General features: G+C 69.1%; 194 protein-coding genes, 2 tRNA genes, 1 pseudogene and 1 riboswitch (1 of these 198 only partly in view). Of the genes and pseudogenes, 143 read left to right on the plus strand and 54 right to left on the minus strand.

Annotated features, from left to right (window positions below):
- The 8 genes from FOJ82_RS07240 to pyk form a co-directional block, all read left to right on the plus strand.
- Positions 1 to 525 carry the 3' portion of a cell division protein FtsQ/DivIB gene (locus FOJ82_RS07240; RefSeq protein ID WP_143937786.1) on the plus strand. The gene continues 201 nt to the left of window position 1, outside the view, so 525 of the gene's 726 nt are visible here — the last part of the coding sequence; its start codon lies beyond the left edge, outside the window; its stop codon occupies positions 523 to 525.
- A gap of 153 nt (positions 526 to 678) precedes the next feature.
- Positions 679 to 1,833 carry a cell division protein FtsZ gene (ftsZ, locus tag FOJ82_RS07245; protein ID WP_143937787.1) on the plus strand — a complete coding sequence of 385 codons (1,155 nt, stop codon included), beginning with the start codon at positions 679 to 681 and terminating at the stop codon, positions 1,831 to 1,833.
- A 145-nt stretch (positions 1,834 to 1,978) separates the two neighbouring features.
- The gene (locus FOJ82_RS07250; RefSeq protein WP_143937998.1) at positions 1,979 to 2,446 is read left to right on the plus strand and encodes a cell division protein SepF; all 468 of its coding nucleotides are present in this window, start codon (positions 1,979 to 1,981) and stop codon (positions 2,444 to 2,446) included.
- A 124-nt stretch (positions 2,447 to 2,570) separates the two neighbouring features.
- Positions 2,571 to 3,509: a DivIVA domain-containing protein gene (locus FOJ82_RS07255; protein WP_143937788.1), complete on the plus strand. Its 939-nt coding sequence runs from the start codon at positions 2,571 to 2,573 to the stop codon at positions 3,507 to 3,509.
- A gap of 116 nt (positions 3,510 to 3,625) precedes the next feature.
- Positions 3,626 to 4,045, plus strand: coding sequence for a TraR/DksA family transcriptional regulator (locus FOJ82_RS07260; protein ID WP_143937789.1), 420 nt, complete (start codon positions 3,626 to 3,628; stop codon positions 4,043 to 4,045).
- Positions 4,018 to 4,560 (plus strand): signal peptidase II, encoded by a 543-nt coding sequence (lspA, locus tag FOJ82_RS07265; protein ID WP_185975668.1) that lies wholly within the window; start codon positions 4,018 to 4,020, stop codon positions 4,558 to 4,560. Before FOJ82_RS07260 ends, lspA begins: the two co-directional genes overlap by 28 nt.
- Positions 4,557 to 5,480 carry an RluA family pseudouridine synthase gene (locus tag FOJ82_RS07270; RefSeq protein ID WP_143937791.1) on the plus strand — a complete coding sequence of 308 codons (924 nt, stop codon included), beginning with the start codon at positions 4,557 to 4,559 and terminating at the stop codon, positions 5,478 to 5,480. Before lspA ends, FOJ82_RS07270 begins: the two co-directional genes overlap by 4 nt.
- A gap of 54 nt (positions 5,481 to 5,534) precedes the next feature.
- Entirely contained in the window at positions 5,535 to 6,968 is a 1,434-nt protein-coding gene (gene pyk / locus FOJ82_RS07275) for a pyruvate kinase (protein ID WP_143937792.1), read from the plus strand.
- 70 nt (positions 6,969 to 7,038) lie between these two features.
- Here the strand turns inward: pyk and FOJ82_RS07280 are convergent.
- Positions 7,039 to 7,121: transfer RNA gene (locus FOJ82_RS07280), tRNA-Leu, on the minus strand.
- A 125-nt stretch (positions 7,122 to 7,246) separates the two neighbouring features.
- Between FOJ82_RS07280 and FOJ82_RS07285 the strand changes: the two genes are divergently transcribed.
- From FOJ82_RS07285 to FOJ82_RS07295, 3 genes are all read left to right on the plus strand, one after another.
- Entirely contained in the window at positions 7,247 to 7,834 is a 588-nt protein-coding gene (locus FOJ82_RS07285; RefSeq protein WP_221933057.1) for an ANTAR domain-containing response regulator, read from the plus strand.
- 137 nt (positions 7,835 to 7,971) lie between these two features.
- Positions 7,972 to 9,156 (plus strand): C39 family peptidase, encoded by a 1,185-nt coding sequence (locus FOJ82_RS07290; protein ID WP_143937794.1) that lies wholly within the window; start codon positions 7,972 to 7,974, stop codon positions 9,154 to 9,156.
- Positions 9,157 to 9,158: 2 nt separating this feature from the next.
- Entirely contained in the window at positions 9,159 to 9,581 is a 423-nt protein-coding gene (locus FOJ82_RS07295) for a hypothetical protein (protein ID WP_143937795.1), read from the plus strand.
- A gap of 8 nt (positions 9,582 to 9,589) precedes the next feature.
- On the opposite strand, the gene FOJ82_RS07300 is transcribed toward FOJ82_RS07295, so the two are convergent.
- Positions 9,590 to 9,991 (minus strand): PaaI family thioesterase, encoded by a 402-nt coding sequence (locus FOJ82_RS07300; RefSeq protein ID WP_143937796.1) that lies wholly within the window; start codon positions 9,989 to 9,991, stop codon positions 9,590 to 9,592.
- A 23-nt stretch (positions 9,992 to 10,014) separates the two neighbouring features.
- Between FOJ82_RS07300 and polA the strand changes: the two genes are divergently transcribed.
- Positions 10,015 to 12,690, plus strand: a complete 2,676-nt coding sequence (polA, locus tag FOJ82_RS07305; RefSeq protein ID WP_143937797.1) for a DNA polymerase I — start codon at positions 10,015 to 10,017, stop codon at positions 12,688 to 12,690.
- A gap of 12 nt (positions 12,691 to 12,702) precedes the next feature.
- On the opposite strand, the gene FOJ82_RS07310 is transcribed toward polA, so the two are convergent.
- Positions 12,703 to 13,437, minus strand: coding sequence for a class F sortase (locus FOJ82_RS07310; protein WP_143937798.1), 735 nt, complete (start codon positions 13,435 to 13,437; stop codon positions 12,703 to 12,705).
- Positions 13,438 to 13,633: 196 nt separating this feature from the next.
- On the opposite strand from FOJ82_RS07310, the gene rpsA reads away from it, so the two are divergent.
- Positions 13,634 to 15,082 (plus strand): 30S ribosomal protein S1, encoded by a 1,449-nt coding sequence (gene rpsA, locus FOJ82_RS07315; protein ID WP_143937799.1) that lies wholly within the window; start codon positions 13,634 to 13,636, stop codon positions 15,080 to 15,082.
- Positions 15,083 to 15,181: 99 nt separating this feature from the next.
- Positions 15,182 to 15,823 (plus strand): dephospho-CoA kinase, encoded by a 642-nt coding sequence (gene coaE / locus FOJ82_RS07320; RefSeq protein ID WP_143937800.1) that lies wholly within the window; start codon positions 15,182 to 15,184, stop codon positions 15,821 to 15,823.
- A gap of 48 nt (positions 15,824 to 15,871) precedes the next feature.
- Here coaE and FOJ82_RS07325 read toward each other — a convergent pair whose 3' ends face one another.
- The 7 genes from FOJ82_RS07325 to FOJ82_RS07355 all read right to left on the minus strand — a co-directional run bounded on the left by FOJ82_RS07325 (position 15,872) and on the right by FOJ82_RS07355 (position 25,605).
- Positions 15,872 to 16,027, minus strand: a complete 156-nt coding sequence (locus FOJ82_RS07325; protein ID WP_143937801.1) for a lmo0937 family membrane protein — start codon at positions 16,025 to 16,027, stop codon at positions 15,872 to 15,874.
- A gap of 78 nt (positions 16,028 to 16,105) precedes the next feature.
- Entirely contained in the window at positions 16,106 to 19,282 is a 3,177-nt protein-coding gene (locus tag FOJ82_RS07330) for a family 20 glycosylhydrolase (protein WP_185975669.1), read from the minus strand.
- 82 nt (positions 19,283 to 19,364) lie between these two features.
- Complete coding sequence (locus FOJ82_RS07335; RefSeq protein WP_143937803.1) at positions 19,365 to 20,261, minus strand: carbohydrate ABC transporter permease; 897 nt, start codon at positions 20,259 to 20,261, stop codon at positions 19,365 to 19,367.
- Positions 20,261 to 21,214, minus strand: coding sequence for a carbohydrate ABC transporter permease (locus FOJ82_RS07340; protein ID WP_143937804.1), 954 nt, complete (start codon positions 21,212 to 21,214; stop codon positions 20,261 to 20,263). The genes FOJ82_RS07335 and FOJ82_RS07340 overlap by 1 nt, the downstream gene beginning before the upstream one ends.
- Positions 21,215 to 21,290: 76 nt before the next feature.
- On the minus strand, positions 21,291 to 22,637 hold the full coding sequence (locus tag FOJ82_RS07345; RefSeq protein ID WP_185975670.1) for an ABC transporter substrate-binding protein: 1,347 nt from the start codon (positions 22,635 to 22,637) through the stop codon (positions 21,291 to 21,293).
- Positions 22,638 to 22,657: 20 nt separating this feature from the next.
- Positions 22,658 to 23,728, minus strand: coding sequence for a glycoside hydrolase family 172 protein (locus FOJ82_RS07350; protein ID WP_143937806.1), 1,071 nt, complete (start codon positions 23,726 to 23,728; stop codon positions 22,658 to 22,660).
- Entirely contained in the window at positions 23,719 to 25,605 is a 1,887-nt protein-coding gene (locus FOJ82_RS07355) for a DUF5107 domain-containing protein (protein WP_185975671.1), read from the minus strand. The genes FOJ82_RS07350 and FOJ82_RS07355 overlap by 10 nt, the downstream gene beginning before the upstream one ends.
- Before the next feature lie 255 nt (positions 25,606 to 25,860).
- Between FOJ82_RS07355 and FOJ82_RS07360 the strand changes: the two genes are divergently transcribed.
- Positions 25,861 to 27,021, plus strand: a complete 1,161-nt coding sequence (locus tag FOJ82_RS07360; protein ID WP_143937808.1) for an ROK family transcriptional regulator — start codon at positions 25,861 to 25,863, stop codon at positions 27,019 to 27,021.
- 39 nt (positions 27,022 to 27,060) lie between these two features.
- Here the strand turns inward: FOJ82_RS07360 and uvrB are convergent, their stop codons facing one another.
- The 3 genes from uvrB to FOJ82_RS07375 all read right to left on the minus strand — a co-directional run bounded on the left by uvrB (position 27,061) and on the right by FOJ82_RS07375 (position 30,803).
- Positions 27,061 to 29,130 (minus strand): excinuclease ABC subunit UvrB, encoded by a 2,070-nt coding sequence (gene uvrB / locus FOJ82_RS07365; protein WP_143937809.1) that lies wholly within the window; start codon positions 29,128 to 29,130, stop codon positions 27,061 to 27,063.
- A gap of 86 nt (positions 29,131 to 29,216) precedes the next feature.
- On the minus strand, positions 29,217 to 30,011 hold the full coding sequence (locus FOJ82_RS07370; protein WP_143937810.1) for an LppU/SCO3897 family protein: 795 nt from the start codon (positions 30,009 to 30,011) through the stop codon (positions 29,217 to 29,219).
- A 69-nt stretch (positions 30,012 to 30,080) separates the two neighbouring features.
- Positions 30,081 to 30,803 (minus strand): maleylpyruvate isomerase family mycothiol-dependent enzyme, encoded by a 723-nt coding sequence (locus FOJ82_RS07375; RefSeq protein ID WP_143937811.1) that lies wholly within the window; start codon positions 30,801 to 30,803, stop codon positions 30,081 to 30,083.
- 123 nt (positions 30,804 to 30,926) lie between these two features.
- Between FOJ82_RS07375 and uvrA the strand changes: the two genes are divergently transcribed.
- On the plus strand, positions 30,927 to 33,767 hold the full coding sequence (gene uvrA, locus FOJ82_RS07380) for an excinuclease ABC subunit UvrA (protein WP_425472488.1): 2,841 nt from the start codon (positions 30,927 to 30,929) through the stop codon (positions 33,765 to 33,767).
- A gap of 7 nt (positions 33,768 to 33,774) precedes the next feature.
- Here the strand turns inward: uvrA and FOJ82_RS07385 are convergent, their stop codons facing one another.
- Positions 33,775 to 34,161, minus strand: a complete 387-nt coding sequence (locus FOJ82_RS07385; protein WP_246099790.1) for a QcrA and Rieske domain-containing protein — start codon at positions 34,159 to 34,161, stop codon at positions 33,775 to 33,777.
- 58 nt (positions 34,162 to 34,219) lie between these two features.
- Between FOJ82_RS07385 and uvrC the strand changes: the two genes are divergently transcribed.
- Entirely contained in the window at positions 34,220 to 36,172 is a 1,953-nt protein-coding gene (gene uvrC / locus FOJ82_RS07390; RefSeq protein WP_143937814.1) for an excinuclease ABC subunit UvrC, read from the plus strand.
- Between the two features lie 26 nt (positions 36,173 to 36,198).
- On the opposite strand, the gene FOJ82_RS07395 is transcribed toward uvrC, so the two are convergent.
- Both FOJ82_RS07395 and aceA read right to left on the minus strand, forming a co-directional pair.
- Positions 36,199 to 38,466, minus strand: coding sequence for a malate synthase G (locus FOJ82_RS07395; RefSeq protein WP_221933058.1), 2,268 nt, complete (start codon positions 38,464 to 38,466; stop codon positions 36,199 to 36,201).
- A 36-nt stretch (positions 38,467 to 38,502) separates the two neighbouring features.
- Positions 38,503 to 39,780: an isocitrate lyase gene (gene aceA / locus FOJ82_RS07400; protein ID WP_143937815.1), complete on the minus strand. Its 1,278-nt coding sequence runs from the start codon at positions 39,778 to 39,780 to the stop codon at positions 38,503 to 38,505.
- Positions 39,781 to 39,914: 134 nt separating this feature from the next.
- On the opposite strand from aceA, the gene FOJ82_RS07405 reads away from it, so the two are divergent.
- From FOJ82_RS07405 to FOJ82_RS07460, 12 genes are all read left to right on the plus strand, one after another.
- Entirely contained in the window at positions 39,915 to 41,381 is a 1,467-nt protein-coding gene (locus tag FOJ82_RS07405) for an XRE family transcriptional regulator (protein ID WP_246099791.1), read from the plus strand.
- 48 nt (positions 41,382 to 41,429) lie between these two features.
- Positions 41,430 to 42,032, plus strand: a complete 603-nt coding sequence (locus FOJ82_RS07410) for a biotin transporter BioY (protein ID WP_143937816.1) — start codon at positions 41,430 to 41,432, stop codon at positions 42,030 to 42,032.
- Positions 42,029 to 42,733, plus strand: coding sequence for an energy-coupling factor ABC transporter ATP-binding protein (locus FOJ82_RS07415; RefSeq protein ID WP_143937817.1), 705 nt, complete (start codon positions 42,029 to 42,031; stop codon positions 42,731 to 42,733). The genes FOJ82_RS07410 and FOJ82_RS07415 overlap by 4 nt, the downstream gene beginning before the upstream one ends.
- Entirely contained in the window at positions 42,730 to 43,353 is a 624-nt protein-coding gene (locus FOJ82_RS07420) for an energy-coupling factor transporter transmembrane component T family protein (RefSeq protein WP_143937818.1), read from the plus strand. The genes FOJ82_RS07415 and FOJ82_RS07420 overlap by 4 nt, the downstream gene beginning before the upstream one ends.
- 20 nt (positions 43,354 to 43,373) lie before the next feature.
- Positions 43,374 to 44,249, plus strand: coding sequence for an RNase adapter RapZ (rapZ, locus tag FOJ82_RS07425; RefSeq protein ID WP_143937819.1), 876 nt, complete (start codon positions 43,374 to 43,376; stop codon positions 44,247 to 44,249).
- Entirely contained in the window at positions 44,246 to 45,235 is a 990-nt protein-coding gene (locus FOJ82_RS07430) for a gluconeogenesis factor YvcK family protein (RefSeq protein ID WP_143937820.1), read from the plus strand. Before rapZ ends, FOJ82_RS07430 begins: the two co-directional genes overlap by 4 nt.
- Positions 45,236 to 45,247: 12 nt before the next feature.
- On the plus strand, positions 45,248 to 46,231 hold the full coding sequence (gene whiA, locus FOJ82_RS07435) for a DNA-binding protein WhiA (protein ID WP_143937821.1): 984 nt from the start codon (positions 45,248 to 45,250) through the stop codon (positions 46,229 to 46,231).
- 153 nt (positions 46,232 to 46,384) lie between these two features.
- Positions 46,385 to 47,380 carry a type I glyceraldehyde-3-phosphate dehydrogenase gene (gene gap, locus FOJ82_RS07440; protein WP_143937822.1) on the plus strand — a complete coding sequence of 332 codons (996 nt, stop codon included), beginning with the start codon at positions 46,385 to 46,387 and terminating at the stop codon, positions 47,378 to 47,380.
- A gap of 31 nt (positions 47,381 to 47,411) precedes the next feature.
- Positions 47,412 to 48,623, plus strand: a complete 1,212-nt coding sequence (locus FOJ82_RS07445; RefSeq protein WP_143938001.1) for a phosphoglycerate kinase — start codon at positions 47,412 to 47,414, stop codon at positions 48,621 to 48,623.
- On the plus strand, positions 48,623 to 49,408 hold the full coding sequence (gene tpiA / locus FOJ82_RS07450; protein ID WP_143937823.1) for a triose-phosphate isomerase: 786 nt from the start codon (positions 48,623 to 48,625) through the stop codon (positions 49,406 to 49,408). The genes FOJ82_RS07445 and tpiA overlap by 1 nt, the downstream gene beginning before the upstream one ends.
- Positions 49,409 to 49,628: 220 nt before the next feature.
- On the plus strand, positions 49,629 to 49,889 hold the full coding sequence (gene secG, locus FOJ82_RS07455; protein WP_246099792.1) for a preprotein translocase subunit SecG: 261 nt from the start codon (positions 49,629 to 49,631) through the stop codon (positions 49,887 to 49,889).
- Between the two features lie 54 nt (positions 49,890 to 49,943).
- Entirely contained in the window at positions 49,944 to 50,300 is a 357-nt protein-coding gene (locus tag FOJ82_RS07460; protein WP_143937824.1) for an RNA polymerase-binding protein RbpA, read from the plus strand.
- Between the two features lie 75 nt (positions 50,301 to 50,375).
- Here FOJ82_RS07460 and pgl read toward each other — a convergent pair whose 3' ends face one another.
- Genes pgl through zwf form a run of 3 tightly spaced genes read right to left on the minus strand, consistent with a single transcriptional unit; the run spans position 50,376 to position 53,560 of the window.
- Entirely contained in the window at positions 50,376 to 51,110 is a 735-nt protein-coding gene (gene pgl, locus FOJ82_RS07465) for a 6-phosphogluconolactonase (RefSeq protein ID WP_143937825.1), read from the minus strand.
- Positions 51,107 to 52,015 carry a glucose-6-phosphate dehydrogenase assembly protein OpcA gene (locus FOJ82_RS07470; protein ID WP_143937826.1) on the minus strand — a complete coding sequence of 303 codons (909 nt, stop codon included), beginning with the start codon at positions 52,013 to 52,015 and terminating at the stop codon, positions 51,107 to 51,109. The genes pgl and FOJ82_RS07470 overlap by 4 nt, the downstream gene beginning before the upstream one ends.
- A gap of 12 nt (positions 52,016 to 52,027) precedes the next feature.
- The gene (zwf, locus tag FOJ82_RS07475; protein ID WP_143937827.1) at positions 52,028 to 53,560 is read right to left on the minus strand and encodes a glucose-6-phosphate dehydrogenase; all 1,533 of its coding nucleotides are present in this window, start codon (positions 53,558 to 53,560) and stop codon (positions 52,028 to 52,030) included.
- 140 nt (positions 53,561 to 53,700) lie between these two features.
- Here zwf and FOJ82_RS07480 point away from each other — a divergent pair, with 140 nt between their 5' ends.
- Complete coding sequence (locus FOJ82_RS07480) at positions 53,701 to 54,624, plus strand: heme o synthase (RefSeq protein WP_342780567.1); 924 nt, start codon at positions 53,701 to 53,703, stop codon at positions 54,622 to 54,624.
- Here FOJ82_RS07480 and FOJ82_RS07485 read toward each other — a convergent pair.
- The 3 genes from FOJ82_RS07485 to FOJ82_RS07495 are packed head-to-tail and all read right to left on the minus strand — an operon-like array spanning position 54,573 to position 56,955.
- Positions 54,573 to 55,517 (minus strand): COX15/CtaA family protein, encoded by a 945-nt coding sequence (locus tag FOJ82_RS07485; protein WP_246099793.1) that lies wholly within the window; start codon positions 55,515 to 55,517, stop codon positions 54,573 to 54,575. The genes FOJ82_RS07480 and FOJ82_RS07485 overlap by 52 nt on opposite strands.
- Entirely contained in the window at positions 55,505 to 56,248 is a 744-nt protein-coding gene (locus FOJ82_RS07490) for an ABC transporter permease (protein ID WP_143937828.1), read from the minus strand. Before FOJ82_RS07490 ends, FOJ82_RS07485 begins: the two co-directional genes overlap by 13 nt.
- A complete protein-coding gene (locus FOJ82_RS07495) occupies positions 56,245 to 56,955 on the minus strand; it encodes an ABC transporter ATP-binding protein (RefSeq protein WP_143937829.1) in 711 nt (236 codons plus the stop codon). The genes FOJ82_RS07490 and FOJ82_RS07495 overlap by 4 nt, the downstream gene beginning before the upstream one ends.
- A 163-nt stretch (positions 56,956 to 57,118) precedes the next feature.
- Here FOJ82_RS07495 and FOJ82_RS07500 point away from each other — a divergent pair, with 163 nt between their 5' ends.
- The 10 genes from FOJ82_RS07500 (at position 57,119) to FOJ82_RS07545 (ending at position 65,272) form a co-directional block, all read left to right on the plus strand.
- Positions 57,119 to 57,808, plus strand: a complete 690-nt coding sequence (locus tag FOJ82_RS07500; protein WP_246099794.1) for a helix-turn-helix transcriptional regulator — start codon at positions 57,119 to 57,121, stop codon at positions 57,806 to 57,808.
- Between the two features lie 5 nt (positions 57,809 to 57,813).
- Positions 57,814 to 59,259 (plus strand): Fe-S cluster assembly protein SufB, encoded by a 1,446-nt coding sequence (gene sufB, locus FOJ82_RS07505; protein WP_143937830.1) that lies wholly within the window; start codon positions 57,814 to 57,816, stop codon positions 59,257 to 59,259.
- A 54-nt stretch (positions 59,260 to 59,313) separates the two neighbouring features.
- On the plus strand, positions 59,314 to 60,483 hold the full coding sequence (sufD, locus tag FOJ82_RS07510) for a Fe-S cluster assembly protein SufD (protein WP_221933059.1): 1,170 nt from the start codon (positions 59,314 to 59,316) through the stop codon (positions 60,481 to 60,483).
- A complete protein-coding gene (locus tag FOJ82_RS07515; protein WP_143937832.1) occupies positions 60,480 to 60,815 on the plus strand; it encodes a Rieske (2Fe-2S) protein in 336 nt (111 codons plus the stop codon). The genes sufD and FOJ82_RS07515 overlap by 4 nt, the downstream gene beginning before the upstream one ends.
- Positions 60,816 to 60,842: 27 nt before the next feature.
- Entirely contained in the window at positions 60,843 to 61,613 is a 771-nt protein-coding gene (gene sufC, locus FOJ82_RS07520; RefSeq protein WP_143937833.1) for a Fe-S cluster assembly ATPase SufC, read from the plus strand.
- A 50-nt stretch (positions 61,614 to 61,663) separates the two neighbouring features.
- Positions 61,664 to 62,905 carry a cysteine desulfurase gene (locus FOJ82_RS07525; RefSeq protein ID WP_221933074.1) on the plus strand — a complete coding sequence of 414 codons (1,242 nt, stop codon included), beginning with the start codon at positions 61,664 to 61,666 and terminating at the stop codon, positions 62,903 to 62,905.
- A 4-nt stretch (positions 62,906 to 62,909) separates the two neighbouring features.
- A complete protein-coding gene (gene sufU, locus FOJ82_RS07530; RefSeq protein ID WP_143937835.1) occupies positions 62,910 to 63,356 on the plus strand; it encodes a Fe-S cluster assembly sulfur transfer protein SufU in 447 nt (148 codons plus the stop codon).
- Positions 63,356 to 63,736: a metal-sulfur cluster assembly factor gene (locus tag FOJ82_RS07535; RefSeq protein WP_143937836.1), complete on the plus strand. Its 381-nt coding sequence runs from the start codon at positions 63,356 to 63,358 to the stop codon at positions 63,734 to 63,736. Before sufU ends, FOJ82_RS07535 begins: the two co-directional genes overlap by 1 nt.
- 185 nt (positions 63,737 to 63,921) lie before the next feature.
- Positions 63,922 to 64,752 (plus strand): alpha/beta fold hydrolase, encoded by an 831-nt coding sequence (locus tag FOJ82_RS07540; RefSeq protein ID WP_143937837.1) that lies wholly within the window; start codon positions 63,922 to 63,924, stop codon positions 64,750 to 64,752.
- A gap of 28 nt (positions 64,753 to 64,780) precedes the next feature.
- Positions 64,781 to 65,272 carry a DUF456 domain-containing protein gene (locus FOJ82_RS07545; protein WP_143937838.1) on the plus strand — a complete coding sequence of 164 codons (492 nt, stop codon included), beginning with the start codon at positions 64,781 to 64,783 and terminating at the stop codon, positions 65,270 to 65,272.
- Here the strand turns inward: FOJ82_RS07545 and FOJ82_RS07550 are convergent.
- Positions 65,222 to 65,926 carry a DUF6498-containing protein gene (locus FOJ82_RS07550; RefSeq protein ID WP_143937839.1) on the minus strand — a complete coding sequence of 235 codons (705 nt, stop codon included), beginning with the start codon at positions 65,924 to 65,926 and terminating at the stop codon, positions 65,222 to 65,224. The genes FOJ82_RS07545 and FOJ82_RS07550 overlap by 51 nt on opposite strands.
- A 55-nt stretch (positions 65,927 to 65,981) precedes the next feature.
- On the opposite strand from FOJ82_RS07550, the gene FOJ82_RS07555 reads away from it, so the two are divergent.
- Both FOJ82_RS07555 and FOJ82_RS07560 read left to right on the plus strand, forming a co-directional pair.
- Positions 65,982 to 67,580: an ABC-F family ATP-binding cassette domain-containing protein gene (locus FOJ82_RS07555; protein ID WP_143937840.1), complete on the plus strand. Its 1,599-nt coding sequence runs from the start codon at positions 65,982 to 65,984 to the stop codon at positions 67,578 to 67,580.
- 86 nt (positions 67,581 to 67,666) lie between these two features.
- Complete coding sequence (locus FOJ82_RS07560; RefSeq protein ID WP_143937841.1) at positions 67,667 to 69,094, plus strand: phosphoglucomutase/phosphomannomutase family protein; 1,428 nt, start codon at positions 67,667 to 67,669, stop codon at positions 69,092 to 69,094.
- A 67-nt stretch (positions 69,095 to 69,161) separates the two neighbouring features.
- On the opposite strand, the gene FOJ82_RS16170 is transcribed toward FOJ82_RS07560, so the two are convergent.
- The 4 genes from FOJ82_RS16170 to FOJ82_RS07580 all read right to left on the minus strand — a co-directional run bounded on the left by FOJ82_RS16170 (position 69,162) and on the right by FOJ82_RS07580 (position 72,151).
- A complete protein-coding gene (locus FOJ82_RS16170) occupies positions 69,162 to 70,139 on the minus strand; it encodes a hypothetical protein (RefSeq protein ID WP_185975673.1) in 978 nt (325 codons plus the stop codon).
- Between the two features lie 86 nt (positions 70,140 to 70,225).
- A complete protein-coding gene (locus FOJ82_RS07570) occupies positions 70,226 to 71,038 on the minus strand; it encodes a methyltransferase domain-containing protein (protein WP_342780568.1) in 813 nt (270 codons plus the stop codon).
- Positions 71,025 to 71,825: an SURF1 family cytochrome oxidase biogenesis protein gene (locus FOJ82_RS07575; protein WP_246099807.1), complete on the minus strand. Its 801-nt coding sequence runs from the start codon at positions 71,823 to 71,825 to the stop codon at positions 71,025 to 71,027. The genes FOJ82_RS07570 and FOJ82_RS07575 overlap by 14 nt, the downstream gene beginning before the upstream one ends.
- A gap of 5 nt (positions 71,826 to 71,830) precedes the next feature.
- Entirely contained in the window at positions 71,831 to 72,151 is a 321-nt protein-coding gene (locus FOJ82_RS07580) for a DUF3099 domain-containing protein (RefSeq protein WP_143937843.1), read from the minus strand.
- 39 nt (positions 72,152 to 72,190) lie between these two features.
- Here FOJ82_RS07580 and fabG point away from each other — a divergent pair, with 39 nt between their 5' ends.
- Genes fabG through FOJ82_RS07605 form a run of 5 tightly spaced genes read left to right on the plus strand, consistent with a single transcriptional unit; the run spans position 72,191 to position 76,190 of the window.
- On the plus strand, positions 72,191 to 72,901 hold the full coding sequence (fabG, locus tag FOJ82_RS07585; RefSeq protein ID WP_143937844.1) for a beta-ketoacyl-ACP reductase: 711 nt from the start codon (positions 72,191 to 72,193) through the stop codon (positions 72,899 to 72,901).
- Positions 72,902 to 72,917: 16 nt separating this feature from the next.
- Complete coding sequence (gene fabI, locus FOJ82_RS07590; RefSeq protein WP_143937845.1) at positions 72,918 to 73,691, plus strand: enoyl-ACP reductase FabI; 774 nt, start codon at positions 72,918 to 72,920, stop codon at positions 73,689 to 73,691.
- 36 nt (positions 73,692 to 73,727) lie between these two features.
- The gene (locus tag FOJ82_RS07595) at positions 73,728 to 74,522 is read left to right on the plus strand and encodes an ABC transporter ATP-binding protein (protein ID WP_143937846.1); all 795 of its coding nucleotides are present in this window, start codon (positions 73,728 to 73,730) and stop codon (positions 74,520 to 74,522) included.
- A complete protein-coding gene (locus tag FOJ82_RS07600) occupies positions 74,515 to 75,000 on the plus strand; it encodes an NfeD family protein (RefSeq protein ID WP_143937847.1) in 486 nt (161 codons plus the stop codon). Before FOJ82_RS07595 ends, FOJ82_RS07600 begins: the two co-directional genes overlap by 8 nt.
- Before the next feature lie 14 nt (positions 75,001 to 75,014).
- Complete coding sequence (locus FOJ82_RS07605; protein ID WP_143937848.1) at positions 75,015 to 76,190, plus strand: SPFH domain-containing protein; 1,176 nt, start codon at positions 75,015 to 75,017, stop codon at positions 76,188 to 76,190.
- Here FOJ82_RS07605 and FOJ82_RS07610 read toward each other — a convergent pair.
- Positions 76,144 to 77,121 carry a bile acid:sodium symporter family protein gene (locus FOJ82_RS07610; RefSeq protein WP_143937849.1) on the minus strand — a complete coding sequence of 326 codons (978 nt, stop codon included), beginning with the start codon at positions 77,119 to 77,121 and terminating at the stop codon, positions 76,144 to 76,146. The two genes, FOJ82_RS07605 and FOJ82_RS07610, sit on opposite strands and share 47 nt — an antisense overlap.
- Before the next feature lie 116 nt (positions 77,122 to 77,237).
- Here FOJ82_RS07610 and FOJ82_RS07615 point away from each other — a divergent pair, with 116 nt between their 5' ends.
- Entirely contained in the window at positions 77,238 to 78,023 is a 786-nt protein-coding gene (locus FOJ82_RS07615; RefSeq protein ID WP_143937850.1) for a TrmH family RNA methyltransferase, read from the plus strand.
- A gap of 75 nt (positions 78,024 to 78,098) precedes the next feature.
- Here the strand turns inward: FOJ82_RS07615 and FOJ82_RS07620 are convergent, their stop codons facing one another.
- Both FOJ82_RS07620 and def read right to left on the minus strand, forming a co-directional pair.
- Positions 78,099 to 80,834 carry an ExeM/NucH family extracellular endonuclease gene (locus FOJ82_RS07620; RefSeq protein ID WP_143937851.1) on the minus strand — a complete coding sequence of 912 codons (2,736 nt, stop codon included), beginning with the start codon at positions 80,832 to 80,834 and terminating at the stop codon, positions 78,099 to 78,101.
- 116 nt (positions 80,835 to 80,950) lie between these two features.
- Positions 80,951 to 81,582: pseudogene (def, locus tag FOJ82_RS07625) on the minus strand (peptide deformylase).
- Positions 81,583 to 81,617: 35 nt separating this feature from the next.
- Here def and FOJ82_RS07630 point away from each other — a divergent pair.
- Entirely contained in the window at positions 81,618 to 82,523 is a 906-nt protein-coding gene (locus FOJ82_RS07630) for a tyrosine recombinase XerC (protein WP_143937853.1), read from the plus strand.
- Between the two features lie 93 nt (positions 82,524 to 82,616).
- Positions 82,617 to 86,483 (plus strand): right-handed parallel beta-helix repeat-containing protein, encoded by a 3,867-nt coding sequence (locus FOJ82_RS07635; RefSeq protein WP_143937854.1) that lies wholly within the window; start codon positions 82,617 to 82,619, stop codon positions 86,481 to 86,483.
- On the opposite strand, the gene FOJ82_RS07640 is transcribed toward FOJ82_RS07635, so the two are convergent.
- The gene (locus FOJ82_RS07640) at positions 86,476 to 87,390 is read right to left on the minus strand and encodes a peptidoglycan DD-metalloendopeptidase family protein (RefSeq protein WP_143937855.1); all 915 of its coding nucleotides are present in this window, start codon (positions 87,388 to 87,390) and stop codon (positions 86,476 to 86,478) included. The two genes, FOJ82_RS07635 and FOJ82_RS07640, sit on opposite strands and share 8 nt — an antisense overlap.
- 284 nt (positions 87,391 to 87,674) lie before the next feature.
- On the opposite strand from FOJ82_RS07640, the gene rpsB reads away from it, so the two are divergent.
- The 6 genes from rpsB to rlmN all read left to right on the plus strand — a co-directional run bounded on the left by rpsB (position 87,675) and on the right by rlmN (position 92,953).
- Complete coding sequence (gene rpsB / locus FOJ82_RS07645; protein WP_143937856.1) at positions 87,675 to 88,700, plus strand: 30S ribosomal protein S2; 1,026 nt, start codon at positions 87,675 to 87,677, stop codon at positions 88,698 to 88,700.
- 29 nt (positions 88,701 to 88,729) lie between these two features.
- Positions 88,730 to 89,542, plus strand: a complete 813-nt coding sequence (tsf, locus tag FOJ82_RS07650) for a translation elongation factor Ts (protein ID WP_143937857.1) — start codon at positions 88,730 to 88,732, stop codon at positions 89,540 to 89,542.
- 120 nt (positions 89,543 to 89,662) lie between these two features.
- Positions 89,663 to 90,376, plus strand: coding sequence for a UMP kinase (gene pyrH, locus FOJ82_RS07655; RefSeq protein ID WP_143937858.1), 714 nt, complete (start codon positions 89,663 to 89,665; stop codon positions 90,374 to 90,376).
- A 30-nt stretch (positions 90,377 to 90,406) separates the two neighbouring features.
- The gene (gene frr, locus FOJ82_RS07660) at positions 90,407 to 90,961 is read left to right on the plus strand and encodes a ribosome recycling factor (protein ID WP_246099808.1); all 555 of its coding nucleotides are present in this window, start codon (positions 90,407 to 90,409) and stop codon (positions 90,959 to 90,961) included.
- Complete coding sequence (locus FOJ82_RS07665; protein ID WP_143937860.1) at positions 90,961 to 91,824, plus strand: phosphatidate cytidylyltransferase; 864 nt, start codon at positions 90,961 to 90,963, stop codon at positions 91,822 to 91,824. The genes frr and FOJ82_RS07665 overlap by 1 nt, the downstream gene beginning before the upstream one ends.
- Position 91,825: 1 nt before the next feature.
- Positions 91,826 to 92,953: a dual-specificity RNA methyltransferase RlmN gene (gene rlmN / locus FOJ82_RS07670; RefSeq protein ID WP_143937861.1), complete on the plus strand. Its 1,128-nt coding sequence runs from the start codon at positions 91,826 to 91,828 to the stop codon at positions 92,951 to 92,953.
- Between the two features lies 1 nt (position 92,954).
- Here the strand turns inward: rlmN and FOJ82_RS07675 are convergent, their stop codons facing one another.
- Positions 92,955 to 93,257, minus strand: a complete 303-nt coding sequence (locus FOJ82_RS07675) for a hypothetical protein (RefSeq protein WP_143937862.1) — start codon at positions 93,255 to 93,257, stop codon at positions 92,955 to 92,957.
- Positions 93,258 to 93,375: 118 nt separating this feature from the next.
- On the opposite strand from FOJ82_RS07675, the gene gdhA reads away from it, so the two are divergent.
- From gdhA to FOJ82_RS07705, 6 genes are all read left to right on the plus strand, one after another.
- On the plus strand, positions 93,376 to 94,713 hold the full coding sequence (gdhA, locus tag FOJ82_RS07680) for an NADP-specific glutamate dehydrogenase (protein ID WP_143937863.1): 1,338 nt from the start codon (positions 93,376 to 93,378) through the stop codon (positions 94,711 to 94,713).
- Positions 94,714 to 94,797: 84 nt separating this feature from the next.
- Positions 94,798 to 96,000, plus strand: coding sequence for a 1-deoxy-D-xylulose-5-phosphate reductoisomerase (dxr, locus tag FOJ82_RS07685; RefSeq protein WP_143937864.1), 1,203 nt, complete (start codon positions 94,798 to 94,800; stop codon positions 95,998 to 96,000).
- Positions 95,997 to 97,283, plus strand: coding sequence for a M50 family metallopeptidase (locus FOJ82_RS07690; protein ID WP_143937865.1), 1,287 nt, complete (start codon positions 95,997 to 95,999; stop codon positions 97,281 to 97,283). The genes dxr and FOJ82_RS07690 overlap by 4 nt, the downstream gene beginning before the upstream one ends.
- 37 nt (positions 97,284 to 97,320) lie before the next feature.
- On the plus strand, positions 97,321 to 98,463 hold the full coding sequence (ispG, locus tag FOJ82_RS07695) for a flavodoxin-dependent (E)-4-hydroxy-3-methylbut-2-enyl-diphosphate synthase (protein ID WP_143937866.1): 1,143 nt from the start codon (positions 97,321 to 97,323) through the stop codon (positions 98,461 to 98,463).
- Position 98,464: 1 nt separating this feature from the next.
- Complete coding sequence (locus tag FOJ82_RS07700) at positions 98,465 to 99,298, plus strand: GNAT family N-acetyltransferase (RefSeq protein ID WP_143937867.1); 834 nt, start codon at positions 98,465 to 98,467, stop codon at positions 99,296 to 99,298.
- A gap of 39 nt (positions 99,299 to 99,337) precedes the next feature.
- Positions 99,338 to 101,119: a proline--tRNA ligase gene (locus FOJ82_RS07705; RefSeq protein WP_143937868.1), complete on the plus strand. Its 1,782-nt coding sequence runs from the start codon at positions 99,338 to 99,340 to the stop codon at positions 101,117 to 101,119.
- Between the two features lie 25 nt (positions 101,120 to 101,144).
- On the opposite strand, the gene FOJ82_RS07710 is transcribed toward FOJ82_RS07705, so the two are convergent.
- Complete coding sequence (locus FOJ82_RS07710; protein WP_185975674.1) at positions 101,145 to 102,074, minus strand: DUF4439 domain-containing protein; 930 nt, start codon at positions 102,072 to 102,074, stop codon at positions 101,145 to 101,147.
- Positions 102,075 to 102,216: 142 nt separating this feature from the next.
- Here FOJ82_RS07710 and rimP point away from each other — a divergent pair, with 142 nt between their 5' ends.
- The 11 genes from rimP (at position 102,217) to FOJ82_RS07765 (ending at position 112,664) form a co-directional block, all read left to right on the plus strand.
- Positions 102,217 to 102,732: a ribosome maturation factor RimP gene (rimP, locus tag FOJ82_RS07715; protein WP_143937870.1), complete on the plus strand. Its 516-nt coding sequence runs from the start codon at positions 102,217 to 102,219 to the stop codon at positions 102,730 to 102,732.
- 3 nt (positions 102,733 to 102,735) lie between these two features.
- Complete coding sequence (gene nusA / locus FOJ82_RS07720; protein ID WP_143937871.1) at positions 102,736 to 103,710, plus strand: transcription termination factor NusA; 975 nt, start codon at positions 102,736 to 102,738, stop codon at positions 103,708 to 103,710.
- Positions 103,711 to 103,856: 146 nt separating this feature from the next.
- Complete coding sequence (locus tag FOJ82_RS07725) at positions 103,857 to 104,609, plus strand: amino acid ABC transporter ATP-binding protein (protein ID WP_143937872.1); 753 nt, start codon at positions 103,857 to 103,859, stop codon at positions 104,607 to 104,609.
- A 28-nt stretch (positions 104,610 to 104,637) separates the two neighbouring features.
- Entirely contained in the window at positions 104,638 to 105,480 is an 843-nt protein-coding gene (locus tag FOJ82_RS07730; RefSeq protein ID WP_143937873.1) for a glutamate ABC transporter substrate-binding protein, read from the plus strand.
- Between the two features lie 50 nt (positions 105,481 to 105,530).
- Entirely contained in the window at positions 105,531 to 106,178 is a 648-nt protein-coding gene (locus FOJ82_RS07735; RefSeq protein ID WP_143937874.1) for an amino acid ABC transporter permease, read from the plus strand.
- Positions 106,175 to 107,077, plus strand: a complete 903-nt coding sequence (locus FOJ82_RS07740; RefSeq protein WP_143937875.1) for an amino acid ABC transporter permease — start codon at positions 106,175 to 106,177, stop codon at positions 107,075 to 107,077. The genes FOJ82_RS07735 and FOJ82_RS07740 overlap by 4 nt, the downstream gene beginning before the upstream one ends.
- 10 nt (positions 107,078 to 107,087) lie before the next feature.
- A complete protein-coding gene (locus FOJ82_RS07745; protein WP_143937876.1) occupies positions 107,088 to 107,366 on the plus strand; it encodes a YlxR family protein in 279 nt (92 codons plus the stop codon).
- 176 nt (positions 107,367 to 107,542) lie between these two features.
- Positions 107,543 to 110,428, plus strand: coding sequence for a translation initiation factor IF-2 (gene infB / locus FOJ82_RS07750; RefSeq protein WP_143937877.1), 2,886 nt, complete (start codon positions 107,543 to 107,545; stop codon positions 110,426 to 110,428).
- Positions 110,429 to 110,458: 30 nt separating this feature from the next.
- The gene (rbfA, locus tag FOJ82_RS07755) at positions 110,459 to 110,896 is read left to right on the plus strand and encodes a 30S ribosome-binding factor RbfA (protein ID WP_143937878.1); all 438 of its coding nucleotides are present in this window, start codon (positions 110,459 to 110,461) and stop codon (positions 110,894 to 110,896) included.
- Positions 110,893 to 111,756, plus strand: a complete 864-nt coding sequence (gene truB / locus FOJ82_RS07760; RefSeq protein WP_143937879.1) for a tRNA pseudouridine(55) synthase TruB — start codon at positions 110,893 to 110,895, stop codon at positions 111,754 to 111,756. The genes rbfA and truB overlap by 4 nt, the downstream gene beginning before the upstream one ends.
- Before the next feature lie 5 nt (positions 111,757 to 111,761).
- Complete coding sequence (locus FOJ82_RS07765; RefSeq protein WP_143937880.1) at positions 111,762 to 112,664, plus strand: bifunctional riboflavin kinase/FAD synthetase; 903 nt, start codon at positions 111,762 to 111,764, stop codon at positions 112,662 to 112,664.
- Positions 112,665 to 112,671: 7 nt separating this feature from the next.
- Here the strand turns inward: FOJ82_RS07765 and FOJ82_RS07770 are convergent, their stop codons facing one another.
- The gene (locus FOJ82_RS07770; RefSeq protein ID WP_185975675.1) at positions 112,672 to 113,148 is read right to left on the minus strand and encodes a GNAT family N-acetyltransferase; all 477 of its coding nucleotides are present in this window, start codon (positions 113,146 to 113,148) and stop codon (positions 112,672 to 112,674) included.
- Between the two features lie 208 nt (positions 113,149 to 113,356).
- On the opposite strand from FOJ82_RS07770, the gene rpsO reads away from it, so the two are divergent.
- From rpsO to FOJ82_RS07785, 3 genes are all read left to right on the plus strand, one after another.
- Positions 113,357 to 113,620 carry a 30S ribosomal protein S15 gene (gene rpsO, locus FOJ82_RS07775; protein ID WP_143937882.1) on the plus strand — a complete coding sequence of 88 codons (264 nt, stop codon included), beginning with the start codon at positions 113,357 to 113,359 and terminating at the stop codon, positions 113,618 to 113,620.
- Positions 113,621 to 113,895: 275 nt separating this feature from the next.
- Entirely contained in the window at positions 113,896 to 116,106 is a 2,211-nt protein-coding gene (locus tag FOJ82_RS07780; protein WP_143937883.1) for a polyribonucleotide nucleotidyltransferase, read from the plus strand.
- 88 nt (positions 116,107 to 116,194) lie between these two features.
- Positions 116,195 to 116,614 carry a hypothetical protein gene (locus FOJ82_RS07785; RefSeq protein ID WP_143937884.1) on the plus strand — a complete coding sequence of 140 codons (420 nt, stop codon included), beginning with the start codon at positions 116,195 to 116,197 and terminating at the stop codon, positions 116,612 to 116,614.
- Here FOJ82_RS07785 and FOJ82_RS07790 read toward each other — a convergent pair.
- Genes FOJ82_RS07790 through FOJ82_RS07805 form a run of 4 tightly spaced genes read right to left on the minus strand, consistent with a single transcriptional unit; the run spans position 116,605 to position 120,732 of the window.
- On the minus strand, positions 116,605 to 117,765 hold the full coding sequence (locus tag FOJ82_RS07790) for a mannitol dehydrogenase family protein (RefSeq protein ID WP_143937885.1): 1,161 nt from the start codon (positions 117,763 to 117,765) through the stop codon (positions 116,605 to 116,607). The two genes, FOJ82_RS07785 and FOJ82_RS07790, sit on opposite strands and share 10 nt — an antisense overlap.
- A complete protein-coding gene (locus FOJ82_RS07795) occupies positions 117,762 to 118,760 on the minus strand; it encodes a class I mannose-6-phosphate isomerase (protein WP_143937886.1) in 999 nt (332 codons plus the stop codon). Before FOJ82_RS07795 ends, FOJ82_RS07790 begins: the two co-directional genes overlap by 4 nt.
- An 8-nt stretch (positions 118,761 to 118,768) precedes the next feature.
- The gene (locus FOJ82_RS07800; RefSeq protein WP_143937887.1) at positions 118,769 to 119,755 is read right to left on the minus strand and encodes a LacI family DNA-binding transcriptional regulator; all 987 of its coding nucleotides are present in this window, start codon (positions 119,753 to 119,755) and stop codon (positions 118,769 to 118,771) included.
- Entirely contained in the window at positions 119,752 to 120,732 is a 981-nt protein-coding gene (locus FOJ82_RS07805; RefSeq protein WP_143937888.1) for a carbohydrate kinase family protein, read from the minus strand. Before FOJ82_RS07805 ends, FOJ82_RS07800 begins: the two co-directional genes overlap by 4 nt.
- Positions 120,733 to 120,906: 174 nt before the next feature.
- On the opposite strand from FOJ82_RS07805, the gene FOJ82_RS07810 reads away from it, so the two are divergent.
- The 5 genes from FOJ82_RS07810 to dapB are packed head-to-tail and all read left to right on the plus strand — an operon-like array spanning position 120,907 to position 126,671.
- A complete protein-coding gene (locus FOJ82_RS07810; protein WP_143937889.1) occupies positions 120,907 to 121,869 on the plus strand; it encodes a substrate-binding domain-containing protein in 963 nt (320 codons plus the stop codon).
- Positions 121,870 to 121,902: 33 nt separating this feature from the next.
- A complete protein-coding gene (locus FOJ82_RS07815; protein ID WP_143937890.1) occupies positions 121,903 to 123,450 on the plus strand; it encodes a sugar ABC transporter ATP-binding protein in 1,548 nt (515 codons plus the stop codon).
- Positions 123,447 to 124,445: an ABC transporter permease gene (locus FOJ82_RS07820; protein ID WP_143937891.1), complete on the plus strand. Its 999-nt coding sequence runs from the start codon at positions 123,447 to 123,449 to the stop codon at positions 124,443 to 124,445. Before FOJ82_RS07815 ends, FOJ82_RS07820 begins: the two co-directional genes overlap by 4 nt.
- A 36-nt stretch (positions 124,446 to 124,481) precedes the next feature.
- The gene (locus FOJ82_RS07825) at positions 124,482 to 125,900 is read left to right on the plus strand and encodes a xylulokinase (protein ID WP_143937892.1); all 1,419 of its coding nucleotides are present in this window, start codon (positions 124,482 to 124,484) and stop codon (positions 125,898 to 125,900) included.
- 30 nt (positions 125,901 to 125,930) lie between these two features.
- Positions 125,931 to 126,671, plus strand: coding sequence for a 4-hydroxy-tetrahydrodipicolinate reductase (dapB, locus tag FOJ82_RS07830; protein ID WP_143937893.1), 741 nt, complete (start codon positions 125,931 to 125,933; stop codon positions 126,669 to 126,671).
- A 7-nt stretch (positions 126,672 to 126,678) separates the two neighbouring features.
- Here dapB and FOJ82_RS07835 read toward each other — a convergent pair whose 3' ends face one another.
- The gene (locus FOJ82_RS07835) at positions 126,679 to 127,215 is read right to left on the minus strand and encodes a GNAT family N-acetyltransferase (RefSeq protein ID WP_143937894.1); all 537 of its coding nucleotides are present in this window, start codon (positions 127,213 to 127,215) and stop codon (positions 126,679 to 126,681) included.
- 37 nt (positions 127,216 to 127,252) lie between these two features.
- Here FOJ82_RS07835 and FOJ82_RS07840 point away from each other — a divergent pair, with 37 nt between their 5' ends.
- The 18 genes from FOJ82_RS07840 (at position 127,253) to FOJ82_RS07925 (ending at position 147,301) form a co-directional block, all read left to right on the plus strand.
- The gene (locus tag FOJ82_RS07840) at positions 127,253 to 128,929 is read left to right on the plus strand and encodes a ribonuclease J (RefSeq protein ID WP_143937895.1); all 1,677 of its coding nucleotides are present in this window, start codon (positions 127,253 to 127,255) and stop codon (positions 128,927 to 128,929) included.
- A gap of 134 nt (positions 128,930 to 129,063) precedes the next feature.
- Positions 129,064 to 129,924, plus strand: coding sequence for an alpha/beta fold hydrolase (locus FOJ82_RS07845; protein WP_143937896.1), 861 nt, complete (start codon positions 129,064 to 129,066; stop codon positions 129,922 to 129,924).
- A 111-nt stretch (positions 129,925 to 130,035) separates the two neighbouring features.
- Positions 130,036 to 130,221: a 50S ribosomal protein L28 gene (gene rpmB / locus FOJ82_RS07850; RefSeq protein WP_143938007.1), complete on the plus strand. Its 186-nt coding sequence runs from the start codon at positions 130,036 to 130,038 to the stop codon at positions 130,219 to 130,221.
- Positions 130,222 to 130,393: 172 nt separating this feature from the next.
- Complete coding sequence (locus FOJ82_RS07855; RefSeq protein WP_143937897.1) at positions 130,394 to 132,598, plus strand: ATP-dependent DNA helicase RecG; 2,205 nt, start codon at positions 130,394 to 130,396, stop codon at positions 132,596 to 132,598.
- Entirely contained in the window at positions 132,598 to 133,182 is a 585-nt protein-coding gene (rsmD, locus tag FOJ82_RS07860) for a 16S rRNA (guanine(966)-N(2))-methyltransferase RsmD (protein WP_143937898.1), read from the plus strand. The genes FOJ82_RS07855 and rsmD overlap by 1 nt, the downstream gene beginning before the upstream one ends.
- Complete coding sequence (gene coaD, locus FOJ82_RS07865) at positions 133,179 to 133,661, plus strand: pantetheine-phosphate adenylyltransferase (RefSeq protein ID WP_425472490.1); 483 nt, start codon at positions 133,179 to 133,181, stop codon at positions 133,659 to 133,661. The genes rsmD and coaD overlap by 4 nt, the downstream gene beginning before the upstream one ends.
- Positions 133,662 to 133,765: 104 nt before the next feature.
- Positions 133,766 to 134,314 (plus strand): YceD family protein, encoded by a 549-nt coding sequence (locus FOJ82_RS07870; RefSeq protein ID WP_143937899.1) that lies wholly within the window; start codon positions 133,766 to 133,768, stop codon positions 134,312 to 134,314.
- Between the two features lie 30 nt (positions 134,315 to 134,344).
- Positions 134,345 to 134,536 carry a 50S ribosomal protein L32 gene (rpmF, locus tag FOJ82_RS07875; protein ID WP_143937900.1) on the plus strand — a complete coding sequence of 64 codons (192 nt, stop codon included), beginning with the start codon at positions 134,345 to 134,347 and terminating at the stop codon, positions 134,534 to 134,536.
- A 23-nt stretch (positions 134,537 to 134,559) separates the two neighbouring features.
- A complete protein-coding gene (rnc, locus tag FOJ82_RS07880) occupies positions 134,560 to 135,246 on the plus strand; it encodes a ribonuclease III (RefSeq protein ID WP_143937901.1) in 687 nt (228 codons plus the stop codon).
- Positions 135,239 to 136,081: a bifunctional DNA-formamidopyrimidine glycosylase/DNA-(apurinic or apyrimidinic site) lyase gene (gene mutM, locus FOJ82_RS07885; RefSeq protein WP_143937902.1), complete on the plus strand. Its 843-nt coding sequence runs from the start codon at positions 135,239 to 135,241 to the stop codon at positions 136,079 to 136,081. Before rnc ends, mutM begins: the two co-directional genes overlap by 8 nt.
- Entirely contained in the window at positions 136,081 to 136,683 is a 603-nt protein-coding gene (locus FOJ82_RS07890; protein ID WP_143937903.1) for a GtrA family protein, read from the plus strand. The genes mutM and FOJ82_RS07890 overlap by 1 nt, the downstream gene beginning before the upstream one ends.
- 1 nt (position 136,684) lies before the next feature.
- Positions 136,685 to 140,209 (plus strand): chromosome segregation protein SMC, encoded by a 3,525-nt coding sequence (gene smc, locus FOJ82_RS07895; RefSeq protein ID WP_143937904.1) that lies wholly within the window; start codon positions 136,685 to 136,687, stop codon positions 140,207 to 140,209.
- 35 nt (positions 140,210 to 140,244) lie between these two features.
- Positions 140,245 to 140,448: a hypothetical protein gene (locus FOJ82_RS07900; protein ID WP_143937905.1), complete on the plus strand. Its 204-nt coding sequence runs from the start codon at positions 140,245 to 140,247 to the stop codon at positions 140,446 to 140,448.
- 32 nt (positions 140,449 to 140,480) lie between these two features.
- A complete protein-coding gene (ftsY, locus tag FOJ82_RS07905; RefSeq protein ID WP_143937906.1) occupies positions 140,481 to 141,626 on the plus strand; it encodes a signal recognition particle-docking protein FtsY in 1,146 nt (381 codons plus the stop codon).
- A gap of 60 nt (positions 141,627 to 141,686) precedes the next feature.
- On the plus strand, positions 141,687 to 143,240 hold the full coding sequence (ffh, locus tag FOJ82_RS07910) for a signal recognition particle protein (protein ID WP_143937907.1): 1,554 nt from the start codon (positions 141,687 to 141,689) through the stop codon (positions 143,238 to 143,240).
- A 90-nt stretch (positions 143,241 to 143,330) separates the two neighbouring features.
- Complete coding sequence (locus tag FOJ82_RS07915) at positions 143,331 to 144,407, plus strand: amidohydrolase family protein (RefSeq protein ID WP_143937908.1); 1,077 nt, start codon at positions 143,331 to 143,333, stop codon at positions 144,405 to 144,407.
- Positions 144,408 to 144,436: 29 nt separating this feature from the next.
- On the plus strand, positions 144,437 to 145,963 hold the full coding sequence (locus FOJ82_RS07920; RefSeq protein WP_143937909.1) for a molybdopterin-dependent oxidoreductase: 1,527 nt from the start codon (positions 144,437 to 144,439) through the stop codon (positions 145,961 to 145,963).
- 132 nt (positions 145,964 to 146,095) lie between these two features.
- A complete protein-coding gene (locus FOJ82_RS07925) occupies positions 146,096 to 147,301 on the plus strand; it encodes a S49 family peptidase (RefSeq protein WP_143937910.1) in 1,206 nt (401 codons plus the stop codon).
- Between the two features lie 9 nt (positions 147,302 to 147,310).
- On the opposite strand, the gene FOJ82_RS07930 is transcribed toward FOJ82_RS07925, so the two are convergent.
- Positions 147,311 to 147,658: a metallopeptidase family protein gene (locus FOJ82_RS07930; protein ID WP_143937911.1), complete on the minus strand. Its 348-nt coding sequence runs from the start codon at positions 147,656 to 147,658 to the stop codon at positions 147,311 to 147,313.
- 202 nt (positions 147,659 to 147,860) lie between these two features.
- Between FOJ82_RS07930 and rpsP the strand changes: the two genes are divergently transcribed.
- The 14 genes from rpsP (at position 147,861) to FOJ82_RS08000 (ending at position 158,979) form a co-directional block, all read left to right on the plus strand.
- Positions 147,861 to 148,346 (plus strand): 30S ribosomal protein S16, encoded by a 486-nt coding sequence (gene rpsP, locus FOJ82_RS07935; RefSeq protein ID WP_143937912.1) that lies wholly within the window; start codon positions 147,861 to 147,863, stop codon positions 148,344 to 148,346.
- A gap of 1 nt (position 148,347) precedes the next feature.
- On the plus strand, positions 148,348 to 148,596 hold the full coding sequence (locus tag FOJ82_RS07940) for an RNA-binding protein (RefSeq protein WP_143937913.1): 249 nt from the start codon (positions 148,348 to 148,350) through the stop codon (positions 148,594 to 148,596).
- Between the two features lie 84 nt (positions 148,597 to 148,680).
- Positions 148,681 to 149,199, plus strand: a complete 519-nt coding sequence (gene rimM / locus FOJ82_RS07945) for a ribosome maturation factor RimM (RefSeq protein ID WP_143937914.1) — start codon at positions 148,681 to 148,683, stop codon at positions 149,197 to 149,199.
- Positions 149,196 to 149,888 (plus strand): tRNA (guanosine(37)-N1)-methyltransferase TrmD, encoded by a 693-nt coding sequence (gene trmD / locus FOJ82_RS07950; RefSeq protein ID WP_143937915.1) that lies wholly within the window; start codon positions 149,196 to 149,198, stop codon positions 149,886 to 149,888. The genes rimM and trmD overlap by 4 nt, the downstream gene beginning before the upstream one ends.
- A gap of 114 nt (positions 149,889 to 150,002) precedes the next feature.
- Positions 150,003 to 150,704: a succinate dehydrogenase cytochrome b subunit gene (locus FOJ82_RS07955; protein WP_246099795.1), complete on the plus strand. Its 702-nt coding sequence runs from the start codon at positions 150,003 to 150,005 to the stop codon at positions 150,702 to 150,704.
- Positions 150,704 to 152,707: a fumarate reductase/succinate dehydrogenase flavoprotein subunit gene (locus FOJ82_RS07960; RefSeq protein ID WP_143937916.1), complete on the plus strand. Its 2,004-nt coding sequence runs from the start codon at positions 150,704 to 150,706 to the stop codon at positions 152,705 to 152,707. The genes FOJ82_RS07955 and FOJ82_RS07960 overlap by 1 nt, the downstream gene beginning before the upstream one ends.
- Positions 152,704 to 153,459, plus strand: a complete 756-nt coding sequence (locus tag FOJ82_RS07965; RefSeq protein ID WP_143937917.1) for a succinate dehydrogenase/fumarate reductase iron-sulfur subunit — start codon at positions 152,704 to 152,706, stop codon at positions 153,457 to 153,459. Before FOJ82_RS07960 ends, FOJ82_RS07965 begins: the two co-directional genes overlap by 4 nt.
- A 185-nt stretch (positions 153,460 to 153,644) precedes the next feature.
- Positions 153,645 to 153,992 (plus strand): 50S ribosomal protein L19, encoded by a 348-nt coding sequence (rplS, locus tag FOJ82_RS07970; protein ID WP_143937918.1) that lies wholly within the window; start codon positions 153,645 to 153,647, stop codon positions 153,990 to 153,992.
- A gap of 146 nt (positions 153,993 to 154,138) precedes the next feature.
- Entirely contained in the window at positions 154,139 to 154,954 is an 816-nt protein-coding gene (lepB, locus tag FOJ82_RS07975) for a signal peptidase I (protein ID WP_246099796.1), read from the plus strand.
- Positions 154,955 to 155,587, plus strand: coding sequence for a ribonuclease HII (locus FOJ82_RS07980; RefSeq protein ID WP_143937919.1), 633 nt, complete (start codon positions 154,955 to 154,957; stop codon positions 155,585 to 155,587).
- A complete protein-coding gene (locus FOJ82_RS07985) occupies positions 155,584 to 155,895 on the plus strand; it encodes a DUF2469 domain-containing protein (protein WP_143937920.1) in 312 nt (103 codons plus the stop codon). Before FOJ82_RS07980 ends, FOJ82_RS07985 begins: the two co-directional genes overlap by 4 nt.
- 74 nt (positions 155,896 to 155,969) lie before the next feature.
- Complete coding sequence (locus FOJ82_RS07990) at positions 155,970 to 156,347, plus strand: YraN family protein (RefSeq protein ID WP_143937921.1); 378 nt, start codon at positions 155,970 to 155,972, stop codon at positions 156,345 to 156,347.
- Positions 156,344 to 157,867, plus strand: coding sequence for a YifB family Mg chelatase-like AAA ATPase (locus tag FOJ82_RS07995; RefSeq protein WP_143937922.1), 1,524 nt, complete (start codon positions 156,344 to 156,346; stop codon positions 157,865 to 157,867). The genes FOJ82_RS07990 and FOJ82_RS07995 overlap by 4 nt, the downstream gene beginning before the upstream one ends.
- Positions 157,864 to 158,979: a DNA-processing protein DprA gene (locus tag FOJ82_RS08000; protein ID WP_185975676.1), complete on the plus strand. Its 1,116-nt coding sequence runs from the start codon at positions 157,864 to 157,866 to the stop codon at positions 158,977 to 158,979. Before FOJ82_RS07995 ends, FOJ82_RS08000 begins: the two co-directional genes overlap by 4 nt.
- Here FOJ82_RS08000 and FOJ82_RS08005 read toward each other — a convergent pair.
- The 7 genes from FOJ82_RS08005 to FOJ82_RS08035 all read right to left on the minus strand — a co-directional run bounded on the left by FOJ82_RS08005 (position 158,966) and on the right by FOJ82_RS08035 (position 167,474).
- The gene (locus tag FOJ82_RS08005) at positions 158,966 to 160,189 is read right to left on the minus strand and encodes a prenyltransferase/squalene oxidase repeat-containing protein (protein ID WP_143937924.1); all 1,224 of its coding nucleotides are present in this window, start codon (positions 160,187 to 160,189) and stop codon (positions 158,966 to 158,968) included. The genes FOJ82_RS08000 and FOJ82_RS08005 overlap by 14 nt on opposite strands.
- A gap of 33 nt (positions 160,190 to 160,222) precedes the next feature.
- A complete protein-coding gene (locus FOJ82_RS16175) occupies positions 160,223 to 162,139 on the minus strand; it encodes a prenyltransferase/squalene oxidase repeat-containing protein (protein WP_185975677.1) in 1,917 nt (638 codons plus the stop codon).
- A gap of 192 nt (positions 162,140 to 162,331) precedes the next feature.
- The gene (locus FOJ82_RS08015) at positions 162,332 to 163,201 is read right to left on the minus strand and encodes an ECF transporter S component (protein WP_143937925.1); all 870 of its coding nucleotides are present in this window, start codon (positions 163,199 to 163,201) and stop codon (positions 162,332 to 162,334) included.
- The gene (locus FOJ82_RS08020; protein ID WP_143937926.1) at positions 163,188 to 164,756 is read right to left on the minus strand and encodes an ABC transporter ATP-binding protein; all 1,569 of its coding nucleotides are present in this window, start codon (positions 164,754 to 164,756) and stop codon (positions 163,188 to 163,190) included. The genes FOJ82_RS08015 and FOJ82_RS08020 overlap by 14 nt, the downstream gene beginning before the upstream one ends.
- Positions 164,753 to 165,907 carry an energy-coupling factor transporter transmembrane component T gene (locus FOJ82_RS08025; RefSeq protein WP_143937927.1) on the minus strand — a complete coding sequence of 385 codons (1,155 nt, stop codon included), beginning with the start codon at positions 165,905 to 165,907 and terminating at the stop codon, positions 164,753 to 164,755. Before FOJ82_RS08025 ends, FOJ82_RS08020 begins: the two co-directional genes overlap by 4 nt.
- A complete protein-coding gene (locus FOJ82_RS08030) occupies positions 165,907 to 166,932 on the minus strand; it encodes a hypothetical protein (protein ID WP_143937928.1) in 1,026 nt (341 codons plus the stop codon). The genes FOJ82_RS08025 and FOJ82_RS08030 overlap by 1 nt, the downstream gene beginning before the upstream one ends.
- An 8-nt stretch (positions 166,933 to 166,940) precedes the next feature.
- Complete coding sequence (locus FOJ82_RS08035; protein ID WP_143937929.1) at positions 166,941 to 167,474, minus strand: hypothetical protein; 534 nt, start codon at positions 167,472 to 167,474, stop codon at positions 166,941 to 166,943.
- A 77-nt stretch (positions 167,475 to 167,551) separates the two neighbouring features.
- Positions 167,552 to 167,637, minus strand: a riboswitch (adenosylcobalamin (AdoCbl) riboswitch).
- 70 nt (positions 167,638 to 167,707) lie between these two features.
- On the opposite strand from FOJ82_RS08035, the gene FOJ82_RS08040 reads away from it, so the two are divergent.
- The gene (locus FOJ82_RS08040; protein WP_143937930.1) at positions 167,708 to 168,358 is read left to right on the plus strand and encodes an HAD family hydrolase; all 651 of its coding nucleotides are present in this window, start codon (positions 167,708 to 167,710) and stop codon (positions 168,356 to 168,358) included.
- Here the strand turns inward: FOJ82_RS08040 and FOJ82_RS16180 are convergent.
- Positions 168,298 to 170,070 carry a hypothetical protein gene (locus FOJ82_RS16180; RefSeq protein ID WP_185975678.1) on the minus strand — a complete coding sequence of 591 codons (1,773 nt, stop codon included), beginning with the start codon at positions 170,068 to 170,070 and terminating at the stop codon, positions 168,298 to 168,300. The two genes, FOJ82_RS08040 and FOJ82_RS16180, sit on opposite strands and share 61 nt — an antisense overlap.
- Entirely contained in the window at positions 170,067 to 171,782 is a 1,716-nt protein-coding gene (locus tag FOJ82_RS08050) for an outer membrane protein assembly factor BamB family protein (RefSeq protein ID WP_143937931.1), read from the minus strand. The genes FOJ82_RS16180 and FOJ82_RS08050 overlap by 4 nt, the downstream gene beginning before the upstream one ends.
- 23 nt (positions 171,783 to 171,805) lie before the next feature.
- On the opposite strand from FOJ82_RS08050, the gene FOJ82_RS08055 reads away from it, so the two are divergent.
- A complete protein-coding gene (locus FOJ82_RS08055) occupies positions 171,806 to 172,135 on the plus strand; it encodes a hypothetical protein (protein ID WP_143937932.1) in 330 nt (109 codons plus the stop codon).
- A 127-nt stretch (positions 172,136 to 172,262) separates the two neighbouring features.
- Here the strand turns inward: FOJ82_RS08055 and FOJ82_RS08060 are convergent.
- From FOJ82_RS08060 to FOJ82_RS08070, 3 genes are all read right to left on the minus strand, one after another.
- Positions 172,263 to 172,348 (minus strand) — tRNA-Leu (locus FOJ82_RS08060).
- Positions 172,349 to 172,449: 101 nt separating this feature from the next.
- Positions 172,450 to 173,412, minus strand: coding sequence for an aldo/keto reductase (locus FOJ82_RS08065; RefSeq protein ID WP_143937933.1), 963 nt, complete (start codon positions 173,410 to 173,412; stop codon positions 172,450 to 172,452).
- Positions 173,413 to 173,421: 9 nt separating this feature from the next.
- Positions 173,422 to 174,246 (minus strand): undecaprenyl-diphosphate phosphatase, encoded by an 825-nt coding sequence (locus FOJ82_RS08070; RefSeq protein ID WP_143937934.1) that lies wholly within the window; start codon positions 174,244 to 174,246, stop codon positions 173,422 to 173,424.
- A gap of 84 nt (positions 174,247 to 174,330) precedes the next feature.
- Between FOJ82_RS08070 and FOJ82_RS08075 the strand changes: the two genes are divergently transcribed.
- The 8 genes from FOJ82_RS08075 to FOJ82_RS08110 all read left to right on the plus strand — a co-directional run bounded on the left by FOJ82_RS08075 (position 174,331) and on the right by FOJ82_RS08110 (position 182,149).
- Positions 174,331 to 174,984 (plus strand): MSMEG_4193 family putative phosphomutase, encoded by a 654-nt coding sequence (locus FOJ82_RS08075; protein ID WP_143937935.1) that lies wholly within the window; start codon positions 174,331 to 174,333, stop codon positions 174,982 to 174,984.
- Between the two features lie 9 nt (positions 174,985 to 174,993).
- Positions 174,994 to 175,524, plus strand: coding sequence for a DUF3090 domain-containing protein (locus FOJ82_RS08080; RefSeq protein WP_143937936.1), 531 nt, complete (start codon positions 174,994 to 174,996; stop codon positions 175,522 to 175,524).
- Positions 175,524 to 176,267, plus strand: coding sequence for an SCO1664 family protein (locus tag FOJ82_RS08085; protein ID WP_143937937.1), 744 nt, complete (start codon positions 175,524 to 175,526; stop codon positions 176,265 to 176,267). Before FOJ82_RS08080 ends, FOJ82_RS08085 begins: the two co-directional genes overlap by 1 nt.
- 32 nt (positions 176,268 to 176,299) lie before the next feature.
- Positions 176,300 to 177,550, plus strand: a complete 1,251-nt coding sequence (gene mshC, locus FOJ82_RS08090; RefSeq protein ID WP_143937938.1) for a cysteine--1-D-myo-inosityl 2-amino-2-deoxy-alpha-D-glucopyranoside ligase — start codon at positions 176,300 to 176,302, stop codon at positions 177,548 to 177,550.
- 28 nt (positions 177,551 to 177,578) lie between these two features.
- Positions 177,579 to 177,842: a phosphoribosyl-ATP diphosphatase gene (locus FOJ82_RS08095; RefSeq protein WP_143937939.1), complete on the plus strand. Its 264-nt coding sequence runs from the start codon at positions 177,579 to 177,581 to the stop codon at positions 177,840 to 177,842.
- A 22-nt stretch (positions 177,843 to 177,864) separates the two neighbouring features.
- On the plus strand, positions 177,865 to 178,725 hold the full coding sequence (gene hisG, locus FOJ82_RS08100) for an ATP phosphoribosyltransferase (RefSeq protein ID WP_143937940.1): 861 nt from the start codon (positions 177,865 to 177,867) through the stop codon (positions 178,723 to 178,725).
- On the plus strand, positions 178,722 to 179,237 hold the full coding sequence (locus tag FOJ82_RS08105) for a PH domain-containing protein (protein WP_143937941.1): 516 nt from the start codon (positions 178,722 to 178,724) through the stop codon (positions 179,235 to 179,237). Before hisG ends, FOJ82_RS08105 begins: the two co-directional genes overlap by 4 nt.
- 278 nt (positions 179,238 to 179,515) lie before the next feature.
- The gene (locus FOJ82_RS08110) at positions 179,516 to 182,149 is read left to right on the plus strand and encodes an FIMAH domain-containing protein (RefSeq protein ID WP_221933060.1); all 2,634 of its coding nucleotides are present in this window, start codon (positions 179,516 to 179,518) and stop codon (positions 182,147 to 182,149) included.
- Between the two features lie 101 nt (positions 182,150 to 182,250).
- Here FOJ82_RS08110 and FOJ82_RS08115 read toward each other — a convergent pair whose 3' ends face one another.
- Entirely contained in the window at positions 182,251 to 182,739 is a 489-nt protein-coding gene (locus FOJ82_RS08115) for a hypothetical protein (protein ID WP_143937942.1), read from the minus strand.
- A gap of 95 nt (positions 182,740 to 182,834) precedes the next feature.
- On the opposite strand from FOJ82_RS08115, the gene FOJ82_RS08120 reads away from it, so the two are divergent.
- The 20 genes from FOJ82_RS08120 (at position 182,835) to FOJ82_RS08215 (ending at position 202,718) form a co-directional block, all read left to right on the plus strand.
- Positions 182,835 to 184,226: an FAD-dependent oxidoreductase gene (locus tag FOJ82_RS08120; RefSeq protein WP_143937943.1), complete on the plus strand. Its 1,392-nt coding sequence runs from the start codon at positions 182,835 to 182,837 to the stop codon at positions 184,224 to 184,226.
- 9 nt (positions 184,227 to 184,235) lie between these two features.
- Positions 184,236 to 185,426, plus strand: coding sequence for a winged helix-turn-helix domain-containing protein (locus FOJ82_RS08125; RefSeq protein ID WP_143937944.1), 1,191 nt, complete (start codon positions 184,236 to 184,238; stop codon positions 185,424 to 185,426).
- A gap of 10 nt (positions 185,427 to 185,436) precedes the next feature.
- Positions 185,437 to 185,955 (plus strand): SseB family protein, encoded by a 519-nt coding sequence (locus FOJ82_RS08130; protein ID WP_143937945.1) that lies wholly within the window; start codon positions 185,437 to 185,439, stop codon positions 185,953 to 185,955.
- Positions 185,956 to 186,042: 87 nt separating this feature from the next.
- Positions 186,043 to 186,849, plus strand: a complete 807-nt coding sequence (gene infC / locus FOJ82_RS08135; protein WP_143937946.1) for a translation initiation factor IF-3 — start codon at positions 186,043 to 186,045, stop codon at positions 186,847 to 186,849.
- Positions 186,850 to 186,886: 37 nt separating this feature from the next.
- The gene (rpmI, locus tag FOJ82_RS08140) at positions 186,887 to 187,093 is read left to right on the plus strand and encodes a 50S ribosomal protein L35 (RefSeq protein ID WP_143937947.1); all 207 of its coding nucleotides are present in this window, start codon (positions 186,887 to 186,889) and stop codon (positions 187,091 to 187,093) included.
- Positions 187,094 to 187,149: 56 nt separating this feature from the next.
- Positions 187,150 to 187,521, plus strand: coding sequence for a 50S ribosomal protein L20 (gene rplT / locus FOJ82_RS08145; protein WP_143937948.1), 372 nt, complete (start codon positions 187,150 to 187,152; stop codon positions 187,519 to 187,521).
- 1 nt (position 187,522) lies between these two features.
- On the plus strand, positions 187,523 to 188,347 hold the full coding sequence (locus tag FOJ82_RS08150; RefSeq protein ID WP_143937949.1) for a TrmH family RNA methyltransferase: 825 nt from the start codon (positions 187,523 to 187,525) through the stop codon (positions 188,345 to 188,347).
- A gap of 9 nt (positions 188,348 to 188,356) precedes the next feature.
- A complete protein-coding gene (gene pheS / locus FOJ82_RS08155; protein ID WP_143937950.1) occupies positions 188,357 to 189,466 on the plus strand; it encodes a phenylalanine--tRNA ligase subunit alpha in 1,110 nt (369 codons plus the stop codon).
- Positions 189,463 to 191,964: a phenylalanine--tRNA ligase subunit beta gene (gene pheT, locus FOJ82_RS08160; RefSeq protein WP_143937951.1), complete on the plus strand. Its 2,502-nt coding sequence runs from the start codon at positions 189,463 to 189,465 to the stop codon at positions 191,962 to 191,964. The genes pheS and pheT overlap by 4 nt, the downstream gene beginning before the upstream one ends.
- Positions 191,965 to 192,013: 49 nt before the next feature.
- Entirely contained in the window at positions 192,014 to 193,138 is a 1,125-nt protein-coding gene (locus FOJ82_RS08165) for a cytochrome P450 (RefSeq protein WP_246099798.1), read from the plus strand.
- 9 nt (positions 193,139 to 193,147) lie between these two features.
- On the plus strand, positions 193,148 to 194,248 hold the full coding sequence (locus FOJ82_RS08170; protein WP_143937952.1) for a hypothetical protein: 1,101 nt from the start codon (positions 193,148 to 193,150) through the stop codon (positions 194,246 to 194,248).
- The gene (locus FOJ82_RS08175; protein ID WP_143937953.1) at positions 194,232 to 194,786 is read left to right on the plus strand and encodes a TetR family transcriptional regulator; all 555 of its coding nucleotides are present in this window, start codon (positions 194,232 to 194,234) and stop codon (positions 194,784 to 194,786) included. Before FOJ82_RS08170 ends, FOJ82_RS08175 begins: the two co-directional genes overlap by 17 nt.
- Before the next feature lie 40 nt (positions 194,787 to 194,826).
- Positions 194,827 to 195,858, plus strand: coding sequence for an N-acetyl-gamma-glutamyl-phosphate reductase (gene argC, locus FOJ82_RS08180; protein WP_143937954.1), 1,032 nt, complete (start codon positions 194,827 to 194,829; stop codon positions 195,856 to 195,858).
- On the plus strand, positions 195,855 to 197,006 hold the full coding sequence (gene argJ, locus FOJ82_RS08185; protein ID WP_143937955.1) for a bifunctional glutamate N-acetyltransferase/amino-acid acetyltransferase ArgJ: 1,152 nt from the start codon (positions 195,855 to 195,857) through the stop codon (positions 197,004 to 197,006). The genes argC and argJ overlap by 4 nt, the downstream gene beginning before the upstream one ends.
- Complete coding sequence (gene argB, locus FOJ82_RS08190; RefSeq protein ID WP_143937956.1) at positions 197,003 to 197,899, plus strand: acetylglutamate kinase; 897 nt, start codon at positions 197,003 to 197,005, stop codon at positions 197,897 to 197,899. Before argJ ends, argB begins: the two co-directional genes overlap by 4 nt.
- On the plus strand, positions 197,896 to 199,074 hold the full coding sequence (locus tag FOJ82_RS08195) for an acetylornithine transaminase (RefSeq protein ID WP_143937957.1): 1,179 nt from the start codon (positions 197,896 to 197,898) through the stop codon (positions 199,072 to 199,074). The genes argB and FOJ82_RS08195 overlap by 4 nt, the downstream gene beginning before the upstream one ends.
- Entirely contained in the window at positions 199,067 to 199,564 is a 498-nt protein-coding gene (locus tag FOJ82_RS08200) for an arginine repressor (protein ID WP_143937958.1), read from the plus strand. The genes FOJ82_RS08195 and FOJ82_RS08200 overlap by 8 nt, the downstream gene beginning before the upstream one ends.
- Positions 199,561 to 200,991, plus strand: a complete 1,431-nt coding sequence (gene argH / locus FOJ82_RS08205) for an argininosuccinate lyase (protein ID WP_221933061.1) — start codon at positions 199,561 to 199,563, stop codon at positions 200,989 to 200,991. The genes FOJ82_RS08200 and argH overlap by 4 nt, the downstream gene beginning before the upstream one ends.
- A gap of 5 nt (positions 200,992 to 200,996) precedes the next feature.
- Positions 200,997 to 202,250 (plus strand): tyrosine--tRNA ligase, encoded by a 1,254-nt coding sequence (tyrS, locus tag FOJ82_RS08210; protein WP_143937959.1) that lies wholly within the window; start codon positions 200,997 to 200,999, stop codon positions 202,248 to 202,250.
- A 48-nt stretch (positions 202,251 to 202,298) separates the two neighbouring features.
- Positions 202,299 to 202,718 carry a CBS domain-containing protein gene (locus FOJ82_RS08215; protein WP_143937960.1) on the plus strand — a complete coding sequence of 140 codons (420 nt, stop codon included), beginning with the start codon at positions 202,299 to 202,301 and terminating at the stop codon, positions 202,716 to 202,718.
- Positions 202,719 to 202,736: 18 nt separating this feature from the next.
- Here FOJ82_RS08215 and FOJ82_RS08220 read toward each other — a convergent pair whose 3' ends face one another.
- Complete coding sequence (locus FOJ82_RS08220) at positions 202,737 to 203,744, minus strand: CapA family protein (RefSeq protein ID WP_185975679.1); 1,008 nt, start codon at positions 203,742 to 203,744, stop codon at positions 202,737 to 202,739.
- Positions 203,745 to 204,856: the final 1,112 nt, after the last annotated feature.

Consider the following 204,856-nt stretch of genomic DNA (forward strand, 5'->3'; position numbering starts at 1 on the left):
GAAGAGGTGGTCCAGGTGGCGGGGGTGCAGACCGGGCTGCCGCTGCTCACCACTGACATCGACGCCGTCGGCAGCCGGGTGGCCGGGCTCGTGCCCGTCGAGGGGGTGACGGTGGAGCGCAGCTTCCCCGGCACCATCGCGATCGAGGTGACCGAGCGCACCCTGGTGTACCAGCGGCTCGACGGGGCGCAGTACCAGTGGGTGGACCGGCACGGGGTGGTGTTCAACACCGCCTCCACCCCGGAGGCCGGGGCGCTCGTGGCGGAGACCGCCACCGCCGAGCCACGGCTGCTCGCGGACGTGGCGACCGTCGCCACCTTCCTGCCCGAGGAGCTGCTGCCGCGCGTCCAACTGGTGACCGCGGCGGCCGTGGACCAGATCGAGATCGGCCTCACCGACGGTGACGTGGTGGTGTGGGGCAGCGCGGAGCAGTCCGAGCTCAAGGCGGAGGTGCTCACGGCCCTGCTGTCGGTGGAGGCCGAGGTCTACGACGTGTCCGCGCCCGGGTACCCGACCACCAAGTAGGATCGGACGGAGGTCGCGCCACGACCAAACCCTGAAGTAGCACTTGAGGTGGTTTGGGGCGGTTCGGCCCGGATGTTGGACGACCAAGTGTCACGACCCATAGCCTCATACGCAGAGCAGCACGGGTTGCGACGACGAACAGTAGGGCAGGTAATGGCAAGCGCATCACAGAACTACCTCGCGGTCATCAAGGTTGTCGGCGTTGGCGGCGGTGGCGTCAACGCGGTCAACCGCATGATCGAGGCGGGGCTCCGAGGAGTGGAGTTCATCGCGGTCAACACCGACGCCCAGGCGCTCCTGATGAGCGACGCGGACGTGAAGCTGGACATCGGACGCGACCTCACCCGCGGTCTCGGCGCAGGTGCCGACCCCTCCAAGGGCAGGCAGGCGGCCGAGGACCACTCCGACGAGATCGAGGAGGCGCTCAAGGGCGCCGACATGGTCTTCGTGACCGCCGGCGAGGGTGGTGGCACCGGCACCGGTGGCGCACCCGTGGTCGCCAAGATCGCCCGCTCGCTCGGCGCGCTGACGATCGGCGTGGTCACGCGGCCGTTCTCCTTCGAGGGGCGTCGCCGCTCCACCCAGGCCGAGACCGGCATCGAGTCCCTCCGCGAGGAGGTCGACACCCTGATCGTCATCCCGAACGACAAGCTGCTCCAGATGACCGACCACCAGGTGGCCATCCTGGACGCGTTCAAGCAGGCGGACCAGGTGCTGATGCAGGGTGTCTCCGGCATCACGGACCTGATCACCACCCCCGGCCTCATCAACCTCGACTTCGCGGACGTCAAGTCAATCATGAGCCAGGCCGGCTCGGCCCTCATGGGCATCGGGTCGGCCCGAGGCGAGGACCGCGCCCGCGCGGCCGCCGAGATGGCGATCTCCTCGCCGCTGCTCGAGGCCAGCATCGATGGCGCCCACGGCGTCCTGCTCTCCATCGCCGGCGGCAGCGACCTCGGCCTCTTCGAGGTGTCCGCGGCGGCCCAGCTCATCGAGGAGGCCGCGCACGACGAGGCCAACATCATCTTCGGCACCGTCATCGATGACGCCCTGGGAGACGAGGTGCGTGTCACGGTGATCGCGGCCGGTTTCGACGGCGGCAGCCCGCAGAAGCGCCAGAACTCCCGCCCGGACGTCGCCCGTCAGGCACGCCCTGCGCAGCAGCCCGGCCACCAGCCGCAGCCTCCGCAGGCACGTCCCCTGCCCTCGTCCCAGCCGGTTCAGCAGGCACAGCAGCCGCAGCAGCGTCCCGCTGCGCCGCGGCCTCCCGAGGACGACGAACTGGACGTGCCCGACTTCATGAAGTGAGGCCCCTGCGGCCCGAAGCGCGAATGCCCCGACATGCCCCGGCGTGTCGGGGCATTTGAACGCCTGTGCGGGGTTCCCAGACGGTAGTCTCGGCGGCAAGTGTTTATAGGAGGCGACAGTGGGCGTGCGCAAACTTGCCGAGTGGATGGGTATCGTCGAGGACGACCGCTACCGGGACCAGAACGACGAGGCCTCGGAAGAGCTCTCGCAGGATGTGTACGTCGACGAGGAGCCGGTCGAGGAGGTGAGTCGGGTGTCCCGACTTCCAGAGCGTCCAGAACGCCACGAGCGTCGTCGCCCCGTGGCCGTCGCACCGGAGCCCGAGGTGGCTGACATCAGCCGCATCGTCAGCGTGCGTCCGCGTTCCTACAACGAGGCCCGCGCCATCGGTGAGAACTTCCGTGACGGCATTCCCGTCATCATGAACCTCTCGGACATGGAGTCGGGTGAGGACAAGCGCCTCGTCGACTTCGCGGCCGGCCTCATCTTCGGGCTGCGCGGCAACATCGAGCGGGTCTCGAGCCAGGTGTTCCTGCTCTGTCCCGCGAACCTCGTGGTGGGTCCCGAGGACAAGGAGCGCCTCGTCTCCGGCGGCTTCTTCAACCAGAGCTGAACGGCCAACCCGAAACCCACACTTGAGGCATCGTTGGTCGCGACGCACGGTTAGAGTAGCCTGATCGTCGACGCCGGGCGGTTCGCCGCCCGGTACCGCACTACCCAGACAGTTGGAGAAAAGAATGAGTCTCACCCTGGAAGAGGTCCGTCGAGTCAGGTTCCGCATGGCTCGCCGCGGCGTCACCGGATACGACGTCGCCGATGTCGACAACTTCATCGACAAGGTGGAGGAGTCCTTCGGGCAGTTCGAGAACGAGCGTGACCTCCTCCGTCGTGAGGCGCAGTCCGCGGGTGGCCAGGGCGACGGCGCCCCGGCGGTGGACCCTCAGGAGCTGGCTGCCAAGGACAACGAGATCGCCAACCTCCGCGCGGAGGTGGAGCGCCTCAATGCCGCCACCATGCAGCAGCCGGCGGTGGCGCAGCAGGTGGGCGACGACGGCCAGGTTGCGGAGCTCAACAGCCAGAACGAACAGCTGCGGGCCGAGCTGGCCCGCGTGCGGGGCGAGCTCGACGAGATCCGCACCCAGCGTGTCAGCGAGATCTCGGGACAGTCCGAGCACATCACCGTCGGCACCCGCGAGGAGGCCAGCCCGGCCGTCATCCGCTTGGTGCAGCTGGCCACGGAGCAGGCCGAGCAGCTCGTCTCCGAGGCGGAGCAGGAGACGCAGCGCAAGCTGGCCGACGCCAAGCAGCAGGCGCACGAGATCACCACGGACGCCCGCACCAAGGCCGAGCGCATCGAGTCCGAGGCCCGCGTCAACGCCGAGCAGGTGCGGCGCGAGGCCGAGGAGAACGCAGCCCGCGTCAACACCGAGGCCGACGCCCGCCGTGTCGAGCTCTTCGCCGACCTGGAGCGTGAGCAGGGCGAGCTGACCGGCAAGGTGTCCGCCCTGCGGGAGTTCGAGGGGAGCTACCGCGAGAACCTGCGCAACCTCCTGACGCGCAACCTGACCGCCCTCGACCAGGAGAACCCCGAGCCTGCCGAGGTGCCCGAACTGGCACAGCGACAGGACTCGGAGACCCCGCGCCTGGATGCTCTGGCGCACGGTTCCGAACAGTAACTGACAAGGACCGCGGAGGGGCCGACACCGATCAGGTGTCGGCCCGTTCACGTCCAGGTTGAAAAAGTGGTCCGGGGGTGTAGCATCACCGGACAGTCCGACCTAGGAAAGCAGACATGTCCACGAAGAATGCAGGCCCGGCCGCAGAGCTCCCCGTCCGTTCCGGAGAGGATCCCTGGACCCCGGAGGAGATCGACGAACAGCGCCAGATGCTCGTCGACGAGGTCGACCGACTCGACCGCAAGGTGGCGGCCACGGAGGAGGAGCTTGAGGACCTGCTGCGCGGCGGCACCGACGGTGCCGGGCGCGACCCCGCGGACGTCGGGTCCAGCAACTTCGAGCGCGACCAGGAGTTGTCGCTGGCCCAGAACGCCCGCGAGATGGCGGACCAGGCCCGACTGGCCCTGAAGCTCTTCGACGAGGGCCAGTACGGCCGCTGCGAGGTGTGCGGCGACCCGATCGGCAAGGGCCGGCTGCAGGTGTTCCCGCGCGCGACGCTGTGTGTCACGTGCAAGCAGCGCGAGGAGCGACGCTGAGCCGCAGCGGTCCCTCGCGGCTGGGCATCCGCCTGACCGCGCTCGGGATCGGCCTGCTCGGGCTCGGGCTGGACCAACTCTCGAAGCACGCCGCACTGGCCAACCTCGAATGGGGAGAGCCCGTCAACGTGCTGGGCCCGGTGCTCAGGTTCACGCTGATCAGCAACCCGGGAGCTGCCTTCGGGCTGGGCAGCGGCTCGACGCTGGCGCTGTCGATCTTCGCCATCCTCGCATTCGTGGCGTCGCTGGTGATCGCGCTGCCGCGCATCACCAGGATGTCTCACGCCGTCGCGCTGGGACTGCTCCTGGCCGGGATCACGGGGAACCTGCACGACAGGCTGCTCAGGGACCCGTCGCCCCTCTACGGCCACGTGATCGACTTCCTGCAGCTGCCCTACTTCGCGATCTTCAACATCGCCGACATGTGCATCACGGCGGCCGCCGCGCTCATCATCATCCTGAGCTTCCGGCACATCTCCGACGCTGCGCAGGAGCCGGAGGAGGCCGCCGCGTGAGCGTGTTCCTGGTGCCCGACGGCCTGGCGGGGGAGCGGATCGACTCCGTCGCAGCCCGGGTCTCCGGGTACAGCCGCAGCCGGATCGAGGCGCTGATCGGCGAGGGCGGGGTCAGCCTGGATGGCGCCACCGTCACCAAGCCGTCGGCCCGCGTGGCAGCCGGCCAGCTCCTCGAGCTCGCCGAGGCCGACCTCAAACCGGACCGCCCGGTCGTCCGCCCCCGGGTGGCCGAGGGGATGGCGGTGGTCCACGAGGACGCGGACGTCATCGTCATCGACAAGCCGGCCGGCGTGGCGGCGCACCCCAGCCTCGGGTGGGAGGGTCCTTCGGTCACCGAGCACCTCGCCGCCGCCGGGGTCCGCATCTCCACCTCCGGGGCGGCCGAGCGGCAGGGCGTGGTGCAGCGCCTCGACGTAGGCACCAGCGGCCTGATGGTGGTCGCCAAGTCGGAGATCGCCTACACCATCCTCAAGCAGGCCTTCCGGGACAAGACCGTCGAGAAGACCTACCACGCGCTCGTGCAGGGTCACCCCGACCCCTTCACGGGGACGATCGAGGCCCCCATCGGCAGGCACCCCAGCCACGAGTGGAAGATGGCCGTCATGGAGGGTGGGCGCGCCAGCACCACCCACTACGACACCCTTGAGGCGCACCGGGTCGCGACGTTGCTCGAGATCGGTCTCGAGACGGGCCGCACCCACCAGATCCGCGTGCACATGTCGGCCATCGGCCACCCCTGCTGCGGAGACCCCCTCTACGGCTCCGACCCGGTACTGGCACAGCGCCTGGGGCTGCAGCGGCAGTGGCTGCACGCGGTGGAACTGTCCTTCGACCATCCGCGCAGCCGCGAACGCGTCACCTTCCGCTCGGAGTACCCGCAGGACCTGGCTGCGGCGCTGGACGTCGTTCGGGCCGGATGATCCCACAGGGGGACCCGGGCTTCAGTTGTGGCAGCATTCCGGTAGTGTGATCCCGTGCGCAGAGCAAAGATCGTATGTACCCTAGGCCCCTCTTCCGAAACCACTGAGCGTCTGGTCGACCTGGTCAACGCCGGTATGAACGTGGCTCGTCTCAACATGAGCCATGGCGACTACAACGAACACGGCACCCGGCTGAAGGCCGTCCGCGAAGCGGCGGAGATCACCGGCCGGACCGTCGGCGTCCTCGCGGACCTCCAGGGCCCCAAGATTCGTCTCGGCCGGTTCGCCGACGACCAGAAGCACTTCCTTGACCGTGGCTCCCGCTTCACGATCACCATCGACGACATCGAGGGTGACGCCGAGCGCTGCTCGACCACGTACAAGGGACTGCCCGGGGACGTCCGCGTCGGCGACGACATCCTCATCGACGACGGCAAGGTCGGCCTGAAGGCCATCGAGGTGACCGACACCGACGTGGTGTGCGAGGTCACCGTCCCGGGCCCCGTCTCGAACAACAAGGGCATCAACCTGCCCGGCGTCGCAGTCTCCGTCCCCGCCCTGAGCGAGAAGGACGAGGCGGACCTCCGCTGGGCCCTCGCCCAGGACATCGACATGATCGCCCTGTCCTTCGTCCGCAGCGGAGACGACATCAAGCGCGTCCACGAGATCATGGACGAGGAGGGCCGTCGCCTCCCGGTGATCGCGAAGCTCGAGAAGCCACAGGCGATCACGAACCTGCAGGCCATCATCGACGCGTTCGACGCCTTCATGGTCGCCCGCGGTGACCTCGGCGTGGAGCTGCCGCTGGAGGACGTGCCGCTGGCACAGAAGCGGATCATCCGCGCCGCCCGCAAGTGGGCCAAGCCGGTCATCGTCGCCACCCAGATGCTCGAGTCGATGATCTCCTCCCCGCGCCCCACGCGCGCCGAGGCCTCCGACGTCGCCAACGCAATCCTCGACGGTGCGGACGCGGTCATGCTCTCGGGCGAGACCTCCGTCGGCGACTACCCGATCGAGACCGTTGCGACCATGGCGAAGATCGTCGAGTACGCCGAGCGCGAGGGCCACGAGGAGATCCACGAGATCGACTGGGATCCCCACACCACTGGTGGCGTCCTCGCGAAGGCCGCCGTCGAGGTCGCCGAGCGCGTCGACGCCCGCTACATGGTGGCCTTCACCAAGTCGGGCGACACGGCTCGCCGCCTCTCCCGCCTCCGCCCGTCCATCCCGCTGCTGGTGTTCTCCCCGGAGACCACCACACGCCAGCAGATGACCCTCTCGTGGGGCGTCAACACGCTGGTCACGGAGAACTTCGACAACCAGGAGGACATGGTGGCCCGCGTGGACCGCTACCTCCGCGAGGCGGGCCTGATCGAGGTCGGGGAGCGCATCGTCATCCTCTCCGGTTCCCCGATGGGTGTTCCCGGCAAGACGAACAACCTGCGTGTCCACAAGATCAAGGAAACCGGCACCGGCTCGGAGGCCTGACACGCGCCAACAGACAGTGAAACAGCTGGGGCCGCCCTCGGGCGGCCCCAGCTGTTTCCATCGTGTTGCGTACCCAGGAGGGGATTCGAACCCCCAAGGCCTTGCGGCCAGACGGGTTTGAGCCGTCCGCGTATACCATTCCGCCACCCGGGCAGGTGCGCTGAACATTGTGCCACAACTGCGCGGAGTGCCCCCGCGCCGCCCGACGCGCTAGTATTGTGAAGTTGCACTCAGGTGCACGTCCCCCACATTTTGACGAACGAAGGATGAGGCGATTCATGCCGGACGATAAGAGCCCCAGGAAGGTTCTCGTTGCTGAGGACGAGGCGCTCATCCGCCTGGACCTCGTGGAACTGCTCACAGATGAGGGTTTCGAGGTCATCGGCCAGGCGGCCGACGGCGAGGAAGCCGTCAAGCTGGCCCGCGAGCTGGAGCCCGACCTGGTCATCATGGACGTCAAGATGCCCAAGATGGACGGCATCACCGCCGCCGAGGTCATCGCCGAGGAACGAATCGCCCCGATCGTCATGCTCACGGCCTTCAGCCAGCGTGACCTGGTGGAGCGCGCCCGCGACGCCGGTGCCATGGCCTACGTGGTCAAGCCCTTCGACGCGTCCGACGTGGTGCCCGCCATCGAGATCGCCATCGGCCGCTTCGCGGAGATCAAGGCCATCGAGGACGAGCTGGCCTCACTGGAGGACCGGTTCGAGTCCCGCAAGATCATCGACCAGGCCAAGGGCATCCTGCAGGAGAGCCTGGACCTGACCGAACCCGAGGCGTTCCGCTGGATCCAGAAGACCGCCATGGACCTTCGCAAGTCGATGCGCGAGGTCGCACAGGGCGTCATCAGCCACCGCAAGAAGTGACGTGCGGGGCCGCTGGCCCCCTTCGGCACCACGCACCCGGGACCTCGGTCCCGGGTGTATCTGTTTCCGGGGTCGGCGCTCTTGAGAGGTGAGCGGCGGGTGGGGGACCCGCCCCAGAACCCGAGGAGGTGGCCCTCATGGCCGCACTCGATCCGAAGACCGCCCGCATGGTCGCGGGCGTTGAGCTGAACGCACTCGCGCTGACCGGCGTGTTCCCGAAGGAGCAGTTGGCCGGCGCGGAGGTCGTGGAGGAGGCCACCGCGATCCACGACATCGACGGTGAGGTACTGTTCCACCGGTTCGCAGTGGTCCGCGGGCGGGAGGACGTCGGCGCCGTCGACGTCGCCGCCGACGAGGTCCTCGGCGACCTGCTGCTGGCCTACGGGGACGGCCAGACCTGGAACCCGAAGGCGCTGCTGGGTGAGGCCCGCCAGCGGGGCATCGAGGGAGGGATGGGGTGCGACGACTTCGACGAGCTCAGGTTCGTCGCCTACAGCTACCCGAAGCTCGCCGTACAGTTCCTGCGCACGGGCGAGGAGGTGGCGATGCTGGAGCTGTTCACCTGGGTGCCAGTGCCGCCGGCCGGGGAGTCCGAGCACGAGCCGCTGCGCCCGGGTGCCTTCGAACGCTGGAGCCTCCGGCGCGAGCTCGGCGACGAGGACCGCAAGCTCCGGTCCGAGAGGTTCAACGAGCGCCTCGGCGCGATCAGGGACCTGCGGGAGCACATGCACGAGTTCGGGCTGATCCCGTGGCGGATAGAGCCCGAGCGCTGGTGGGAGGTCATCGTCATCAGGCTCGTCGAGACGCGCGAGATCCGGTACTCCCTGCGCTCGAGTCACCACACATCCTGCTACGAACTGCGGGGACAGGAGACCAACGTCTGGTGCGTCGCCGCCAGCACGCAGATGCTGCTCGACTTCTACCGCTACGAGTACACCCAGACCCGGCTCGCGGAGGAGTTGGGCCTCGGGACCCACGCGAACCCGAACGGGCTGCCGTACAGCCGCGTCGGCGACGTCGTCACCGCGATCGAGGCGCTCACGAGTGACGCCCTGGACGCGACGATGGTCACGAACCCGACGTTCGCGACCTTCCGCAACGAGATCCGCGCCAACCGGCCGCTGGTCAGTTTCGTGCCGGGACATTCCCGCACGGTCGCCGGCTACACCCAGAACCTCATCCCGGTCCTGTCGCGCAACAACTTCCAGGGGCTGCTCGTCTACGACCCCTGGCCTCCCAACGCCGGAGTGATCACTCGCTGGGAGAACTTCGCCACGCAGGTGTACCAGTACGCCTACACGGCCCGGGTGGGGAAGGTGTGACCATGGCCTCCGCCGCCGAAGCCCGAGCACGGGCCGGGGAGTTCACCGACACCCCGGCCCTGCTCGGCGCGGCCCTGCAGATCAGGGACGCGTCGGGAGTGCCCTCCGGCTGGTTCGTTCCCGTCGTGGACGGTGCCCGCATCAAGGGTTTCGTCGAGCTGCGTCCGGACCTGCAGCACCGCAGGACGGCTGGCTTCGGGACGCCCACCTGCGCCGCTGCCTGGCTCGACCCGGACGTGGTGGTCCACCGCGCGAGGCGGGAGGCCAGTGCCGGGGAGGTGCTGGGCGAGCCCTACCTGTCCTTCGACGGCACCCCCGACCGCCTCGCCTGGGCCGTGCCCGTGGGCGGTCCGAGGGGGCCGCGGGTGGTGTGGGTGGCCGGCGAGGCCGCCTGGTCCGGTCCGGCCGCCACCGGTCTGGGGTGAGCGCTCAGTCACACGAGTTGGCAGGTGATCCGGCCGAGTGCCGTGCGCCGGCCCTGCTCGTCGGTGATCTCCACCTCGTACACGGCGATCCTCGAGCCCAGGTGGACCGGGGTGGCGACGCCGGTCACGACACCGCTTTGAGCCGAGCGGATGTGGGTGATGTTGAGGTCCACCCCGACGGCGGCCCTGCCTGAGGTCCGCGCGTGCGCGACGGCGCCCATCGAGGCGAGACCCTCCACGAGCACGGCGGAGGCGCCGCCGTGCAGGAGCCCCATGGGCTGGCGGTTGCCCTCCACGGGCATCGTCCCCACCACACGGTCCGCGGAGAGGTGAGTGATCCGGATGCCCATGGCGTCGTGCAACTCGGACGAGAGTTCCTCGGCCCACTCCGGGACTGCAGCAGTTGTCATGCGCCAACTGTAGAGTCGTCGCCGTGACTGACAAGCCCCGCCTGCTCCTGATCGACGGCCACTCCGTGGCCTACCGCGCCTTCTTCGCCCTACCGGTGGACAACTTCGCCACCCAGACGGGGCAGCACACCAACGCGGTGTTCGGGTTCACTTCCATGCTGATCAACGTTCTGCGCGACGAGCAGCCCACCCACCTGGCGGTGGCCTTCGACGTCTCCCGGCACTCCTTCCGCACCGAGAGCTACCCCGAGTACAAGGCCAACCGGGCCGCCTCCCCGGACGAGTTCAAGGGGCAGGTGGCGCTCATCAAGGACGTGCTGTCGGCCCTGAACATCCAGTTCCTGGAGAAGGAGGGCTACGAGGCCGACGACGTGATCGCCACGCTGTCCACGCGCGCCGCCGCGGAGGGCTTCGACGTGTTCATCTGCACCGGTGACCGGGACGCGATGCAACTCGTGAACGACAACGTCACGGTCCTCTACCCCCGCAAGGGCGTCTCGGACCTGGCCCGCATGACCCCGGAGACCGTCGAGGAGAAGTACCTCGTGCCGCCCGCGAGCTACCCGGAACTCGCGGCGCTGGTGGGGGAGACCAGCGACAACCTGCCCGGCGTGCCCGGCGTGGGCCCGAAGACGGCCGCCAAGTGGATCCGCGAGTACGACGGGCTGGACAACATCATCGCCCGCGCCGAGCAGATCAAGGGCAAGGCCGGGGAGTCCTTCCGCGCCCACATCGAGGACGTCCGCCGCAACCGCCGCCTCAACGCCCTGGTGCGGGACCTCGAACTGCCGCTCGCCCCGGCGGACGCCGAACGCGTCGACTGGGACCGTGAGCGCGTCCACGAACTCTTCGACGCCCTCGAGTTCCGGGTGCTGCGGGAGCGACTGCTCGAGCTCGCGCCCAACGAGCCGGTTTCCGAGGAGGGCTTCGACGTCGAGGGCGACGTCCTGGGGGCGGGCGAGGTCGCTGACTGGCTGGCCGAGCACGCGCAGGACCGTACCGGCGTGCACTTCGTCGGCCACTGGGGCGCAGGCACCGGAGACCTGCTGGGGCTGGCCCTGGCAGGTGCCGACGGCGCCGGCGCCTACGTCGACGTAGCGGGTCTCACACCCGAAGACGACGCGGCACTGGCGCGGTGGCTCGCGGACGAGACGCCCCGGAAGGTGGTCCACGAGGCCAAGGGCCCGACGTTGGCGGTGTGGGCCCGTGGCTGGGACCTGCGCGGTGTCGGCTTCGACACGCTGCTGGCCGCCTACCTGCTGCGCCCGGACCAGCGCACGTTCGACCTCGCCGACCTGGTCCTGCGCTACCTCAAGCGCGAGCTGGCCGCGGAGAAGTCCGGGTCCGACGACGCGCAACTCAGCTTCGAGTTCGAGGACGACGCCGAGGAGGCGGCCGCTGACGCCATGCTGCGCGCCCGGGTGGCGCTCGACCTCGCGGATGCCCTCCGCGTGCAACTCGCCGAGCGGGACTCGGAGGACCTCCTGGCCAAGGTCGAGCTCCCGTTGCAGCGCACCCTGGCCGTCGCGGAACGCACCGGTGTGGCAGTCGACGTGGATCGGCTCGACGCGCTTCGCGCCGAGTTCGACAACGCGGTTGCGCAGGCGCAGGCCGCAGCCTTCGACGTGCTGGGACACGAGGTCAACCTGGGCTCGCCGAAGCAGCTGCAGACCGTGCTGTTCGACGAGCTCGGGATGCCCAAGACGCGCAAGACCAAGTCCGGCTACACCACCGACGCCGACGCGCTGGAGGGACTGTTCGCCAAGACCGAGCACCCGTTCCTCGGGCACCTGCTGGAGCACCGGGACCGGATCCGGCTGCGGCAGACGGTGGACGGCCTGCTGGCGGCGGTGCAGCCGGACGGCCGGATCCACACCAACTACGTCCAGACCATCGCAGCCACCGGGCGGTTGTCCTCGACGGACCCCAACCTGCAGAACATCCCCATCCGCACCGCGCTTGGCCGCCAGATCCGCAGCGCCTTCGTTCCCGGCGCGGGGTACGAGTCCCTGATGACGGCCGACTACTCCCAGATCGAGATGCGGATCATGGCGCACCTCAGCGAGGACGAGGGCCTCGGCGAGGCCTTCCGCTCCGGGCGCGACTTCCACAACGAGATGGCGGCCAAGGTGTTCAACGTCGCCGGCGACGAGGTGGACGGGGAGATGCGGGCCAAGATCAAGGCGATGAACTACGGCCTGGCCTACGGGCTGAGCGCGTTCGGCCTGTCCAAGCAGTTGAAGATCTCCGTGGGTGAGGCGAAGGAACTGATGGAGGACTACTTCGCCCGCGTCGGTGGCGTGCACGACTACCTCGCCGACGTGGTCTCGGAGGCCCGCACGCGCGGCTACACCTCGACGATGCTGGGGCGCCGCCGCTACCTGCCGGACCTCACCTCCAGCAACCGGCAGCGCCGGGAGATGGCGGAGCGGGCGGCGCTGAACTCACCCATCCAGGGCACGGCCGCCGACATCATCAAGGTGGCCATGATCAACGTCGGACGCGCCCTCGACGAGGCACGCCTGAACAGCCGCATGCTGCTGCAGGTGCACGACGAACTGGTGCTCGAGGTGGCACCGGGGGAGCAGGACACGGTCGCGGACCTGGTCAGCGCCAACATGGCGGGCGCCATGGAACTGACCGTGCCGTTGGCAGTCTCCGTCGGCGTCGGGGAGTCGTGGTTCGCCGCGGCCCACTGACCGGGCGGCCAGTCAGAGACTGACGGGCTCGGCGTAGAACAGGATCCTGGAGTCCCAGATCTCGGTCTCGCGGTCGAAGTCCCAGCAGATCACCATGGTGAGCAGGGGGTCACCCTCGAAGTCCACCATCACGTCGGAGTCCACGTCGTACTCGTCCACCCAGATCTTGGACGCCTCGACGAACTCGTAGCAAGCGGTGCGGCCGTCGGCACCCTCGATCTTGATGAGGTCACCGGGGACGAGGTTCGCGCCCGCGTCGTCGTACATCTCGTTGCCGAGCGCGCCGCCGTTGCGGTAGGTGTGGATGGACATGACCACCTTGCCGCTGTCCGAGCCCGGACGCGGTCCCTGGTTCCACCAGGAGGCGGTACGTGGCTGGTCCATGGGCGGTGCGGCGATGTTGCCGTCGGCGTCAAGGCCGAGGCTCAGCACGCGCTCGTCCGCCTCGGGATTGTCCATCCGGAACGTGTCCGGGACGAAGCCCTCGGCGTCGATCGGGTCGCAGTCGGCGTACTTGGCGTCCGCGGTCGTGGACGGCACGGAGCTCGGGGAGACGGACTGTGAGGGGGTGGCGGACGGCGGCACCGTCACCGAGGTCGGGGACGGGGTTGGTCCCACGCTGGGCTCCGAGGGGCGGATCACCAGCCACGTGGCGACCGCGGCGACCAGAGCCACTGCGACGACGATCGTGAGCACCCGCCAACGGGTGGGCATGCCGGATCTCCCTGCCACACTGGAATCAGTCACACGCCCCAGCCTAGCGGGGTGGTGGAACATCGTTTGACCGTGGTTGTCCGCGCAGCTAGGCTTATGGGGCGCTGTGACCTGCCCACCCTCGGACGGAGTGGGGTTGGCGTGTTGTAAGTTCCTGCTGAGGATTCCACCGGTTGGCGCCTACGACAAGGCACAACGCGCCTTACGAAAATTTCGGAGCCCAACCTACATGACCTCCTCCATTGAGGCCTCGACTGTTGCAGTCGACGACTTTGGCACCCCAGAAGCCTTCATGGCTGCGGTGGACGCCACCATCAAGTACTTCAACGACGGCGACATCGTGTCCGGCACCGTCGTCAAGGTCGACAGGGACGAAGTCCTGCTCGACATCGGTTACAAGACCGAAGGCGTCATCCCTTCCAAGGAACTCTCCATCAAGCACGACGTCGACCCCTTCGACGTGGTCAATGTCGGTGATGAGATCGAGGCCCTTGTCCAGCAGAAGGAGGACAAGGAGGGTCGTCTGATCCTGTCCAAGAAGCGGGCTCAGTACGAGCGCGCCTGGGGCACGATCGAGAAGATCAAGGAAGAGGACGGCGTGGTCTCCGGCCAGGTCATCGAGGTGGTCAAGGGCGGCCTCATCGTCGACATCGGCCTGCGCGGCTTCCTGCCCGCCTCGCTGGTGGAGATGCGTCGCGTCCGCGACCTCCAGCCTTACGTCGGCATGGAGCTCGAGGCCAAGATCATCGAGCTCGACAAGAACCGCAACAACGTGGTCCTGTCACGCCGCGCCTGGCTCGAGCAGACCCAGTCCGAGGTCCGCCAGACGTTCCTCACCCAGCTCCAGAAGGGCCAGATCCGCAAGGGTGTCGTGTCCTCGATCGTCAACTTCGGTGCATTCGTGGACCTGGGTGGCGTCGACGGTCTCGTACACGTCTCGGAGCTGTCCTGGAAGCACATCGACCACCCGAACGAGGTCGTCGAGGTCGGGATGCCCGTCACCGTCGAGGTGCTCGAGGTGGACATGGACCGCGAGCGCGTCTCCCTGTCCCTCAAGGCCACCCAGGAAGATCCGTGGCAGACCTTCGCACGTCTGCACCAGATCGGCCAGATCGTGCCCGGCAAGGTCACCAAGCTGGTTCCGTTCGGTGCGTTCGTGCGCGTCGGCGACGGCATCGAGGGCCTGGTCCACGTGTCCGAGCTGGCCGAGCGCCACGTCGAGATCCCGGAGCAGGTTGTTTCCGTGGGCGACGAGGTCATGGTCAAGGTCATCGACATCGATCTCGAGCGCCGTCGCGTCTCGCTGTCGCTCAAGCAGGCCAACGAGGGTGTCGACGTCGCAGCTGACGACTTCGACCCGTCGCTGTACGGCATGACCGCCAGCTACGACGACCAGGGCAACTACATCTACCCCGAGGGCTTCGATCCGGAGACCAACGAGTGGAAGGAAGGCTACGACGAGCAGCGCCAGGCGTGGGAGCGTCAGTACGCCGAGGCCCAGGCTCGTTGGGAGGCCCACAAGAAGCAGGTCGAGGACGCCGAGAGCGCAGAGCGCGACGCGGTCGTCACTGCCGGCACCGGCTTCTCCTCCGCCACCTCCGAGGACGAGGGCGAGGGTTCGCTCGCTTCCGACGAGGCACTGCAGGCCCTTCGCGAGAAGCTGACCGGCGGGAACTGATCCCACCGGCAGCCGAGCCGCACGACCGCCGCCCTCTCACCCACGAGGTGAGGGGGCGGCGGTCTGTTGTCTGCACACCTGGCCGCTACCCTTGCCGTCATGGTCCGAATCGCACTCACGGGCGGAATCGCCTCAGGCAAGACCCTCGTCTCGGCGGAACTGGCCGAGCTGGGGGCGGTCGTCATCGACTCCGACCTCCTGGCCCGCGAGGTGGTGGCACCGGGTACCGGTGGGCTGGCGAGGGTGGTCGAGCGGTTCGGCCCGGGTGCGCTGCGCGCGGACGGATCGCTGGACCGGGGGAGGCTGGGGGAGTTGGTCTTCGCCGACGACGCGGCTCGGGAAGACCTGAACGCGATCGTCCACCCGCTGGTCCGACGGCGTGCGGCCGAGCTGGAGGCGGCGGCGGCGGCCGGGTCGGTGGTCGTGCACGTCATCCCACTGCTGGTGGAGACCGACCAGCACCGGGACTTCGACGGTGTGGTGGTGGTGGACGCCCCCGCTGAGACCCAGGTCTCCAGGTTGATGCACCGCAATGACCTGACCACGCAGGAGGCCCGGGCGCGGCTGCGGGCGCAGGCTCCCAGGACCGACCGGCTGGAGGCCGCGGACTGGGTGGTGGACAACTCCGGCGACGTCGCCTCCACGATCAAACAGGTCCACGCCCTTTGGGACGGGCCCATCCGGGAGCTGCGCAGCCGGGAGGCGACACGCACCGGCGGTCCGGACCAACCGGGCAATTAGAAAGGCCCGCCTCGCGGCGGGCCTTTCGACTTGAATTGACGATGAACCTCAGAGGGCCCTTCGACCGGTGACGAGGTTGATGACCAGCACAATCGCGGCCACCACCAGTAGTAGATGGATCAGGTTGCCGCCGAACTGCGTGAGCAGGCCGATCAGCCACAGAACAACGATCACAACTAGGACGATCCACAGGATGCGTGCCATGAGAGGTTCCTTTCTGTCGCTTCCAAGAGGTTCAGCCTAGCGGGGATCGGTTGGCCGTGGGGCAGATGAGTGCGAAAGTCAGCCTCGTTCCGCGGCGGTCAACTCGCCCACCTGGAGGGTGCCTTCGTCGCCGCGCAACCCGACGGCGTAGCGGTACTGCGCCCGGACTGCCGGGTCACGCAGGTCGTCGTCGCCCATGGCAACCGCAGTGTGCACGCGGTGCCAGACGCCGTTGCGCTCCACGTATCCAGTCATCCAGTTCCCGGACAGGACGACGGCTATCCTGTCGCCCTTCTCGACGACGACAGGAACGTTGCCGTTGCCGCCGTTGGGTGTGAGCCGACCGTCGCTGACCGTGTCGAAGCCGATCCGGTTGTCCCCGTGTCCCACCCACATGACGGAGTAGTTCCTCGCGTCGCGGACGAATCCGACCATCAGGGTGTCCTGACGGCGCGAACCCTCCAACCACTTGTCGACGGAGGTGATCAGGACGGTGTCGCCGGGCGCCACGGGGACGTCCGAGACCACTGTGGAGTAGAAGGCCTCATCCGCGCTGACCTCGAGAACGCCGTCGCCGATGACCGGCTGCGGCGCCACTTCCCAGTCGCTGGTGTCCAGAGTGGTGTAGCGAGCGGAGCTGTCGGCGGCGAAGTCGTCGCTGAGGAGGACGTTGTCGAACCGCTGCGGTGAGAGTTCGTCGTCCAGGTAGGACATGTCTCCGATTGCGAAGTCGCGACCCCACTCCCACAGGTTGCCCCACTTCGTGCCTGTCTGGAGGTCGCCGTAGGTGGTGGCCACGAAGTAGACGGGGCGGTCGAGGGAGTCGAACGTCACCGCGGCGGGGCCGGTGGTCGATTCGGCGAGCACGTTCCAGGCGTACTGCGCCGGTCCGGTGGGCGTTGCCACCACCTGCATGCCGTTGTCGAACTTGGCGAAGATGAATGGCTCGTTCAAGTGATTCAGACCCAGTGACGGATCGTCCTCAGCCATGTGGTGGCCCACCTCTCCGCTCTCCCATGCGCCGTCGGCGGACCATGCGTGCACAAGGGTGTCGGCCCCGGTGAGGGTGACGACGTGCACGACACCGTCCTCCCCGACCGCGCTCGTCTGCTGTCCGTCGGCATCGGGCAGGACCTCGGTCCACGTGAGCGTGGAACCAGCCGCGGAGCCTGAGACCAGCGCCCCCGCCGCGTCGATGCCGATCAGGATGGCACCGTCGCCGGTGGCGACGAGGTCGGGTTCTGAGGCGAGCTTGCGGGGATCGGAGAGGACGCTCCAGCCGGCGTCCGATGCCACTGCGTAGGCGACGCCGTGCTTGGTGCGGCTGACGGCGTGCAGCACGCCGTCGACCTGTGCCGCGGCTGGCTCGCCGACGGCGTTCTGGGTGATTCGCCCAACCTTGCCCGTGGCCAGGTCGACCGCCTCAAGGCGGCCGTTGTTGTTCACCACGGCGGTCCCGGGTACTAGGGCGGGGTCTGCGTCCACCCTGACAGGGATGGTTGCGCCGTCGAACGTCTCGGAGTTCACCACGCGCTGCGTCGCGACGAACAGCCGGTCCGACGCGGTCCGTGCCGCCACCTGCAGCCGGCCGTCCGCAAGGGTTGTGACGGCGGGGTCCCCGGAGATGCCCTCGGACAGCAGCTGCTGGCTGAAGTGGGTGACGGTGGGCCGCGACTGCTTGCCGGTCCACAGGTTGCCCTCGGCGTCGCGGGCGAAGTAGACGACGGTTCCGTCTGCGTTCGTGGCCGCGGCCGGGTCGGGGAGGATGCTGTTGTGGGACTCGGCGTTCAGGCCCGGGGCCTCACCGATCACGGACAGCACCTCGGAGCGGAATCCGGTCCAGGTCTCGGCGAGCTTGGGTGATCCCCATGTGCTCTGCGCCAGAGCGGCCATGCTCGGGACGATGTTGTCCAGCACCTCCGCGTCGGACTCCATCGACGTGTAGATCCAGGCCAGCCAGACCGGGAGTCGGGCGCCCCTCACCGCGTCGGAGGGGACGGGGGTCTCCCAGTGGATGACGTCCACGTCGAAGTTCTCGTAGACATGGCGCGGGTCCAGGTTCCTTCGGGACTGGTCGTAGTAGAGGTGGTCGATGTGCGCGTTGATGAGCGGGTTGCCCCGCTCGGCGATGTCTGCGCCACTCAGCAGTCCGGGCAGGTCTGGGTGCTGGATCCAGTACTCGACGGTGACGTCCTCGTCGAGCTGGACGACGGCGGAGGTCCGGATCATGTCGTTCCACACGCGCATGGTCTTGCCATGGGACTTGACCAGCTCGTTGGCCCGGTTCTGGAAGTCGGCGAACAGGTCGGCGAAGGTGGCCTCGGGTCCGAACCGCTCCTTCGCGTAGGCATCGAGCTGCGGGTGGTTCTCGCCGGTGCCCGGCCAGCCCGGGAACTCGTCCGAGCCGAGGTGCCACTCGTCCCCGCTGAACAGGTCGACGTGGTCGGTGATCAGGCTGAGTGCCCAGTCCACGGCCTCCGGATTGGTCAGGTCAAGGGCTGTGGGGTTGAGCGAACCGTCCGCGTTCCTGAGCTGGTACTCAGGGCGCGAGGGCAGGAGTACGTGCATGTGCGAGGGCATGTTGATCTGCGGGACGACCTTGACGAAGTACTTCTGGCCGAGCGCGTCGATCGCCCTCATCTCGTCCTTGTCGAGGCCGACTCCGTCGAGGTACAGGTTGGTGTCGTTGAGTTTGAAGTAGCTCATGTGCTTGAAGAGGTTCTCCCACCACCCCATGGAGAAGTGTCGGGGTGTGTTGTCCACCAGGATCGAGCGGACCTCCTTGGTCGGCCAGTCCACGACGGTGCCCATGGGGATCCGGTCGTCCTGGTGGAGCAACTGCAGCACGGTCCGCGTGCCGTTGAAAACGCCGTGCGCGGTGGTTCCGGTGATCGTCAGGGCCTTGTCGATGTCCAGGCTGTATGACTCCGGGCCCTTGCCCTGGTCGCCCAGCCGCAGGGCGATGCTGCCCGGCTTGGGCTTGCCCTGCACCACCTTCGGCGTCCTGCCTGTCTGGTCGCCGATGTCCTCGGCGAGGGTTGCCGCGACCTTTGCCAGTTCCGGATCACCCCCCTCGAAGACGATCTCCCGGCCATGCCACTTGAAGTCCGGGCCGCCGGCGGGTTGCCATTCCTGGACGGCGGGGGCGGTGATGAGGGTGCCTTCCGGGGGCACCGCGGAAACTGGTGCGAGCGTCATCGTGAAGGCCAACGTCACTGCGGACAGCAGCGCCAGCGTGGTCCTGATGGGCCTCATGGTTCCTCCTGGGTGTGTGGGCATCCTTGCCCTTGTTGGAAGTGGGGGACGGGTGGGCACCGCCGTCGGCGGATGACCCGGGCTACTTTCCGGCTCCGAGCGTCATGCCCTCGACCAGCCGGCGGCCGAGGAACGCATACAGCAGGATCGTCGGGATCACCACGATGACGATCCCGGCGAACAGGCCGCCCCAGTCAGAGGTGTACTGCATGGTCCCGTAGAGACCCAGCAGCGCCTGGGGCAGCGTGTACTTCTCGTTGTCGGTCACGAACACGAGGGCCAGCAACGTCTCGTTCCACAGCCCCATGCCCGTGAGCAGCGCGGCGGTGACGAGTCCTGGCCGTGCAAGCGGGGCCATGATGGTGGTGAAGGTGGTCCAGGCGCTGGCACCGTCCAGCGCGGCTGCCTCCTCCAGTTCCGTGGGCAGGGAGCGGAAGAACCCCGTCAGCAGGAAGACGGCGAAAGGCAACGACGTGGCGACGTAGAGCAGGCCGAGGCTGAGTCGCTCGTCCCACCACCCGACCGTGTCGTACATGAACGAACTGATGGAGTTCATGGCCACCCACAGGGGCACGATCACGACCTGGACGGGGATGCCGAGGCCGATCGCGAAGAACGACGTGAGGGGACCGGCGGACGGCACCCGCGTGCGGGCCAGTACGTAGGCGGCCATCGCGGCGACCACCACGGTGATCGCGGTACACACGGCCACCAGGAGGATCGAGTTGATGAAGCCACGTCCGAGGTTGGAGACGGTCCACGCGTTGACGTAGTTCCCGAAGTCCAGGCTGTTGGGCAGCTCCAGCGGTTGGCTGAAGATCCGGGACCCGCCGCGGAAGGAGTTGAGCCCGACCCACAGGAGCATCCCGACGTTGAACACGCACCACAGGAGGATGCCGAGCTTCAGCAGTGCCCAGAGGAAGGCGCCGAGCGGCGACTTCGACCGGGTCGGCAGTGGGGTTGGGAGCGCGGCTGTCATCAGAACTCCAGCGATTCCCGCCGCATCAAGCGACGGACGGCAACGACGAACACGCTGATGAGCAGGACCATGACCACGGCCATCGCGCTGCCGAGACCCAGCGCGTACTGCGGGTTGCGCCCGCCCGTGGTGGCCAGGAACTGGGCGATGGTGAGGGTGCGGGCCTGTGGAGGTGGTGCGTCGCCATTGCCGGTGAAGCCGATGATGAACTCGAACACCTTGATGGCGTTGATGCACCACAGCACGGCGGAGATGGTGACGACGTCCCAGGTCAGGGGCAGGGTCACGTTGAAGAACGTGCTGATGCGGCCAGCGCCGTCCAGCTCGGCGGCCTCGTAGTAGTAGCGCGGGACACGACCGATGGCAGACATCATGAGCGTCAGGTAGTAGCCGACACTGACCCAGACCAGCCCGATCAGGATGACGCGGAAGATCAGGTCGGGGGTCAGCCATGCCTTCACCAGCTCGCCGAGACCGACGCTGCGCAGGCCGGCGTTGAACAGTCCGTTGGGCGACAGGAGCAGGCTGAGTGCGATGCCGACGGCGATCGGTGAGAGCAGGAACGGGAAGAACAGGATGGACAGTGCGGTGCGGCTCCACCGCACCTCCCTGAGCACGGACGCAAGCACGAACGTCAGCAGGAAGACGCCTGCGCCGCTGATGACCAGGATGGCCAGGGTGTTGAGGAAGGCCGTGCGGAACAGTTCGTCGCGCGTCAGGCGGGCGTAGTTCGCCAGCCCCACCCACACCGGCGCCTCCCCTCGACCCGACCACTCGGTGAAGCTGACGTAGACGCCGTAGAGGGCGGGAGCGACGAGCAGCCCCACGTAGATCAGTAGTGCGGGCGCGAGCAGCGGCCAGTACAGCTTCCGTCTGGCCACCTCCGCAGGGGAGACCTGCGGACGGCTCCGCCGCACGTCCTTCCGGGCCGAGGTGATCGGCTGGGCTTTCACTGGTCACTGCCTCCGGTGGATGAGATGGTCGCTGTGGCCTCGACGACCCGGTCGGAGCGTCGTCGAGGCCACACGGTCAGCCGTTCTTGTGGTATTCGACGGTCTTGTCGGCCAGTTCCTGGCGGAACGCGTCGCCCGTGAGGTTGCCGTCGAACAGCTTGCCGATGGCGGGCTGCCAGATGTCTGTGACCCACTTCGGCTCGGCCGTGCCGACACCGTCGGTGAAAAGCACGGTGGTCTTGGCGTTCCCGTACTCCTCGGCGAAGCCAGCGAGTTCGGCGGGGGGCTCGACGTCGGTGCGGGGCGTCAGGTTCTTGGCCTCGCTCGCGATTCTGGCGATGCGGTCCTTGTGCATGAAGTACGCGACGAACTGCTTGGCGGCAGCGGCCTGCCTCGCCTTCTCCGGAATCGCGAAGCCGATGGGCTGCGCCTCCACGAGGCCCTCTCCGAGGTTCTCGCCCACGGACGGGAAGGGGAAGGAACCGAACGCGATGCTCGAGGGATCACCCCCGGACTTCTCCAGCGAGCCCGAGGCCTCGCTCGGCAGCCAGGAACCCATGAGGATGAGATCGGTCTTCGAGGTCTGATCGGCCCAGCTGGCCTGTTGGGTCGGGAACTTGCTGCCGCGGAACCCCTCCGGGAAGTACCCACCCTGCACGAGCTTCTCCACGTTGTCGGTCGCCACCACCCAGGCCGGGTCACTGAACCTGGCACCGGTGGGGTCCTGGGCGGCGCCAGTCAGCGCGCCGGGGCCGCCCGCGCGGAGCACGCCCCACTCCACCCAGTAGGCGCAGTAGTCAGCGATGTCACCGTCGAGCGCCAGTGGGGTGCGGCCCGCTGCCTTCAGTTCATCCAGCGCTGCCATGAACTCTTCCCACGACTGTGGGGGAGCGTCCTCGAACTGGGGGGTCACATTGGCGTTGAACCACAGGGTGGCACCAATGACCTCGTAGGGCACGAGGAACGGCTCGCCGCCCTCCTTCAGCATCGAGGCCATCAGGGCCTCGGGCACGACGTCGGAGACCTTCTTGCCGTCCTCGCCCGGGATGTCCATGTCGTAGACGTCGGAGAGGTCCATCAGGTTGTCCACCCCGAGCCTCGAGATGAAGTCCGGCGAGCCGTTGTCGACGAGGTCAGGTGGGTTGCCGGCGTTCAACCTCGGCACGACCTGCGTGAGCACCTCGCGGCCGCTCCACTGCACCTCGACCTCGATGCCGGTCTCCTTGGTGAAGTTCTCGATCTCCGAGGCCAGCACCTTCTGCTGGTCCTCACCCTCGGTCCACATCGACCAGTACGTGAACTTGTCCCCGGCCGCCTGGCTGTCGCCGGGCGCATCCGGGTCAGTGTTCGAGCCGCACCCAACGACCGTGGCGCCGACGGCTGCCGCGGCCAGGGTGGTGAAGCCTCGCCTTGTGAGGTTCATGGTTTCCATCTCCTTCGGGTTCAGGACGGATCCAGTTCGTCCAGGGTTGGGCCGGCAGGCGGCGGTGCACTGCCGGGCTGGGTGTAGAAGTAGGCGACAGAGGCGATGTCGTCGCGGAGGGGGCGGTAGCGCTCCCTGCCGGGTTCGACGCTGCGGAATCCCAGTGCCTGCACGGTGGCGCGGATGCCGGTGCGAAAGCAGATGGGGTCCTTGAGGTGCCACCTGTAGAGGCCGAAGCGTTGTTGGTTGTCGTAGAAGCCGGAGGGCTCGATCACCTGCGGCATGCCGAGGTAGGCGGTGGTGTAGGGCGCGTACCGCCCGACCGGATCCTCGAACGCCCAGGCGCCGCCGAAGTAGTCCTCGGTGCCGGTGCCGTTGATGGTGGGGAACTCTTCGTCGTCGTCGAGGTGGAACTTCACTGCGCCCTCGCCCCACCAGCCGGGGTGGTGGGCCTCCCAGGCCAGGTACGTGCCGACGTAGTGGCCGCGCCCAGCCACACCGTCCAGGATGGTGTGCGGCTGGAGGTACTCAAGTGGATCACTGCGTCGCCATTGTGCGTGGAAGCGGAGGCAGTCCTCGGCGACTTCGGTCTCGGCCCAGGTGATCTGGTAGAAGCAGCCCTCGATGTCGTGGTCGCTGAGGTTGGTGACGCTGATGCAGGCGCGGGTCTCGAAGGGCATCTTCCAGTAGCAGTTGAGGCCGCCCGCGGGCGCCACCGTGACGGGCTCGGAGGAGACGGGGGCGTAGCGTCCCCAGCCTTGGCAGAAGAAGTCACCCAGGGGAACCTGGACCGCGGGGTAGTCGGCGTCGTCCCACTGAATGCTCAGCACGACGCGGCGCCAGTGCTGCGGGAGGGTTGTCATCCAGATGTGCTGGATGATGCCCGGCCCGGTGATGTCGGCCAGCATCCTCGTCTCCCCGGCGGCGAGGTCGATGCAGGGAGACTTCTTCCACCCGAGCGGCAGGTCCTGGCTGGCGTGGGCGGTGGAGTGCGAACCACGCTCCGCGCGGCCGCCATTGCCCGGTTCGCCGGTCGGGTTCTCGGCGGAGATGGAACGGGTACGGAAGGGGAGTGCCCTCGTCAGGTCCATGCTGGCTCCTCGCGTGCCGGAGCGGTCTCGTCGAGGACCATCCGGAAGTCGTAGTGGGGTGGTAGGGGATCGTGGGTCCCCATGAGGGTCTGGAACTCGTACCAGAGCCGGTCCAGGCCGAGGTCACCCTCGCGGAGATCGGGTAGCACCAGTGGTCGGTTCAGGAGCGCGGCGGCCCCCTCTCCGTCACCGGTCCGGACCAGCGCGACCGCCTCGAGATAGGCGATCCGCGGCGCCTCGCGGACCGTGGTCGGCAGTTGCGCGATGAGGTCGAGGGCGGGACCCGGGTTCCCGGTGTCCAACAGCGCGGTGACCGCTTCGACCGCGATCCTCGGGCGGGATGGGTCGAGCCGGTGCGCGGCCACGAGGCATGCGCAGGCATCCTCAGGAGAGTCCGCGGTGAGCCCGAGTGCCCGCCAGGCGTCCGGGGTCTGTCGGGTCGCGACGGAGGCGAGCCACAGCTCGCGTGCCCGCTCGGTGTCCCCGTGGGCGTGCTCGGCCATCCCGAGGAGGAGGTCGCGCAGCCAACCGGTCTCCGCCGCCACCAGCCGACGACGCCACGCGGCAGAGGTCATGGCGCTGGACTGCAGCGCCTCATCGAGCCGGCCCTCCGTGGCCAGTGCGAGCCACGCCTCCTGCTCCCGGGTCAGCCGAGTCGGGTCGTAGGGTGTGGCCGGATCGGGGTCGCGGTGACCTGCGGCGATCTCGAGCGCTCCCCACCCCTGGGCATCGGCGCCACCGCGCAGGTGGCGATGCTCCTGCCCTACCGGCAGCCGCTCCACCTCGGTGAGGTACTCGTGGGCGCTCGCGAGCCGGGTGGGGGAGACCGTGGCCCGCCGCGCCGCCGCGACGACGTCGGGCCAAGCACCCTCGGGCGCCTCGACCTGGATGGGGCCATAGCTCTCGGTGAAGCGCCAGGACTGGCCCGGGCCGAGGGCGAGGTGCTCGAGTTGGGTGGTTGCGAGGCCCGCCTGGATCTCGGCGTAGGCCGAACTTCCGGAGAGCCACCGCTGCCAGTTTCGGCCACCCGGGCCGTCGCCCCAGGTGAACATCTTTCGGCCTCGGAGTTCCCCGGTGGAGGCCTGTCCCAAGCCGTGGCCGTCAGCCCCGACAGCCGCGATCCACGGGTGCTCGCCGCGGGTGAGGTAGAAGTAGTCGGCGGAGCCGGGATGCAGCTGGGGCCACGTGACTTCCCGGCCTTCCCGCACCGGCACGCTCACTTCGTTGAGTCGGTAGGCGTAGCCGAAGTGGAAGGCTCGCTCGGCGTCCGCTATGACCCGGGTGCGCTCGTCCTGAGGGACTGCGATGTTGCTCCACCAGTAGATGGGTAGCGCCGCGTCGGTGGGGTTCTCGATGACCGCGTGGGTGAACAGGACCTCGGAGTCCTCTGGCAGCCATGCGTCGAGGCGCCAAGTGATGCCGAGCAGGCGTTCGTGGGCCCAGAGCCGCAGGACCCCACCGTCGACGACGCCCGCGCACACGGGCTCACAGGTGAGTCCCCAGTGTCCGGTGACTCCGAGGTTCCACTCCACTCCTCCGGCGAACCACGCGTTGCGGATCGCGAGGTTGGCGAACCGGACGGCGTCGGGTTGGTGCAGCAGCTCGCGACCGGTCCTCAGGTCGAGCAGGGACCAGAGCCGACCTCCGAGATCGGGCAGGAACGTCGCGCGTAGGCGACCGTTGTCCAGCACGGCCACCCGCTGTTCGGGCTGCTCGAGCTCGCGGCCGTAGCCGTCCTGGTAGGTGTAGGGCAGCGCCGTGGGGAGTCTTGGTAGGTGGCGATGGTCGATCCCGAGCAGCCTCGCCTCATCCGGGGTCGGCAGCCGCCCGCCACCGGAGTCGAGCACCAGCTCCCCGCCCCGACTGAGTTGGGGCATGGGGAGTCGGCGAGTAGTCAGATCGATCGTGGCCACGCTGCCTCCGATAGTTATTTTTCGGTCCATCCAAACGATTCTCGCCTATCATAGGCACAACAGCGGATCGTGCGGAACCCCCCAGCCAAAGTCGCTCGGCGGCGGCGTCGCGTACGACAGTAGGCTTGGTCAACAAGGCAATACCCGCCTGCTTGGTTGTCCGGTTCCCGACGGTGGGAATCGGCTTTGGTCCAGGGACCGGGTGCGAAGGAGAACGGGATGAAGCGCACGGCCGTCCGCGCGGACGCGAGTTCGGTGCGGCGCTGGAACGAGTTCGTCGTCGTCGACTCGCTCCGCACCCACGGCCCACAACGAATCTCCGAACTCGGCCGGACGACGGGCCTCACGCCAGCACCGCTGGGACACGTGATGCGCAGCCTCAAAGCAATGGGTTGGGTCGAGGTGAGTGAGCCCATGGTGTACGGGCCGGGCCGTCCTGCCCAGACCTATTCGCTGTCGCATCCTCCGGGCTGGATCCTCGGACTCGACGTGGGGGCCCATGCCACACGCGCGGTGCGCGTGGACCTTGCGGGTTCCGTCCACGCCAGGGCCGAGGTTCGCACGGCTCCGCAGGGGGATGGTGATCGACACCACCGAGCTGTGGAGAGGGTGTTGGGGGAGTGCGCGCCCCTGCCGGAATCGGGCGACGTCTGGCTCACGGTGCTCGCAGTCGGTGGACACCTGGATGCCGCCGGGAGAGTCGTTCGGTCAATCGCGGTCCCCGAGTGGGACGGACTTCATCCCCTCGAGATCTTCTCTGGACTGCTGCCCGGTCGGACTTCTGTGGTCAACGACGTCCGTGCCGCCACGTGGGCGGAGCACGTCGTCGGGGCGGCCCGCGGGTTCGACGAGGTGCTCGTCGCCCAACTCGGCCGGCGCCCGACGCTGGGCCTGTTGCTCGGCGGCGCGCCCCGCCCTGGTGCCCACGGCACAGCTGGTGACATGTCCCTGAACCCGTTCCTGCCAACCGAGGAGCACATGCGCTGGCTCGAGCCCTACGCGGGGTCGTCGGATCCGCTCGGCGATGCGGTCGCCGATGCCTTGGCCGGTAATGAGACCATCCTGGCAGCGGCGTGCCGTTACGTGGAGTCCGTGACGCCCTCGCTGGCGCTTGCGGCCTCAGTGGTCGATCCCGCCGTGTTCATCGTGGCCGGCGCCCTCTCGCCACTGTCGGAGCATTACCTGGGTGACCTGCGCCAGCGACTGGGGGACCACTTGCTCCAGCCTCCCGAGGTGGTGACGTCGCCCCTCGACCAGTTCGCGACGGCACTCGGGGCAGCACTGATCGGACTGCAGAAGGTGGTGGACACGCTGGCCTCACCGACGCAGGGTGTGGCTCCGTTCACCCCGGAGGAGTTCGCTGGCAGCGAGCTGGTGTGACACTCCGGCCGATCACCCACCCATGCAGACTGGGCGCGCCTACTTGTTTGCCTCGATCATCTGGCGCAGCTCCTTCTTGAGGTCCGAGACCTCGTCGCGGATCTGTGCCGCGGCCTCGAACTGCAGCGCGGCGGCTGCCTGGTGCATCTGGCTGGTGAGGTCCTCGATCAGGTCGCTGAGCTCGGTCGTGGCCATCGTGGAGGGGTCCAGACCGCCGTTGCGCTTGCGGCCCTTGCGCACTTTCTCCCCGGCCGCCAGCAACTGCTCGGTGTCCGCGTCCTCCCGGTCCAGCATGGCGGTGATGTCCGCGATCCGCTTCCGCAGCGGCTGCGGGTCGATGCCGTGCTCCAGGTTGTAGGCCACCTGGATCTCGCGACGTCGGTTGGTCTCGTCGATCGCGGCCGCCATCGAGGGGGTGATCCTGTCGGCGTACATGTGGACCTGGCCGGCGACGTTTCGTGCGGCACGGCCGATGGTCTGGATGAGGGAGCGCTCGGAGCGCAGGAAGCCCTCCTTGTCGGCATCCAGGATGCCGACAAGGGAGACCTCGGGCAGGTCCAGGCCCTCGCGCAGGAGGTTGATGCCCACGAGGACGTCGTACTCGCCCAGGCGCAACTCGCGCAGGAGCTCGATGCGCCGCAGGGTGTCCACCTCCGAGTGCAGGTACCGGGTGCGGATGCCGTTGTCCATCAGGTAGTCGGTCAGGTCCTCCGACATCTTCTTGGTCAACGTGGTGACCAGCACGCGCTCGTTGCGACCCACCCGGATCTTGATCTCCGACATGAGGTCATCGATCTGGCCCTTCGTGGGCTTCAGGACGATCTCCGGGTCGACCAGGCCGGTGGGGCGGATGATCTGCTGCACGAACCCGTCGGAGCGTTCCATCTCGTACGGGCCTGGCGTGGCCGAGAGGTAGACGGTCTGGCCGATCCGGTCGACGAACTCGTCGAAGCGCAGCGGACGGTTGTCCATGGCGCTGGGCAGGCGGAAGCCGTGCTCGACCAGCGTCCGCTTCCGGGAGGCGTCGCCCTCGTACATGCCGCCGATCTGGGGGATGGTGACGTGGGACTCGTCGACGACCAGCAGGAAGTCCTCCGGGAAGTAGTCCAGCAGGCACGACGGCGCGGAGCCGGGTGCCCGGCCGTCGATGTGGCGGGAGTAGTTCTCGATGCCGGAGCAGGTACCGATCTGCCTCATCATCTCGATGTCGTAGCTGGTGCGCATCCGCAGCCGCTGCGCCTCGAGCAGCCTGCCCTGCTCCTCAAGGTCCTGCAGCCGCTCCGCGAGCTCCTTCTCTATGCCGCCGATGGCGCGCTCCATCCGTTCCGAGCCGGCGGAGTAATGGGTGGCCGGGAAGATGTAGGTCTCCTGCTCCTCGTGGATGACCTCCCCTGTGAGGGAGTTCATGGTGGAGATGCGCTCGATCTCGTCGCCGAAGAACTCGATCCGGACGGCGTTCTCCTCATACATCGGGAACACCTCGAGCGTGTCCCCACGGACCCGGAAGGTGCCGCGCGTGCCTGCGAGGTCGTTGCGGGCGTACTGGATGTCGACGAGGTGGCGCAGCAGTTGCGAGCGCTCGTGCTCCTCGCCGACGCGCAGCGTCACCCGCTGCTCCAGGTACTCCTGCGGGGTACCGAGCCCGTAGATGGCCGAGACCGTGGCCACCACCACGACGTCGCGTCTGGTGAGCAGCGAACTGGTGGCCGAGTGCCGGAGCCGCTCCACCTCCTCGTTGAGGGAGGAGTCCTTCTCGATGTAGGTGTCGGTCTGCGGGACGTAGGCCTCGGGCTGGTAGTAGTCGTAGTAGGAGACGAAGTACTCCACGGCGTTGTCCGGGAAGAACTCCCGCAGCTCGTTGGCGAACTGGGCCGCGAGGGTCTTGTTGGGCTGCATCACCAGGATGGGCCGCTGCACCCGTTCCGCGAGCCACGCCACCGTCGCGGTCTTGCCGGTGCCGGTGGCGCCCAGGAGCACCACGTCCTGCTCGCCCGCCACGATCCGCTTCTCGAGCTCAGCGATGGCCGCAGGCTGGTCCCCGGAGGGGTCGAAGTCCGCATGCACCTTGAGGGGTGCCACCTGGCGGCGGAGTTCGTCGACTGGTCTCATGCCTCCAACTCTATGCGCGGGCACTGACAGGGGCGGGATCCATGATGGGATCCCGCCCCTGACAAGGCGTTGCGCGAGTTCCTGCCTCAGGTGGCCGGATCCGCCAGACAGTAGGTGCGGGCAGGCTCGGTGAAGGAGTATGGCTGCTCCTCGGCGGCGCACGTGGCGTCGGCCGAGTCCTCGACGGTGCTCACCTTGAACGATGCGGTGGCGTCGGAGCAATCGACGATGCCGAACGTCATGATGTCGCTGGTCTCGGAGTAGCAGTTGCCCGCGTGGAAGTTCTCGATGAGGCAGGTCACCTTGTCCGTGGTGGAGCTGCCGCCGCTCTCCGTGCCCACGGTGTACTCGACGAACTCGTCACCGCAGGTGCCCGAGCCCTCGATCACCTTGGCCACGAGGTAGGAGAACGTGGTGGAGTCCTCGCAGTCGACCAGGTCGTGGTCCGCGTCGTCGCTCTCACCGGAGAACACCAGGCAGTTGCCGGCCACGAGGGCGGCGTCCTTCTGGTAGTTGGTCCACAGTCCCCATCCGACCACGGCCACGAGCACGACGGCCACGACGATGCCGATGATGCTCTTGACCTTCTGGGCACCCGACTTCTTCTCCGGGAAGGCCTCGGGTCCGCCGGGCGCGCCGAAGGCCGCCTGCTGCTCGAACGACTGGGGCTGCTCGTAGCCGTCCTGCGGGTACTGCTGGTCGTAGCTGCCCTGCGGGGGCTGGCCCGGGGCGCCCTGCGGCTGCTGCCCGTAGCCGCCCTGCTGGGGCTGCTGGCCGTGGCCGGGATTCGGGGTGCCCTGGGGCTGCGGTGTGCCCTGGGGCTGGGGTCCGGACCAGTCGTTCGGGCCGGCGGAACCGGGCTGGTTGGGCGGCTGCGTCATCTTGCGTACTCCATCTGAAGATTTGGTTGGCCACAGCAGGCTACCGGAGACCGGTGGCAACGCCGTTGGTCAGCCGACCCGCTTCAGTGGGACCGCGCCTCCGACGCGCGGGGTCACGACGTCGCGCGCGAGCCAGACCACCAGGTCCGCCGCGGGCCCCGTGACCCGAGGGGCCTCGCCCTCTCCGCCGAACTGGGCGTCGAACCCTTCGTGGCTGACGACGCGGACCCTCGGGAGCGCCGCCGTGTCCATCCGCGACACCTGGAAGGCCAGCAGGTCGTTGGCGACGGTCGGCTCGAGCGTGATGTCGTCGACGTCGGGCGACAGGTCGAAGTAGTGCAGCGTCACCTCGTGCAACCGGACCAGCGGGATCAGGTGCGCGGGCACCTCCTGCTCCGACTTCAGCCGGACCGTCGCGTCGCCCGGGGCGAACTCGGACATCGCGTGGTGGAGCGTGCCGGCGGAGGTGTCGAGGGCGATCTGGAGGGCGAGGCCGTCGTCCAGGGCGCCGAGTTCCAGGTCATGGGCCTCCTCGTCCGCCGAGCCGGGGGAGAGTGCGACGTCCGCGACGCCGTCGGCGAGCGCCTCGCAGGCGGCCACCAGGTTGCGGGCATTGGCCACGAGGTGGGCCGCGACGTGCGAGCGCGTCCAGCCCGGCAGCCGCGAGGGCTGGGCCCAGTCCTCCTCGGAGTAGCCGATGGTGCGCCCGAGCAGGAGGTGCGTCTGTTCGCGCACCGCGTGGAGAACATTCTCGTCGGGGGCGCCGTCTCCATCGATCCGTGGGCTCGGCATGGGCGACACACTAGCAACTACTCCAGAGCGCGCAATGGTCGAACACCAAACTCCGAGGGCGCTCCAGCGACACTACTGAACTGGTGTTCGAATCTTCTTGCGCGAGTGCGTATGATGAGCCGAGTGAATGAACGGCTGACAGTCCGCGGTGCCCGGATGCACAACCTCAAGAACGTCTCCCTCGACATCCCGAGGGACTCCCTCGTCGTCTTCACCGGACTCAGCGGGTCCGGCAAGTCCTCGCTGGCCTTCGACACCATCTTCGCCGAGGGGCAGCGCCGCTACGTCGAGTCCCTGTCCTCCTACGCCCGACAGTTCCTCGGGCAGATGGACAAGCCCGACTGCGACTTCATCGAGGGGCTCTCCCCGGCGGTCTCGATCGACCAGAAGTCCACCAGCCGAAACCCCCGCTCGACCGTCGGCACCGTCACCGAGGTGTACGACTACCTGCGCCTGCTCTATGCCCGCATCGGCATCCCGCACTGCCTCGAGTGCGGCGAGCCGATCGGCAAGCAGTCGCCCCAGCAGATCGTCGACCGTCTGCTCGCCATGGGGGAGGGCACCCGGTTCCAGGTGCTCGCGCCGGTCATCCGCGGCCGAAAGGGCGAGTACCAGGAGCTCTTCCGGCAGCTCAGCTCCGACGGCTTCAGCCGGGTCCGGGTGGACGGCAAGGTGCACCCGCTGGCCGACGTGCCCGCACTCAACAAGAAGATCAAGCACGACATCGACGTGATCGTCGACCGGGTGGTCGTCAAGCCCACCGCCAAGCAGCGCATCACCGAGTCGGTCGAGGCCGCCCTCGGCCTCGCCAACGGGATCGTCGGCGTGGAGTTCGTGGACCTGGCCGAGGACCACCCGGAGCGTGAGAAGCGGTTCTCCGAGGCCATGGGCTGCCCCAACGACCACGACGTCGCGATCGAGGAGCTGGAGCCCCGCCAGTTCTCCTTCAACGGGCCCTGGGGTGCGTGCCCGGCCTGCTCCGGACTCGGCACCACCCTGGAGGTGGACCCCGAACTGGTGGTCCCCGACGTCACCCTCACCCTCGCCGAGGGCGCCATCGCGCCCTGGGCCACCGCGCACCTGCGAGGCCACTACGAGCACGTCCTCGACTCCCTCGCCGCGGAGCACGGTTTCAGCGTGCACACGCCGTGGGAGGAACTGCCCGCCAAGCACATCAAGCTGCTCCTCAACGGCGTCAAGGACCCGGTGCTGGTGAGCTACCGCAACCGCTTCGGGCGGACCCGGAGCTACACCCAGAAGTACGAGGGCATCCTGCCGTTCGTCCGCCGCCGCCACGGGGAGGCCGAGACCGACTCCGCGCGTGATCGCTGGGGCGGCTACATGCGCGAGATCGCCTGCTCCACCTGCGGCGGGGCCCGGCTGCGCCCGGCGACGCTGGCCGTGACGGTCGCCGGCACCAACATCGCAGAACTCTCGGACATGTCCATCGGGGAGGCGAACGACTTCCTCACGGGGCTGAGCCTCAGCGAGCGGGAGGCGCAGATCGCCGCCCGGGTGGTCAAGGAGATCCAGGCCAGGCTCCGGTTCCTGCTGGACGTGGGGCTCGACTACCTGACGCTGTCGCGGGGGGCGGGCACCCTCTCCGGCGGCGAGGCCCAGCGCATCCGGCTGGCCACCCAGATCGGTTCGGGGCTCGTCGGCGTCCTCTACGTCCTGGACGAGCCCAGCATCGGCCTGCACCAGCGCGACAACCTGCGCCTGATCCAGACCCTCCAGCGCCTGCGTGACCTCGGCAACACGCTCATCGTGGTGGAGCACGACGAGGACACCGTCCGCGCCGCGGACCACGTCGTCGACATCGGGCCCGGCGCCGGCGAGTACGGCGGCCGGATCGTCGTCGAGGGCACCGTCGAGGACCTCCTGGCGAGCGAGGAGTCCCTCACGGGCGGCTACCTCGCCGGTCGGCTGAGCATCCCGGTGCCGGAGGTGCGCCGTCCCGGCAACGGCAACCACGTGTCCGTGATCGGCGCCCGCGAGCACAACCTGAAGAACATCGACGTGAAGTTCCCGCTCGGCACCCTGACGGCCGTCACGGGAGTGAGCGGATCCGGGAAGTCCTCCCTGGTGAATTCCATCCTCTACACGGCCGCGGCCCGACAGATCTACTCCGCCAAGGCGGTCCCCGGGAGGCACCGCTCGCTGAAGGGGCTGGACCACCTGGACAAGGTGATCCAAGTGGACCAGTCACCCATCGGGCGCACCCCGCGCTCCAACCCGGCCACCTACACGGGCGTGTTCGACAAGATCCGCACGCTGTTCTCCCAGACCCCCGAGGCCAAGGTCCGTGGCTACCTGCCCGGCCGGTTCTCGTTCAACGTCAAGGGCGGACGCTGCGAGAACTGCTCGGGTGACGGCACCATCAAGATCGAGATGAACTTCCTGCCCGACGTCTACGTGCCGTGCGAGGTCTGCCACGGCGCCCGCTACAACCGCGAGACCCTTGAGGTGCACTACAAGGGCAAGTCGATCTCCGAGGTGCTCGACATGTCCATCAGCGAGGGGGTCGAGTTCTTCGCCTCCATCCAGTCCATCGCCAGGCACCTGCGCACGCTCAACGAGGTGGGGCTGGGCTACGTCCGCCTGGGGCAGGCGGCCACCACGCTCTCCGGCGGCGAGGCGCAGCGGGTGAAGCTGGCTGCGGAACTGCAGAAGCGATCGACCGGGCGCACGCTCTACGTGCTGGACGAGCCCACCACCGGTCTGCACTTCGAGGACATCAGGAAGCTGCTGCTGGTGCTGCAGAAGCTCGTGGACACCGGCAACACCGTCGTCGTGATCGAGCACAACCTGGACGTCATCAAGTCCGCGGACCACGTCATCGACATGGGCCCCGACGGCGGCTCGCGCGGTGGCGAGGTGGTGGCCACGGGCACGCCCGAGGACATCGCCGGGGCCGAGGGCTCGGCGACCGGCGAGTTCCTCCGGCAGTTGCTCTCCCGGTGAGCAGGCCTCAGGTGCTCACGACGAGGACGTCACCGGTGTCCTGGACGGCGGTCCCGGGCAGCGGCTGGGTGGCCGGCCCCTCGATGGGCGAGCCGTCGGAGGAGTCGAAGAGGGAACCGTGGCAGGCGCAGTAGATGCCGTCGTCGCGGACCTCCCTGACGACGCAGTGCTGGTGGGTGCACACCGCCGAGTAGGCGAGGAACGTGCCCTCCTCGGGCTGCACCACGACCACGCGGGCGTCGGCGAGCACGACGCCACCGCCCACCGGCACGTCGGACTTGGGGACCTCGACGGTGCCACCCGTCGGCACCACCTCGGTCTCCGGGCTGCAGGCGGCCAGCAGCGAAGTGGCGATTGCGGCGCCGGTGATCAGGACCTCGCGTCGGGTGGTCATGGCAGGAAGCATAGGTGCACACCCGGGGCAGTCACTGGCGCGACCTATCATCGTCGGCATGGCTGACCCGTCGACGTACCGCCCGCGACCCGGTTCCATCCCGCTGGATCCGGGCGTCTACCGGTTCTTCGACGCATTCGGCAACGTGATCTACGTCGGCAAGGCGAAGAACCTGCGGCAGCGGCTCAACTCCTACTTCGCGGACCCGGCCTCGCTGCACTTCCGCACCCAGACCATGGTCCGAACGGCGGCCCGGGTCGAGTGGACGGTCGTGGCCAACGAGCTGGAGGCGCTGCAGCTCGAGTACACCTGGATCCAGGAGTTCGACCCCAGGTTCAACGTCAAGTACCGCGACGACAAGTCCTACCCCTGGCTGGCGGTCACCGTCTCCGACGAGTACCCCCGCGTCTTCGTGGGCCGCGGCGCCAAGCGGCGTGGGACCCGCTACTTCGGCCCGTTCGGGCAGGCCTGGGCCATCCGCGAGACCCTCGACCTGCTGCTGCGCGTGTTCCCGATGCGTTCGTGCACGCCAGGGGTGTTCAGGAACGCCCGCGCCGCGGGCCGGCCGTGTCTGCTCGGCGACATCGGCAAGTGCGCGGCACCCTGCGTCGGGAGGGTGAGCGCCGAGGAGCACCGGGAGATCGTCGACCAGTTCTGCTCGTTCATGGCCGGCAACACCTCGGGCATCATCGGCGAGATCGAGCGCGAGATGTACCAGGCCTCGGCCGACCTGAACTTCGAGCGCGCCGCCTACCTGCGTGACTCGCTCAACGCCCTCAACAAGGCCAAGGAGCGCAACACGGTCGTCCTCAGCGAGTCGACCCGCGCCGACATCGTCGGGTTCGCCGACGACGGCCAGCAGGTGGCGGTGCAGGTGTTCCACGTCCACGGCGGCAGGATCACCGGTGAGCGCGGCTGGGTCGCCGACCGCTCCGACGACCTGGACCTCACCGAACTGCTCGAGCCCTTCCTGCTGCAGCTCTACGACGAGGTGGGGGTGGAGATCCCACCGCAGATCCTCAGTTCGGTCGAGGCTGACCCGACGCTGGTGGAGCTGCTCGGCACGCGGCGCGGCGGCAACGTCGAGATCAGGGTGCCGCTGCGGGGCAACAAGCGGGTGCTGCTGGACACCGTCGTGAAGAACGCCGAACTCGCGCTGAAGCAACACCAGACCAGGCGCGCCACCGACCTGACGACCCGCAACGCCGCCCTCGAGGAGGTGGCGGAGGCGCTGCGGCTGGAGGAGCCGCCGCTGCGGATCGAGTGCTACGACATCTCGCACACCATGGGTACCGAGGTGGTGGGCTCGATGGTGGTGTTCGAGGACGGCCTGGCCAAGAAGTCCGAGTACCGCCGATTCATCATCAAGAGCTTTGAGGGCTCCAACGACATCGCGGCCATGGACGAGGTGCTGCGCCGCCGCCTGGGGCGGCTGCTCGACGAGCGGGGGAAGTCCCGGTCCGCGGCCGACGACGGCGACGGCCCCCTGCTGGTGGACCCGACCACCGGTGCGCCGCGGAAGTTCGCCTACGCCCCGGCGCTGATCGTCGTCGACGGTGGCCTGCCCCAGGTGAACGCCGCCGCGGCGGTGCTGGAGGATCTGGGGCTCGCGGACGAGATCGCGCTGTGCGGGTTGGCGAAGCGGCTCGAGGAGGTCTGGGTGCCGGGGGAGGAGTACCCGGTGATCCTGCCTCGGGCCAGCGAGGGGCTCTACCTCCTGCAGCGGCTCCGCGACGAGGCCCACCGCTTCGCCATCACCCACCACCGCTCCCGCCGCGCCAAGAACATGGTGTCCTCCCTGCTGGACGGCATCCCCGGCCTCGGGGAACTGCGGCGCAAGGCGCTGCTCACCTACTTCGGCAGCCTCCGCAAGCTGCGGGCGGCCACCGTCGAGGAGATCGCCCAGGTGCCCGGGTTCGGCCCCACCCTTGCGGCCGCGGTGCACGAGGCCGTGAAGGACTCCGGTGGTGAGGCGATCAACCTCACCACCGGAGAGGTCACCGACGTGTGACGCCACCCCGTGCCGGCATACCGGGTTCAGTCCGACTCCGGGTCCGTGCCAGGCTCGTCCTCGACCTCCAGCCGCGGCTCGTGGGTGGCCTTGAACTGCCTGCGTCGCTCGTGGAGGATCGGCTCGGTGTAGCCCGACGGTGAGGCCGTGCCCTGCAGGACCAGGTCCCGGGCCGCGGCCCACGCGATCGAGTCCTCGAAGCAGCCGTCCGGCCCGGGGGCCATCGGCAGGTACTGCGCGTCGCCGGCGTTCTGGGCGTCGACCACCCGCGCCATCCGCCGCAGTGACTCGACCACGAACTCCTCGGAGACGATGCCGTGGCGGATCCAGTTCGCCAGCAACTGGGAGCTGATCCGGCAGGTGGCACGGTCCTCCATCAGGGCGACGTCGTCGATGTCGGGGACCTTCGAGCAGCCGACGCCCTGGGTGACCCAGCGCACCACGTAGCCGAGGATCGACTGGCAGGAGTTGTCCACCTCGCGGCGCCGGTCCTCCTCGCTCCAGTCCGGGCTCGGCGCGAGGGGGATTTCCAGCAGTTGCGAGAGGTCGGCCCTTCGTCCCATCCGGGCGATCTCGACCTGTCGCGCCTGCACGTCGACCAGGTGGTAGTGCGTCGCGTGCAGGGTCGCCGCGGTCGGGGAGGGGACCCAGGCCGTGTTCGCCCCGGCCTCCGGGTGTCCCAGCTTCTGCTCGAGCATGTCGGACATGAGGTCTGTCATCGCCCACATCCCCTTGCCGATCTGGGCGTGGCCGGGCAGCCCGCAGGCGAGTCCGACGTCGACGTTCCAGTCCTCGTAGGCGCGCATCCAGGTGGCACCCCTCATCTCGGACTTCCTGGTCATCGGTCCCGCTTCCATCGAGGTGTGGATCTCGTCGCCCGTGCGGTCGAGGAAGCCCGTGTTGATGAAGATGATGCGGGCGGGTGCCTCGGCGATGCAGGCCGCGAGGTTGAGCGTGGTGCGCCGTTCCTCGTCCATGATCCCCATCTTGATGGTGTTGTGTGGCAGTCCCAGGGCGTCCTCGACCGCCGCGAACAGCTGCGTGGTGAACGCCACCTCGGCCGGCCCGTGCTGCTTGGGCTTGACGATGTAGATGGAGCCGGCGCGCGAGTTGAGCCGGTCGTTGCGGGCGTAGAGTCCGGGCATCGCGCACAGCGCCGTGACGAGGGCGTCGAGGATCCCCTCGGGCAGCTCGTTGCCGTTTGCGTCGAGGACCGCGGGGGTGGTCATCAGGTGCCCGACGTTGCGGCACAGCATCAGCGCCCTGCCGTGGAGCCGGACCTCCCCGCCGTCGGGGGCGGTGTGGAAGCGGTCGGTGTCCAGGGTCCGGGTGAAGCACCGGCCACCCTTGGTCATCGGCTGGGCGGCGATGCCGTCGTTGAGGCGCAGCCAGTTGCGGTACCCCGTGACCTTGTCGGGTCCGTCAACGGCGGCGACGGAGTCCTCGAAGTCCATGATCGCGGTGGTCGCGGACTCGCAGACGACGTCGTCGATGCCGGCCAGGTCCGTGGCCCCGATCGACCCGTTCGGGTCGATGTGCAGCTCGATGTGCAGGCCGTGGTGTCGGAGCAGGACGTGGGTCGGGGAACCCGCCTCCCCGCTGAACCCGGCGTAGCACCCCTCGTCGGCCAGCCCGACGACCTCGCCGGAGGTGAGCTTGGCGCGCAGCCGCCGGCCGGCCTCGTAGACCATGACTTCGGCGTGGGAGCCGGAGCTGAGCGGGACCGTCCGGTCCAGGAAGTCCCGCACCCACTTGATGACCCGCTCCCCCCGGACGGGGTTGTAGCCCCGCCCGGCGGCGGCCCCGCCGTCGTCGCTGATCGCGTCGGTGCCGTAGAGCGCGTCGTACAGCGAACCCCAGCGCGCATTCGCGGCGTTGATGGCGAAGCGCCGGTTCGTGACCGGGACCACCAGCTGTGGGCCCGCGATCCGGGAGATCTCCGGGTCGACGCGCTCGGTGCGGGCACGGACCTCGGCCGGCTCGGGCAGGAGGTAGCCGATCTCACGCAGGAACCGTTCGTACTCGGCCGGCTCCGGTGTTCCGGGGTGTGCCCGGTGGTACTCGTCGATCGCCCGCTGCAGCCGCTCGCGCTCGGCCAGGAGGGCCCGGTTGCGGTCGGAGAACTCGGCGAAGACCTTCACGAAACCGGCCCAGAACGTGTCCCGATCCACCCCGGTGCGTCGGAGCGCGTCGTGGTCGATGAAGTCGACGAGCGCCCGGTCCACCAGGAGTCCGCCGATGCGGGTGTGGGTGGGGATGGTCTCTCGGATGGGTGGCTGCATTGTGGTGGTCATCTCAGGTCTTCCTTCCTGGGTTCGGTGACGAGTTCCTCAGCGGAACTGCGCGGCCTCGGTGGAGCCCGTGAGGGCGGTGGTGGAGCTGGTGGGATTGATGGCGGTGGCGATCCGGTCGAAGTAGCCGGTTCCCACCTCGCGCTGGTGCCTGGTGGCGGTGTAGCCCTGTTCCTCCGAGGCGAACTCGCGTTCCTGCAGCTCGACGTAGGCACTCATGCCGTGCTGCGCGTAGCCCTGCGCGAGATGGAACATGGAGTGGTTGAGGGCGTGGAAGCCGGCCAGGGTGATGAACTGGAACGCGTAGCCCATCGCGCCCAGCTCGCGCTGGAACTTCGCGATCGTGGCGTCGTCCAGGTGTGCGCGCCAGTTGAACGACGGCGAGCAGTTGTAGGCCAGCAGCTGGTCCGGGTGCTCGGACTTGATGGCTTCTGCGAACCTGGCGGCGAGTTCGAGGTCCGGGGTGGCGGTCTCCATCCACAGTAGGTCGGCGTACTCGGAGTACGCGCGGCCACGGGCGATGCAGGCCTCCAGTCCGGGGCGGGTCTTGTGGAAGCCCTCGGCGGTGCGCTCACCGGTGAGGAACTCCTGGTCGCGCTCGTCGACGTCGGAGGTGATCAGCGTGGCGGCCTCGGCGTCGGTGCGGGCGATGATCACGGTCGGGACGCCGGCGACGTCGGAGGCGAGCCGGGCCGCATTGAGCGTCCGCTCGTGCTGCTTGGTGGGGACGAGCACCTTGCCGCCCAGGTGGCCGCACTTCTTCTCCGACGCCAGCTGGTCCTCCCAGTGCACTCCGGCCGCGCCGGCCGTGATCATGGACATCATGAGCTCGTAGGCGTTCAGCGGCCCGCCGAAGCCGGCCTCGGCGTCGGCGACGATCGGGACCAGCCAGTCCTCGACGGTGTGGATGCCCTCGGCGTGCTCGATCTGGTCGGCGCGCAGCAGCGCGTTGTTGATGCGCCGGACCACCTGCGGGACCGAGTTGGCCGGGTAGAGCGACTGGTCCGGGTAGGTCTGGCCCGACAAGTTGGCGTCGGCGGCGACCTGCCAACCGGAGAGGTAGATCGCCTGCAGTCCCGCCTTGACCTGCTGCACGGCCTGGTTGCCGGTCAACGCCCCGAGCGCGTTGACGTAGTCCTGCGAGTGGATCTTGTCCCAGAGTCGCTCCGCGCCACGGTGTGCGAGGGTGTGCTCCTCCCGGACCCGGCCACGCAGCTGCACGACGTCGGCGGCGGTGTGGTCGCGCCGGACACCCGCCCAGCGTGGATTGTGCTGCCAGTCGTGTTCGATGAGTTCGGCCGAGATCGGTTCCAACATGGGGATCACTCCTTCGTTTCTCCCGGGGCCAGCGTCGTTGCGGCCCTCGTGAGAACAACGTTCCCTTGTGTCCGAACCAATTCCTAGAGAAACTTCGCTGAAAGAAATGCAGAAATTGAGCTATCGTGAATTTCATGGCTGTCAACGAGGGTGACCGAACGATTCCCGCCCTGGAAGCTGGTGTTTTCGACCCGTTTTCGATGGGCAGGCACCTGCGCCACCTCCGCAAGGAGCGCGGACTGACGCTTGCGCAGGTCGCCGCGGAGTCGGGGATCGCCGCCTCCCAGCTCTCGCTGATGGAGACCGGCAAGCGGGAGGCGAAGCTGTCCAGCCTCCAGAAGCTCGCCCGGCTCTACGGGGCCACCCTCGATGAGATCACCGCACCCGTGCCGGACCGGCGCGCCCAGCTGGAGATCGAGCTGGAGCGCCTGATGCGCTCGCCGCTCGCGCAGGCGCGCTCACTGCCCCCCGTCCGGATCTCGCCGCGCATGCCGATGGACGTGCTGGAGGCTCTCGTGGCGCTCCACCGCGAGCTGGCCCGCGACGTCGCCGAACGGATCGCCACGCCGGAGGAGGCCCGTCGCGCCAACGCCGAGCTGCGCTCGAGGATGAGGGCGCAGGACAACTACTTCAGCGACATAGAGGCGGAGGCCGCCAGGCTGCTCGCGCGCGTCGGCTACGAGTCCGGCCCACTGTCCCAGCACTTCATCGGCGAGATCACCGAGCACCTCGGGTTCTCCCTGCACCACGTCGGGGACCTGCCGCACTCGACCCGCTCCGTCACCGACCTCAAGCACATGCGGATCTACCTCCCGGCGGCCAGTTCCACGGACCACGAGCCCCGTTCCGTGCTGCTGCAGGCGCTCGGCAGCTACGTCCTGCGGCACTCGCCGCCCACCAGCTACGGCGACTTCCTGCGGCAGCGGGTCGAGACCAACTACTTCGCAGCGGCCCTGCTGATGCCGGAGGAGACCGCGGTTGCGTTCCTGCAGCAGGCCAAGGGGCAGCGCGAGCTCGCCGTCGAGGACCTCAGGGACGCATTCGCGGTCAGCTACGAGGCGGCTGCCCACCGCTTCACGAACCTGGCGACGAAGCACCTCGACATCCCCGTGCACTTCCAGCGGGTCCACGAGTCGGGGATCATCTACAAGGCCTACGAGAACGATGGAGTGACCTTCCCCAAGGACAACCTCGGCGCCATCGAGGGGCAGCCGGTGTGCCGGTTCTGGACCTCGCGGCAGGTCTTCGACGTGGCGGACAAGTTCAACGCGTTCAACCAGTACACCGACACCCCGAACGGCACCTTCTGGTGCACCGCCCGGGTCGAGCGCGCCGCCGCCGGCTACTTCTCCACCTGTATCGGGGTGACCTACCGCGACTCCAAGTGGTTCCGCGGCCGTGACACTCCGGAGCGTTCCGTCTCTCGCTGTCCGGACCCGAACTGCTGCCGCCGGGCGCCGGAGGAGCTCACCGGCAGGTGGGAGGGCCATGCCTGGCCGAGCGCCCGCACCCACGCCCACCTCCTGGCGGCGCTCCCGCCCGGGACGTTCCCGGGTGTGGACGACACCGAGGTCTTCCAGTTCCTGGACTCCCATGCTTGAGCGAACCCGACTTGAACAGTGTTCAAGAGGTGGTGTTGAATGGTCCGCATGACCTCAACGACCGCCGCCGCGCACACCGCGCGCAGCCGGGGCTTCAGCGCGCCCGACCTCGCCCAGATCGCAGTCTTCGCGGCGCTCCTCGCTGCCCTCTCGCTCGCCCCGGCGATCCCGCTGGGTGCCGTGGCGGTTCCCATCACCCTGCAGACCCTCGGGGTGGCGCTGTGCGGGCTCTGCCTCGGACCCGTGCGCGGGTTCGCGGCCGTGGCCCTCTACGTCTTGGCCGGTCTCGCGGGGCTGCCGGTCTTCGCGGGCGGCAAGGCGGGCCTGTCCGTCCTGGCCGGCCCCACCGTCGGCTACGTGCTCGCGTTCCCGTTCGCAGCGATCGTCACGGGACTGGTCGCGAAGTGGGCCGTGCGCCGCGGGCTCAGCCGCCTGACGCCCGTGCTGCTGTTGTTGGGCGTCCTCGCGTCCCGCTACCTCGTGATCCTGCCCTTCGCCCTGGTCGGCCTGACCAGCACCCTCGGCATCGACGTGCGTGCGGCACTGCTGGTGGACGTCCCGTTCTGGATCGGCGACCTCATCAAGTCCGTGATCGCCGCCATGCTCGCCTACGCCGTCCACAAGGCATTCCCGAGGCTGCTCGGCCGATGATCGAACTCGAGGGGGTCAGCGTGGTGGTGCCTGGCAGCCGGCACGGCCAACCCGACCGCACCCTCCTGGGCGACGTGTCCCTCCGGCTCCCCGAGCACCGGGTCTGCGTCATTGGCGCCAACGGTTCCGGCAAGTCGACCCTGCTGCGCCTGCTCAACGGGATGCGGCAACCCACCGCCGGTAGCGTCCGCGTCAACGGGCACAGCACCGTCGACGAAGTGCGCGCCGTCCGCGCCCAGGTCGGGTTCATCTTCACCGACCCCCTCGCGCAGCTGCTGATGTCCACTCCCATCGAGGACGTCGAGCTCAGCCTGCGCTCCACAGTCAGGAACCGCCGCGAGCGCACCCGGCTGGCCCAGCGGCTCCTCGACGAGCGCAACCTCGGCCACCTGGCACACCAGAGCATCTACGACCTCTCCGGCGGGGAGCGGCAACTCGTGGCGCTCACCAGCGTCCTCGCCGTCGAGCCGCACGTGGTCGTCGCCGACGAGCCCACCACGCTGCTGGACCTGCGCAACCGGATGGCCCTGCGCCGCACCTTCGCGGAACTACCGCAGCAGCTCGTCTACTCCACCCACGACATGGACGTGGCCGCCGACGCGCAGCGGGTGGTCGTCGTCGACGGCGGCCGCGTCGTGGCCGACGGACCGCCGGTGGAGTCGATCGCGTTCTACGAGGCGGCGATGCGGGTCGGGCCGTGAACACCCACACCAGCGTCTTCGGCATCTTCGAGCCGGGACCGGGCTGGCTGTTCCGGCTGCCGGTGGGGTGGAAGTACCTGCTCGTCCTGGTCCTCAGCATCCCCACCCTGGTGGTCGCGCAGTGGTGGTTCACGCTCGCCTGCCTCGCGGTGGTGCTGGCCGTGGCGGCGACGTCGGGGCTGGTGCCGCGCCGGATGCTGCGGCTGGGCTGGATGCTGTGGGCGATGCTCGGGGTGCTTTTCCTGTTCCACCTGGCGACGCTCCACCCCACGGCCGCCGTGATGCGGCCCGGCAACATCCTGGTGGCGGTACTGGCTGCCCGCCTGCTCACGCTCACCACGTCGCTGCCGGTGCTGATGGACGCCCTCGCGACCGCGCTCGCGCCCCTCCGGCTGGTCCGCCTCGACCCGGCCCAGGCCGCCCTCGCCGTCGCGCTGATGATCCGGTCCATCCCGTTCCTGATGGGGACCGTCGACGACGCCCGTGACGCCGCCAACGCCCGCGGCCTCGGCCGCAACCCAGCCCGGCTGCTGACCCCCGTCATGCTGGGTGCCGTCGGCTATGCCGAGCGCACCGGCGAGGCGCTGCAGGCGCGGGGTATCGGGGACATCCAATCCTGAAGCCCCACTAGGCTGTGGTCATGGCAGCAGCACCCACCGTCGAAGTCCAGCGTTTCGTGATCGTCACCGGCATGTCGGGCGCCGGCCGCAGGACCGCCGCCCACACGATGGAGGACCTCGGCTGGTACGTGATCGACAACCTGCCGCCGATGATGCTCCCGGAACTCGCGCAGCAGATGCGCGCGGTGGGGGAGTTGCGGGTCGCCGTGGTCCTCGACGTCCGATCCAGGGTGCAGTTCGAGCAGATCCCGGTGGCGCTGGAGGCACTGCGGGCCCGCGGCTGCGAGGTCACCGTCCTCTACCTCGAGGCCACCGACGACATCATCGTGCAGCGCCAGGAGTCCAGCCGCCGCCCGCTGCCGATGCAGGGTGACGACCGCCTCGTCGACGGCATCACGCGCGAGCGCCGCCTGATGGCCGACATGCGCGCCAGCGCCGACATCGTGGTGGACACCTCGCGACTGAGCGCCCGGCAGTTGGCACAGCGAATCTCCAACCACTTCGGCAGCGAGGAGACCGACAACCTCAGGATCTCGCTGATCTCCTTCGGGTTCAAGAACGGGGTGCCCGTCGACGCCGACATCGTCTTCGACGTCCGGTTCCTGCCCAACCCGTTCTGGGTGCCGGAGCTGAGGCCCAAGACTGGGCTTTCGAAGGACGTGGCGGACTACGTCCTCGGGCAGGAGGCCGCCGGGCAGTTCCAGGAGAACATGGTCGGGCTGGTGCGCACCGTCGCCCCCGGCTATCTCGTGGAGGGCAAGCGCCAGGTGACCATCGCCGTCGGCTGCACCGGTGGCAAGCACCGCTCCACCAGCATGAGCGAGGAGCTCGCCACCCGGCTGCGCGAGGAGGGCTTCGCAGTGAGCGTCCTGCACCGGGACCTGGGGAAGGAATGAACGCCCCCCGGTCCGGCAGGGACGAGTTCCGGGGGCCGAAGGTCGTCGCGTTCGGGGGTGGCCACGGCCTCTCGGTCTCGCTCACCGCACTGCGCCGGCTGACGGACCAGCTCACCGCAGTGGTCACCGTGGCCGACGACGGCGGCTCGTCGGGGCGGCTGCGCGACGAGTTCGGGTGCCTCCCGCCCGGGGACCTGCGGATGGCGCTGGCGGCGCTGTGCAGCGACGATCACGTCGGGCGCACCTGGGCCAGGGTGCTGCAGTCGCGCTTCGGCGGCGACGGCAACCTCGCAGGCCACGCCATCGGCAACCTCCTGATCGCCGGCCTGTGGCAACAGCTCGACGACCCCGTCGCCGGTCTCGACATGGTGGGGGACCTCCTGCGCACCCGCGGTCGGGTGCTGCCGATGAGCTCGGTGCCGTTGGAGATCGAGGCCGACGTGATAGGTCTCGACCCCGTCGCGCCCGACGAACTGGCGACCCTGCGCGGGCAGGCCACCGTCGCCAAGACCCGTTCCACCGTCCAGTCCGTGCGGCTGATCCCGCCCTCCCCGCCAGCGCGGCCGGAGGCCGTCGAGGCCGTCATGGCGGCCGACAGCATCGTGCTCGGCCCCGGCTCGTGGTTCACTTCGGTGATCCCCCACCTGCTGGTGCCCGACCTCGCCGAGGCGATCGTCACCACCGGGGCGAAGCGGATCCTGGTGTTGAACCTCGCCCCCTCCGACGAGACGGACGGGTTCTCGGCCTCCCGCCACATCGAGCTGCTGGCGGAGCACGCCCCCCGGCTGACACTGGACGTGGTGGTCGCTGACAAGGGCTTCGCCTCGACCGACCCGCACCTGGAGGCCTACGTGGCCTCGCTGGGTGCCAGACTGCTGAGCGCGGACGTCGCGATGCGCGACGGGTCTCCCCGGCATGACCCGAACCGGCTCGCGGCTGTACTCTCCGAGGTTCTGGAGACCGCCACGGGTCCAACGAGTCGATGACAGGATGAACGCATGGCACTGACGCAGAAGGTCAAGTCTGAACTCGCCGCCGTGGTCACTCCGCACCCGAATGCCCGGCGCGCCGAGGTGGCAGCAATGCTGCGCTTCGGTGGGGGGCTGCACCTGGTCGGCGGCCGGATCGTGGTCGAGGCCGAGCTCGACACGAACGCGGCCGCCCGGCGGTTGCGCTCCTTCATCGCGGAGCTCTACTCGCTGGAGAGCGAGATGCTGGTCATCAACTCCTCGGGACTGCGCCGCACCACCCGCTACACCGTGCGGGTGGTCCGAGACGGCGAGGCGCTGGCCCGCCTCACCGGACTCGTCGACCAGCAGCGTCGACCGGTCCGCGGCCTCCCGCCGGTGGTGGTCGGCGGCTCGATGGCCGACGCCGTGGCCGTGTGGCGTGGGGCCTTCCTCGCCCGCGGCTCCCTGACCGAGCCCGGCCGCTCGATGTCGCTCGAGATCACCTGCCCCGGATCCGAGGCCGCCCTGGCGCTGATCGGTGCGGCCCGCCGACTGGGACTCCACGTGAAGTCCCGTGAGGTCCGTGGCGTCGACCGCGTGGTGCTGCGCGACGGCGAGGCCATCGCGGACCTGCTGACCAGGATGGGCGCCCAGGAGGCGCGCCTGGTCTGGGAGGAGCGCCGGATGCGCCGCGAGGTGCGCGCGCAGGCGAACCGTCTGGCGAACTTCGACGACGCCAACCTGCGCCGCTCCGCCAGGGCCGCCGTCGCCGCCAGTGCTCGTGTCCAGCGGGCCCTCGAGATCCTCGGCGACGACGTGCCCGACCACCTGCGGATGGCCGGCGAGCTGCGTCTGGAACACCGGCAGGCCAGCCTGGAGGAACTGGGTCGTCTGCACGAGCCGCCCCTGACCAAGGACGCCGTCGCGGGCCGGATCCGACGCCTGCTGTCCACCGCTGACAAGGCCGCCGACGCCGCCGGGGTGCCCAACACCGAGGCCAGCCTGCCCGTGGACCTGCGCGAGGCTGACTGAGCCCTCGAGCGCCGGGTGCCCGCATGTTGCACCCCGGCTGTCCCCCTGAAACGGGAGTGATTAGGATGGGATCGTCCGAATGGCGCGTGCGTGCTGCTGGATCAAGCCGTGGTGCGTAGCGTCAGGTATCTCTCTTGAAGGGGATCTATCCATATGACCGTCAAGGTTGGAATCAACGGCTTCGGCCGCATTGGCCGCAACTACTTCCGTGCACTGGTCGCCTCCGGGGCTGACCTCGAGGTGGTGGCCGTCAACGACCTCACCGAGAACAAGACGCTCGCCCACCTCCTGAAGTACGACTCGATCCTCGGTCGCTTCGAGCAGGAGGTCTCCTACGACGACGACGCCATCATCGTGGGCGGCAAGGAGATCAAGGCGTTCGCCGAGAAGGATCCCGCGAACCTCCCCTGGGCCGACCTCGGCGTCGACATCGTCATCGAGTCCACCGGCTTCTTCACCGACGCCACCAAGGCCAAGGCGCACATCGACGCGGGCGCCAAGAAGGTCCTGATCTCCGCTCCCGCGAAGAACGAGGACCTGACCGTGGTCATGGGTGTCAACGACAACCTGTACGACCCGGCCGCGCACCACATCATCTCGAACGCGTCCTGCACCACCAACTGCCTGGCCCCGATGGCCAAGGCGCTGAACGACGGCATCGGCATCAACAAGGGCCTGATGACCACGATCCACGCCTACACTGCGGACCAGAACCTGCAGGACGGTCCCCACAAGGACCTGCGTCGCTCGCGCGCCGCCGCCCTGAACATGGTGCCCACCACCACCGGTGCCGCCAAGGCCGTCGCCCTCGTGCTGCCCGAGCTGAAGGGCAAGCTGGACGGCTACGCCATGCGCGTGCCCACCCCGACCGGCTCGGCCACCGACCTGACCTTCGAGGCCTCGCGCGAGACCACCGTCGAGGAGATCAACGAGATCGTCAAGAAGGCCGCCGACGGCAAGGTGCTCGTCTACACCGAGGACGAGATCGTGTCCAAGGACATCGAGACCGACCCGGCCTCCTGCATCTTCGACGCCAAGCTCACCAAGGTGATCGGCAACCAGGTCAAGGTGCTCGGCTGGTACGACAACGAGTGGGGCTACTCCAACCGCCTCGTGGACCTGACCGTCCTCGTCGGCAGCAAGCTCTGACCCACAACTGAACAAGAAGGGAATGCCCATGGTGAAATCCATTGACGATCTTGGTGACCTGTCCGGCAAGCGGGTCCTGATCCGCTGCGACTTCAACGTCCCGCTCGACGGCGAGACCATCACCGACGACGGACGCATCCGCGCCGCGTTGCCCACCCTGAGGAAGCTGCGCGAAGGCAACGCCAGGATTGTCATCATGGCTCACCTGGGCCGTCCCAAGGGTTCCGTGAACCCGAAGTTCTCCCTGGCCCCGGTGGCCGCGCGGCTCTCTGAGCTGCTCGGCACCGAGGTCCGGCTCGCCGGTGACGTGGTGGGGGACTCCGCCACGGCCACCGTCGAGGCCCTCTCCGACGGAGAGGTCGCGCTGCTGGAGAACGTCCGCTACGAGCCGGCCGAGGAGTCCAAGGACGAGGCCGAGCGCGTCGGCCTGGCCAAGAAGTATGCCGCCTTCGGTGACGTGTTCGTCTCCGACGGCTTCGGCGTGGTGCACCGCAAGCAGGCCTCGGTCTACGACGTCGCGAAGCTGCTGCCGAACGCCGCTGGCTACCTGGTGGCCAAGGAGGTCGACGTGCTGAACCGCCTCGTCGGCGAGCCCGAGCGCCCCTTCGTCGTCGTCCTCGGCGGTGCCAAGGTGGCTGACAAGCTCTCGGTCATCGACAACCTGCTGCAGGTCGCCGACACGCTGGTCATCGGCGGCGGCATGCTGTTCACGTTCCTCAAGGCACAGGGCCACGACATCGGCTCCTCCCTGCTCGACGAGGACAACGTCGAGACCTGCAAGTCCTACCTCGAGCAGGCTGCGGCCGCCGGCAAGCAGATCATCCTGCCCACCGACATCCGCGTCGCCGACGGCGCGGACTTCGACAACCGCACCGTCAAGGGTGCCGTCGACGTCGTGGCCGCCGACGCCATCCCCGCCGGCAAGCAGGGCCTCGACATCGGCCCCGACTCCGAGATGCTCTTCGCCGACGCCATCCGCGGGGCGAAGACCGTGTTCTGGAACGGCCCCATGGGTGTCTTCGAGATCGCGGAGCTCGCCAAGGGCACCGCAGCCGTCGCGAAGGCGCTCACCGAGGTCGACGGCCTGTCGGTTGTCGGCGGCGGTGACTCCGCGGCAGCCGTCCGCGTCCTCGGCCACGCCGACGACGAGTTCGGCCACATCTCAACCGGCGGCGGTGCGTCGCTGGAGTTCCTCGAGGGCAAGGAACTGCCCGGAATCGCTGTCCTGGAAGGAAGCAACTGATGACCCGCAAGCCGATCATGGCCGGCAACTGGAAGATGAACCTGAACCACGTCGAGGCCACCGGAATGGTGCAGAAGCTCGCGTGGACGCTGGCCGACAAGGAGTACGACGGCAGCAAGTCCGAGTGCGTCGTCGTCCCGCCGTTCACCGACCTGCGGACCGTGCAGACCCTCATCGACGGTGAGCGCATGCCGTTCATCCTTGGTGCCCAGAACGTGTCCGAGCACGACTCCGGTGCCCACACCGGTGAGATCAGCGCGGACATGCTCGCCAAGCTGCAGGTGACCTACGTGGTCGTCGGCCACTCCGAGCGTCGCCAGTTCCACGGCGAGACCGACGAGCTCATCAACACCAAGGCGAAGAAGGTCATCGCCGCGGGCATGACCCCGATCATCTGCGTCGGGGAAGGGCTGGACATCCGCAAGGAGGGCACCCACGTCGAGTACACGTTGAACCAGGTACGCGGTACCCTCGCCGGCCTGACCGCCGAGCAGGTCGCCGGCCTCGTCATCGCCTACGAGCCCGTCTGGGCCATCGGCACCGGCGAGGTGGCCACGCCGGCCGACGCGCAGGAGGTCTGCGGCGCCATCCGCGCCGAGGTCGCAGCGCTGTACGACCAGCCCACCGCCGACGCCGTCCGCATCCAGTACGGCGGTTCCGTCAAGTCCGGCAACGTGGCCCAGATCATGGCCCAGCCCGACGTCGACGGCGCCCTCGTCGGCGGCGCGAGCCTTCAGCCGGAGGAGTTCGCCGCCATCGTGCGGTTCTACGACCTCCCCGCCTGACGCACGACCAAGCTGCGAGCCCCGAGGACCTGGTCCTCGGGGCTCGTTGCAATCCGGCGCCGACGCTCGACCCGACACGCCGACCGGATCGGCCGCAGGGGGTGCCCGCCACCCCCGACCCGGATCGACGAGGCGTGTCGGGTCGGCGTGGCTGTCCGGCACTTGGGCCGGGCCGCCCTCCGATGTGGAGATTCCTTTCTCCTCAGGTAGACTCACCAGCGTGATTGTCCCCCTTCTGAGCTGGCCCATTACGACGCTTTCGATCATCCTGATCATCCTCAGCGCGCTCTTGGCCGCATCCGTGCTCCTCCACAAAGGCAGTGGCGGCGGGATGTCGGACCTCTTCGGTGGAGGCATGTCCTCCTCCATGGGTGGCGCCTCCACGGCAGAGCGCAGGCTGGATCGCCTGACCGTGGTACTGACGGGCGTGTGGGTGCTGACGATCGTCGCGCTGCTCGTGCTGTACAAGATCACTTTCTGAGTAGCCCCGAAGTCGTAAGAAGAATGTTGAACACGAAGTAGTGGAGGAGTAGCTGTGGCAGGTGGCAACGCCATCCGCGGTAGCCGTGTAGGTGCCGGACCAATGGGCGAAGCTGAGCGCGGAGATTCCGCACCCAGGCTTCACGTCTCTTACTTCTGCGCCAGCGGCCACGAGACCCGCCCCGCATTCGCCGTCGACGCAGCCATCCCGGAGTCCTGGGACTGCCCGCGTTGCGGACTGCCGGCGAACACCGACGCGGAGAACCCGCCGCCGCCGCCGAAGATCGTCCCCTACAAGACGCACCTGGCATACGTGAAGGAGCGTCGCACGGAGGCCGAGGCCAAGGAGATCCTGGAGGAGGCCGTTGCCGCCCTGCGCGCCCGTCGCGCCGCCGGCGAGGTCATCTACTAGTCAGAACATGGAACAAGGCCGGGTCCCACGACGGGGCCCGGCCTTTTCGCGTCCTCGACGAGGAGAATCGTCGGTTCAGAACTCGCAGCGGTACTGGTCCGGGAGATTCGCGGCTGCGGCGCGGTCGACGAACCAGTAGGTGGCCCGCTCGCCCTGCGGGTGGGCGGCCGGGAGCGACTTGTCGCCCTGCACGGCCCGCGCCACGACGTCGGCCTTCGGTGTGCCGTTGGCGATGAACCAGAGCTCGTCGGTGCGGTTGATCGCCGGGATGGTGAGCGTGATCCGCTCGGCGGGGGCCTTGGGGGACTCGGTCACCCCGATCACGGTCTTGGTGGTGGCCTCGAAGCTCTGGTGGTTGGGGAAGATCGAGCCGACGTGCCCGTCCTCGCCCACACCGAGCAGCGTGACGTCGAAGTGGGTCTCGCCCAGCTCGGCAGCGTACTCCGCGGCGCACTGGTGCGCGTCGAGCCTGCCGTCGGCCGCGGGCATCGTGTGCGTCGTGGCGGAGTTCACCTCGAGCGTTCGAGCCAGCCGGGTGACCGCCTGCAGCGAGTTGCGGTCGGGGTCGGTCGCCGGGACGAACCGCTCGTCGGTCCACCACAGCTGCAGCCGGGACACGTCGAGGCCGGAGCCGGGGACCAGGTCCGCGAACCGCTCGTACATCATGTTCGCGGTGTTGCCCCCGGTGAGGCAGACGTGCACCACCTCCTGGGTGGCCTGCAGCGCCACGATCCGGTCCAGCAGACGGTGGGCGACGACGTCGGCCAGTTCGGCGGCGTCGGTGAGACGGGCCACGCGCAGGAAGCTCACGGGCCGACCTTCACCAGGACCCGACCAACAGCCGCCTCGAAGATGTCGTCGGCGTCCATCCGCTGCAGTTCCTCGGTCAGCAGCTCGGTGAGGGGGCGCCGCTTCAGCGCCACCTTCCGCTCGGGCTGGCCGGGGACGTTGTACAGCGCGATCGCGTCGGAGTTGCCGCGGTTTATGACGATGTCGCCGTCGGCCGTCTCGAGGCGCACCTCGCTGACGCCGGGACGCTCGTGGACCTCCATCCGCGCCTCCACGTCGAGGCGGTCCTCCAGCCATGCGGCCAACAGCATCGCCGGGGCGTTGTCGTGGGCCGCCTTCACCACGGCTCCGGTGACGGTGTGTGGGTACTGGTCCAGCGAGGCGGCCAGCAGCGCACGCCACCGTGTGAGGCGCGTCCACGCAAGGTCGGTGTCGCCGGGAGTGTGGTTGCGGGCGCGGGTGGTGAGCGCGACCTTCGGGTTCTCGCTGCCCGCCGCGTCGGTGATGCGGCGATCCCCGAGGGCGCCGACCGGGTCGTTCGCCGGATTCTCCGGGGCCTCGTGGGGCCACCACACGATGGTGGGGGAGTCCGGCAGCAGCAGCGGCAGGATGACCGAGCCGGCGTGCTCCCGGATCTCGGAGCCGTGGATCCGCAGGGCCAGCAGGTCACCGGGCGTGCCTTCTCCGACCTGGATCTCCGCGTCGAGGTGCGGGTCTCCTGAGTCCGAGTAGACCACGACTATCACGCGCGACGGGTGCACGCGGGCGGAGGCCTGGGCGGCCTCGAAGACGTCGGCGCTGTTGTGGTCCTCGGCGACGACGATCAGGGTGTGCACCATGCCGCCCGTGCCGCCGACGCTCTGGCGGGCCCGCAGCAACTCGGCTGCGATCTCCTTGGTGGAAGTGTCGTTCAGTTCGATGATCATGTCCGGTCTCCTTTACGGGCGTCGCCAGGTGAAGCCGTCGGCCGCGAGCATGTCGATGCCGCACTGCGGTCCCCAACTGCCGGCGACGTAGGGCTGGGGCTGCTCGGTCTGCGCGGCCCAGTGCTCGATGACCGGGTCGAGGATCTTCCAGCTCAGCTCCACCTCCTCCTGCAACGGGAACAGCGGCGGGTCGCCCAGCAGCACGTCCAGGATCAGGCGTTCGTAGGCCTCGGGGGAGCTCTCGGTGAACGAGCCGCCGTAGCCGAAGTCCATCGAGACCTCGCGGATCTCCATCTGGGTGCCGGGGACCTTGGCGCCGAAGCGCAGTGTGACGCCCTCATCGGGCTGGATCCGCATCACCAGGGCGTTGACGCCGAGGTCCTCGGTGTCGGTGGCGGTGAACGGCAGGTGCGGCGCCCGCTTGAAGCTCAGCGCGACCTCGGTGACACGGCGGGGCATGCGCTTGGCCGCCCGGAGGTAGAAGGGCACACCCGCCCAGCGGCGGTTCTCCACGTCGACGCGGATGGCGGCGTAGGTCTCGGTGTTGGAGGCCGGGTCCACCCCGTCCTCCTCGAGGTAGCCCTTGACCGGGCGACCGCCCTGCCAGCCCGCGCAGTACTGGCCGCGGGCGGTGTGCAGGTCCATGTTCTCGGGGACCCGGGCGGCGGCGAGCACCTTCTTCTTCTCGGCACGCAGCTGGGACGCCTCGAACGAGGTCGGCTCCTCCATGGCGGTGAGCGCCAGCAGTTGCAGCAGGTGGTTCTGGATGACGTCGCGGGCGGCGCCGATGCCGTCGTAGTACCCGGCGCGGCCCCCGATGCCGATGTCCTCGGCCATCGTGATCTGGACGTGGCTGACGTAGTGGTTGTTCCAGATCGGCTCAAACATCTGGTTGGCGAACCGCAGCGCCATCATGTTCTGGACGGTCTCCTTGCCCAGGTAGTGGTCGATGCGGAACACCTCGTGCGGGTCGAACAGGGAGGAGACCACCTCGTTCAGGTCCCGGGCGGAGGCGAGGTCGTGGCCGAAGGGCTTCTCGATCACCACCCGGTTCCAGTTGTGCTCCGTGCGCTCGGTCAGGCCATGGCGCTTCAGTTGGCTGACCACGATCTCGAAGCTCGACGGCGGGATCGACAGGTAGAAGGCGTGGTTGCCGCCGGTCCCGCGGGCGTTGTCCAGCTCCTGGATGGTGTCGCGCAGGCGGATGAAGGCGTCGTCGTCGTCGAAGGTGCCGGGCACGAAACGGATGCCCTCGAGCAGCTGCTCCCAGACCTCCTCGCGGAACTCGGTGCGGGCGTTCTCCTTGACCGCGTCGTGGACCTGCTGCGCGAAGTCCTGGGTGGCCCAGTCGCGCCGGGCGAAGCCAACGAGGCCGAATCCGGGGGGAAGCATGCCGCGGTTCGCAAGGTCGTAGACCGCAGGCATCAGCTTCTTGCGCGACAGGTCCCCAGTGACTCCGAAGATCACCAGGACACAGGGTCCTGCGATCTGTGGCAGGCGGCGGTCCTGGGGGTCGCGCAGCGGGTTCGTGCTCAGGATCGACATCGGTCTCCTCGGGCAGGTTTCGACGAACGGCTTCACCCACCTTAGTGCGCAATCGCGGTGGCCGGTTCACGTATCGGCGTTCGCGGGCAACGCGGGGTAGACTCGCCGCGGAAGTGACGGGTTGGAGGATTGATTTCGTGGTGGCAGGAACTGTGGACCAGACGATGGGCGTCCGTGCGGGCGTCATGGACGTGGTCAAGGCCTACGTGGCACTGACCAAGCCCCGGATCATCGAACTGCTGCTGGTGACCACGCTGCCCGCGATGTTCCTCGCGGCGCAGGGCCTGCCCAGGTGGGACCTGGTCGTGTGGACCCTCCTCGGCGGGCTGTTCGCCGCGGCCAGTGCCAACACCTTCAACTGCGTCCTGGACCGTGACATCGACGAGGTGATGCGTCGCACCAGGCGCCGCCCCATGCCGCGCCACCAGGTCAGTGCCACCGCTGCGACGACGTTCGGGATCGTGCTCGGTATCGCGTCCACGCTGGTCCTCGGCTTCGGGGCCAACTGGCTCTCGGCAGTCCTGGCGCTGACCGCCAACGCCTTCTACGTCTTCGTCTACACGATGTGGCTCAAGCGCCGCACGTCGCAGAACATCGTGTGGGGCGGCATCGCAGGTTGCTTCCCGCCCCTGATCGGCTGGACCGCCGTCACCGGTGAGCTGGCCTGGGCACCCTTCGTGCTGTTCGCGATCGTGTTCCTGTGGACCCCGCCGCACACCTGGGCCCTGGCCTTCCGGTACAAGGAGGACTACGCCGCCGCCGGCGTGCCCATGCTGCCCGTGGTGCGTACCGCGCCGCAGGTGGCGATCCAGATCCTGGTCTACTCGGTCGCGACGGTGGCGGTCTCGCTGCTGCTGTGGCCGGTGGCCGGGACCGGCTGGATCTACCCGGTCGTGGCTGCCGTCACTGGAGCCGTGTTCCTCGTCGAGGCCGTCCGGCTGCTGCTGCGTGCACGCGCCGGAATGGAGGGCGCGCAGCTGGGTGCCATGCGCCTGTTCCACTGGTCGAACAGCTACCTCGCGCTGCTGTTCCTCGCCATGGCGATCGACCCGCTGCTCACCTGATCCTTGCTGTTGGAGAACAGCAGCCAGGCGGCCGCGACGGTGACGAGCGTGAGCCCCAGCAGGTGGGCCACGACGACGACCACGGGCAGTCCCAGGAAGTACTGGACGTAGCCGATCACGCCCTGCAGCAGGCAGGTGGCCAGCAACGCCCAGGCGGCGCGGGTGGCGTGGGCGTGACGGCTCCTGCGGAACCACACGACGCACACGACGCTGCCGATGGTGGTGGCCCATGCCGAGAGCGCGTGGATCCTGGCGACCGACTCGATCTCCAGCCCGTTGCGCACCGCGTCCAGGTCGCCGGCGTGCGGACCGGCGCCGGTGACGATGGTCCCCAGCCAGATGCAGACCATCGCGGCGACGAAGGTGGCGATGGCGAAGAACCTCCCCGGCATCCCGACGGCGTCCCGCGCGGCACCGCGGGCCAGCATGACGGACCAGGTGCACAGGACCACCAGGGCCACCGACAGCAGCAGGTGAAGCGCCACGACGTAGGGGTTCAGCCGGGTGAGGACTGTGATGCCGCCGATGACCCCCTGCAGGGGGATGCCGATGCCGATCCCGAGGGTCAACCACCACAGCTTGCTGTTGAGGCCGCGGTTGCGCCAGGCGGCGAGGAAGGCGCCGAGCGCGGCGAGGATCAGCACGAAGGTCAGCAGGCGGTTGCCGAACTCGATGTACTCGTGGACGCCATAGGCGCCGTGCGGGACGTAGGAACCCTCGTGGCACTGCGGCCAGGTGGGGCAACCGAGGCCGGATCCCGTCACGCGTACCACAGCGCCCGTGACGATGATCCCCATGTTGCAGATCAGGGAGGCGATCAGCCACGTCCGCAGGGCGCGCTCGCCGTCGACGAGGCGGACAGCGAGGTTGCGTACGCGGTTCAGGAGGTCCACGAGAACACCTTCCGGGAGAGTGCGAGTCCGGCGATGCACCAGACGGCGAGGACGAGGATGGACAGGGGGGTGCCGGAGCGCAACCCTTCGCCCAGGGCGCCGGTCGGCAGCGCCTGGATCAGCGGCTGCAGCCAGCTGGGGTAGCGGGCCACCGGGAGCATGATCCCGGCCGCCATGCCGACGAGGTACACGAGGTTCGCGACGGCGAGCGTCACCTCGGGGCGTGCGGTGCCGGCCAGCGAGAGCGCGAGCCCTGCGGAGGCAGCCATGCCGAGCACGGCGCACAGCAGCGCGACGAGCAGGTGCGCGGGATCCGGGTCGGGACGCCATCCGAGCAGCAGCGCCACCCCGGCGAGCACGACCACCTGCCCGGTGGTGATGGCCGCGATCCCGAGTGCCTTGCCGAGCAGGATGCCGGTCTTGCCCAACGGCGTCGCGGACAGGCGCTCGAGCACGTTGTAGCGACGCTCGAACCCCGTCGCGATGGCCAGGGAGGTGAAGCAGGACGACCAGATCGCCAGCGCCAGCACCGAGGGGGCCGTGCTGGCGAATGGCAGGTCCAGGCGGTCACCGAAGAACCGACCGCCGAGCAGGATGGCGATCGGGATGACCAGGGCGAGCAGCGCCTGCTCCCCGTTCCTGGCGATCAGCAGGGCTTCCGTGCGGGCGTGGGCCAGTACCTGCTGCGTCCGCGGTGCGGCGGATCCGGTCGGGGAAAGGTCGAGGCTCATGCGCGGTCTCCAGTGGTGTTCGCTAGGAAGACCTCCTCGAGGTCCACGTCCCGGGTGAGCTCCGCAACGGTCCCCTTCGCGGTGACGGCGCCACGGTCGACGATGTTGACCTCGTCGGCCAGCGTGGCGGCCTCGTGCATGTCATGGGTTGTCAGGACGATCGCGACGCCGGCCGCCCGGACCTCGGAGACCAGCGCCCAGGTGTTGCGCTTGGCGCGCACGTCGAGCCCGGCCGTGGGCTCGTCCAGGAACACCAGCCCGGGCCTGCCGACGAGGGCGCCCGCGAGGTTCACGGCCTGCTGCTGGCCCCCCGAGAGGCGCCGGTACGGCGTGTTTTCGAAAGGCCCGATCCCGAGCCGCGAGACCAGTTCCGCGACGGGCTGCGGGTCTGCGTAGAGTCGGGCGAGGTAGCGCAGCAGGTGCCCGGGGGTGATGCCCGACCAGGCTCCGGTCGACTGGGGCATCAGGCCCACGCGGGCCCGCGCCGTCGCCGACCCCGGGGGAGAGCCGAACAGGTCGATCGAGCCGGCCTCGGGCGCCACGAGCCCGGTGCAGCAGCGGATGAAAGTGGTCTTGCCCGCACCGTTGGGGCCGAGCAGGGCGGTGATCCTCCCCGGCGCGGCGACGAGGTCCAGACCGTCCAGTGCAGGGACGCCGCCGAAGCTCACGCGGACGTCTCGGGCCACGAGGACTGGGGAGGTTTGCACGGGGACAGCCTACCGAGGGTTCCGAGTGCGGAATCATCACGGCCCACCGCCGGCACGCGGACCCGAGCCCCGCGGTCCAAGACTTGGGCAAGGCAACCCTTATTTGAAAACACCCGATGATTAGGAAAGACTGGAGTGCGCAATTAGCGAAAGGAGGAGGCCGGTGTCGCAGGACCTGGAACTGGGCAGTGAGGCAGAGGTCTCCACCCGCCAGCGGGTGATCCGCAGCATTCTCGACGAGGGCCCCTCGACGGCGCGCCAACTCGCCGAACGGCTCCAACTCACCCCGGCGGCGATCCGCCGCCACCTGGGTGCCCTCCTGGCCGACGGGACCCTCGACCAGCACGAGCAGCGGGTCTACGGGCAGCGCGGCCGAGGTCGTCCGTCGAAGGTCTTCGCCCTGACGGATGCCGGACGCTCCGAGTTCAAGCAGGCCTACGACGACCTGGCCCTGGCCGCCATCCGCAAGCTGGTCTCCGCGGTCGGACCCACCGCCATCAGGGACCTGGCCACGGAGCGCCTCGCCCACCTCGAGGAGCGCTTCGAGCTCCTGCGGGCGACCGAGCCCGACCGGCCCGCGATGGAACTCCTCATCGAGGCCCTGGGCGAGGACGGGTACGCACCCTCCGTGCGCCCCGTGCGCTCGGGCGACCAGATCCTCCAGCACCACTGCCCGGTTGCCCACGTGGCCGCCGAGTTCCCGATGCTCTGCGAGGTGGAGACCCAACTGTTCGGCCGCCTCCTCGACTCCCACGTGCAGCGGTTGGCCACCATCGCCCACGGCGACGGTGTCTGCACCACGCACGTCCCCCGACCACTACCCACCCCGATCTCGCTCACCAGCAGGAAGTGACTCCAATGACACAGACAGCACCGCAGCAGGCCCCCGGCCTCGGCTCGACCCAGGACGAGCACCTCGAGGCCCTCGGCAGCTACCGATTCGGGTGGCACGACTCCGACGTGGCAGGCCAGACCGCCCGTCGTGGTCTGAACGAGGACGTCGTCAACAACATCTCGGACCTGAAGGACGAGTCCCAGTGGATGCGCGACCTGCGCCTCAAGGGCCTCAAGCTGTTCGAGCGCAAGCCCATGCCGAACTGGGGCGCAGACCTCAGCGGCATCGACTTCGACAACATCAAGTACTTCGTGCGCTCCACCGAGCGCCAGGCCCAGACCTGGGAGGACCTGCCCGAGGACATCAAGAACACCTACGACCGCCTCGGCATACCCGAGGCCGAGAAGGCCCGTCTGGTCTCCGGCGTCGCCGCCCAGTACGAGTCCGAGGTGGTCTACCACAAGATCAACGAGGAGCTCGAGCGCCAGGGCGTTCTCTTCCTCGACACCGACACCGCGCTGAAGGAGCACCCCGAGATCTTCGAGGAGTACTTCGGCACCGTCATCCCCGTCGGTGACAACAAGTTCGCCGCGCTGAACACGGCCGTGTGGTCCGGTGGCTCCTTCATCTACGTCCCCAAGGGCGTCCACGTCGAGATCCCGCTGCAGGCCTACTTCCGCATCAACACGGAGAACATGGGCCAGTTCGAGCGGACCCTGATCATCGTCGACGAGGGTGCCTACGTGCACTACGTCGAGGGCTGCACCGCCCCGATCTACTCCTCCGACTCGCTCCACAGCGCCGTCGTGGAGATCATCGTCAAGAAGGGCGCCCGCTGCCGCTACACGACCATCCAGAACTGGTCCAACAACGTCTACAACCTCGTCACCAAGCGCGCCACCTGCGAAGAGGGCGCGACGATGGAGTGGATCGACGGCAACATCGGTTCCAAGGTCACCATGAAGTACCCGGCCGTCTACCTGATGGGCGAGCACGCCCACGGTGAGACGCTGTCCATCGCGTTCGCAGGCGAGGGCCAGCACCAGGACGCCGGCTCCAAGATGGTGCACTGCGCCCCGAACACCACCAGCTCCATCGTGAGCAAGTCCGTGGCCCGCGGTGGCGGCCGTTCCTCCTACCGTGGCCTCGTCCAGATCGATCCGGGTGCAGTGCACTCGTCGTCCGGTGTGATGTGCGACGCGCTGCTCGTTGACACCATCTCCCGGTCGGACACCTACCCCTACGTGGACATCCGCGAGGAGGACGTTTCGATGGCTCACGAGGCCACCGTCTCCAAGGTTTCCGAGGACCAGCTGTTCTACCTCATGAGCCGCGGCATGGATGAGCTCGAGGCCACCGCCATGATCGTGCGCGGCTTCATCGAGCCGATCGCCCGTGAGCTGCCCATGGAGTACGCGCTCGAGCTCAACCGCCTGATCGAGCTCCAGATGGAGGGCGCGGTCGGCTGACCGTCGACCCGCACCGCACACATCCAGAGTTCGAGCACTAGAAGGATCTATCAATTGACCACCACTGTTGACACCCCGAACGTGGCCTCTGCCATCGAGACCGTCGAGTCCCACCTTCACCCCACGCCCTCGTGGGACCTCGAGGACCACGCGGTCCCGACGGGTCGCGAGGAGATCTGGCGCTTCACCCCGGTGAAGAAGTTCAAGCGTCTCTTCGACGCCGACGCCGAGGCCACGTCGCTGGACTGGGCATTCGACGTCCCCGAGGGCGTTACCGTCACCGAGATCAGCGCCGAACAGGCCCGTGAACTGGCCGTCGAGGCCCCCGTGGACCGGGTTGCGGCCGTCGCCGGTGCTCGCAGCGGGCACCGCATGCACATCCAGATCCCCGCCGACGGCGACTACGCCGAGCCGATCGTGTTCACCGCGACCGGTTCCGGTGGCCTGGCCCGCGACCACTTCATCCTGAGCGTCGGGGCCAATGCCCGCGCCACCGTCATCATCCGCTTCGAGGGTTCGGCCCTGTTCGCGGAGAAGTCCGACTTCATCATCCGCGACGGCGCGCAGCTGAACCTCGTCACCGTCCAGGACTGGTCCGATGACACAGTGCACGGCGGCCAGCGGACGGTGAGTGTCGGTCGCAACGCGCACGTCAAGACCGTCACGGCCTCGCTCGGTGGCGCCGCGGTGCGTCTGCAGGAGAACATGCGCTACGACGGGCCGGGTGGGGAGCTGGAGAGCTACGGCCTGTACTTCGTCGATGGTGAGCAGCACGTCCAGCACCGCCTGTTCGTGGACCACAACGAGCCGCACACCAAGTCCAACGTGGACTACCGCGGTGCCCTGCAGGGCAAGGGTGCGCACGCCGTCTGGATCGGTGACGTCCTCATCCGGAAGGCTGCGGAGGGCATCGACACCTACGAGTCCAACAAGAACCTCCTCCTCACCGAAGGCTGCCAGGCCGACTCCGTCCCGAACCTCGAGATCGAGACCGGCGAGATCGCCGGTGCCGGGCACTCGTCGTCGACCGGCCGTTTCGACGAACTGCAGCTGTTCTACCTGCGCAGCCGCGGCATTCCGGAGCAGGAGGCGCGCCGCCTGGTCGTGCACGGCTTCTTCTGGGACATCATCCGTCGCATCGGCGTCGAAGAGGTCCAGAACAAGATGCTGGAGCGCGTCGAGCGTGAGCTCGAGACGCTGGAAGCGGTCAAGGCGAAGGCATGACCTTCGTCACTGTTGCCGAGGTGGGTGAACTCGTCGACGACGTCCCGCTGTCAGCGGAAGTCGACGACGAGCTCACCGTCGCGATCGTGCGTCATGGGGGAACCCTCTACGCCATCGAGGACGAGTGCTCACACGGCAACGTGCCGCTGTCCGAGGGCGACGTCGAGGGCGGGACCATCGAGTGCTACCTGCACGGGTCCCGGTTCGACCTCGCCACCGGCGCGGTCCTGAACCTCCCAGCCACCGAACCGGTCCGGGTGTTTCCGGTCCGCGTCGAGGGCGAGAACATTCAGGTCGATCCCGACACGACCATCACAGACTTCACGAACTGACAACTTTTTCCCAAGGAGTACCCACACATGTCCACTCTTGTCATCACAGACCTGCACGCCGACGTCCTCACCGAGGACGGACCCAAGCAGATCCTCAAGGGCGTCAACCTGACGATCAACCCGGGTGAGATCCACGCCATCATGGGCCCCAACGGCTCCGGCAAGTCCACGCTGGCCTACGCCATCGCCGGCCACCCGAAGTACGAGATCACCACCGGCTCTGTCACCCTCGACGGTGTGGAGCTGACCGAGCTCAGCGTCGACGAGCGCGCCAAGGCAGGCCTCTACCTCGCCATGCAGTACCCCGTCGAGGTCCCCGGCGTCTCCGTCTCCAACTTCCTGCGCACCGCCAAGACCGCGCTGGACGGCGAGGCCCCGAAGCTGCGCCACTGGGTCAAGGACGTCGAGAAGGCGCTCGAGGGCATGCAGCTCGACAAGTCCTTCGCCAGCCGCTCGGTCAACGAGGGCTTCTCCGGTGGTGAGAAGAAGCGCCACGAGATCGCCCAACTGGAGCTGCTGAACCCGAAGGCAGCCATCCTTGACGAGACCGACTCCGGCCTCGACATCGATGCCCTGCGCGTCGTCTCCGACGGTGTCAACCGGTTCGCTGAGAAGGGTGACCGTGCCATGGTCCTCATCACGCACTACACCCGCATCCTGCGCTACATCGACCCGACTTTCGTCCACGTGTTCGTCGATGGCCACATCGTCGAGTCCGGCGGTCGTGAGCTCGCCGACAAGCTGGAAGCCAACGGCTACGAGGAGTACACCAAGGCCGCTGCTGCAGCAGCCGTCTGATCTGTTCCCAAAGGATACAGACAACAAGTAACCAGGAAGAGAAGGTGAACGTGTTCGACGTCGACGCCATCAGGCGCGATTTCCCGATCCTGTCCCGGACCCAGGGGGACCATCCCCTGGTGTACCTGGACTCGGGGAACACGTCGCAGAAGCCGCAGGCCGTCATCGATGCGCTGTCGGAGCACTACTCCCGGCACAACGCGAACGTGGCCAGGGCGATGCACCTCCTCGGGGCCGAGGCCACCGAGGCCTACGAGGGCGCCCGCAGCGCCGTCGCGGGCTTCATCGGGGCCGCCCGTCCCGAGGAGGTCGTCTTCACCAAGAACGCCTCCGAGGCGCTCAACCTGGCTGCCAACACGCTGGGTGCCGGGCTGCAGCCGGGAGACGAGGTGGTGATCTCCGTCATGGAGCACCACTCCAACATCGTTCCCTGGCAGTTGGTCTGCGAACGGACCGGCGCCACCCTGCGCTGGTTCGACGTGACCGACGACGGCCGCCTCGACCTTGAGTCGGCCGAACGGGACCACCTGATCAACGAGCGCACGAAGATCGTCTCGCTCACCTGGGTGTCCAACGTCGTCGGCACCCGCAACCCGATCACGGAGATCGCGGCCAAGGCGCACGAGGTCGGGGCCAACGTGGTGGTGGACGCCTCGCAGGCCGTGCCGCACCAGGCCACGTTCGTCCAGTCCCTCGGGGCCGACCTGATGGCCTTCACGGGCCACAAGATGCTCGGACCCACCGGCATCGGGGTGCTGTGGGGGCGCTACGACCTGCTCGCCTCCCTGCCGCCGTTCCTCGGTGGCGGCGAGATGATAGAGGTGGTCGAGATGGGCCACTCCACCTACGCCGCCCCGCCGTACCGGTTCGAGGCCGGCACCCCGCCGATCGCCCAGGCCGTCGGCCTGGGAGCCGCGGTCAAGTACCTCGAGGGCGTCGGGATGGACGCCGTCGAGGCCCACGACCACGAGATCACCGCCTACGCGCTGGACAAGCTGCAGGCCATCGACGGGCTCACCATCCTGGGACCGCGCGAGGCCGTGGAGCGGGGCAGTGCCCTGTCGTTCAACCTCGACGGCGTCCACCCGCACGACGTGATGCAGGTGCTGGACTCCCGCGGTGTCGCCATCCGCGGCGGCCACCACTGCGCGCGTCCGCTGCACAAACGCCTCGGGCACCAGAGCTCCACCCGGGCATCGTCCTACCTCTACACGACCACTGCTGAGATCGACGCCCTGGCCGACGCCCTGGTCCACACCCGCAACTACTTCGCACCGCGATTCGGGGGCTGAACACTTGAACATCGACGAGCTCTACCAGACCATCATCCTCGACCACTACCGCGAGAAGCACCACAGCGGACTGCGGGACCCGCACGACGCGCAGGTGCACCACGTCAATCCGTCCTGCGGGGACGAGCTCACGCTGCGGGTCCGACTCGACGGCACCACGATCGCCGACGTCTCCTACGAGGGGCTCGGCTGCTCGATCTCGCAGGCCTCGACGTCGGTGATGTCCGACCTGGTCATCGGCACCGAGATCCCACACTTCATGGGCCTGTACGATGACTTCCTGGAGATGATGCAGTCGAAGGGCAAGATCGAGCCGGACGAGGATCGCTTCGAGGACGCCATCGCCTTCGCGGGCGTCAGCAAGTTCCCCGCCCGCGTCAAGTGTGCGCTGCTCGCCTGGGCAGCGCTCCGCGACGCCGTCAGCCAAGCCACTGCCGAGGAGGCACTCTGATGTACGAAACCAACACCCGTCCCAGCGACCTCGTCAAGGACGACCTGCCCGACGTGGACGCCGGATCCACACTGCCCACCGAGGAAGAGGTCCTCGAGGCGATGAAGGACGTCGTGGACCCCGAGCTGATGGTCAACGTCGTCGACCTCGGCCTCGTCTACGGTGCCAGCGTCGACGACGAGGGCAACGTCACCCTCGACATGACCCTGACCTCGCCCACCTGTCCGCTCACGGACAAGATCGAGTACGACACCAAGTACGTCCTCGACGGCCTGGCCAAGTCCGTGACCATCAACTGGGTCTGGCTGCCGCCGTGGAGCCTGGAGATGATCACCGACGACGGCCGTGAGCAGCTGCGCGCCGTCGGCTACAACCTCTGACGAGACCGTCCACGCGGGCCGTCCCCCACCCGGGGGCGGCCCGTCGTCGTCCCCGGCCGTCGACGACCCGACACGCCGAGGGGATCCGGGGCGGGGGGAGCGGGTCCCCCTTGCACCGATTCCGTACGGCGTGTCGGGTCGGGCGGGTAGCGTCGGTGGCAAGCAACTGCGAGGAGGAGGCACCGATGCCCACACTGACCACCACCGGCGATGCACCCGTGGTTCTCCACTACACCGACACGGGCGGCTCGGGGCGCCCCATCGTGCTGGTCCACGGCTGGCCGCTGACCGGCGAGTCGTTCAAGGCCAACGAGGCGGCGCTCGTCGGGGCAGGAATGCGCGTGATCACTTACGACAGGCGCGGCTTCGGCCGGTCCGACAAGCCCGCCACCGGGTACCACTACGACAGGCTGGCCTCGGACCTGCACGACCTCGTGACCCACCTGGGCCTCCACGACGCCGTACTGCTCGGCTTCTCCATGGGCGGGGGTGAGGTGCTGCGCTACTGCTCGACCTACGGCACCGACGACGTCGCCGCGGTGGTCCTGTCCGGCTCCATCGCGCCCGCACTGGCCCAGGGCGAGGACAACCCCGACGGCGCGATGCCGTTCTCGGCGTTCCAGGAGATGTCGGCGGCCTGTGAGGCCGACCATCCCGGCTTCCTGGACCAGTTCATCACCAACTTCTACTCCACCGGCGACGGCCTCGTGGTCGGTGAGGAGGTGCGGCAGGTCGCGCTCGCCCTGGCGCTCCAGAGCGATCCCGGGGCCGCCGCGGAGTGCATTCTCATCTGGGCCACCGACCTGCGCGACGACTGCGCCCGCGTCGACGTGCCGACGCTGCTGATCCACGGCGACGGGGACCAGTGCGTGCCACTGGCCGCGTCCAGCTCCCGTACCGCCGAGATCATCCCGGGTGCGAACCTCCACGTGGTCAAGGGCGGCCCGCACGGCGCCAACGTCTCCCACCGGGACGAGTGGGAGCGGGCGCTGATCGACTTCGTCAACGCACTGTGAGACACGTCGCCGGGCGTACGGTTGGGGCATGAACACCGATGTGGTCGTCTCCGTCATCACGGGCATCCTGGTCCTGATCGGGCTGGCGGGGATCGTCGTGCCCGTCCTGCCCGGCAGCGTCACCATCATCGTCGGGCTGCTGCTGTGGGCGGCCTTCATCGGCGGGCCGCTCGGTTGGGTGGTCTTCGGTGTCGGCGCGCTCCTGTGCGTGGCCGGGATGCTCGCCACCTACGTGCTGACGGGACGGGTGCTCAGGCGCGAGAAGATCCCGAACCGGTCCGTCGTGATCGGCCTGGTCATGGGTGTCGTCGGCATGTTCCTGGTGCCCGTCGTGGGGTTGCCGCTCGGGTTCGCGGTGGGCATCTTCGCCGCCGAGTACCTGCGTGTGGGGGAGGTGCCGGGTGCGCTGAGGTCCTCCTGGCAGGCGATCAAGGCCGCCGCGCGTGGGATCCTCGTCGAGTTCGGCCTCTCAGGCCTGGCTGTGGTGACCTGGCTGGTCGGGCTCTCGCTGCGCTTCTGAGGCGGCTGGCCCGCGCCGGGTGAGCTTCAGCGATGCCACCGCGAGCGCGAGGTCGATGACGCTCTGCGACACCAGGAGGCCCACCGCGATCCACAGCCGCGTCGCCGACGAGCCTTCGCCCAGGATCGCCACTGCGGCGAACACCGTCGCCAACAGCAGGGGCGCGAACCGGAGGTAGCCGGGCAGGACCACCTGCCACAGCCGAGCCAGGTGGCGGCCACCGCGGATGAACCAGCCGTCGGCCAGCGACCAGCCGTTGGACACGACGAGCGCCAGCGCCATCGGAAGCAGCGCCCACCAGCCGCCGCTGGGGCCACCCGTGACCACCAGCAGGATGACGGCCCAGACCCCGCAGACCAGGCTCAGGATGCCGATCATGATGCCGTAGTGCAGCATCATGAACCTCGACGTGGAGGTCTGCCTCGCCATCGTGTCGAGCCTGACGAGGGTCCCTGCGACGGACAGGGCCATCGCCAGCACCGTGTAAACCAGAAGGTCCGGGAGCCCGACCGCACCGGAGAGCAGCGGCACGAGCGGCAACAGGGTGCCGGCGACGATCAGGGAGAACTGCACGACGGTGGCGACGGCGGGCGAGGTCCGGGCCGCGACGGACTGGAGCACGCCGATCCCGAGGACACGGAGCAGGAAGTTCACTGGCCACATGTTGCCGCATCGGGGGTTCTTCCTGGGGAGGGTAGACTCGCCCCTTGTGCTACAGGTCAAGGATCTTGAGGTGCGGGCGGGAGCCCGCCTGCTGCTGTCCCCGGTGTCCTTCCAGGTGATTGCCGGCGACCGCGTCGGACTCGTGGGTCGCAACGGTGCCGGGAAGACCACGCTGACGAGGATTCTCGCCGGCGAGGGCCAACCCGCCGGCGGGGACGTCACCCGCTCCGGCCAGCTCGGCTACCTCCCGCAGGACCCCCGTTCCGGCGACCCGGAGCAGATCGCCCGTGACCGCATCCTCGGGGCCCGCGGCCTCGACCTGGTGATCCGACGCCTCCGCCGGGCCGAGGAGGACATGGCCCTCACCGACGGTGCGGAGCGCGACAAGGCGATGGCCGCCTACACCCGCGCCGAGGACGCCCTGCAGGTGGCGGGCGGGTACGGTGCGGAGGCGGAGGCGGCCCGGATCGCCGCCAACCTCGGCCTTCCGGACCGCGTGCTCTCACAGCCACTGAAGACGCTCTCGGGCGGGCAGCGGCGCCGCATCGAACTGGCCCGGATCCTGTTCTCCGATGCCGACACCCTGCTGCTCGACGAGCCCACGAACCACCTCGACGCGGACTCGATCGTCTGGCTGCGCAGCTACCTGCAGAACTTCTCCGGCGGACTGATCATCATCAGCCACGACACCGAGCTGCTCGACGCCGTGGTCAACAAGGTCTTCCACTTGGACGCCAACCGTGCCGAGATCGACGTGTACGCCATGAACTGGAAGCGCTACCTGCAGCAGCGCGACACCGACGAGAAGCGCCGCAAGCGCGAGTTCGCCAACGCGGAGAAGAAGGCGACGCAACTGATGGCGCAGGCGGACAAGATGCGCGCCAAGGCCACCAAGGCGGTCGCTGCCCAGAACATGGCCAAGCGCGCCGAGAAGCTGATGGCCGGCCTCGAGGGGGAGCGGCAGGCGGACCAGGTCGCCAAGATCCGGTTCCCCGAGCCCGCCCCCTGCGGCAAGACGCCGCTGCGTGGCGACGGCCTCTCCAAGGCCTACGGCTCCCTCGAGGTGTTCACGGCCGTCGACCTCGCGATCGACAAGGGCTCCAAGGTGGTCATCCTCGGCCTCAACGGGGCAGGCAAGACCACGATGCTGCGCATCCTGGCCGGCATCGAGGAACCCGACACCGGGGAACGGCTCCTCGGGCACGGCGCCCGCCTCGGCTACTACGCGCAGGAGCACGAGACGCTCGACGTGAACCGCAGCGTGCTGGACAACATGGTCTCGGCCTCGCCCAACCTGAACGACACCGAGGTGCGCAAGGTGCTCGGCTCCTTCCTGTTCAGCGGCGACGACGTCACCAAGCCCGCGAAGGTGCTCTCGGGCGGGGAGAAGACCAGGCTCGCGCTCGCGATGCTGGTGGTCTCCGCCGCGAACGTGCTGCTGCTGGACGAGCCGACGAACAACCTCGATCCCGCCTCCCGCGCCGAGGTGCTCAACGCCATCCGCACCTACGCCGGGGCAGTCATCCTCGTCACGCACGACCCGGGCGCCGTCGAGGCGCTGGAGCCGGACCGGGTCCTGGTGCTGCCGGACGGCGTCGAGGACCTGTGGAGCGACGAGTACCAGGAACTGGTCGACCTGGCCTGATCGTTCGCGCAGCCCGCGTGCGCACTCGCGCACCGCGCGGGCGGCTTCTCACTAGTCTGGAGTCTCAAGGACGAACAGGAGACACGATGGCGCGAATCAAGTTTGGGACCGGCGGCTGGCGAGCGATCATCGGGGACGAGTTCATCCGGGCCAACGTCCGGCTGCTGTCCGCCGCGCTGGCCGGGAAGATGGTGGACGAGGGTGTCGCCGAGCGCGGCATCGTCATCGGCTACGACCGACGGTTCCTTTCAGACATCGCCGCCCAGTGGGCCGCCGAGGTGTTCGCGGGAGCCGGGATCCCGTGCCAGGTGATCAAGGTCGCCCAGGCCCCCACGCCGCTGATCATGTGGACCGTCAAGGACCAGGGCCTGCCCTACGGCATGGCCATCACCGCATCCCACAACCCGGCCCTCTACAACGGCATCAAGGTGTTCACCGCGGGCGGCAAGGACGCCGACGAGGACGTGACGTGCGACGTCGAGGAGCGGATGGGCGCCCTCGAGGGCGAGGCCGAGGCCGGGATCGCGAGCATCGACTACCCCAAGGCCGTCGCCAGTGGGGCGATCGAGGAGATCAACCCCTTCAACGGCTACATCGACTCGATCATCTCCCAGGTGGACATGGAGGCCATCCGGGGCGCGCAGTTGAAGGTGGCGCTGGACCCGATGTACGGGGTCTCGCGCACCTCGCTGCAGACCATCCTGCTCACGGCCCGGTGCGAGGTCGACGTCATCAACGACCGCCACGACACGCTCTTCGGCGGCAAGCTGCCCTCCCCGACGAGCGCCGGCCTGTCCGCGCTGAAGCGGTTCGTGGTGGACAACAAGGCCGACCTGGGGATCGCCACCGACGGCGACGCTGACCGCATCGGCGTCATCGACGACCTGGGCAACTTCCTGCACCCCAACCAGCTGCTCGTCATCCTCTACTACTACCTGCTCAAGTACAAGGGCTGGAAGGGGCCCGTGGTCCGCAACGTGGCCACCACGTCCCTGCTCGACGACGTGGCCGAGCGCTTCGGCGAGAAGTGCTACGAGGTACCCGTCGGGTTCAAGTGGATCTCCGGCAAGATGCTGGAGACCGACGCCATCATCGGGGGCGAGTCCTCCGGGGGCCTCACCGTGCGCGGCCACATCTCCGGCAAGGACGGCATCTACGCCGCGGCGCTGCTGGTGGAGATGATCGCCGTGGTGGGCAAGTCGATGAGCGAGATCTACGAGGAGATCACGGGACAGTTCGACCCGCACTACATGGCCGAGACCGATTTCGCCTTCGACCCCGAGCGCAAGCCCGAGATCCTGAAGACGCTCATGGAGGACCGGCTGCTGCCGGACTTCACCGCGAACGTGGTCGACACCAGCTACACCGACGGCTGCAAGGTCTACTTCGACAATGGCTGGATCATCGCCCGCTTCTCCGGGACCGAGCCGCTCCTGCGGATCTTCTGCGAGATGCCGGACCAGGAGCAGGCGGAGCAGGCCTGCGAGGAGTTCCGCCAGTTCCTGGGCCTCTGAGGCCTGCAGGATGCGAAAGAACCCGGTGGGCGTGCGCCCACCGGGTTCTTCACTGCCACGGGGTTGGTCAGCTGAAGCGGACCATGTTGTTGAAGACCTCCTTGGTGACGGTGCGGTAGCCGGTCCCGGCGCGCTCGATCACGTCAGCGGTCACGAAGGTGCGGCAGCCGTTGCGGCCGGTGAGGTCCGTGTCGCACTCGGTGCGCCACTGGCGCCCGTCGCTGCTCCACGTGGCCGTGCCCTGGTAGACGCCGTTGCCGGCCAGCGGGTTGCCTGCCCAGGCCGCGCGGGGGGCAGGCTTGTAGGTCAGGTTGTTGAAGTACCAACCCGACTTGTTGACGTAGCGGCCACCCGCATAGATCACCTGGGTGGCCCAGATCTCTGTCTCGCAGCGGTCGATGGTGGAGGAATACGTCCCGCAGTCGGTGGCCCACTGGCGGCCGTTCTTGCTCCAGCGGCCCTCGGTCAAGTAGATGTCCACGTTCGAGCCGTCCTGGCCGGTGCCCGGAGAGGTGGAGCCGCCACCTGCAGCGGGACGGAGGTTGGCGCACTGGTCCTCAAGGTTGCCGTCGGCGGTGTTGCCGGTGCCCGTTGGGGCCGGGGTGTTGGACTTGCACTGGATGTTTCCGCCGACGCGGTTGTTGTTGAGGACCTTGGCGCCGGAGCGGTTGCTGAACAGCTGGATGTCGCCGTCGACGCGGTTCGCGGACAGAGTGATGGCGCCGCCCTGCTCGAGCTGGATGTTGCCTTCCACCCGGCTGTTACTGACGGCGACCGAGCGGTGGCCCTGGCTCTGGATGTTGCCGCCGACGGTGACGTTGTTGGCCGAGAGGGTGGCATTCGACCCGAGTTCGACGTTGCCGTCGATGCTGGTTCCGCTGAGGGTGCAGGACGCACCGGAGGGGACGATCACGTTGCCGTCGACGTGGGTCGCGCCGATGCTGCCGCGACAGGTTCTGTCGTCGGCGGAGGCTGTTGGGGCTGCGAGGGCGAGGCCGCCGATCGCCAGTGCCGCGCTGGCCGTGACGGCGAGGAGACGCTTCATCGTGTTCTGCCTTTCGTTGGGGGGACCGTTGGTACAGATCCAACCGGCCGCAGATGAGGCCTCGATGTGGGGTTGGTTAGAGAGTTCTAATGCGCGGTGAAGGTCGCGATCGTGACCTGGAGCGTGACCTCGCCGGCGGGCACCCGGGCGGGGGTGGAGTGGAAGGCGTTCGGCCCCATCCCGACCAGGGCGGTGGCCTCTTCCTCGTCCAGCCGGAGCAGACGTCGGACCTCGGTGCGTGCGACCGGCCGAAGCAGGTCCCGGAGCTGGTTGGTGACCCCCTCCAGCTTGTCGGCGCCGACGTCCAGCAGGTCGTGCGCACGCCGCAGCTCCACCAGGTGTTCGGGGCCCGGGACCACCACTACGAGCAGGCCACCGGGGCGCAGCACCCGGGCGAACTCGGCGGCGTTGCGGGGGGCGAACACGCACAGCACCGCGTCCACCGAGGCGTCCGCCAGTGGCAGCCCGGCCCAGGTGTCGGCGACGGCGGCGGCCATCCGCGGGTGGGCCCTGGCGGCCCGGCGGGCGGCCGCGGGGGAGACGTCCGTCGCCAGGCCGAGGGACCTCGGGGAGGCGTCGAGGGCGCGGGCCAGGTAGTGGCCGGTGCCCGCACCCACCTCGAGGAGTCGTTCCCGGCCGGCGACGGCGTCTGCCACCGGTTCGCTGACCGGCGAGTAGTGGCCGGAGGCCAGGAACCGCTCCCGGGCTGCCAGCATCGCCGGGGTGTCGGCGTTGGCCGGAGCGGCGCGCCCCAGCAGGTTCACGTGGCCCTGCCGTGCGACGTCGAAGCCGTGGCCCGACTCGCAGCCCAGCACGGAGCCCGCCACCGCCATCGTTCCGCGACAGTTCGGGCACGCGAGCCACCCCGCGACCCGGCGAAGTGCCTCAGTCGGCGGCACTGGTGACTTCCTCGGCCTCCCGCTCGGTCCTGCGCGCCCGGGCCTCGGCCAGGCGGGCGCGCTTCTCGGCCCGCTGCCGGGCCTTCTTCCGGTCCTGCAGGTCGGCACGGATCAGCACCCCGATGCCGATGAGGGCGATCCCGCCGAACGCGAACCACTGCAGCGCGTAGGAGAAGTGGTTGCCCTCGTCGAGGGTGGGCGGCTCCATGGGCACCAGGGCCTCCCCGTTCGCCGGATCGGAGGTGGCGAGGATCACGTAGCCGGGCAGGAGGACTCGTCCCAAGGAGGCGCCGATCGCCTCCGAGTTGATGAGCCGCACCTTGAAGTCGTGGGGGACCACGGCGGTCTCGTCGCCCTGCTCATCCCGGTGGACGTAGCCCATGACGGCCACCTCGCCCGTGGGCGGTTCGGGCAGTACCTCCGTGTCCGGCTGGCCGGCCTGGCGTGCGATGAAGCCGCGGTCCACGAGCACCGAGTCGCCCTCGAGCGTCTCGAACACCGCCGCGACCTCGATCCCGGCGGAGTCGTCGTAGTTGCGGTAGCGCACCTGGTACTGCTCGCCGGTGTAGCTGCCGGTGAGTTCGACCCGCTGCCACTGCTCGTCGTCGGCGATCGGGGAACCCATCACCTCGCGGTAGGGCACCGGTGCCAGGCCCTCGTTCGCCACGACGGCGCTGTTGCCCTCGCGACGCTGCTCCAGCCGGTCCAGCTGCCACTCGCCGAGCTTCACGCACGCGAATGCAACGAGGCTGAGGAACACCGCGAGGGCCACCCAGCGCAGGATCATCTTCTTCACTCGTCGTCCTCCACGACGCCCTGGATCACTTCGGAGGGGGGCAGGGCGATCCGGTCCTCGTCGACCTCCGGGGCCAGGGGCGGCGGCCGGTGGTCGGAGTTGTTGGCCATCAGCACGGCGACCATCGGCAGGAACGCCGCCGCCAGCAGCGTCACCACCTTCCACCAGCCGGGGACGACCAGGAACGCGAAGAAGCACGCGGTCCTGATGCTCATCGTGATGAAGTAGCGACGTTCGCGCTCGTCCACGTCCAGCGTCCGGCTACGCGCAGCACTGGTGATGAGCTGCGAGTCCGAAGCGTGCCGTGAGAATGCCATGGTCTGTCCAGCATATGCCCGTTGCGGTAGGTTGACGCCGTGGAAGAATCTCGCGTTGTCCTCGTAACCGGCGGCTCCAAGGGAATCGGCCGTGTGATCGCCGAACGGTTCCGCGACGCTGGCCACCGCGTCGCGGCAACCTACCGTTCCGGGGGAGTGCCCGACGGCGTCCTCGGCCTGCAGTGCGACATCACCGACCAGGCCCAGGTGGACGCCGCCTTCGAGCAGGTCGAGTCCGAGCTCGGACCCGTGGAGGTCCTCGTCGCCAACGCCGGCGTCACGAAGGACACCCTCATCCTGCGAATGAGCGACGAGGACTGGGACCAGGTGATCGACACCAACCTGACCGGCACCTTCCGCGTGGTGCGGCGCGCCGCCCGCCCCATGACGCGGGCCCGGTTCGGGCGCATCATAATGATCTCGTCGGTCGTGGGCTTCATCGGGTCCCCGGGGCAGTTGAACTACGCCGCCTCCAAGTCGGGGCTCGTGGGCATGGCCCGCAGCCTCACCCGCGAGCTCGGCAGCCGCAACGTCACCGCCAACGTGATCGCGCCCGGCTTCATCGAGACCGACATGACCGCCGTCCTGCCCGAGGAGACCATCAAGGGCTACAAGGCCCGTATCCCCTCGGGCCGGCTCGGCAGCTCCGACGACGTCGCCGCGGCGGCGCTCTTCCTCGCGGGCGACGGCGCGGGCTACATCTCCGGTGCCGTGCTGCCCGTCGACGGCGGCCTCGGCATGGGTCACTGACAACCAGAAAGAAGACATGGGAATCCTCGAAGGCAAGAACGTCCTCGTCACCGGCGTGACGATGAACTCCTCCATCGCCTACGCGACCGCCGAGATCGCACAGCGGGAGGGGGCCAACGTCGTCGTGTCCGCCGCCGGGCGCGCCGTCAGCCTCGCGCGGCGCGTCGTGGCGCGCATGGAGCAGCCGCTGCCCCTGGTCGAGCTTGACGTGACAGACCCCGAACACCTCGCCAACCTGCCCGAGACCCTGGGCGAGCACCTCGAGGGCGGACTGGACGGCATCGTCCACTCCATCGCGTTCGCCGATCCCGCCAAGGCCCTCGGCGGCGCGTTCCTGTCCACGGACTGGGAGTCGGTCTCCAAGGCCATCGAGATCTCCGCCTACTCGCTGCAGAGCATCACCATGGCCGCGAAGCCGATGCTGAACACCGGCGCGAGCATCGTCGGCCTCACCTTCGACGCCCGTGTCTCGTGGCCGTCGTACGACTGGATGGGAGTGGCGAAGGCTGCGCTGGAGTCCACGTCGCGCTACCTGGCCCGCTACCTCGGCCCCGACGGCATCCGCTCCAACCTGGTGGCGGCGGGCCCCATCGACACCATGGCGAAGAAGGCCATCCCGGGCTCCGCGGACTTCAACGCCATCTGGTCCGAGCGGGCGCCGCTGAAGTGGGACGCCACCGACGCCGTGCCCGCCGGCAAGGCGGTCGTCGCGCTGCTGTCCGACTGGTTCCCCGCCACCACCGGCGAGATGATCCACGTCGACGGCGGGCTGCATTCCACCGGGGCCTGACCACGCCCCACCCACCACCCCGGTAGGGTTGGTGGCATGACAGCGGTGGCGGAACTTGCGGGTGTGACGGTCAAGCGCGGGGACGCGGTCCTGTTGGACCAGGTCGACCTCACCGTCACGGAGTCTGACCGTTGGGTGGTCATCGGCCCCAACGGCGCCGGCAAGACCACCATGCTCCAGATCCTCGCCGCCCAGATGTACCCCACCGATGGTGTGGTCGGGCTGCTGGGGGACGTCGTGGGCACCGTGGACGTCTTCGAGCTGCGGCCCCGGATCGGGCTCACCTCCACCGCCCTGGCGGAGCGCCTCCCGCGCGCCGAGCGCGTGGTCGACGTCGTGCTCTCGGCCGCCTACGCGGTCCTGGGGCGCTGGAACGAGGAGTACGAGGCCGAGGACAACGAGCGGGCCATGGCGCTGCTGGAACAGCTGCGCATCGACCACCTGGCCGACCGCACCTTCGGCACCCTCAGCGAGGGCGAGCGCAAGCGCACCCAGATCGCCCGCGCCCTGATGACGGACCCGGAACTGCTGCTGCTGGACGAGCCCGCCGGCGGGCTCGACCTCGCCGGCCGCGAGGCACTCGTCGACACCCTCTCCGACCTCTTCCTCGACGAGTACGCGCCCGCCTCGATGCTGGTCACGCACCACGTCGAGGAGATCCCGCTCGGAATCACCCACTGCCTGCTGCTGGCGGACGGCCGGGTCGTGGCCGCCGGCCCCATCGAGGAGACCCTCACCGACGAGAACCTCAGCGCCACCTTCTCGATGGCGCTGCACGTCAGCAACAGCGACGGTCGTTGGGCCGCAAGGTCGGTGGCCCGGCATGGATGACTTCCTTGCGTGGTTCAGGGACTTCGCGTGGGCCGGATGGGGCATCCTCGCGGTGGGCCTGGCCGCGCTCGAGATGCTCACCATGGACCTCACCCTGCTGATGCTGGCCTCCGGCGCACTGGCCGGTGGTCTCACCGCGCTGGTGGTGCCCGGCCTGTGGTGGCTGCAGGTCATCGTCGCCGTCGTCGTGGCGGTGCTGACGCTGCTGTTGCTGCGTCCCACCCTGCTGGACCGGGTCCGCAACGCGCCGGGATACCGCTCGTCCCTCGAGAGCCTGGTGGGCTCGTCGGGCCGCGCCACCGCGCAGATCGACGCCCGTGGCGGCGAGGCCAAGGTCTCAGGGCAGGTCTGGGACGCCCGGTCCTTCGACCCTGACGTCACCATCGCAGAAGGCCACGAGATCGAGGTCTACGGTCTCGACGGCGTCACCCTCATCGTCTATCCCGTGAGGCCGCAGGGCCAGCTCGGGAGCAACTGACAAACGGAGGAACAATGGAGTTCATCGCAATCGGCATCGCCATCGTCGTGGTGCTGTTCCTGGTCATGATGCTGAAGATCGTCCGGCAGCAGCAGGTGGGGCTCGTCGAGAGGCTGGGCAAGTTCCGGCGTCGGCTGGACCCGGGGCCGCACCTGGTGATCCCGGTGTTCGACCGCATCGCCTACACGATGGACATGCGCGAGGAGGTGGTCCCGTTCCCGCCACAGGGCGTGATCACCGAGGACAACCTCATGGTCTCCATCGACTCGGTGATCTACTTCCAGATCGTCGATCCGGTGCGGGCCGCCTACGAGGCGCAGAACTACCACAACGCCATCGAGCAGCTCACCATGACGACGCTGCGCAACATCATCGGCGGCATGGACCTCGAGGCGGCGCTCACCTCCCGCGAGGAGATCAACCAGAAGCTGCGGATGGTGCTCGACGAGGCCACGGGCAAGTGGGGGATCAAGGTCAACCGCGTCGAACTGCGCGCCATCGACCCGCCTCCCACCATCCGCGATGCCATGGAGAAGGGTGCCCGCGCCGAGCGGGACAAGCGAGCCGCGATCCTGCTGGCCGAGGGCCAGCGGCAGTCGCAGATCCTGCAGGCCGGCGGTGACCGGGAGTCCGCCATCCTGCGGGCACAGGGCGACCGCGAGGCGCAGGTGCTGCGGGCGCAGGCGGACCGGCAGGCGCAGATGCTGCGCGCCGAGGGCGAGGCACAGGCCATCACCACCGTCTTCGGGGCGATCCACGCGGGCCAGCCCGACCAGGGTCTGCTGGCCTACCAGTACATGCAGATGCTGCCGCGACTGGCGTCGGGCGACTCCAACAAGATGTGGATCATTCCGAGCGAGTTGAACGACGCGCTCAAGGGACTCGGCCAGGTCTCGGGGGCCGACGACGTGCGCGACTACATCTCCAAGGTGGGCCAGAACTTCGAGGCCCCCGAACGCATCGACGTGCAGGCCGAGATCGCTGCCCAGCGGGACCAGGACAAGGAACGGTCCAACGCCACGATGCAGCAGGCGATCGCCGAGGCGCAGGCGATGGAACAAAACCCGGTGGGTCGGCGGCCACGCGGCAACGGCCGGGCCGAGCTGGACCGGCCGCAGTCCGAGGCGCCCGTGGAACAGCCGGTCAGCGAGGTCCGGGACCCGGAGCCGGAGCCAGACGACCAGCGATGACGGTGCAGGCCAGCAGCTGCAGTTGGTGGAACACCATCAGCGGCAGCACGATGAGGCCCACTTCCTGACCTGCGAACAGGACACTGGCCATCGGCACCCCGGTGGCCAGTGACTTCTTGGTGCCGCAGAACAGGATGGCGATCCGGTCGGCCCGGACGAAACGGAACCAACCCCCCAGCTGCCAGGTGAGCCAGAGCATGGCTCCGAGCAGCAGCACCGACAGCCCCGCCATCACCAGTAGATCCGTGAACGGCAGGTCCCGCCAGCTGCCCTGCGCGAAGAAGTCGGAGAAGGCGCTGTAGACCACCAGGCAGATCACGCCCTGGTCCCAGTACTTGATCCTCCTCGCGTGCGCCGCCATGAACCGTGCGGTCCAGCGTCGCGACAGCTGGCCCAGCACGAACGGCAGCAGCAACTGGACAAGTACGCCCACGAACTGTTCCAGGCCGACGCCACCGGATCCCGTGGCGGGCAGCAGCAGGACGACCAGCAGGGGGGTGAGGACCACTCCGAGCAGGTTCGACGCCGTCGCGGAGACCATGGCGCCGGGCACGTTGCCACCCGCGAGCGAGGTGAACGTGATCGATGACTGCACCGTCGACGGCACGAGGCACAGGAATGCCAGGCCGAGCCTGGTGGCGGGCCCGACCACGCCGTCGGGCAGGGCCAGGAAACCGATCGCCACGAGCGGGAACACTACGAAGGTGCAGGCCAGGATCAGCAGGTGCAGCCTCCAGTGCCGCAGTCCCGCGACCGCCTCGTGGACGGACAGCTTGGCCCCGTAGCCGAAGAACAGCACGAAGATGGCCACCTTCGTGGCCCAGTCGACCACCACGGCGGCGTCCCCGGTGGCGGGGAGCAGGAAGGCCAGCAACGCGGAGGCGAGGATCAGCAGCAGGAACGGGTCGATCCGCGACCGGGAGGAAGCCATGTGAGCAAACGTACCGGCCACGTGCCCCCGGACGCGCGCCCGGCGCGGTGGTTGCGCCCGCTCGCCGGGCACTACCGTTGGGACCATGAACGATCGCCCCCCACACCGTGACGTCCATGCTCGTTGAGGTCACCGACGCCGCCGACCCCCGACTGGGCGACTACGTCTCGCTGCGGGACTCCAAGCTGCGGCGCAACCTGGAGCAGGCCGAGGGCCTGTTCATAGCCGAGGGCGAGAAGATCATCCGCCGGGCGGCGGAGGCTGGTGCCCGGCCGCGCTCGTTCCTGCTGCAGGAGCGGTGGCTGGCCGGGCTCGACGACGTGCTCGCCGGCCATGCCGACGTCCCCTGCTACGTCGTGAGTGCCGAGCTCGCCGAGCGGGTCAGCGGCTTCCACGTCCACCGTGGCGCGCTGGCCTCCTACGTCCGCCCGCCCGAGGCGCCGTGGGAGCAACTGCTGGGGGCCAAGCGTCTGGTGGTGTGCGAGGACATCGTGGACCACACCAACATCGGCTCCATCCTGCGGGTGGCGGCCGCGCTCGGCTGGGGCGGTGTCGTCGTCTCCGCCACTTGCGCGGACCCCCTGTACCGAAGGGCCGTGAAGTCCTCGATGGGGGCGTCGCTCCAGCTGCCCTGGCGCCGGATGGCCGACGACGACGAGCTGCAGCTGCTGCGCGCGGCGGGCTTCACCCTGGTGGCGGCCACCCTCACGCCCGGCTCCGTCGCCCTCGACGAGTACCGACCCGAGGGGAGGGTCGCGCTCCTGCTGGGCAACGAGGGCCACGGCCTGAGCCGTCGCTGGCAGGAGGCCGCCGACGTCGCGGTCACGATCCCGATGGCAGAGGGCATCGACTCCCTGAACGTCGCCACCGCCGCCGCGGTCATGGCCTACGTGCTGCGCTGACCCTCGCCAAGACGCGAACGAGCCCCGAAGGGTCTGTGAGGACCCTTCGGGGCTCGTGGCTCTCGAGCGACCGCGTCAGCTGAAGCGGACGATGTTGTTGAAGACCTCCTTGGTCACGGTGCGGTAGGTGTTGCCGTTGCGTTCGATGACCGTGGCGGTCACGTAGCTGCGGCAGCCGTTGCCGCCCACGGCGGGGGTGTCGCACTCGGTGCGCCACTGCCTGCCGTCGGCTGCGGTCCAGCGTCCGGTGTGGCCCAGGGGGTTGTCGGCCCAGGCGCTGCGGGGTGAGCCGAGGTAGGTGAGGTTGTTGAAGGTCCAGCCGTTGTGCTGGTAGTAGGCGCCGTTCCAGGTGCCGATGGTGGTGCCCCAGATGTAGGTGAAGCAGCGCACGGTGATCGAGTAGGGCTCGCACACCGTCATCCAGCGGCGTCCGTTGACGTCGTGGAAACCGGGTGTCTCGTAGAGGTCCCCCTCGGGCTCCTCCGTGGGCTCCTCCGACGGCTCCTCGGTGGGCTCCTCGGTCGGCTCGGTCGTCTCGCCCAGCTGCAGGCCGATGATCACGGGGTCGTGGTCCGATGAGCGGTAGGGGTCTGCCGCCCAGAGAGCGTCCTCGTTGTCGGCCTTGAACTCCATGGAGTAGTCGAACAGGTCCGACTCGTCGGAGTTGATGTGCCACGACGAGGTGCCGACGACGTCTGCCGCTGCGGCCTCGTTCGCGAGGCCGTAGTCGAGGTAGCCGAGCTGGCCGTCGAAGACGTAGGAGTACGCCTCGTCGCCGTTGAACCGCTTCTCGAGGTCGGTGTAGCCGGCCTCGACGAACACGTCGATCGGGTCCTCGTAGTCATAGGAGTTCAGGTCGCCCATGACGATGGTGCGGCTGGAACCCTGGCCGGTGGGGTCGGTCGCCAGCCACTCCACGATGTCCTGCGCGGCCTCCACCCTGGTGAGGTTGCAGTTGCCGGAGCCATCGCCGGTGTCCGGATCCTCCGGCAGGCAGTCAGAACCCTTCGACTTGAGGTGGTTGACGTTGAGGCTCACCAGTTCGCCGGAGGCGATGTGGCGGAACGTCTGGAGCAGGCTCGGCCGGTTCTTGCCGTCGTTGAAGTCGAGCGCCTCGAAGTCGCCGACCGGCTCCGCAGTGGCGGTCTTGTAGATGATGGCCTGGAAGATCTCGTCGGTGCCCACGACCCCGGTGTCGATGAAGTCGTAGGTGCCGGCGCCGACCTCGGCGTTCAGCCCGGCGACGAGGTGCGCGACCGCCGTCGGTGCGTTGTTCTCGATCTCCATCAGCCCGACGACGTCGGCATCGATCTCCGCGAGGGCCGCGACGATCTTGGCCTGCTGGCGCTCCAGCTCGGTGGAGGTGACGGCCCCGCGCTCGTTCAGCGTCGTGAAGTAGTTGAGCACGTTGAAGGAGGTGATCTTGAAGTCGCCGCCGACCTCGGGGACCGCCGGACGCTCGTTGACGGCCGTGTAGTCGGCCCCCTGCGTCGGCTGGACCTTGTAGGTGTTGTTGCGGTAGCTCATGATGCCGGTCAGGTTGGTCACCTTGTCGCCGCCGCGGAAGTAGTTGTCGCGGGCGAACGGCTCACCGTTGGGGTGGATGGCGGGGGAGACGTTCTGGGAGTTGAAGCCGTCGTCGGCGATCACGCGGTTCGCCGCGTTCTGCGCCGCGATCGCCTGGGCCGCCGGGCCGGGCTCGGCGACCCCGGTGGGGGTCCACTGCCGGTCGAGACCGTAGACGATCTCCCCGAAGCGGTCGAAGTTGAAGAACTCGAGGATCGTCAGGTCCTGCGGGAATGTCACGTACATGCCCTCGTAGCTCTCGAAGTCACCCACCGGGACGGTGAGTTCGGTGGCTGCGATCGGGTCACCCGCGGCGGCGAGCACCGTCACCGAGGTGGGGTTGAGCTGCGTCTGGCCGAAGGCCTCCACTACCGTTCCCGCGATGCGGACCTGCTCGCCGACGGCGCGTGGCTCGGCGTCCGGGGCGTAGACGAACAGGCCGTCGCTGGTGGCGTCGTCGCCGTCGCCCTCGTCCTGGACGTAGTAGCCGTTGAACTGGCCGTTGCCCTGGAAGGTGGCGGTCACCCAGGCGTCGATCGTGACGGCCTGGTTGACGTACGGGCTCGTGTCCGTGCTGCCCTGGATCTCGCCGATCGTCAGGTCGCCCGGCTGCGGCGTCTCCGACGGCTCCTCGGTGGGCTGCGGCTCGACCAGCGGGTCGCACTGGAACGTGCCGAGCGTGGTCGCGTCATTCTGTGGCGAGGCCTCGAAGTCGACTGAGGGGTCGTAGGCGTCGGACGGGTCGTTGTCGACCGTGCAGGCCTTCTTCGTGAGGGTCATCTCGCTGGTGGCGACCTCGTTGGCGGACCAGTTCGTACCCGGGTCGACGCCGAGTTGGCCGATCGAGTCCAGTACGGCGCCGCCTCTGCTCAGCACGAGGGTGTCGTCACCGTTGTAGTTCGCGACCGCGTGCGTCGTGTCCCCGGCGGGCACGAGGGCCCACTGGGAGTTGGTGACCAAATAGTGCCCGCCGGAGGCAACACTGCCACTCAGCGCCAAGGTCGACTGGGGGCTGGTGCCGCCGTTGGAGTACAGGGTGAGCGAGTAGCCGCTCAGGTCCAGTTCGGCTGTCGTGGGGTTGTAGAGCTCCACCGCCTTGTTGTTGCTGCTGCCCTCGACGTAGACGCTGATCATCAGGTCTGCCGCCGGCGCCGCCTGGGCGGGCGACACGGCCAGGGCGCCGAGGCCGGCCAGCGTCGTTGCGGCCGCCGCGGAGAGCGCGGCGATGCGACTGCGAAGTTTCATGGAACACCTTCTCCTAGGGATCTGTCGCGACCCTACGGAGCCGCGGTTAATTCTGGGTCCAGAGAAGGTGAACGCTACCTTTCGGAGGGGGGTTCGTCAGGTGAACGTGGGGAACGTCACTCCGCGGCGGCGGCGGGGGTGGCGACGGCCTTGGGGGAGACCGGCCAGTCGTCGGGGTAGCGGTAGGCGAGCTCCGCAACCTGCTCGTCAAGCTTCCGGCGTGCACGCGACGAGAGCCGGTCACCGAAGACGGTGCCGTTGAGGTGGTCGGTCTCGTGCTGGTAGCAGCGGGCGAGCAGTCCGGTGCCGAGCAGGTCGACGTCGTTGCCCTCGGCGTCCTGACCGGTGCAGCGTGCCCGGTCCGGGCGCGCGACGCTCTGGTAGCCGCCGGGCCAGGACAGGCAGCCCTCGTCGCTGGCGTCAAGATTGCGGTCCTTGCCCGTGGGCAGCTCGACGACGGGGTTGCACACCACGCCACGCTCGATCACGTCGTCGTCGTTGGGGCACTCGTAGACGAACACCGACAGGCCGACGCCCACCTGCGTGGCGGCCAGCCCGACCCCCTCTGCGGCCCGCATGGTGGCGAACATGTCACGGACCAGCTCGTGCAGCTCCTCGCCGAACTCGGTCACGGGCTGCGTCTGCTCATGCATCACCGGGGTGCCCCAGCGGGTGATCGGACGAATCTTGCCGCCAGTGGTCAGGTCCAGGGCCATTTGGGTTCTCCTCGCCGGGGGTGTGTCTGCAGTGAACCAGTATGCCGTGTCCGGCACACTGGGGCCCATGGCGAAGGACGACCACGGGTGGCGGGCGGTGATCGAGGAGTACCGCACGCACCTCTCGTCGGATCGCGGCCTGTCCGAGCACACGGTGCGCGCCTACGTCTCGGACCTCACCGCCCTGGCTGGTTTCGTCGGACGCCCCCTGTCCGAGGTCACGCTCCAGGTGCTCCGGGCATGGCTCTCCGACCTGGCCGAGGCCGGTGCCGCAGCCTCCACGATCCAGCGCCGCGTGGCCTGCGTGCGGGGGTTCTTCGCGTGGGCGACGAAGGTGGAGGGACTGCTCGAGGTGGACCCGGCCTCCCGGCTGCGGGCACCGAAGCGGCAGCGGAGGCTGCCGCGGGTGCCCTCGGCGACGGCGGTGGGGGAGAGCCTCGCCGCCACCCAGGCCAGGGTGTCGGAAGGTGAGGGTCCGGTGGCGGCACGCGACCTCGCCCTCTTGGAGTTGCTCTACTCGAGCGGTCTGCGCGTCTCAGAACTGTGCGGCATTCGCGTCCGGGACGTCGACACGGAACGCGGCACCATCCGGGTGCTCGGCAAGGGTGGCAAGGAGCGGAGCGTGCCGGTGGGTGCGCCGGCGCGTCGCGCCCTCGCCGCCTGGCTGGCAGCCCGTCCGGAGCTCGCCGGACCGCAGAGCCCGGACCTCGTCTTCCTCGGGGCGCGCGGGGGTGCGCTCGACCCGCGGGTGGCGCGTCGGGTCGTCCACGAAGCGACCCGTGCAGGCGGAGCCGAGGTGGCACCCCACGGCCTGCGCCACGCCATGGCCACGCACCTGTTGGAGGGCGGCGCGGACCTGCGCTCCGTGCAGGAGATGCTCGGCCACGCGTCGGTCGCCACCACACAGGTGTACACGCACGTCACCTCGCAGCGGCTGCGGGAGGCCTTCCGCCAGGCGCATCCCCGCGCCTGAGCCCTTGACCGATCGACAGGTCTCGCGATAGGTTGCGAGAAAGCGCTTTCACGAGTTCTCGGCAACGTAGCCGAACCAACCCGGAGGTCGACGATGAACCCACGTACTCCCACCCCGACGCGGAGGGTCCTGACCCTCGCACTCGCGGTGGCCATGGCCCTCGCACTGGCCGTCACCGGGCTGGGGGTGGATGCCCCTGCGCGGGCGGAGGAGTCACCCGACGTCCTCAACCCCAGCGCCATGCCGATCGGTCCGATCACCTCCGACACCCAGGTGGGCCGCTACACAATCCGGGCCACGGAGGCCGCCGCGGTGGAGGTGGATGCGCAGGAACGCACCGGCGGCGAGCACGTGTTCACCCAGCGCCTCAAGCTGAACGGTGGTGGGACCCCGGAGCGGCGCTCCGTTGCGTTCACCACCTTCGGGCCAGCAGTCCTGAACGCCTACGCGCTCAGCGCCAGCGCCAGCGCGGACCGCCAGTTGGCGCTCTACACGCAGGACGGCACCCTCGTCGAGAGCCTCCCCGCCTACGGTGCGCCCACCGACATCCCGCTCGCCCGGTTCACCGTGCCTTCCGCCGGCAGCTACTACGTCGCGTCCCCGTCCTCCGGGGTCAACATCTTCCACCTGGAACTGGTCGACGGCGTGGCCCCCGAGCGCCCCGCCTGGGACCTTGTCGCCGCGCCGGTGGTCACCGGCGTGCACCAGGACGGACCCGACCTCCTGGTCGACTTCGACGGGCTCGTGGGCTTCGACGGCGCGGACATCGCCACCGCCACGCTCTACGACAGCGGCGGCACCGCCGTCGCTACTGGCATGTCCGGGGCCCAGGCCGCGTCCGGAACCATTGCGCTCACGCCGAGCACCTCCGGTGACTACGCGGTCGAGGTGGCGCTGCAGCGCACCGACGAGGACCTTCCGAAGGTCTCCCCGCGGGCGGACGCGCCCGGGTTCGTCCTGCCCCTCGGCGCCTCCGAGGTCCTCGCCGCCCTAACCACAGCCGTCGCCGACGGGAGCGCCACGGTCACGGTCGAGTGGGCCGCCGTGGCGGAGGCCGAGAGCTACGTCGTCGAGTTCCGTGAAAGCGGATCCACGGACTGGGGTGCGCTGGCTGCGACCACCGAAACCAGTGCCGACGTCACGGGCCTGGCCCCGGGCGACAGGATCGAGATCCGCATCATCTCGCACCGCGGTTCGGAGGCCACCTTCTCCGAGGTCCACACCGTCGAGGTCAGTGACGAGGTCGAGAGGTGGCTGGAGGCCCATGCCGGCGTGTCCAGCAACGGCACCCTGGTCCACCACGCCGACGGCTCCATGACCTTCGACATGCGCGGCAACAACGGCAAGATCGCAGACTCCGAGGACGGGTTCCACTACTACTACACGGAGATCGACCCGCTCACGGAGAACTGGACGCTCTCGGCCAGGTTCACCGTCGACGACGCCTCCGGCAAGGACAACCAGTCGGGATTCGGCATCATCGCGGTGGACACCTTCGAGCCAAACAACCGGGACGCGCGCTACTTCAACAGCGTGGGCACCATGTCCGCCAAGTACGTCCGAGACCTCGGCGAATCCGTCGACACCCGCTACGGCACCCCCGGCAGCAAGGTGGTCACCGGCTACACCGACGGCCCCCGGGTCGCCACCCCTGCCCGGGACATGACCGGTTCGGAGCCGTTCGACTGGACCTGGCGCGACGGCCTGGCCGAAGGGGTGAACATGAACCCACCCCGCTTCGTGGACGGTGACGTCTACGAGTACACCCTGCGCAAGTCCAACACCGGTTTCCACGCCATCTGGAGCGTTGACGGCGAGCGGCACGAGATCATCACCTACGAACCCGACCTCCTGCTGCAGCAGACGGGGGACTCCTACTACGTCGGGGTGTTCGCAGCCCGCAACATCGAGGTCAGCGTCAGCGACCTGGCCTTCAGCACCATTCACCCGGACGACGACGAGGAAGCACTGGAGCGTCCGGTCACCCGGGTGACGCCGTGGCTGACGGCCGACGTCACCCGCACCACCCCGCACCGCAGTATCGAGGTGCCGCTGCTGTCGAACGTCCACGGCGTGGCCTCCGTCGTGGACCAGCGAGGAACCGTCATCGGCGGTCCTGTCGACCTCGAACCCGGAGCCGCCACCTCGGTGGTCGTGCCCCTCGCCGACGGCGTGAACGAGTACACCGCGACCCTCACCCCCGCACCACGCCAGGAGCAGACAGGCCTGGGCGAGTACGAGGACCTCGACTCCTACGAGCCGTTCAGCATCCCGCTGACGATCACCGTCGCCTCCTACGGGCAGCCCGGACAGTCGATCCACGTCGCTGCCGACGGGAGCCCCGCCGGCGACGGCACGCCCGGCAGTCCGCTCGACCTGCACACCGCCGTGGCGCACGTGCAGCCCGGGCAGCAGATCGTTCTCCAGCCCGGCACCTACCGACCGACCCGCAAGGTCACGATCGAGCGTGGCAACGACGGCACCCCCGCGCAGCCGATCGTCCTGATGTCCCGGCCGGGCAGTCGCGCCCTGCTCGACCTGTCCGGGTCACCTGACGGGGGCATCCACCTCCGGGGCGACCACTGGCACCTGTACGACCTCGAGATCACGGGATCGCGTGGATACCAGAAGCCGATGCTGATCAGCGGCCACCACAACGTCGTCGAGCGCATCGAGTCGCACCACAACGCCGACACCGGGATCCAGATCTCCGGGAACGCCGCCGAACCGCGCTCGATGTGGCCGTCGCACAACCTCGTGGTCTCGAGCGTCTCGCACAACAACGCCGACCCCCTGGCGAACGATGCGGACGGATTCGCCGCCAAGATCACCGCGGGGGAGGGCAACGTCTTCCGGCACTCGATCGCGCACCACAACGTCGACGACGGCTGGGACCTGTACGCGAAGTCGACGCAGGGACCCATCGGCGACGTGGTGGTCGAGCACTCGGTTGCCTACCGCAACGGCTGGCTCGAGGAGGCGCCCGACGTCACGGGCGAGGGAAACGGCTTCAAGCTGGGCGGTGAGAACATGCCGGGGGCGCACCTGCTGTCGAACTCCGTCAGCTTCGACAACGCCGGCGCCGGGGTCACCTCGAACTCCGGGCCGGACGTGATCGTTGACGACGTGACCTCGTATGCCAACGCGGGCCCCAACCTGAGGCTCTACACCTCCGCCGCGCAGACGGACTACCGGGTGCGCGGCCTGTTGTCCGCCGACGGTGGGGCCGCCGACAGCATCGGCCTGCGGGAGCAGCCCGACGACATCACTGGCGATCCCTCCAACGTCCTGGACGGTGTCACCGCCGGCGGGGAGCCGGTGACCGACGACTGGTTCGCCAGCGTCGACCTCGACGTCGTCCCGCGGATCGCGCCGGACGGCAGCGTCGACATGCAAGGCCTGCTCGAGCTCCTCGAGCCGGGCGCCGGTGAGTGGGGTGCCCGCCTGGGAGCGCACCCATCCCCGACGGTGATGGAGCTGTACCCGCCAGTGCAGCCCGTGACGGAGGTGCCGACCCCGGAGCCGTCGCAGGAGCCCACGGAGGAGCCGACCGAGGAGCCGGATGGCGACCTCTACGAGACGCCCGGTTTCCACGACGTCAACGGACGCCGCTGGATGACGGTGTGCGAGCCCTACTCGATCACCGTGCGCTGCTTCACCTACATCTGGGGCACCACCATCGGCACCTGGAACGGCGCCTACTACCAGCACAACGGCTGGACCTTCAACAACCTCACCTACCTCGGCTCACCCCGCAGCGCCTGGGCCGACAACCCCCTGGGCCACACCGGACGCTGGACCGCAGCCGACGGCAGGCAGTGGCGCACCGAGTGCGACACCCCCGCCGTGGGCGGCAACGGCTGCCGCAGCTACGTGAGCGCCACGGTCATCGAACGCAACGGCAACACCTACCGCACCGTGACCAAGGAGGTCTTCAACAACATCGTCCGCTTCAACTGAGGCCACCCGCCACGGTGAGCGGGTCCACCAGTTCGCCGCCGCGCCAGGTCATCCAGTGCAGGTGGCAGCCGGTGGACAGCCCGGTGCTGCCCACGGCGCCGAGCACCGCGCCGACCCCCAGCCGCTGTCCCTCGTGGACGTCGATGCGTTGCAGGTGGGCGTAGGCGCTGCGGCCGCCGGGATGTTCGACGATGACCCGGTTGCCGTAGGCGACGTGGTGCTGGACGACGGCCACCCGACCGGCCCACGGCAGCCTTACGGGCGTGCCGCACGCGGCGCCCAGATCCAGGCCGTCGTGGAGCTTGCGGACGCCCGTGACCGGGTGGGTGCGCATGCCGAAGCGTGAGGTCACCCTCCCCGGCACGGGAGGCGCACCGCCCGCCATGGCTGTGGTGGCGGCCCTGAACGAGGGAGGGGTGACGGCCACGGAGCCGGCCGGGAGGAGTCGCACCTCGCGAACCGCGAGGTGAGACAGCGGGTCGAAGTAGTCGACGCCGTCGGTCAGTCCCCAGTGCAGGCAGCCCCCGGTGCAGTGCCCGGCCACCACTTGCCCGATGACCGCGCCCGCCGCGACGACCTCGCCCTCGGACACCTCGGGCCGCACCGGGGTGTAGGTGGTCCGCAGCCCGTTGCCGTGGTCGACCGAGACCGAGGGGCGGCCCGCCACGCTGCCGGCGAAGTGGACCACCCCCGCGGCCGCGGAACGCACGGCCTCGCCCCGGCGGGCCGCGAGGTCAACGCCCCGATGCCCTGGGGACCATGGGTGCGGTCCGGCACTGAACCCCTCCAGCACGGCGCCCGGGACCGGTCTTCGGAGGAGCAGGTCTTCGGCGCGCGACGGGGTTGCGGTGGTCAGCAGCAGCGAGACGACGACGAGGGCGGTCAGGAGCAGGGTTCGGGTGCGCATGCCCACACTCTGGGAGTCCGCGCGGGTGGTCCGTCTTTGTCCACAGGGGCGAGGTTGGCGATCGGGGTCGCCGGAGTCTAGAATGACGACCGCAATCGGTTCGCCGATTGACTTCGCATGCGCTTCGCGGGAAACCGTCGGTGGCCGCGTGGTCCCGCCAGTCGGGTGCCGCCGCCGGGCGCGTCAGGAACGGCCCCGTCCGCGGGGTCCCGGAAACCACCGTGGGCCAACGTGCCCACCCGAGAAAGTGGCGGACCCAAGTGTCCGCTGTGAAAGGAACGGCCATGGCCGTCGTCACCACCCGCCAGTTGCTGGAGTCGGGCGTCCACTTCGGACACCAGACCCGTCGTTGGAACCCCAAGATGAAGCGGTTCATCTTCGCCGAGCGCAACGGCATCTACATCATCGACCTGCAGCTCTCGCTGAGCTACATCGACAAGGCCTACGCCTTCGTCAAGTCCACCGTCTCCCGCGGCGGCCAGGTGCTGTTCGTCGGCACCAAGAAGCAGGCCCAGGAGGCCATCCAGGAGCAGGCCACCCGCGTCGGCATGCCCTACGTGAACCAGCGCTGGCTCGGCGGCATGCTGACCAACTTCCACACCGTCGCGAAGCGCATCCAGCGCCTCAAGGAGCTCGAGGTCATGGACTTCGAGAACGTGGCGGCAAGCGGCCTCACGAAGAAGGAGCTGCTGCAGCTCGAGCGCGAGAAGACCAAGCTCGACAAGACCCTGGGCGGCATCCGCGACATGACCAAGACGCCGCAGGCCGTCTGGATCGTGGACACCAAGAAGGAGCACCTCGCAGTCGACGAGGCCCGCAAGCTGCGGATCCCCGTGGTCGGCATCCTCGACACCAACTGTGACCCCGACGAGGTCGACTTCGCGGTTCCCGGCAACGACGACGCCATCCGCTCCGTCGCGCTGCTCACCCGCATCGTCGCCGACGCAGTCGCCGCCGGCCTGATCGAGCGTTCCTCCGGCAAGTCCGGTGAGCAGGCCGCGTCCGAGCCCATGCCCGACTGGGAGCTCGAACTGCTGGCCAAGTCCGAGGCCGAGGCTGCTGCGGCCGCCGAGGCGCCGGCCACCGAAGAGGCCCCCGCCGCCGAGGCTCCGGCCGCTGAGGAGGCCCCAGCCGCTGAGGCGCCGGCCGCTGAGGAGGCTCCCGTCGCTGACGAGGCCCCCGCCGCTGACGAGGCCCAGGCAGAGGAGGTCGCCGAGGCTGCAGAGGTCGTCGAGACCAAGCTCACCGAGGAGGCCGACGTCGAGGCTGCCGAGGTCAAGGCCACCGAAGAGAACACCGAAACCAAGTAATCCTCCTACCCAGACGGGAACACTGACTGATGGCAATCACAGCCGCAGACGTTAAGAAGCTCCGCGACGCCACCGGCGCGGGCATGATGGACGCCAAGAACGCACTGGTCGAGGCCGAGGGTGACTACGAGAAGGCCATCGAGGTGCTCCGTGTCCACGGTCTGGCCAAGGCCGCGAAGCGGGCCGACCGCGAGGCCAGCAACGGCATCGTCGCGGGCAGGGACGGCGCCCTGATCCAGTTCGCCGCCGAGACCGACTTCGTCGCGAAGAACGCCGAGTTCGTCGCACTGGCGGACCAGATCATCGACGCGGTCCTCGCCAGCGGGGCCACCGACGTCGAGTCCACCAACGCCGCGGAGCTCGCCTCCGGCGAAACCGTCGCGGACGCCGTGAAGGAACTGGGCATCAAGATCGGCGAGAACATCGCGGTCGCGAACGCAGCCAACTTCGACGGCACCACCCACCTGTACCTGCACCGTCGCGCCGCAGACCTGCCTCCGCAGGTCGGCGTGCTGGTCGAGTACACCGGTGGCGACGAGACGCTGGCCCACCAGGTGGCCATGCAGATCGCCTCCATGAGCCCGAGCTACGTCTCGCGCGACGACGTCCCCGCGGACGTCGTGGAGAACGAGCGTCGCATCGCCGAGGCCACCGCGCGCGAGGAGGGCAAGCCCGAGGCTGCCATCTCCCGCATCGTCGAGGGCCGTGTGGGCGGGTACTTCAAGGACGTCGCGCTGCTCGACCAGCCGGCCGTCTGGGAGGACAAGAAATCCGTCGGTGACCTCCTGAAGGCCGCCGGTGCAGAGGTGACGCGGTTCGCCCGCTTCGCCATCACCGCCTGAGCGCAACCAATCGGTGGCGTGTGCCGCGAGAACTCGCGGTACACGCCACCGTCTGCGTCCGGGGCATCCCCGGGACGATAGGCTTCAACGGAAACGACCGCCACAACCCCGAGGGGACAAATGACCAAGCAATACAAGCGGGTGCTGCTGAAGCTCTCGGGGGAAGTCTTCGGCGGCGGCAAGCTGGGTGTGGACCCGGAAACCCTCCGCGGCATCTCCAAGGAGATCGCGGACGTCGTCAACAGGGGCGTGCAGGTGGCGGTCGTCGTGGGTGGCGGCAACTACTTCCGCGGTGCCGAACTCAGTCAGTCCGGCATCGCTCGTGATCGCGCCGACTACATGGGCATGCTCGGCACCGTGATGAACAGCATCGCCCTCTCGGACTTCCTCGAGAAGGAGGGCGTCAACACCCGCGTCCAGACGGCCATCACGATGGGCCAGGTCGCCGAGCCCTACATCCCGCGCCGCGCGGAGCGCCACATGGAGAAGGGTCGCCTCGTCATCTTCGGGGCGGGCTCCGGAATGCCCTACTTCTCGACCGACACCGTCGCTGCCCAGCGCGCGTTGGAGATCGGCGCCGAGGTCCTCCTGATGGGCAAGCAGGGAGTCGACGGCGTGTACAACGCGGACCCCGTGAAGGACCCGTCGGCAACCAAGTTCGAGCACCTCACCTTCGACCAGTTCCTCGCCGAGGACCTGAAGGTCGCCGATGCCACCGCCATCGCGCTGGCCCGGGACAACGACCTCAACATCGTGTTCTTCAACCTCTCCGAGCCCGGCAACATTGCTCGCGTCGTAGACGGCGAGCAGATCGGGACGCTTGTCACCCGCTGACCCCAACAGGAAGGAGGGCGGTCGGTCATGATCGCCGAAACCCAGAAGGAAGCCCAGGCCAAGATGCAGCAGGCGGTGGACTTCGCACGCGATGACCTCGCCACCATTCGCACCGGCCGGGCGCATCCCGCGATGTTCTCGTCGCTCCACGCCGACTACTACGGCGCCCCGACCCCGCTGCAGCAGTTGGCGACCTTCACCTCGTCCGACCCGCGATCGATGCTGATCACGCCCTTCGATCGCAGCGCCATCACTGCCATCGAGAAGGCGATCCGCGACGCGGAGCTGGGCGTGAACCCGAGCAACGACGGCAACTCCATCCGCATCGTGATGCCCGAGCTGACGCAGGAGCGTCGCAAGGAGTACGTCAAGATGGCCAAGGCCAAGGCCGAGGACGCGCGTGTGGTCCTGCGCAACGTGCGCCGGCACGCCATGGACCAACTGAAGAAGCTGCAGAAGGACGGTGAGATCAGCGAGGACGACCTCGCCCGCGCCGAGAAGGCGATGGACGCATCCACCAAGAAGTTCGTCGACAGCGTCGACGAACTGCTCAAGTCCAAGGAAGCCGAGCTCAGCGAGATCTGATGCCCACCACAGTCGCGAGCGAGCCAGCCTCGACGCCGAGGGGTGGCCGGAACCTGCCGGCCGCCATCGGTGTCGGTCTGGGGCTCATCGTGGCGTTGGTGGTGGGGTTGGTCTGGGTCCACTGGTTCTTCGTCCTGCTCACCGCGGCCGCACTGTGCCTCGGTGCGGTCGAGGTGCACATGGCGCTGGAGCGCAAGGGCATGCACGCCGCGATCGTGCCCATCGTCGTAGGCACGGCCGTGAGCATCATCGGCGGTTGGGCGGTGGCCCGGTTCGACCTGATGGCGCCGTCGAACTTCATCGTCGCCTGCCTGGGGGCGACACTGTTGGCGAGCTTCACCGCCCGCCTGCGCGGAGGGTCGGAGGGGTTCCTGCGCGACGCCGCCGCCTCCGCCCTGATCATCGCCTACATCCCGCTGCTGGGGGTGTTCGTCTCGCTCCTGATGGGCGAGCAGGACGGTGCCTTCAGGATCCTGGTCATCGTGCTGTGCGTCACCGCTGCCGACACCGGGGCGTACACGTTCGGTTCGATCTTCGGCAAGCACAAGCTCGCGCCACAGATCAGTCCCAGCAAGACCTGGGAGGGCGTCATCGGCGGCGTCGCCACCGCTGCGGGGATCGGGGTGGCCGCCGTGCTCCTGTTCTTGGACTCTCCCTGGTGGGTGGGGCTCGTGCTCGGGATCTGCTGCGCGCTGGCGGGTACACTGGGCGACCTCGTCGAGTCGCTGATCAAGCGCGACGCCGGGATCAAGGACATGTCCAACTTCCTTCCCGGACACGGTGGCGTCATGGACCGACTCGACTCGCTGCTGGCCGCGGTCCCCGTCGGCTGGCTCGTCCTACACCTCGCCCTGGGGGCCTGAAATGCCAACACTTCTTCCGCTCGTCTTCGAGGCACCGCGCCGCGGCAAGCCGCCGCGCCACTGGCTGGACCTCTCGCCCGAGGAGCGCCGCGACACCGCCGAGAAGCTGGGGCTGCCGAAATTCCGGGCGGACCAGATCTCCCGCCACGTCTTCGACCACCTGTCCGACGATCCCGACGGCTGGTCAGACGTCCCGGCCGCCATCCGCGCCGACCTGGCCGAGCAGCTCTTCCCGTCCCTTCTGGAGCAGGTCACCCGGCGCACCGCGGACAAGGGCACCACCGTCAAGACGCTGTGGAAGCTGCACGACGGCTCACTGCTGGAGTCGGTCCTGATGCGCTACCCCAACCGCTCCACGCTCTGCATCTCCTCGCAGGCGGGCTGCGGCATGGCCTGCCCGTTCTGCGCCACCGGACAGGGCGGCCTGAAACGCAACCTCTCCCAGGCAGAGATCACCATCCAGGCGTTCGCCGCCAACCAGATGATCGCCGCAGGCGAGGTCCCGGGCGCCACCGGGCGACTGAACAACATCGTGTTCATGGGCATGGGTGAGCCGCTGGCCAACTACAAGCCGGTGATGGGCGCCATCCGGACACTGCTGGAGCCGTCCCCGAACGGATTCGGGATGAGCGCGCGCGGCATCACCGTCTCCACGGTCGGCCTGGTCCCGCAGATCCAGAAGCTCACAGAGGAGGGCCTGCCGCTCACCCTGGCCGTGTCGCTGCACGCCCCCGACGACGAACTGCGCGACGAGATCGTGCCGGTGAACAACCGGTGGAAGGTCGATGAGGTGGTCGATGCCGCCTGGGCCTACGCGGAACGCACCAAGCGTCGGGTCTCCATCGAGTACGCCATGATGCGCGACATCAACGACCAGGTGGCTCGGGCGAACCTGCTGGCCGACGTCCTGAAGCGGCGTGGCGACTGGGGCTGGGTGCACGTCAACCTGATCCCGCTGAACCCCACGCCGGGCTCGAAGTGGACCGCCTCCCGCAAGGAGGACGAACGTGCCTTCATCCAGACACTGGAGCGCCGCGGCGTACCGGTCACGCTGCGCGACACCCGCGGCAGCGAGATCGACGGCGCCTGCGGGCAACTGGCCGCCACCGTCGAGTCCGAGAGCGCCTGAGTCACTCCGAGGGCTGCTCGAACCCGCTCGGGGACTCCGAGGGGCTGGGAGCCGACCGGTTGCGTCGGCGCCGCTGGTACCTGCCGATCCTGGCCGCGCCCTCCGGCTGCTGGAACCCGGGGCCGCGCCGCTTGTCGACGTCGCCGCCGCGGAACCGTGCCCGCAGCCGCTCCAGCAGCGTGGGTTGGCGGACGCCTGCGGCAGGCGGTGTGGCGCCGGGGCGAGTCGGTGACTCGTAGTCCCCGATGAACACGCGCTGCTTGGCGGCGCGCTCGAACTGTGGTCCACGGGGCCTCTGCTGCATGCACCAAGCGTACGGGGGCCGCGCCCACATCATGGAAACTGGTCCTCGGATGGGGTGATCGGGCTCCGGGAAGCTAGGATCGGCCTGTTTGTTGCAAATCGGGAACTTAGGGAGAGCCATGGAAGAGCGGTTGCAGGGGGTCTACGAGTCGGTCGTTGCCCGGAACCCGGGGGAAGCTGAGTTCCACCAGGCCGTCAAGGAGGTCTTCGAGAGCCTCAAGCCCGTGGTCCGGAAGCACCCGGATCTCCTCGACTCGAAGATCCTCGAGCGGGTCTGCGAGCCGGAGCGCCAGATCATCTTCCGGGTGCCGTGGCTGGACGACAACAACCAGGTCCAGGTCAACAGGGGCTTCCGCGTCGAGTTCAACTCCGCACTCGGCCCCTACAAGGGAGGCCTGCGGTTCCACCCCTCGGTCTACCTCGGCATCATCAAGTTCCTCGGCTTCGAGCAGATCTTCAAGAACTCGCTGACCGGGCTGCCCATCGGTGGCGGCAAGGGCGGCTCCGACTTCGACCCGCGCGGCCGCTCCGAGACCGAGATCATGCGGTTCTGCCAGTCGTTCATGACTGAGCTCTACCGCCACCTCGGGGAGTACACCGACGTCCCCGCGGGCGACATCGGCGTCGGCGGCCGCGAGATCGGCTACATGTTCGGCCAGTACAAGCGCATCACCAACCGGTACGAGTCCGGCGTCCTCACCGGCAAGGGCCTCGACTGGGGTGGATCGCTCGTGCGCAAGGAGGCCACCGGATACGGCACCGTCGTGTTCGCCGACCAGATGCTCAAGACCAAGGGCGAGAGCTTCGACGGCAAGCGCGTCTCGGTGTCCGGCTCCGGAAACGTTGCCATCTACGCCATCGAGAAGGTCCACCAGCTAGGCGGCAAGGTGATCGCCTTCTCCGACTCCAGCGGCTACGTCGTGGACGAGGACGGCGTTGACCTGCAGCTCCTGCAGCAGATCAAGGAGGTCGAGCGCGGCCGGGTCTCCGACTACGCCGAGCGTCGCAACGGCGCCGTCGTGGCCAAGGCCGGCTGCATCTGGGACCTCCCGGTTGACGTCGCCCTGCCGTGCGCCACCCAGAACGAGCTCGACGGCTCCAACGCGGCGACGCTCATCAAGAACGGCGTCATTGCCGTCGCGGAGGGCGCGAACATGCCCACCACGCCCGAGGGCATCGGCCACTTCCAGGAAGCCGGCATCCTCTACGGGCCCGGCAAGGCGGCCAACGCGGGTGGCGTGGCCACCTCCGCGCTGGAGATGCAGCAGAACGCGATGCGTGACTCGTGGGACTTCGAGTACACCGAGGAGCGCCTCACCAAGATCATGGAGCGAATCCACGCCGACTGCGCCGAGACCGCGGAGGAGTACGGCGAACCCGGCAACTACGTCATGGGGGCCAACATCGGCGGCTTCCGCAAGGTGGCCAACGCGATGGCGGCCTTCGGCGTGGTCTGAGCCGAACCGCTGCACCCAGACTCCACACGACCCCGCACCCTCGCAGGTGCGGGGTCGTGTTGTCCCGCGTGAGAGACTGGAGCGGTGCGAAGAATCGTCCTACTAGGCAGTACCGGCTCCATCGGGACCCAGGCCCTCGACGTCATCTCGTCCCGACGCGACGAGTTCGAGGTGGTGGCACTGGCCGCCTCCGGCGGGAACATCGCCGAGCTCGCGCGCCAGGTGATCCAGTTCGCCCCGGCCACGGTGGCCCTCGCCAAGGCCACGGCCGGACGTGAGCTGCAGCAGGCCCTCTACGCCGAGGCCGCCCAGCGGGGCTGGGCCACGGGCGACTACAAGCTCCCGAGGATCCTGCTCGGTCCAGACGCCGCCACCCAGCTGGCCGCGAGCGACTGCGACCTCGTCCTCAACGCCATCACCGGCGCCGCCGGGCTGCGGCCGACGCTGGCCTGCCTCGGGGCCGGGACCGCACTCGCACTGGCCAACAAGGAGTCGCTGGTCATCGGTGGCCGGCTCGTCACGGGGGCGGCCGCCCCGGGACAGATCATCGCCGTGGACTCCGAGCACTCCGCCTTCGCGCAGGCCCTCCGCAGCGGCCGCGCCGACGAGGTCAGCCGCCTCGTCCTGACCGCCTCCGGAGGCCCGTTCCGCGGCCGCACCCGCGCCGAGCTCATGGACGTGCGCCCCGAGGACGCCATGGCTCACCCCACCTGGAACATGGGGCGCGTCATCACCATCAACTCCGCCACGCTGGTCAACAAGGGCCTGGAGCTACTGGAGGCCGCGCTGCTCTACGACGTCGCCCTGAACGACGTCGTCGTGACCGTGCACCCGCAGTCCGTGGTCCACTCCATGGTGGAGTTCTGTGACGGCTCCACCATCGCCCAGGCCTCGCCACCCGACATGCGCCTGCCGATCGGGCTCGCCCTGACGTGGCCGAGGCGGCTTCCCGGTGCCGCCGCCCCCTGCGACTGGAGCACCGCCGCCACCTGGACCTTCGAACCCCTCGACGAGAAGACCTTCCCAGCCGTCGAACTGGCGCGCCGCGCGGGCAGGGCCTCCGGAACCGCCCCCGCCGTCTACAACGCCGCCAACGAGGCCTGCGTCGACGCGTTCTGCGAGGGGCGCCTCCGTTTCCCGGAGATCGTCGACGTCATCACCGAGTGCCTCGATGAGCACCTGGCAGCCGGCCACGTCGACGACGCCGACCTCAGCGTGGAGGCAGTCCTGGCCGCCGACCGCTGGGGCCGCACCCGGGCCGCCGAGATAGTCGCGGGGCGCGCATGACCACCCTCATGATCATCGGGCTGGCCGTCCTGTTCTTCGCGCTGATCATGGCCTCCATCGCGCTGCACGAGGTGGGACACATGGTCCCCGCGAAGCTGTTCGGCGTGAAGGTCACCCAGTACTTCGTCGGCTTCGGCAAGACGCTGTGGTCCCGCAGGAGAGGGGAGACCGAGTACGGCGTCAAGGCGATCCCGCTTGGCGGGTTCGTGCGGCTGGTCGGGATGTACCCTCCCGAACGCCCCTCCGACGGCCCCAAGGGCTGGCTCACCCGGATCGCCGACGAGGCGCGCAGCTTCGAGTACGAGGAGATCACCCCCGCCGACGACGGGCGGCTGCTCTACCAGAAGCCGGTGTGGCAGCGGGTCGTGGTCATGTTCGGCGGCCCCGCGATGAACATCCTGCTCGCCTTCGGGATCTTCCTCGGCATCAACACCCTCCACGGCACCTACCAGCCGACCCTCGAAGTGGCCCACGTCAGCGACTGCGTGATCCCGCAGGGCAGGGAACCCGCCGAGTGCCTGGACACCGACCCGCCCACGCCCGCCGCGGAGGCTGGCATCGAGGTGGGCGACGTGCTCGTCTCCTTCAACGGCCACGCGCTCACGGACTGGACCCAGATGGGCGACCTGATCCGCGCGAACCGCGACGGCGGCGCCACCATCGTCGTCGAGCGCGACGGCCGCGAGCTCACGCTGCCCACGGTCAACACCGTCCTGCACCACGTCCCGGACCGCCTCGACCCGACCACGTACGTCGAGGCGGGCTTCCTCGGTGTCTCGCCCAGCAACGAACTCACCAAGGCGGGCCCGCTCGCCACCCTCGAGCAGATGTGGGAGATGACACGGATGTCCGTGGTGGCACTCGTCGACTTCCCGGTCCGGGTGTGGAACGTCGGGGCCGACCTCGTCACGGGGCAGCCGCGCGACGCCAACAGCCCCATCTCCATCGTCGGCGCCAGCCGGGTGGCCGGGGAGATCGGCGCCGCCGACCAGATCCCCGCAGCGGACCGGGTGGCCAGCTGGATGTCCCTGCTGGGCAGCGTGAACCTGTTCGTCGCGCTGCTCAACCTGGTGCCGCTGCCACCCCTCGACGGCGGCCACATCGCGGCGGCACTCTACGACGGCCTCCGCCGGGCCTGGGCGCGGGTCCGGAACCGGCCCCGCCCGGCTCCGGCGGACACCGCCAAGCTGCTGCCGGTGGTCTACGTCGTCGGCGGATTCCTGCTCCTCGGCGGCGCGGTACTGATCCTCGCCGACATCATCAGCCCCATCCAGCTGTTCTGATTCACCGGCCGCGGATCAGGTGGGTATTCTGGGGACCATGTCCGTGAGTCTTGGAATGCCCGCTGCCCCCGCACCAACGCTTGCGCCCCGTCGCACGACTCGCAAGATCAGGGTCGGGTCCACCTTCGTCGGCGGTGATGCACCCATCTCGGTGCAGTCCATGACCACCACCAAGACCACCGACATCAACGGCACGCTGCAGCAGATCGCCGAACTGACCGCCACCGGATGCGACATCGTGCGTGTGGCCGTCCCCAGCCAGGACGACGCGGACGTGCTGCACATCATCGCGAAGAAGTCCCAGATCCCCGTGATCGCCGACATCCACTTCCAGCCGCGCTACGTGTTCGCCGCCATCGACGCCGGGTGCGCCGCCGTACGCGTCAACCCGGGCAACATCAAGCAGTTCGACGACAAGGTGGCCGAGATCGCGAAGGCCGCCAGTGACGCCGGGGTCTCCCTGCGCATCGGCGTCAACGCCGGCTCCCTGGACAAGCGCCTGCTCGCCAAGTACGGCTCGCCGACCCCGGAGGCGCTCGTCGAGTCCGCGCTCTGGGAGGCGTCGCTGTTCGAGGACGTCGGCTTCCACGACTTCAAGATCTCCGTCAAGCACAACGACCCGGTGGTCATGGTGCGGGCCTACGAGATGCTGAGCCAGCAGTGCGACTACCCCCTCCACCTCGGGGTCACCGAGGCGGGCCCGGCCTTCCAGGGCACCATCAAGTCCTCCGTCGCGTTCGGCGCGCTGCTCAGCCAGGGCATCGGCGACACCATCCGCGTCTCCCTGTCGGCCCCGCCGGCCGAGGAGGTCAAGGTGGGACTCAAGATCCTGGAGTCGCTCAACCTGCGCCCCCGGAAGCTGGACATCGTCTCCTGCCCGTCGTGCGGGCGCGCCCAGGTGGACGTCTACTCGCTCGCCGAGAAGGTCACCAAGGGTCTGGAGGGAATGCAGGCGCCGCTGCGCGTGGCCGTCATGGGCTGCGTCGTGAACGGCCCCGGCGAGGCCCGCGAGGCAGACCTCGGCGTGGCCTCCGGCAACGGCAAGGGCCAGATCTTCGTCAAGGGCGAAGTGGTCAAGACCGTTCCCGAGTCCGAGATCGTCGAGACCCTCCTCGTCGAGGCCCGGCGCATCGCCGCAGAGATGGGTGAGGTCGGTGCGCCTGAGGTCTCGGTCTCCTGAGATGTCCGTTGGCCTGAGGCCGCTCGGGCCCGATGACCTCCACGAGGTGGAGGCCCTGCTGGCGCAGCGCCCGGTGGAGAACCTGTTCCTCGCCGCGAAGATCGCCCAGTACGGCATCGACCGCCGCCGCGTCGGCAAGATCCACGGATTCGAGCGCGACGGCAGGCTGACCGCGGTCTGCCTCGACGGCGGCACGATCTTCCCCGCCGGTTTCGACCCCGACGCCGTGCCCGCGTTCGTGCGCGCCCTCGGCCCGTCGCGTACGGCTGCCTCCATCCTCGGCCCCAGCATGACCGCGCTGGGCCTCTATGTCGGCCTCATCGAGCGCTGGCCCGGTGCGTGGGGAAAGGTGTCCAACGTGCGGCAGCGGCAGCCGCTGATGGTCCTGGACAGCCCTCCCGCCAACGACGGCGACGAGCGGGTCCGGCTGCTCAGCACCCGGGAGTACGAGTCCTACCTGGCGGCGTCGGTGCACATGTACACCGAGGAGATCGGCAGCTCGCCGTTCAAGTACGGCGGCGGGTACGAGCGCTACGTCAAGGAGCGCCTGCATCAGGGCGACGCCTACGGCATCGTCGAGGGCGGCGAGGTGGTCTTCAAGGCGGACCTCGGACCGAAGCTCGGCAACCAGGCACAGCTGCAGGGCGTGTGGGTGCACCCGCACCGACGCGGTGAGGGCCTCTCGGTCCCGGCCCTGGCCTCGATGCTGCGGCTGGTGATGGAGCGCTACGGCCTGGTCTCCCTGTACGTGAACGACTTCAACACCCCCGCAATCCGCGCCTACGAGAGGCTCGGTTTCCGGACCGTCGGGGCGCTTGCCACCGTGCACTACTGAGTGGCGGAGCACCCCCGCGGCTGAAGTAGAGTTGCCCCCGTGATCGCCAGACTCTCCTCCCTCTTCGTCCGCACCCTCCGAGACGACCCGGCCGACGCCGAGGTGCCCAGCCACCGCTGGCTCGTCCGCGCGGGCTACATCCGCCGCGTCGCCCCGGGCATCTACTCGTGGCTGCCGCTCGGGCTGAAGGTGCTGCAGAAGGTGGAGGCGATCGTCCGCGAGGAGATGGACGCCATCGGCGCCCAGGAGGTGCACCTGCCCGCGTTGCTGCCCCGCGAACCCTACGAGGCCACCAACCGCTGGACCGACTACGGCGACAACCTGTTCCGACTCGTGGACCGCAAGGGCACCGACATGCTGCTCGGGCCCACGCACGAGGAGATGTTCACCCTCCTGGTCAAGGACCTGTACAACTCCTACAAGGACCTGCCGCTGTCGCTCTACCAGATCCAGACCAAGTACCGTGACGAGGCCCGTCCCCGCGCCGGACTGCTCCGCGGCCGCGAGTTCGTGATGAAGGACTCCTACTCCTTCGACGTCGACGACGCCGGCCTGGACGCCAGCTACCAGGCGCACCGGGGCGCCTACGTGCGCATCTTCGAGCGACTGGGCCTCGACTACGTGATCGTCTCGGCGATGGCCGGAGCCATGGGCGGGTCCCGCTCCGAGGAGTTCCTGGCCGTGGCCGCCAACGGTGAGGACACGTTCGTGCGCTCCGCCGGGGGCTACGCCGCCAACGTGGAGGCCGTGCGCACCGCCGCACCGGAGCCCCTGCCGGTGGCGGACGCGCCCGCCATGGCCACCGTCGCCACGCCCGGCGTCGGCAGCATCGCGGGGGTGGTTGACCTGCTGAACTCCGAGCACGCCCGGCCCGAGGGCTGGGGCGGCGCCGACACCCTGAAGAACGTGCTCTTCATGGTCACCGAGCCCAGCGGCGAGAGCTACCCGCTCGCGCTCGGCCTGCCCGGGGACCGCGAGGTGGACGCAAAGCGACTCGAGGCGGCCCTCGAGCCCTCCGTCGCCCAACCGTTCAGCGCGGAGGACTTCGAGAAGTACCCGGACCTGAAGGTGGGCTTCATCTCCCCGGTGAGCCTCGACGGCACCCGCGTGCTGGGTGAGGAGTCGGCAACCGGCATCCGCTACCTGACCGACCCCCGCGTGGTGGAGGGAACCCACTGGGTGACCGGCGCCAACGTGGTCGACGAACACCTCAGCGGCGTCACGGTCGGGCGCGACTTCACCGCCGACGGCGTCCTCGACGTCGCGGAGGTCCGTGAGGGCGACCCGGCACCCGACGGCTCGGGCCCGATGACACTGGCCCGCGGGATCGAGATGGGGCACATCTTCCAGCTCGGCCGGCGCTACGCCGAGGCCATGGGACTCAAGGTGCTCGACCAGAACGGGAAGCTGGTCACGGTGACGATGGGGTCCTACGGCGTGGGCGTCTCGCGCGCGGTCGCCGCCGTGGCGGAGGCGACCGCCGACGACAAGGGCCTCAGCTGGCCCGTCACACTGGCGCCCTACCAGGTCCAGGTGCTCGCCACCGGCAAGGACCCGAGCATCTTCGAGGAGGCCGAGCGCATCGCCTCCGAGTTGTCCGCCAAGGGTCTGGACGTCCTCGTCGACGACCGCAAGGCCAGCCCGGGCGTCAAGTTCGCCGACGCGGAGATCATGGGCATGCCCGTGACGGTCGTCGTGGGCCGGGGTCTGGCCGACGGTGTGGTCGAAATCCGCAACCGCGCCACCGGTGAACGCAACGAGGTGGCACTCGCCCAGGCCGTCCGGGCCGTCGAGGAACTGGTCGGCGCCAAGCGCTCCTGAGGACCGGCGCGGCGGGGTGCGGTCCTCAGACCTGCGCCCAGCCGGGCCAGTGGGGCAGGCGGCCGCCCCACGCCTGCACCTGCGGCACCTGCTGCAACATCTCCTGCAGCCAGTCGGTCCCCTCGGTGCCGGTGGCGACCAGCCGCGCGAGCGCGTCCAGCAGCCCCTGCTCCAGGACCGCCAGCGCGTCCGTGATCTCCTCGGGCGTGGTCATCGGGTTGGGCATCTCGTAGGCCACCTCCTGCTCGGGGGAGTCGCCATCGACCGCTGCCCGCAGGTGGTTGCGCTGTTCGCGCGCCTCGGCGAGCCGTCGCCGGGCGGCGTCGTGGACGTCGCCCTCGGGGAGGCGGCCGAGCCCCACCTCGAGGCCGTGCAGGAGGGCCCAGACGTGACTCAGTGCCACCAGCAGTGAGCCGTCCAAGGACGTCTCGGGGAACCTGATGGGCGTGCCCTCGCCCGGCACCGGTGCCAGTGCCCTGTTGCGCAGCCCGGCTGCGGCCGCCGCCAGCGAGGCGTGGAGCAGCCGTTCGGGTTGGCTCTGCGCGTCGGTGACCAGCTCGCCGAACAGGTCCGCACCCTCCGCCAGCAGCGCCGCCAGCGCGTCTTCGAACGGAGCGGTTGTGGGCGCCGGCGCCGGGGACGGGGTGAACACCGGTTCGGCGTCCGGCACCAACGGATCCGCTGCGTCCAGGCGGACCAGGTGTGCGTCGGCCTGTGCCGTGACGGCCGCGGCCCAGTCCGCGTCCTGCGCCGGTGCCGTGCCAACCAGCGCCCGCAACCTCGTGGTCCAGTCGGCCGCGCGCGCTGCTCCGGGGGACTGCACGGGACCGGTGGGGGTGGGGGAGAAGGGTGCAGAGGGCCCACCTGTGACGATCGGGCTGGGGGAGCAGGCGGCGAGGACAGCCGCCGGAAGTCCCGCGGCCAGGGCGAGCAGGCCACGACGGGTGGAACGCATGACGACGACCCTATCGGCGATGCGGCGTGCCTGCGAAGGGTGTTTTCGCGGAGAGATCGCGCTGCGGGATGTCGATCGAGGTGTGGCGGCATATGCTTGGGGGTCACACAATCGAGTCACACAACCGAATCGGAGAATCCCCATGCAAGAAAGCCAGCTCACCGAACTGGTGGAGCCCATCCTGGCCGACCACGGCCTCGAACTGGACAGCCTCGACGTCACGCCAGTGGGCAAGCGCAAGCTCCTGCGGATCACCGTCGACGGGGACGGCCCCGCAGGTCGCGGCCCGCTGCTCGATGACATCTCCGCAGCCTCTGCACGGATCTCCAAGGCCCTCGACGAGAGCACGGCCGTCGGACAGGCTCCCTTCACCCTCGAGGTGACCAGTCGCGGCGTCAGCAAGCCCCTGCAGGAGGCCAAGCACTACCGCCGCAACCTCCACCGCCTCGTGAAGCTGTGGCTCGCCGACCGCGAGGTCACCGGACGCATCATGGGGGTGGAGGGCGAAGCCGTCACCCTGGACGTCAAGGGGCAGTCGAGGGAGTTCGCCCTCGCCGACGTGACCAAGGCCGTGGTCCAGGTCGAGATGAACCCACCGAAGGAGTTCCGGACCGGCTCCGACGACAACGAAGACAACGACGACACCGAGGAGGCCTGAGCCATGGACGTGGATCTCGCAGCCCTGCGCGCCATCGAACGCGACAAGGAAGTCCCCATGGACTACCTCATCAGGACGCTTGAGGACGCCCTCCTCAACGCCTACAACAAGACCGACCACCCGTTGCGCGGCGTCAAGGTGGAGGTGGACCGCAAGACCGGAAAGGTCTCCGTCCTCGCGCCCGAGTTCGACGACGACGACCAGGTGGTGGGTTACTACGACGACACCCCGGAGGACTTCGGTCGGGTGGCGGCCTCCACCGCCCGCCAGGTCATCTTCCAGCGCCTGCGCGAGGCCGAGGACGACCAGAAGTTCGGCCACTTCTCCGGTTCCGAGGGGGACATCCTCGTCGGCGTCGTCCAGGCCGACCGGGACTCCAAGGCCGTCCGGGTGGACCTCGGCGCCCTCGAGGCGATCATGCCGCAGGCCGAGCAGGTGCCCGGTGAGGACTACTCGCACGGTCGCCGCATCCGCGTCTACGTCGTCGCCGTCCGCCGTGAGCTCCGCGGCCCGCAGGTGGTCGTCTCCCGGACGCACCCCAACCTGGTGAAGAAGCTCTTCGCGATGGAGGTCCCGGAGATCGGCTCCGGAGTCGTCGAGATCAAGGAGATCGCCCGCGAGGCCGGCCACCGCACCAAGATCGCCGTCGTCTCGCACGACCCGAACATCTCGGCCAAGGGCGCCTGCATCGGCCCGATGGGGCAGCGCGTCCGCGCTGTCACCAACGAGCTCGGCGACGAGAAGATCGACATCGTCGACTGGTCGGAGGACCCGACCCGGTTCGTCGCTGCGGCACTGTCCCCGGCGAAGGTGATGTCGGTGACGGTGGTCGACGCCTCGGCGCGTGCCTGCCGCGCGATCGTGCCCGACTACCAGCTCTCCCTGGCCATCGGCCGCGAGGGCCAGAACGCCCGGCTGGCGGCCCGCCTGACCGGTTGGCGCATCGACATCCAGCCCGACACCCAGCCCCAGGGCTGACCACAGCACCCACCCCGATCGGCACGCCCGGACCCCGTCCGTGGCGTGCCGATCCACGTTTCCCGCGATGTCGGGCCGGGACCGGTTGGATAACGATGCGGTAAATTTCCCCGCCGTGAGCCCTTGTGGGGCCTAGTCTGACGCCCATGCCAGACGCGAGCAGCCCAGCCCCGCTTGTCGAAGTACGTGGGGTGAACAAGTACTTCGGCGAGCACCATGTCCTCAAGGACATCGACATGGAGGTCGCCAGGGGCGAGGTCGTCATCGTCATCGGACCCTCCGGCTCGGGCAAGTCCACCCTCTGCAGGGCGATCAACCGGCTGGAGACCATCAACTCGGGCGACATCATCATCGACGGCCAACGCCTCCCGGACGAGGGCAAGGCGCTCGCCAGGCTCCGCAGCGAGGTGGGCATGGTCTTCCAGGCCTTCAACCTGTTCGCGCACAAGACCGTGCTGGAGAACGTGACGCTCGCACCCATCCAGGTGAAGAAGATCCCGAAGGCGAAGGCGGTGGAGAGGGCGATGGAGCTCCTCACCCGCGTGGGAGTGGAGGCGCACGCGAACAAGCTGCCGTCGCAGCTCTCCGGAGGGCAGCAGCAGCGGGTGGCCATCGCGAGGACGCTGGCGATGGATCCCAAGCTGATGCTGCTCGACGAGCCCACCAGCGCCCTGGACCCCGAGATGATCAACGAGGTCCTCGACGTCATGATCGCCCTGGCGCAGTCCGGCATGACCATGATCGTGGTGACCCACGAGATGGGCTTCGCCCGCAAGGCCGCCGACCGGGTGGTCTTCATGGCCGACGGCGCCATCGTCGAGGAGGCGCCTCCGGAGACGTTCTTCACCGACCCCAGTTCGGACAGGGCCAAGGACTTCCTGTCCAAGATCCTGCACTGACGCGGAACCAACCAACAAGGAGACAGCAATGAAGCGCAACAAGCTCGTAGCAGCGACGGTGGCGGCCCTGGCCCTGCCTGCCCTCGCAGCCTGCGGTGGCGACGCCGCAACGGAGAACGACTTCCCCGAGGGTTCGACGATGGCTCAACTGGCCTCCGACCAGAAGATCACCATCGGCACCAAGTTCGACCAGCCGCTGTTCGGCCTGGCGGGCCCCACGGGCGAGCCCGAGGGCTTCGACGTGGAGATCGGCAAGCTGGTCGCGGATGCCCTGGGCATTCCGGAGGAGAACATCGAGTGGGTCGAGACGGTCTCCCAGAACCGGGAGCCCTTCATCGAGCAGGGCAACGTGGACATCGTGGTGGCCACCTACACCATCAACGACACCCGCAAGGAGGTCATCGACTTCGCCGGGCCCTACTACACGGCCGGCCAGACCTTCCTGGTCCCCAAGGGCAACCCCGACGGCATCACCGGACCCGACGCGCTGGGGGACACCACCACCTGCACGGTGACCGGCTCCACCTCGGAGAAGAATGTGCGCGAGTACACCGAGAACATCATCACCGTGGACAAGTACTCCGACTGCCTGGAACCCATCCGCACCGGGCAGGCCCAGTCGATGACCACCGACAACGTGATCCTCGCCGGCCTCGTCGACCAGAGCGGTGACGAGTTCGAGGTGGTCAGCGAGACCTTCACCTCGGAGCCGTACGGGATCGGGCTCGCCAAGGGCGACGACGAGTTCCGCACGTTCATCAACGACGTCCTCGAGGCGTCCTACGGGGACGGGTCCTGGGCCGAGGCGTGGGAGTCCACCGCCGGCAAGGTCCTCGACACCCCCGAGCCCCCGGCGGTCGACCGCTACTGACCACCGACCGGTTCGGCGAACCGCTCGAACCCTGACGACGGAAGGCGCCCATGGACGCTGTGCTCAGCAACCTGGACAGCTACTGGCTGGGACTGCGGATGACCCTGCAGCTCCTGCTGGTCGGTGCCCTGGGCGCCTCCGTCATCGGGGTGGTCATCGCCTTCCTGCGGATCTCGCCGATCCCGAGCCTGCGCTGGATCGCCACCGCCTACACGGAACTGGTGCGCAACACCCCGCTCACGCTGGTGTTCTTCTTCATCATCGTGGTGCTGCCGTCGCTGGACATGGGGGTGCACTCGGTCCTGGGCGCCTACATCGCACTGTCGCTCTACCACTCGGCCTTCGTGGCGGAGGCGCTGCGCTCCGGCATCAACGGCGTCCCACTCGGACAGGCCGAGGCGGCCCGATCCGTCGGGCTCAACTTCATGCAGACGGTCACGCTCGTGGTGTTCCCGCAGGCAATGCGGATGGTGGTGCCGCCACTGATCAACGTGTTCATCGCCCTGACCAAGAACACCTCGGTGGCCGGTGGCTTCCTCGTGGTTGATCTGTTCGCCATCTCCAAGACCCTCACCAACGCGCACGGCAACGCAGTCATCGCGATCCTGCTGGGCGTCGCGTTCTGCTACCTCATCATCACCATCCCGCTCGGCCAGGTGGCCGGGCGGATCGAGAAGAAGGTGGCGGTCCTGCGATGAGTAACACCGCCCCCGTCCTGTACGAGGAGCCCGGGCCCAGGGGTCGCGCCGTGTCTCGGACGGTTTCCGTGGTCACCGGCCTGGTGATCGCCGGCACGCTGGCCTGGCTCGTCTACCGACTCGGCCAGCCCCGCACCACGGTCAACGGTGCCGTGCTGCCCGGGCTCTGGGCCCCGGAGCGCTGGGACATCTTCGCCGAGGGCACCGAGGTCTGGCAGGCGCTGCTCTGGCGCGGGCTGGTGCAGGGCACGCTCAGCGCGGCCGGCCTGGCCGCGGTCCTCGCGATCGGTTTCGGCATCTTCCTGTGCTTCGCCCGCACGGCGCCCCAGAAGTGGATCCGGGTGCCGGCCGCGATCCTGCTGGAGTTCTTCCGCGGCATGCCGGTGCTGCTGATGATGCTGTTCATCCTGCTGGCGCTGGCCACCACCGGGTACTGGGCGGTGGTGGGTGCGCTCGCCGTCTACAACGGGGCCATCATCGGCGAGGCACTGCGGGCCGGGCTGCAGGCCCTGCCGCGCGGCCAGCGGGAGGCAGGCCTCTCCGTCGGGTTGACGCCCTTCAGCAGTCGAATCCTGATCGAGTTCCCGCAGGCCTTCCGGCAGATGCTGCCCATCATCGTCGCGCAGCTCGTGGTGCTGCTGAAGGACACCTCACTGGCCTACGTCGTGGCCTACCCCGAGATCCTGCGCATCAGCCAGCAGCTGAAGGACTACTACGGCTCCACCACCTACTCCTTCTCGATCTTCCTGGTCTCGCTCGCCATCTACCTGGTGGTGAACCTTGCCCTGTCCGCGCTGGCGCGGTGGATCTCGCGACGCTCCGGGCCCAAGGCCGGCGTCGCCACCGACGAGGGCGGCATGAGCCTCGCCGCGATCGGAGTGTCGGCCAAGCCGCAGTAGGGTTGGGGCCGTGATCCCGCAACGCACCTGCCTCGGCTGCCGCCGGAGCGACGACCAGGACGCCCTGATCAGACTCGTGCGCGTCGGTGACGAGGTGGTCGAGGGCACCTCTCCCCGGCTGCCCGGCCGCGGTGCGTACCTGCACCCCGACGCCGGCTGCGCCGAGACCGCGCGCAGGCGAAACGCCCTCCGGAGGGCCTTCGGCGCGGGTGCGCGTCCGGCCGAGTCATTGCTGCGACGACTCGGCGAGATCGCTCCCGGCTGGATTCAGACCGCCTCGGGGGAGTAGACTGGCCGACGGCCCGGCGTCAATTCGCCGTGGCCGCATCGCTGAATGCCGACGATCCGCGTCGGCACGAACCAGAAAGTGGGCTAACGCTCATGACCACTCGATGAGAACCCAACGATGAGCAAGTCAACAAACTAACTGGTCCGGACCTGGGGTCTGGGCCGTGAAGGAGAGTAGTGGCCAAGCCTCGCGTCCACGAGATCGCCAAAGAGATCGGGATCACAAGCAAGGAGCTTCTGAAGAAGCTCAACGAGATGGGCGAATACGTTCGCGGCCCATCCTCCACGTTGGAGGCGCCCGTTGTGCGCCGCCTGCGGGAGTCGCTCAGCGGACCAACCGAAGCACCGAAGACCGAGGCGCCCAAGAAGGCGGCCCCGGCCAGCAGCAAGCCCGCAGCGGAGAAGAAGGCCGAGCCGGCCCCGCCCGCCGGTCCCCGCGCCACGCCCGGTGCACCCGTCAGTTCCGACGAGGGTGCCGTGACGTCGTCGGCACCCAAGCCCGCTGCCACACCCAGGCCCGGAGCCCGTCCGGGACCGAAGGCTCCCGCACCGGCCCCGAAGCCGGCCGCGAAGCAGCCCGAGGTGGAGCGTCCGTCCGCGGAGCGTCCCTCTGCTGATCGCCCGGCGCCGTCCTCGTCCGCACCCGCGCCCCGTCCCGGTGGTGGCGGTACCCGGCCGGCCCCCCGCCCCGGTGGCCCCACCCCCGGCAACGTCGGCCGCAAGCCCAGCGGGCCGCGCCCCGGCAACAACCCGTTCGCTCCCGCCCAGGGCATGGGGACCCAGCGTCCCAGCCGTCGCCCCGAGGGTGGCAGCCGTCCCGAGGGTCGCGAGCAGCGTCCCGGCGCACGCCCGGGTGGCCCCGGTGGTGCAGCCGGTACCGGCATGCCCCGTCCCGGTGGCACCGGCGGGATGCCCCGCCCGAACCCGGCCATGATGCCGAAGCAGCAGTCGAACCAGCTGGGATCCAGCGCACCGACCCGTGGCCGCGGTGGTCCCGGAGGTCCCGGTGGTGGTCGCGGTCGCCCCGGTGGCGGCGGCGGAGCCCCGGGCCGTCCCGGTGGCGGTGGCCCCGGTGGTGGCGGTGGCTTCGGCGGTCCCCCGATGGGTGGCGGCGGTCGCGGTCGTGGCCGCAGCGGCGGCACCCAGGGTGCCTTCGGTCGCGGCGGTGCCGGCGGCAGGCGTGGACGCAAGTCCAAGAAGCAGCGCAGGCAAGAGTTCGACCAGATGGAGGCCCCGTCGATCGGCGGCGTGCGCGTCCGCAAGGGTGACGGCCAGACGGTGCGACTGCGCCGCGGTGCGTCCCTGACGGACCTCGCCGAGAAGATTGGCGTCGACGCGGCATCGCTCGTGCAGGTGCTGTTCCACCTGGGCGAGATGGTGACTGCGACGCAGTCCGTGGCCGACGACACCCTCGAGGTGCTCGGCGCCGAGCTCGACTACAACATCGAGGTCGTCTCCCCCGAGGACGAGGACCGTGAGCTGCTGGAGTCCTTCGACCTGGAGTTCGGCGAGGACCTCGGCGACGAGGACGACCTCGAGTCCCGTCCCCCGGTCGTCACCGTCATGGGCCACGTCGACCACGGCAAGACCCGTCTGCTCGACACCCTGCGCAAGTCCAACGTGGCTGGCAAGGAGGCCGGGGGCATCACCCAGGCCATCGGCGCCTACCAGGTGGAGACCGAGGTCGACTCCAACGAGCGCGCCATCACCTTCATCGACACCCCCGGTCACGAGGCGTTCACCGCCATGCGTGCCCGTGGTGCGAAGTCCACGGACATCGCGGTGCTCGTCGTGGCCGCTGATGACGGCGTGATGCCGCAGACCATCGAGGCGCTCAACCACGCCAAGGCGGCCGACGTGCCCGTCGTGGTCGCGGTCAACAAGATCGACAAGGAGTCGGCCGACCCCACCCGGGTCCGCGGCCAGCTCTCCGAGTTCGGCCTGGTGCCGGAGGAGTACGGCGGCGACACACAGTTCATCGACGTCTCGGCCGCCACCGGCCAGGGTCTCGACGAGCTGCTCGAGGCGATCGTCCTGACCGCCGACGCCGCACTGGACCTGCGTGCCAACCCGGACATGCCCGCCCAGGGCGTGGCCATCGAGGCACACCTCGACAAGGGACGTGGCCCCGTGGCCACCGTCCTGGTCCACCGCGGCACGCTGCGCATCGGTGACTCGATCGTCGCGGGCTCGGCCCACGGCCGTGTCCGTGCGCTGATCTCGGACACCGGCGAGACCCTGGAGCAGGCGGAGCCTTCGCGTCCCGTGCAGGTGCTCGGCCTGACGTCCGTGCCCGGTGCCGGTGACAACGTCCTGGTCGTGGACGACGACCGCATGGCCCGCCAGATCGCCGACAAGCGTGCTGCCCGCATGCGCGCCGCGCAGCAGGCTGCCGGTTCCCGTCGCAAGACCCTCGACCAGCTGTTCGAGCAGCTCGAGAAGGGCGAGACGCAGGAGCTGCTGCTCATCCTCAAGGGTGACGGTGCCGGTTCTGTCGAGGCACTCGAGGACGCACTGTCCAAGATCGACGTCGGCGAAGAGGTCTCGCTGCGCGTCATCGACCGCGGCGTGGGTGCCATCACGGAGACCAACGTCTCCCTGGCGGCGGCCTCCAAGGCCGTCATCATCGGCTTCAACGTCCGTCCGACGCAGCACGCTGCCCGGATGGCCGACGCCGAGAACGTGGACATCCGGTTCTACTCGGTCATCTACTCCGCCATCGACGAGATCGAAGCAGCCCTCAAGGGCATGCTCAAGCCGATCTTCGCCGAGGAGGTTCGTGGCCAGGCAGAGATCCGCGAGATCTTCCGCAGCTCCAAGTTCGGAAACATCGCGGGTTGCATGGTCACCGACGGCACCATCAAGCGGAACCAGAAGGCGCGCCTCCTGCGCGAGGGCGTCGTGATCGCGGACACCTCGATCTCGTCGCTGCGTCGCGAGAAGGACGACGCGACGGAGGTCCGCGAGGGCTTCGAGTGTGGTCTGACCCTCAACAACTACAACGACGTCAAGATCGGCGACGTCGTCGAGACCTACGAGATGGTGGAGCGCGAGCGGTCCTGACCGTCCGGCCCCACCAGCGAAGGAGTAGCCATGCCCAACCCGAGGAATGCGAAGCTCGCCGACCAGATCCAGGTGATCCTCGCCTCCACGATCGAGCGCCGCGTGAAGGACCCCCGTCTCGGGTTCGTCACGATCACGGAGGTGCGGCTGACCGGTGACAACCGGGAGGCCACCGCCTTCTACACGGTGCTCGGGGACGAGGATGAGCGTGCCGGGACCGCGGCGGCCCTCGAGTCCGCCAAGGGCATGCTCCGCTCGACGGTCGGCCAGCAGTTGGGCATGAAGTTCACGCCCACGCTGGAGTTCGTCCTCGACGCCACCTCCGAGGTGGCGAAGAACATCGAGGACCTGCTTGCGAAGGCCCAGGCCAGCGACGCCGAGGCTGCGGCCCGGGCGCAGGGCGCGGCCTACGCGGGCGAGTCCAACCCGTACCGGGAGCCGCGTGAGACCTCCGGCGAGCAGGAGTGACCCAGTCCTCCGGACTCGTCGTGGTCGACAAGCAGGCGGGCGCCACCTCTCACCAGGTGGTGTCCCGCCTGCGGCGGCTCCTGGGCACGCGCAAGATCGGGCATGCGGGGACACTGGACCCGATGGCCACCGGCGTGCTGATCCTCGGCGTCAACCGGGCCACCCGACTGCTCGGCCACCTCGCGCTGCACGACAAGCGCTACCTGGCCACCGTCCGGCTGGGGGAGTCCTCCAGCACTGATGACGCCGACGGCGAGGTCACCCCGGTGGCGCCCGCCGACGGCGTCGACGCGGAGCAGTTGGAGCACGCCCTCGCCCCCCTGCGGGGCAGGATCAGCCAGGTCCCCAGCGCGGTCTCGGCCATCAAGGTGAACGGCCAGCGCGCCTACAAGCTCGCCCGCGAGGGCAAGGAGGTGGAGCTCGCCGCGCGAGCGGTCGAGGTCTCCCGCCTGGACGTCCTCGACGTCCGCCCCGGCGCCGGAGTGTTGGACGTCGACCTCGACGTCGAGTGCTCGAGTGGCACCTACATCCGCGCGATCGCCCGCGACCTCGGCAACGCGCTCGGCGTGGGCGGCCACCTCACCAGTCTGCGCCGCACCCGCATCGGTGGCTACGACGTCGCCGAGGCGGTGACCCTCGGCAACGAGCCGCCGAGGCTGATGTCAATGGCCGAGGGTGCCCGTCGCAGCTTCCCCTGCATCAACGTCGACGCCTCGGCAGAGACCGACATCCGTTTCGGGCGTGCGCTCACCATGCCCGTGCCGGCGGAGGTGACGGGGATGCTCTCCCCGACGGGTGAGTTGCTGGCCCTGTATCGTCCGGACGGTGACGGCTCCCGTCCTGTCGCCGTACTCGTCTGAAACCCATGCCCACCGGAGGAACCGTGAACCAGAGCGTCGTGGCCATCGGCAATTTCGACGGAGTGCACCGAGGGCACCGCAAGGTGCTGACCGAGGCCGTCGGCGACGGCTCCCTGCCGTTGGTCGTGATCACGTTCTGGCCGCATCCCGTCAGCGTGCTCCGCCCGGAAATGGCGCCCAGGATGCTGACCGACCTCCCGCACCGGATCGAGTTGCTGAAGCAGGCCGGCGCCCACGAGGTGCGCGTCATCAACTTCACCCCCGCCGTCTCGGCACTCAGCCCCGCCGAGTTCGTCGAGACCTACCTGTTGCCGCTCTCGCCCGCGCGCGTCGTCGTCGGGGACAACTTCCGCTTCGGAAGGGGAGCCAGGGGCGACGTGGGCACCCTCGAGGAGCTGGGCCGGGAACACGGCTTCGAGGTGGTCCCGCTGTCGCTCGAGTCCGTCGGGGAGTCGGTCACCTGCTCAAGCCTGATCCGCACCTCGCTCGAGGAGGGCGACGTCACCGAGGCGCTCGTCCATCTCGGGAGGCCGTTCACCTTCCGCGGCGTGGTGGTGATGGGAGACCAGCGGGGACGTGAACTCGGGTTCCCCACGGCCAACCTGAGCGTCGGCGATGACATGGCGGTGCCGGCCGACGGCGTCTACGCGGGCTGGTTGACCGCGGAGGACGGCCTGCGGAGGGCTGCGGCGATCTCCGTCGGCTCGAACCCCACCTTCGACGGCGTGGACCGGCGGGTTGAGAGCTACGTCATCGACGAGACGGACCTGGAGCTGTACGGGGTGGAGGTCGTCGTCGAGTTCGTGGCCCGACTGCGCGGCCAGGTGAAGTACACCGGAGTGGAGGCGCTGGTGGAGCAGATGAAGCTGGACGTCCAGCGGGCCCGGGAGATCCTCGGCCTGTCCTGAGGGTGCCTCAGCGCGCCGTCAGGGACTTCTTGTAGATGGCGTAGTACTGGCTGGCCTCCGACTCGTCGGAGACCTGCGGCACGTCCGGCGCCTCGACGAACTGGTGCTCGCCCGTGGGGTGGTACTCCAGCGACACGTAGAGGGGGACTGCCTTCTCGTTGTTTGGGTCCACCGCCAGGTAGACGGCGGTGTGGCCGGCATCACGAGCCCTGTCCTCGATCCAGCGCGAGAGCGCACGGCCCGCACCCTTGCGGCGGGCGCCGGGCACGACGTACATGTTGCGCAGCTCGGGTGCCATCTCCGAGTCCAGGTCCAGCAGCGCCGAACCGATCGGCTCGTCCCCGTCGAAGGCCACCGCGAACAGGAGGTGCCCGGCAGCCTGCGCCTGGAAGTGCTTGTCGACGAGGTTGAGGTCGGGCCTGGCCTGGATCTCACGGAGGGCGGGCAGGTCGGCTTCCTCGGCACGACGGACGACGATGGCCATTGCTGCTCCTGAGTTCTCCGGGTACGGATCGGTGGTGAAGTCCACACTAGCGCCAAGGAGCCCGGTCACGCCGCCCCGGCCGCCGGTTGGGGCAGCGGGCGTCGAGGTGATAGTGTTGTCAGGTTGCCGTTTGATCGGCCACGGCCCAGTAAGAGCTCCGACAGCACCCGCGACCGGAGCGCCGTGCAGCGACCGAGAGGATCCCGAGATGGATGCCGAGCTGAAGAAGAAGATCATCGAAGAGTACGCGACCACCCCGGGTGACACCGGATCGCCGGACGTGCAGATCGCCCTGCTGACCTCCAGGATCGCTCACCTCACCGAGCACCTGAAGGAGCACAAGGGGGACCACCACAGCCGTCGCGGCCTGATGCTGATGGTCGGCCAGCGCCGCCGCCTGCTCAACTACGTCGCCAAGGCCGACGTTGAGCACTACCGCGAGCTGATCGCCCGTCTGGGTCTGCGTCGCTGATCGCAATCCACAAACCCAAGAATCCCGGCAGGCCAGTTCCCGAAGATCGGGGACTGGCCTCCGGCGCGCTCACGCTAGGCTGAGAGCGCACGACCACAACTGAATACCGAACCGTACCCAGTGCTGTCCGCCGCGCGGTCCCATCTGGTCCTCGGTAGTGGTCTTCGGGTGCGATTCGATCGCCCCCGCGGGCCTCGATCGAAGGCCGGTGGACGTGACGGTCCCCACCCTGCGCGGGTGGGCGGCAGCGCACACCACCCGAAAGGAGCCTGTCCATGGAAGGACCGGGTCTCGAATTCTCTGAAGCCGTCATCGACAACGGCGCACACGGCAAGCACACCATCCGCTTCGAGGCGGGGCTGCTCGCCCAGCAGGCCGACGGCTCTGCCGCCGTCTACCTCGACGGCGACACCATGCTGCTCGCCGCCACCACCGCCGCGAAGACCCCTCGCGACGCCATCGACTTCTTCCCCCTGACGGTCGACGTCGAGGAGCGCATGTACGCCGCGGGCCGGATCCCCGGCTCGTTCTTCCGTCGTGAGGGACGCCCCGGCGAGGCCGCGATCCTGACCGCCAGGCTGATCGACCGTCCGCTGCGCCCGGCCTTCGTCAAGGGCCTGCGCAACGAGGTCCAGGTCGTCGTCAACGTCCTGTCGCTCAACCCCAACGTCCTCTACGACGTCGTCGCCATCAACGCGGCCTCCATGTCCACCCAGATCGCCGGACTCCCGTTCTCGGGTCCGATCGGCGGCGTGCGCGTGGCCCTCATCGACGACCAGTGGGTCGCCTTCCCCTCCGTCGAGCAGACCGCCGAAGCAACCTTCCAGATGGTCGTTGCGGGCCGCGTGCTCGCCGACGGCGACGTGGCCATCATGATGGTAGAGGCCGGCGGCACCGACGCGACGTGGGAGAACGTCCGTGGCGGCAGCGCCGCCCCGACCGAGGAGATCGTCGGCCAGGGCCTGGAGGCGGCCAAGCCGTTCATCAAGATCCTGTGTGACGCCCAGTCCGAGCTGGCCGCCAAGCTGCCGCGCGAGACCTTCGACTTCCCCGTCTTCCGCGACTACGAGGACGACGTCTTCGCAGCCGTCGAGGAGCTCGCCTCCGCCCGCGTGGCCGAGGCCATGACGATCGTGGGCAAGCAGGAGCGCGACGAGGCAACCCATGGCATCCGTCAGGACGTCACCGAGCAGCTCACCGACAAGTTCCCCGAGCGCCTCAACGAGGTTTCCGCGGCGCTGAAGGCGCTGACCAAGAAGATCGTGCGCCACCGCACCCTCACCGAGGGCGTCCGCATCGACGGCCGTGGTCCCCGCGACATCCGGACGCTGTCCGCCGAGGTCGCAGTGATCCCGCGCGTGCACGGCTCCGCACTGTTCCAGCGTGGCGAGACCCAGATCCTGGGTGTCTCGACGCTGAACATGCTTGACATGGAGCAGCGGATCGACTCCCTCGGTCCGGAGAGCACCAAGCGCTACATGCACAACTACAACTTCCCGCCGTACTCGACCGGCGAGACCGGCCGCGTCGGCTCCCCGAAGCGTCGCGAGATCGGGCACGGCGCACTCGCCGAGCGCGCCCTCACCCCGGTGCTGCCCCGCCGCGAGGAGTTCCCCTACGCCATCCGTCAGGTCTCCGAGGCGCTCGGCTCCAACGGCTCCACCTCCATGGGATCGGTCTGCGCCTCGACGCTGTCCCTGCTCAACGCAGGTGTGCCGCTGAAGGCCGCAGTGGCCGGCATCGCGATGGGCCTCATGAGCGAGGACGTCGACGGGGGGACCAAGTACGTCGCCCTCACCGACATCCTGGGAGCCGAGGACGCCCTCGGCGACATGGACTTCAAGGTCGCCGGTACCAAGGACTTCATCACGGCCCTCCAGTTGGACACCAAGCTCGACGGCATCCCGTCCTCCGAGCTCTCCAAGGCCCTGCTGCAGGCCCGCGAGGCACGCCACACCCTGCTCGAGGTGATGGGGGAGGCCATCGACGTCCCCGACGAGATGAGCCCCTACGCGCCGCGAATCATCTCGGTGCGCATCCCGGTTGACAAGATCGGCGAGGTGATTGGTCCCAAGGGCAAGGTCATCAACCAGATCCAGGACGACACCGGCGCCAACATCTCCATCGAGGACGACGGCACCATCTACGTGGGTGCCACCACCGGCGAGTCCGCCGATGCTGCCATGGCCATGATCAACGCGATCGCCAACCCGACCATGCCTGAGAAGGGCGAGCGGTACCTCGGTACCGTTGTGAAGATCACCACCTTCGGTGCCTTCATCTCGCTGTTGCCCGGCAAGGATGGCCTGCTGCACATCTCCAAGCTTCGCGACCTCGCCGGTGGCAGGCGCGTGGAGAACGTGGAGGACGTCGTCAGCGTCGGCCAGAAGCTCCAGGTGGAGATCTCCGAGATCGACGACCGCGGCAAGCTCTCCCTCATCCCCGTCGTCGAGGGCGGCGACGAGGAGTCCCCCGAGGACGAGTGACCTGAACCGCTGAACCACGACGAGGCGGGCCATCCCAACAGGGGTGGCCCGCCTCTCGTTGCGCCCGGGACGTGACAAGGTGGTCACCATGAGCCAGTACGCGACCAGCCCGAGGCCGGACGACCACCATCCCCTGGGCGGCCACGGCGGACCGCAGCCCGGTCCGGGCATGTACCAGGTGCAGCCTCCCTCCGCCGGCCACGGGGACAACCCCGCTGGTCGGGCGGCGCTGGCGATGGCCGCAGTCACCGTTGTGGTCCAGGTGATCGGCCAGGTCGTGTTCCACTCGTTCCTGGGAACCGGACAGCTGTCCGTGGGGGGAGTTGTCAGCAGCTGGTTCGGCATCGGCGCGACGGTCTTCGCGCTCCTGGCCCTGGTCCTCGGGATCATCGGCCTGCGGAAGCCCGGTGCGGCCAGGGGAGCAGCCGGCGTCGGTCTCGGCGTGGGAGCCTACGTCTTGGTGACGGGCGTCGTGGGGCTCGTCGCGAACCTACTGCACTACCTCTGAGACGTCCCCCGGGGCGACCCGCCGCGCAGCTCGACCAGAGCGGCTGCGAGTCCGGGGGAGATGCTCTCGACGTCGGCAAGCACCGCTGCCACGGCCGCGGAGCCGCCGCCCTGCGCAGCCTGTTGTTCCAGTCCGAGTGCGATTCCCGGCAGCAGCGGACGCGGATCGTCCCACTGGTTGCACAGCCGCAGCGCACCGAGGAAGCGTTCGCCGGGCTGGAGCTTGCGCTCGGGGTCGCGTCCCACCCTTTCCACCGTGTCGTGGAGGGCGGTGTTCGCGAATCTCGCCAGAAGGTCCTCCGCGTGGGCGATCAGTTCCTCCTGGGGCTGGCCGTACTTGCGGGCCAGTGCGCGCGCGGGGGCGTGCATCGCGGCCCGGACCTGCTCCAGGATGTCGGGGTCTGAGATCGCCGGAGCGATCTCGCAATGGCCCGCGCGGGCACCGAGGTACGCGGTGGCGCAGTGGCCCTGGTTGTGGACGTAGAGCTTCCGTTCGGTGAAGAACGCGAAGTCGAGCTCCGGGTTCCCGAGCAGTTCCGGGACGTCGGGCACGGGCGCGCGGCAGGCGGCGACGTCGAACGGGAGCTTGCGGTAGGGCTCGACGGCCACCAGGGCAGGGTGCTCCCGGCGCTGCGACTCGGTGGGCACCGGGATCATGCGGCCGATGGAGCACTCCACCACGCCCACGTTGGCCAGCACGGTTGCCGCCTCTGCTCCCAGGGTACCGAGCTCCGTGGAGAGCAGGCCACGCACGAGCTTGGCGCCCTCGTGCAGGTTCTCCGCGAGGTAGACGTCCATGGGTCCGCCGTCGACGGCGGCGCGGTCCGCGAGGCCCGCCGCGAGCGCCGGGGCCACCCTGGGCAGGTTCCGTGCCCCGACGCTGGTGAACACGGCGTCGGCCTCGGAGACGGCGCGTCGCACCGCCGCCTGGTCCTGGGCGGGGACTGCCGTGCAGCCGGTCACGTACTTGCGCACGGTGCCCGCGCTGGCGACGGTGTCGTGGGGGTAGGAGCCGGACCTCAGGACGGCCACGAGCTCGGGGTCGGCGTCGACGAACGTGACTCGCCACCCGGCGTCGGAGAACAGCTCGCCGATGAAGCCCCGGCCCACGGCGCCGGCGCCGAAGACGACGACGTTGTTCCCGCGGCTCATGCCGCGTCCGGGGCGGAGGGTGCGGGGGGCCGGCACCAAGCTGCCCGCAGGTCCCCGGTGAGGGTGGCTGGGGTGGCGTGCGGGACGACCAGCGTGTCCCCGCGACCCACCTCGATGGAGCCGGTTGCCCAGTCCAGCGTCCCGCCGCCCTCCAGCACCACCACGACGGCGAAGCCCTGCTCGAGGGCCCCGGCGCTGACCCAGTGCGCCCGGAAGTACGGTGCGGCAGCCTCCGGCATCGCCGAGCCGGCGCCACCCCGCACGACGAGGTCCTCGATCTCCTCGGTCGTGCGGACCCGCAGGTCGGTGGCCTGCAGCGCCAGGTCGAAGCCCAGACCCAGCTCCTTCGGAGCCTCCGGGTCCAGGGCGAAGCCCTCCCACTCGAGCAGGATCGACAGGTCCTCCGGCTCCTGCACCTCGACGAGCAGGATGCCCTCGCCGATGGCGTGGGGGAAGCCGGACGGGACGAACACGGCGTCACCGGCCTCCACGGCGACGGGGTGCAGGGCGTCGAGCAGGGTCTCGGTGTCCTGCTCCGCGACCAGCCGGGCCAGTTCCTCGGGGGACACCTCCCTGCGGAGCCCGAGGTGGACCGTTCCCGGGCGCAGCACCAGCCAGGCCTCGGTCTTGCCGTGGGCGCGGCCGAGATGCCGGCCTGCGAACGCGCCGTCGGGGTGGATGTGGACGGGCAGGCGCTGCCCCGCGTCGAGCAGCTTGGTGAGAAGCTTCGTGTCGGAGCCCCACCTTTGGGCGTGCTCGGCCCCGAGCCAGCCGACGGGGTCCGTCGCGACGGCGTCGCGGAGGTACTGGCCGGATCCGAGGCGCGTCAGCCCCAGGCTCTGTTCACCGAACAGGCACGTGGTGGAGGCGACCCAGTCCTCCGGGGTGTTGCCGCCGTCATGGGACTCGCCCCGGAACTCTGCGATGCGTGCCCCACCCGTGTAGAAGCGGTCGGCCGGCTGGTTGGCGGGCAGGATGATGGGTTCCAGCGTCATGGTTCTCCTCAGTGAGTTCTCAGGGTGGTCGGGATGACCACGTTCTCCACGGGGCGGCTCGGTTCGGCCACCCGCCTGAACAGGAGGCGGGCCGCGGCGCGGCCCATCTCGCGGTCGTCATGGTCGATGGCCACGACGGGGAAGGGGAGGGTGCGGCTCAGCGGGAACTCGTCGAACACGACGATCGCCACGTCCAGCCCGCGTTGGTGGATCTCGGCGGCGGCCCCGATCGCCGAGACGTTGTTGGCGCAGAAGATGGCGTCGGGTGGCTCCGCGACCGAGAGGAGCTGTGCCGCGGCGGCGCGGGCCTCGGGTTCGGTGTGGATGCCCGTCAGGACGTGGCCCTGCCCGAAGGCCAGCCCGCCCTCGGTCAGCGCCTCGGTGGCACCGGCCACTCGCAGTGGCATCGTGGCGAGGGCGTCGGAGTCGCTGAGGGCGGCGAAGCGGCGCCGCCCCATGCGGATCGCGGCGGCGACGGCCCCCCTCGCGGCCCGGTGGTTGTCGAAGGAGACGGTGTCCACGGTGAGTCCGTCGAGCCTCTCGTCGACGGCGACCACGGGGGTGCCCATCGCTACCTCGGCCGCGATGGTGGCGTCGGTGCCCCGGGTGGGGGTGATGAGCAGGCCGCCGGGACGCTGCGCGAACACGGCCTCGGCCAGTTCCGCCTGCCGCTGGGGTGAGCCCTCGGAACTGCAGGTGATGAGCAGGCAGTGGTGCTCCTCGGCCTCGTCGGCGGCACCGGCGGCCACCGTCGAGTAGAACGGGTTGGTCATGTCGCGGATGATCATGCCCACCATGGAGGAGCGACCCGAGCGCATCGTCGCGGCGCCGCGGTGCGGACGGTAGCCGAGGCGTTTCGCAGCCGCGAGCACGTCCTCGCGCATCCTCGCATCCACGGTCGGGACCCCGTTCATCACCCGCGACACGGTCTTCAGGCTCACGCCCGCGTCGCGTGCGACGTCGGTGATGGTGGCTCGTTTGGGCGGCGTCCTCATGCGAGCGGGACCTGCCTGAGGTGCCGTCCGACGGTGGTGCGTGCGAACGTGCCTGCCTCCTGCGGTGCCAGCCCGCGGGTGAGTGCGTGCAGCAGCCCCCCTGTGAGGGCGTCGCCGGCGCCGACGGTGGTGGCGGGGTTGGGCACGTGCTCGGCGGGGAACCAGAGCCGCTGGTCCGCCCACTGGCGCGCCAGTGGGGCCAGGACGCGGCCCCCCGCGGCCAGCCGCTCCTCGGAGGCCGTGCGCAGCACGAAGCCGAGGCTGCCCGCCGAGAGGCTCACCACTGCAGCACCCCACCCGAGCAACCTGTCGGCGGTGTCCTCGAGTGCCTCCCGGCTGGCTTTTCGGTGCACTCCCAATGCGCTGCAGACGTCGTCCCAGCTGGGGGAGCAGACGTCCACGTGGGGCAGCGTCCGCTCGAACCACGCCTGCCAGTCCACCCGGGAGGCGACGGACCCGTCGCTGACGTGGGCCAGGTCGAGGGAGGTCGTGATGCCCCGGCCGCGGGCGCCGGTGAAGGCGGCGGCCATCACAGTCGGGTCGGTGCAGGTCAGCGGTAGCAATGAGGGGTAACCGAGATGGAGCAGGTCGGGTGCGATGCCGTCGAGGTCGAGTTCGCGCGGGTCGAAGCTGGCGTTGGAGCCCTCGTGCTGCCAGAAGGTCCGGTCGTGGGAGCCGTGCTCGACCACGATGCTGTAGGACGACGCGAACGGGGAGGTGGTCCAGTGCAGCACCGCGCCCCGATCGTCGAGCTGCTGCCGGCAGATGTGGCCCAACTCGTCGTCGCCCATCGTCACGGCCACCTCGACGTCGGCGCCGAGGGCCTGCAGGGTGCCTGAGCTGTTGGGGGCGGAGCCACCCACCTTGAACTTGAGCGGGCCCACAGAGTAGAGGATCCCGGGCTCCATGCCGGGGGAGGTTCCCGGCAGTTCGGGTGTGATGTCGATGCAGCAGTGACCCGCGACCAGAACCTTCATCGTGACGCTCCTTCGTTGCCTCTTCGCAGCCGTGTAACGGAATCATCTCATCAATACCCAATTCTAGACAACGTTGTCCCGATGTCTTACTGTTGAGCCCTGCTCAACGAGGAGAACGCGTGCCGGCGCTCGTGGAGCAAACCCCCATCCGGCATCACAACACGGAGGAACAACATGAAGTTCACCGCACGGAAGGCCCTCGTGGCCGCCGCAGCCGCCGTCACCCTCCTCGCCTCGGCGTGCACCACGGGTGACGAGAACAACACCACCCCCGGTGAGGGAGGCGACGGTACGGTCGAGAAGGTCGGCCTGATGTTGCAGGACATCTCGAACCCCTTCTTCGCAGCCATGCAGACCTCGATGACCGAGCTCGCCGAGTCCGAGGGCTTCGAGATCAACGTCCAGGACGGACGCCAGGACCTCGCCGCACAGAACGACCAGATCGACGCCTTCATCCAGCAGGGGATGGACCTCATCCTGCTGAACGCGGTCGACAGCGAGGGCATCGCCTCCGCGGTGGCCCGCGCCCAGGCCGCCGGCATCGTCGTCGTGGCAGTGGACGTGGACGCCGCCGGCGCTGACGCCGCGGTCACCACCGACAACGTCGAGGCCGGCCGCCAGTCGTGCCAGGCCCTGATCGACCAGATCGGCGGCGCGGGCAACATCCTGATCGTGGAGGGCACGCCCACCACCGCACCGCAGGAGCGCGTCGAGGGCTGCCACGAGGTCCTCGAGGAGAACCCGGACGTCACAGTGCTGGCCAGCCAGGCCGGCAACAACGACCGTGCCTCCGGCCTGGAGCTCACCACCGACATGCTGACCGCCAACGCGGACGTCGACGGCATCTTCGCCATCAACGACCCCCAGGCCCTCGGTGCCGACCTCGCGGTCCAGCAGGCCGGCCGTGACGGCATCGTCATCACCGGCGTCGACGGATCCCCCGAGGCCGTGACCGCGCTGAACGACGAGAACTCCAACTTCTGGGCCACCCCTGCCCAGGACCCCGCCGGCATGGCTGAGAAGGCCTACGAGGTCGGTGTCGAGATCATCGGCGGCAACGCCCCCGAGGAGCGCGTCACCCTGCTGAACCCGACGCTCATCGACCGCGACAACGTCGGCGAGTACGCCGGCTGGTGATCCGGTAAGTCCCGACGGAAGGAAGGATCTCTCATGAGTGAAGTCGCCACGCAGGCGCCCCTGTTGGAAGTGAGGGGTGTCAGCAAACGGTTCGGGGCCACCCAGGCCCTCAACGACGTGAGCTTCGACCTGAGACCAGGTGAAGTACACGCCCTGATGGGTGAGAACGGTGCCGGCAAGTCGACACTCATGAAGATCATCTCCGGCAACTACGCCCCGGACACGGGCTCCATCCACATGTTGGGGGAGCAGGTGGTCATGGCGTCGCCGCGCGACGCCATGACCGCCGGTGTCGGGATCATCCACCAGGAGCTCAACACGTTCCCGGAGATGACCGTCGCCGAGAACCTCGCCGTGGGCAACGAACCCAACCGGGCCGGCGTGCTCAACCGCCGGCAGATGCTGGTGGACGCCCGCGACAAGCTCGACCACGTCGGCGCCACCGGCATCAACCCGAAGACGCCGATCGGCCGGTTGAGCGTCGGCATGCAACAGATGGTGGAGATCGCGCGGGCCATGGCGGAGGACGTCAAGGTCCTGGTCCTGGACGAGCCCACCGCGGCGCTCTCGACGAGCGAGTCCAACCAGCTCTTCGAGTTGATCCGCGAGATGCGCGAGCGCGGGATGGGACTCATCTACATCTCCCACCGCATGGAGGAGGTCTGGCACCTGGCCGACAGGGTGACCGTCTTCCGGGACGGCAACCTCGTCGGTACCCGAGACATGCGCGCGACCGGACCCGACGCCGTCCGGCCCAACGACATCGTGAAGATGATGGTGGGCCGCGACGTCGACGACCTCTACGGCCACGAGCGCCACGAGCTCGGCGACGTCCGCCTCGAGGTCGAGGAGCTCACCGACGGTGCAGACATCGGGCCGGTCTCCTTCAGCGTGCGCGGCGGTGAGATCGTCTCGATGGTGGGCCTGATCGGCGCAGGGCGCACCGAGGTGGGGCGACTCCTGTACGGGGCGGACCGGGCGGCCTCCGGCACCGTGAAGCTCGACGGCGAGGTCCTGCGGGTCCGTGGCCCCAAGGAGGCCATCGCCAAGGGCATCGGCATGCTGCCCGAGAGCCGCAAGGACCAGGCGCTCTTCCTCGAGATGTCGGTCCGGGACAACACCGCGATGTCCACCCTCTCGGACTACTCGTCCGGCGGGGTGCTGAAATTCCGCAAGATGCGCTCGAAGGTCGCGGCGATCTTCGACTCCCTGGCGGTCAAGACCGCCTCCCAGGCCACGGAGTCGCGCAGCCTCTCCGGAGGCAACCAGCAGAAGCTCGTGCTCGGCCGCCTGATGCTCGAGCGGCCCTCGCTCATGATCCTCGACGAACCCACGCGAGGCGTGGACATCGGCGCCAAGAGCGAGATCTACCGGATCATCAAGGAGATCGCACAGGCCGGCACCGCCGTGCTCGTGATCTCCTCGGACCTGCCCGAAGCACTCGGAATCAGCGACCGCCTCCTCGTCATGCGCGAGGGTCGCCTGGTCGCCGAGCTCGACGCCTCCTCCGCGACGGAGGAGGGCGTCATGGAACACGCAACCGGCGTCTACGCCGACGACACCACAAGGAACGACGCATGACCACCAACACCGCTGCAGCAACCAACGTGTCCCCGAAGGCGCGCAACGCAATGGCAAACCTGGGCTACTGGTGGGACAAGGTCGGGATCTTCGCCGTCCTGATCCTGCTCTGCGCCTTCATGGCCGTCATGGCCCCGAGCTTCCTCAGCATCGACAACGGGCTCAACGTCGCCCGCTCGGTCTCCATCAACGCCATCCTGGCCGCCGGCATGACCATGATCATCATCACTGCCGGCATCGACCTCTCCGTGGGGTCGATCCTCGCGGTCTCCGGCGTGGCCGGCGTGCTGCTGTTCGTCTCGGGCACCCCGTCGATCCTGGCCGTCCTGGGCGGCATCCTCGTCGGGGCATTCGCGGGCTTCATCAACGGCGCTTTCGTCGCGTGGCTCGCGCTGCCGGCCTTCATCGTGACCCTGGGTTCGATGACGTACCTGCGAGGCATCGCCTACTCCCTGCTCGAGGGCCAGCCCCTGATCGCCTCCGACCTGGGCTACCGCGGCATCGGAAACGGCGCGGTCGCCGGCATCCCGACACCGGTGGTGGTGATGGTCGTGGTCTACGTCGTGTTCTGGTTCATCCTCGAGCGCACCACCTTCGGGCGCCACGTCTACGCCGTCGGCGGCAACATCGAGGCCGCCCGTCTGGCGGGCATCAACGTCAAGCGTGTCCTGGCCTGGGTCTACACCATCGCCGGCGCCGCTGCCGGACTGGCGGGCATCATCTTCTCGGCTCGCGTGCTCTCGGCACAGCCCACCGCGGGTGAGAGCTACGAGCTCGACGCGATCGCGGCCGTGGTGCTGGGCGGCACGTCGCTGATGGGTGGCCGCGGCCGCATCCTGGGCACGCTCGTCGGCGCGCTCATCATCGGTGTCCTCTCCAACGGCCTGGTGCTGATGAACGTGCCGTTCTTCTACCAGCTCATCGTCAAGGGCCTGGTCATCGTGCTCGCTGTCGCGATCGACAGCCTCCGTCGTCTCAGCAAGTCCGGCACCTGAGTCGGATTTGTTTCTGACATCCCCTAATCTGGTGCCATGACTCTCGTAGCTGGAATCGACTCCTCAACCCAGTCGTCCAAGGTCCTCGTGTGCGACGCCGCGACCGGCGCCGTCGTGCGCGAGGGCCGGGCGAAGCACCCGGACGGCACAGAGGTGGCGCCCGCAGCCTGGTGGACCGCGCTGCAGCAGGCCATCGCAGAGGCCGGCGGCCTCGACGACGTGGAGGCGGTGAGCGTCTCCGGCCAGCAGCACGGCATGGTCTGCCTCGACTCAGCCGGGGACGTGGTCCGGGACGCCCTGCTGTGGAACGACACCCGTTCCGGCCGCGCCGCAGGCGAGCTCGTCGTCGAGCTGGGCGACGGCGACGTCGTCGCGGGACGCAGGGCGTGGGCGGAGCGGATCGGAAGCGTGCCCGTCGCCTCCCTCACCGTGACCAAGCTGCGCTGGCTCGCCGATGCCGAACCGGAGAACCTCGACAGGGTGGCGGCCGTGTGCCTGCCGCACGACTGGATCACCTGGAAGCTCTCGGGCTCCACCGACCTGGCGGACCTGGCCACCGACCGCTCCGACGCCTCCGGCACGGGCTACTTCGACTCGGCCGCCAACTCCTACCTGCCCGAACTGCTGGAGCTCGCGCTGCGACGCGACCCCTCGGCGATCCGCCTGCCGCGGGTCGCCGCCCCCAACGAGGTCGTGGGACGCCTCGGCGGCTCCGGCGCGGCACTCGGTCCCGGCTGCGGGGACAACGCGGGCGCCGCCCTCGGCCTCGGGCTGGCGCCGGGCATGACCTCCGTCTCCCTCGGGACCTCCGGCGTGGTCGGGGTGGTCAGCGACACCCCGGTGAAGGATGCCAGCGGTCTGGTTGCGGGCTTCGCCGACGCCACCGGGCGGTACCTGCCGCTCGCGGTGACCCTCAACGGCGCCCAGATCCTCGACGCCGCCGCCCGGGTCCTGGGCGTCGACCACGACGAACTCGCGCGGCTCGCGCTGGCGGCGGTCCCCGACGCGGGGGGAGCGGTGCTCGTGCCCTACTTCGGTGGCGAGCGCACCCCGAACCTGCCGGACGCGAACGCCGCCCTGCACGGCCTGACCTACGCGAACTTCTCGCGCGAGAACCTGGCCCGGGCGGCCTTCAACGGCCTGCTCACGTTGCTGGCCGAGGGCATGGAAGCGATCCGTGTCCACGGGGTGGACATCAACGAGGTGGTCCTCACCGGCGGAGCCGCCCGCTCCGCAGCCGTGCAGGCGCTCGCTCCCGTCATCTTCGGCACTGACGTGGTCGTGCCCACCCCCGGCGAGTACGTGGCCCGTGGCGCAGCGCGCCAGGCAGCCTGGGTCCTTGCCGGTGGGGACACGCCGCCGCACTGGGAGGCAGAGGGTGCCCAGCGCCTGGTCGCGGAGCACGACCCGTCGATCCTGGCGCGGTACCGTGAGTTCCGGCAGTGGTCCGAGTAGGACAGCAGGCGAAGCGAGAGGCGACAAATCATGGGTGACATCCCGGTCGGGGTCCTTGGAATCGGCGGCAAGATGGGCAGCGAGGTGGGCCGCGCGGTCGAGGAGGCCGACGGGATGGTGCTCGTCGGTGGCGTGGATGTCGACGGCAACAGGGCGGACCTGGCCAAGGCGAGGGTCGTTGTCGACTTCACCCACCCCGACGCCGTCATGGACAACATCGAGTGGGCATTCGCCAACGGCATCCACCTCGTCGTCGGAACCACCGGGTTCGACGCTGAACGCCTCGCCCGCGTGCGTGCCCTCTGCGCCGAACACCCGCAGGTCGGCATCCTGATCGCGTCCAACTTCTCCATCGGCGCTGTCCTGATGATGAAGTTCGCGGCCCTGGCGGCGCCCTTCTACCCGAGCGTCGAGATCGTCGAACTGCACCACCCGGGCAAGGCGGAGGCGCCCTCTGGCACCGCCACCACCACGGCACAGAAACTCGCCGCGGCCCGGGCGGCCGCGGACATGGGTCCCGTGCCCGATGCCACGGTCCACGACGGTGGCGCCCGCGGTGCCGTGGTGGATGGCATCCACGTGCACGGGGTCCGGCTGCAGGGCCTCGTGGCGCACCAGGAGGTCCTGCTGGGCGCGGCGGGGGAGACGCTCACCATCCGTCATGACAGCTTCGACCGGGCGAGCTTCATGCCCGGCGTGGTGGCTGGTATCCGTCACGTCGACTCGGACCCCGGCCTGACGGAGGGCATCGAGGGCGTGCTGGGGATCTGACCCGAGGTCAGTCCTTCTTGATGTCGGTGTGCATCCGCAGCAGCTTCAGCGCGCCGGCGTCGTCGCCCTCCTCCGGCCCCACTTCGCGGTGGGCGCCGTCGGTGGCCCAGCCGCACTCGACGAGGAACTGGCGCTTCTCGTCGGCGTCGCTGGGCAGCCAGATCGTGGCCACCTCGTAGCCGTCGGCCCGCAGGGTGTCCACGGCGGCGTTGATCAGGCGCGAGCTGTGCCCCGCCTCGACCGAGTCCTCGTCCACCACGAACTCCGCGATCAGGCCGTCGGTGGGCGCGGCATCCGGGTCGTTGCTCGGGCCGGTGACCGCGAAGCCGACGATCATGCCAGAGGCCTGTGCGACCAGGACACGCAGGTGGGCCAGCGGGGGTTTCGTGATCGCCTCGTGCCAGGCGCGGACCGTCTCGTCGGCGCTGATCTCGCCGAGCGCGCGGGCCATGACCGGGTTCGCACCCCAGGCCCTGCGCTGGAGTCGGGCGACGTCCACGGCCTCTGCGGGCATGGCGAGACGGACGGAATCTGGAACTGGCATGGGGGCCAGTGTATGCCCTGTGGACTAGGCTGACCCAGTGACTGATTCGAAGACTCTTCCCAAGCTGAAGCCCGGAACCCTGCGTGTGATCCCGCTGGGAGGCCTCGGCGACGTGGGCCGCAACATGGCGGCCTTCGAGATCGACGGCCAGATCGCGCTCGTGGACTGCGGCGTGCTGTTCCCCGAGGACCAGCACCCCGGCGTGGACCTGATCCTCCCGGCGCTGAACTACCTCGACGACCGCCTCGACGACATCGTCGCCCTCGTGCTGACGCACGGCCACGAGGACCACATCGGTGCGGTGCCCTACCTGCTGCGCAAGCGTTCCGACATCCCCGTCTACGGTTCCAAGCTGACGCTGGCGCTGGTGCGCAACAAGCTCAAGGAGCACCGCATCCGCAACACGGTGCTCAACCAGGTCAAGGAGGGGGAGCGCCTCACGCAGGGTGCCTTCGACTTCGAGTTCATCGCAGTGAACCACTCCATCCCCGACGCCCTGGCCGTCGCCATCCGCACCGCCGCCGGCACGGTCCTGCACACGGGTGACTTCAAGATGGACCAGCTCCCCCTCGACGGTCGCATCACGGACCTGCGTGCCTTCGCCCGCCTGGCGGAGGAGGGGATCGACCTGTTCATGAGCGACTCCACCAACTCCGAGGTGCCCGGCTTCACCACCCCTGAGAAGGACGTCGAGCCCGCCATCGCCCGCGTCTTCGACCAGGCGCGCCAGAAGCTGATCGTCGCCTGCTTTGCCTCGCACGTGCACCGAGTCCAGCAGGTGCTGAACATGGCCGTGAAGCACGGCCGCAAGGTCGTCTACGTGGGCCGCTCCATGGTTCGAAACATGGCCACCGCCCGCGAGCTCGGCTACCTGAAGGTGCCCGCGGACACCCTGATCGAGCTGAAGGACATCGACAAGTACCCCGAGGACAGGGTGGTGATCGTCTCGACCGGCTCCCAGGGCGAGCCCCTCGCCGCGCTCAGCCGCATCGCCAACAAGGAGCACCCCGTCATCGAGGTGGCCCCCGGCGACGTCGTGCTGCTGGCCTCCTCCCTCATCCCCGGCAACGAGAACTCGGTCTACCGGGTGATCAACGGCCTCTCGAAGCTCGGGGCCCAGGTGGTCCACAAGGGCAACGCCCTCGTGCACGTCTCCGGTCACGCCTCGGCGGGCGAGTTGCTGTACTGCTACAACATCCTCACCCCGAAGAACGTGATGCCGGTGCACGGCGAGATCAGGCACCTGATCGCCAACGCCAAGCTGGCCATCTCCACGGGCGTGCCGGCGGACCGCGTGATCGTCGCGGAGGACGGCGACGCAGTCGACCTCGCCAACGGCCGCGCCCGCAAGGTGGGACGGATCGACGCTTCCTACATCTTCGTGGACGGCTCCACCGTGGGTGACATCTCCGAGTCGTTGACTGACCGCATGATCCTCGGAGAGGAGGGCTTCATCTCCGTGGTCTCGGTCGTGAGCCTCCACAACAAGGAACTCCTCAGCGGGCCCGAGATCAATGCCCGCGGCTTCGCGGAGGACCCGTCGGTATTCGACGACGTCCGCCGCCAGGTGGCCGACGCGCTGGTCAAGGCGCTCAAGGAGGGAGTCGACGACACCTACCGGCTGCAGCAGGTGACGCGCCGGGTCATGGGTGCCTGGGTCTCGAAGCGACTGCGCCGCCGCCCGATGATCGTGCCTGTGGTGGTCACCACCTGAGCAGGCCTGCCAGTGCGTGGGACACAGCACCGCCCGAGCCCAACGGCTCGGGCGGTGCTGTGGCCTGGGGGCGTCGTAGGATCGATCGAGGGCATGATCGGTTGGTTTCGACGTCGAGGACCGAGGAGCGCAGCATGAACACACCGGAGACGGACCTGCACCGTGAGGTGCACGGCGACCTGCGCGCACCGGGTCCGGAGCCCGTGCTGCTGTTGGCCGGGTTCCCCATGGGTGGCGGAGGCTTCCGCGGGCTCGCAGAGCGCATGAGTGCCGACCGGGTGGTGGTCACCTACGACCCACGGGGAGTGGGGCGCAGCGTGCGCGCCGAGGGCGACGACCGGCTCCTGGGCGCGCGGGACCATGCGGCGGACCTGGCCTTGCTGATCGACTCCCTCGATGTGGGGGCCGTGGACGTTTTCGCATCCAGCGGCGGAGCCGTCAACGCACTCGCACTCATGGAGCTGGCGCCGGAGAAGGTGCACCTCCTGGTGGCCCACGAGCCGCCGCTGACACAGTTCCTGCCGGACCGCGAGTTCGTGGAGCGCGCCAACGAGGACATCGCCGCCACCTACGAACGGGACGGCTTCGGCCCGGCGATGGCGAAGTTCATCACGCTCGTGATGCACGACGGCGAGCTGGACGAGGCCTACCTCCAGCGGCCCGCACCCGCCCCCGCGCAGTTCGGTCTCCCCGCCACCGACGACGGCTCGCGGGACGACCCGTTGCTGGCGGGGAGCATCCGCAACGGCCCCAGCCACCAGCCGGACCAGACGGCGATTGCTGCCGCTGCAGACCGGATCCTGGTGGCCATCGGAGCTGATTCCGGGGGTGGGCTGGCTGCGCGCGGTGCCCGGAGCGCCGCGGAGGCGCTCGGGCTGCGGGTGGTCGCTTTTCCCGACGGGCACGCAGGATTTGCGGACGGGGAACACGGCCAGACGGGCAGTCCGGACGAGTTCGCGGACCGCCTGCGCGAGGTCCTGGGCCCAACTTTGTGAATCAGTGCGGGCTCGGTTATGATCTACAGGTTGCCTACGGCCGTCGCCGTCGGGCAGTTGACGATCGACCGGCCGCAACCCTGCGTCCGGCAAGCAACAAGGGAGATTCCAGTGGCCGCCGTATGTGATGTTTGCGCCAAGGGACCCGGCTTCGGTCACAACGTGCCTTGGTCCAAGAAGAAGACCAATCGTCGCTGGAACCCGAACATCCAGCGCGTTCGTGCCACCGTCGACGGCGCCCCCAAGCGTCTCAATGTCTGCACCTCCTGCCTGAAGGCCGGAAAGGTCACACGCTGACCTGGAGCAGGTGAAAGAACTCGACCGATGACTCGTGGCTGCGGCCACGGGTCATCGGTTTTTTCGTGCCCGGCACCGGGCCTGCGTCGACGCATCGCCGCGCGACGGACCGGGCGCAGGCACGGCCGGTCCGGGACAGGGTGTGTCCGCCGCTGCTTGTAGGCTTCCCCGCATGGTCAAGTGGCGCACCGGGATCCAGCGGGAACTGCATCGCGGGCTGCGTGACGTCGTCGGCGGCAAGACCGCCGAACACTTCGCGAAGCTCGGCATCGCAACGGTGGGGGACCTCGTGCGACACACCCCCCGTCGGTACCTGCCCGGCACGGAGATGAGCGACCTGGGGGACCTACGGGTGGGTGAGGACGTCGCGCTGGTCGCAGAGGTCCACCGCACCGAGGTCAAGTACGGGGCGCGCACGCGGGTGGAGTCCATCCTGACCGACGGCGACAACTTCCTCCGGATCACACTGTTCGCCCCCAAGCCGCACCTGGCCACCTGGTGGTCCGGACTGTTGGTCAAGGGCAGCCGCGGCATCTTCATCGGCAAGGTCGGAGTCTTCAACAACGAGTTCCAACTCACCCACCCCGACTTCGTCATCCTGGACTCCGCCGGCCAGGTGACCGCCAAGAAGTCGGAGGTGCAGAAGCACATGGAGCGCGCGGTCCAGCGCAGCACGATGGTCGGCCTCTACCCGGCCACGGCGAAACTGCCCACCTGGACCATCGCCGAGTCGATCCGGTTGGTGCTGCCCACCGTGACACCGCTCGGGGACACACTGCCCGACTGGGTCGTCCAGGAGGCCGGTGTCCTGCCCCTGGACAAGGCCCTGACCGAGGTGCACGAACCGGTGGACAAGGCAGATGCCGCCAAGGGCATCGAGAGGCTTCGGTTCGACGAGGCCTTCGGGATGCAACTGGCCATGGCGTACCGCCGGGCGGAGCTCGAGGGCCAGGCCGCCACGCCCAGGCCCCGCCGCGACGACGGCCTGCTCGCGGCCTTCGACCAGCGGTTGCCGTTCACCCTGACCGACGGGCAGCAGCAGGTGGGGGAGCAGGTCTTCGAGGACCTGGCGCGGGAGCACCCGATGCACCGGCTCCTGCAGGGCGAGGTCGGCTCCGGCAAGACCATCGTGGCGCTGCGGGCGATGCTCGCCGTGGTGGACATGGGCGGCCAGGCGGTCCTCCTCGCCCCGACGGAGGTGCTCGCCAAGCAGCACCACGCCACGATCACGAAGCTGCTCGGGGACCTGGGGGCGGGCCAGCAGCTGGGGGCCCACCCCGACGCCACGACGGTCTCGCTGCTCACGGGCGCCCTCTCGGCGTCAGCCAGGCGTGACGTCCTCTTGAACATCGAGCGCGGCGAGGCCGGCATCGTCGTGGGCACGCATGCGCTGCTCAGCGACCCGGTCAGGTTCCACGACCTTGGGCTGGTCGTCATCGACGAACAGCATCGCTTCGGCGTCGAGCAGCGGGCCGCGCTGGCGGCGAAGGCCCAGCGCCAGCCCCACACGCTGGTGATGACGGCCACTCCCATCCCGCGCTCCATCGCGATGACCGTCTTCGGAGACCTCGCGGTCTCCGAGCTGCGTGAGCTCCCCGCCGGGCGGTCCCCGGTGCAGACCGTCCATGTAGACACGCGCACCCAGCCCACCTGGGTGCAGCGGGCCTGGGAGCGCATCCGTGAGGAGGTGGCCGGCGGCCGGCAGGCCTTCATCGTGTGCCCCGCCATCACGGGCAAGCAGACCGACGCGGACCTGGAGGAGGGGGAGGGTCTCACCGCCGTCACCGAGCTGCTGCCCGAGCTCCAGGCGGGCCCCCTCAGCGGGCTGCGGCTTGGCATGGTGCACGGCAAGCAGCCGGTGGCCGAGCGGGATGCTGCGATGGCGGACTTCGCCGCCGGCCGGACCGACGTGCTGGTCGCCACCACCGTGATCGAGGTGGGCGTGGACGTCCCGAACGCCACCGTCATGGTCGTGATGGACGCCGATCGTTTCGGCATCTCGCAGCTCCACCAGCTGCGCGGCCGCATCGGCCGCGGCCAGCACCCCGGGTTGTGCCTGCTGCTGGCCGCACCGGCCGACGACAACTTCACCGCCGTCGAACGGCTGGACGCCCTGGTCGCGAGCACCGACGGATTCGCGCTCGCGGAGCGGGACCTGCAACTCCGAAGGGAGGGCGACGTGCTCGGGGCCGCGCAGTCGGGGCAGTCGTCGCTGAAGCTGTTGCGGGTCCTCACGGACGCCGCGATGATCCAGCAGGCCAAGCTGCTGGCAGAGCGGGTGATCGCCGACGAGCGTGCCGGGGACGACCCGCGGCTCGCCGACCTCGTGACCGCGGCCGAACTGGTGGCGGCGGGCGACTGGCTGGAGAAGAGCTGATGGCAAGGATCATCTCGGGCCGCGCCAAGGGCAGGCGGTTGGCCACACCAAAGGGCGACAACACCCGACCGACGACCGACCGGGTGAAGGAGGCGCTGTTCTCCTCCTTGGCGACCTGGTTCGGGACCGTCGACTCCGACTCCGCTGAGCAACTCCTGGACGTCACCGTGCTGGACCTGTTCGCGGGCAGCGGCGGGCTCGGCCTCGAGGCCGCCAGCCGCGGCGCGGCGAGGGTGGTGTGCGTGGACAACAGGACCGCGGGCCTGATCAGGGAGAACGCCGCCGCGGCGGGCCTGCGCGTGGAGGTCAACTCCGGCACCGTCGAGTCCGCCGTGAAGTCCTCGCCCGGCCGGTTCGACCTCGTGTTCATCGACCCTCCCTACGACGTCCCCGCCGCCACCGTGGATCGCATCCTGGCGTCACTGGTCTCGGGCGGCGCGCTCGTGGAGCAGGCGCTCGTCGTGGTCGAACGGTCCAGCAGGACTGGTGCGCCGAGTTGGCCCGAAGCCTTCGGCGACCTGTGGGAACGCCGGTACGGTGAGACCACGCTCCACTTCGGGGCGCTGCGCGAGGAACAGGAATGACGATGAAACCAACCGTGCTCTGCCCGGGATCCTTCGACCCGATCACCCTGGGGCACGTCGACATCATCACGCGGGCCCGTGACCTGTTCGGGTCGGTGCTGGTCGGGGTGGGACGCAACGACCAGAAGAAGTACCTGTTCGGGGACGAGCGCATCGACCTCGTCCGGGGTGCCGTGGCCGACCTGGACGGGGTGGAGGTGGCAGAGATTGACGGACTGCTGGCTGACTTCTGCGCCCAGCGGGGGATCACCGCCGTCGTCAAGGGGCTCAGGTTCGGGGCGGACTTCGACTTCGAACTCCAGATGGCCCACATGAACCACGGCCTGACCGGGTTGGAGACCGTGCTGCTGCCCGCGGCGGAGCAACACGTCACCCTCTCCAGCACCATCCTGCGCACCGTGATGAAGCTGCACGGCGACGTCACCCGCTACGTTCCGGACAACGTCGCCAGGGCAATCGCGCAGCGAACCTGGGACTGATCCGGATCTGGGGTGGGAGGATTTTGGCCACGCCTCCTGCTCAGGTATCGTAAGCAGTCGGTCATGTTTCGAGAACATGGTCGACGTACGAAGGGATTGTTCGCATGACGTCCGTACATCGCAGAGCTGACCGTCGTTCACCGCTGGTACTTGAGGTACTGGAGCTGGGCCACGGCGCGGGGTCGATGCGCGAGGTCAGCAGGACCGTACCTGCGCCCGCCGACCTTGGTCTCGAAGTGATCGGAGTGCCCGAGGGCTCCGACATCGACCTCGACCTCCGTCTGGAGGCCGTGGTGGAGGGAGTCCTGGTCTCGGGAACGGCCGCCGTGCAACTGCACGGCGCCTGTGCCCGGTGCCTGAGAGACATCGAGGGTGCCGAGACGTTCCGCCTGCAGGAACTCTTCTTCTACCCCGGACACGAGGTGGAGGAGGACGAGCGGCAGATCGTCGAGGACACGATCGATCTCGACGGGGTGCTACGCGACGCCGTGGTGCTTGAACTGCCGTTCACGCCCCTGTGCCGTGAGGATTGTCTGGGTCTGTGCCCCGAGTGCGGGTTCAACCTCAACGATGATCCGACGCACGAGCACGAAGCCGTCATCGACGCCCGTTGGGCGACGCTGGCGGACCTGGACGTCAAGCCGAACAACTGAACTTTCAAACCTGAGTAGTAGGAGAAGATCGTGGCCGTTCCGAAGCGGAAGATGTCGCGCAGCAACACCCGGTCCCGCCGTGCGCAGTGGAAGACGTCCGTCGTCCCCACCGTCGAGTGCGTGAACCCGGCCTGCCGCGAGCGTCACCTGTCCCACACCGCCTGCCCCTCTTGCGGCCAGTACGGTCCCAAGGGAGCACGCCGGCAGGTCGTCCAGGCCTGACGCGAGCCTCCACCCCGACGAGGGTGAGCAGACTCACACAACAGCTTGACGAGCTGGGTGTCCGCGTGGACACCCAGCTCTTCGAGTTGGCCTGCACCCACCGCAGCTACGCCTACGAGAACGGCGGCATCCCGAGCAACGAACGGCTCGAGTTCCTGGGCGACGCGGTGCTGCAGATCGTGGTGACCGAACACATCTTCCACACCTACCCGGACCTGGCGGAAGGGGAGCTGGCGAAGCTGCGGGCCTCCGTCGTCAGCACCTACGCCCTCGCACGGGTGGCCCGCGAGCTCGAACTCGGCGGCCACGTCCTGCTAGGCAAGGGCGAGGTGGCCACCGGCGGCAACGACAAGTCCTCCATCCTGGCCGACACCACCGAGGCCATCATCGGCGCCGTCCACCTCTCGGGAGGCAGCGAGGCGTCGTCCCGGTTCATCCACGCCCTCCTGGACGAGCGCATCGCCCAGTCCCAGGCCGAGGGCGAGTACGCCGACTTCAAGACCTCGCTGCAGGAGCTCGCAGCCCGCAACGGCTGGGGCCTGCCCGTCTACGAGGTGGCCGGGACCGGCCCGGACCACCAGCGCGAGTTCACCGCCACCGTCGTCGTCGACGGGGAGCCCCGCGGTGCCGGCACCGCCCCCAGCAAGAAGCTCGCGGAACAGCGTGCCGCCACCATCGCGTACAGGGCGCTCGGCGGCGCGCATGCCTGAACTCCCCGAGGTGGAGTCGGTCCGGCGCGGACTCGCCTCCCACGCAACAGGACGCCGCATCGAGCGGCTGACGGTGCTGCACCCCCGGCCCGTGCGGTCTCACCCCTTCGGCGCCGAGGGGATGCGTGCTGCCCTGGAGGGGCGCACCATCGACGACGTGCGCCGGCGTGGCAAGTTCATGTGGCTCGCGCTGGGCGACGACGCCCTCGTGGTGCACCTCGGCATGAGCGGCCAGTTCCGGGTCAACGACGCGCAGGACGAGCTGGTCCGCAACACCCGCGTGCTGTTCGACCTCGACGACGGCCGGCAGCTCCGCTTCGTGGACCAACGGATGTTCGGGGGACTGACCCTGGCCGAGGGCGGCGCCGCCAACCCAGTGCCCCACATCGCGCTCGACCCGTTCGATCCGGATTTCGACGCCGAGGACGTCGGCGAGCGGATGCGAAGCCGCAACACGACGGTGAAGCGGGCGCTGCTGGACCAGCGCCTCGTCTCGGGAATCGGCAACATCTACGCCGACGAGTCACTGTGGCGCGCCCGCCTGCACTTCGAGCACCCCACGAACCGACTCACGCGCCGCAGGGCCGTCGAGGTGCTGCAGCACGCCCGCGACGTCATGACCGATGCCCTGCTGCAGGGCGGGACGTCGTTCGACTCGCTGTACGTGAACGTCAACGGTGAGTCGGGTTACTTCGCGAGGTCACTCGACGCCTATGGTCGGGAGGGCCTGCCCTGCAACCGGTGCGCCACACCGATGGTCAGGCGGCAGTTCGCCAACCGCAGCAGCTTCCTGTGCACAAAGTGCCAGCGGTTGCCCCGAGGAGGAGCCCGCTGATGGAGTGGTTCAAGACGAAGTACGAGCGCTACGAGACCTCCATCTGGCAGCTGTTCCGCTTCGGCGTGGTCGGCGGGCTGGGCGTGTTCGTGAACTTCGTCGCGTTCATCTTCGTGGGCAAGCTGCTTCCGCTGGTCTGGCCCAGCGCCGGTTACCTCGCGGGCACCGAGGTGTGGTGGAACATCCCGTTCACGGAGTTCAACGTCCGCTGGTACCACGTCTTCTCCATGCTGTCGTTCTTCGTCGCCAACCTGTTCAACTTCCAGCTGAACCGGCGCTGGACGTTCAAGTCCCACCACTCCGCCAACTGGTTCCGCGAGTACTTCCCCTTCCTGACCGTCGGGCTGATCGCCCAGGGCGTCGGCCTGCTGATCCTGACCGCGCTCATGCACCAGGGCTCCCCGGTGGCACTGCCCACCGACATCTTCGACGACTCCACGGGTTTCCGGACCCGCAAGTACTGGGCACAGCTGATAATGATCGTGTGTACGATTCCGATCACGTTCCTCGTCAACAAGTTCTGGACGTTCAAGGCCATCAGGACGCTGGACGAGACGGAAGAGGCCGAGCACCCGGAGGACATCCAGCAGGAGGGCACCTGACGTGTACCTGAAGCAGTTGACCCTCCGCGGGTTCAAGTCCTTCGCGTCAGCGACGACGCTTGCATTTGAACCGGGGATCACCTGCGTCGTGGGGCCCAACGGCTCCGGGAAGTCCAACGTCGTGGACGCGCTCAGCTGGGTCATGGGGGAACAGGGAGCCAAGACGCTGCGCGGCGGCAAGATGGAGGACGTGATCTTCGCGGGCACCGCCAAGCGCGCCCCGCTCGGCCGCGCCGAGGTGGAACTCACGATCGACAACTCCGACGGGGCGCTGCCCATCGACTACGCAGAGGTCACCATCACCCGCACGATGTTCCGAAGCGGTGGCTCCGAGTACGCCATCAACGGTGCACCTGCCCGGCTGCTGGACGTGCAGGAACTCCTCAGCGACTCCGGCATCGGGCGCGAGATGCACGTCATCGTCGGACAGGGCCAGCTGGACGCCATCCTGCAGGCCACCCCCGAGAGCCGGCGCGGCTTCATCGAGGAGGCGGCCGGCGTGCTCAAGCACCGCAAGCGCAAGGAGAAGGCCTTGCGCAAGCTGGACGGCACCAAGGCCAACCTCGAGCGCCTGACCGATCTCATCGGGGAGCTGCAGCGCCAGCTCAAGCCCCTGGGCCGCCAGGCGGAGGCGGCCCGCAAGGCCGCCGTGATCCAGGCCGAGCTCCGCGACGCGAAGGCACGCCTGCTCGCCGACGAACTCGCCGCCGCCCAGCAGGCGCTCGCCGCAGAACTCGCCGACGAGGCGGCCGTGCAGGCGGCCAGGGAACGGGCCGAGCTGGAGGTCAGGCGCGCCACGGCCGCGGAGGAGGCCGCCGAGCAGGCGCTCCGGGACGCGGGCACCTCCTACGACCGTGCCCAGGAGACGTGGTACGCGCTGGCGAGCCTGAGGGAACGGGTCTCGACCACGATCTCGATCTCGGCCGAGCGGATGCGCTCCGGGGAGGCGCAGCCCGCGCTCGACGTCGGGGGCCGGGATCCCGACGCTCTGGAGCGCGACGCCGCCGAGGTGCGCGAGAAGGAGAACGAACTCGCGAACCGGGTCCAGACCGCCCACGAGGCACTCACCGACGCCACCCTGCGCCGCAACGCTGCCGAGAAGGAGCACGCCGCCGCGGAGCAGGCCTACGCCACCACCCTGCGCGCCATCGCCGACCGGCGAGAGGGCCTCGCCCGGCTCAACGGCCAGGTGAACTCCATCAAGTCCCGGCTCGAGGCATCCGAGGAGGAGGTCGAGCGCCTCGCCCGTCGCCGCGACGAAGCCATCGAGCGGGCGGCCGAGGCCGAGCGCAGCTACCACGGCACCGAGTCGTCCCTCGCGGGTCTCGGCGCCTCCGAGTCCGACCTGGACGCTGAGTACGAGGAGGCGGCGGAGGCGGTCGCCCGGCACGAGCACACGCTCGCCGAACTGCGCGCCGCCGAGACCGCCGCGGTCCGGGAGAGGGCGGCCCTCGAGGCACGGATCGAGGCGCTCCGCCTGACCACTGAGCGCAAGGACGGTTCGGCTGACCTGCTCGCCTCCGGACGTGACGGCATCCGCGGCCGGCTCACCGACCTGATCGCGGTGGAGGCCGGTTGGGAGAACGCCGTCGCGGTGGGGTTGCGCGCTGCCGCCGAGGCGATCGTCACCGAGGGACTGGGACCCGCCGTCGACGCAGTGGAGCACCTCGCCACCGCGGATCTCGGCCGCGCGCCCCTCGTTGTCGGCGGCGTCGTGGACGCCCAGCCCGAGCCGCCCGGGGCACTCGCGGGCCGGATCACCGCGCCCGACGAACTGCGCGGCACCATCTCCCGCCTGCTGAGGGGCGTGGTCGGAGTCGAGTCCCTCCGCGAGGCGCGCGCCGCGGTCGAGGCCGACGGCGAGCTCATTGCCGTGACCCGTGACGGTGACCTGGTCTCGTCCTGGCTGGTCGAGGGCGGATCCGCCGCGACGGCGTCGCTGCTCGAGTTGTCCGCCCAGCTGGCCGCCGCGGAGGAGGCGCTTGCCGAGCAGGGCCACGAGCTGGACCGGATCCGGTTCAGGGTGGCCGAGACGACTCCCGCACTGGAGCAGGCCAAACGTGCCGAGGCTGATGCCTTGGCGCAACTGCACGCTTCGGACGCTGAACTCGCCGCCGTCGCCGACCAGCTCGGCCAGTTCCGGCAGACCCAGGCGGCCGCCCTGCGCGAGGCGGAACGGCTCACGGAGGCGATCGATGCGGCCACCACCGCGCGCGCAACCGACACCGAGAAGCTCGAGGCGCTCGAGGCCAGGCTCGCCGCCGCCGACGACGAGGAGGTCACGGAACCCGACCCGGCCGATCGTGACGACAAGGCGCTCGAGGCGAGACGCTGCCGGCAGGTGGAGATGGAGGCCCGACTGGCCCTGCGCACGGCGGAGGAGCAGGCCAAGGCCCTGGCCGGACGGGCCGAGGGCTTGCTGCGCGCCGCGCAGACGGAGCGTGCCTCCCGCGCGAAGGCAAGGGCTCGCGCCGAGCAGCTCAGGCGCGAGGCAGAGGTGGCGCGCACCGTCAACGAGGCGGCGGGCCAGCTCGCGGAGCACGTGGAAGTGGCGCGGCAACGGGCCTCGCGGGAGCGTGACCTCGCCGAACAGGACCGCCGCGACGCCGAGGCCGCCGTGGTGCGGGTCCGGCACGAGTCAAGGGCAGCCTCGGCAAGGCTCGAGGAACTGGTGCGTGGCGCCCATCGCGACGAGATGGTCCGCATCGAGCACCGCATGAAGATCGAGCAGCTCGTGGACCGCGCGCTCTCCGAGCTGGGGCTGGAGGCCGAGACGCTGGTGTCGGAGTACGGTCCCGACGAGCTCGTTCCAGTCATCACCCGACCCGACGGATCGGCACTCACCGACGACGACGAGGTGCCCGAGCCCGTGCCCTACGTCCGCGAGGAGCAGGCCACGCGGCTGCGCAGGGCGGAGCGCAACCTCGCCGTCCTGGGGCGGGTGAACCCGCTCGCGCTGGAGGAGTTCGACGCCATGAAGGCCCGGCACGCGTTCCTGGCCGAGCAGCTCGACGACCTCAAGCAGACCCGCGCGGACCTGATCGACATCATCGAGGAGGTCGACCGACGCGTCCAGGAGGTCTTCGAGCAGGCCTACCGTGACGTCGAGGCCACGTTCAACGACGTCTTCCCCCGCCTGTTCCCAGGGGGCGAGGGGCGGCTCGTGCTCACGGAGCCGGGGGACTGGCTGAACACTGGCGTCGACGTCGAGGCACGGCCCGCCGGCAAGCAGGTCAAGCGGCTCTCGCTGCTGTCGGGCGGCGAGAGGTCCCTCGTGGCGGTGGCCTTCCTGGTCAGCCTCTTCATCGCCCGACCGAGCCCGTTCTACATCCTCGACGAGGTGGAGGCCGCGCTCGACGACGCCAACCTCGGACGTCTGCTCGGCATCTACGAGGAGCTCCGGGAGAAGTCGCAGCTGATCGTCATCACGCACCAGAAGCGCACCATGGAGATCGCCGACTCCCTCTACGGCGTCACCATGCGGGGGGACGGCATCTCGACCGTGGTGAGCCAACGGCTCGCCTGACGCGATCCGGGGCCCCGGCGTCGTAGGATTCGTGCATGCCATGGGTCTTCGTGTTCGCCGTCGTCGTCACGGTCGTGCTGGCGCTCGGCCTGATGGCCGTGGTCGCGCTGTCCTCGGGCCGACTGGGTGGTAGGCGCGGCGCCAAGTGGGAGCGGGTGGCCGAGACCACCAGCCGACACCTCAATGGCAAGGGGCAACCCCCGAAGTTCCTCGAACGGTTGGACGAGCGACCCGAATGAGGCCTGTCGCCACGGCTCGCTAGGATGACGGCGTGGACTGGATCTTCTGGCTAATCGTCGCCCTCATCGGACTCTTCCTGATCGGCGGCGGCATCCTCGCCTACCGCGGACGACGGGGGATCGAGGCGCCCGTCGAGCCGGAGGCCATAGAGCCGGCCCCCGCTCCGGGCGCTGAGGCAGAGGCCACGACGGTCGAGGCCGACGTCGAAGTCGTTGGGGTCGAGGAGCCCGCAGCACCTGCCCGCGAGGAGATCGAGGCGCCGCAGTCCCGGTTCGCGCGGCTGCGCCGTCGGCTGTCCGGCAGCCAGAACGCCCTGGCACGCGCACTCGCGGACCTGCTCAGCGTCGACCGGATCGACTCCGACGTCTGGGACGACTTCGAGGCCACGCTGATCGCGTCCGACCTGGGCGTGGGACCCACCACCGAGCTCACCGAGGCGTTGCGCAAGCAACTCGCCGTCGAGGGCGTGGCCGACCCCGAGGCCGCGAGGAAGGTGTTGCGCGCCGAACTCCTCAAGCTGGTGGACCCCACGCTGGACCGCTCCCTGAACCTCGCCTCCGGCGACGACGACCCCGCTGTCGTCCTCGTGGTCGGCGTGAACGGCACCGGCAAGACCACCACCGTCGGCAAGCTGGCCCGCGTGCTGGTGGCGGAGGGCAAGTCCGTCGTGCTGGGCGCCGCGGACACGTTCCGCGCCGCCGCCGCCGAGCAGCTCTCGACCTGGGGCGAGCGCGTGGGCGTCCCGACCGTGCGCGGCCCCGAGGGTGCCGACCCCGCGTCGGTGGCCTTCGACGCGGTCAGCAGGGGGGCCGGGGAGCGCGCCGACGTCGTCCTGGTCGACACCGCCGGTCGTCTCCACACCAAGGTCGGCCTGATGGACGAGCTCGGCAAGGTCAAGCGGGTGGTCGAGAAGCGCGCCACCGTCAACGAGGTCCTGCTCGTCCTCGACGCCACCACCGGCCAGAACGGGATGATGCAGGCCCGCATCTTCTCCGAGGTGGTCGACGTGACCGGAATCGTGCTCACGAAGCTGGACGGCTCCGCCAAGGGCGGCATCGTCGTGCAGGTGCAGCGCGAACTGGGCGTGCCAGTCAAGCTGATCGGACTCGGCGAGGGCGTCGACGACCTGGCGCCGTTCGATCCGGAGGGCTTCGTCGCCGGCATCCTCGGGGAGTAGCCTGCTCCACTGCCGGTATGCTTGCCCGAGTTCAAGTTTTCTTCGAAGGGCAAACTTCCAGTGTTCGACACGCTCCAGGACCGGTTGGCGGACGTATTCAAGGGTCTGCGCTCCAAGGGTCGCCTGACAGCGGCCGACATCGACGCCACGATGCGCGAGATCCGCATCGCGCTGCTCGAGGCCGACGTCAACCTCGGCGTCGTCAAGGAGTTCATCGCAGCCGTCAAGGAGCGCTCCCTCGGCATCGAGCTCTCCAAGGCGTTGAACCCCTCGCAGCAGATCATCAAGATCGTCAACGAGGAACTCGTCACGATCCTGGGCGGCGAGGCACGCACCATCCGCTTCGCCAAGCGTCCGCCGACGGTGATCATGCTCGCCGGTCTGCAGGGTGCGGGCAAGACCACCCTCGCGGGCAAGCTCGCCAAGTGGTTGCGCGGCGAGAAGCACGCCCCGCTCCTCGTGGCGGCGGACCTCCAGCGCCCCAATGCGGTGAACCAGCTGCAGATCGTCGGTGAGCGCGCAGGGGTCCACGTGTTCGCCCCCGAGCCGGGCAACGGCGTGGGTGACCCGGTCAAGGTTGCGCGGGACGCCATCGAGCACGCCCAGCGCCGGCTCTACGACGTCGTCATCGTCGATACCGCGGGCCGACTCGGCATCGACGAGACCCTGATGCAGCAGGCGGCCGACATCAAGGCCGCCGTCAACCCCGACGAGGTCCTGTTCGTCGTCGACGCCATGATCGGCCAGGACGCCGTCAACACGGCCAAGGCGTTCGAGGACGGCATCGGCTTCGACGGCGTCGTCCTCACCAAGCTCGACGGCGACGCCCGCGGTGGCGCCGCGCTGTCGATCGCGAAGGTGGTCGGCAAGCCGATCATGTTCGCCTCCAACGGCGAGGGGCTGGGGGACTTCGACGTCTTCCACCCGGACCGGATGGCCAGCCGCATCCTCGGCATGGGCGACGTCCTCACCCTGATCGAGCAGGCGGAGAAGACCTTCGACGCGGAGCAGTCGCGCGCGGCCGCCGAGAAGCTGATGGGGGGCAGGGCGAAGTTCAGCCTCCAGGACTTCCTCGGACAGATGCAGCAGCTGCGCAAGATGGGACCGTTGTCCAAGATCTTCGGGATGCTGCCCGGTGCCGGCCAGTTCAAGGACGCCATCAACGAGATCGACGAGAAGGAGGTCGACCGGATCGAGGCCATCATCCACTCGATGACTCCCGCCGAGCGCGACGACGTCGCCATCCTCAACGGCTCCCGCCGCGCCCGCATCGCGAAGGGCTCCGGCACCCAGGTCTCGGACGTCAACCAGCTCGTCAACCGCTTCGTCGAGGCACGCAAGATGATGGAGCGGATGGCCGGCGGTGGAGGCATGCCCGGGATGCCCGGGATGCCGCCGGGCATGCCCGGCGCATCCGGCGGCGGTGGCCGTGCGGCCAAGCGCCAGAACAAGAAGACGGGCAAGAAGCGCGGGCACAAGGTCTCCGGCAACCCGGCCAGGCGCCGGCAGCAGGAACTCGGACTCGACAAGCCGACGCCGCAGGAGGCGCCGCAGTCGATGGATGACTTCGAGCTGCCCCCCGAGCTGCAGAAGATGTTCGACCAGAACAAGTGATCACACGGGTGCGTCCGTCCCCGTGCCCCCCGGAAGCGCGTCGGCACCCCTGAGGATTCCCACGCACTGGGCTGGACTAGGGTCTTCCACATGACCGCAGGTAACTGTTTTCACATCCACGGTGTGGTGCTGCCCGGTGACGAACCCACCGACATCTACGTCGTCGACGGGGTCGTCAGCCACGAGCCCGCGCCCGGGGCCACGACGATCGCCCGCAACGCCTGGATCCTCCCCGGCCTCGTGGACGCCCACTGCCACATCGGGCTCGGCCCCGGCGGCGCCGTCGACGAGGCAACGACGATCGCCCAGGCACGCGCCGACCTCGCCGCCGGCACCATGCTCGTTCGCGATGCAGGCTCGCCGTCGGACACCCGCTGGGTGCAGGAGCGCAACGAGCTGCCCCGCCTGCTGCGCAGCGGACGCCACGTCGCCCGACCCATGCGCTACCTGCGCGACGTCGGGGTCGAGGTGGAGCCGGTGGACCTCGTCGAGCAGGTCAGGCACGAAGCCCGCTCCGGCGACGGCTGGGTCAAGCTCGTCGGCGACTGGATCGACCGCAGCATCGGGGACCTCGCACCCCTGTGGCCCGCCGACGTCGCGGCTGCCGCAATCGCGGCGGCACACGAGGAGGGCGCCCGGGTGACGGCGCACGTGTTCGGCGAGCAGGCCGTGGCCGAACTCGTCGCCGCCGGCATCGACTGCATCGAGCACGGCACGGGCATGTCCGACGACGTCATCGACGAGATGGCCGAACGCGGCACCGTCCTGGTCCCGACGATGATCAACCTGAACCGGTTCCCGGACTACGCCGCACCCGGCCGGGAGAAGTACCCGAACTTCTCCCGCCACCTGATGCACCTGTACGAGCGCCGGTTCGAGACCATCGGCCGGGCGATCGAGGCCGGCATCGAGATCCATGCCGGCACCGACGCGGGAACAGTCGTGCCCCACGGCCAGATCCAGGAGGAGATCGCCGAACTCGCGGGCCTCGGCGGCATCGGGTTCGCGCTCGAGGCCGCCAGCTGGGGGGCCCGGACCTGGCTCGGGGCCGACAACCTCACGCCCGGGGCGAGTGCCGACCTGATCGTCTGCGCGGCCGACCCGCGGGAACACCTCGCGACCCTGCGCAACCCGCTGGCGAAGCTGCTCAGGGGCGTTCCCGTCTGAGCCCTTCCGCCCGGTGACATCATGGGGAGATGACACCGCGCACCGTGACGGCAGCGATCGGCATCGCAGCCGGCGCCGTGACCCTCGGCGTCTCCGAACTGCTGGCCGCCGCCCTGGCCCGCACCGTCGGAACCGCAGCCACACCCTCGCCGCTGCTCGCCGTCGGTGCCGCCTTCGTGGACCTGACCCCGCCCTGGCTGAAGGACTGGGCCATCGCGACCTTCGGATCAGCCGACAAGGTCGCCCTCTTCGTGGGCATGGGGCTGGTCCTGTCGCTGCTCTGCGCGCTGCTGGGCGTACTGGCGGGGCTGAAGCGGCCCGTCGGGACGGTCGGTCTGCTGGCAGGCGGCGCCCTCGCCGCAGCAGCGGTCATCACCCGCGCGGACGCCACCTGGGTTGACGTCCTGCCCACCGCCGGCGGGGTTACCGCCGGGATCCTCGTGCTGCGCACGCTGCTCGAGTCGGCGACGGGCGAGCCGGGCCGCGCCCGGCCGGGGCGGCGCGAACTGCTCGCCCGCACCGGGGGAGCCGCCGCGCTCGGACTGGTCGGCCTCGCCGTCGGTCGCGGTCTCCAAGTCGCCGTCGACAGCACCCGGCGGGCGCGCGAGGAACTCGAACTCCCAGACGCCGCCGAGCCGGTGGTGGTGCCGGCGACGGCGCTGGCGACGGTGACCGGGCAGACTGCCTTCCAGACCCCCAACGACGCCTTCTACCGGATCGACACGGCCCTCGTCGTCCCGCAGGTGGATCCAGCCACCTGGACGCTCCGGGTCACCGGTCTCGTCGAGAACGAGCTCAAACTGAATCTGGCGGACCTGCTGGCCGAGCGCCACGTCGAGTCGATGGTGACCCTCACGTGCGTGTCGAACCCCGTCGGCGGGGGACTCGCGGGGAACGCCGTCTGGACCGGGTGGCCCGTTCGCGAGCTCCTCGAACGCGCAGGCGTGCGACCGGATGCCGACATGGTGCTGTCACGCAGCATCGACGGCTGGACGGCCGGCACTCCCATCGAGGCGCTCACCGACGGCCGCGACGCGCTCCTGGCGGTCGGCATGAACGGCGAGCCGTTGCCGCCCGAGCACGGCTTCCCCGTGAGGCTCGTGGTACCCGGGCTCTACGGCTACGTCTCGGCCACGAAGTGGGTGAACGAACTCAAGGTGACCCGCTTCGACGCGGACGAGGGCTACTGGACCCCGCGCGGCTGGGCCGAGCGCGGACCCGTCAAGACCGCCTCACGCATCGATGTCCCCCGCGACGGCGCCCGCCTCCCGGCCGGTGCCACGACCGTCGCCGGGGTCGCCTGGGCCCAGACGCGCGGCGTCGACGCCGTCGAGGTCAGCGCCGACGGCGGCCCCTGGCTGCCCGCCGAGCTCCGGGACGAGCCGACCATCGACGCCTGGCGACTGTGGTCCCTGACGGTGGAGCTGCCACCCGGCGACCACCAGCTCAGGGTCAGGGCCACCGACGGCCTCGGCCGGGTACAGACGGAGCGGACGGCCCCGCCGGTGCCGGACGGCTCGTCGGGTTGGCACACAATCTCGGTGACCACGGGGTAGCAGTCTCCCCCTGGAGGAGGAGCCGCGGCTCAGCCGCTGGGCTGAACTGTCCACAGCGTCGCCCAACCGCGTCGCAACTGGCCCGCCGGCGCTGCTTCACTGGAGGTTCAACAGCAACCCAGGAGGCGCCGCATGAGCTCGTCGAACAACCCCACCGACTCCCCAGCAGACATCCCGGTGCAGGCTCCGGGCACCGCCGGTTTCCCGCCGCCGGCCCACCGGTACCCACAACCCGCCCCCCAGCCCGAACAACCGGGAGGCTTCAAGCGCGGTTTCGGGAAGGGGATCGGGCTCGGGCTCGGGCTAACGGTCATGGTCACGGCGCTGGCCCTCGTCGGCGGCATCATGTCCGTCGTCGGGCTCGGCGTGCTGGTCGGATCCACCTCGGGGGAGGCCCAGGCCACCACCACGGAGACCATCTGGGGCGAGCCGGGCGCCGGCAACGAGTTGCGCGCCATCGACATCTCCGGCGCCATCATGACCTCCGCCGCCGACGGTGGCCTGCTGGCCGCGGGCACCTACGGCTACGAGGTGGCCGACATGCTCGACGAGCTGGACGCCGATGACGCGGCCGGTGTCGTCCTGCTCGTGAACACCCCCGGTGGGAGCATCACCGGCTCCCGGGCCATCTCAGACGCGATCGTGCGCTACCAGGAGCGCACCGGGCAGCAGGTGATGGTGCACGTCCAGGGGATGTCCGCCTCCGGCGGCGTCTACTCCACCGCCCCTGCCGACGTGATCTATGCCGACCACGGCTCCATCATCGGGAGCATCGGCGTCATCTACGGTCCCTTCGAGCACTACGACGGCGTCGTCGCCACCAGCGGCTCCCTCCTGGAGGCCGGTGTCACCACCACCGGCGGGATCACCCAGGAGTACATCACCCGGGGAACCGGCAAGGACGCGGGCCAGCCCTTCCGGGAACTGACCGACGGCGAGCGCCAGATGTTCGCCGACCTCATCCAGCCCGAGTACGAGCGCTTCGTGGATCACATGGCCACCCACCGCGGCATGGACGCGACCCGCATCGTCGAAGAGTACGGCGCCGGTATCTTCGAGTCGGGCAAGGCGGAGGAGCTGGGCTACGTCGACGGGACATTGGGCCGCGACGAGTTCTACCGTGAGGCGGCCGAGCGTGCGGGCCTCGACCCCGACGACACCGCCGTCGTGCGGCTCGCAGCGCCGAGCGCGTTCGAGTCGCTGTTCGGGGTGGAGCGCGTCCTTGGCCAGTCGCCGGCCCTGCAGCCAGCTGCCGGACAGGCGTTCGTGAACGCAGGGATCTGCGGTGGGCGTGCCCCGCTGGTGTTCACCGGAGACCTGGCCGCGGTCTGCGGCTAGGGGAGCGGCTCAGCCCCAGCCCAGTGCGTGCAGCCGTTCCTCGTCGATGCCGTGGTAGTGGCCCAGTTCGTGGAGGAGGGTGATCTCCAGCTCGTCCAGGAGGTCGTCCTCGTCCTCGCACATCCGGGTCAGCGGGCCCCGGAACAGCACCACGCGGTCCGGGAGCTGGCCCAGGCCGTAGCTGGTGTCGCGCTCGGTCAGGGCGGTGCCCTCGTACCAGCCGAGCGTCTCGGAGCCGTCGTCCGGTTCGTCCTGGCTCACGATCACGACGTTGTCGAGCCCGTCGAGCAGCTCGGGAGGCAGGTTCCCGAGCGCCTCGTCCACCAGTTCGTCGAACCGTTCCTCGGGCAGATCCATGCCCCAGAGACTAGTACCGGGTCAACTTTTGGGCGAGAGGGCCTGAATCTGGCAGAATGTCTGATGCACTTGTGCTCGTTGGCGCCCTCTAACTCCGACAGCACGGTCCAACCGGCTTTGCGAGCGGCGTGCCCCACACGCAGCACGCACACCACACGACTCGTCTGGGACCCAGACAAAACACACAGGAGAACCCACACCAGTGGCAACCAAGATTCGTCTGAAGCGGTTCGGCAAGATCCGCTCCCCGCACTACCGCATCGTCATCATGGACTCCCGCGCGCACCGCGACGGCCAGGCCATCGAGGAGATCGGTCTCTACCACCCCAAGAACGACCCGTCGGTCATCAAGGTGGACTCTGAGCGCGCACAGTACTGGCTCTCCGTGGGCGCCCAGCCCACCGAGGCCGTCGTCGCGATCCTGAAGCGCACGGGTGACTGGCAGAAGTTCACCGGGGACACCTCCCCGTCAGGCATCGACCCGCAGCCCGAGCCCCGCGACCGCGAGGCCGAGTTCGCGAAGGCCCTCGCCGAGGACGGCGACGCCACCTCGCCCGCCATCTCGAAGGCGAAGGCCAAGGCGGAGGAGAAGGCCGCCGACGAGGCCAAGGCAGCAGAGGCCGCCAAGGCCGCTGAGGCAGCCCCCGCAGAGGCCGAGGCCACCGAGGCCCCCGCCGACGAGGCCTGAGATGCTGGCTGAGGCGCTGGAGCACCTCGTCGCGGGCATCGTCTCGAACCCCGACGACGTGCACGTCAAGGACAAGGACCTTCGCCGTGGGCGCCTGTTGGAGGTCCGGGTCCATCCCGACGACGTCGGAAAGGTGATCGGCCGGCAGGGCCGCACCGCGCAGGCGCTGCGCACCGTCGTGGGTGCGCTGGCTGGCAACGAGCAGGTCCGGGTCGACTTCGTCGACGTCGACCGCCCGCGCCGTCACTGAGGGCGTCGAGACAAATACCGCGAGTGCCCCGGATCACCACGATCCGGGGCACTTCGCATCCGTAGACATTCAAGGAGGACGTCCGTGGGCGACGTGGTCGAAGTCATCGTGGGACGGGTGGGGCGTGCCCACGGCATCAAGGGCGGTGTCTCCGTCGACGTGCGGACGGACGAACCCGGGCGTCGGTTCGTGCCGGGGGCGAAGCTGCGCCGCGGCGACGGCGGAGAGCTCGAGCTGGGCAGTGTCGCCTGGCAGCGGGGCAAGCTCGTGGTGACCTTCGTCGGCCACGCGGACCGCACCGCGGTCGAGGCGCTGCGCGGCGTGGAACTGCTCGTCGACGTGCCTGCCGACGAGCAGCCCAGCGAGTCCGAGGAGTACTTCGACCGCCAGCTCGTGGGGCTGCGGGTGCTCGATGCCGAGGGTGCCGAGGTGGGCACCGTCGCCGACGTGCTGCACCTGCCCGCCCAGGACGTGCTGCAGCTGGACACGCCCGCGGGGGAGCGGCTCGTGCCGTTCGTGAAGGCGCTGGTGCCGGACGTGGACCTCGGGGCCGGAACCGTCACCCTCGCCCCCGTGACCGGGCTGCTGGAGGACGTGGAGTGAGGCTCGACGTCGTAACCATCTTCCCCGACTACCTGGCCCCGCTCTCGCTCTCCCTGGTGGGCAAGGCCATCTCCTCCGGGATCGTCGACCTGCAGGTCCACGACCTGCGCACCTGGACGCACGACCGCCACCACACCACCGACGACACGCCCTACGGCGGGGGAGCCGGCATGGTGATGAAGCCCGAGCCGTGGGGCGAGGCTCTCGACGCGCTCGTCGAGGCGGACCCGACGCCGATGACCATCGTCGTCCCCACGCCTGCCGGTCGACCGTTCTCGCAGCGCCTGGCGCACGAACTGGCCGAGCGGCCCCGGCTGGTGTTCGCATGTGGACGCTACGAGGGCATCGACCAGCGCGTCCTCGACGAGTTCGCCGAGAACCACGAACTGGTCGAGGTCAGCCTCGGGGACTACGTGCTCAACGGCGGTGAGGTGGCCGTGCTCGCCATCACAGAGGCCGTGGTCCGGCTCCTGCCCGGCGTGGTGGGCAATCCCGCCTCCCTGGTGGAGGAATCCCACTCGCTCGAACACGAGCTGCTCGAGTACCCGAACTACACAAAGCCACCGGTGTGGCGCGGACGTGCGGTGCCGGAGGTGCTGCTCAGCGGGAACCACGGGTTGATCGCGCAGTGGCGGAGGGAACAGGCCCTCGAACGCACCCGGCAGCGCAGGCCGGACCTGCTCGACTGATCGTCGAAAGTACTTTCGCTAGGCAATTCATGCCTAAATCGGAAATGCGCGACATCGGCAGTTCAAAGGCCCCGGCGTCAAACAGTCGGGTGCCATGGGGATAGAGTGACACCCGTGGCAAACATACTCACAACTCACCAGCGGGCGGTGCGCTCCAGCGTGGTGAAGAAGGTCATCATGGCGGTGACCGGAATCATCATGATCGGGTTCCTGCTCATGCACATGTACGGCAACCTGAAGATGTTCCAGGGGCCGGAGTCCTTTGACGGGTACGCGCACTGGCTCAAGGGCGACATCCTCTACCCGATCGTTCCCAAGGGCGTGTTCATCTGGATCTTCCGGTTCGGCCTCACTGCCTCCGTGATCCTGCACATCTGGGCCGCCGTCAGCCTGAGCCGCAACACGCTCAAGGTCCGCGGCAGCGGGTACCAGAAGTTCCGTCCCCAGGCCCAGACCTACTCCGCGCGCACCATGCGCTGGGGCGGCGTCATCGTCGCCGGCTTCATCATCTTCCACCTGCTGCAGTTCACGGTGAAGGTGATCACGCCCGGATTCGACCCGAACGCCGGGCCCTTCGAGATGTTCCTGCTGACCTTCCAGCAGTGGTGGATGGTGGTCCTGTACGCGGTGCTGATGGTCGTAATCTGCATGCACGTGCGCCACGGATTCTGGAGCGCCTTCGTGACGCTCGGCGCAAACTCCTCGCCGCGTTCCGGAAAGATCCTCAACTGGCTCGGGATCGGCGTCGCCGTCGCCCTGTTCATCGGCTTCATGCTTCCGCCGGTGGCCGTACTCTTGGGATGGATCACGAACTGATGACTGAGACAACAATGACCCCCGCAGACTTCTACACCGAGGGTGTCGACCTCGTCGACACAAAGGCCCCCGACGTCGAGATCTCCAAGATGTGGGAGACCCGCAAGTTCCAGGCCCGCCTCGTGAACCCGGCCAACCGTCGCAAGCTGTCGGTCATCATCGTCGGCACCGGCCTCGCGGGCGGCGCCGCCGCTGCGACGCTGGGCGAGGCCGGCTACAACGTCCTGAACTTCTGTTACCAGGACAGCCCGCGCAGGGCCCACTCGATCGCCGCCCAGGGCGGCATCAACGCGGCCAAGAACTACCGCAACGACGGCGACTCCACCTATCGCCTGTTCTACGACACGGTCAAGGGCGGTGACTACCGCGCCCGCGAGACGAACGTCTACCGGCTCGCCGAGGTCTCCGCGAACATCATCGACCAGTGCGTTGCGCAGGGCGTGCCGTTCGCGCGCGAGTACGGCGGCCTGCTCGACACCCGCTCCTTCGGCGGCGTCCAGGTGCAGCGCACCTTCTACGCACGCGGCCAGACCGGCCAGCAGCTACTCATCGGTGTCTACCAGCAGCTGGAGCGCCAGGTGGCGGCCGGCACCGTGAAGATGCACACCCGCCACGAGATGGTGGAGCTGATCGTCGTGGACGGCCGCGCCCGTGGCATCGTCACCCGCAACATGGTCAACGGCAAGGTCGAGGCGTGGACCGCCGACGCGGTGGTGCTCGCCACTGGCGGGTACGGCAACGTCTTCTTCCTGTCCACCAACGCCATGGGCTGCAACGTCACCGCCACGTGGCGCGCGCACCGCAAGGGTGCCCACTTCGCCAACCCCTGCTACACGCAGATCCACCCCACCTGCATCCCGGTGCACGGCGAGACCCAGTCCAAGCTCACGCTGATGTCCGAGTCGCTGCGCAACGACGGCCGCATCTGGGTCCCCAAGCGCGCCGAGGACTGTGCCAAGGACCCCCGGGAGATCCCGGAGGAGGACCGCGACTACTACCTGGAGCGGATCTACCCGTCCTTCGGAAACCTCGTGCCGCGTGACATCGCCTCCCGCCAGGCGAAGAACATGTGCGACGAAGGCCGAGGCGTCGGTCCCGCCGTCCGCGAGCTGGATCCCGACGGCAACGAGAAGCTGGTCCGCCGCGGGGTCTACCTCGACTTCGCAGATGCGATCGAGCGCCTGGGCCAGTCCGCGGTCGCCGGCAAGTACGGCAACCTCTTCGACATGTACCAGCAGATCACCGGTGAGAACCCGTACGAGGTTCCCATGCGCATCTACCCGGCCGTGCACTACACCATGGGCGGCCTGTGGGTTGACTACGACCTGCAGTCCTCCATCACGGGCATGTACGTGTGCGGTGAGGCGAACTTCTCCGACCACGGCGCCAACCGCCTGGGTGCCTCGGCACTGATGCAGGGCCTGGCCGACGGTTACTTCGTGCTGCCGAACACCATCAACGACTACCTCGCCGATGCGCCGTTCGAGAAGCTCGCGGACGACCACCCCGACGTCGTCGAGGCCGTCACCTCGGCGAAGGCCCGGATCGACAAGCTGCTGTCCATCCAGGGCACCCGCTCCGTGGACTCGTTCCACAAGGAACTCGGCCACATCATGTGGGAGTACTGCGGCATGGAGCGCACGGAGGCCGGCCTGATCAAGGCCATCGGACTCATCCGGGAGCTGAAGGAGGAGTACTGGAGCAACGTCCGTGTCACCGGCGTGAACGAGGACTTCAACCAGGCTCTCGAGCGCGCGGGTCGCGTCGCCGACTTCTTCGAACTCGGTGAACTGATGTGCATCGACGCCCTGCACCGTCGCGAATCGTGCGGCGGCCACTTCCGCGCGGAGTCCCAAACCCAGGACGGCGAGGCGCTCCGCCACGACGACGAGTTCCTCTACGTCGGCGCGTGGGAGTGGGGTGGTGAGGGAAGCAAACCGATCCTCCACCGCGAGCCCCTCAACTACAAGGCAATCGAACTGAAGCAACGGAGTTACAAGTGAAGCTCAAGCTACGAATCTGGCGTCAGGCCGGGCCGAACGCCACGGGCCGAATGGTTGACTACGACATCGACGGCGTCTCCGAGGACATGTCGTTCCTCGAGATGCTCGACCTGCTCAACGAGAACCTCACCGAGGCCAACCAGGAACCGGTCGCCTTCGACCACGACTGCCGTGAGGGCATCTGTGGCATGTGTGGCGTGGTCATCAACGGCGTCGCCCACGGCGCCGACAAGATGCGCACCACCACCTGCCAGCTCCACATGCGGTCCTTCGAGGACGGCGCCACCATCGAGATCGAGCCCTGGCAGGCCGGGGCCTTCCCGGTGCTGAAGGACCTCGCGGTGGACCGCACCGCATTCGACCGGATCATCCAGGCCGGCGGCTTCATCTCCTCCAACACTGGCTCTGCGCCTGACGCGCACGCCACCCCCGCCCCCAAGCTCGAGGCGGACGTGGCCTTCGACAACGCCACGTGCATCGGGTGCGGAGCCTGCGTGGCGGCCTGCCCGAACAGCTCGGCGATGCTGTTCACGTCGGCGAAGATCCAGCACCTCGCGCTGCTGCCGCAGGGCCAGCCCGAGCGGTACTCGCGCGTCAAGTCCATGGTGGCCCAGCACGACGCCGAGGGCTTCGGCAACTGCACCAACATCGGTGAGTGCGCCGCCGTTTGCCCGAAGGGCATCCCGCTGGAGTCCATCTCCCAGCTGAACAAGGACCTCGTGAAGTCCCTGTTCATGAAGGACGGCAAGTAGTCCCACGAACCATTCGGGCGGGCCGGGGCACACGCTTTGGCCCGCCCGAGTGCGTTGTGGCATAATTCGTAGCTGTTGCCAGTGGGCAACCCACTCAGTCCCAGCTCCTGCCACGGGGGGATCGTCTGGGGTGGGTGAGAATCCGAACCAACCGCGGTGACCTGTGGCACTGACGAGGACACATCATGACCAATCTGCTGATCCAGGAGCTCGACAAGGCTTCCCTGCGCGACGACCTCCCGGCCTTTCGCGCCGGTGACTCCGTGAAGGTGCACGTCAAGGTCGTCGAGGGCACCCGCTCCCGCGTCCAGGTGTTCGCCGGGGTCGTCATCGCCCGTAATGCCGGTGGCATCCAGGAAGCCTTCACCGTTCGCAAGGTGAGCTTCGGCGTCGGCGTGGAGCGCACGTTCCCGCTGCACAGCCCCATCATCGACAAGATTGAGGTAGAGCGTCGCGGCGACGTCCGCCGCGCGAAGCTGTACTACCTGCGCGGCCTGCGCGGCAAGGCAGCCAAGATCCGCGAGAAGCGCTGATCCCAGTCTCTTCAAGGAGCCGTCGGTCGTTGACCGGCGGCTCCGTCGCATTCCCGGGCGGAGTACCCTGCGAGGCGACCGTCCGGGCGGCGCTATGATCCAGTGGAGCGGTGCGGCCGCTCGTCGCAACTGAAGGGGCTCTACCTGTGCAAGCTGAACACCACCCGGGTGTCGAGGAACCGGCGGGGCCCCCAACCCCGAAGCGGGCGGCCGCGGACGGGAAGAAGCCCTTTGGGCGCCGCGCCCTGGGGTGGCTTGGAGAGGGCGCGATCATCGTCGTCGGGGCGCTGGTCATCTCCACCCTGCTGCGCGGCTTCGTGGCCCAGATGTTCATCATCCCCAGCGGCAGCATGGAGAACACCCTCCAGATCAACGACAGGGTCGTCGTGGCGAAGTTCGGTGGGTTCCAGCGCGGCGACGTCGTCGTGTTCGAGGACCCGCACAACTGGCTGCCCCCGGCACAGCCCAGCGACAACGGCTTCAAGCAGGCGCTGGAGTTCATCGGGGTGCTGCCCAACTCCAGCATCGAGCACCTGATCAAGCGGGTGATCGGGATGCCCGGTGACCACGTGCAGTGTTGCGACGCGGACGGCAGGATCACCGTCAACGGTATCGCCCTGGAGGAATCCGCATACCTCTACTCCGAGGCAGGGGTGCAGGTCGCGCCCGCGAACATCCCCTTCGACATCATCGTGCCCGCGGACCACGTCTTCGTGCTGGGCGACCACCGAAACCAGTCCGCGGACTCGCGCTGCCGCCTCACGGTCCAGTCCCAGGGCCAGCCCCCGGGAATGGCGGCGTTCGTCCCCACCGACAAGGTCGTCGGCGCGGCGGTGGCCATCGTCGCGCCCCTGGACAGGCTCTCCACCTTCTCCGTACCGGAGACCTTCGCCGGGGTACCGGACCCCGAGCAGCCCGCTCCGGAGAAGCCGGAGATCATCGAAGCGAACCCGGGGTGCTGAGTGTTGCGGCCGGGAAGAGGACCCTACGGGTACGAGAGGGCACTGGACAGGGCGGGGCTCTCGCCGGTGGCGGGGGCGGACGAGGCTGGTAGGGGCGCCTGCGCCGGGCCGCTGGTGGCTGCTGCGGTCATCCTCGACCCCAAGCGCCCGATCAAGGGCCTCGACGACTCCAAGGTGCTGACCGCGACGGCCCGGGAACGACTCGACGCCGAGATCCGCAGGCGCGCCGTCGCCGTGGAAGTGGCGGTGGTGACCCACACCGAGTGCGACGAACTGGGCATGCACCAGGCCGACCTCGCGGGCCTGCGGCGCGCCGTCGCGCGGCTGGCGGTGCGTCCCGCGTTCGTGCTCACCGACGGCTTTCCCGTCGACGGTATCGGCGCCCCCGGCCTGGCCATCTGGAAGGGCGACAAGGTGGCGGCCTGCGTGTCGGCCGCCTCGATCGTCGCGAAGGTTGCCAGGGACCGGATCATGACCCAGTACCACGACGAGTACCCCGACTACGGGTTCGCCGTCCACAAGGGCTACTGCACCGCGGCACACCAGCGGATGCTCGACGCCCTCGGCCCCTCGCCGATCCACAGGTGGCGATTCGAGAACGTGGCGAGGACGGCTAGAGTGGATTCACTATGAGTGCCGAGGACCTGGAGCAGTACGAGAGCAAGCTCGAGCTCGACCTGTACCGCGAGTACAAGGACGTGGTGAGCATCTTCACCTATGCCGTGGAGACCGAGCGCCGCTTCTACCTGTGCAATGCCGTCGACCTGAAGGTCCGCACCGAGGGCGGCGACGTCTACTACGAGGTCTCCATGGGGGATGCCTGGGTGTGGGACATGTACCGCCCGGCCCGCTTCGTGAAGTCCGCCAAGGTCCTGACCTTCCGCGACGTCTCCATCGAGGAGATCGCGCACTCCGACTTCCAGGTCCCCGACGACAAGTAGCCTCGCCCGCCCCCTGTGGACAAACACGCACGGCCACCCGCAACTCCCAGAGTGTGGTGTGGAGGTGGTCGCGAATGTCGATCAATACAAGGGCCAGAGAGCTGGCCCGAAGAGGTGAGGACCGCGCCGCGGCCTACGTCGAGGAACTCGGCTGGCGGGTCGTGGAACGCAACTGGCGGTGCCGCGAGGGCGAGCTCGACCTGGTCTCGCACGACGCCGCAACGGACACGCTGGTGTTCGTCGAGGTCAAGACGCGTTCGGGCACCGGCTACGGACACCCGCTCGAGACCATCACCTACGCCAAGGCAGCCCGGTTGCGAGGGCTGGCGATGGCGTGGCTGCGCGCGCGCGGGGCCCGGGCCCGCAACATCAGGGTGGACGCCATCGGACTGGTGCTGCCGCCGGACGGCAGCGAGGACCTGACCCACCTGCGCGGGATCGGCGAGCAGTGACCGCCTCCTCGTGGTCGGTCGCGCTCTCCGGCATCGAGGGCGCCATGGTGGAGGTCGAGGCCGCGCTCGGGGGTGGTCTGCCCCGCGTGAAGGTGGTGGGTCTGCCCGACGCCTCGCTGAACGAGGCCAAGGAACGTGTGAAGGCCGCCGTGGTCGCCTCGGGGTACGACTTCCCGCAGGTCCTGCTGACCATCAACCTGTCCCCGGCAGGGCTGCCCAAGCACGGCACCCACTTCGACCTTGCCATCGCCGCCGCCACCCTGGCCTGCACGGCCAAGCTCCCCGCGGAGCGGGTGCGTCGCTTCGTCTACCTCGGGGAGCTCTCGTTGAACGGGAAGGTGAGGCGGGTGCGCGGCATCCTGCCCGCGCTGCTCGCCGCATCCCGTGCCGGCTTCGAGAAGGCCGTGGTCCCCGCCGGTCAGGTGGGGGAGGCCCACCTGGTCCCGGGCCTGGAGATCTGGCCCGTCTCCCACCTGGGGGACCTGCAGGACGTCGTGGCGGGCCGGCCACCGAGGACGGACCTGGCGGAGGAGGCCGCGGACGGCCGCCCCCAGGACCGCGGACTCGACCTGTCCGACGTCCACGGGCACGCGGACGGCCGCTGGGTGATGGAGGTGGCCGCAGCGGGGCGCCACCACGTCTACCTGCACGGCTCGCCCGGGGTGGGCAAGACGATGCTCGCGGAGCGGCTGCCCGGCATCCTGCCGGAACTGTCGCCGCAGGAGGCGGTGGAGGTCTCCGCGATCCACTCGCTGGCGGGCGTGGACATCGGATCGCGGCTGCTCACCCGCGCGCCCTACGCGGACCCGCACCACAACTGCACCATGGCCAGCCTCATCGGCGGCGGCAGGGAGATCCGGCCTGGATCCATCTCCCTCGCCCACCGGGGCGTGCTCTTCCTGGACGAGGCCCCGGAGTTCGGGGCCAAGCTCCTGGACTCTCTCCGCACCCCGCTGGAGGGTGGAGAGGTGACCATCGCGCGGGCAAACCAGCAGGTCCGCTATCCGGCCCGGTTCCAGTTGGTTCTGGCCGCGAACCCGTGCTCGTGCGGCAACGCGGGCGTCGTGGGCCGGGAGTGCACCTGCCTGCCGATGCAGGTCCGGCGCTACCAGGAGCGGCTCTCGGGGCCCATCCTGGACCGGATCGACATCCGGCACCAGATGCTCCCCCTCAAACGGGCGTTCCTCGGTGAGGCGGTGGAGACCCCCGAGTCCAGTTCCGCAGTGCTGCAGCGGGTGCTGGAGGCCCGGGCAAGGCAGCAGGCACGCCTGAGGGAGACGCCCTGGAGCACCAACGGTGAGGTTCCCGGTGCCCACCTGCGCAAGCACCTGCCCTTGCCCTCGGACCTCGGCCCGCTCGAGCGTGCCCTGGCCCGCGGGTCCCTCAGCCATCGCGGGCTGGACAAGGTCCTCCGGTTGGCATGGACCGTCGCCGACCTGACGGGCAGGGAAACGATCTCCCCGGCAAACCTGCGGGTGGCGATGCAGATGCGGCAGGGCGAAGCGCTGGAGGCGGCGTGAGGCTCGACGAGCGAACCGCCCGGATGGCGCTGTGCGCGCTGCAGCCGATGGGAAACGTGGAGTTGTCGCGCCTCGTGGCCGACGAGGGCGCGGTCGCGCTCTGGCATGCCGTGCGCCGTATGGGGGAGGAGTCCCGGTGGGGCCGCAAGGCCGCCTCGATCGTCCCCGAGGAACTGGCTGCCTGCACCCGGGCCTGCGGTGCCCGGTTCCTCGTGCCCGGCGACGACGAGTGGCCGGCGGGGCTGGCGGACCTCGGCGTGGCCACGGCCACCGGCGATGGCGGTGGCCCGCTCGGGCTGTGGGTGCGGGGCACCCTGGACCTGGGCGAGGCGGGGTCCGGCGTCTCCCTGGTGGGTGCGAGGGCCGCCACGGGCTACGGACTGCACGTCGCGACGGAGTGGGCCGCCGACCTGGCGCTCGCAGACCGCCTCGTCATCTCGGGTCTGGCCTTCGGGGTCGACGCGGCGGCACATCGGGGAGCGCTGCAGGCTCGCCGTCCCACGCTGGCCGTCATGGCCAGCGGGGTGGACGTGCCCTATCCGGTGGCCAACACCACGCTCATGAACGCAATCGTGGACAAGGGGGCGGTGGTGTCCGAGGTGCCGCCCGGCACGCATCCCGTCAAGGCCAGTTTCCTGGCTCGCAACCGGCTGATCGCTGCGCTGGGTGCTGGGGTGGTGATCGTGGAGGCGGCGGCCCGCTCCGGTGCCAAGAACACCGTCTCGTGGGCCAACGACCTGGGCCGCGTGGTGATGGCGGTTCCCGGTCCGGTGACCTCGTCGATGTCCGCCACCCCGAACAGGCTGATCAGGGACACCGCGGCAGTGCTGGTGTCGTCGCCGGCAGAGGTACTCGCGCTGCTCGGCCCGCTGTCCCCACAGGACGAACTGCCCCTGCAGGGTGAGGACTCGCGCTTCGACAGGCTCGCGCCCGACCTGCGGCAACTCAGGGAGGCATTCAGGCCCCGGGAGGAGGTGGGCGTGGCCGAACTCTCCTCCCGGACCGGCCTCGGGGTCGTCGACTGCCTGGCAGGGGCCGACGAACTGGCAGAGGCCGGCTGGTTGGAGGCCACCGGACACCAGACCTGGCGGTTGCCCGTCAGGCCTGGGTGAACCGCACCGTGTTGTTGAAGACCCAGCCCTCCTCCATGGCGTAGGTCCAAGTGCCGCCTGCGGTCTGGGTGCTGGACACGAACCGGGCGCGGATGTAGCTGCGGCACGAGCCGCCACCGGAGGAGACCGTCTCGCAATCCGTGCGCCACCGGCGGCCGTTGTACTCATGGGTGCCCTCAACGCTGTAGACGTCCCAGTGCACCAGGGCCCAGAGGGCCTGCGTGGTGGCCCGCAACCACTGGGTGCGGTTCTGGGCAGGTCCATCGTGCAAGGCCTCGGCCGTGTAGGCGACCGCGCCGTCGTCGGCGCCACCGTCGACCTGCAGGGACCGTACGTAGCCGGCCGCCCGCGAGACCGACATCGGCCGCATCCCCGCCAGGGCCCGCGCCGCCAAACCGGTGGTGTTGGTGTTGGCGACGTCCGTGGACGGGCTGCCGATCCAGCTGCCGTCGGCGGCCTGGTCCTTCGCGAGCCAGGAGATCGCCTTGTCGAGCTCAGAGGTGACGTCGATGCCCTCGACCCGGTCCGCCGCGCGCAGGGCATGGATCGCCATGGCCGTGACGTCCCGGTCCGCACTGGCCGCCGGGGAATCGCACACGGTGGTGGACACGCCCAACCGGAAGTCACCGGCCGGGCACTGCTGCTGGAGCAGCGCCCGGACTGCGGGGCGGGGGTCCGTCCGGGTTCGCAGCAGGCCGAGGACGACGTACGCCTGGCCGAACGTGTTGGACGGCACCGTGGCGGCAGGTGACCGTCGCCTGCCCAGCATCCCGTCGACCAACTCGTCGCGGACCGCGGTCTCGAGGTCGACCCCGCCGAAGTCCCTCGTATCGGTGCCCGTCGCCTGTGCGATGACGAGCAGCTTCGCGAGGGCACCGCCGTCGGTGACCGTCACCTCACCGGCCCCCAGATGGCCGTACTCCCGCGCCGCGACGGCTGCCTCGAGCCGCTTGACGAACGGCGCCAACTGCTGCTTCGTGGCGCCGGCGGTCGCCAGCCCCAGCACCGCGTCGGAGGTGAGAGCCCAGTCCACGGTTCCGTCGAACTTGGGGAGCGCGCCGTTGTCGGCCTGCTCCATCAACCAGCCCGCCGCCCTGTCGACCGGCGTGACGGGGCTGCTGTCCGCCTCAGCCGCTGCCGGCAACAGCCCCAGCAGCAGGGCGGAGACTGACACCATGGCCAGGGCGATGCGGGATGGTCGACGTCGCACGGGGTTCCTCTCGGTGGTGGCTCGGCCAGGTCCTCAGCGACTGAAGCGGACCATGTTGTTGAAGACCTCAAGGGTCTCGTAGTGGTATGCGTCACCGGTTCGCTGGACGACCCGTGCTTGCACGTAGCTGCGGCACCCGTTCTTGCCGGTCACAGCAGTATCGCACTCCGTGCGCCACTGCCGACCGTCCTCGGCCGTCCAACGGCCGCTGTGGCCCAGGGGGTTGTCCGCCCAGGAGGATCGGGGGGAGGCGACGTAGGTGAGGTTGTTGAACTGCCAGCCGTTGACCGGCACGAACACCCCGGACGCCTCGTGCACCGTCGTGCCCCAGATGTAGGTCCAGCACCGGGTGGTGAGCGAGTAGGGCTCGCACACCGTCATCCAGTTGCGCCCGCCCGAGGTGTGGAAACCCGGGGTCTCGTACAGGTCGCGGCCCCCGGTGGCGGGAGCGGTGCTCGTGACGGTTGCAGTTGCAGTTGCCGTCGCGGTGGCCGTGACGGTCACTGTCGGTGCAGGAGACGGTGTTTCGCTCTGGTCGGGTTCGGGTGCCTGCTGCGGGGCGAGAGCGAACAGCGCTTGGGAGGTCGCCCGCTGCCACTGGGAGCGGGAGCCGGTGATGGCGCCGTCCCCGAAGGCGGCCGCGTCGTAGGCGACCGCGCCGTCGTCGGCTCCGCCGGAGACCTGCAGGGACGCGGTCCACGCCGCGGCCTTCCTGACCGAGTCGGTCGCGAGCCCGGACAAGGCGTGGGCGACGAGTCCGGTGCTGTTCGTGTTGGGGCTGGCGGTCCAGCGGCTGCCGATCCAGGACCCGTCCGCTTTCTGGTCGGAGACCAGCCACTCGACTCCGGAGTCCAGCGCCGCGGCCACCTCAAGCCCGCTCGCGGCCGCAGCGCGCAGCCCGAGCACGGCCAGCGCGCTCGCGTCCCGGTCGGCGTTGCCCGCGTCGGTGGTGCAGGGCGTGGCAGCCGGGAACAGCCGGAAGTCCCCGCTCGGGCACTGCTGGGCCACCAGGAAGTCAGCGGCCTCCGTCACGGGCCGGTCGAGCCCGGCGAGGGCCATGACCGCGTAGGCCTGCCCGAAGGTGTTGGCACCCTTCAACTGACCGTCGACCAGTTCCGACTCGAGTGCGGAGACGAGGTCGCGACCGCCGTAGGAGCTGGGATCGGCTCCCGTGAGGGAGGCGATCAGGGTGAGCTTGGCGACGCCACCAGCGTCGACGTAGGTGTTCTCGCCGTCCACCAGGAAGCCGTAGCTGCCGTCCCTGACGGCGCCCTGCACAGCCTCGAGCACGGGCGCCAACTGCTCCTCGCCTGCGCCAGCGGCCACCAGGCCGAGGACTGCGTCGGTGGTCAGGCCCCAGTCGGGGTTGCCGAGGAAGTTGGGCAGGGCACCATCGGTGGTCTCGCCCAGCAGCCAGGCCGTGGCCCGCTCGGCAGGGGTGGCCGGGTCCGCGCCAGGGCCGATCGGCCCGGGGCCGGTGGCTGCCAGCGGATCCAGCGCCGGAGGCACCGCGTCCTCGGCGTAGCTCTCCTGGAACACCCAGGCCTCGACGGAACCCGCCTGCGGCCTGCTGTCAGCCATGCCGAACTCGGAGAAGGCCCATTCCCCGGGGGAACCGTCCTGCGGTGCGAGCGTCCAGTAGGACCACCAGTACATCGAACCGGCGGCGTCGGAGGCGTCGGGCCTGCCGGCCAGGTGGGTGATGAAGCCGGCGTTGTCGGTGATCTCCACGCCGGCCGAGACGAGGGCCTCCTCGCCGGTGCCGAAGTCGACGGCGCAGCCGGAGTCCGCGACCTCGCCGCGGATCTCGACGTGAACCCACACCAGGCCGAGGTCGATGCACTCAGTGGCGGTGTTCGGCGTGGCGGCGCGGGCGCCCACGGGCGCCAGGGCCAACAGGAGGAGGAGTGAGAGGAATGGAATGAGGCGGTGCCTCAGCAGGGTTGCCAACGAACGGTCCTTCCGCGTTTGGCTCGCGTCGCCGTTCAGGCGGGGTTCCGCAGATCGCGACGGAGCATCCAGTCGCAGGCTTTGGTCCGACTCCCCGTCCTGGGACGAGTTACGGTTGCGCGTCAGTTCCGGGATCTCACCGGATTCTCTGCCTGCTGCGGATCAACCTAGCACCACCGCAACCAAAGGCCCTCAGCAGGGGTCGGCAATGACACGCGCCATTCCCGAAGCGCGCCTCAGGACGCCCAGGACGGGCCTGCCGAGCAGCAGGAGGGCAACGGTCGTGGTGATGGCCCGGCCGGTGTCCCAGCCGGCGGTGGAGGTGACCAGGGTGAACCATCCGAAACGCACCAGGTTGTCGCCCGGGGGTGCCCCGGGGACGTAGTCCAGGCTCCCGGACCCGCCCGGGTACCCGTCGATGCTGATCCCACTGATGAACGGCCAGAACCACAGGTTCATCAGGGCCCCGAACAGGTACGCGGCCACGATGCCGTACCCGATCAGCACCAGGAGCTCGGCCCGGCCGCCGAGCTTGCGGGGGAGGAGCCCGGCACCCAGGCCGACCCAGGCCGCGCACAGCATCTGGGACGGCAGCCAGGGGCCGACGCCGGCGGTCAGGAGGGCGGAGGCGAACATGGAGGTGAATCCCAGCAGGTACCCGAACCCCGGCCCGAATGCGCGTCCGGCCAGCACCAGCAGGAAGAAGATCGACTCAACGCCCGCTGTCCCGGCGCCCAGGACCGGTCTGATGGCGGCGTTGATGGCGGAAAGCACCCCGAGCAGCGCCAGCGCCTTCGCGTCCAGACCGCCGTCGCTGATCTGCGCGATCACCAGCATCAGCACCACGGGCAGCAGGAACGCGAACACGTAGGGCGCGTCGTCGGCGTGCTGCGGGGCGACGTCCACCGCAGGCATCAGCAGCGGCCACGCGATCGTGAACAGCCCGATCACCGAACTGACGATGATGATGCTCCACGAGCGCCAGCCCAGCTGGACGCCGACGACCGGTGCCGCAACGTCCACCAAGGGGGAGGTGCGGTCGGTGTGCTCAGTGGAGGGCATCGAGGAACTCCTCGACGGTGAGCAGGGGCACCGGGTTGGTGACCTTCGCCACCTGGGTGGCGAGCAGGGCGGATCCCGGCAGGACGTCGCGGGTCGGGCCGTCGGAGACCACCTCGCCCTCGGCCATGACCACCACCCGGTGACACGTGGTGGCCACCAGCTCCACGTCGTGCGTGGCGACGACGATGCTGTGGCCCTGTTCGGCCAACTGGGTGAGGATCCCGTTCAGGGCCTGCTTGGCCGAGTAGTCCAGGCCGCGCGTCGGCTCGTCCAGCAGGATCACGCCCGGGCGCCGCGACAGCTCCGCAGCCAGCACGACTGCCAGCTTCTGGCCCTCCGAGAGGTCGCGCGGATGTGACTGGGGGTCGATCCCGGGGACCAGCTGCTGCAGCACCTCCAGCGTGCTGCCGGGGGCCAGCTCGGCCTCGGCGTCGGCATTCGCGCACTCCGCCGCGACGGAGGCCAGGTACAGCAGGTCCGAGGCGGTCTGGGGCACCAACGCAACCTGTCCCGCCTCCGCGCCCCTGACGGTGCCCGCATCTCGTCGGCCGGCGCCGTGCAGGGCCCACAGCAGGGTCGACTTGCCCGAGCCGTTGCGGCCCATCAGGGCGGTCACCTCGCCGCGGCGGAGGGTCACGTCGACGCCGGCCACGGCCACCACCTGCGGGTAGCGCACCACGATGCGCTCGGCCGCGAGCGTTACGGGACCGGCCCCGGGCGGTGCCGGCAGCGTGGGTGGCTGCTCCACCCAACCACGGCGCGCCTCGGCGGCGTGGCGCCTTCCCTCCCGGATCGTCAGGGGCAGCGGGTCCCATCGCTGTCGGACGCCGAGCTCGACCAGTGGGGGGCGGATCGGGGAGCCCGCCAGAACCTCGCGCGTGGGCCCGTGGGTGACACTCCCACCGGCGTCCACCCGCAGCACGCTGTCGGCGAACTCGATCACCCGCTCCATCCGGTGCTCGGCGATCACCACGGTGGTGCCGAGGTCGCGTACGAGTCGGGAGACGAGCGCCAGGACGTCCTCGGCCGCCACCGGGTCGAGTGCCGACGAGGGCTCGTCGAGGACGAGGATCCGGGGCGAGGAGGCCAGCACGCTCCCGATGGCCACGCGCTGCTGCTGCCCGCCCGAGAGGTTCCGCAGCGGGCGCCCGCGCAGGTCGGCTATGCCCAACAGGTCCAGCGTCTCCTCCACTCGGCGCCGCATCTCGGAGGGCGAGAAGCCCAGCTGCTCCATCGAATAGGCCAGCTCCTCCTCGACCACGTCGGTGACGAACCCGGCCAGCGGGTCCTGCCCGACGTAGCCCACCGTGGTGGCGAGCTCGCGCGGGAGGAGACTCGTGGTGTCGATCCCGTCCAGCAGGACCCGGCCGCTGCGCACCCCGCCGGTGAACTGTGGCACGAGGTTGTTGATGCACCCGAGGAGGGTCGACTTGCCGCTGCCGGTGGGTCCGATCACCAGCGCCAGCTCCCCCTCGGGGATCTCGAGGTTGACGTCGCGCAGCCGCAGGGCGTCGCTGTTCGCGTACCGGAACGAGACCTGCTCAAGGCGAATCATGAAAGTCCTTCCGCCGTGTTCAGGACACGGACGTCGGCGAGGCTGGGCGCCGGGGTCAGGAACGCGGGCAGCGCGGCGGCCAGGAGCCCCAGCAGCAGCCCGGTGGTGAGCTCCGGCCACGTGGGCGGGCTGATCGCCGGCACCAGGACGGCCGCCTCGGCGGAGCGCTGGGTGATGGTGACGGCCGCGACCATGGCCGAGCCGCAGAGGACGACGAGCCACTCGGCTCCCTGCCAGCGGATCGGACGGTAGGTGGACTTGTTCACGGTGCGGCCCGCGCGGCGCATGGCCAGCGCCACCAGCAGGCCACCGGCAAACAGCAGGCCCAGCGAGACCACGTTGAACCCGAGCAACGTCGGGCCCGGAGCGGTCCGGGAGAGGTGCAGGTACGCGCCGACGGACACCACGACGAGTCCGGCCAGGCCGATCGAGGTGGTCCAGCGGCGCTCGTTTGTTGAAGCCGTCCCGTGCCGGCCGTACCCCCGCACGTCCATCGAGGCAGCCAGCCGAAGCGACCGTTCGAGGGCGTCGGACAGGACGGGGATGAGGATGGTCTCCACCACCTTGTGTCGCCGCCGACGGCCCCGGCCGGCGGGCGAGCGCCGCAGCTTCCGGGCCCTGTGCACGCGCAGGACCGACTCGCCCAGCTGCGGGAAGACACCGATGGCCACGACGAGGATGGTTCCCAGCTCGTACAGGGCTCCCGGCAGGGAGGCGAGCAGGCGCTTGGGGTTGGCCAGGGAGTTGGCCGCGCCCAGGCAGATGATCATGGTCGCGAGCCGGAGGCCGTCGTAGAGGCCCGCCAGCACGGCTTCCAGGGAGATCGGGCCCAGCAGGCGGATGCCCTGCACCCACCAGGGCAGCGGCACCTCGGGCAGTTCCAGCAGGACGGTGGGGCCGTCACCACCACCGAAGAGGACGCGGAAGGCCACCCGCACCACGACGATCGCTGCGCCGAGCACCAGGTAGACCATGAAGCCGCGGGCCCAGGGGTTGTCGCCCCGCCGTGCGAAGGTCACCAACGACGCCACTGCCACGATCGCCGCGAGTAGCAGCGGATTCGTGGTGCCGTTGGCCGCCACCGCCAGGGCGATCGCCCACACCCACCACGCGAACGGGTGGATGGGACGTGGCAGGAAGTAGCGCCCCATCACACGAGGTTGCGGCGGCGCCACCACACGACGCCCCCAGCCGCGGCGATGCCTGCCACGGCGCTGAGGCCGACGAACGTGCCCATCCCGGGGCCACCGCCGGAGGTCGTCGCGGCCACGGTGGGGGCTGACTCCGTCGCGCTGGGCTCCGGCGTCGTGGACTCCCGCACCTGATCACCCACGGTCTCGGGTGAGGGACTGACGGTTACTGAGGGGGTGGGCCCGGCCGAGGTGCTCGTGGAGCCGGCGGCTGTGGGCGTCGGCGCAGGCTTGGATGTGGGGGTGGGCGATGGCGTCCGGCGCGAGGTGGTGCCGCTCGCCGTCGGCTCGGGCTTCGTGGAGGCGCTGCTCGACGAGGCCGGCGGTGCGGGATTGGCCGTGGTCGGGGCGGGTGGGGCAACCGTGCTCGGGGCCGGAGCGGTCGTGGTCCCGGGCGGTGCGGGGGGAGCCGGGCTGGTCGGGCGCTGTGACGGTTCCGACTCGGGGATGGCAGCTGGCTTGACGCCCGGGGGCGGGTTGGAGCCCTCCGTGCGTCCGAGGGAGAACGACCAGCCCTCGTACCCGCCGGGCTGCACGGACCGCGCCGCGCCGAGTTGGGAGAAGGTCCACTGGCCGCCCGGCTTGGCGTGCCAGTAGCTCCAGAACGCGCCGTCCGGCGGGGTGGCGATGCAGTTCTCCCGGTAGGCCTGCCCGCCGACGGTCAGGTCCTCGTCGGCGGCCGGCCTGTTGTTGATGCGGCACACGAAGGAGGCTCCGTCCTTGACGGTGCCGGCCGGGATGAACCCGGCTAGCTGCAGGGCTTGCAGCCCCGTGCCGCCGGTTGGGGGGAAGTCCTGGGCGCATCGCACCACGACGCCGCCGCCGAGCTCCTGGTGGTCCACCACGACGGTGACGCCGGAGGCGTCGGTGCAGGGGCCGTCGTGGTGGGCGGCCTCGGCCGTCGGGGCGCCCAGCCAGGCACCGAGCATCGGCAACATGACCACCAGCAGCCCCGCCGACCAGCGACGTACGCCTTGAGCTCCCATCCGTTGCCTCACACCCCAGTGCTGGGGAGCCCTGGAACCGAGGCGGTGGCACTCGGCGCGGGAGTCGGCGAGGCGGCGGGGAGTCCGACCGCCGGCAGGCTGGGCGCGGGTGCGTCCCCGCTGAAGCTGTGCGCGAGCCGCCAGCCCTCGACGGTGCCCCCGACGGGGCGGGAGTCCGCGGCGCCCACCATGTAGGACTCCCAGGTCAGGGCTCCGTCGTCGCCCGGGGTGGCGCTCCAGTAGCTCCACCAGTCCTCGGGGCCTGGGGTCGCGGGCTCGCCGCCGATGGTGCTGATGAATCCACCCGGGGCCTCGAACGAGACGCCGGCGCTGGTCAGGGCGTCGAACCCGGTGGCGAACTCGGTCGCGCAACCCCCGAACTCCCCGGAGTCGTCCTGCACCACCACCCAGACGTTGCCTGCCGCGAGGCAGTCACCGGCCTCGTCCGCGGCGGCGAAACCTGCCGGGACGGTGGCGGCGAGCAGTGCAATCGCTGCGGCGGCGATGCCGGTTCGGGAGCTGCGCTGGCGCAGTGAGGTCATGTCCAACCCTTTCGAGACGAGCAGTCGTCGCCCGTTGGGCCGGATTGTCCGCTGACGCGACGGAACTGCAGTAGCTGGCGCCGAGCTTCGGTCCGACTTCCCGTTCAGGACGGGTCACGGTTGCGCGACAGCGCCGGATTCCCACCGGCTTCATGCTCGACGCGGCCACTCTACTCCCACGCAACTTGTTTGGGACAATGGGGTCCGACCATCCCTGAACACCGGAGGAAAACATGCAGCCAGCCGCCATCATCTTCGACCTCGACGGCACCCTGATTGACACGGAGGCCGAGTGGGACGAGGTGCGGCGGGGACTCGCTGCCGACGCCGGCCTGCCCTGGCCCGACGGCAGCACGCAGGCGATGATGGGGATGTCCACCCCGGAGTGGGCGCTGCACCTGGTGGAGGTGGTGGGCCTGCCGATGACGCCGGAGGACGCCGCCCGCCTCACGATCGAGCACATGGCGCGTCGGCACGAGACCGACCTGAAGGTGCTGCCGGGCGCGGTGGCCGCCGTCCGCCTGCTCGCGCAGGAGTACCCCATGGCGGTGGCGAGCTCGTCCCCGCGGCTCCTGATCGAGTCCGCGGTGCATGCGCTCGGCCTCGACGACGCCTTCCCCGTGCGGGTCTCGACGGAGGAGGTGGCCGCGGGCAAGCCGGCCCCCGACGGCTTCCTGCGGGCGGCCGAACTCCTCGGCGTCGACCCCACGAGGTGCGTCGCGTTCGAGGACTCGACCAACGGCATCAAGTCGGCGCTGAACGCGGGCATGAAGGTGATCGTGGTGCCGCCCCACTTCCACCGGCCGGCGGACGAGCTGCTCGCTCAGACCCGGGTGCTGGACTCGCTGGAGGACCTGACGCTGGACGTCATCGCCGAACTCTGAGGAGTCTCGTCGCGCCGCGGGTCCACCGCGGCCACGAACAGCGCAACCAGCACCGCCGTGAAGTACAGCGGGTAGGCGAACACGTCGTCGCCCAGTTCCTCCCACGGCGAGATGTCGAAGAACCCGGTGGCGTCCCGGGTCAGTGCCGAGAACATCACCACGGTGGTCACGAACAAGATGTTGGCCAGGTACAGCAGGACGCGCGTGCCCTGCGGGAAGCTCCTGGAGTCGCCATGGGTGAACTCCCCGTCGGTGAGCACCCGCCACGTGACACCGAACAGGATCGCGGCCAGGGCCGAGAACCCGATCACCGCTGCCAGGGGGTTCTCCAGGACGTGTCGGAAGTCGTGGAGGGTCAGGATGGCCGCGGCCGCCAGCAGGGCGGCGAGACGGCGCTGGTTCGCGCCCCGGGCCGCGACGACGGCCACGGTCGCCAGCAGCGCCAGCTGCAGCCACAGCCCGAGTGCTTCGCCGGAGAACCCGAGCGGCGCCTCGGGACTCAGTGTCGTGAGCAGGAAGACGACCTGCGGTCCCATGAAGCTGGCCACCAGAACCGCGCCCAACCACTTGCCCCGCCCTGCCAGGCGCCATGCCGGGAGCAGGCAGAGTGCCCCGGCCACGAGGCGGCTGACGCTGGGAGCAAGGGCCTGGTTCGGGATTTCGGCCAGGTCCCAAAGCCAGTGCGGGCCCTCCACCTCGAGCTTCAGCAACAGGGCCTGGACACCGAGGAGGGACTGCGGCAGGACCATCCAGAGGGTGGCCAGGGCCGCCAACAGGTAGGAGACGCCACCGAAGCTGTCCGCGAGGGCACCGGTCTCGGCGCGCTCACGGTCCGGGACCTTGCGGGCCCGCACCACGAACGGCGCCGCAAGTGCCGCTGCGAGGGCCAGTGCCAGCAGTGTCCCGAACAGGTCCGGCAGCCACAGGTCGGTCGTGGTGCCGGCGAAGTCCATGACGCTCACCCAGCACCGCCACAGCACCAGGACGCCGATGAGGGCCTGCATCCCCAGCGGCCCGAGTCGTCGGGAGGCGACGGTGCCGACCGCCTCGCCGCTGGTCACCGCCACCTGGGTCAGCGCGGTACCGGCGGCCAGCAGCGCCGGGACCGCGAGCATCCAGACGAACTGCATCTGGGTGGTCAGGACCATCCCTCGCGTCTCGAAGCCGAGCCGCAGCGCCTCGTCGGCGTCGACCATGCCCAGCTGGGTGCAGCAGAACACGAGGACCGCCACCACCAGGACCTCGACGGTGCTGAAGCGGCGCCCGATCCGCACCAGGTGGAACACGACCAGGGCGAGCAGGGAACCGAGCGGGACCCACAGCAGCCACCCGTCGTCGCTCGTCTGGCTCACCGTGCCCGTGGTCGCGGCGGCCAGCGCCACCAGCGACACCACCCGCAGCGGCACCGAGAGGTGCAGCGCCGCGGTCTGGAGCAGCGTCATGGCAAGGAAGATCCCGATCGAGGTCATGGGCATCGCCGCCGAGGGCAGGTACATGTCCGGGCCGACGGGCACGAGGGCGCCTGCGCCGCGCATCTCCTCTGCGGCGATGATGTGGGCCAGCGCGGCGAGCACCGCGACGAGCGTCAGTGCCGCGAGCAGCCGCAGTGCGGGATGCCACTGCGCCGGCCGCAGCCTGCCGTCCCTGACGGGTGCCACCAGGACGTGACCGACGAACGCCGCCACCGCTCCCGCCTGCTGCCGCACCCTCATCGCAACCTCGTGTACTGCTGGTCCGGCGCGACGATGCCCACGCCCGTCGCGGTCGGGATGAGGTGGGCGCCGAAGCCGTCCCTGGCGGCGTCGGAGGGCCAGGAGGCCACCTCGCGACCCTGCAGGTCCAGCGCCAGGATCCGCTCGGTGTCGATGGCGATGATGCTGGCGTCAGCCATGGCGGTGTCGAAGAAGTCGCCGTCGAGGCGCCACAACCTCTCCAGGGTCTGGTCGTCGTAGGCGGTGATCGCCCGGCCCGACGCCGTGACGACGACGCCGTCGAAGGCGTGCAGGTCGTGGATGATCGCGTCGTGCATGTGCCGCCTGACCAGGACGGTCCCGTCTGGTGCGATTCGCTCCAGCCAGCTCAGGCCGGCCGAGTAGGCCTCGCCGCGCCCGCCACAGCTGAACGCCTCCGAGCGGTCGGAGAGAGAAGCCGTCGCCCGCTCCTGTCCCGCCTCGTCGAGAATGACCAGTTCCGCACCGGTGGTGCCCACCAGCGTCGTGGCTCCGCAGCCCACCGGCGTCGAGACCACCTGGTCGGCCAACGAGGTGGACCAGACACGCTCCCCGGTCCGTGCGTCGAGCGCGGTGACGTTGCCCGAACCGTCGGCCACCACCACCCGCCCGTCCACCAGCGCGGGGGGCAGCGTGGCGACGTCCGTGAGACCGGCCTCCCACTGCCAGACGCCCCGGATGTCGTGGGCGACGACCGTGGCGCGCGACGTGGCCGTGACCACCAGGTCCCCGAAGCTCGCGATCGCGAGGATGGCCCCGCCGGGATGGGCCCGGACGGCTCGGTCCACGTCGCCGCCGGGTGCGATCAGGAGGTCGCCGGTGGTCCGGTGGGCGACCACGAGTGCCTCGTCGGTCCCCACCTGCGGGAGGGCCGAGGCCCACACCATGGGCGGCGTCTTGTTCAGGTCGACGACCTCCGGCGCCCAGGACTGCGGCTTCCACGACGCGGGCACGCCGAGACCCGGATCCGTGGGGTTGGGGGAGTCGGCCACCGTCCCGGGGCCCCCGGCCACGACGCCCCTGCCCGGGCACCACGTCTCTGTGCTGTTGTTCGCGTCCGCGTCGCCGACCCGCTCGGTCCGGGTGATGTCGAGGCAGCCATCCGCGGCGTGGGCGGTGTCGGTGGGCACGGCGGCGGAGGCTGAGAAGTCGTAGGGCATCGAGCCGACCGCCTCGAAGCCGTCGAACTCGTTCACCGATCCGCTCGAGCGCCAACTGGCGCCGGCCGCCACGTCCGTGGGCAGCACCAGGGGAGCGGGCACCCACTGCCGCATCCGTTGGCCCGCCACGTCCAGACTCCGCCGGACGCCGTTCGCGCCCAGCTCGAGCGCCGTGACCGAGTGCGTCACCTCGCCACCAGAGACCGTGGTCTCCAACAAGCGCAGGAACGAGGATTCGAGGAGTTTCTCGGGGTCGTCGAGCGCGAAGAACAGTTGCATGGGGCCGCTGCTCATCATCGGACCGCCCGAGCTGAGCGCGTACTCCCGCACCGTCACGACGTCGTCGACCCGCTCCACCTCCCGATGCCCGTCGGGTGGCAGCAGCGCCGTCGCGTTCGTGCGGGGGAGAGCATCCTTCGGACGGGCCAGCACCGCGGTGGCCGCGACCAGTCCGACGAGCACGACGAGTGCGAGCACCAGCATGCCCGCACCCGCGCTGCGGCCCGCGCGGTCACGTCCCCCGTCCAGAGTCACGGTCAACAGGCTAGCCAGTCAGGGTGTCGCTGGCAGGGCTGCACGGCAAGGCCTCCGGCGCGATCATGGTGGTCCGCATGCCTGGTCTGGCCTCACCCGCCTGTGATGCCGGCGCGGAGCGCGGCGATCTGTTCCACGAGTTGCCCAGAGGGCGTTCGCTCAAGGCGAGTGTGATTCCGTCGGCAGTCTCGACGATCCCACTGGGGGCGACCTTGGAACCGTATGGGATGACGTCGACCCCGAAGCCGTTGACCAGGAACCTGATCCCGGTTGCGTTCGGGCCGTCAATCAAGGGTTCGAGCGCCTCGTGGGAGTCCGGCGATGGTGTGGACCCAGTAGTCGCGGGCGAATGAGCCCACCAAGGTGAACTCAGGCACCAGTTTCCCGAGGTTCTGCAGGGCCTTCCGGGGTGGCGGAAGGTGAAATGAAGACCCCCTGGTCAACTTGGCTTGCGCCTTGTCAACCAGGGGTTCTGATCTGTGTCCGAGAGAGGACTTGAACCTCCACGCCCGATAAAGGGCACTAGCACCTCAAGCTAGCGCGTCTACCAATTCCGCCACCCGGACAGGGTGTGTGTTCCGCTGGGGAACGCGACAACAAAAGATAGCAGGAGCGTCCCCGTCGACACAATTCGGCCCCGTGGGTCGTCGCCCGTCGCGTGGGTCCCTCAGCTGCGGTGCCCGTTCGGGCCCCCGGAGACGTCGTCGAGGGCCGAGACGATGGGAGCCACCAGACGCTTGGTGTCCGTCTCCAACAGCTCCGCGAGCTGGGTGCGGTTCCGGGGCCCGATGAGTGCGGATGCCACCTGGGGCGCGTCGCGAACCCACAGCAGGGCCACCTGCGCCGGTGTCAGTCCCAGCCCCTCTGCCGCCTTGGCCACGGCGTCCACGACCGCCCTGGAGCGGGGCTGCAGGTAGGGCTCGAGGAACCATGAGAAGTGGTCGGCGGCGGCCCGGGAGTCGCGTGGGATCCCGGTCCGGTACTTCCCTGTCAGGGCGCCGCGGCCGAGGGCGGACCAGGCGAGCAGGCCCATGCCGTGGTGCTCGGCCCCGCCGATGACCTCCACCTCGGCGCGGCGGGCCAACAGGGAGTACTCCACCTGGACCGAGGCCAGCGGGGTCCGGTTGCCGAGGGCCTTCTGCCAGGTGGCAGCCGTGGCCAGCTGCCAACCCACGAAGTTCGACACGCCCGCGTACCTGACCAGGCCTCGCGAGACCGCCGAGTCGATGGCCGAGAGCGTCTCCTCGATCGGCGCCTCGCCCCAGGCGTGCACCTGCCACAGGTCCACGTGGTCGGTGTTCATCCTGCGCAGCGACTGCTCCAGGTCCGCGAGCATCGCGCCGCGGGAGGTGTCCATCACGCGCTTGCCGTCACGGATCACGAAGCCGCCCTTGGTGGCAACGACGAGGTCCTCGCGCGGGAGCCCGCCGGCGAACAGCTTGCCGATCATCTTCTCCGCGACGCCGCCGCCATAGGCGGGAGCCGTGTCGATCAGGTTCCCGCCGGCCTCGACGAAGTCCACCACCAGCGCGCGGGCCTCCTCCCACTTCACGTCCCGGCCCCAGGCCATGGTGCCGATCCCGAGAGGGGAGACGCGCAGGCCGGAACGGCCCAGGGATCGAAGTTCCATCCCGACAGCCTAGGACGCCTGCAGGACGCCGGTCAGCAGCAGCGTGGCCACCACGGCAGCGAGCCCGAGTCGGTAGTAGACGAAGCCGCGGAACGTGTGCGTGGAGATGAACCTGATCAGCCACGCGATCACCGCGTAGCCGACCAGGAAGGCCAGGATGGTGGCGACGACGGTCGGTCCCCAGGCCGTGGTTCCGTCGCCGATGTCCTTCAGCTTGTACAGTCCCGAGCCGAACACCGCCGGGATCGCCAACAGGAAGGCGTAGCGGGTGGCGGCCTCGCGGGTGTAGCCCATGTAGAGGCCCGCAGAGATGGTTGCCCCGGAGCGGGAGACGCCCGGGATCAGCGCGGCGGCCTGGAACAGGCCGTAGAGGAGGCCGTGGCCCCACGAGAGGTCCTTCAGCTCGCGGGTGTTGCGCTCGCCCACGCGGTCGGCGAAGAACAGCACGACCGCGACGCCGGCGAGCATCGCAACGGTGATCCAAAGGTTGCGCAGTGTTGAGTCGATGGCGTCCTGGAACAGCAGGCCAAGGACCACGATCGGGATGGAGCCGATGATCACCAGCCAGCCCATCCTGACGTCCGGGTCGTCTCGTTCCTGCCTGCCGACAAGCGCCAGGCACCACTTCTTGATGATCCGGACGATGTCTGACCAGAAGTAGACCAGGACCGCAGTCTCCGTGCCGAGCTGCGTGACCGCCGTGAACGCCGCACCGGGGTCGCGTCCCTCGAACAGCAACTGGCCGATGATGGACACATGCGCGCTCGACGAGATGGGCAGGAACTCCGTGAGCCCCTGCACGATCCCGAGGACGATCGCCTCGAACCAACCCACGTCGTGTCTCCTTGCTGTTCGGAACTCTGCCGAGGGCAACTGTAGACCGCCTCGTCCGCACCCCGGCCAGCTACGTTTGTGGACATGACAACACTCGTCCTCGTCCGCCATGGCCGCTCCCGCGCCAACGCCGACGGTGTGCTGGCCGGGCGCGCCGACGGCGTGGAGCTCGACGACGTCGGGCGCCAGCAGGCGCAACGGCTCGGTGAGTTGCTCTCGGGCGCCGGAATCGCGGCCGCCTACCGCTCGCCGATCCTGCGCTGCGCCCAGACCGCCGAGGAGCTGGGGTTCCCGGAGGCCGTCGTCGTCGACGGCCTCAGCGAGTGCGACTACGGCGAGTGGACCAACCGGAAGCTCGCGGACCTGACCTCCGAGCCCCTTTGGCGCACGGTCCAGGACTCGCCGTCGCAGGTCCGGTTCCCCGGCGGCGAGTCGATGCTGGAGATGCGCGACCGATGCGTCTCGGCGGTCGCCGACATCGTCTCCCGCCACCCGGGGGAGACCGTGCTGCTGGTCAGCCACGGGGACCCGATCAAGGCCATCCTCTCCGACGCGCTCGGCCAGCGCTTCGACGACTTCCAGCGCCTCAATGTCGCCCCGGCGTCGGTGAGCGTTGTCAGCCACGCCCCCGAGAGCGCCCCCTTCGTCGTGTGCGTGAACGCCAACACCGACGTCGCCGCCCTGCTCGCGCCCAGACAGGCCCCGACGGTCGGTGGCGGCGACACACCCGAGAAGTAGGCTGGCCCCATGCTGCTCGAGTTCCCGCACCCCGACCGCTGCGTCGTCGGCACCATCGGAGAGCCGGGGAACCGGCTGTTCATCATCCAGGTCTCCCAGGGGGGCACCCTGGTCGCCGTTGCCGTAGAGAAGCAGCAGGTCCAGATGCTGGGCCGACGCATCGGTGAAATCCTCGATCAGCTCCAGTCGCTCGGCAGGGCGGACGCCGAGGGGGAGGAACCCACCGACCTCGGCCCGCTGGACGCGCCCCTGGAGGTGGAGTTCCGCGTCGGTGCCATCGGACTGGCCTGGGACGCCGAACGCGGTGCCATCCAACTCGAACTGTTCTCGGTGGACCTCGGCGAGGAGGCTCCCGACGACGACTCCCACAACGTCCTGGTCCAGATCTGGCTGACTCCCCGCCTCGCGCGGGAGTTCTCGCTGCGCGCCGAGGTCATCGTCGCCTCGGGCCGCCCGGCGTGCCCGTTCTGCAGTCAGCCGATCGAGCCCGGCGGCCACATCTGCCCCCGTTCCAACGGGTACCGGGGACCCCTGTTCTGATGGCTGCCACCGGCCCCGACGGCGGGCTCGAGGTGGTGGGTCGACTCACCGAGGCGTCGAACGCGACCTTTCTGGCCCGGGACGAGTCGGAGGTGCTGTGGGTGTACAAGCCCGTGGCGGGGGAGAAGCCGCTTTGGGACTTCCCGCAGCGCACGCTCGGGCGCCGGGAGGTCGCCGCGCACCTCGTCAGCGACCACTTCGGCTTCGACGTGGTCCCCCTCACCCTGTGGCACGAGGGCCCGCTCGGCGAGGGCTCGGTGCAGCGCTGGGTGGAGGGCAACATCACCCACCTGGTCGACGTCATCAGGCCGGAGGACCTGGACGAGTCCTGGCTCCCCGTGGTCGCCGGCGTGGACGGCGAGGACCGGCCCGTGGTGCTCGTCCACCGCGACGACGCCGCCCTGCGCCGCACCTGCCTGTTCGACCTCGTCATCAACAACTCCGATCGCAAGGCCGGGCACCTCGTCTCCGACGGGCAGCACCTGTTCGGCGTCGACCACGGCGTCAGCCTGCACGTCGACGAGAAGTTCCGCACCGTCCTGTGGGGGTTCGCCGGGCAGCAACTCACGGGGGCCGAGCGCGAACAGTTGGCGGTCGTCGCCGCGCTCGACCTGCCCACTCCCGAGGGTCTGACCGCCCAGGAGTGGGAGCAGGTGGCCGCGCGTGCTCAGGCCCTCCTGGACGCGGGCACGCTGCCCGCGCCGTCGGGCCGGTGGCCTGCCATCCCATGGCCGCCGTGGTGAGGCCGGCGTCGACGAGGCGGTAGGTTGGTCGCATGTATGCGTGGGCCCCAGTAGCTGTTCCCAGCCTCCCCCCGTCGGAGGACGTCCCGGACCGCCTCTTCCTGCACGACACCGCCAGCGGTGGACCGATCGCGGCCGATCCGTCGTCCGGCTCCGCGCGGATGTACGTGTGCGGAATAACCCCGTACGACGCCACCCACTTGGGGCACGCCAACACCTACGTCTCCTTCGACCTGGTGAACCGCGTCTGGCGCGACCTCGGCCTGGAGGTCAACTACACCCAGAACGTCACCGACGTCGACGACCCGCTCCTCGAGCGCGCCGAGCAGACCGGGCAGGACTGGGAGGAACTCGCTGCCGACCAGATCGAACTGTTCCGCAGCGACATGGAGGACCTCCGTGTCATCCCGCCGGACCACTACATCGGCGCAGTCGAGTCCATCGCCTGCGTGATCGACCTGGTGAACCGGCTCGTGCCCACCGGGCTGGTCTACCAAGTGGCCGACGACGAGCACCCGGACTGGTACTTCGACGTCACCAGGGCGCCCGGGTTCGGGGGCGTCAGCCACCTCGACGAGCAGCAGATGACCGAGGTCTTCGCCGAACGCGGGGGAGATCCGGATCGGCCCGGCAAGCGGCACCCCCTCGACTGCCTCCTGTGGCGCTTCGCGCGCCCGGGTGAGCCCAGTTGGTCCTCCGATCTCGGCGCCGGCCGCCCCGGCTGGCACATCGAGTGCACCGCGATCGCGCTGCGCTACCTCGGCTCGGCCTTCGACGTCCAGGGCGGCGGCTCCGACCTGGTCTTCCCGCACCACGAGATGTGCGCGGCGGAGGCGATCGTGGCCACCGGGGGCGAGCACCTCGCCGACGCCTTCGTGCACACCGGCATGGTTGGGCTCGACGGCGAGAAGATGAGCAAGTCCAAGGGCAACCTGGAACTCGTCAGTCGGCTGCGCCACGGCGGTGCGGACCCGATGGCGATCCGGCTGGCGCTGCTGGACCACCACTACCGCGAGGACTGGGAGTGGACGCCCGACCAACTGGAGGCCGCCACCGAGCGCCTCGCCCGCTGGCGCAGCGTCCTCAACAACGGCGTCGCGCTGCCTGCCACCGAGACCATCGCAGCGATGCGCAAGGCACTCCGCAACGACCTCGACGCACCCTCCGCCCTGCGCGCGGTCGACTCGTGGGTGGCGGGTAGCCTCGCCGTCGACTCCGACGAGACCGGCTCCATCGCGGAGGTCGCGGCCGCGGTGGACGCCCTGCTGGGTGTGAGACTGTGACCGCGACCGAGCCGGTAGGCTGCGCAGCGTGAAGTCCTTCGAACAACTCTTCGCCCAGCTGACGGAGACCGCCCGCACGCGCCCCGACGGGTCCTCGACGGTGGCCCGCCTCGACGCGGGCGTCCACCACATCGGCAAGAAGGTCGTCGAGGAGGCCGCCGAGGTCTGGATGGCGGCCGAGTACGAGTCCAAGGAGGAGGCGGCCGAGGAGATCAGCCAGCTCCTGTACCACCTGCAGGTGATGATGATCGCCCTGGACCTCGACCTCGAAGACGTCTACCGCCACCTGTGATCCGAACCCGGAGAGAATCCTGATGACTGAAGAACGACTCCTGAAGGTAGCCGTGCCCAACAAGGGCGCCCTGGCCGAAGCGGCGGCAGGCATGCTGCGTGCCGCCGGGTACCACCAGCGCACGGACTCCAAGGACCTCACGCTGATCGACTCCGACCACAACGTCGAGTTCTACTACCTGCGTCCCCGTGACATCGCCGTGTACGTCGGCGAGGGTCACCTCGACCTGGGCATCACCGGCCGCGACATGCTGCTGGACTCGGGTGCCCAGGCAACCGAACTGATGCAGCTCGGGTTCGGCAGCAGCCGCTTCCGCTTCGCGGGCAGGGCCGGACAGGGCTGGACGGTCGAGTCCCTTGCGGGCAAGCGGATCGCCACGTCCTACCCGGGGCTGCTGCAGACCTGGCTGGACGAGCGCGGCATCGACGCGACCCTGACCAAGCTCGACGGCGCGGTGGAGTCGGCGATCCGGCTCGGCGTTGCCGACGCGGTGGCCGACGTCGTCGAGACCGGGACGACGCTGCGTCGCGCCGGACTCGAGATGTTCGGCGACGTGATCGTCGAGTCCGAGGCCGTCCTGATCCGCCGCAACTCCGGTGCGGAGCCCGCCGGGCTGGACGCGCTGCGGACCCGCCTCGAGAGCGTCCTGGTGGCACACAACTTCCTGATGATGGACTACAACGTGGAGGCGGCCAACCTGGACGCCACCACCGCCCTGGCCAGCGGCGTCAACGGTCCCACCGTCTCGCAGCTCGCGAAGGAGGGTTGGTTGGCAGTGCGCGTCCTCGTCCCCAAGAAGGGTGCGCACCAGCTCATGGACGACCTGTTCGAGCTCGGCGCCCGGGGCATCCTCCTGACCGAACTGAGGTCGTGCAGGCTGTGACCGAGCAGACCCCGCCCGAGCAGGCGGCCCCGAAACTTCCCGAGAGGCTGCAGTTCACCAGCGTCACGGTGCTGGTGACCTCGGTCGTGGGATCCGTCGTGCTGCTGCTGGCGGCCATGTGGGGTTGGTACGCGATCGGCGCCTCGATCCGGTCCCAGATCACGTGGTTCCAGGCCGCGACGCTGCTGTTCTTCCTGGTCTTCATGATCGCGATGATGCTGTCGATCGGATACTCCCGCATCTGGGCCGACGAGGACGGTGTCGTCGTGCGCAACGGCCCCTTGCTCCGCAAGTTCCGCATCGACGAGGTTGCTGGCCTGCGTCTTCGTGACGGCGACCCATGGGCCTACCTGCTCATCAAGCACAACGGGGGAGTGAAGCGTCGCGCCGTGCTGGCCATCCAGACGCTCGAGGGAGCCAAGGCCAAGCGCAAGATCCGGGCGCTGCGCGTGTGGCTGAAGGCTCACGGCGCGAACTCCGACGGCGTCACCCTCGAGGGCGAGCAGCAGTAGCGACTCGGCCAGTGGCCGGGGTCAGGCCATCCAACCCTTGACACCGCCACCCCTCGCGGGTATGTTCAGGTCTGGAACAAACCGGTGGTTGTTTACAACGATGTAACACCGGTTCCTGCAGCAGGAGGACACACGTTTCCTGGCCCTGGAGACAATGCCGGGATTCCCGCCTCCGATGAGTCGGAGTGCGAAGGCCATTGAAGAACAAGGTTTGAAGACGAGTGAGGTGATGAGTTTATCGCCGAATGACCGGTACCCGGACCATCAGGGTATCCGATGTGGCGTTCCTGTCCTTGGCAAACAGGCGCCTGACAGCCCAACTGGATGCACTCGCTGCTGAAGAGCGTTTCACGAAGTCGCGCTCCGCGACGGCGAGGGATGACGAAATCAGCAGTACCTCGGTTATGGAACAGAGAAGTTCACTACACAACCTCGGAGGGTTTACGTTGAAAAAGATACCAGTCCTGACATTAGTTCTTGCTCTACTCGCCCTGGTGTTCCCGGCGGCAACAGCGTCCCCGGCGGAACCAGGCCCGTGGCGACAGGTCGACCCGGCCGATGTGGTGCTCGGAAAGAGTTATCTCGTCGTGTCCCAGCACGGCGCACTCGTGAATGCCGAGGCCACCATCAGCACGCCGGGCGACGTCACCGGTGACACGCAGATCGGCATGGCGTCCAAGCCCGTGACCATCGAGGACGGCTTGATCACGTCCGAGGTGACAGACGACATGGTCTGGCAGTTCGGCCCCGGCGCGAACACCGCCGCCGCAGCGGGCGGCCTTGGCGAGGGCGCGGGCTACTACCTGCTGAACGACGCCCCCGGCACTGGGGGAGGCACGGAGCCCCTGCGAAGGGAGTCCAGCTTCAACGCGCAGCATGCCCCGCTCAACACCACCGGCGCAGCCGTCAACGGCAACCAGCAGAGCATGTTGATGCACGTGCTGGACGAGGCCGCGGGCACCGTCTCCCTGTACCTATGGGGCGGCAACAACCAGTTCAACTTCGCCGTGCACAGCACGGAGGACGGCTTCACTGCGAAGAGCCTGACGGCCGGGGCCACGAGCGCGGCCCAACTGCTGGAGCAGATGCAGGAGTCGCCGGAACTGCGACTGTACGAACCGGTCTCGGCCGTCGGCGAACAGCACTATGTGATGGCGTCCTCCGGTGAGAATGGCAGCATCAGCCCGTCCTCCCTTGCCGGCCATGTCTGGGTCAATGAGGGCGAGGACCTGACCTTCACCTTCGAGCCTGCCTTCGGGTTCGAGGTCGACACCGTCACCGTGGACGGCGTGGAAGTGGATTTCGCCGACAATCAGTACACGATGGAGAATGTGGTCACAAGTGGGGCACAGATCCATGTGACATTCAGGCCGGACTCCAATGCGGCGGAGATTCCGTTCACGGTGTTCAACGACATCTTCTCCGTGGGCAACGTGACCACTGCCGTGATCATTGACCTGGGTGAGGGCAACCAGGCCAATCTCGCCGACGTGAGTGCCGACATGTTCTCGGCAGCCGCCAGGAACACGAGGCTGGACGGCACCAGTGTGATCTTCGATGGATCGAGGAACATCACCCGGGTTTATGTGAACGATGCACCCGAACCCCTCGGCTATGTTTCGCCCGCGCCGGGGTCCGATGATCTCGTGGTCGACACCCCCGATACTGGTCGCTACATCGTTGTAGAGTTTGAGTTCTGGAATGCCAATGGCTACACCTCAGGGTCGATGGTCTCGGGCAACCTGCAAAACGCGTTCTCCGCGATCCTGAACTACCGTGTCAATGTCGATCGCGAGATCGTGCTGACCGACGGCACCGCCATCGTCCCGAGGTTCACCCAGTCGGCGGTGGTCAACCCGGCGCTGGACAAGTTCGTCCCGTCCAAGACGAACCCGGGAGGCGCAGGAAACATGGACGTCCTGCTCTCCATCGACGAGTCGTGGGAGCAGGATGGTCCGCTGCCACTGTTCATCTACAACCATGGTGGTGGCCGCGGTGGCCCGGCCGGTGACTACTTCGCACCGGTGCAGACCGCGAACGGGGCGGCAGTGCTCTCCAAGCGTCAGTTGGAGAACCCCGGCAAGTACAACGCCCACATCATCGCCACCCAGAACCACTCCAACAGCCAGGTGAACAACGAGGCCCTGATGGCCTACGTCGATCAACTGGTGGCGGACGGCCTCGTGGATCCCGACCGCGTCTACATGTCCGGGTTCTCGATGGGCAGCATGTACACCGTCGGCATGTACACCCGCAATCCTGAATTCCTCACGGCGATCGTTCCCCTCGCCGGGGGCGGGTTGCCGAGCGTGGAGCAACTCACGGAGAACCCGGAGTTGGCGAAGGTCTCCATCTGGGCCCATTCGCACGAGGCGGACTTCATGGGTGGGCCATGGACGGAGTACTTCTCCACCGGTGGCGCCGCCAGCGGGCTGTACGAGGAGGCCAACGTTTCGATTCTTGAAACCAACCAGGCGTTCAACTTCCCGTACTTCGGCTTCGACTGGACACCCCACGAGACCGAGGCCCAGGTCTTCAGCAACAAGATCAGCCAGTCGAACACCGTCTTCGCCTACGGCCCCGGCCACGAGGAGTTCGCGGACGAGACGATCTTCGACTGGATGTTCGCACAGTTCAAGTCGGAGAACAGGATCGGAGACCTTCAGGACATGGTCGCCGGTCTGGCTCTCAACAAGGGCAACATGAACGCCTTGACCGTGAAGCTGGCCAACGCCGACAGGTTCGTCTCCGAAGGGAATGCCGAGCAGGCGGGCGACATGCTGAATGCCTTCATGAACCAGGTCAGTGCGTTCGTCAACGCGGGCAAGCTGACTGAGGAACAGGCGCTGGAGATGAATGCAGCGGCCGAGGAAACGCTCAAGTACGTGCATTACGTGACTACCCTGAGGTAGCCGTTGTCGCACTGCTCGGGCGTGCAATCGGGAGCAGGCCGCATCGAATCCTCTGATTCGATGCGGCCTGCTCCTTGGTCGCCAAGGGGCCAGAAGTGGGATCACATGATGCCGCGCTTGCGCAGCAGGGCCTCGATCTCCGCGTCCTCCGGGTCCACCGCCGGCGCCTGCTTGCCCTTGGCCGGTTGCTGCGCCGTGGCAGCCTCCGGGCGGTTCTCCCGGGTCAGGGAGGGTTGCGCGGGCTGATCGACCGCGGTCGGCCGGCCCTGCGCGCGGGTGCGCACCTGCTTGGGTCGTGCCTTGGTCCGCATGAACCCGGCGATGACCAGCAGGACGATGCCGAGGCCTAGCAGTCCGGCCCCCCAGCTCATGGCCTCGTTCCACACCGTCCGCTGGGCCCAGTCGATCAGGCTCAGCACGCCGTTGTAGGCGAGGCGGGTGAGGCCGGTCAGGTACATGCCCAGCGGGAGCACCACCAGACCGATCCCGGCGACGAGCGTCCGGGGGTTCCTGCCCCGCGCGAACAGCCCGGCGGTGGCAGCGGCGATCACGGTCATTAGACAGATGGTGATGAACAGGGAGGCTTCCATGTCCCAAGCTTTGCACACGCAGGAATGCGCCGACCCGGGGCGCCGGTCGGGGACTGCTGTTAGCTTGGTGGGCATTCGTACGAGGAGGTGCGACCGTGGACCCTCGAACCGCCCCAAGCCGGCGCCGGGTGGCCGTGATCGGCTCCGGCCCCTCGGGTCTGTACACCGCCGAGGCGCTCCTGGCCGGTGACCCAGAGGTCCTGGTGGACGTGATCGACCGGTTGCCCGCCCCGTACGGCCTCGTCCGCTACGGCGTCGCACCCGACCACGCCAAGATGAAGTCGGTGGCCCGGAAACTCGAATCCCCCTTCGACAGTCCCCGCGGCCGCTTCCTCGGCAACGTGCACGTGGGCGCTGACGGCATCCCGGTGGACGCGCTCCGCGAGCACTACCACGCGGTCGTGCACGCCACCGGCAGCGCAGTCGACCGCCACCTCGGCATCGAGGGCGAGGAGTTGGAGGGCTCGGTCGGGTCCGGCGCGTTCGTGTCCTGGTACTGCGGCCACCCGGACGCCGCCGACCTGCGGCCCGGACTCGACGGCGCAGCCGCGGCGGTGGTGGTCGGCGCGGGGAACGTGGCGCTCGACGTCGCCCGGATCCTCGCCCGGCCGGCGGAGGACCTCGCGGTCACGGACCTGCACAACGCCGTGCTGGACCGGCTGCACGACAGCGCCATCACCGACGTGCACGTCCTGGTGCGCCGCGGGCCGCAGCACACCAGGTTCACCCCTGTCGAACTGCGGGCCCTGGCAGGCCTCGACGACGTCGAGGTGGTGGTGCGCGACGACGACACGTTGGCGCAGGACCTCGACGTGCCGTCGGACCGGCGGACCCGGCAGCTGGTGGACACGCTCACGCAGTGGACCCACGAGCGTCCCGGGGCAGGTGGGCGCCGCCGGATCCACCTGCGCTTCCTCCGCAGCCCCGCGCGGCTCCTGCCCGACGGCCACGGACGGGTTGCGGGAGTCGAGATCGAGCGCAACGAGGTCACCCCGCAGGGCCGCATCCGCAGTACCGGCGAGCGCGAGGTGCTCGCGGCCGGGCTGGTCGTGCGGGCCATCGGGTACACCGGCGAGCCGGTTCCGGGACTGCCGTTCGACGAGGCCAGCGGAACCATCCCCAACGAGGCGGGCCGGGTGGTGCGGGACGGTGAGCCGGTGCCCGGGACGTACGTCGCGGGCTGGATCAAGCGCGGCCCCAAGGGCGTGATCGGGACCAACAAGGGAGACGGAGCGGAGACCGCCGCCTCGGTGCTGGCCGACCTGCCGACGCTGCCGGAGCCGCCCCGGGGCGGTGGCGTGGAGGTGCTTGGGCGGCTGGCTGACCACGGCATCGAGCCGGTCTCCTGGGCCGAGTGGCAGAGCCTGGACGCCGCCGAGGTCGAACTCGGCAACAGCCGCGTCGGGGCGGAGCGGATCAAGATCGCCGAGCGGGAGGGCATGCTCGACGCGGCGAGGGGGCGCGGTGGTGTCGGGGGTGCTGGTTAGGGTTTGCGCATGGCAGCAGTCCTCAGCTCCGCCCAGGCCCGTCGCATCGCGCTCGCCGCCCAGGGCTTCGCAACCCCCAGACCCGAGCCCGGAGCCGCGACGATGCGGCAGCTGCAGCGGGTCATCGACACGGTCCAGGTGATCCAGATCGACAGCGTGAACGTGCTCACGCGCAGTCAGTACCTGCCGTTCTTCTCCCGTCTCGGCCCCTATGACACCGCACTGCTGGACCGGGCGCGCGACGGCGTCGGCCCGCGTGCCCGGGGCGGCCGACGCCTGGTCGAGTACTGGGCGCACGCGGCAAGCCTGGTCCCGCCCGAGACCTGGCCGTACCTGGCGTTCCGCCGGGCCACCGCGGACCGTGACGCCTGGGGAAGGCACGTCCTCACCGACCACCCGGAGGTCGTCGACGCGGTGCTCGCGGCGGTGCACGAGCACGGGCCACTGACCGCTCGTGAGGTCGACGACCTCGTCGAGCACGGGGTGCTGCGCAACAAGGACAACTGGGGCTGGAACTGGTCACTGGTCAAGCAGTGCCTCGAGTACCTGTTCTGGGCCGGGGAGATCGTCAGCTCGGGGCGCAACCAGCAGTTCGAGCGGCGCTACGCGGCCCCCGAGCAGGTGCTGACCCCCGAACAGATCGCGTACCGTCCGGATGCCGCGGAGGCGGCGGTGGAGCTGGTGCGCAGGGCCGCCCGGGCACACGGCGTCGGAACGCTGTCGGACCTCGCGGACTACTTCCGGCTCCGCAAGGGTGAGGCCGCCCGGGCCCTGGCCGAGCTCGTCGGCACCGGAGAACTGGAGCGCGTCGAGGTGGAGGGCTGGGCGGAACCCGCCTACCTCGACCCGATGGCCCGCCGGCCCCGCCGGGTGGCGGCCCGTGCCCTGCTCAGCCCGTTCGACTCGCTGGTGTGGGAGCGGGACCGAACCGAGCGGCTCTTCGGTTTCCACTACCGGATCGAGATCTACGTCCCGGAGCCCAAGCGCGTCCACGGCTACTACGTGCTGCCGTTCCTCTGGGGTGACCGGCTGGTGGCGAGGGTGGACCTCAAGTCCGACCGGGCCGCTGGCGTGCTGCTGGTGCGACGGCTGCACCTCGAGCCCGACGCCCCCGCCGACACGGAGGCAGCCCTCGCGGACGAACTCCGGGAGCTCGCCGACTGGCTCGGGCTGGGCGGGGTGGAGCCGGACAGCCACTAGGCTCGCCAGCATGGACCAGCTGCACCGACTCGCCCAGCCCAGTGCCCGCTTCGACGGGGACACGGGGCAGGCGGACCCGATCACGCGCCGGGCCATCGCCGAGGTCCGCGACCACACCGGCTACATCCGGGCACTGGTGGCGCTCTGCACCTCGAGACTGCTGATGCCCGTGGTGGCCAGCGGCGACGAGACGATGCACCAGGATCCCGACCGGGAGGCCGAGTTGGCCGCCGTGACCATCACTGACGGCACGGACACCGCCCTACTGGCATTCACGGGAATCGACTCCATGAAGGCGTGGCAGGCAGGGGCGAGGCCGGTTCTCTGCCACCTCGACGAGCTCGCCGCCACCGTGGGACCAGCCGGCGCCAACCAGTTGGTGCTGGACGTGGCCGGGCCGGTCCCGTTCGTGCTGGCGGGGGAGGCCCTGCGCCTCGTGGCCGAGGGGTTCCGCGCCGTCGAGTTCGAGGGCGAGGAGTTCGCCTGGGTCAAGTATGGGGAACAGCCCGATGATTTGGCCGAGCACTGACGGTGAGTGTAGAGTTGGGTGTCGTTGAGATCTGCCATCAGGTGGATCCGTCTCAAGTGGAGGCCTGACCTCCCACCTGCGTGGCCCATGGCTGCCGGGTCGGTATGCGCGCTGGGTGGCTGTCGTGGCCCCGGGACGCGTTGTCAGGCCTTCGCATGTGCGGAGGCCTTTTGCATTTCCCGGCACCACCATCTAATCCCTGGAGGACACATCAGCACTGAACCGCGCATCAACGATCGCATCCGAGTACCAGAAGTCCGGCTTGTCGGCCCGAACGGCGAGCAGGTTGGCATCGTTCGTGTCGAGGACGCCCTGCGTCTGGCGGCGGAGAACGATCTCGATCTGGTTGAAGTGGCACCGCAGGCACGTCCGCCGGTGTGCAAGTTGATGGACTACGGCAAGTTCAAGTACGAGGCGGCGCAGAAGGCTCGCGACGCCCGCAAGAACCAGACGAACACCATCACCAAGGAAATGAAGCTCCGCCTCAAGATCGACCAGCACGACTACGAGACCAAGAAGGGCCACGTCGTGCGGTTCCTCAAGGGCGGCGACAAGGTGAAGATCACCATCATGTTCCGTGGACGCGAGCAGTCGCGTCCCGAACTTGGCATCGACCTGCTGCGGCGGTTGGCCGAGGACGTGGCCGAGTACGGCTACGTCGAGTCGTCCCCCAAGCAGGACGGTCGCAACATGCTGATGGTGCTCGGACCCACCAAGAAGAAGACCGAGGCCAAGGTCGAGCAGGCAGCGGACCGTGATCGTCGCATCGCGGAGCGCAGCGCCAAGGCCGAGGCCGAGAGGTCGGAAGAGGCACAGCTGCGTGCAGCCGTGAACAAGCCGACGAAGAAGAAGCGTGGTCCCGCAGACAACATGGACCCAGACGTCGACCTGTGACGCGGTCGACCCCAACCAGATAGAAAGCGAGACACCCATGCCGAAGATGAAGACGCACTCGGGCGCCAAGAAGCGGTTCAAGGTCACGGGAACCGGCAAGCTCATGCACCGCCAGGCCAACCTCGGCCACCTCAACGCCCACAAGTCCTCGACGCGCCTGCGTCGCCTGAAGGGCGTCAAGGAAATGGCCCCGGCCGACGTCGCACAGGCCAAGAAGCTGCTCGGCTCCAACAAGGGCCGCTGAACCACACCCGAAACCCCGCCGGGTGTGCAAATCCGGCCTGCACGAAGGAGTAAGACATGGCACGCGTCAAGCGTTCTGTGAATGCGCACAAGAAGCGCCGCGAGATTCTCGAACTGGCCTCCGGCTACCGGGGCCAGCGTTCCCGCCTGTACCGCAAGGCCAAGGAGCAGGTCCTCCACTCGATGACCTACGCCTACCGCGACCGTCGCGCCAAGAAGGGCGACTTCCGCAGCCTGTGGATCCAGCGCATCAACGCCGCGGCCCGCGCCGAGGGCATGACCTACAACCGCTTCATGAACGGCCTGAAGAACGCCGGCGTCGAGGTTGACCGCAAGATGCTCGCCGAGCTCGCCGTCAACGACATCGCCGCCTTCCAGGCTCTCGTGGTCATCGCCAAGGACAACCAGTCCGAAGCTGCTGCTGCCTGAGGTGAATCGCCCCACTGAACCGAACGCAGTGCCCGATCTACCGGTCGGTGCACTGCGTTCGTTTCGTCGGCTCACCAGCCGGCGCGGACGCGACCTCGCTGACCGCTTCCTCGTCGAAGGACGACAGGCGGTGCGCGAGGCGCTCCGCATGCCCGGGGTGGTCCAGGAGGTCGTCGTCGACGACCCCGTCCGCCACGAGGACCTGCTGGCGCACCACGAGGGCCCCCTCTGGCGGGCCGGTGAGGCGCAGATGCGCCAGCTCAGCGACACCGTCACGCCCCAGGGGATCGTGGCCGTCTGCAAACGCCTCGACCACGAGCTCGCCGACCTGGGCGACGCCCGGCTCGTCGTCATCTGCGCGCAGGTCAGGGACCCCGGCAACGCCGGGACAGTCATCCGCTGCGCGGACGCCTTCGGTGCCGACGGCGTCATCCTGACCAGCGGCTCCGTGGAGATCCACAATCCCAAGACCGTCCGCTCGACCGTCGGGAGCCTGTTCCACCTGCCCATCGTCACCGGGATCGGTCTGGCCGAAGCCGTCGCGCACGTGAGGGCCATGGGCCTCCAGGTGCTGGCTGCGGACGGGGGCGGGGACGAGCTGGACCTGCTCGCCGCCGCGGGGGAGCTCTCGGGCCCCACCGCGTGGATAATGGGCAACGAGGCGTGGGGGCTGCCCGCCGAGGACGCGGAACTGGCGGACCGAGTGGTGGCCGTGCCAATGTGGGGATCGGCCGAGAGCCTGAACCTCTCCAGCGCCGCGGCCATCTGCCTCTACCAGACAGCCTCGGCCCAGCGCCGCGGCGAACAACGCTCGACCCAACAGTGAGGAGTGCCCATGTCCGGGCCGAATGACAACTTCGATCCCAAGCGCGTCGCCGCGCTGGACCCCGACGTCGTCAATGGTTTCGTCGAGGCCGCCCTCGCCGCGGTCCGGGGGGCGAGCACCAGCGCAGAACTGAAGCAGGTGCGCATCGACCACGTCGGTGAGCGGGCGCCGCTCGCCCTCGCGAACCGGGAGATCGGTGCGCTACCGCCAGCCGCGCGCAAGGAGGCCGGCGCCCGCGTCGGGAAGGCCCGCGGGCAGGTCAGCCAGGCCGTCGCGGCCCGCCAGGAGGAACTGGCCGCCGCCGAACTCGCGCAGGCACTGGTGGACGAGCGCATCGACATGACCCTGCCCGTGGAACTCGGTCCCCAGGGTGCCGTGCACCCCATCACCGCACTGATCGACGAGATGTGCGACGTGTTCGTCGCCCTCGGCTGGGAGGTCGCGGAGGGGCCGGAGCTCGAGGCCGAGTGGTACAACTTCGACGCGCTCAACCTGGGCCCCGACCACCCCGCACGCGGTGAGCAGGACACGCTGTGGGTGGAGCCACCCTCCGCGGGCAAGCTGCTGCGCACCCAGACCTCTCCCGTTCAGATCCGCGCCCTGCTCGAGCGGGACGTGCCTCTTTACGTCGTCAGCCCGGGAAAGGTGTTCCGCGCCGACGAGTACGACGCCACCCACCTGCCCGTGTTCCACCAGCTGGAGGGCCTGGTCGTCGACAAGGGCATCTCGATGGCGGACCTGCGCGGCACCCTGGACCACTTCGCGAAGGCGATGTTCGGCGACGTCACCACCAGGATGCGTCCCCACTACTTCCCATTCACGGAGCCCTCGGCCGAGGTCGACCTGCAGTGCTTCGTGTGCCACGGCGAGTCGGTCGGCAACCCCGAACGGCCCTGCCGTACCTGCCGCAGCGAGGGCTGGATCGAGTGGGGAGGCTGTGGCATCGTCAACCCGCGCGTGCTGGCCGCCTGCGGCATCGACACCGACGTCTACTCCGGCTTCGCCTTCGGCATGGGCGTGGACCGCACCGTCATGTTCCGCAACAACGCTCCCGACCTGCGTGACTTCGTCGAGGGCGACATCCGCTTCAGCCGCTCCCTGCTTGGAGGTGCCCGATGAAGGCCCCGATGTCCTGGCTCCGCGACCTCGTCGCCCTGCCCGAAGGCACTGACACCGCGACCGTCGCCGCCCGCTTCACGGCCCTCGGCCTCACGGTAGAGCACGTGACGTCCACCGGTCCCGACATCACCGGCCCGCTCGTGGTGGGCCGGGTGCTGTCCTTCTCCGACGAGCCACAGAAGAACGGCAAGGTCATCCGCTACTGCCGCGTCGACGTCGGCGACGAGCTCAACGACCCGGCCTCCGAGGAGTTCCCCGCCTCCCGCGGCATCGTGTGCGGGGCGCACAACTTCGCTGTCGGGGACCTCGTCGTGGTCGTGCTTCCCGGCGCGGTCCTGCCCGGCGGGTTCGAGATCTCGGCGCGCAAGACCTACGGCCACATCTCCGACGGCATGATCTGCTCCGACCTCGAACTCGGCCTCGGCGAGGACCACGACGGCATCCGCGTCCTGGACCCCTCCCTCGGTGCCGCCGTCGGCGACGACGCGCTCGAGCTGCTGTGGACGCAGGACGAGGTCCTCGAGATGGAGGTCACGCCAGACCTCAGCCACGGCCTGTCAATGCGTGGACTCGCCCGGGAGGCCGCCTCGGCGGCGGGCGTCGGCTTCGACGACCCCTACGCGATCCCCATGCCTGAGAACTCCGAGGCCGGCCAGCCCGTCGTCCTGGAGTCCGACCGGGCAGTCAACTTCGTCGCACTCACCATCGAGGGCTTCGATCCGGCCGCGCCATCGCCGAAGTTCATGGTGGACCGTCTCGTTGCGAGCGGGGTGCGCTCCATCTCGCTGCCGGTCGACGTCACCAACTACGTGATGCTCGAGTCCGGGCAGCCGCTGCACGCCTACGACGCGGCCGGTCTGCAGGGCACCATCCGGGTGCGGCAGGCGCACGAGGGCGAGCAACTGCGCACCCTCGACGGCGTGCTGCGCGATCTCGCGCCGGACGACCTGCTGATCACCGACGACTCCGGCCCCATCGGGCTGGCGGGCGTGATGGGTGGCGAGGCGACCGAGGTCAAGGAGTCGACCACGTCCATCGTGCTCGAGGCGGCCCACTTCGACGGTCCGAGCGTCTCGCGTACCTTCCGCCGACACGGCCTGTTCTCGGAGGCGTCCAAGCGGTTCGAGCGCATCGTGGACCCGGGGGTGCCGTACGCGGCCGCGCGGCGCGCCGCTGAGCTCCTGGTCACGCACGGTGGCGGGACCATCCGGCCGGAGTACACCTACGTCGGGAAGGTGCCCGCCAAACATCGCCTGAACCTGCGCTCGGGCCTGATCCCGGCGATCCTTGGCGCCGACGTGCCCGTGTCGGACTCCATCAGGATCCTGCAGGCCAGCGGGCTGGGAGTCACCGCCCTCGGGGACTCGCTGAGCCTCGAGGTGCCCACCTGGCGCCCCGACCTGCGCGACCCCTACGACATCGTCGAGGAGGTCGGGCGCAAGTTCGGCTACGACCGCATCGGCCGCAGCATGCCCACTCCGCCACCCGGCGGTGGACTCACCCGCCGCCAGAAGGACGCCCGCCGCGTGCTGGCAGCCGTCGCGGCACTCGGCTTCACCGAGGTGCTCAGCCTGCCGTTCGTCTCCGCCGACGACGTAGACGCGCTCGGCGTCGCCCCGGACGACCCGCGCCGGAAGCTGGTGCGCCTCGCCAACCCGCTCGACGACACGCAGCCGTTCCTGCGCACCAGCCTCCTGCCGGGCCTGTTCCGCGCAGTGGCGAAGAACACCTCGCGCAGCAACGACGACCTTGCCCTGTTCGAGCGTGGCTCCGGCTACTTCGACTCCGGGACCCCCGACGCGCCACGCCCGGATCTCTCGCAGCGGCCCTCCGACGAGGAACTCGCGGCGCTCGAGGCCGCGCTGCCGACGCAACCCGACACCATCGCCGCCGTCGTCACCGGAAACTGGGTGACCGCGGGCTGGGACGGCCGCGCAGTGCCCGCCGACTGGCGCCACGTCGTCGCCTTCGCCGAGACGGCCGCTGCCGCCGTCGGCCTGCGAATCAGCCGCGTGAACGACGACGCGGCCATGCCCTGGCACCCCGGCCGCTGCGCCAGGCTCGTGGTGGGGGAGCTGACCATCGGCTTCGCCGGTGAGCTGCACCCCGAGGTCGTCAGGGCCTACGGGCTGCCCGCGCGCACCTGCGCCGTCGAGTTCAACCTCGGGGATCTGCTCGCGGCCGCGCCGGCTGGCGGCACCATCGCCGCGATCTCCGGCTTCCCGGTCGCCAAGGAGGACGTCGCACTCGTCGTGGACGAGGCCGTCGCAGCCGCCGACGTCCGGGCCGCGCTGGTCGAGGGTGCGGGCGAACTCCTCGAGTCGGTGGTCCTGTTCGACGTCTACCGGGGCGACCAGATCCCCGACGGCAAGAAGTCCCTCGCCTTCGCAATGCGGTTCCGCGCGGAGCGCACCCTGAAGGACGCGGAGGCCGCGCAGGCACGCAACGCGGCGGTCGCGGTTGCCGCCGAACGCTTCGGGGCGGTCCAGCGGGCCTGATCGCCGTCGGCCGTCCTGCGGGGTGCCCCGATTGGCTATCGTGTCGATCGTGAGCACCACTGACAACGGGACGGCCGACATCGGACACCAGGCGGTACTCGCCGACGGCGAGGTGGTTCGGGTGATGGGACACGCGGAGGTGCTCGACGTGGTCACCGACCCCGAGCGGTACTCCAGCGCAACCTCCCGGTTCCTGCAGGTGCCCAACGGGCTCGACGGGGCCGCGCACCGCCTGTTCCGACGGGCGCTGGACGCCTACTTCACCCCAGCCCGGATGGCGGCGCTCGAGCCGGCCGTGCGCGACGTGGCCCGCCGGGTCGTGTCCGAACTGCCGCGCGGCGAGGCGGTGGACTTTACCCGCGACCTCGGCACCCGGTATGCAGTCCAGGTGATGCTGGCCTGGCTCGGGTGGCCCGACGAGCTCGAGGAAGAGCTGGTGGAGTGGGTCTTCGAGAACGCCGCAGCCACCCGCTCGCGCGAGCTGGAGCGCACAACCGCCGCCGCCGAGCACTTCGACCACATCATCGACCGGGTGATCGCGCCACGGCTGGAGCGCCGCGAGGACGAGCCCCGCGACGTCACGGATGAGTTGCTGCGCGAACGGGTCGACGGGCGCCTGCTGACCCGGCCAGAGCTGGTCTCGGTGCTGCGCAACTGGACCGGAGGTGACCTGGGGTCCATGGCCCTGTGCGTCGGCGTCATCGGCCACCAACTGGCGGTCTCACCCGACGTCGAGGCCGACGTCCGCTCCCGCCGCAACGATCCCGACGGCCTGGCGGCGGCCCTCGACGAACTGCTTCGCATCGACGACCCCTTCGTCAGCAACCGGCGCAAGGCGACCAAGGACACCGAGATCGCGGGTTGCCCCGTGCACGCGGGGCAGCGGGTACTCGTGGACTGGACCAACGCGAACCGCGACCCACGGGTGTTCCAGGACCCCGACCGCTACGACCCCGAGCAGCACGCCCAGCTCAACCTCGTCTACGGTGCCGGGCCCCACGTCTGCCCGGGCCGTCCGCTGGCCACCCTGGAGCTGCGGGTCCTGTTCGAGGAACTCCTCGACGCCACCACCGACCTCTCCCACGACCCGGGTTCGCCGGGCGTGCGCGCCCAGCGGCCCCTCGGTGGCTGGTCCTCCTCACCCGTCGTGCTGACCTGGGGCGGGGCCGCCTAGGATGGCCGCGTGACGTGGATCACACGCTTCGAACAACCGGCCTCACCGACGGCCCCCGACGCCTGGCCGCTGCAGGCCGAGGCGGAGTTCTGGAGCGACGTGCTGGACGAGAAGCTCGGTTCGCGTGACCTTGCAGAGACGGTTCCGCTGCTGTTCTCCCAGGGGACCGACCCGCGGTACTCCACGGTGGTCCGGCTGGTGGCCAGCGACGTCCCGTCACCGGGAGGGATCGATGAGTGCACGGGCGTGGCGGCGGTGCACCTGCCATGCGCGGACAACCTCGACGTAGCCGAGGTCAGTTGCGTGGTGCGGCGCGGCCGTCGCGGCGAAGGCATCGGGGGAGCACTGCACGAGGCCGCCCTGCGGGTGGGCCGGGCGCACGGCCGGGAAAAGTTCTGGGCGTTCACCGTCGAGCCGCCCCAGTTGGCTGCCGGAGTCGCCACCCTGCCCACGCAGAGCGGTGAGGGCATGGTCGACGCCACCAGCAGGGAGTCGCGGTTCCTGTCGGACCGCGGATACCGGTTGATGCTGGTGGAGCGCACCGCGATGCTCACGCTCCTCTCCGTCGAGGACCGGGTGAGGGCAAGGGACGAGGTACGTGCGCGTACGACCCGCGCCTACGAGTGCCTCACGTTCTCCGGCACAGTGCCGGAGGAACTCCTCGACGCGGTGGCGACGCTCAACTTCCACATGAGCACCGATGTGCCGACCGGGGGAGTGGACATGAGTGAGGTGTGGGACGCCGACCGGGTCCGCGCCATGGACCACGAACGCGAACTGGCGGCCAGGGACCAACTGGTGACCCTGGTCCGGCGCGTCGACACCGGCGAGTTCGTCGGGTTGACCCGGCTCCTCAAGGACCGCTCCGTCGCGGCGATCGCACACCAGTGGGAGACCATCGTCGTCAAGGAACACCGCGGCCACGGCCTGGGGATGCTGGCAAAGGTCACAAACCATGCCGCACTCGCCTCCACCTGGCCGAGCGTTGCCCGCATCTCCACCGGCAACGCCGTCCAGAACGAACACATGTTGGCGATCAACGACGCACTCGGGTTCGAGACCCACGGCCGGGAAGGGTTCTGGGTGATGGACGATGGCGCTCAGTCCTGAGGCCATCGTCGGGGCCGCCCTCGGAATCCTCGACCGGTTCGGCCTCGCAGACCTGAGCATGCGCCGGGTCGCAGGCGCGCTCGACGTCAAGGCAGGCGCCCTCTACTGGCACTTCCCGAACAAGCAGACCCTCCTGGCCGCCGTCGCCGACGAGGTGCTCACGGATCTGGACGGCGACGGCCCCGCAACGGAATGGGACCGCTGGCTGCTCGACTGGGCCGCGCGGCTGCGGGCCCTGCTGCTGGCGCACCGGGACGCGGCCGAACTGGTGGCCTCGGCCACCGCCATGGGACTGGGGAGAGTGGACCCGTGCGGTGCCGGACGCCTCGTCCTGGAGAGGGCAGGCGTGGCTCCCGACGACGCGGAGGCCGCCATGCAGGCGCTCCTGCACTTCGTCCTGGGCCACGTCACCGAGGAGCAGACACAGGCGCAGCTGCTGGAACTCGGGGTGCTCGCCGAGATCGACGACGCCCGCTCGGAGCGGCACTTCAGCCGGGGAGTCGACCTGCTGGTGGCCGGCATTCGCGCCCTGTCATGACAGGTGGAATACTTATTCGATTCATGGCATAGTTTTCCCCATGAGCTACAAGGTTGCCGTGGCCGGGTGCACCGGATACGCAGGAGGTGAGGTGCTGCGGTTGCTGCTGCAGCACCCTGAGGTCGAGATCGGTGCCCTCACGGGCAACTCCAGCGTCGGCGACCGCCTGGGCGCGCACCAGCCACACCTCGCGCCGCTGGCCGAGCGGGTCGTGGTCGAGACCTCGGCCGAGAACCTCGCCGGCCACGACGTCGTCTTCCTCGCGCTCCCGCACGGCAAGTCCGCGGCGGTGGCCGAGCGCCTCGGCGACGACGTGCTGGTGGTCGACGCCGGTGCCGACTTCCGGCTCGCCGACGCCGCGGACTGGGAGAAGTTCTACGGCTCCCCGCACGCGGGCACCTGGCCCTACGGCCTGCCCGAGCTGCCGGGGCAGCGGGAGCGGCTCGCCGGTGCACGGCGGATCGCAGTTCCGGGCTGCTACCCGACGGCCGTGACCCTCGCGCTGCTGCCCGCCGTCGCTGCGGGGCTGGTCGATCCCTCCGGGGTGGTCGTCGTGGCAGCGAGCGGGACCTCTGGGGCCGGGAAGTCCCTCAAGCCGAACCTGCTGGCATCGGAGGCGGCCGGAAACACCAGCGCCTACGGCGTCGGCGGCGTGCACCGCCACACGCCCGAGATGGTGCAGAACCTCTCGCTGGTCACCGACCAGCCCGTGAACGTCAGCTTCACCCCGATGCTGGTGCCCATGCCCCGCGGCATCCTGGCCACCTGCAGCGCGCCCGCGGCGGAGGGTGTGACCACCGCGCAGGCACGGGCTGCGTACGCGCTGGCCTATGCCGACGAGCCCTTCGTCGACCTCCTCCCCGAGGGCACCTGGCCGCAGACGGCCGCGGTCGTCGGCAGCAATCGCGTGACCGTGCAGGTCACCGTCGACGAGGTGGCCGGCCGGTTGGTGGCCATCTCCGCGGAGGACAACCTCACGAAGGGCACCGCCGGCGGCGCCGTCCAGTCCATGAACCTCGCCCTCGGCCTGCCCGAGACCCTGGGCCTGTCCACGATCGGAGTCGCGCCGTGAGCGTCACCACACCGAAGGGCTTCGCCGCCGCAGGCGTCGCCGCAGGCATCAAGGCCAGCGGCAACACCGACCTCGCCGTCGTCCTGAACCGGGGGCCAAGGCAGGCCGCCGCTGGGGTGTTCACCCGCAACCGGGTCCAGGCAGCGCCCGTGAAGTGGTCGCGGCAGGCGGTGGAGGACGGGGAACTGGCAGCGGTGGTCCTCAACTCCGGCGGCGCCAACGCCTGCACCGGCGCCGAGGGGTTCTCCGACTCCGCCCGCATGGCGGCCGAGACCGCCGCCGCGCTGCAGGTACCCACCGACAACGTGGCAGTCTGCTCCACCGGGCTGATCGGGATCCGGCTGCCGATGGCGGCCGTGGCCTCCGGCATCGCAGCCGCCTGCGGTGCGCTCAGCGCCGAGGGGGGCGCCGACGCAGCGCGTGCCATCATGACCACCGACACCGTCCCCAAGCAGGCCGGCATCGGCCGCGACGGGTGGAGCATCGGCGGCATGGCGAAGGGTGCCGGCATGCTCGCTCCCGGGCTCGCCACGATGCTCGTGGTGATCACCACCGATGCGGACGTGCCGGCGACCGAGCTGGACACCGCCCTGCGGGAGGCCTGTCGCCTGTCCTTCGACCGGGCGGACTCCGACGGCTGCATGTCCACCAACGACACCGTGATCGTGATGGCCTCCGGCGCCTCGGGCGAGACGCCCGGCACCGAGGAGTTCACCGCTGCGCTCACCGGCGTGTGCCAGGACCTGGCCCGCCAGTTGATCGCCGACGCGGAGGGCGCGAGCCACGAGATCGCCATCGAGGTGACCGGTGCGGCCAGCGAGGAGGACGCGGAGGTGGTCGGACGCGAGATCGCCCGCAGCAACCTGTTCAAGTGCGCCGTGTTCGGCAATGACCCCAACTGGGGGCGGGTGCTCTCGGCGATCGGCGTCACCGACGCGGAGTTCGACCCGGACCGGATCGACGTCGCGTTCAACGGCGTCCAGGTCTGCATCGGGGGCCAGATCGGGCAGGACCGCGCGCTGGTGGACCTCACGGGACGCAGCGTGCACGTGCTGGTCAACCTGAACGCCGGCGACCAGGGCGCCACGATCCTCACCAACGATTTGACCTACGACTACGTGAAAGAGAACGCGGAGTACTCCTCATGACCCGGACCACCTCACGCGACCAGCTGCTGGTAAAGGCCAACACCCTGATCGAGGCGCTGCCCTGGCTGGCCGAGTTCGCCGGCGAGACCATGGTCATCAAGTACGGCGGCAACGCCATGATCGACGAGGACCTGAAGCGCGCGTTCGCTCAGGACATCGTGTTCCTGCGTCGGGTCGGGATCAAGCCCGTCGTCGTCCACGGTGGCGGACCCCAGATCTCCAGCATGCTGGGGCGGTTGGGCATCGACTCCGAGTTCCGGGGCGGCCTCCGGGTAACCACTGCCGAGGCCATGGACGTGGTGCGGATGGTGCTGGTCGGCCAGGTCGGGCGTGAGCTCGTCGGCCTGATCAACGCTCACGCGCCGTTCGCCGTCGGCATGTCCGGGGAGGACGGCGGCCTGCTGCACGCCCGCCGGCGCGGCTTGGTCGTGGACGAGGAGGAGGTGGACCTGGGGCTCGTCGGCGACGTCGCGTCCGTGGATCCCGCCGCGGTCCAGGACCTGATCGAGGCCGGCCGGATCCCCGTGGTGGCCACCGTCGCTCCCGGCCCGGACGGCCAGGTCTACAACGTGAACGCGGACACCGCTGCCTCGGCGATCGCCGTCGCGCTCGGAGCCAAGCGGCTGGTGATGCTGACCGACGTGGCCGGCCTGTACGCGAACTACCCGGACGAGTCGTCCATCATCAGTTCGATCAGCGCCTCGCAGGTGGAGGAGCTGCTCCCCAGCCTCGAGTCCGGGATGGTGCCCAAGATGGAGGCGTGCCTGCGCGCGGTGGACGGGGGAGTCACCTCGGCCACGATCATCGACGGCAGGGTGCCGCACTGCCTGCTGCTCGAGGTCTTCACCGACGAGGGCATCGGCACCATGGTCACCGCAAGGGAGCAAGCATGACGAACCAGGACCTGCTCGGCCGCTACGAGGCCGTGATGATGAACGCGTTCGGGACCCCCAAGCGGGCCTTCGTCAGCGGCGACGGCGTCCACCTCACTGACGCCGACGGCAAGTCCTACGTGGACCTGCTCGCCGGGATCGCCGTGAACGCACTGGGTCACAACCACCCGCGCGTCGTGGAGGCGATCACCTCGCAGCTCCACACGCTGGGCCACGTCTCGAACTTCTTCGCCACCGAGGGCCAGGTCCGGCTCGCCGAGCGGCTCGCGGCCGCGGCGTCCGACCGCGGGGACGCGCGGGTGTTCTTCGCGAACTCGGGCGCCGAGGCCAACGAGGCGGCGTTCAAGCTGACCCGGCTCACGGGCCGGACCAGGATCGTGGCCATGGAGGGTTCCTTCCACGGCCGCACCATCGGGTCGCTGGCGATCACCCACACCGCCAAGTACCGCGAGCCATTCGAGCCGCTGCCCGGCGACGTCGAGTTCGTCCCGTTCGGTGACGTCGCGGCCCTCGAGGCAGCCGTCGACCACCGGACGGCCGCCGTGGTGCTCGAGCCCATCCAGGGCGAGGCCGGGGTGGTGCCGGCGCCCGAGGGCTACCTCGCCGAGGCCCGGCGCATCACCTCCGAGCACGGTGCCCTGCTGTGGATTGACGAGGTCCAGACCGGCATCGGGCGCGCGGGCGAGCTGCTGCTGCACCGCGCCGCCGGCGTGACCGCTGACGTCGTCACCCTCGCCAAGGGACTGGCAAACGGCTTCCCGATCGGTGCCTGCATCGCCGTCGGACCTGCCGGTTCCCTCCTGACGCCCGGGCTGCACGGGTCCACGTTCGGCGGCAACCCGGTGGCCGCGGCCGCGGCGAACGCCGTGCTCGACGAGCTCGAGGGCGGCGTCCTGGACAACGCCCGCGAGGTGGGGCAGTGGTTCGCCGACGCCGTCGAGGGACTCCACGAACCGCTCGTCAGCCACGTCCGAGGACGTGGGCTGCTGCTCGGGATCGTGCTCAACGAGCCGATCGCGGCGGCGGTCGTCGACCTCGCCCTCGAGGCCGGCTGGGTGGCCAACGCGCCGCGGCCCGACGTGATCCGAGTCGCACCCCCGCTGGTGATCACGGCCGATGAGCTCGCGGGCTTCGTGCACGCGCTGCCCGAGCTCCTCGCCAGGGCCCATGGCTGACGTCTCCCGCTCCGCGCGGCTCTCGCTGCTGCGGGGGTTGCTGGAGCAGGCACGCTTCACCTCCCAGCAGGAGCTCAGCCAGGAGCTCGGGTCGGATGGCGTGCGGGTCAGCCAGTCAACCCTCAGCAAGGACCTCGTCACCCTGGGGGCAATGCGGCGTCGCGCCGAGGACGGGAGCCTCGTGTACGCACTTGGGGATGACGCAGATCCGCAGGCCACGGCCCTGGTCAAGCTCGCGCGGCTGTGCAGCGAGATGCTGCAGTCGATCAGGTACGCCGGCAACCAGATCGTGCTTCGGACGCCGCCCGGGGCTGCGCAGTACTTCGCGGCCACGCTCGACGGCGTCCGGCTGCCTGGCGTCATGGGCACCATCGCCGGGGACGACACGGTGCTCGTGATCAGCACCACAGGGGTCGCCACCCAGAAACTCGTGGCGACGCTCTCGGACATGACACGCACAGGAAAACCACAATCGGAGGAGATCGAGTGAGCGGGACAGACCAGGGCAGGCTCTGGGGCGGAAGGTTCGCCGGCGGCCCCAGCGAGGCGATGTTCGCACTCAGCAAGTCGACCCAGTTCGACTGGCGCTTGGCGCTCCACGACATCGCCGGTTCGCGGGCCCATGCCAAGGCGCTGCTGGCGGCGGGGTTGCTCACCGAGCAGGAGGCCGCCGAAATGGACGCAGGCCTCGCGGAACTCGCCCGCCGGGTGGAGACGGGCGAGTTCGAGGCGGCACCCTCCGACGAGGACGTCCACGGCGCCCTCGAGCGCGGGCTGAAGGACGTCGTCGGAGCGGAACTGGGCGGCCGCCTGCGTGCTGGTCGCTCCCGCAACGACCAGATTGCGACGCTGATCCGCTCCTACCTGCGCACCGAGATCCGGCTCATCGCCCAGGACCTCGACGGTGTCCTGGCCGCCCTCGAGCAGCAGGCCGGTGAACACCTCGGCGCGGTGATGCCCGGACGCACGCACCTGCAGTCGGCGCAGCCGGTCCTGCTGAGCCACCACCTGCTGGCACACGCCTGGCCGCTGGCCCGCGACGTCGACAGGCTGCGGGACCTGGACCGCCGCCTCTCCGTCAGCCCCTACGGGTCCGCGGCACTGGCAGGCACCTCGCTCGGCCTCGATCCCGAGCTGGTGGCGCGAGAGCTGGGGTTCACGTCCTCGACCCCCAACTCCATCGACGGCACGGCCGCGCGCGACCTCGTGGCCGAGGCCGCGTTCGTGCTGGCCCAGGTGGGCGTGGACCTCTCGCGGCTCAGCGAGGACGTCATCATCTGGTGCACCGCCGAGTTCGGGTTCGCCCGACTGCACGACTCCTGGTCCACCGGCAGCTCGATCATGCCGCAGAAGAAGAACCCCGACGTCGCCGAGCTGGCCCGCGGCAAGGCCGGCCGCCTGATCGGCAACCTCACCGGGCTGATGGCCACGCTCAAGGGGCTGCCGCTGGCCTACAACCGGGACCTGCAGGAGGACAAGGAACCGATCTTCGACGGGATCGACCAACTGCACGTGCTGATCCCCGCAGTCGCCGGAATGGTCGCGACCCTCACCTTCGACACGGCGCGGATGGCGGAGGTCGCCCCCATGGGGTTCTCGCTCGCCACCGACGTCGCCGACCACCTGGTCCGTGAGCGGGTGCCGTTCGCCGTCGCCCACGAGGTGGCGGGGGAGACCGTGCAGTACTGCGAGGACAACGGCATCACGCTCCAGGGGCTGACCGCGGCGGACCTGCCCAGGATCTCAGAGCACCTCGACGAGGGGGTGCTGGCCGTGCTCACCGTGGCCGGATCGGTCGCGGCCCGCAACGGACGCGGCGGCACCGCACCCGACCGAGTCGCTGAGCAGCTCGCCGAGCTGGGATCCGTCCGCGAGGAGCTCTCGGCTTGGGCGGCCACCGAGCCGGCGATAGGCTGACCGCCGTGAACGCACTACTTGACGACCTCACCTGGCGGGGGCTGATCGCCCAGTCGACGGACCCGGATGCCCTCGCGGCACACCTGGACGAGGGGCCGGTCAAGTTCTATGTCGGCTTCGACCCGACGGCGCAGAGCCTCCACATCGGGCACCTCGTGCAGCTGCTGCTGGCGCAGCGCCTGCAGCGCGCCGGGCACCTGCCGCACATGCTCGTCGGCGGCGCCACCGGCCTCATCGGCGACCCCAAGGAGACCGGCGAGCGGGTGATGAACACCACCGACGTCGTGGCCGGTTGGGTGGAGCGCATCCGCGCCCAGGTGGAGCGTTTCGTCGCCTTCGAGGGCGATGCCGCGGCCACCATGGTCAACAACTACGACTGGACCGGCGCGATGAACGTGCTGGAGTTCCTGCGCGACGTCGGCAAGCACTTCCCGGTCAACCGGATGCTGGCGCGAGACGTCGTGGCGCGGCGGCTGGAGGAGGGCATCTCGTACACGGAGTTCTCCTACGTGCTGCTGCAGTCCCTTGACTTCCGGGAGCTGCGCCGACGCCACGGGGTCACCCTGCAGTTCGGGGGCAGCGACCAGTGGGGCAACATCACCGCCGGGGTCGAGTTCATCCGACGCAGTGACCAGGGGCGCGTGCACGCAGTGGCCACCCCGCTGGTGACCAAGGCGGACGGGACCAAGTTCGGCAAGACAGAGGGGGGCGCCGTCTGGCTGGACCCCGAGCTCACGAGCCCCTACGCGTTCCACCAGTTCTTCCTGAACGCGGAGGACGCGAAGGTCGTCGACTACCTGAAGGTATTCACGATGCGCTCCCGCGAGGAGATCGAGGAGCTCGAGCGGGCCACCGAGGCAGAGCCCTACAAGCGGGCCGCCCAGCGGGCGCTCGCCGACGACGTCACGGACCTCGTGCACGGGGTCGCGGAACGGGAGGCGGCCACGGCCGCAGCCGCCGCGCTCTTCGGACGCTCGGAGCTGTCCCAGCTGTCCCCGTCGACCCTGGCGGGAGTGATGCGTGAGGTCGGGTCCGTCGAGGTCTCGGGCGAGATCACCGTCATCGACGCACTCGTGACGGCCGGCCTCGTCGAGTCCCGCTCCGCGGCCCGGCGGGCCGTGGCCGAGGGTGGCGCGTACGTGAACAACGAGAAGGTCACCGACGCAGATCTCGTGCTCGGCGCCGAGCATCGGCTCGCCGACGCCTACGTCGTCCTTCGTCGCGGTCGCAAGACCGTCGGGGGAGTGCACTTCGCCTGATAGCTCGGTTCGGCTGTGCCGGCAGCCCATCAGTGCAATGCTTCTTCGATGACTACTGCACGCGATGTGATGAACCGGGGCGCCCAGACCATCGGCGCCGAAGACACGCTGCTCGATGCGGCCCGACACATGAAGAACCTCCAGATCGGCTCGCTCCCCGTCAGGGCGGCCGACGGCGCACTGGTGGGGATGGTGACGGACCGGGACATCGTGATCCGCTGCGTTGCCGACGGTGCGGACGCGGCGGCCACGACCGCCGGCTCCGTTTCCTCCGGTGGGATCGTCACGGTGGAGGCGGACATGGACATCGACCAGGTGCTGTCGCTGATGCGGGAGCACCAGGTCAAGAGGATGCCCGTGGTCGACGGCGGGGAGCTCATCGGCATGATCAGCGAATCCGACCTGGTGGCCGAACTGAGCAGCGAGCGCATCGCCCACTTCGCCTCGGGTGTGTACAAGAAGGACTGACCGCCGCCGCGGAGCGCCTCAGCGCTCGACGAGTCCCTCCACCCCGGCGGAGAGGACGATGGCACGGGTGCGGGCGGCCGACTCCCGCAGCAGCTTCGCGTCCTGCGCATTCGCTGCGGCCAGGGCGTCGCTGACGACCAGGACGCGCGCCGGGCTGCCCGGGCGGTACTTCGTGATCATGGTCGGCGCGAACTCCCCGGACGTGGACGTGAACGTCCCGTCCGCCCTCTCGGAAAAGGTGAAGGTGGCGAGGTAGCCGTCGTAGGTCCAGGGTTGGGCCGGGCCGCTCTGGGCCATCAGGTTGCCGGCTCCATAGGCGACCCACTTGCCGTTCATCCGGGTCACGGGCTGGACGACGTGGGCGTGCTGGCCGATCACCAGGTCCACGTCCTCGGAGGCGGTCAGTGCAGTGGCGAAAGCCACCTGCTGCTGGCTGGGGGTGCTCTCGTACTCGGTACCGGCATGCATGTGGACCACCACGATGTCGGCCCCCGCGGATCGGGCCCGGGCAGCCTGCGCCAGCGTGTCCTCGACGTCCATGAGGGACACCGACCACGGAGCGTCCTCGGGCAGGGGGATCCCGTTGGTGCCGTAGGTGGAACTGACCACCGCGACCCCCACCCCGTCTGCCGTGGTGAGCACCACGGGGGTGTTTCGGTCCTCGGCGCTGGCGTAGGTGCCGGCGGTGAGGATGCCATTGGCTCGGTGCACCTCGATGTTTCGTGCCAGCCCGGCGAGACCAGCGTCCAGGGAGTGGTTCGACGCGGTGGTGCAAACGTCCCACCCAACTCCTGCGAGCGCCGGCGCTATCTCCTGCGGTGCCTTGAACATGGGGTAGTCCGAGTAGGGTCCGCCAGCCTCCGCGAACGGCACCTCCGAGTGACAGATCGCCACGTCCGCTGCGCCCACCCGCTCCTCGAGCGCGGCCAGCTGCGGCGCGAAGTCCATTGAGCCGCCGCCGTCGACGCGGGCGGACTCCCAGAGGGTGTCGTGCCACAGCAGGTCACCGGAGAAGTTGATCGTCACGCTGTGGGGACCGGACGGCCCCTCGGACCGGGGCCGGGTGGCCGTCGGCGACGTTGACGTCCCAGGCGGCGAGCTCGTGGTGGTGGGCGACGGGCTCTCCCGGGCGGTGGTTCCCGGACTCGCAGTGGCGGACGCGGTGGGTGGTGTGACCGCCGGACCTGGGGAGACTTGGTCCTCGGAGTGTGGCGCGGAGGGGGATGCGGATCCGGTTCCCAGGCCCGCGGGCGCGCAGGAAGACAGCGTCAGCACGAAGGCGGCCGTCACCCATCGACGGGGTGCGTTGCGGCTCCGAGGTGCCATGCCCCAAGACTGCCACGCGGTCGGAGAGCGCCGACGGCGACCCCGATTTGCGTGGGCATGGGAGCGCGTGTAGAGTTCTCAACGCTTCGAGGTGAACCGGACGCCCACATGGCGGCCGAACCAGGAGCCCCAAACCATCGACTACCGTCTCAGGACGAGTGTGTGTTCGCTAGGAACCCGCTCAAGGTCTTGAGGCAGCGACGGGTGCGGTGAGGACCATGAAGTGGAACTTCCCCGGCTCTGCCAAGGAAAAGGACCGCATGGTTCACGACACAACTCAATAGAAAGATGGCCGCGAATTCGTTTTGACGAAATGGTGGATATCTGACTAGAGTTAGTCGAGTCGCTTCAACGAGGTGACAAACTCCAGAGCCGGCGCCGATTTGAATCGGAACCGAGAATGGAGTAAGGTGGGAAAGCCGACAGGGAGACCTGGAGGACGAAAACCTGGACAACTAAACGAGGCTCTCGAGCCGGCAGCGCAAGTTGCGGATGCGAGATAAGTCGAGTATAGTTGTCCGAGTTGCCCCAAGGCTGATCAACGGTTAGTTGTGAGGTTTGGGAGCACCCGAAACTTGAGAACTCAACAGCGTGCTTAAAGTCAATGCCAATCACACATTTTGGTGTGTGGTTGTTTTACATGCACATTTGCCAGCACTGTTTTGGTGTTGGTGTGCGTTTCTCGTCGGCAGGCCCTTTGGGGTTTGTCTTTGAGATTCCTTTGATTAATTGATAGATCCAGCAATGGAACTCTGTCGGGTAGTCAAGCTTGTTGTTTTGAATTGACAGTTTATGGGTTATTGCCCTTGCTG

It is taken from the genome of Tessaracoccus rhinocerotis (assembly GCF_007197885.1).
Taxonomy (GTDB): Bacteria; Actinomycetota; Actinomycetes; order Propionibacteriales; family Propionibacteriaceae; genus Arachnia; species Arachnia rhinocerotis.

Coding starts and splice junctions, on each gene's coding strand:
- FOJ82_RS07540 (WP_143937837.1), top strand. CDS start 63,922: ATGCCCACACTGACCACCACCGGCGATGCACCCGTGGTTCTCCACTAC.
- FOJ82_RS08075 (WP_143937935.1), top strand. CDS start 174,331: ATGACAACACTCGTCCTCGTCCGCCATGGCCGCTCCCGCGCCAACGCC.
- FOJ82_RS07345 (WP_185975670.1), bottom strand. CDS start 22,637: ATGAACCTCACAAGGCGAGGCTTCACCACCCTGGCCGCGGCAGCCGTC.
- FOJ82_RS07410 (WP_143937816.1), top strand. CDS start 41,430: ATGACCTCAACGACCGCCGCCGCGCACACCGCGCGCAGCCGGGGCTTC.
- uvrB (WP_143937809.1), bottom strand. CDS start 29,130: ATGAGACCAGTCGACGAACTCCGCCGCCAGGTGGCACCCCTCAAGGTG.
- FOJ82_RS07325 (WP_143937801.1), bottom strand. CDS start 16,027: ATGGCACGCATCCTGTGGATCGTCCTAGTTGTGATCGTTGTTCTGTGG.
- FOJ82_RS07690 (WP_143937865.1), top strand. CDS start 95,997: ATGACCACCCTCATGATCATCGGGCTGGCCGTCCTGTTCTTCGCGCTG.
- FOJ82_RS08175 (WP_143937953.1), top strand. CDS start 194,232: ATGGCGCTCAGTCCTGAGGCCATCGTCGGGGCCGCCCTCGGAATCCTC.
- gap (WP_143937822.1), top strand. CDS start 46,385: ATGACCGTCAAGGTTGGAATCAACGGCTTCGGCCGCATTGGCCGCAAC.
- FOJ82_RS07925 (WP_143937910.1), top strand. CDS start 146,096: ATGAGCTCGTCGAACAACCCCACCGACTCCCCAGCAGACATCCCGGTG.
- FOJ82_RS07330 (WP_185975669.1), bottom strand. CDS start 19,282: ATGAGGCCCATCAGGACCACGCTGGCGCTGCTGTCCGCAGTGACGTTG.
- FOJ82_RS07250 (WP_143937998.1), top strand. CDS start 1,979: ATGGGTATCGTCGAGGACGACCGCTACCGGGACCAGAACGACGAGGCC.
- FOJ82_RS07735 (WP_143937874.1), top strand. CDS start 105,531: ATGGACGCTGTGCTCAGCAACCTGGACAGCTACTGGCTGGGACTGCGG.
- FOJ82_RS08035 (WP_143937929.1), bottom strand. CDS start 167,474: ATGACCTCACTGCGCCAGCGCAGCTCCCGAACCGGCATCGCCGCCGCA.
- FOJ82_RS07825 (WP_143937892.1), top strand. CDS start 124,482: ATGACTCTCGTAGCTGGAATCGACTCCTCAACCCAGTCGTCCAAGGTC.
- FOJ82_RS08130 (WP_143937945.1), top strand. CDS start 185,437: ATGGACCAGCTGCACCGACTCGCCCAGCCCAGTGCCCGCTTCGACGGG.
- FOJ82_RS07300 (WP_143937796.1), bottom strand. CDS start 9,991: ATGACAACTGCTGCAGTCCCGGAGTGGGCCGAGGAACTCTCGTCCGAG.
- FOJ82_RS07785 (WP_143937884.1), top strand. CDS start 116,195: ATGAGCCAGTACGCGACCAGCCCGAGGCCGGACGACCACCATCCCCTG.
- FOJ82_RS07415 (WP_143937817.1), top strand. CDS start 42,029: ATGATCGAACTCGAGGGGGTCAGCGTGGTGGTGCCTGGCAGCCGGCAC.
- FOJ82_RS08030 (WP_143937928.1), bottom strand. CDS start 166,932: ATGGGAGCTCAAGGCGTACGTCGCTGGTCGGCGGGGCTGCTGGTGGTC.
- FOJ82_RS07295 (WP_143937795.1), top strand. CDS start 9,159: ATGGCCTCCGCCGCCGAAGCCCGAGCACGGGCCGGGGAGTTCACCGAC.
- FOJ82_RS16180 (WP_185975678.1), bottom strand. CDS start 170,070: ATGAGGGTGCGGCAGCAGGCGGGAGCGGTGGCGGCGTTCGTCGGTCAC.
- FOJ82_RS08065 (WP_143937933.1), bottom strand. CDS start 173,412: ATGGAACTTCGATCCCTGGGCCGTTCCGGCCTGCGCGTCTCCCCTCTC.
- FOJ82_RS07730 (WP_143937873.1), top strand. CDS start 104,638: ATGAAGCGCAACAAGCTCGTAGCAGCGACGGTGGCGGCCCTGGCCCTG.
- FOJ82_RS07770 (WP_185975675.1), bottom strand. CDS start 113,148: ATGGCCATCGTCGTCCGTCGTGCCGAGGAAGCCGACCTGCCCGCCCTC.
- FOJ82_RS08195 (WP_143937957.1), top strand. CDS start 197,896: ATGACGAACCAGGACCTGCTCGGCCGCTACGAGGCCGTGATGATGAAC.
- aceA (WP_143937815.1), bottom strand. CDS start 39,780: ATGTTGGAACCGATCTCGGCCGAACTCATCGAACACGACTGGCAGCAC.
- rpsB (WP_143937856.1), top strand. CDS start 87,675: ATGGCCGTCGTCACCACCCGCCAGTTGCTGGAGTCGGGCGTCCACTTC.
- gdhA (WP_143937863.1), top strand. CDS start 93,376: ATGGAAGAGCGGTTGCAGGGGGTCTACGAGTCGGTCGTTGCCCGGAAC.
- FOJ82_RS07915 (WP_143937908.1), top strand. CDS start 143,331: ATGACCGCAGGTAACTGTTTTCACATCCACGGTGTGGTGCTGCCCGGT.
- tsf (WP_143937857.1), top strand. CDS start 88,730: ATGGCAATCACAGCCGCAGACGTTAAGAAGCTCCGCGACGCCACCGGC.
- pyrH (WP_143937858.1), top strand. CDS start 89,663: ATGACCAAGCAATACAAGCGGGTGCTGCTGAAGCTCTCGGGGGAAGTC.
- FOJ82_RS07395 (WP_221933058.1), bottom strand. CDS start 38,466: ATGACCACCACAATGCAGCCACCCATCCGAGAGACCATCCCCACCCAC.
- rpsO (WP_143937882.1), top strand. CDS start 113,357: ATGGATGCCGAGCTGAAGAAGAAGATCATCGAAGAGTACGCGACCACC.
- FOJ82_RS08085 (WP_143937937.1), top strand. CDS start 175,524: ATGGCTGCCACCGGCCCCGACGGCGGGCTCGAGGTGGTGGGTCGACTC.
- FOJ82_RS07575 (WP_246099807.1), bottom strand. CDS start 71,825: ATGATCCTGCGCTGGGTGGCCCTCGCGGTGTTCCTCAGCCTCGTTGCA.
- mutM (WP_143937902.1), top strand. CDS start 135,239: ATGCCTGAACTCCCCGAGGTGGAGTCGGTCCGGCGCGGACTCGCCTCC.
- ispG (WP_143937866.1), top strand. CDS start 97,321: ATGTCCGTGAGTCTTGGAATGCCCGCTGCCCCCGCACCAACGCTTGCG.
- FOJ82_RS07335 (WP_143937803.1), bottom strand. CDS start 20,261: ATGACAGCCGCGCTCCCAACCCCACTGCCGACCCGGTCGAAGTCGCCG.
- rlmN (WP_143937861.1), top strand. CDS start 91,826: ATGCCAACACTTCTTCCGCTCGTCTTCGAGGCACCGCGCCGCGGCAAG.
- FOJ82_RS07665 (WP_143937860.1), top strand. CDS start 90,961: ATGCCCACCACAGTCGCGAGCGAGCCAGCCTCGACGCCGAGGGGTGGC.
- coaE (WP_143937800.1), top strand. CDS start 15,182: ATGGTCCGAATCGCACTCACGGGCGGAATCGCCTCAGGCAAGACCCTC.
- FOJ82_RS07535 (WP_143937836.1), top strand. CDS start 63,356: ATGTACGAAACCAACACCCGTCCCAGCGACCTCGTCAAGGACGACCTG.
- uvrC (WP_143937814.1), top strand. CDS start 34,220: ATGGCTGACCCGTCGACGTACCGCCCGCGACCCGGTTCCATCCCGCTG.
- sufB (WP_143937830.1), top strand. CDS start 57,814: ATGACACAGACAGCACCGCAGCAGGCCCCCGGCCTCGGCTCGACCCAG.
- rapZ (WP_143937819.1), top strand. CDS start 43,374: ATGGCAGCAGCACCCACCGTCGAAGTCCAGCGTTTCGTGATCGTCACC.
- FOJ82_RS07675 (WP_143937862.1), bottom strand. CDS start 93,257: ATGCAGCAGAGGCCCCGTGGACCACAGTTCGAGCGCGCCGCCAAGCAG.
- FOJ82_RS07820 (WP_143937891.1), top strand. CDS start 123,447: ATGACCACCAACACCGCTGCAGCAACCAACGTGTCCCCGAAGGCGCGC.
- zwf (WP_143937827.1), bottom strand. CDS start 53,560: ATGTCGATCCTGAGCACGAACCCGCTGCGCGACCCCCAGGACCGCCGC.
- fabI (WP_143937845.1), top strand. CDS start 72,918: ATGGGAATCCTCGAAGGCAAGAACGTCCTCGTCACCGGCGTGACGATG.
- FOJ82_RS07815 (WP_143937890.1), top strand. CDS start 121,903: ATGAGTGAAGTCGCCACGCAGGCGCCCCTGTTGGAAGTGAGGGGTGTC.
- FOJ82_RS07855 (WP_143937897.1), top strand. CDS start 130,394: ATGGTCAAGTGGCGCACCGGGATCCAGCGGGAACTGCATCGCGGGCTG.
- FOJ82_RS07845 (WP_143937896.1), top strand. CDS start 129,064: ATGAACACACCGGAGACGGACCTGCACCGTGAGGTGCACGGCGACCTG.
- rsmD (WP_143937898.1), top strand. CDS start 132,598: ATGGCAAGGATCATCTCGGGCCGCGCCAAGGGCAGGCGGTTGGCCACA.
- FOJ82_RS07805 (WP_143937888.1), bottom strand. CDS start 120,732: ATGAAGGTTCTGGTCGCGGGTCACTGCTGCATCGACATCACACCCGAA.
- FOJ82_RS07515 (WP_143937832.1), top strand. CDS start 60,480: ATGACCTTCGTCACTGTTGCCGAGGTGGGTGAACTCGTCGACGACGTC.
- FOJ82_RS07890 (WP_143937903.1), top strand. CDS start 136,081: ATGGAGTGGTTCAAGACGAAGTACGAGCGCTACGAGACCTCCATCTGG.
- FOJ82_RS07640 (WP_143937855.1), bottom strand. CDS start 87,390: ATGCGCACCCGAACCCTGCTCCTGACCGCCCTCGTCGTCGTCTCGCTG.
- FOJ82_RS07285 (WP_221933057.1), top strand. CDS start 7,247: ATGCCGGACGATAAGAGCCCCAGGAAGGTTCTCGTTGCTGAGGACGAG.
- FOJ82_RS07740 (WP_143937875.1), top strand. CDS start 106,175: ATGAGTAACACCGCCCCCGTCCTGTACGAGGAGCCCGGGCCCAGGGGT.
- FOJ82_RS07765 (WP_143937880.1), top strand. CDS start 111,762: ATGCCCACCGGAGGAACCGTGAACCAGAGCGTCGTGGCCATCGGCAAT.
- pheT (WP_143937951.1), top strand. CDS start 189,463: ATGAAGGCCCCGATGTCCTGGCTCCGCGACCTCGTCGCCCTGCCCGAA.
- coaD (WP_425472490.1), top strand. CDS start 133,179: ATGACGATGAAACCAACCGTGCTCTGCCCGGGATCCTTCGACCCGATC.
- FOJ82_RS08080 (WP_143937936.1), top strand. CDS start 174,994: ATGCTGCTCGAGTTCCCGCACCCCGACCGCTGCGTCGTCGGCACCATC.
- FOJ82_RS07920 (WP_143937909.1), top strand. CDS start 144,437: ATGACACCGCGCACCGTGACGGCAGCGATCGGCATCGCAGCCGGCGCC.
- FOJ82_RS07835 (WP_143937894.1), bottom strand. CDS start 127,215: ATGCCAGTTCCAGATTCCGTCCGTCTCGCCATGCCCGCAGAGGCCGTG.
- mshC (WP_143937938.1), top strand. CDS start 176,300: ATGTATGCGTGGGCCCCAGTAGCTGTTCCCAGCCTCCCCCCGTCGGAG.
- FOJ82_RS07580 (WP_143937843.1), bottom strand. CDS start 72,151: ATGGCATTCTCACGGCACGCTTCGGACTCGCAGCTCATCACCAGTGCT.
- FOJ82_RS07370 (WP_143937810.1), bottom strand. CDS start 30,011: ATGACGCAGCCGCCCAACCAGCCCGGTTCCGCCGGCCCGAACGACTGG.
- FOJ82_RS08040 (WP_143937930.1), top strand. CDS start 167,708: ATGCAGCCAGCCGCCATCATCTTCGACCTCGACGGCACCCTGATTGAC.
- FOJ82_RS07600 (WP_143937847.1), top strand. CDS start 74,515: ATGGATGACTTCCTTGCGTGGTTCAGGGACTTCGCGTGGGCCGGATGG.
- FOJ82_RS07470 (WP_143937826.1), bottom strand. CDS start 52,015: ATGATCATCGAACTGAACGACACTTCCACCAAGGAGATCGCAGCCGAG.
- tpiA (WP_143937823.1), top strand. CDS start 48,623: ATGACCCGCAAGCCGATCATGGCCGGCAACTGGAAGATGAACCTGAAC.
- FOJ82_RS07350 (WP_143937806.1), bottom strand. CDS start 23,728: ATGGACCTGACGAGGGCACTCCCCTTCCGTACCCGTTCCATCTCCGCC.
- rpsA (WP_143937799.1), top strand. CDS start 13,634: ATGACCTCCTCCATTGAGGCCTCGACTGTTGCAGTCGACGACTTTGGC.
- FOJ82_RS07710 (WP_185975674.1), bottom strand. CDS start 102,074: ATGCGTTCCACCCGTCGTGGCCTGCTCGCCCTGGCCGCGGGACTTCCG.
- FOJ82_RS08125 (WP_143937944.1), top strand. CDS start 184,236: ATGGCAGCAGTCCTCAGCTCCGCCCAGGCCCGTCGCATCGCGCTCGCC.
- FOJ82_RS07385 (WP_246099790.1), bottom strand. CDS start 34,161: ATGACCACCCGACGCGAGGTCCTGATCACCGGCGCCGCAATCGCCACT.
- FOJ82_RS07615 (WP_143937850.1), top strand. CDS start 77,238: ATGCTCGTTGAGGTCACCGACGCCGCCGACCCCCGACTGGGCGACTAC.
- FOJ82_RS07635 (WP_143937854.1), top strand. CDS start 82,617: ATGAACCCACGTACTCCCACCCCGACGCGGAGGGTCCTGACCCTCGCA.
- pheS (WP_143937950.1), top strand. CDS start 188,357: ATGTCCGGGCCGAATGACAACTTCGATCCCAAGCGCGTCGCCGCGCTG.
- rbfA (WP_143937878.1), top strand. CDS start 110,459: ATGCCCAACCCGAGGAATGCGAAGCTCGCCGACCAGATCCAGGTGATC.
- FOJ82_RS07255 (WP_143937788.1), top strand. CDS start 2,571: ATGAGTCTCACCCTGGAAGAGGTCCGTCGAGTCAGGTTCCGCATGGCT.
- FOJ82_RS07260 (WP_143937789.1), top strand. CDS start 3,626: ATGTCCACGAAGAATGCAGGCCCGGCCGCAGAGCTCCCCGTCCGTTCC.
- FOJ82_RS07795 (WP_143937886.1), bottom strand. CDS start 118,760: ATGACGCTGGAACCCATCATCCTGCCCGCCAACCAGCCGGCCGACCGC.
- FOJ82_RS07800 (WP_143937887.1), bottom strand. CDS start 119,755: ATGAGGACGCCGCCCAAACGAGCCACCATCACCGACGTCGCACGCGAC.
- ftsZ (WP_143937787.1), top strand. CDS start 679: ATGGCAAGCGCATCACAGAACTACCTCGCGGTCATCAAGGTTGTCGGC.
- FOJ82_RS07595 (WP_143937846.1), top strand. CDS start 73,728: ATGACAGCGGTGGCGGAACTTGCGGGTGTGACGGTCAAGCGCGGGGAC.
- FOJ82_RS07355 (WP_185975671.1), bottom strand. CDS start 25,605: ATGCCCCAACTCAGTCGGGGCGGGGAGCTGGTGCTCGACTCCGGTGGC.
- FOJ82_RS07990 (WP_143937921.1), top strand. CDS start 155,970: ATGTCGATCAATACAAGGGCCAGAGAGCTGGCCCGAAGAGGTGAGGAC.
- hisG (WP_143937940.1), top strand. CDS start 177,865: ATGACTGAAGAACGACTCCTGAAGGTAGCCGTGCCCAACAAGGGCGCC.
- FOJ82_RS16170 (WP_185975673.1), bottom strand. CDS start 70,139: ATGAAGCGTCTCCTCGCCGTCACGGCCAGCGCGGCACTGGCGATCGGC.
- FOJ82_RS07620 (WP_143937851.1), bottom strand. CDS start 80,834: ATGAAACTTCGCAGTCGCATCGCCGCGCTCTCCGCGGCGGCCGCAACG.
- FOJ82_RS08115 (WP_143937942.1), bottom strand. CDS start 182,739: ATGGAAGCCTCCCTGTTCATCACCATCTGTCTAATGACCGTGATCGCC.
- rpmI (WP_143937947.1), top strand. CDS start 186,887: ATGCCGAAGATGAAGACGCACTCGGGCGCCAAGAAGCGGTTCAAGGTC.
- FOJ82_RS07610 (WP_143937849.1), bottom strand. CDS start 77,121: ATGGCTTCCTCCCGGTCGCGGATCGACCCGTTCCTGCTGCTGATCCTC.
- FOJ82_RS07960 (WP_143937916.1), top strand. CDS start 150,704: ATGACTGAGACAACAATGACCCCCGCAGACTTCTACACCGAGGGTGTC.
- FOJ82_RS07405 (WP_246099791.1), top strand. CDS start 39,915: ATGGCTGTCAACGAGGGTGACCGAACGATTCCCGCCCTGGAAGCTGGT.
- FOJ82_RS07545 (WP_143937838.1), top strand. CDS start 64,781: ATGAACACCGATGTGGTCGTCTCCGTCATCACGGGCATCCTGGTCCTG.
- FOJ82_RS08015 (WP_143937925.1), bottom strand. CDS start 163,201: ATGCCCTCCACTGAGCACACCGACCGCACCTCCCCCTTGGTGGACGTT.
- nusA (WP_143937871.1), top strand. CDS start 102,736: ATGGACGTGGATCTCGCAGCCCTGCGCGCCATCGAACGCGACAAGGAA.
- argC (WP_143937954.1), top strand. CDS start 194,827: ATGAGCTACAAGGTTGCCGTGGCCGGGTGCACCGGATACGCAGGAGGT.
- FOJ82_RS07900 (WP_143937905.1), top strand. CDS start 140,245: ATGCCATGGGTCTTCGTGTTCGCCGTCGTCGTCACGGTCGTGCTGGCG.
- FOJ82_RS07290 (WP_143937794.1), top strand. CDS start 7,972: ATGGCCGCACTCGATCCGAAGACCGCCCGCATGGTCGCGGGCGTTGAG.
- rplS (WP_143937918.1), top strand. CDS start 153,645: ATGACCAATCTGCTGATCCAGGAGCTCGACAAGGCTTCCCTGCGCGAC.
- argB (WP_143937956.1), top strand. CDS start 197,003: ATGACCCGGACCACCTCACGCGACCAGCTGCTGGTAAAGGCCAACACC.
- FOJ82_RS07940 (WP_143937913.1), top strand. CDS start 148,348: ATGCTGGCTGAGGCGCTGGAGCACCTCGTCGCGGGCATCGTCTCGAAC.
- FOJ82_RS07780 (WP_143937883.1), top strand. CDS start 113,896: ATGGAAGGACCGGGTCTCGAATTCTCTGAAGCCGTCATCGACAACGGC.
- FOJ82_RS07375 (WP_143937811.1), bottom strand. CDS start 30,803: ATGCCGAGCCCACGGATCGATGGAGACGGCGCCCCCGACGAGAATGTT.
- FOJ82_RS07930 (WP_143937911.1), bottom strand. CDS start 147,658: ATGGATCTGCCCGAGGAACGGTTCGACGAACTGGTGGACGAGGCGCTC.
- FOJ82_RS08025 (WP_143937927.1), bottom strand. CDS start 165,907: ATGGGGCGCTACTTCCTGCCACGTCCCATCCACCCGTTCGCGTGGTGG.
- FOJ82_RS08020 (WP_143937926.1), bottom strand. CDS start 164,756: ATGATTCGCCTTGAGCAGGTCTCGTTCCGGTACGCGAACAGCGACGCC.
- FOJ82_RS07360 (WP_143937808.1), top strand. CDS start 25,861: ATGAAGCGCACGGCCGTCCGCGCGGACGCGAGTTCGGTGCGGCGCTGG.
- FOJ82_RS08200 (WP_143937958.1), top strand. CDS start 199,067: ATGGCTGACGTCTCCCGCTCCGCGCGGCTCTCGCTGCTGCGGGGGTTG.
- FOJ82_RS07725 (WP_143937872.1), top strand. CDS start 103,857: ATGCCAGACGCGAGCAGCCCAGCCCCGCTTGTCGAAGTACGTGGGGTG.
- FOJ82_RS07700 (WP_143937867.1), top strand. CDS start 98,465: ATGTCCGTTGGCCTGAGGCCGCTCGGGCCCGATGACCTCCACGAGGTG.
- FOJ82_RS07630 (WP_143937853.1), top strand. CDS start 81,618: ATGGCGAAGGACGACCACGGGTGGCGGGCGGTGATCGAGGAGTACCGC.
- FOJ82_RS07605 (WP_143937848.1), top strand. CDS start 75,015: ATGGAGTTCATCGCAATCGGCATCGCCATCGTCGTGGTGCTGTTCCTG.
- rplT (WP_143937948.1), top strand. CDS start 187,150: ATGGCACGCGTCAAGCGTTCTGTGAATGCGCACAAGAAGCGCCGCGAG.
- FOJ82_RS07810 (WP_143937889.1), top strand. CDS start 120,907: ATGAAGTTCACCGCACGGAAGGCCCTCGTGGCCGCCGCAGCCGCCGTC.
- whiA (WP_143937821.1), top strand. CDS start 45,248: ATGGCACTGACGCAGAAGGTCAAGTCTGAACTCGCCGCCGTGGTCACT.
- dapB (WP_143937893.1), top strand. CDS start 125,931: ATGGGTGACATCCCGGTCGGGGTCCTTGGAATCGGCGGCAAGATGGGC.
- FOJ82_RS07790 (WP_143937885.1), bottom strand. CDS start 117,765: ATGAGCCGCGGGAACAACGTCGTCGTCTTCGGCGCCGGCGCCGTGGGC.
- infC (WP_143937946.1), top strand. CDS start 186,043: ATGGCTGCCGGGTCGGTATGCGCGCTGGGTGGCTGTCGTGGCCCCGGG.
- FOJ82_RS07430 (WP_143937820.1), top strand. CDS start 44,246: ATGAACGCCCCCCGGTCCGGCAGGGACGAGTTCCGGGGGCCGAAGGTC.
- FOJ82_RS07985 (WP_143937920.1), top strand. CDS start 155,584: ATGAGTGCCGAGGACCTGGAGCAGTACGAGAGCAAGCTCGAGCTCGAC.
- sufC (WP_143937833.1), top strand. CDS start 60,843: ATGTCCACTCTTGTCATCACAGACCTGCACGCCGACGTCCTCACCGAG.
- FOJ82_RS07490 (WP_143937828.1), bottom strand. CDS start 56,248: ATGAGCCTCGACCTTTCCCCGACCGGATCCGCCGCACCGCGGACGCAG.
- FOJ82_RS08215 (WP_143937960.1), top strand. CDS start 202,299: ATGACTACTGCACGCGATGTGATGAACCGGGGCGCCCAGACCATCGGC.
- FOJ82_RS07560 (WP_143937841.1), top strand. CDS start 67,667: ATGGCGCGAATCAAGTTTGGGACCGGCGGCTGGCGAGCGATCATCGGG.
- rimP (WP_143937870.1), top strand. CDS start 102,217: ATGCAAGAAAGCCAGCTCACCGAACTGGTGGAGCCCATCCTGGCCGAC.
- FOJ82_RS07870 (WP_143937899.1), top strand. CDS start 133,766: ATGACGTCCGTACATCGCAGAGCTGACCGTCGTTCACCGCTGGTACTT.